Source organism: Chitinophagales bacterium, assembly GCA_019638515.1.
In the GTDB taxonomy this organism is placed as follows: Bacteria; Bacteroidota; Bacteroidia; order Chitinophagales; family LD1; genus UBA7692.
On record JAHBTS010000003.1, the window covers coordinates 57672 to 288357 of the forward strand.

Here is a 230686-nt window from a genome sequence, read left to right on the forward strand (position 1 = left end):
TTCTCAGAGGCAATAGAAAGGTCGCACACCACATGCAATACATGGCCGCCACCAATGGCAAAACCGTTTACCATTGCAATAACTGCTTTAGGTATAGAACGTATTTGTTTTTGTAAATCCAACACATTTAGGCGAGGCACTAAATCGGAACCCACATAACCTCCATGACCGCGTACATTTTGGTCGCCACCGCTACAAAAAGCCTTCTCGCCTTCCCCGGTAAACACAATTACTTCAATGCTCATATCATCGCGGCATATATTCATGGCATCTATCATTTCTTTTACGGTAAGTGGCGTAAAAGCATTGTAATAGCGCGGACGATTGATGGTTATTTTAGCAATACCTTCAAAAAACTCAAACTTAATTTCTTGGTATTCCTTAATTACTTTCCAATTGCGGCTCATACATTGTTGTTTTGTTGTTTTAAAAAAGAAAAATACTGCTTGTAAATTGCAGCACTAACTATGTTATTTGTTTTAATTTCCAGAATAGCTGCTTTCTTTTTGGGTTGAAAAAATTCCGGCAGCGTTTCATTCAATTGCTGCTGCGAGTGGCAAATGTAATAGTGTAAACCAAACATTGCAGCCAAATGTTGTGCAGAAAGTTGGTGTTGGGTTTCAAAATAATCTTCGAAATCTTTTACAGAATCGGGTCCTTCTAACAATCTAAAGATATTGCCACCGCCATTATTTATTACAATAATGCGTAACTGCTGCGAAAGGTAATTGTTCCAAAGAGCATTGCTATCGTAGAAAAAACTAACATCGCCCAATATGGCAACGGTTAGTTTCTTAGTTACCACTGCAGCGCCAACTGCCGTACTCAGGCAGCCGTCTATGCCGCTGGTTCCTCTATTGGCATTCACCTTTGTATTGTGCGGCAAATTAAAAAACTGGGCGTAGCGCACCGGAGTAGAATTGCCTAATTGCAAATGAGTGCCGGCAGGCAGGTTTGCAAAAATTGCCTCGTATGCCTTTAAATCGCTAAACTGTGTATTATCTAAAAACTCCTTGGTAAGTAGCATGGTGCGCGAACGCAATCTATCCCACCGTTCTTTAAACACCGCATCGGCCTGAAAAGAATACGGCACCATGTTTAGCAATGTTTCGTAAGAAACATAGAACGATATACTTTTCTCGCCTAAAAAAAACTGATCCCAACTTTCGCAGGGAGGTGAAATATGATAGTGCCTCTGGGGCTTATTTCTTCTCAAAAATTGCTTGAGTTTTTTTGAAAGAATTTGCCTGCCAAGCGTAATTACCAAATCCGGTGCAAAATACTTTTCTTGATCGGGCGCAATTTGAGCCAGCATGCCATCTATGTTCCATACTGCTTTTTGATGTGCAAGAATATTGCTTGCATGTTCAGAAATAAACACCACATTTTGCTGCTTGGTAATATCTTTTAAACGCAGTAATTCCTTGGCTGTGAAATACTCGTAGCCCGAAATTATCATAATGCGTTTAGCCGTATCCCACTCGTACAGAATAGGCTCCTGGGGAGTAGAAAAAAGGCAAAAATCTACCGTTGTCTCCACCTCCTTCAATTCATAATATGGTACTTCTTCTCCGGCTATATCGTATAGCGGCTCCGGAATATGCACATTCCAATGCGAAGGATAGGCAGAATACTTATTTCTATAATCGAAACAAGTATCCATAAAGGCAGATTGCTGCAACAACTCATCTACATCCTTTACCGGCTCGAAATGAAGCGACATTTCGATATAGTTTCTAAAAATTTCGTGTTGAAAAATTGTTTGGTTGTCGCCAATATCAAAATACTCATTGGGTCTATCGGCAGTAATGGCAATAATGGGCAGTACTTGGTAATATGCTTCGCAAATGGCGGGTGCTAAGTTTAGCACAGCCGTTCCCGATGTGCAAATTACAACTACGGGTTTTCGCAGTTGCTGTGCAATTCCCAATGCGAAATACCCGGCAGATCGCTCATCGGCAATGACATATTTTTTAATAGAAGTATAACTATTAAGCGCAATTACAAATGGTGCAGATCGCGAACCCGGACACACTACCACATGCTGCACACCGCGCTTGTATAAATAATCTATAATAAGCTGAACATGGAGGTGTGAGGTCATGCTACTATTGAGATGTAGTAATACAAAATGCTTACTTTCTAGTCTGCTATTTTAAGTAAGCCGAATACATCCAAACCAATTTTTCTTGCTCGCGAATGTAGTCGCTCATCATGGCGTTGGTGCCCTCATCGTTAGCTTCGGCAGAAAGTTCTAGAATTTCGCGCTCCAACTGAAGCAGCAATTCAAAGCCATTTAAGACACTCTTTACTGCCGGCTTACCTTCGGTAACATTAGTAGCTTCTTTAACTTTAGCGTGTTTTAAAAACTCTGAAAAAGAATGATAAGGTGTGTGCCCCAACGTAAGTACACGCTCAGCAATTTCATCAATTTTAAGGAGTGCATCGGTATAGAGTTCTTCAAACTTTAAGTGTAGTTCAAAGAATTTTTCGCCCGTAATATTCCAGTGAAACCCACGTGCGTTTATATAAAACAATTGGTAGTTTGCTAAGAGCAGATTAAGTTTTTCAGCTAATTTCTTTGCTTTATCGGCATCTAAGCCAATTTGATTCTTCTTTCCCATGTTTTAAGAATTTCTTCGTCAATATTAGGCTTATTAAAGAATAAACAAAATACAAGAAGTGTTATTAAAGCAGCCAAATAAAATACCATTTTAGCAGCGTGAAGCAATTAAACATAGCAACGGTAACTATTACCGGAATTTCGGCAGAAGGATTTGGCATTGGCAAATTAGAAAACGGCAAAGTAATATTTGTGCCTTATACCGCTCCTGGCGATACGGTGCGCGCACAAATAACTAAAAGCAAAAAATCGTTTTGCGAAGGTGCTTTGGTAGAAATTATACAGCCGGCAAGCATTCGGCAACAAGCTGAGTGCGGCCATTTTGGGCTGTGTGGCGGTTGTAAACTGCAACATATTCCATATACGGAGCAACTGCGTATAAAAACTCAAACCGTATGCGATGCTTTAGAGCGTATTGGCAAAATCTCTACTGCCGGCATACATCCCATTATAGGTTGCAATAACACTTTCGACTATCGCAATAAATTGGAATTTACATTTACCAATAGAAAGTGGCTTACCAACGATGAAATTGCCAGTGGACAAGAGTTTGAACGCAGGGCTGTTGGCTTTCACGTTCCGGGTAGTTTTTCGGGCGTACTCGATATAAATAACTGTTCGCTCATGGAAGCGAGTAATCCTATTCGCTTAGGCATTAAAGAATTTGCGCTCCGCCACAATTACTCTTTCTTTAACATAAAAGAGAAAACAGGCTTACTGCGCAACTTACTTATACGCAAAACCAATACCGGTGAACTATTGGTGCTCATCAGTTTCTTTGAGAACGATGAAAAAAAAATACAACAGTTGATGCAGTTTACGGAAACTACTTTTCCGCAAATTACTTCGCTGCAATATGTGATAAATCCAAAGGCAAACGATACTATCTATGATTTAGAGCCTGTAGTTGTAAAAGGAAATGCCCACATAATAGAAATGTTGGGTACTTACAAATTTAGAATAGCTCCCAAGTCGTTCTTCCAAACCAATTCTACTCAGGCAAAGAAACTGTACGATGTAACCAAAGAATTTGCAGAACTAGGTGGAGAAGAAAATGTATTTGATTTATACACTGGCGTGGGCAGCATTGCAATTTATGTAAGCGATGCCTGCAAGCAAGTGGTGGGGATAGAACAAATAGATGCTGCCATTGAAGATGCCAAGCAAAATGCCACCATAAACAATGTAAAGAACACGCACTTCTACTGTGGCGATGTACGTCTTTTACTCAACGAAAGTTTATTGCAGCAACATGGCAAACCCGATGTAATTATTACCGATCCACCCAGAGCCGGCATGCACGATGATGTGGTAAAAACATTATTGCAAGCTGCAGTACCTAAATTGGTGTATGTAAGTTGCAATCCCGCCACACAAGCAAGAGACTTACAATTGTTGAGCGAAAAATATACTATCGAAAAAATTCAGCCCGTAGATATGTTTCCGCAAACTATGCACATAGAAAATGTGGCTCAGCTAAAGCTAAAGTAGTGGCTTCTATTAAAAACTATTACGCAACAAACAGCCATTAAAAACGAGCACTATTTTCTTGAAAAAATTTTTCGAACGAAGTAAAAGAAAACTGTTTTAGCAGCGCTTCTACCCTATCTAAATATCCCGAAACATTATAGTATGAAATAAAGCGGTTAAATAACGGTGCTGCAATACGCGGTGTGTGCTTGTAAGTTTCCCATGGATGAAAATAGAAGTTTAGAGTTCGCTTTGTTGCTGTACTCTTTAGCAAGAATTTAAGTATAGGCATAGGCAACAAACGCCCATATACACCGCCTGTGCAGGGCACTTTTATGCCTCCGGCACTATATACCGTAAATGGAATCTCCAATAACTTTGCAGTGGGATTGTGTGTACCAATATTCTCGGCATGTATTCTGTAAATTCCCGTAGGTGCATTGCTTACACCATACATGGTAGTGCGCATAGGAAACACGGAACTATCGTATTCAAAGCCTTCTTCTTCTAATATCGCCAGCATCCATGCCGTGGAGTAATCTAGCGAACAATAGGGCGCTCTAAATCCTTTTACTTGTTTCCCTGTTATGTCTTCTAAGATATGGTTGGTAGCTACAATTTCAGTCTTAAAAGCAGCAGGCGTAAGTTCCCACAATGGCGTATGGCTATATCCGTGCGATGCAATTTCGTGTCCCGCAGCGGCAATTTGCTTAATAAGAGCCGGATGCTCTCTGGCAACGCTTCCCAATACAAAAAATGTTGCTTGCACCTCATTTCTTTCAAATAGATTCAAAATGGCTGCGGTGCTATTTTCTATCTGGCTTATTGGCTTTCCGGCAGGTAGGTGATGCCGTAAGAAAGCACTGGTGTGCCAATCTTCAAGATCAATGGAAAGCAAGTGTTTGCTATGCTTCATAACTCTCCACAAAACTAATGTAATTCCATTGCAAGCTATGTAAAATCAACAACGGCTTCTTAATCTCTATCGTGCAAAAACTTTCCTTGCAAGATATTGCAATAAGTAAACAGCAGGTTATCTATATCTAAATCAAACAACTCTTCGGGGCGCCCAACTTGATGAACAGCATATACATAATCCCCATTTGCCGGAAGCGCCTGTGCCGCGTAAAAGTTATTGCCAATGTATAATGCAGAATCTGCCACCGATGCGTGTTTTTCTTTATAGTATTTGAATAATGAAGCATACTTGCCATTGCTTGTATTTTCAGCAAGTGTTTTTTTGGTTATGAGCGAACGGCTATAACCAAAATATCGCTTAGTGTGTATTACTTGATGTGCAGAATCTTTTAATGAAGCTATATCTACCAATGTTCCAAACGAAGAAACCGCTACAAATGGATCGAATGGATCTACTACATACTCACGCCCTCCAATAGTAATTACAGGAAATATATGCCCTCCTTCTTTTCTTTCTACACGTACCGGAATTTGAAGCAAAGAATCCACCATAATTTTAAACAATGCTGAGCGCTGACCGCAGTAAAGTGCTACCCGATTGCTGTTTGCCAATGCGTATATACTTTTATAGTTAGCTGGTGTAATTGCCAATGAATTTACCCTTTGCACATCTTCGAACTCTGTACTAAGAATATAGCTGCTGCTTGCGTAAATGAAATCTGCAATTACTAATGCCTTTTTATATTGCTTTGCCGCTGAAGACAATACCTGAGTATCTATTCTCTGAAACTTTTTTTCTAGTACATCAACGGCATCTTCATACGCTAAATAAGATGTATTTTCAAAAAGTGTATCTAATGGATTTTTTGCATGAAACTCAGATAACACAAAGCGAAAACCATGCAATGGAATTGGCTGTAGTTGTTCGTTTACACTCAATAATTCCTTTATTTCAGATACATGTATGGAAGTAAGCCTCTTCTCCTTATTACAAGCAGCCAACAGCACTGCCAACAATCCTAATATGTAATATTTCATCTTTTCTACTTAACTGCATGTTTGAACTATTAAATAGTATTCATAGCCACACAAAAACATTGCTAAAATAGTATTCAACTATGTAACTATGTGGTTAAATTTTTTTTGATGTCCCCTATTGGTAAAACAATTTGTTATCGAACCAACAACACACTGCCCTTTCTCTTCTCAGTTTGCCCATCTACAAAAGTGATGGATGTTTCGTAAACATAATTTTCGGAAGGTGAAAGTTCACCATTGAAGTAGCCATCCCACCCTTGGTGGTAGTCGTTGCTTTCAAATACTTTTTCACCCCATCGGTTGAAAATTTTCAGGCTGAATTGCAACACCGAAAGGTCATCTGTGAAAATGCCAAACACATCATTGCTGCCATCACCATTGGGCGAAAACAAATTGGGGATGTAAAGCTGCTTATCCAGCAACACAAAAATACGCACTTCACCTGCGGCAGTGCAGCCGGTGGCATCGGTTACCAACAATTCATAATCGATGTTTTCTATGGTAGATGCAACAGGCGATTCGCAGTTGGCGCAATTCAAATTTTTCGTTGGTGTCCATTCAAAACTGTAGGCACCAACACCGCCAACCACTTTGTTGCGAATCAACACCGCATGCCCCAGGCGCACGGTGGTGTCTTGCAACATGCTGATGATGATTTCATCGGGTTGCAAAATACCGGTGGCATCGGTGGCGGTGCAACCGTTAATATCAGAAACTGTTACCGAATAATTTCCTGCTGCAAGATTGCTGCCGCTACTGCCAAAAACACTTGCGCTGTTCCATTGATAGCTGTTGCCGCCATTGCCTCCGCCCACCGTAGTGTTGAGCGTTCCATCGTTCGATAAATAGCAACTCAAATCGGTGTGGGTGATGCTCACCGTCAAAAGGTTTGGATCGGGCAAATTCAAAGCAAGCGAGTCGCGGCAACCGTTGGCATCAACCACCGTTACCTGATAAAATCCTTGCGGAATGTTTTGTGCGTTTGTGCTGTTCAAGGTGCTATCGAAATTCCATTGATAGTTGTAAGCCGCAACACCACCGCTGGCGCTCACCAAAATAGAGCCGTTGCTTTCGCCAAAGCAGCTCGGTTGAGTGGAATCGGATAATACAATCTGCAACAGCGTAGGCTGAGTGATATTTGCTGTAGCAGTTGCGGTGCAGCCGATATAATCGGTAACGGTAACTGCAATGTTGCCTGCCGGAAGATTTTGCACCACCGAAGTTTGTTGAGGAGGTGTGCTGCTCCAGTTGTAAGTGTAACCCGGAATGCTTCCCTGCGCCACCACTTCTGCGCTGCCTTGCGGATTTTCAAAGCACAACAGATTCACCACATTCTGAATAGTTGCTGTAAGCAATGAAGGCTCTTCAATCAAAACTGTGTCAGACAAAGCGCAGCCATTTGCATCGGTGATACCTGCAATGTAAGTACCCGCAACCACATTAGAAAGCGCAACTGTTTGTTGCGCGGGATTGCTGTTCCAAACAATGGTATATGGTGTTGTGCCGCCCGCAATTTGCAGGGTTGAACTGCCATCGCTTCTACCAAAACAACTCACACTATCGTTTTGAATTTCTGCGCTTGTGAGTAAAGTCGGCTCAGTAATCGTTGCATCAGAAGTGTCGGCACATCCATTTACATCAGTTACGGTTAATGAATAATTATTGGGCGAAAGACTGGTGATGGCACTTGAGTTTGCGCTGTTACTCCATATATAAGTAAATGGCTGTGTACCACTGTTCACATTCGCAGCTATGCTTCCATTATCAAAACCATTACACGAAACATTGGTTGGCGTTAACGCAATTAAAGGTAAAGGATTCACTGTAACTATCATGCTATCCGCAGCCATGCAATTGTTGGCATCGGTAACTGTAACATTAAACTGTGTGGTAACAAGTGGTGATACAATTTGCGATGCACCGGCAAATCCATTACTCCATAAATAACTTCCTCCTCCTATTGCATTTAATTGTACAGACTGATTCAAGCAAATGGCTGTGTCGTTTCCGGCAAAAGGAATTGGCAAAGCAAACACTTCAGTTTGCTGCGTGTCGCTGGCAGAGCAGCCTGCACCATCGGTAAATGCATACACAATTTCATGCACTCCAACACCTGCGCTATTCATGCTGAAATCACCACCCGAAATTCCCGCACCCGAAAACAAACCGCCTGCCGGAGTTCCCTGCAGCGCAACACTTCCTGCATAATTACAATAGCTAGCATTCAAGCCTGTGAACGAAACCACCGGAAGTGCATTCACCTGAACAGTTTGTGTGTCGGCATTGGTGCAATTATTGGCATTGGTGAAAGTGTAGATAATGTTGTGTGAGCCTACACCCGCAACATTCGCTGAAAAATTATTCCCTGCAATTCCTGCGCCTGTAAAAGTTCCGCCAACAGGATTTTCAGTTAAAGCAATTGTTGCAGCATCTACGCAATATGCAGGAGCCAAGCCGCTGAAATTGGTTGGTGTTAGCGGATGAACAATGGTGCTTTCTGTGGTATCCCATGCGCAATTATTGGCATCGGTGAAACTGTAAGCAATGGTGTGATTACCCGCGCCAGCAACTGCCGGAACAAAATCATTTCCTGAAATTCCAGTGCCGCTCAAAGTGCCGCCAACGGGTGTGAGCAACAACGTTTGTGCAGCATAGTTCACGCAATACTCAGGCTGAAGATTGGCTATGGTGAGGAAAGTTCTCGGGTGGATGGTTGCAATTAAAGTATCACTTGTGGTGCAGTTGATGCGGTTGGTGGTGAGCACAAGCGGTTGCTGAATATCAGCAGTCGTAAAATTATTTGCGCTGAAAGTAGTGAAGCCCGAAGCTGCATCTGCAACACCTATTGCAGGATTCCATGAATACTGATGGCCCGCTACATCTACCACACCAATTGGTATTACGCCACCTGAACAAAATGCGCTGTCATTCCCGGCATTGAGGTAAGAAATGTTATTAGTGAAAATTTCTGCTGCACTGCAAACACAAGGATTGGCGTTGGTTTCAATCAAGGCAATTAGGTTGCAACCATTGCCTGCATTCACATTAAATGAGGTATTGAAGTTGTATGCAGCAGCCGAGGTAATTTCATCTAAAACAGTATCGGTGTGCAGTAACACATCTGCTCCCGAAAACACATTGTTGCCATCGGCATCGCGATAGTATTTCACCACCAAACCTTTTCCTTGCGTAATGGTTTCTCCAAAGTTGTAAAGACTGCCGTTCACTTCCAATCGCTCGGCATTGCTTCCCGCAGTATAAGCCACAGCATTCAACGTAGTGAATTCCAAACTCGCTTTGTACACATAAATTGGAAGCGTGGTGTCGCCAGTTCTCACCTTGATGCCGCAGCTTTGACTATTTTGAATGCACAGTAAATTTTTAGCACTCACAGTAAAAGCATCAATGGTTTCTATACCGCAAACCAAGCTATCTGCCACCACATCAAACTGCACCGAAAATTTAATACTGTCACCGGCAACAATTCCATCAGGCAGTTGCCAGGCAATGTGCTGTAGATTATTCAACACATATTGACTGAACGAAGCCACAGGCGGAGTGTTGTGAATGCCAGAAAAACTTCCGCTTACATAAGTGGCATAGCGAGGCAACACAACCACTACCGAATCTAAATTTGTGGTAGCAAGCGGCCCGTTGTTTTTAACCGTTACGGTAATGGGTGTTGAACTTACGCATGGCGAAATATAGGTGCTGTTCAAATGCACTTCTGCATCATAAGGCTTATCGGCACCAGTTACAGCTAATTGCGATGAAAGCGAAATTTCCTGCCCGGTGTAAAGCCCACATGCGCTTCTGCCATTAAAATTAAAACCTATCAAACTTCCCGAAGTGTAGTCGCAATCAGTGCGTACGCTAAAGCGCACTTTCACATTGTTTAAAGTGGTTTGCAAAATGCCTTTCAAACCATCGGTTCCAAGGGTTGCACTGATGGCTGATAAATCCCACTCATAAGAAGTTCCTGAAATGAAAGTGGGGTTTGGGATGCTGATATATGGTGCACCCGGAGGATAACTCAACTGCGAACTTCCCGGAGTGATGATGACTCCCGGTGGAAGAATTACGCGCAACTTTAAATCGTAAGCAGTGCCCAATTGAATATTTACACCTTCTACAATATAGGTAGCTGTGTCGCACAAATCCACCGTGCCTGAAGGGCTGGTGATGTTAGCAATGAGGGTAGGAATTTGTGGCGAAAGCGTTAGCCTGATGCGGTCAGTATTGCATGGATAGTTGGCAAGGTCTGTTGGATAATTGCCGCAATTCCAACCTGCATGAACAATCACCGAATCGGGCGCGCAGGAAGTGTAGCTTGCGGTGATGCGCAAGTTTCGAATGCCGCTTCCTACCACTTGACCCAACTGATAAATTCCGCCCGCAGTTGGGTTCACCACGGTATTGTTTGTTACATCAAAAACCTCCACCACTACAACACCCGAAATTTGCGGAGCAGCCACAAAAACATTTTCGGCAGCAAAAGCTGTAGTGTTGGAAATAGAAACTTCCCAACTTGCTGTGGCATCCTGCGCCAGTACCGATGGTAGTTGCGATTGCAAAAACAAATCGGGACCCTGATAGGTGATGAAATCCAAATCGCCACGCGAACTCACATTGGCAGTGTTGGTGCCTATCAAGTTTGCACTCTCGCCAAAAAACCAGTCATACACTACGTTTGATGCCACATTCTGCACCACCCTGCAAGTGGGTTGCAGCGTTACTTCCAGCGTTCCGTAAAAACCATCATCGCTTTCCTGAAAAGCTCCACCAAAGCGCGAAAAATATTGCTCCACCGCAAACTCTAAAGTGTCGGGAGAATTATTGGAAGGTGTTAAAGGTTGCCATGCAGAAGTGTTGGTTACTTGTGAACCCGCGGTGCGGACGTGATTAAACCTTGCCGAAACAAAAGTGTAGCCGGTTGGTGGAACTACGCGCAACATTTGCGGATGTGCCCAATAGCGATATTCAAAAGGAAACATATTGCCCCCAGCATATTGCTGACAGCAAGGACCCACACTGAGGTAATAGTTGTTGGTGAGCGTAACGGTGTTGCAGGTGTTCACCACAAAACTGTTGGGTCCCCAGTTGGTGTAGTAGTAACCCACAATCGAAAACGCTCCATCATAATTATTACAGAAAAATTTGTTGGCAGGCAGTGTTGGGTTGGCAATGTCGCTGGCAAAAAATTCATTGGTAACCCTGCATAAAAGAACAGCACCGCCTGTATTTTGTGTTACTCTATAACGCGGACGAAAATCCACCACATCGCTTGTTTGAAAAGTAAAGCCCGCAGGCACGCAACCCGAAGCAATCAAACCTGCTGCGCTTAGGTTGTAACGGAAAGTTCGGGTGTTTCCTGCATTGGTAACAGTGGGTGTTGGTGATGCGCAGGTGTAGGTTATTCCCCCACGGGTGATGATGAGTTCACCATCTATAAAGGTGAGGTAATTGTTGCCATTGGTGATTGCCGATTGTGCAAAAAGATATTGATAACTGCCATTCACCGTTCCGCTGAAATGTGCAGACACGGTATCGCCAAACATTGCCCTGTCTGTGCGAATCAAATTCAAACTCACCACTCCCGCTTCAGGCACACCATCGTTGTTATCATCGCGCAATCCATAGTTCGTTCTTCCAATATTAAAACCCGAAACATTCATGCCCGCGCAGGTGGTAGGGCACACCACTGTTATTGGATGATTGATACAAGCAACCCTATGGTTACATGCGCAATTCGGGTCGCTGATGAAAAAACTTTCCACGCGAATGGTTCCCACACCACCGGTGTTTCCGCAGCTTGCGCAGTTGGCAGTTAAATCAAATCGCAAATCGCCATTGGTGCGGTTGAAAGGCGGATTGCCATTAAAGGTAATGGTGATGGTGTTGCCCGCTGTAGTAACACTTGCAGGGTTCCACACATCTACTCCATTGGCATGAACAATGCGCGCATTGCCCGCATAGCTCAAACAGTTGGGTAATGTTACCACATAGCGCCATTGGCGGCTTGACAGATTCACATAACCATTATTATCATTTACAAAAGCAAAACTAAAGGTGCGGGTTTGCCCGTTGGCGATAGTTGCCGGAGAATTATTATCTGTAAAGTCGGAATAGAGTTGATCATAAGAGCGCGCATAAGTACGCGGTATGATGTAGTTGTTTTGACAAATGTTGCTGTAGCTTCCTTGATAACTCCATCCTGCACTTGTTCCGGCACCAACTCCCGTGCCTGCGCAATCATCCTGACAGCACGAAAATGAATTCCACAATACAATGATTGAATCACCCGCATTGATGGGTGGTAAGCTGATGGTAACATTCCCCGTGCGCATTCCGGCAAGGCAGGCATAATTTCCACTTAAGCCATTTACTGTTGGCGTGAATGCTTGCGGTGCGCCATTGTTGATGCGATAGGTGAAACTGCTGATGTCCATTGCAGTTTGCATACCTGCCGCAAATGTTGTTCCGGTGGAATTAAACACATTGATAGAAACATTGGTTGCCTGCCCAAGCCCTGTGTTGCGGATGGCAAGTTTTTGCAGGTTGGCAGTGCCCATGCCATAACACGCACTTTGCGATGGGGTGTGGGCTACAACAAGATTGGGTGTAAGGTTTGGAAACACCACATTGGCACTTGAATTAGAGGATTGACAAACCTGATTATTGCACCCCCAGCCCGCTGTGAATGCAGATGAAACTGCCACGCAATTAGTTACGGTTACATTCTCACAAATCACTATGTTTTCGCCCGATTCAAACAAAGCATTTCCATTGCCAATGGTAGTAAAATCTGCAGTACCCAATGTTACAATCTCGGTGTTGCCCTGTGTAACTCTTGTACCGCGATTGATGCTATTGATTTGAATACCGTTATCATGTTGGTCGGTAAAAACAAACTGCGAAAGTGCGCCAAGTCCGCCATTGGTGATGGTGATGCAGCGCGTATAAGTATCACCCACATTACCCGAGTAAGATTGATTGGTAACAGTGGTGATAGAAACATTCGGTTGCTTGATAAGATAGGTAAATGAAGTGTCGCTATCAAAAGTATTAAAACCATTAGCAGTGTAATTTACCCTTGCAATGTTTCGCGCGGGCAGGCCTGCTGCCATATAAGCCATCACATCGCAGCCGGCACCTGCCGAAAAAGTAATGGTGCGATTGGTGAGTGTGGCAATATCGGTGATGGCAAAAACCGGATTGCTTAAATCTGAAATATTTTGCTCGGTGGCACCGGTTATTGTTCCCGCAACATAAATTAAACCGCTGGGCATATTTACTGCCACCGAAACATTGGTAAGTAAATTGGGCGAAGGGTTGTAAAGTTGAAGTGTAAAGGTTTGCTGCTCTCCGCACACCGTCATTTCTGTTGGCACACTTGAGGTTATTACAAGCCTATTGCCTTGGGCAAACACCTGACCACACATTAGCATCCAAAAAAATATCAGAGAATAAAACTGTTGCATCCTTATCTGCTTATTAACTGCCGAATGTAAGCTATTGGCGGCAGCATAGAAAAGACCGCCTGAAACTAATTAGAGATGCCTCTCATTTAGTTTGCAACCAAAGAGCAGTGTGTTCCCAAATTCTACAAGCACATAAGCAAAGAAGGCATTGAGTTGATGCTTAAAGAAAATATTCGGGTGAATGATGAAGACGAATCCAAAAAAGAGGGCACTACCGACACAGCACATCAAAAACAAAACTCCGTAAAGACTCCAACAGGCGAAAACCCAAAATCAGCCATCTTAAACAAGACCATCGATTATCCCGAAACTACTACAGAGGCATCTTTGAAGACAATATCAACGTAATACTTGCAGCAGCCACCATAAACTTCAAACAAATAATGAACAAATGGAAGAAAATTCAACCGCTTCAAAAGCAATAGAACTGCTGGAGATAAGCTATATCTAAATCCTTTTTATCTGGGCGATACGAAAGTGCTAAGCTATAACCAAACCGCCTATTGGCAATAGGCATTGGCTGTGCCCTATAAAAATTGGGCAGTCTCATTTTACTCAATGCCACTGTGCCATAAGCCGCACGAAAAGTATCGGCAATTTGCTGCGTATAGCTAACTACATTTTCTATTCGAGCAAGGCCATCTTGCTGCATTAAAAGCGGTATGGATATTAACTCTCTGGAATTTCCAAAAACATGTTTCGATCTAAAAATACGCACTGCACTCTTGCTATTACAACATGCTTCATAATTCAACAATAAATCGTTTAGGCTATCGGCAACCACAAATGGATCGTAAGGATCTATCAAATACCACTCGCCATCAATAGCGGTTAATGGAAACGTATGCACTCCGGGTTTACTCACCATTTGCGTATGTAATTTCAACCAATGCCGTACACAGTCTGCATAAAATTGTGCCCTGCCTTCACAATACACAGCTTTATGGTTGTAAACTCCCAAATTATAGCGCTCTTCTATTGAAAGTTTATTCCAATTTGCATCGCTCAACGAATCGTTGTTGATGCCTAAACTATCGCCCAAAAAACGATAACTAAATGCGGCATATACAAAATCTGCCACCAATAATGCTTTGCTATATTGCTTTGAAGTTTCAGGAATTGGAAACAAATCTACTTGTGCAAAATGCTGTTGAATAAGGTTCTCCGCTTCCGAAAAACTATATGGCAAATTACGAAACAAAGTATCGGGCATAATAGTTGGAATAGGGAATGTAGTAAACACAGTTGTATCTGATGCCCGATGTGCAGGCTGCAATAATGTATGCAAATGCATCATAGAAAGAGAAGTATGGCTATGCGTTTTATCGCGATAGCAGCCAACTGCAATAAGCATAACAACAATAACCGCAAGAGGAGAAAAGCACTTCATTATGTATTATCTTTTTGCAGCCAATAATTGCCAATTGCCAAGGCATCTAATCCGGTAGAAAGGAAAGTTTTTACGGCCTGCTCTGGTGTACACACAATAGGTTCTTCCTTATCATTAAAAGAAGTATTGAGAAGTGCAGGAATACCTGTTTGCTTTTCAAACTCACTGATTAAGCGATGGTATAAATAGTTGGCTTCGGGAGTTACCAATTGAGGCCTAGTGGTTCCATCTGTATGTATGGCTTCGGGAATAAGTTGTTGCGCTTCGGCTGTGGTAGAAAACGCAATGGTCATAAAAGGAGCATGTTGCGCATGTATGAGTAAGCGGTCTTTAGCATCGCACAAAATAGAAGCAGCAAAGGGTCGCCATGCCTCTCGATTCTTTACCTGTAAATTTACTTTATTGCTCATACCTTCTATTGCCGGATGAGCCAAAATAGAACGGTTTCCCAATGCACGTGCACCTGCTTCCATTGCACCTTGAAACCAGCCAATTATTCTGCCTTGTGCCAATGCACTTGCCGCAGTTTTTTCAATGCAAGGCTCTAAGCTAAATGGCATGGTGGTTTGTCGCAATGCTTGTTCAATTTCTTTATCGGAAAAAGAGGGGCCGTAATATGCATGCTGCATGCTTAAACGGTGATTAATACCCATAGCCTTTGCATGCAGCATTGCTGCACCTAGTGCAGTGCCATCATCGCTAGAAACCGGAGGCACAAAAACATTTTTAACTGCCGGGTGTGCAGCTAATATGCCATTCATTTTACAGTTAAGTGCCACTCCGCCTGCCAAGCATATATTTCCATTAAAATTGGGCAGTTTAGTTACTCTTTTAAGCAATCCTAGCATTGCCGATTCTATTAAACTTTGGGCTGCATAGGCTACATTATAGTGATATGGCAACAGTGCCGAATTAGCTGCTCGCGCTTTACCCAACAAAGCCTCTAATTTAGTGCTATAAACACTTCCTGTGGTATGTTTTCCCGCAAAGCTAAAGCGTGGATTATAGCTATATGCACCATCTGTATCTATAGAAAGCATTTGCTGTAACTTAAACATGGTATCGGCATCGTATTTACCATAGGCAGCAAGTGCCATTGTTTTGCCTTCATGGCTATTGGGTGTAAAGCCAAGCCATTCAGTAATACTTTGATAAAACCATCCCAGCGAATGTGGAATTTGCATTGTTTCTACTTGTGTAATTTCTTCACCCTGTGCCGAAAAAATTGTAGTACACTTATCTTCTCCGCTGCCATCTACTACAATAATATGTGCCTGCTCCATACCCGAAGCAAAATACGCGCTGGCAGCATGGGCTAAATGATGCCGATAAAAATAAACTGGTGGCACTTTTACATTTGCATCAATAGCTTTACACATCTTACCCAATGCACTTCTTACAGCAGCAGGTCTGTATTTTGCAAGTTGCTCCAATGCATTTTTAAAAGCACCTTTATCGCTGTTGAACGAAGCATATTGCAAAGCAGTTTTAGCCACAAAAAATGGCATATAAAATTGGTAGCGAGGTGCGTACCAACCAAAGGCAATAGCATCTATTTGCTCCAACGAAATTTTTGCTTGCTGCAAACACCATGCTGCTGCCCCAACAGGCATCATTCCAAAACTTTCTTTCTGCCTTGTAAAACGCTCCTCGGCAGCTAAGGCAGTAAGTTTACCTGCCTGCCACAAACATGCTGCGGGGTTAATACCTAAACCATTTATGCCAAGTATATTCATTGCCTATGCAGTGGTAAAAATCTTTTATTTTTTGGCATTCTGTACATCGCACTAATTTATTATTGCACATCTTTAACGCATACAAGTATATTGTGGCTGCATGAACTTTGCCACACAATGATTTCAACCACATAGTACAAAAATGGCTGTTAGTAAATTTACAAAAAACTTAGTGCTTGCAGGAATGGTTACAGCCATTGCATTACTTCTTGCCGAAGTAGGATTACGCATGGCAGGCGCGCGCCCCGGCACTTATATTCTTAGTAAAGATTTTAAAGTGGTGGACTCACCTTTTTTATACAAAAACTACATTACTGACGAAGCCGGAATTTACAAACTTAGCCCTTGGGTAAGCGATACGCTTTGGCATTACTTTATTTCCGAACCAAATACCATAAACACAGCTGAGTTCAACAATACTTTTATAGCACAAGACAAGCTAGACCAATGTATGCAGGATTTTGTTTCTATACAGAATCCTAAATGCTGTCGAAACTTCAGCAGAATCCTACACAACTATCGTACGAATAATACACATACGAGTTTATTAAAAGACACTTTCAATTCAATTAAAAAAAATGGTGCCATCAATACATGGCAACAAGCAATACTTAAATATGTAAACCACCCATTTAATACAGACGGGTTTAGAAGTATAGGATTCAACAACGACTCAACCGATAAGCTAAAAGTGTTGCTCATTGGCGACTCTTATGTATTTGGCTATAGTGCATCACCTTTTCATGCATCATTCTCCGACAACTTACTGGCAAAAGGCTATATGATATATGCAGCAGGAATTCCCGGCACAGATCCTGCCCAGTATGCAGCCATTGCCCAAAAATATATTCCCATTATTAAACCCGACATTGTGGTGATGTGCTTTTATGAAGGGAATGATTACATGCCCTACAATCGCACACCACAACACATGCATCCACATGAATATATGAGCAATGCAGGTTTTTTTATTAGTGCGCCTCACGGAGAATTTATGGATTTTACTACTTGCTACCGTTACTACAAATCTCTGCTAGAAATACCTAATACGCAGCACAATGCTTTTAATTCAATAATGGCAAAAAGCGCTCTAACATCTTTAACTTGGGGTGGTCTTCTTAAAGCAAACTTGGTTAAGCATCCAATAGTAGAAGCATCGAATCAACAACTATTACAAATGCAGCAAAATTACCAACCCGAGTTTACAGCGCGCCACATACATAGTTTCGATACTGCCTGCCGGAAATACAACACACCTGTGCTTTACACCGTTATTGCACAACGCGATGACGTAAACCACACAGGAAGCGAAGATGCCATTCCCGACACTATGCGTGCACAACAAGTATTTGGGAATATTCCATTTCAATACTGCCGCCACACAAAGAGAAAACTACATTACCAAACAATAGATTCTCATTTTAACAACGAAGGGCATCTAGTTTTTACGAATTTCTTAGATACGCTATTGAAACCTTTTGCATTGCAAAAAATTAAGCAATAAAACATGTTGGATACTATGAAATTTCTTGAAAAAAATACGGAATGCAATAGCAACATACAGTAAAAAAAATTTCTTTTACCCATTGTGAAACTAAACACACTTCTGCCAATAAACTATATCCAAAAGCATCGACTGCTTTTTTTAGTCCTTTCAATATTACTGGTTGGGCGCTTGGCAATAAGCGGAGAAGGCTACTTAGAAGATAGCGATGAAGTAGATTACTACTGTGCCGAAAATGCATTCGATGCACTTATAGATTTCCGCTTTGCCGATTTCAGCAACCATTTAGCACTTACAGAAGGCAAGCCTACAGAAACATTTTTAAAAGTGATGCAAGTACCCTTCCACAGAGCGTTTGCTTTTATCATCAATGAACCACGCCACAGCCCTGCAGCACTTTGGATACTGGGCTTGGTAAATATTACCGTATCGCTATGCCTGCTATTCGCTTTCTATGTATTGCTCAGGCAAGTTCAAATAGCATATATACCATCGGTTGTCGGAACACTTTGGCTGGGTGTATTTATCAACTTCAACCTATACACCCGGCACTTGCTTTCTTATGACTTAGGGCTACTCTTCTTCGTAACTGCACTTTTGTGCTTGCTTTATACAAACGCCAACGAAATAAAAAGAATCCAACTTGCCGGATTGCTTACAGCGCTTGGCATTACTACTTATCACGGCTATTTTATGATGGGATTTATTATAGGAATATGGCTGCTGTTTGGCAATAACTTTAAAAGAATTTCAGTTACTCAGCGCATCAAACATTTTACCATTGGCTTTCTGCCACTACTTATTTTGTACGAAATAATTTTTTATCCGGGTGGGCATTCTTTCATTGGCGAAAACTTAAAGATAAGCGAAACCATCAATCAAGGTTCTCACCAAGAAGGTTTCCTTTTTGCTTGGCTCTACCTCACCAAAATTGAAGGTATTGCCGGTATTGCATGTCTTGCATTGTTTGCACTAGCAGCAATCTATTCTTTCACACGAAAGCCATCTTCTCCAGTATCCATTTTAATTATATCCGGCTTGGTGGCTTATCTTATTTATGCTACGGCAGTGTATTACTTCCACATACTGGTATTTTATGGAAGAATATGGCACATGTATTATCCTTTTATGGTAATGGGAGCAGTGTTTATACTCAGTAAATTTAAATGGATTGAAAGCCGATGGACAGCCGCATTTTTACTATGTATTTTGTGTTTTCAATATGGAATAAATATACAGAGCTTAAACAGCATAACATATCCGCGCAAAGTGCTGGATAAGTTTGGCGTACTATTACCCGATGGTTCGGTTGCAGAGAAGCACTACAAATACACCATGCGGAGTGTTGAAAGGTATGTTTCAAACGAATACTTCAGAAAGTATGCCGCAAAGCCACTTGAAAACAACAACTACATTTTTACAAACACCTGTTTCTTTAGCCACTTCCCCGACTTTTTCTTAACCACCTATGAGCCATTAAATGTGCCTGGAAGAAAGGTATACAGCAAACTTCATTTTATGAGTTATCCTGCTTATACTTTTGAGTACTGCTCTACTTATGGACGCTCTTTCTTTGAAAATAAAAAAATTCATATTGAAGTAATTGACCCAAATGAATAAGCAACATCTTACTTGGTGGGGAAATATATCGTTGGGCATTTCGGCAGTTATTGGATTAGTATGCCTGCTAACTGCTATTATGTATAGCGTACCTAATGCCGAAGATTTTGCCCTTAGTAATGCACCGCGTTTTCAAGGAAGGATAACTTCAATTGTAAACATCTTATGCTTTTTTGATTCGCGTTACACAGCAAATATGTTGCACGCTTTCAACCCTTTAGCTTTAGGCTCTTATCAGCACTTCTTTATTATTCCGCTCATCTGCTTTCTATTGTTGCTACTTGCGGTACGGTTTTTTCTTGGAAGCATACTTGTTTCAAAAAAACTATGGCTGCTTTCATTGTTGCTTACATGCAGCTATATGGCTTTGGTGCCCAGTTTACCTTTTGCACTCTTTTACATGAGCAGCACTTTTACCTATACCTATCCTTGTATTTTTTGGCTGCTGTGGGTTGGTACACTATTGCGCTACCACCAATGGAAAACTCCACTTACTACATTCTTCGGCTTAACTTTCCTAATCCTATCGTTTGGCAGTAGCGAATTGTTTATTCCCATAAATGGAATAACACTATTGGCGGCATTGCTGCTGTGCTTTCCTGCAAATAAAGAACGGCTCGTTGCAGTTCTACCGTATTGCATAATTGGGGTAGCCTGCTTAGCTTTTATATATTTTATGCCTTCCAATAAATTTAGTTCAGAGAAAATACACAGAAGCCTTGCCGAAAGATACGAAGGTTCCAATTTTCTCTTCGTAGGTTTAAAAATGTATAGCAGTGCTTGGATAAGAGGCATCTTCAGCATCTATAATCTTTTGCTCTTTTGCGCACTCACTGTTGTATTTCAATCTGTAAATTTTCGCCCTCAATTACTGCAAAAATGGAGTGCCCAACACCTTGCAGGGTTGGTTGTTTTCGTACAGTTCTTCTCGTTCTTATTTATGTTACCCTACTTGCTTTCAATAGGCTCTTCCAGCGAGTATCCGGTTCGTATTCTCAATATTGTACTTTTCTTTCCTTACATAGCTTTATTTATTCTATTGCCATATTTGTGCAGTAGGTTTGGTTTACCTGTGTTTTTTAACCGATGGCTACTACCTATTACTACTCTTCTATTGCCTTTAAGTGTACTAGCAAGTGCTCCTAATTTTAGATTGATAGTTCAAGAATTGTATTCGGGGAAATTGGCAGAACTATACACCAACCACCAACAATTGTATAGCGATATTGATTCAGTAAAAAAGTGTGGAAAAACTCCGCTTATAGTAGAATTTCCGCAAATGGAAACCCCGCCTGCTTCTATTTGGCTGCATGGCGATTTATTGCCCAATCGGGAAAATGAAGATTGGAATCTTGCCTACGAAATGTATTTTCAAATTGATGAACTACGCCTTCCGGGCGATACTATTTTTAAACCCACCAACACCTGTGAATAGCACTATCTATAAATCGCTTGTTGTTACAGTTTGTTGGGTTGCAATACTTGCAATACTACTTGCAATACTACATCGGCAACCGCAAGCGCATCTTAATAAAACATATTTAAGTTTAAAGCATTCAACAGCTATTACAAAAGATTTCTATACCGAAAAATACCTGCGTGCCGTACAACATGAAATATCTATGGCAACAGACTTGTGCAAGGTATCTAATCGGCAACTACTCACTGAATTTACACAGCTCCGTAACGATAGTCTTTTTCTGTATAGTTTATACTTACCATTCGCAAAAGCGCAGGGCGACCCCATAGTAAAACACCACCCCAAATATGCATTGATGGTTGAGGCTCCGCTAAGCATTACCCCTGCAAAATCGGTCACCTATTTCCTTATAGAAAAAAACAATCGAATGGCTTTTGATAGCATTGCAGGATTGCGCTATTACATTGCTAATTTTGCAAACTAATAAGACATAAACTATGTCTGTTGTGCTTTACCAAGTATGTACTTTATATAAACAAGTTTTCCTTCTTTCAATTGGTTATGAAACTCAGAACCCTTTGTAAAGTTCACACCTTGCTTATTCAGCAGTATATCTTCTAAATACCCCATAACACCCCCGGAAGTAGAACTGCTATCTATAGATTGCAATACTCCGCTTGTAATATCTTCTTTATGTAAAATAGCTAAACTCGCTCTCTCCATCTCAGTTTCTACTTTTGCAACCGCTTCTACTCGAAAAACATCTGCATAATGCAGTCTTCCATTAGAAGTAAGGGCATTACTCACATTGGTAAAAAACTTAGATTCCTCCGGAAAATGCTGCGAGGCTTCTACGCTAAACACAAAATCAAATTTTACATCCCCAATTACCGATGGAAAATTTTCAGATGTGGCTCTAAAAAACTCAATATTATCTTTCTTAAACTTTGAATTACTATAAGCAACCGAGAGTGCCAATTTATCTACACCATAAACCACTTTCCCGGGTAAATACTTAGCTGCCAGATTAGTTCCTCCGCCCAGTCCTGAGCCAACTTCCAATACATGATTGATGGAATCTCTTGCACCTTCGAATACTTTTAAATAAAGAGAGCTTTGTCTATGAAGTTTATCTGCCTCACTTGTTTCTTTTACTGTACTCTCTAAAGCACCCACAAATCCTAGATTCATGAAATCTAATTGCTCCTTATTTATCCATGCTTTAATTACAAGCAAGTGATACCATAGATATATAAAGTAGTTACCCCTAGAAGTTAAAACTCTTTGCGCCATATATTTTTATTTACAGAAAATAGATTGTACTATTTGCAACAAATAAAGGGAATAATGAACAAGATTCAACTAAATCGTTACAATTCAGAACAGCTATCCACCACTTCTATATTTACATCGCCATCCATAACATCTCCATTTATCACCGTTATTGAAGACTTTTTATCGCACGAAGAAATATGCAGTATATTAAAAACATATACGGATATTAAGGAAGAAACATTTCCGCTCCCTAACCAACAAGGAAGAGTGTATCCTTTGAGTATCTATGCGTATCAATATAGATTTCATAATAATAACGATGTTGCCTTAGAGCGGTCTTTTTTTTACTCCTCTGCGCAGTTCAATACTAATTTTGCAAGCAAATTCAATATTGACATTTATGCCAAACTAAAAGCAGTTTTGAATGCTATAACCAACTGCCCCGAATATGAATATGTACCACACTACACTCATGGTGGTGAGTTCCCTTTCTGCACCATACGCGAACTTTTTCCAGGTACAGGTGAAATGACAGTACATTGTGAAAAAGCACTATTCTCCTTTGCCAATACTTTCTACAACAACATCACTCCAACAATGGATATAGATTACCAATGGAGTTTTTTTGTTGTATTAGAAGCTCCGGAGAGTGGAGGAGCTTTAACCGTGTTTGATTTCGACAACAATGAAGTGGTACAAAAAATAGATGACGAAAAATTTCTAATGCGAGATGGCAGTATATTTACCATTGATCCCCATAGCGAAAGAGCTGTACAAGTTATGCCTAAAAAAGGTAGTCTTGTTATCTTTAACGGAGGTAACTACTGGCACAGGATTGAACGCATAGCGGGCAATAATAGCAGGATTACTTTAGGCGGATTTGTTTGCCACGACAACAATTCCAACAAAGGATATATCTGGTCCTAGATTTTAATTTAAAATGAGTAACACCAAACATACCGCCTTAGACACTTTGATATATACCGCTCTTGGTGTTGTACTTTTTGGGGGGTACTTCTTATTCTTTGCAGGTAGCTGGTTTTCGTATCCTATTGATGAAGATATGTGGCTTTCTGCCTCGGCAAGAGATATTGGGTTTGCTCCAACACTCCTAAATCTTTTTTCCATCTACGATGGGCGTTATTCCACCAATATTCTCCATGTTTTAAATCCACTTACTTTTAACTGGATTCAAGGCTATAGCATGATGTCTTCTTTGATTATCTTACTGCTGGTTCATTCTTTTTATACCTTACTTACTTCATTCTTTACTTACCGTAAAAAGTATCACGCACTATTGCTGAGTTTAGGAACTATTTTTATCTTCTTCACCTTAGTTCCTGTTTTAAACAATAATTTATACTGGGTTGGAAGTGCTTATGTTTACTTGTTTCCACTCATTTTTTACTTCTACTGGCTTGGGCAAATAGTTGCAATGCTGCAATGCTCAACCGCTCCTTCCAATCTTAAATACATCGTAGCAACTATTACCTTAGTTATTGCTATTGGCTTTAATGAAACCTTTCTAGCGCTGTACGCCATTTCGTTGTCATCGCTTTTTATCTATTCCTCCATATACCGAAAAGAAACTACAACTTGGATTTTGCCACACATCTTAACCGGGCTAGTAGGTATTGTATTTTTTGTTACAGCTCCGGGTGCACAAATGCGAGTAGAACAGAATACAACTCCACTCACATGGCATTTGTTACTCCAAATTGGCAAGCATTTTTTATATGTACTACAGGTTGCCGTTGCTTCGCCACAGGTAATTATATCTATAGCAATTATGGCTGCATTGCATAAGAAATGGAGCATTCGTACTAAAGTTGCATTCACACTTAAACACAAAGTTGTCATTGCACTTTTTTCTCTCCTTTCGGTATTAGGTATGATTGCTGTTTACAACTATGCCAAGAATATTATTGGAGACTTCCCTATACGTATTTTTGGCCCTTTGATTGGGCTGGTGTTTGCAATGTGTGTATTGCTTTTTGTTTCACAATTTTACGCACTCTTTAACCATAAGTATTACATGCTTTTTACCAGCATAGTATTGCTAGTAGCGCTTTCACAAAACAAAAATCTACAATTGTTTTCTAAAGATTTTTTAAGTGGTGATATGCAGCGTTTCAAAACCTTTATGATGCAACGCACTGCCGTGTTAGAAGAAGCCTCTAGGAACCAAACTGAAGCAGTAAAACTACCGCACTTAGAAAGTTATCCTAACTCCATTTATTACTATCCCGACCCCGAAACCCAACAAAACAATTCTGTATGGAATAGATACTACGAAAGCTATTTTCATGTTGGGCTTATTACCACTTATGCAGACACTTCTAACCGCATGCTCCTAAATAAATATTGCGATGATTAAGTATTGTTTACTTGTGGCTGTATCAACATTGATGTTTACGGTATGGTATTTTTCCTATAAAACACACCACATACTTTTTCCGTTGATTGCTCTATCAAAACAAGAGAATACAAGTAGCCATTTCAGTGAACGGGCTAAAGAAGATTTAAAAAGCGCCTTTCACTGTTTAAGTAATGAGTTAAAGGTGAATTTCTCTAATTCTGAACAATTTGAACACAGCAATTTTGATTGCTTGGCAGAATTCTTTTTTAAAACACTTGGCAAGCTTCAAATTTACCATCAACAAAGTGTTCAAGTAGGTAATAAAATGCAAGTAAAACTCTTAATTATGCATCCTAAGCCCCAAGTGATGATAATTGAATATGAAATGAACAACCAAGGTTTAATGATTACTCAAATTACTAATACTTGTGCATTGTTTAATGCAATAATCCCAAATTCAAAAAACACTAGTAATAATTAATAGCTATGAAAGATATAGTTGTAAATTCCGAAACAAAAGCGCAACTCGAAAATGATGGTTTTGCAGTTGTTCCATTCTTAAACAGTGAGGAACTAAGTGCATTACAACATTTTTATTCGGAAGTGCAAGCATCTAATTTTATTGAGTTCTTCAACTCTATGCACATGACTACTTTTTCTGCCAATGAAGAACGTAAGTTTTACATTAAAGGCGTATTAGAAAAGTTGCTAAGCGAGCCTACAAAGCGCACTTTTAAGAATTGTAGAATGCTCAACAATATTTTCATAATTAAGCAAGCTAATTCCGGTGGTTATTTCAATATGCACAGCGATTGGAGTGTAGTGGATGAATCCCAATTTGCATCATATAATGTATGGATTCCGCTTCAAGATACGCAGCTCGAAAATGGAACACTATGGGTAATAAAAGGAAGCCATAAACTAAACATGCCACACAGAGGAGGCGGCAAGCTTTTACACATGTTTAACTATTCATATAACGATGTAAAAGATAAGGCTACAATTATACCTCTAAAAGCCGGAGAAGCCGTACTCTTTAACCTTAAAACTATCCACGGCTCTTTTCCAAACTCTACCAACCAAAACAGATGTATTTCAAGTTTTACGGTAATACCAACCGAAGCTCCATTGCAAATAAGTTTTCAAGAGAATGAATCTTCTCCACTACTACTTATTGAACCTCAAGATGATTTTATGTACCGATACTCCAACATACTAACTCAATCTAACCAACAACCGCCTAATGGGAGATTAATAGCATCGCTTCCCAACTTTACCGTTGCACTACCTTCACTAAATGATATTTTAAGTATCTGAATATACCATGGCAATACAAATACAAATGCCGGCAGGCAATACAATTTTACAGGATAGTACTTTGCAACATCAGTTGTCGAATGATGGCTTTACAAAACTGCCAACTATACCCGCATATATTCTAAACGAGCTGAAACTATTGTATCAAAAATACCATCCATCAGTACCTACCGGACCAATACCGGGATTTTATGTAAGTGTGCACTCGCCTGATTTAGCATATAAACTTGCCATTCAGCAAGGTATAAAAGATATACTTACAGAATATTTACAGCAGGTTCTTATCAATTACCAATGTTTTATCAGTGCTTTTCAAGTAAAAGATGCCAAACATGTTAGCGCACTAGGTATTCATCAAGATTGGAATGCCGTAGATGAAAATAAATTTGCATCGTATGGAATCTGGATTCCATTAGTGGATGTTGGCCCTACCAATGGTGCCATCTATTTTTTAAAGGGATCGCACCGTATTAGGCCAACCTATAGGCATATGAATTTACCTTCCATTTACTCCGAAGTAACGGAACATATCAATGCACTGTTACAACCTGTATTTGCAAAAGAAGGAGAACCACTCATGTTTAATCAATCTATCTTACACTATAGCCCTAATAATCTTAGTGGCGAAATACGACCTACTGCTTTATGTACAATTACTAATAAAGAAGCTGTACCCACTATCTATTTTCCAAATAGTTCCAACCCCAGATACCTGACCGTTTACGAGGTTCAACCCGATTATCTCCAATATTACAACTCCTTTTTTGAAGACGCTAAGAAACTTCCCGCTTCTGCCAAGCCAAGTACTACTGAATCTTTTGAATACGATTTTACACCTCTAACTACCAATCAATTTATTAAACTTGTCAATAGTCTTTAATCTACAATGCAATTACCTGAAGTAAGCATCCATTGTGAACAACTCTGCAAAAAATACCCGCTGCAATCGCAAAAAAGTAACGAGGATAAACGCATGGCGCTTAACAATATTTCATTCACCTTACATGAAGGAGAAGTATTGGGGATTATTGGAGCTAATGGCTCAGGAAAAACAACCTTATTGAAGATTCTGAGTGGCATCATAAAGCCAACAGCAGGAAAAGTTTCTATTAGAGGCAATGTACTTTCAATTATAGATATTGGATCTGAATTTAATCCAGATTTAAGTGGAGAAGAAAACATCCGCATTAGTGCTGCACTTTTATTAGGCGCAAGTAAGTCTCAAATTGATACACTCATAAAAGATATTGTAGTATTCTCTGAATTAGAAGACTACATAAATGAGCCACTCAAAAACTATTCCATGGGAATGTATTTGCGATTGGCCATGTCTATAATACTTTTCTTTAGACCCGATGTGCTTATTATAGATGAAGTGCTATCAGTTGGCGATGCATATTTTATGGCTAAGAGCTTCCCTAAATTAAATGAAATTGTAGAGCGCGGCACAACCGTAGTATTTGCATCGCACAATCTAAAAGATATACTCTCTTTTACCCGAAAATGTATGTGGCTAGATGCTGGGCAAATACGCCTAACTGGAGCAACCCAAGAAATAGTTCCCCAATACTTATTACACAATGAAAAACTAGTGTTTAAGCCTGATGCAAACACAGAAGTAATACCATATATTGCCCAATACAACGCAACTTCAAAATCTGATGAACATTACATTCTCCAATGTGCCATATTTAATCAGAGTAATAATACAATAGCAAACAAAACTATTGATTATGAAGATGGATTAAGCATCCAATTCTACCTTTTAAACAAACCCTCAAAAGTAGGGGCCACAATTTATATTACAGACACGCAAAATCAAACAATTATCACCACATCACCCTATTTAACAAACGAACAAGAATATGTTACATTCAATAGCGAAACTATAGCCTTCACCTGCTTTATTCCCCCACGTTATTTAAACATTGGCAGGTACTTTGTAAACATTATTGTTTTTGACTCTAATAATGAAATTGTGGAACAGCGTGTTCGAGTACTATCATTTGGAATAGATTGCCAAAACGAAAGGCTTAGATTTATTCTTGAGAAAATACCCGTAAAGACAATTCCCGATTTTACTTGGCATATTGAACCCATATCGTCATAATGCCATATACTCTTTGTAAAATCTATTAGCCAAATCTGTACCAAATTTCTCTGACCCTCTAGTATTGAAATGTACTGCATCATAAAAATATTGAAACCCGGTATCAAAGTTGCGCATATCTATTACTTGTATATTTTGCTCATGGCAAAGACGTACTATTAAATTATTATACTGTGTTATTAGTACTAAAAATTGCTGATATTCTTCATCGGTGGGTTGGAATACTGGCATGTTTCGAGAATACCAACTTTTACTAAGCATTTTCATTACATTAACCTCTGTTACAAAAACAGGTTGTATTTGCCGTGCCTTACAAATAGCTATAATTTGTATTAATGCTTGCTCAACTTGAGAAAGTACAATAGTGCTATCTGTAATAAGTTGGTTTCCTCTTACGTCCTTAAATTCATCGTAAGCAGTCTTTCCGGTTATGGCTTCAAAATAATTCTTCACTCCTCCCAAAAATCCTTCACTTGATTTTCCTTTCAATGCTGCATAAGCTTCTACATTAAAAAAAATACCCTTTTCCGGATTCATATTGTTGTACTTTCCATAATGAGCAAGCACACCAATATCATTTAAGTTAGCATAGAAAAAAGCATAATCAAGCCTTTTATCAAATAGATTATTCACCAACACATTTATAGTATGCTGCGAATGAGAGCCACCTGCCGCTGCATTAAACACATTTATCTTTTTTCCTGTAAGTGCTTCTAAATGTCGCGTAAACACTTCCGGCATCCGTTTCCCCTCATCTACAAACAAACACTGTACCGTGCTGCCTCCAAAGAATGCAATCTGCAAATCGGGATGTTGGTGATTGGCATCCGTAACTATACAGCCATTAGAATCTACTTTGTAGTAATACTTCTTTTTTTCTAAATGAAAACTATCTAAACCTAATACACTTGCATCCGGTATAAAATAAGTAGTACCACTGGGTTTAAGCAAGCGCATACGCACTAAGAATCGTGAATTCAACTCAGATAATAGTTGGCTTTCACCTTCCAACACTCCAATATAATTAACTACTAATAATGCTAAAACAAGTACAACCAACCCAAGCAATACCTTTACCAACCTAATATGAAGAATCATAAAACTTAATAATCAAAAGTACGTTATGTTTGTGAAATGAGGCTACAGAATTATTGGAAAAAATTTCTTGCCACCTTTCGTTCCGAAAAGAAGAATGAGATTGCCCTACCGCAATTTAAACCAGTTGCCGTACATAGTTTTATTACCCAGTCTTCATTAGCTTATCAAATTTATACCGATGGCTATGCCCTCATAGATTTACCATCACAGTTTTCATTAAAAGAAATATCGGAGCTTTTTGCTCATACCCATTCTTTTTCAGCAGAAACAAGTGGTGTATTCTTTGGCGTGTTTTCTAATAATGTAAAATACAAAAAGTATGTTCACGAAACGCTATGCAATATAGCTTACAAGGCATTTGACAACTTGTTTCAAAACTACCAGATTCAAATAGCCAATTTTGCAGTTAAAACCTCAGGGCACAATACCTTTGTTCCTTTCCACCAAGACAACGCTTCTGTAGATGAAGATTTATACTCATCAATAAATGTATGGATTCCATTGCAGGATGTAAACACTCGAAATGGAGCGGTATGGCTGGTGCCTAAATCGCATCATTTATATTATGGGCATAGATGCACATCTATACCATCCTTGCTAGAAAACATTTCAGACAACTTGTTTCCATTTGCTTTACCGATTCAAGTTAGCAAAGGACAAGCACTCTTATTCGATACTAGAATCTTCCATTTTTCAAACCCTAATTTAAGTTCCGATACGCGAGCAGCAGCCGTGTTTAGAGTTTCCAATAAAGAAGCAAAAGTTAGAGCCTATTACTACGACAATAGTTCCAAAACTCCATCTATTGAAGCATGGAATTGCCCAAGCGATCACCTGCTGATAACACAGGCCTACAATGATAAACACCGCCCAAAACAAGGAGAATTAGAATGGAAAAAAGAACTGCCAATTGAACCTTTGCAACCCGATACATTTTTACAACTTGCCGCTAAACTTAAAATTCCACCAGTAAATAAATGCACCGATGGCAAAGGCAGCACTACTTTTTTAAGCGAGCCCAATGAATAACACCATAAAAATAATTGTATCCGCACTTGCTATTACACTTGTATTTGCAACAGGATACTTTCTTGTTTTTACGCCACTGCCTGCCCACTCCTACACTATAAGCAAAATCAATTTATGTGCCGACACCACCATTCTTTTAACCACCAAGAAAACAACTTCAGATAATTGCGCAATAAGTTTTGTAAACAACTGCAAGCAAGGTAACATAGGCATTTGGATTAAAAATAACCGCTATCCCGATTATAGATTCCAAGATAGCGTATGCGCTTACCTTGCTCAAAAATCGCAAAACGACTCTGCTAAAGCCATACTACTTTGGGATATCATTGCTTCATCGGGCTTTCACTATGCCTATGAATATAATCACCAATTGCCCGACCATTTAGAGCCGCGCTCCTTATATTCCTTTCCTTACTTCTTATGCGGTGAAAAAGCCGGAATATACTATAACCTCGCTACCGAATGTGGTCTAAAAGCAAGAGTAATTCATCTTAAAAACCATATTGCTAACGAAGTATATTTTAATAACAACTGGCACTTTATAGATGCAGACGAAGGTGTACTTTTTAAAACCAATACAGGAAAAATTCTTAGTGCAGCAACACTAAATACAAATAGAAATCTAATAAACAACAACACTGCTGTATTGGCTTCTAAAAGCAATTTCAGTCCCGTATGGAGGTATAAAAACTATTTCAACACCACTATTGCACAAGCCAATAGCCAACAGTTTTCAGCAACCAACAATAAACACATCAGCAACAAAATTGTATTAGAAAAAAACAACCTTCTTACTTTCAACTGGCACAATACCTCTTTATGGAAACAATTCTTAAATGAGCGATACCAATTCGATGGCAGCGGCACGCTGCAGCAATACTTTCGCGATGGTGCACAATTGCACACACACGATTCCATTACTGCAATTACCAACTACAATGCGCCCTTTTTTCCAATCTCCATAACTGTTGCTGCACCCACTGCTGTGCCTGTACTTTTATACATCCAACTTACCGATAGGCAAACGGGAACTACGCAAACTACTTACATAGGAAACTTAAACAACCATCATAAAATTGAATATCATTTTGAAGCTCCGCAAACACCGCAAATACACTATCAATATAAACTAATAGCAAAGAGCAATTCAGCCCAAGCAATACAAAACGTAAAAGCCACACACACCTTTTTATTTAACAGCGAAATTTTAAACTTGCCTGCCGGTGGAGTATTTGAAATTGAAGCAAGTCAAACTTCAATTTAAGCTATACTTACACGCCAAAACTGTGTTCGAGAGAATGTACAAGCATGAAACCTGTATCCTTTTAATAGATCTACCTACCTTTCCTAAAGGTACCATAAGCTTGTCTTTACTTACAGTAGCCTCACACATTAAAGCATTAGGAATAGTTGAAATTTTCGACTTAAATATACAAACAGAGCAAGCTTTACTCCATCAAATACAAGCAAAAAAGTATGCCATTATTGGCATGAAAGTAAGCGCTCAAAACTATTTTATTGCCAAAAACTTAACCCATGCTATAAAGCAACTACCACAAAAATCAAAGATTATTTGGGGAGGCGAGTATCCTACCTTAATGCCCGAAGAATGCTTACAAAATGCAGATACCATTGTTACAGGTTTGTTTCATAGCATTGCACCTCAACTTATAGCCGATTTTAAAAAAGATACTCTGCAACGCAGATACACAGGAAACAATCAAGGTGTTTCAATTGATAACGATGCCATAAATTTTAACCTTTTAGGCAACATCAATCGTTACAACAAATTCATGGGTTTACCATTAGAAACTACGCGCGGCTGCACCGAGGTATGTACCTTTTGCATGGTGCATACTATGCAGGCAAAGCACTACCATACCAAACCAATAGAAAATATACAGGCAGAAGTTAAAGCAATAGGCAACAACTTCATCAATATCATTGATTACAACTTTGGAGTAAACAAATCGCATGTAATTGAAGTATGTAAAATCATTGAAACCTCAAATGCCATAGGATTCATGGCAGAAATGTGTATTGAACTTTTAGACGATGAAGAAATTTTAACTGCACTTGCCGCAGCCAGATGTAAAATGATATACTGCGGATTAGAAACCATAGACGAAACAGCCCTAAAGTCTATTCATAAAATGAATACCAATCACATAGAAAACTACACGCGCATTATTGAAAAAGTACAACGCTACGGAATTCAAATTGCATCGGGTTTCATATTGGGAATGGCAGGAACCACCAATGCCACATTTAAAAAATCGCTCAATTTTTTTGAATACTTAGGAATCATGTATGTAAAACTTACTTTCCTAACCTATAACCCCGGCACTAGGGCACACACCTACTACAAAAAGAAAGGATCCTATATTGCCAAAGAACCCATGCACTACGATGGAAACCATTTAAGCTATTTGCCAGATAGTGTATCTGAAGAAACCATACATGCAGGAACCGATTATTTTGTAGATAAATTTTACTCCCTATCTGGTCTTATTAGAAGAGCCTTCAAAACCAATGGAAACTTCAAAGCAAAAATGGCATTTGTACTTTTCAATTACTGTTATAGTCGCCCCTATAAGCTATGGATAAAACACCAATTGTTTAGCAACGATGAAGCCTTTAAAAAGGCACTAATGCAGCCTTATCAAAAAAGTACTATATTACGCATGGCAGAATCATTGCTGCTCTACATTTGGAAACAAGCCAAGTAATATGAAAAAGATAGTGTACCTACTCTTTACAATAGTTAGCTTAGGAATTTTAGGGTGTGGCTACTTTAGTTCTTCGCCCAAAGACACTCATAAAAGTGCACTACCCAAAGGCTTCGATACATTAAGCCGACAGGCTCAAGTAATGGTATGTGCCTCTTGCCACCAACGTGAATATGAAAACGAAATGCGAGGACCGCATGCAAGATCCCATAAAGGTGTTGAAGAACTCAAAGCCTATGTTAACAACAAACAATACGACTGCGATTTTTACAAAAATCATGTAAATGAAATTAGTGAAACCGCTTGTCTATCCTGCCACAGCACCTCCAATATGTTTGAAACCATGTTTAAAGAAAATGGAAAACCATATACCGGCAAACTGCCTATTGCACGTAAAGACAAAAAGTCTTTCAGTACAGGAGTAGACTGCATGACCTGCCACTACGATGGAAAAAATGTATTAAAAACATCTTCTACATCTGAAAGTACTAAAGGATGTACTCCAAAATTCAATGCAAAGTTGGCAACAAACGATGGCTGTAAACCATGCCACTTCAGCAACTGGGTATCTGATACAAAAACATACTTTGGCAATGTAAGTAATGAAGTAAGTTGCCTCAGTTGCCACCAGCAATACGATAAAAATGGAAAACCAACACATTATATCTACAATAGGTTCAGTTCACCGGACAGCACTTTCGCCAACCTTCTTGCAAAGTTTTTCACACCAAAAGATATTGCTGTTACCCCAGCCGGAGTTAAAGTGATTTGGCAAAACAATGTTATGCCGCATAATATTTCAGAAGGACCTGAAAACATTATTGTCATTAGTGCCTACACCTCCAACAACAAATTGGCAGCTACCGGAAAAATCTACCTTAATAAAAAAGCTGTACATGATGAGGCAATGTTAGGTGTGTTTAATAACCAACGGCTACCTGGTGTAATTGGTTACACTCCTATTTACAATGAAACCACCATTGATACAGTCTTCAAGTTTAAAGAAGGAATGGCGAATCAGAAAAAATACCGTATAGAAATAAAAGGCTTGAACAAAGGTCAGTATTGGTTTAACGACTCTACCGCACATCTTCGATACCAAAATAGCTTTTGGTTGTAGTAAAGTTGCTTTGGCTACACCGGCTCAGAAATGATATTCATTTCGTGCAGCGGCTGCATTAAAACGGGCACATTGGTAGCCTGCACACCATTAGCTGCCGCCATACTCATAAAGTCATATACAGTTACGGCTTCTAGAGGTGTTTCGATGGTTTTAATAAGTTCTCCGCGATAAGGACGCTCTGTGCAATTTTTGTAGAAAGCCGTATTGGTTATTAAAAAATCATCTGTTTGGCTATAAATTTCATACGCACTATTGGCAATGCTTTCATCTTTGTAAACCGACCATATTTCAGCCTCCTGCGGAAAAATACCGCTCATTACAACTATTCTTTCTTGCGTACTTTCGTTGGTGTGCGAATAGTGTACTAGGCGGTTATCAAACATCAATATATCTCCGGCTTTAAGATTTATTGGTTGCAGGTATCGGAAAAGAACCTCTTGGTAAGCAGCAAAAGGTGCAGCAAAAGAAATGCCCCGCAAAAAATGAAACATGCGATGGCTCTTAGGTATTACACATAAAGTACCATTATTCAAATCTGTATCCTGCAAAGGAGTCCAAAGACTCAAAGGCGAATAAACTGTTTCGTCTAAACCTGTAGAATCTTGGTGCAATGTAAAATCGCTTCCCTTACCCTGTTTCTTTACAATAAAAGAATTGATTACAGTCTTGTAATCAACAAGCAAATTGTCGTACACCGGCTTTAATATTTCATATATCTCATTGTGTACTTTCTGGCGGTAAGCTAAATCATCGGAATATAAACTATAAAACATTCCTCCACCTTCATTTCCTCCAAAATTGTGAAGTGCAGCATACAATTCGCGCAAACGCTTTACATTTTCAACACCAATATTGCCACCAATACAATAACCGATTTCTAATAGTGATTGGCGTTGATTTTCACACTTAACTACTTTATGAATAGGTATATTTTTCATTGCTAAAAAGTATGGTTGGATACTGTACAAAGCTAACTTACTGTGCCAAATAAAAAAAGCGGATTGCATGCAACCCGCTTTAAAATATCTTGCTACTGCTTTAATTATTCATCTAAGGTAACTGTAGTACGACTTCCGCCTTGTATCACTTCGGCATCGCTATCGCAAGTACCATCTCCGTAATCTACAAACTTGGTAACAAAATACGGGCTTTCCAGTTTTAAAATACCCTCCACAAAGAAATCGCAATCTGAAAGAATTAGTGGACTGGTAATGGTTTGCGTATAGGAAAAGCCATCATTATCTATTCCTGATCCTGTTCCTGTAACACTAAGCAAGCGGCTTTCATCTGGTGAAATACTTTCGATCAATAAATCGGTAACACCATTCATCTCCACTTTCTGATATTTACTACTAGTTGTTACATTGAAATTAACTACACCATAATGATTCCCACTACCATTCAATCCACTGTATTCCATGCGCATAGTTCCATCCACTATCTTTCCATCTATCGTTACATTATGAAATGTAGCGATAGCATATTCGCCAGCTGTTTTAAAATCATCACCCCAAAAAGTTACATCTATAGTACCGGTATATACCTTGTCGGTAGTGTCTTGGCAAGCAACTGTATTGAGGTTTACTGAGGCTGTACGCGGATACGACACCGTGTCTTTAACTACAACTGCACAATCTGGGAAATCAAATACTTCACTCGATATTCGCAAATTGGCCTTATCTTTAGTTCCCAATAGCGACATTACCAAATTTTGCATCTTCATGCCCAATACAATCCGTTGGTTGTTGCTGGCTGGCAGTGTAGCGCTAAATTGTTTTTCTTTTTCTGCTTTGGGCAGGGTTTCTACTTCCTTTTTGCAGGAGTTCATCATCATGATACCCGATGTAGCTAGGGCAATCACAAATGCGTTTTTAATCATTGTTTTCATAATTGTTTAAGTTTTTTGTGGGTATTACGGCAAATCATTATTTTTTGTTTCAATACAACTCAAAAAAAACATAGCACCAGCCATATATAATGGCTACTATACATTGTAAAAGCAATCTTGTAATACTTCTTATTTGCCCCCTGGCAAAAACTTTTCTTGTAGTAAATAATACCATGCCATACCACCAGCTAAAGCACCCATGCTGTTGGCCATAATATCTAACCAATCGAAATGGCGATCGGCAGTAAATACCTCTTGGCATACTTCTATTGCTATACCAAATAATATACAAGCCAACCATACCAAAGCAATTGGCACCTTCCTAAGCAGCGTTATTTGCAATTGCCTCCGCCAACCGTACATTGTGAATACAAACAACAGTAGGTAAAATATAAAGTGCACTAATTTATCTAAGGCAACAATTTGAACATTAGGCAAATTTCTACCCGGCAAAAACGATAACACCAAAATTAATATTGCCCAAGCCAGCGAAAGAAAATTATACCGAAAAAACATGTTTGTAACGCTTTGTGTCCTCAAAACTCTCAAACATTTTTAGAATACAGAAATATAATTTCACCGCTTATTCTAAACTTAAATACGGCTTTAACTTATTAAAAACACTATCTGAAAACAGCCCTGCCCTTTGTACCTCTTCTAACCTTTCAAAGCCACCGTGTGTAGTTCTATATGCCACAATCACTTGCGCTTGCTTATACGAAACATAAGGATGCCGGGCAAAAGAATCTGCCGGATGTGTATTAACACTTATTTTTCTTACCGAAACTGCTGGCAGCACAGTTATCTTCTCTCTAATTTTTTGAAAGGTAGAATCCGGTAATTTTCTAATTTCTGCTAGTTGCTCTATGGTTACAAAACCACCCAATGCACTTCTATATTTCAATATTTTTTGTGTAAAATATGCTCCAATACCGGGCAACTTATCTATTGCCATACTGTCGGCTGTGTTTATATCGAGCAATGGCACAGGCATAAATTCCCGAGGTGCAGTAGCAGATGCAGAATATGGTGTGGGAGCCTTCTTGTAGTTTGGAATTTCTACAAATGCTTTCAGCCGCTCATATCCATGTTCACCAATCACATGTATGCGTTTCAAATCCTCTGCGCGGTAAAACTTAAAGCCTTTTGCCTTTATTCGTTCAATCACCGCAGCCTGCTTTTCGCTAAATCCCAATTGCAGCCATTCTTCGTAACCAATCTCATTTGGATTAAACATAAAGAGCTGCGGTTCGTTTTTTCCACCCTTCTTTTCAAAATTATCTTCAAACGGAAGCATATTGGCACTCTCGGCAGCCATAAATTGCACAGTATCTGCTCTGAACTTTTCCACAGCAGCAGCCAACGCACCTGTTTCAAACTCAACTGGCCTATACTGTAAATACACTTTTGGAAGTATGAGCACCACTAATATTAGTATGCACAATAATACAACTGCGCGTAGCTGCGCCTTAGTGAAGTAGAAAAAGCCTTTCAGCCATTCCATAGTTGTGGGTTTTTGGTAGCAACTAATGTAAACCAATATTCTCAATGTTTCAAGCTATACCTGAATATATGCCTTATTCTTCCCTTAAAAAAGAACCACTATCTATGCTCTAGCCCTCAATTTTTCACAAAGTTGAATGCTATAAATTTCGAATAGTTGTTAACATGGCTAGTTCCTCCTATCTTAGCGCGCCTTTAAAATTTAAACAAAGGCAATCCGTTTAGAATTCATTATTAGCAAATACAATGGCAAATTTTTTAGAAAAGGTTTTCGGTAAACTTTTTGGCAGCAAAAGTGAGCGCGAATTAAAGCAAATGATGCCGATGGTAAACGCCATCAACACCGAATACGAAAAACTCAAATCGTTGAGCAACGACCAACTTCGCAATAAAACAAACGAGTTTAAAACACGTATTAAAGAGCATCTGCACGAAGTAGATTCCGAAATAGAACAACTCAATAACACAGCCGCAACTTCGGAAAATGCACACGAAAAAGATGCCATCTATAAACAAGTAGATGTGTTGCGCAAGCAACGCGACCAAAAAATTGAAGAAGTTTTACAGGAAATTTTACCCGAAGCATTTGCCGTAGTAAAAGAATCCTCGTTTCGTTTTGCGCATCACGATGTAGTGGATTCAACCGCCACCGAACTCGACCGCGATTTAGCAGCCCATGCTTCTAACATAGAAATTGTAGGCACTACCGTACGCTATAAAACCACCTGGTTAGCTGCTGGAAGCGAAGTAAAATGGAACATGGTACATTACGATGTACAGTTAATTGGCGGTATGGTACTACACGAAGGAAAAATTTCAGAAATGGCAACCGGTGAAGGAAAAACATTGGTAGCCACACTACCCGCTTACCTAAATGCACTACCTGGCGAAGGCGTACACATCGTTACCGTAAACGATTACTTAGCACGAAGAGATAGTGAATGGAATGGACCGCTATTCAATTTCTTAGGACTAAAAGTAGATTGCATAGATAAATACCAACCCCACAGCGAACCCCGCAAAAATGCCTACCGTGCCGATATTATTTATGGTACCAACAACGAATTTGGCTTCGATTACCTCCGCGACAACATGGTGCGCTCACCCGAAGAAATGGTACAGCGCAAACACCACTATGCCATGGTAGATGAGGTAGATTCTGTATTGATTGATGATGCCAGAACACCACTCATTATTTCCGGACAAGTAGATAGCGGAGATGAAAAAGAATTTTACGATTTAAAACCACGCATCAGCCGCCTATTCGAAACTCAACGAAAAGCCATTACTCAATACCTAAGCGATGCCAAACGCCTCATAAAAGATGGCAAAGACAGCTATAAAGAAGGAGAAGGCGGCATGGCGCTCTACCGCGCCTACCGAGGCTTACCCAAAAATTCTGCCCTCATTAAATTTTTGAGCGAAACAGGAATGCAGCAAGTACTCCGCAATGCCGAAAATTACTACCTGCAAGAACAACAAAAACACATGCCCGAAGTAGATAAAGAACTCTACTTCGTTATAGATGAAAAAAACAACTCCGTTGAACTAACAGACAAAGGTATAGAACTCATTACAGGAGCAGGCGAAGACCCCAATTTCTTTATTATTCCCGATGTGGGAGCAGAAATAGCCGAAATAGAAAAGCAACTATTAGGCGTAGAAGAAAAGCTGCAACGCAAAGATAAATTGATGCAAGATTTCGCCATTAAAAGCGAACGCATACACAGTGTAAACCAACTCCTAAAAGCCTACTCGCTTTTTGAACGCGATATAGACTATGTGGTAATGGATGGTAAAGTAAAAATCGTAGATGAAAATACAGGACGTATTTTAGACGGAAGACGCTACTCCGATGGGTTACACCAAGCAATTGAAGCAAAAGAAAACGTAAAAGTAGAAGCTGCATCGCAAACACTTGCTACCATTACCTTACAAAACTATTTCCGCATGTACCACAAACTCGCGGGAATGACAGGTACTGCAGAAACCGAAGCTGGCGAATTTTGGGATATCTACAAACTGGAAGTATCTACCATCCCAACCAATAAACCCATTACCCGCCAAGACAAAGAAGATTTGGTATATAAAACCAAACGCGAAAAATACAATGCCATTATTGACGATATTGTGAAACTCACTGGCGAAGGCCGCCCAATACTTGTTGGTACCACCAACGTAGAAGTAAGTGAATTACTATCGCGTATGCTTACCCTGCGCAAGGTTAAACACAATGTATTAAACGCCAAGCAACACCAGCGCGAAGCCGAAATAGTTGCCGAAGCCGGCAATCCGGGTACAGTTACCATTGCCACCAACATGGCAGGGCGTGGTACCGATATTAAAATTAAAGACATAGTAAAAAATGCCGGAGGGCTTGCCATTATTGGCTCCGAGCGGCACGATTCCCGCAGGGTAGATAGGCAGTTGCGCGGTCGTGCAGGACGCCAAGGCGATCCGGGAAGCTCCCAATTTTACCTTTCCTTAGAAGACGATCTCATGCGCCTCTTTGGCAGCGACCGTATTTCTAAACTTATGGATAGAATGGGCTACAAAGAAGGCGAAGTGCTGCAACACAGCATGATTACAAACAGCATCGAACGCGCCCAGAAAAAAGTAGAAGAAAACAACTTCGGCATACGCAAACGCCTATTGGAATACGATGATGTAATGAACAAGCAACGCGATGTAATTTACACCCGTAGAAGACACGCCTTGTTTGGCGACCGTCTTACATTAGACGTACTCAATAGTTTCGAAGATCTAGCACACGAAATTGTGCAAAGCGCCATCCAATCCAGAAACTTTGAACAATTTAAGTTAGATGTTATCCGCTATTTTTCATTAGACACTTCCATTACCGAACAAGAAGTATTAAAAGGAAATGCAGAAGCACTAACAGAAAAACTGTTTGATGAAATTGTAACCATTTATGATAGAAAAATGGATATGCTTTCGCAAGAAGCATTACCCGTTCTTCAAAATATTCACCGCGAACGTGGCGACCAAATTAAAAATGTAGTTATTCCTTTTTCAGACGGCATTCATGGCATCAATGTATTTGTGGAGCTACAACCTGTAATAGAAACCAATGGAGCAAACTTGCGTGCTGCCTTTGAACGCGCCATTACATTGGTACTTATAGACGATGCTTGGAAACGCCACCTCCGCGCCATGGACGATCTTAAACAAGAGGTTCAAACTGCCGGATACGAGCAAAAAGACCCATTGGTAATCTATAAAATTGAAGCCTTCAAATTATTCCAAAATATGCTCAGCGAGGTAAACAGAGAAATTGCTTCGTTCTTGTTTAAAGGGCAATTGCCACAGCCCGATAGCCGCCAACAAGCACAAGCTACACAGCAAGCACCACAGCAGTTTGCCAAACGCATGAGCGAAAGCAGAGGCGAAATTGAAGATAGCTCCGGAGCCCAACAGCAACACCAAGCACCACAGCAAGCACCACCACGCGAAAAAACAGAACCTGTGCGCGTAGGTCCTAAAGTAGGAAGAAACGACCCTTGCCCTTGCGGTAGTGGTAAAAAATTTAAATCCTGTCACGGAAAAGATTTGGAATAAACAAGCTACGCCTGCTTAAATTCCAATTCAAAAACTGTACCTGCCGGAGTATTGTCTTTAATGGCAATACTTCCGCGAAATACATCTACAAAACGCTTTACAATGTAAAGCCCCAATCCTGTACCCTTAGCTTTGCGGGTTTCTTCATTGCCAATACGGTAAAACTTTTGAAACACCTTTGGCTTTTCTTCCGGTGGAATACCATAGCCATTATCTGCCACCGCCAACTTTACCAAGCCGCCTTGCTGATACAATTGCAAAAAAACAACTGCGTTGCTAGGCGAATATTTAATTGCATTCTCTAAAAGGTTCATCACCACAGAAGTAAAGCCTATTCTATCGGTTTCCAATTGCACATCAGATTCAATAGAGGCTTTCACTACAACACTCTTTTTATTGTTTGAAAAGTGCTTTACCACACCCTCACAAATGGCGCTCACATTAGTTATTTCCTTAGTTAAGCCATGTTCTTCGCGCTCTATCTTGGCGGCAAAAAGAATGTTATCTACCAAATTCTCTAATCGCTCAATATCCAAAAGTGAGTTGTTTATAAGCCTCATGCGCTTTTCTTCTTCCAGCCCCTTTCGCTGGAAAGTTTGCAGCGATGCCTTTATGGCCGCCAAGGGCGATTTTAGCTCATGCGTAATTGAAAGCAAAAAATTTCGCTGCAACGCAGCCAAAGCTATCTCTTTAGAAAACACCCTGCGCACCTGCATCAACCCAATAAAAAGCAGCAACACAAACACGCTGCCCTCTGTAAGTATCATCAACTTTTGGCGTTCATACTTTTCAAAACTGCGGCTATAAATTTCGGTAGATGAAAAATCGGCATCCTTACCGGCAAGCGTATAAAAATGAATTCTATCTAACTCCAGCTTCTCCCTAAAAGCAGCCTCGTTTTTTGCATATAGCAAATACGCCCACCAAACGGCAAATGCAATGGTATAAACAAATACCATGTAAAAAATTGCAAACGGATTAGAAAAAAACTTTTTAACCATCGAATGCGAAACTAATGCTAAAACCTTTGTTTACGAATTGTACTTTTGTGCGTATTTTGTAATTTGCATAATTATGGCGAAGCGTAAACCTAAAAAAGAGAAGAGCATTGAAAAATTGAGTGAAGAAAATGATTTTTTAAAACTCAAGATGATGGCAGAATTTGGAGGCGAATTCATTTCAGACACACCTGTGCCTCCCGAAGTAGAAAATATATTCCTGAAGCAGATACAAAAAATTCAACGGGCACATGCACAAGCAGAAACCATGAGCATACATAAAATGCTTGGCGAACCCGATTTTCCACCCATAAAAGATCTAGGTAAAAAGGACCTAAAAAAACAACTGAAATTACTACTCAGCACACTCAAAAAACACAATATCTCTGTAAACCACTACCCTACCGTAGCACCCGAAGAACTATACCGCTTTATTACCGAAGAACTATTTCCGCGCGAAGTAGAAAAAATGAAGCTAAAAGGCTGGCAACTACAATTTAACTACGAAGATTTTTACCCCAATCACGAAATGGATGTTGCCATTGTGGTAAACGATGCACTCTCGCTGTTAATCGAAAAAGAACCCGTACCAATGGAGTATTTATTTGATGAAGATATTAAAGATCAAAACGGCTTACAATTCGATTTTGAAGATTTTGTATTGCAATTGAAAGACTTTCACGACACTTTCATTAAAGCAAAAATAAAAGATGTACACTCCGAGGAACTTTCTATAACGGAAGAAACAGGAACAGCATACGAACGGCTGGCAGTGCTTACATCCATGCAATTAGAAAAGGGAAAACGCATGGTTACACGCGCCCTCGAAGTTGAATTTTGGTTACAACACAATAAAGAAACAAGGCAGTGGCTTATTAACCGTATCCGTTACGACTTTATGTGGGCATAATTAGCTGCATTTATTTCTTTCAATAAAAAATATCGTGCATTTACAATGAAAAAAATTACCGGAATCTGCCTTACACTCTTACTCACATCGCTCCTATTTTGGGGCGAAAGTTGCAAAAGCGGGAAATTAGATTGCCCCGCTTACAGCGATAATCCTGCACCTTCCGGCATTCCCAAAGGTGGAAAAACAAAATCCAGCGTTATTCCTCCAGATTACAAAAAAAAGCGATGAAAAAGTTATATCCTACCAACCTTTCAGAATCAAAAAAATCGCGCTGGTTTCGCAGAGCTTTCAATATATGGCCTTGCATTTGGAGCACCGGAAGTTCTGTAACTTTCATTGCCGGAAACTGGCAAGAACTACATGTAGAATTATCACTCAACTGGCGCACACGCAACCGAGTTGGAACAGTTTTTGGCGGCAGTATTTATAGCAGCATAGATCCCTACTACATGCTGCTGCTCATGGAAATTTTAGGGAAAAATTTTATTGTGTGGGATAAAGCAGCTTCGGTTAAATTTGTGCGGCCAATTACCCACAAAGCAAAGTGTCGTTTTTTAATACCCGACCACACTATTGATGAAATAAAAAAAATAGTAGCAGAAAAAGGAGAGCACACTTTTGATTTTCCCTTACAGTTTGAAGATGAACAAGAAAACGTTTATGCCGTGTTCACCAAAAGCGTTTATGTGGCTTCAAAAGAGTTTTACAAAGAAAAATTAGCACAGCGCAAGCAATAATTCAAACACCAATAAAAAGTTAAATAGTGAGCAAACACAAAGCCGGATTTGTAAATATTATTGGATTGCCCAATGTGGGTAAAAGTTCGCTCCTAAATGCCATTGTGGGCGAGCGTATGGCAATTATTTCACCCAAAGCACAAACCACACGCCACCGCCTGCTCGGCTTTGTAAATGGCGAAGATTTTCAGATAGTATTTAGCGATACTCCTGGGTTTATTAACGAGCCTGCATACAAGTTGCACGAAAACATGAATGGCTTTGTAAACGAAGCATTAGAAGATGCCGATGTGCTGCTGCTCGTTACCGATAAATTTCAAAAAAACAGCGAGCAGCAAACATTAGTTGAAGCCGCCAAATCATTCAAAAACAAATGTATTCTGGTATTCAACAAAATTGATTTAATGAACGAAACCGAGCTGGTTGCGCATCAAAAAAAGTGGCAGCAGCTTTTACCCGAAGCCAAATTTTTCCCCATCTCCACCGAAAAAAAATTCGGCATAAAAGAATTGCAACAGTGGATAGTTTCAGAGTTAGACGAATCACCTGAATTTTATCCTAAAGACGAATTTACCAATCGTCCCATGCGCTTCTTTGTGGCAGAAATTGTACGCGAAAAAATATTCTTTAATTACGATAAAGAAATTCCTTACAGCACCGAAGTAGTGATAGAAGAATATAAAGAAGAAGAAAAACTAGACCGCATCCGCTGTGCCATTTATGTTGAGCGCGAATCGCAAAAACCAATCATAATTGGCAAAGGTGGCGAAGCACTTACTAAAATTGGCAAAGAAGCCCGCGAGCAAATAGAAAGTTTTATTGGCAAGAAAGTATTCTTGGAATTACGTGTAAAAGTGCGCGATAAGTGGCGCAGCAACGAAAAACTACTCAAGCAGTTCGGTTACTAAACAAAACATAGCCTACAACTCAAAAACACGCACTTCTTTTAAATCACTGCAAGCAGCAGCAAGCGTTGCTATACTTTGCTGCAATACCGGGTGAAGAACAGTTGGCGCAATTTCCAACAAAGGTTGCAATACAAAGTTACGCTCGTGTAAGCGCGGGTGCGGCACCTCCAATGTAGGCAACTTGAACACGCTGTCTTCCATCAGTAAAATATCAATATCTATTTCGCGCTCACCCCACACCTCGCGTTGCTGCCGCCCCGCCATTCCCTCAATAGCCTTCAACTTGGCCAGCAATGTTGCTGGTTCAAAATCTGTTTCAACCGCAATTGCCAAATTCAAAAAATCAGATTGGTTTTCCTTACCCCACGCAGCCGTTTCATATACTTTCGATTGCTGCACTATTGCACCAACCTGCGCCTGAATTAAACCCAATGCACTTCTTAAAAACTCCAAACGCGGCTCTATGTTCGTTCCAAGTAGTAAATAAACCTTCATGCGCTTCAAAAATATTTAATATTGTCATTCGTTTCCTTGCAACTATCCATAATTTATGAAACAGTTCTTAAAATTCACACTTGCCACCATTGTAGGCATTTTCCTATTCACCATTATTTCGGTTTTTGTATTAGCAGGCATTGCAGCAGCAGCCGGAGGAAAAAAACAAATTGAAGTACCCGCCAACTCTGTACTAAAACTCGATTTAAATTACAGCATACCTGAGCAAACTACCGACAATCCTTTTCAAGATATAGACTTTAGCAGCTTTAAACCCAAATCTGCACTCGGCTTATTGGATGTGCTTAAAACCATAGAGCTTGCCAAAAACGATAAAAACATTGCAGGAATATATTTGCCAATGGGCATAAATACCAATGGCTTTGCTACTCTAGAATCTATTAGAAACCAATTGATAGACTTTAAAAAATCGGGCAAATTTGTATATGCCTACGGAGTGGTTACATCACAAAAAAGCTACTACTTGGCAAGTGTTGCCGATAAAGTTTTTTTAGATAAAAACGGCTATTTGGAACTGCGCGGTATGGGTACGCAAATCACTTATTTCAAGAATGCTTTCGATAAAGCCGGCATAGAAGTGCAAGAGTTTCATGTAGGAAGTTTTAAAAGTGCTATAGAGCCATTTATTAGAACAAACATGAGTGAACCTAACCGCGAACAACTCACCATGATTTTAGGCGATTTGCAAAACCATTTTGTAAAAGGAATTACCGAACAACGCAAAATTTCTGCCGAAAATTTTCAAAATATGTTAGATAGTCTAAAAGCCACCAATGCCGAAGAATGTAAAGCTCTAGGCTTAATAGACGAAGCATTGTATTACGACCAATTGCTAAACCATCTAAAAGATAAAACCGGAGTAAAAGCCGCCAAGGACGTAGAACTAGTAGAGTTAAACAAGTATGCAGGCAAATTAGATAAAGAAGATAAAAGCGAATCTGCCAATAAAATTGCAGTAGTAGTGCTCGAAGGAAATATTGTTGATGGCGAAGGACAAGAAGATGAAATTGGAGGCGACCGTGTAGCAAAATTATTGCGTAAACTGCGTGAAGACGAAAAAGTAAAATCTATTGTAATGCGCGTAAATTCTCCCGGAGGCAGTGCCGTTGCCAGCGACCTTATTTGGCGCGAAGTTACATTGGCAAAAGAACATAAACCCGTTGTGGTTTCATTTGGCAATGTTGCAGCATCTGGCGGCTACTATATTTCTTGTGCTGCCGATAGAATTTTTGTACAGCCCAATACCATTACAGGCTCTATTGGTGTATTTGGTTTAATTCCAAACTTTAAAAAATTGATGAACGAAAAAATTGGTGTTACCACCGATGAAGTTGCACTTTCTAAACACGCCAATTTTGGAGGCGGCCTAAAACCTTTAGATGCCTTTGAAAGCACCGTGATACAAAAAGAAGTAGAGCATGTTTACACCACCTTCCGCCAAAGAGTTGCCGATGGTAGAAAAACCGATACCGCTGCCATCGAAAAAATTGCCCAAGGCAGGGTATGGACAGGCACACAAGCTATCGAAAGAAATTTGGCAGACGAAATTGGAAACTTAGATAACGCCATTGCCTTTGCAGCTAAAAAAGCCAGTTTAAAAGACTATAAAGTGAAGGTTTATCCCGAAGAAAAATCGTTTGCCGAAAAAATATCTGAAAGCTTTGGCGAAATGAAGACAAGCTGGGTAAAAGAAGCTTTAGGCGAACAATACGAAATTTTCAATGCCATCAACCGCCTGAAAAAAACCAGCGGTGTGCAATGCAGAATGCCACTCGAAACAGAATCGTTGTAATGAAACTTCACCGCAACCTCGTACATGCTGTTGCACAAGCAATTACACAAATTACAGAAGAAGCAAACCATGCCGAAACAGTAGTAGAAAATTTGCTGGCATCTAACAAAAAATGGGGCGCCCGCGACCGCCATTTTATAGCAGAAAATATATATGAAATTATTCGCCATCAGCTATTACTCCGGCACTGTGCCAATAGCAGCAATCCTTTTCATTTACTGGCTGCACGCTATACACTGCAAGGACTAGAAATACCCGATTGGGCCGAGTTTAAGGATTTTACTTTTAGCCCCCCCGGTGCCGATTTGCCATATAAGATAACCTACTCTATTCCCGATTGGTTAAATGAGTTTGGTATAGACCAATTAGGCGAAAAAAACTGGCAGCAAGAAATGCAAGCCATGCACACAACCGCCAAAACCTGCTTGCGTATAAATACGTTAAAAGCTACCGCAGCCAACGCATCTAAACAGCTCGAAGCAGAAGGAATTGCGTTTACTGCCTCCGATAATTTTTTGATACTCAACGATAAAAGGAATATCCAAAACACCATTGCTTACAAAAGCGGATGGGTAGAAATACAAGACGGCAACTCACAAAAAATTGCACCGCTGCTGCAAGTAAAACCTAAAGAAATTGTAATAGATGCATGTGCAGGAGCAGGTGGAAAAACACTCCAACTGGCTGCCGAAATGAAAAACGAAGGACACATCTTTGCACTTGATGTTTTCGAGAAAAAGCTGCAAGAACTTAACCGAAGGGCACAGCGTGCAGGAGCAAAAAACATCAGTACTTTAGTTGCCAACCAAGCCACCTTAAACCAACTTAAAAATAAAGCCGACAAACTACTGTTAGATGTGCCGTGCAGCGGATCAGGAGTGTTTCGCAGAAAACCCGACAGCAAGTTTAAGCTATCGCCTCAGCGCATGCAGGAATTGCAAAATCTGCAATGGCAAATTCTTTCTACATACCACACCATGCTAAAATCGGGAGGCACCATGCTGTATGCTACTTGCAGTATTTTCCCTAGCGAAAACAACTTTCAAGTCCAACGATTTTTGAACGAATACGGCACACAATTTTGCTTAGAAAAGGAATACTTCCTTTCTCCGGCAGAAACCGGATTAGATGGTTTTTACGCAGCCGTGTTTACCAAAAAATAAACACACATACGGTTTACCACATTGGAAAACTTGCAGGATCGGTTTCGTGCATTATACCATAAATAACCTCAAATACCTCTTCGGCATTTGGCTTACTAAAATAGTCGCCATCGCTGCCATAAGCGGCACGGTGTGCTTTTGCCGTAATAGTGCAAGGATTACTATCTAACCAACGAAAAGCACCCTGCTCTTCCATTACCTGCTGAAACATATATGCTGCCGCTCCTCCCGGAACATCTTCATCTAAAAACACTACTCTGTTTGTTTTTTCAATACTCTTTACAATACTGCCATGTATATCAAACGGTAATAGTGTTTGCACATCTATCAGCTCTACTGAAATTCCTCTCTCTTCCAATTGCTGTATGGCTTCTTGCGCTACACGCACACAACTTCCATACGTAACCAGCGTAATGTCTTCGCCCTCTTGCAATACTTCCGGCACGCCCAACGGCACTGTAAACGAACTTAGATTATCCGGCATTGTTTCTTTCAATCTATAACCATTTAAGCATTCTACCACCAGCGCAGGCTCATCGCTTTGGAGCAAAGTATTATACATTCCCGCAGCCTGCACCATATTGCGCGGCACACACACATACATTCCGCGCAGTGCATTTATTATCATACTCATTGGCGAACCGGTATGCCATATTCCTTCTAAGCGATGCCCGCGGGTGCGAATAATGACGGGTGCTTTTTGAATACCATTGGTGCGGTAGCGCAAACATGCCACATCATCGCTAAGCGGCTCCAAACCATATAGCAAATAATCGAGGTACTGTATTTCTGCTATTGGACGAATGCCACGCATAGAAAGCCCTATGGCTTGACCCATAATTGTAAGTTCTCTAATGCCGGTATCAAAAATTCTATGCTCGCCAAACTGCTGTTGTAAACCCGAAAAACCTTGGTTTACATCGCCAATCTTTCCAACATCTTCGCCAAACGCAACTACATTCTTATAGCGGTTAAACACTCCTTCAAAAAATGTATTGAGTACTTCATAACCATTCAGCACTTTAGATGCAGCCGAAAACTCGGGTTTTACCTCTTTTACTTTTAGTGCATTGTAAGGTGTTTCGCTGTGGTGGTTGCGGCTGTATATTTGTTGGTAGCTATGTTGCAGGTTGTTTGTAAATGCTGCTAAGTTATTATAGGCAAAACCACCTTCGCCCGCAGCGTTCCATAATACTTTTTTGGTAGCTTTCAGTATATCTTTCCTTACCGGATCTACACTTTTTTGCAAGGCTTTAATTACCGATGTTGCAAATTCGGTATTTCCTACTTCTGCACCTGCATTTTCAATAAGTTGTATAGCTTCTTCTATTTCATCTTTTATTGAACTTGTAAAACTATTCCATGCTGCTTTCTGTGCCGCTCTTACTTCTTCTTTTGCTTTCGACTCAATATCCAGCAGCACGTCTTCGGTTGCAATACCATTTGCCAATATCCATGTTTTCATTTGGTAGATGCAATCAAATTCTTTTTCCCACTCCAAACGTTCTTTACTTTTGTAACGCTCGTGCGAGCCTGAAGTAGAATGCCCCTGCGGCTGCGTAACTTCTGTGATGTGAAACAAAGCCGGGCGGTGCGTTTTGCGCATGGTGGCTGTGCCTTGCAAATAGGTTTGTACTAACTTTGGATAATTCCATCCTTCGCACACATATATATCTATACCTTCGCCTTGCTCGTTCGCTGCAAAGCCACTCAGCACTTCCGATATACTCTCTTTAGTAGTTTGATACTTCTTTGAAACTGAAATACCATAGCCATCGTCCCACACATTTATGGCCAAAGGTACTTGCAGCACACCGGCTGCATTTACGGTTTCCCAAAAGTGCCCTTCGCTGGTGCTGGCATCGCCAATAGAAACGAAACTTATCTCGTTTCCTCCTTCAGAAAAGTATTCAAATCCTTGTTGCAATTCCGGATTGTTTCTATACATTTTTGAAGCTAAGGCAATACCCAGCGAGCGCGGCATTTGCCCTGCCGTTGGCGAAGCATCTGCCGAAGTATTGTATTGCGCTGTATGGTTGAGCCACTCGCCCTTTTCATCTACAAATGGTGTTGCAAAATGTGCATTCATTTGCCTGCCTGCACTAAATGGATCGTGTGCAGCATCGGGATGCGCATACAACTGTGCAAAAAACTGCCGAGGCGAAACTATGCCAAGTGCCAGCATCCAAGTTTGGTCGCGGTAATAGCCACTGCGCCAATCCCCCTTTTTAAAACTCTTGGCAAGTGCTATTTGTGCCACTTCTTTTCCATCGCCAAAAATGCCGAACTTAGCTTTTCCCGTAAGCACTTCTTTGCGCCCAAGTAAGCTCATTTCTCTGCTGATGCATGCAATACTGTAATCTTTCAGAACCTCTGTTTTAAAGTCTTCAAAAGAGAGTTTCTCTGCGTCATTTTTCACATTGCTCATGCGGGCGAAGATATACCAAAGCTGTGGTTAGCCAAATGGCGCGCTGCAATAAAAAACAGGTACCGTTTACGGTGCTTGCACCACTTTCTTATTCATTCAAAAAAAATATAGCTTTACTTACTTTCCAAACACACACAAGTATGCTTAAATCTAAACACATACAATCGTACCTTACACATAAACCCAGCGGCAAATTCGATGCTATTGTAATTGGCTCCGGCATGGGTGGCATTGCCACTGCCGCACTCCTAGCAAAAGAAGGCAAGCGTGTATTAGTACTGGAAAAACACTACACACCCGGAGGTTTCACGCATACCTACATGCGCAGAGGCTACGCTTGGGATGTGGGCGTGCATTATGTGGGCGAAATGCAGAACAACAAAAATCTAATGACAAAACTTTTTCACCATCTGAGCAATGGGAAATTGCAATGGGAAGACATGGGTGAAGTATATGACAAAATGATTTTTGGCAAAGAAGTATATGAATTTGTGAAAGGAAAAGAAGCTTTTAAAACCAAGATGAAAAGCTACTTCCCTGCTCCCGAAGATCAACAAGCTATAGACAACTACGTGCAGGCAATTTACGATGCCCAACGTGCTCAAATGAATTATTTTATTGAGAAACTCTTACCCAAATTTCTACAACCTCTATTAAGCAATTGGTTTCGCAAAAAGGCATTAAAGTGGAATCGCACAACCTTAGATGTATTGCAATCTATAACCAACAACCCAAAACTTATTGCAGTACTTACCGGGCAATTTGGCGACTACGGCTTGCCACCGGCTGAAAGCAGTTTTATGATGCACGCAGTTTTAGCCAAACACTACATGCGTGGCGGCAGCTACCCGGTTGGCGGATCCGGAAAAATTTTCGACACCATTGCACCTACTATTTGCGAAACCGATGGGCAAATTTTTGTAAATGCAGGCGTGCAAGAAATTATTATCGAAAACAACAAAGCTATAGGTGTAAGAATGGAAAATGGCAATGAATATTTTGCACCTGCCATTGTAAGCAATGCCGGAATTTACAATACATTCCGCAGTTTACTGCCCAAAGAAATTGCTACCCGCCACGGATTTGAAAAGCAATTAACACAACTAAAACCATCGGTTGGGCATGTGTGTCTTTACATTGGGCTGCGCCATTCCAAAGCATCGTTAAATTTGGGGAAAGCCAACTATTGGATTTTTCCTGATAACTATAATCACGACCAAAATATTAAGAACTACATTGCCAACCCCGATAGCGAAATTCCTGTTGCTTATGTATCTTTTCCATCGGCAAAAGACCCTGCTTGGGAAAACGAATTTCCGGAGCGCTCTACCATAGAAATTATTACGCTTGCACCTTACGAATGGTACGAAGCATGGCGCCACCAACCATGGATGAAACGCGACAACGACTATAAAGAGAAAAAAGAAAAACTAAGCCTGCGCCTTCTCGAAAAACTCTTTGAACAAGAACCGCAACTGCGCGATAAAATTGATTACTACGAACTTTCTACACCGCTGAGCACCGCTCACTTTACCAACTACCAAGCCGGAGAGCTTTATGGAATAGACCATAATGTGCAACGCTTTAACCAAACCTTCTTACGTCCCAAACTACCTGTAAAAAACTTATACCTAACCGGACAAGATATTGTAAGTTGTGGTGTGGGTGGAGCACTTTCGGCAGGCCTGCTTACAGCCTCCGCCATTACCGGAAAAAATTTACTCAAAACATTGTAGCACATACCTCATTTTGCTTTGTATAATAGTATCGGCTAGGCATTCCTTTCTGCTACTAACCTCATACACTACAGTTTTTTTTATGTACGTTTGTTGCACAAGTGCTGTAAAGCAAATTCAAAATACTTTTACTTACCACGTTGAACAATAGCCAACCATAGGTTTGCTTTCTTTTGTTCAACTTACCAATACGGTTGCAGTATATTCTTTGAAGTTGTATTTACGCTTTTAAATTCATTGTTACATCGGCTATGCACACTCATAAAAAAATATGATGTTAAACAAAGGAATACCTATTGCAACTTCCCTGAGTGCCACCTTCAACAACAGCAATTCCACCCAAAAAAAGTACAACAAAAAGAGACTGTTCAAACTCTCTGTCATCGCCATTTTTATTGCCGTGTGCATTAGCTTTATCGCTAAATTTTTAGTGAAGCTGATTGATTTAATTACCAATGTTTCTTTCTATGGAAACATTGCACTAACCGCAGCAAGCCCTGCAAATAATAACTACGGATGGTGGGTAATAATAGTGCCCGCTATTGGTGGCTTACTGGTGGGGCTGATGGCACTGTATGGCTCTAAAGCCATTCGCGGGCACGGTATTCCGGAAGCTATGGAACAAATACTAACCAATGAGAGTAAAATAAAACCCTCCATTACTTTTCTTAAACCACTTTCGTCTGCTATTTCTATAGGCACAGGCGGTCCTTTTGGAGCCGAAGGGCCAATTATTGCCACAGGAGGCGCATTGGGCTCTACCTTTGGGCAGCTATTGCAAATTACACCCAACGAACGGAAAATTCTATTAGCATCGGGAGCTACGGCAGGCATGTCGGCCATTTTTGGGAGCCCTGTTGCCGCCATATTTTTAGCCATAGAATTATTGCTGTTTGAATTTTCGCCCCGCTCATTTATTCCGGTGGCACTGGCATGTATTACCGGAGCTGCCGGCCACCACTTGCTTTTTGAAGAAGGCGTTGTGTTTCCCATACATACTGCTTTACCTGCTGCTTCTAACTACGCACTGTTTTTTTACGGCATCATGGGTATTGCCATAGGCTTATTTTCTATTGCTGCCACCAAGATTGTATATTTCATAGAAGATACCTTTGAAAAGCTCCCCATTCATTGGGCCTGGTGGCCTGCTATGGGAGGAGTTATAGTAGGCATTATCGGTTATTTTGAACCTCGCACTTTGGGTGTGGGCTACAATAATATCACCGATATTCTTTCGGGTTCTTTGCCCATACAAATGGTGCTATCGCTGTGCATTTTAAAATTTGCATCCTGGGCAATTTCGTTGGGCAGCGGCACTTCCGGTGGCACCTTAGCTCCTTTGCTTACCATTGGCGGTGCTATTGGTGCGCTGGTAGGCAATGTAGGAATGCAGTGGTTTCCCGATGCAGGAATTTCCATTTCTTTATCGGCATTGGTAGGCATGTCGGCAATGTTTGCCGGAGCCTCGCGCGCCTTTCTTACTTCCATAGTTTTTGCATTAGAAACTACCGGACAAATAAATGCTTTGCTGCCACTACTTTCCACTTGTACTTCGGCATATTTTGTTTCTTATTTCTTAATGGACAACACTATTATGACCGAAAAAATTGCCCGCAGAGGTGTGGTTACACCTTACTCCTACGAACCCGATATTTTAGAAAAAACCCAAGTAAAACAAATAGAAACAGACAGCGGTTTAATAATTAGCAGCACCATGAAAATTGGCGAAGTGCGCAACTGGTTTGAACAAGAAACTGCATTGCAGTCTAACTACTTTATTATTGCCGATACCGGTGGTGCATACCTGGGTTTGCTAAGTTCTACCTCCTTATTTAGTTGGCACCACCACGCCAACGAAACAGTAGGAGCATTGGTAAAGCGAAAATATTTATGTGTGCATCCCGATGATACTTTAAAAACAGCCGTATCTACTATGGCAAAGGAAAATGTAGATTTATTACCCGTAATTTCGGGTAAAGAAATTACCGGAGTTTTATCGTACCAACACATACTCTCCGTTTACAAAAACGGCATTGATGAAAACGAGAAAAAACAAAAACACATTTCGCTGAGCCGCCAGCGATTGAAGATATTGGTGCAAGGGCAGAAACTGGTATCTCTTATTAAAACAAAGAAAGACGACAGTTAATTTCCTTGGCTTTATTTTGCAGCATCTACAATTAAAAATATACCGAATGGAAAAACGAATAAACCTCTCTAAAGTAGCACCCGAAGCATACACCGCCATGCTTGGATTAGAAAAATACCTTGCCCAAAGCGGCTTAGATCCCATACTTTATGAACTAATAAAAACACGCGCTTCGCAAATAAATGGTTGTGCTTTTTGCATCAATATGCACACGCGCGATGCGCTCAAACACGGAGAAACAGCGCAGCGTTTGTTTTTGCTCGATGCCTGGCGCGAAACCGAACTTTACACACCTAAAGAAAGAGCAGTTTTGGCACTCACAGAAGCAGTTACCTTAATTGCCGGCAACCATATAAGCAACGAAGTGTACAACGAAGCTGCGGCTCATTTAACCGAAAAAGAATTGGCAGCAGTTATTATGGCAATAGTGGCAATAAATGGCTGGAATAGAATTGCCATTACTACCAACTTACCTTTAGACTAACGAGTGTTAGCATCCTGTTTCCCTCCTAAAAAAGTAAAGAAGTTATCTCCTTTTCTATTTTAAGAAAGGATTCTACCTTACTCGTATAAACTCCAAATCATTTAATTTGCACTACAATAAACCTAAAAAAAGCAGCTATGATAATATACTACATAATTGGAATAATAGCCATTATAGTATTAGTTTATGGTTTGCTAAAGCGCAGCAAAACCAATTATAAACAAACAAGTAGAATACAGCATAACTCAAAATCAGAAACTCCGGCAGAGTATCAAAAAGCTATAACCCAAATGGCTACTACGCAGCTTAATAACACTATTGGTTTATCAGAAAAACATGAATTTATACCCATAGAACATATAGCTTTCACCAATTCCGGCTCTCGCCCCACTAACCAAGATGCTTATTTTGCAGATAAAAATCTTTTTATTGTTTGTGATGGTGTTGGAGGCAATGCCTATGGAGAGGTTGCATCTAAAATTGCTTGCACATCATTAGCCCACTATTTTGCAGAAAACCCTACAACCACCTACGATTACCCATACCTGAGCCGAGCATTACACCGCACCGTTCAGCAGTTTAAAGAAACCACAAACAAATACCCCGAAACAAAAGGTATGGCAACTACGGTTGCCTTAATTGTGTTTAACAAGGCAGGTGCAAACATTGCCTGGCTGGGCGACAGCAGAGTATATCACATTCGCCACGGGCAAATTCTTTTTGTAACCGAAGACCACTCCTTAATAAACGAACTCTCCAAAAAAGGAGAGGATACTTCTGCAATTAAGAAAAACTTTATTACTAAATCTCTAAATGCCAAAGCAGATAGTGAATTTTCTATACAAACACTTTTGGAAACCGAAATTCAAAAAGGAGATTATTTTTTCCTTTGCACCGATGGCGTTCTCGAAAATATTACAGAAGAAATTCTATGCAGGGAATTAAGCAGTGAGGACTCGGTTAAAAATAAAGCGCAAAAAATATTCTCTTTATGCGAGGGAAATACATCAGATAATTTTACATTTCAACTCATCGAAGTATAACACATGGAAGTATCTCTACCATCTTTTAGAAAACGTTTCACTTACGACCCGCAAAAAGACCTGCTTGGCAAAGGTGGCTTTGGCGAAGTGTATAAAGCGTATGATAACGAGGACCAGCACTATGTTGCCCTCAAAATATCGCAAGGCACAGCCGATAACAAATACAATCTGATTACTGAAATCAAGCGTTTCAAAAAACTAAACCACCCCAATATTGTAAAACACATAGAGGCGTATGAAGTAAATGCAGGCAGCACCGATATACACGGCAATCCAATTTTATATCATGTTGGCATACTCGAATATGCCGATAGCGGTACGTTTGCCGATTTGCTTAAAAAAGGCACTCCCGATTATCGCGTAATAGAAACCCTCGCTAAAGACATTATTGAGGGGCTTGCCTATTTGCATAAAGAGGGCATAATACACCGCGACCTAAAACCCACCAACATTCTCTTATTTAACGAGGGCGAAAAGCTACGCGCTAAAATTACCGATTTTGGCATTGCAAAAAATACCAATGCCACAACTGCAAGCACCCAACTTGTTGGCACGGTGGAATACATGGCTCCCGAATATTTTACTACAGGTGATATCACTCCCGCCAGCGATGTTTGGAGTTTAGGCGTTATGCTCCTCGAAGCCCTTACCGGCACTCACCCCTTTGGCAAAACCTCACAAGGTTTAAGCAACGAACAAATTATTGCCAATATCCTGAACAAAGACATTAGCACAGCCACTGCAAACCTCACAGAGCCACTCAAAAAAATTGTTACCGATTGCCTAAGGCGCAAAGTTGATTTAAGAGCACAAAGTGCCGAAGTATTTACTACCTCATTTTTAAACCCTACCAATAACCCCTTTGAAGAGCAAACGCAGGTAATTGAAACAAAGAAAAAAGAAGCAAGTAGCCAAAGTAAGAAACCGAAGTCGAAAAGGTTATGGAATGCATTGTTTAACTTCGAATTATCTAATGGAAAATGGAGAAAATTCATCGCTAAAGAGCTAATGGTACTTTTAGCGTCAAGTATAATATCGTTACTTCTTCCTTTTTTATTATCCACAATTCTATACTCAGTTTCTCTTGTTAAAAAAAATAAAATTGAGTCGGAATTAAAAATCATAAATCCTCAGATAGACAGCTTAAAATCTATGATAGATTCCCCGTTCAAATTTTCAGATAGTTACTTTGGCTGGCATCAAAAAGACTCTTCAAGACTATATACTGATTTAGGAGGAGTTTATGATGAACTTTGTTACTGGATAGCCATTGATAAATTGAATTTTGATAGTGAGCTTTCTGACATTAGGCAATATAGAAGTGTTTCTTATTTTTCCTTTGCGCAATACGCTCGTAGTAAACTAAAAAATAATGACCAAATTTGGCTTGTTAAATTGCAAACAGTTTTAAGAGATCACGATGACAATTGGGAAAATTTCAACCTAGTAAGTGCTATAGAATCCGTGAACAATTTATCGCTTGATATGCCTCAAGGAGGTGGCGACAATACTTCGCTCTTCCCAGATTATATATTTGAACCATCTTACTTTATAGAAGAAATTTCAAAGCGTATTAAGATTGAGGGGTGGGTGGATTGGTTCTTCGAATATAGAGTTAATAAAAATCCTTTATTCATAAAATATTTACAGACGAAAGAGGTAAAAAACATATCAGAGTTTGTTTCACTCTTTGAAAAAGTATTTGAATGTAACAGATTGGAGGAGCGGAAAAAGAAATTGCAATATGAACTACAATATAAACTACAATATGAACTACGTAAAACTGAAAATTTTTGGGGCATGAATACCATAGGTGATAATGAAATTGAATTATTTCCTTTCTTATTCTTTTACCCTTTCCGTTTTACCATAGCGATTATTTTGTGGTCTATTAAAACTTTACGAAGCAACTAATACATCTATGCATAAAATTAATGGTATAAAAGGAGTAAACATGTTTTGTCGGGTGATGAAAGACCTCTGCAAGAGAGGAGAATACAATGAGATTAAAAGTTCGTTCATCTCATCACAGCAGATATTCTATAAGACATTTATCTCAAAGGGTAAAACACTCTATCGTTGCAGAATTCACACAGAGACTGATATTGGTAAAAAATTCAAATTGTTTAAAGACGTAGGTTACAATAGAGATTCTTCAAAAGTCAAACTTGGGCGTTGTAATGAAAAAGGTCAAGGAGTATTTTATTGCTCCGAAAATATTTGGGCAGCTTTTCTTGAAACAAAACCGTTATTAAAAAAGCCAGAGCCAATTATTGCAACAATAACAGAGTGGACTGCGGAATCTGATATTGAAATGAGATTTGTAATTCAACCTTTTCCGAGCAAGCGCATACATCCGTATGAAAACGACTTAGGAAAACTGTATGATGCTGAAATGATCGAAGTCGAAAGGGAAGAAAAGATTACTACAGACCTATATTTTGAGTTTATCAATGATTTGATGGGATCAAAAGGTGAAGAACATTATCTCATAACTACTGCTTATGCAAATATTGCTTTTACAAATTCAAACGGTTTAGTTTACAGAAGCGTAGTAGACGTAGATTCATACAATGTAGTTTTTAAGAAAGATGTTGAGGATATGGGGCTTATTAAACTTACTAATGCCAAATGGGTTTCCATCTTACCTCAAAAAGTTGAGTCTCCATTAGAAACCGATTATGATATTGACGAGAAGTATTGTAAAGAAATAAATCAAGAAGAGAAACTGATCGTGTGGTAGTTCCAATTTCCATAAATAAATAAGTTTCATGGCAAATCATAACTCAATTCCCGAACTTCAGTTAGTGGCAATGAAGGAAACTTTGAATGCTGTATATATTCTCTTAGCAGATGAGAATATTTCTGGTTCTCTTTTTATTAGTCACAATAAAATAATCAACAAGTGCCGTTATGGTTATCCGTCAGCAATTCTGTTATTTTCATTTATTGATGCAGTTGACACACTTTACAACAAAGGCAAGTATAAAATCGCATTTAGGATATTAAATGATGAAATATTCGGCTCTCAAAATCTAAAAGAAAAAGCGTGTGACAACCTATACGATAAATATCGCAGTAGTTTATCTCACAATTTGGCTTTGCCTGATAACGCTTTCTTGATTTTTAGTTCTGAAAATCCCAAAGCTTTTATATCAAATGCTAATCCCAACAAAATTGACCAAGTAAACTTGCACGCACTTTTCAAACTATGTGTTTCAGCATTTGAACATTTGAATAGGGAACATCCGCAGGTATTTCACTCCTCTGAACGGATTAAAAATATTATTCAAAAAGGATTAGACTTTACAGGTATTCCAAAGGCATGCGATTCACCATCTGGAGCTACTTATATTTCTCCAATTGATAAAGACATAGTGTAATACATCGTTCTATGATTAACTTCTTCCTAAAAATAGTAAACACTCCTTTCTTGCAATGAAAGGCACCACAGAAAAACAAGGCAAATGCAATTCAAAATCTGGCTGGCCTTACCTTGCTTGCCAATGAGTAATTATGACATTTTGGGAGGGCAACAAAAGAGTAGGTTAAGGGTTATCAATCACTACTTTAAAAACGCAGCAATTCTTTCCTGCAATACCTTCACGCTTTCTGTATCCGCCAAATGTGCCAGCATGGTTTCAGGCGTTAAAAAAGCTAATTGTTGCTGTAAGTATTGTCGCACGTTTTCAGGTGCCTCTTCAATATTATTTTCCCATTGGCTGTTGCCTGCTAATAAATAGATAATGTCTTCCATATCGTGGCTGGTGCGCGGGTCTTTACCTCGGTCGGCAAAGGCGGCAAACTTGGTGGCTAAAAAGTAGGGTAGCGGCAGCAACTGCACCTGTAGGTTGCTGTTTACTTTTTCTTTAAACACAAACGGTAATCCTTCTGCAAACCACACATTGGCAGGCGCCCACCCAATGGCGCGGGTACTCATTACATCAACTACAATATCGCTGTATCTGAATCGGCAAAGCACTAAATCTTCCGGTGTTTGTTTAAAGCCACGGGCAGTAAGCTTTTCGCGCACGGTTTCCAATTCGTGCGCAGTGGTTATTTCCAGAAAAAAATCAACATCCTTGGTTGGGCGGCTGTCTTCGCTCTCCGGGTCGGTGTACAAACCTACTGTAGCTCCGCCCACAAAAACCGCTTCATCGTTCAGGTCGCCAATAGCATGGGCAATCAGCGCAATGGCAGCCAGATTTTCTTCGCGCCCATTCATACATTTAACCGCTTTTTAATTTCTGCAATTGCCATTTGCTGTTCGCGCACTCTGCCCACGCGCAGGGCATCAGTTAGTGCCAATAACTCATATATATCGGGGTCGCGTAAACTGGCATCAATCGCACCCTTGTAAAGCGGTTCAATAGCACGCCCCCGTACCTTGCCTTTGGCATATTTCCACACATACGGCTCGCTGCTACGTATTTCGTTGTTCAAAGGCGGTGCAGCATGTGATGTAGGAATGCCCCTTACCATTTCACCCGGTCGCACCGGAAACACATAGCGAATACCGTATTGTAAAAAATCAATCAGCGCGGGTTTCATAATAATAGCTTTGTCCTCACTAATCAACCCGGCAAACACTGAGCGGCTGATAGAATAACTAAACTCGCCTAAGCTGATTTTCATTTGCTCGGCAATGTCTTTCATTATCCATTCGCGCTCTTTTAAAGAGGCAAGTTTTAGCAAGATAGCTACATCCTGCGGTTTCATTCCGGCATGTTTTCTCATGTTGTAAAGTTACTAATATTTCACAATTCACGAAATGTGAAATTTGAGTGCAAAACCATTGTAAATCAGTTATTTACTTAAACTTGTACTGAAAGTTAAAACAAAGTGTTTCACATTTTGTGAAACTACTTTTTTACCATATTAATTCGCAAATTGCGAATCAGCCGCTGGTTTCTACTTTCAGGAAATTGGAAGCTGAAGAGAACTTTTACTTTAATTTGTGCCAATGAAAACCTACACCATCGGTCGAAATTCCGAAGCCGACATTATACTCACAGCCCACTTTTGCAGCCGCGACCACGCTAAACTTACAATTAGCAACACGGGTAAAATCTTCTTGCAGGATATCAGCAGCAACGGCACAACCATCAACGGTAAAAAAATAACTAACCAAACCAGTGAAGTAAATTATGGAGATGAAATTCTTTTTGCAGGAGTAGAAAAATTAGACTGGAGTAAAATCGAAAAACCTCAACCAAAACATCCAATTCCTGCTCCGCCAATTCCTGCTCCTCCATTTGTAAAACGTTACGCGCTTAAAACAGTTATTGCCCTCTCATCAATCGGCTTGCTTTTATTGCTTTTCCGATTTATTAGCGGTGTTAATACTTCAAAACCGGAAATGCCACTAAGCGCAACTGAAATTTACAACCGTTACAAAAACACAGTTGTGTTGGTTGAAGTAAAATACTATGTGCGCATACACACCAAAGCAACCCAACTTTATTTCGGCTTAAAGCCCAACAAGGAAATTGATTTTAATAAAGATAAAAGTGAGTTACAGCCGCTTTCATCGGAGGGTACTGCTTTTTTTATTGATAGCAACGGAACACTTATTACCAATCACCACGTTATTAAACCCTGGCAATTCGATAGAAACCTGAAAGATTACTTTTTCACTAAAATTAAACCTGCAATTAAAAAAGCACTACGCGAAGGCGGTTGGGGCGAAGACGACCCCAAATTCTATGGTGAATTAGAAGCCATTTACATTTATCCAAATGGCAAAAGGTTCACTCCCGAAAACCGTATTCAATGCACCGAGCTAAAAATTTCTGATGATGAAGACATTGACCTCGCTTCTATTCAAACAATTTCCGGCAGTTTGCCGCAGGGTGTATCAATTATTTCGCGTAAAGAAACAGAACCCGATGAAACTAAAATTCAGGTAGGCTCTCCTGCTTTCGTAATTAGCTTTCCGTATGGTGATGAGTTAGCAACAAACGAAAGCAATGAACTAAATTGCACTTCTACAACAGGCAGTTTCACACAGCCTCCTGCCAAAAAATACATTCAATACTCAGCCCAAGTTGCAAGTGGCAGCAGCGGTTCACCGGTTTTTAATCAGTATGGAAAACTTGTTGCAGTTACTTACCTCGGATCTTCTTCGGGTCAAAGTTTTAATAGAGGAATTTTAATAAAATATCTCTCTATGCTTCAGTAAAACAAACAGCACATTGAGTGTGGCAATCTACTGCATTATGTTTAATCGAGCTACCATGAATTAACTAAAACAGCTTTTTATACACTCCTCCTTACAAAAAAACAGCCCCAATAGTTTACACTACCGAGGCTGAAAAATCAAAACTGCAAATAGCCTTCTACATCTTCTTCACTTTCACAACACGTACTTTCCATACCTCCGGTCCGCTCACTATATATTCCCATTTAAATGGTTCTTTACTCTCTGCCTCCATTTGGTAATATAGTGGTTTGGGGTCGTGATCGTTCGTAAACTCAAATGCTTCGCCCTGCTTAATATCTGCAAATGCTTTGTAAAACATTTCGTGGCGCTCGGTGGGCGGATAAGGGCGAATATCAAACTCATTCACTACCGAAAAACCATCATCTCCCAAGCCCGTTTTGGCATTCTTGGTAATGTGAATTACATATTCATTGAGTGCTTTCTTTTTGTAAATCCATGTGTGTTTACCTTCAAACTTATTTACAAAAACACCATGAATTTCTGTTGGGTCTTCTTTAGCAATAAGTTCCATAGTAGTTCCCGCTTCCATCATTCCATAACGGTGAAATACTACTTGCCGCCAATCTTTCTGCTCAATTTTACGAAGGTCTAAAAGTGTAGAAATATCGGCAAATTCGCGCCCTTGCGAAGCCTCTGTTCGCGTAACTTTTACTTTCCATTCTCTGCCACCTCGGCTCAAATATTCCCAACCAACCACATCGCCATAAATAGATCTAAATTCATAATACAGCGGAATGGGATCATGATCGTTTATAAAAATAAAATGTTCGCCCACCGGCAATTCTTTAAATAGCTGGATAAGCATTTCGTGGCGCTTAATTGGTATATATACGCGCACATCTAATTCTTCGATTACTGCTTCATTATTCATACTTAGAAATATTGTTTGTGTTACAATTCTACAATTTAACGGCATAAAAGTACTTAAATACTTTTATTTTAAAAATCTTTTTACTTTTGATGTGAAAATTTTATCACCAAACCATAGCAATTATGCAAACAGCTAATGAAACCGTTATCAATGTTCAAGAAATAGAACCACGGTTAAGACATCAAACTATATTTCAGGTATTTAATACGCTGCAAGAAGGTGAGAGCCTTATTATCCACAACAACCACGACCCCAAACCCGTGTACTACCAACTAATGGATTTACGCGGAAATATTTTCAGTTGGCAGTACCTACAAGAAGGTCCCGAATGGTGGGATATTCGCGTTACAAGAATTATACCTATAGTACCCACAGAGGATAAAGATTTCATTATCAATATTCCCATTATTGAACCACGCATGAAGCATGCCACTATCTTTCATGTGTACGACAGCTTAAAAGCCGGAGAATCATTTATTATCCACAACAACCACGATCCCAAGCCCGTTTACTACCAGCTTGCAGACCAACATGGCAACACTTTTACTTGGGAATACCTGCAACAAGGACCCGAATGGTGGGATATTCGCGTTACCAAAAAAGAAACTGCGCAGCAAACACCTGCATCAGAAAACAACACCACCGAGAACTTGCAACAAGGAGAAACAGTTTTAGATATTCCATCGCTTGAGCCACGCCTAAAACATCCTACCATTTTTAAAACTTTTGATAGCCTGCAAGCAGGCCAAAGTTTCATTATTCACAACGACCACGATCCTAAACCTGTATATTACCAACTACTAAATGAACGTGGCGATGTATTTACTTGGGAATACTTGCTGCAAGGGCCGCAATGGTGGGATATTCGCGTTACAAGAAAAGGCGAAGAAAGCACCGAAACCATTGGCGAAATAGTAGCCAAAGACATGCGCAAAGCCCAGGTTTTTAAAAAGTATGGCATTGATTTTTGCTGCGGAGGTAAAAAAACGGTGCGCCAAGCGTGTGCTGAAAAAAGAATAGATGCCACACAAGTAGAGCACGAACTCCGTCAACCCGTGCAAGGCATTACTTCCGGCAATATGAATTTCGATGATTGGAGTGTAGATTTTCTTGCCGATTTTATTGTAAACACACACCACCAATACGTACGCAAATACTTACCAGAAATTATGGGCTATGCCGCCAAAGTAGCACAAGTACACGGTACGCACCACCCCGAACTTCTAAAAATTAAAGAACTTTTTACACAAGTAAATCAAGAACTTTCGCAACATCTTATTGATGAAGAAAGCAAACTGTTTCCGGCAATTAAAGAGTTATCTAAAGCCAAAAACTCGCAAATTGCCTACAACAGTACCTCTGGCGAAACCTTCAATGCAATGGTGGCAGCCACCGAGCAAGAGCACGATAATGTAGGGCGCTTACTCGACCAAATACGGAAACTAAGCCACCACTATACCATTCCCGAAGATGCCTGCACCAGCTATAAACTACTCTTTAATATGTTAGAAGAATTTGAGAACGATTTATTTATACACATACATCTCGAAAACAACCTCCTTTTTCCTAAAGCCTTGGATATTGAAAAATCGCTTTCGTAATATACTTCCATTTGCTGCTGTAAATACCTGAATTGCTTTTTATTCGCGTATTTGCGGCAGCTTTTAAAACAGTATAAGTCCATAGCAAATGCTTATAAATGAACGAACCAAAATTGCAGCACTCCTAAAGCATCATCCCGATGCATTGGAAACAATAGTGGCCATAGCACCCGATTTTAAAAAGCTGCGCAATCCTATTCTTCGGGCAATTATGGCGGGAAGAACCAGCATTGCCATGGCATCGAAAGTAGGCAACTGCAAACCCGAAGATTTCTTTAAAGCATTGGCACCATTGGGATTTGAAATAGACAGCCATACCAAAGCAGAAGAAAAACCCATAGAAAAGCAACCGCAGCCGGAATTTTTGGCAACACGCACACCGGAGCAAATTATTCACTTCGATGTACGCGCCATGCTTGCAGAAGGAAACGACCCGCTCAAGCAAATTCAACAAAAAGCAAAAGCGCTCAATGCGAGCGAAACGCTCCTTATTATCAATAATTTTGAACCCGTACCGCTCATAAAATTATTAGAAAAACAAGGCTTTTCAACCTATGTAAACCACATAAATACCGATACCATAGAAACCTATTTTTTCAAAGAAAAAAATACCGAAGCCGATAATAACACAGCCGATGCAATAGAAGAAAACATCGCTACTTCGGGCGATTGGGAGCAGGTGCTTGCACACTTTCAAAACAACTTGGAAGAAATAGACGTGCGCCACCTAGAAATGCCGCTTCCTATGATAACCATTTTAGAAGCATTGGAAACCCTACCAAATGAAAAAGCACTTTATGTACACCATAAAAGAATTCCGGTATTTCTACTTACAGAGCTAAAGGAACGCCACTTTGAATACCGCATAAAAGAAATACAAGATGGTGAAGTTTATTTGCTCATTTTTAAAAATAGATAACCATTTATGTTAGCACCAAGCATTGGTGGCGGACTACAACAAACCACCAATTACAAAGTAGTAGTGCCGTTTTATGTTTATGCTGCCATTTCTTTTTTGGTGGCAACTGTGCTGCTATTGTGCCATACAGATATAGTGGAGTTACACTACTTCCAACCATACACATTGGCCATCACACATATTATGGCGTTGGGTTGGGCTACCATGATTATTTTGGGCGCTTCGCACCAATTACTTCCGGTACTGGTAGAAGGCAAACTCGATAGCAATTTACTGGCTTACCTTACCTTTGCAGCTACTGCAATCGGCATTCCATTTTTGGTAATTGGATTTTATATTTTTCATGTAGGCTGGGTACTGCAAACCGGAGCTGTACTAATAAATATTGGCGTAGTTTTTTACCTCCTCAATGTATTCGAAAGCTCATTTAAAAGCAAGCAACGCAATGTACATACCTGGTATATTCTTACTGCCGCGCTATGGTTGTTTTCAACTACTTTTTTAGGCTTATTATTGGTGTTCAATTTTACGCACCATTTACTTGCAAAAGATTCGTTGGCGTACCTTTCTATTCATGCACACTTAGGCATTGCAGGCTGGTTTCTGCTCTTGGTAATTGGAGTTGGGTCGCGTTTAATTCCCATGTTTTTAATTTCAAAATATAACAACAACCAATTGCTATGGTGGATATACGGTTTGGTGAATATGGGCTTGGTAAGTTTCCTTCTTTTTAAGGTATTAGATTTCCCTGCTGTGTACTTCTATGGCTCTATTGCTATTGCATTTAGCGGCATAGTATTGTTTAGCATACATTGCATAAAAGCGTACCGCGTTAGAATCAGAAAAAATGTAGATGAACAAATGAAAACATCGCTGCTTTCGGTACTGCAAATGCTGCTTCCGTTTGTGGCACTCATTACCACACTTCTTATTTTGCCTGCAGAAAAATATCCACGCATGGCATTGCTTTACGGCTTCTGTATTTTCTTTGGTTGGCTTACTGCCATTATTTTGGGCATGACCTTTAAAACACTTCCATTTATTGTATGGAACAAAGTATATCACAAAAAGGCACATGCCGGTAAAACACCTGCACCCAAAGAGCTTTTTAGCGAAAAAATTTATCGAGCCATGTTACACTGCTACCTTTCCGGCTTTGTATTGTTTGCCTTAGGCATTATTCTTTTCAATACGGTTGTATTAAAGCTAGGAGCCGCTGCATTGGTTGCTGCTGCTGCATTGTATGTATTAAACATTGGAAAAATTATTCTTCACCAACCAAAAAAATTATGAGCGTACACGTAACTACCAACGATACTGCCAGATGCAATTTTGCACTCATAGGACTCTACAATGTATATGATCCAGAAATAGGATTAAACGTGGTGGATTTGGGTTTGATATATGAATTAGACTTTAATGAAGCCGATAAAAAAGTTACCGCCACCATGACACTCACTACTCAATTTTGCCCTATGGGAGATGCCATTACAAGCGATGTTACCGATTCGCTTGCCAATGCTTTTCCCGAATGGAAAATAGATGTAAACTTAACTTTCGATCCGCCTTGGGATCATTCAAAAATTTCTGCAGAAGGAAAAGAATCTTTAGGCCATTAAACTATGCTGAACCATACATGCAAAACTGCTATTAAAGCCGTAATTTACTTAGCAGGAAAAAGTAAAACAGGCGATAAAGCCAGTATTAAAGAAATTGCCGAACACATCAATGCCAGCGAACATACCGTTGGTAAAACTTTGCAAACATTGGTGAAGCAAAAAATCATCAACAGTTTAAAAGGTCCCTCCGGTGGTTTTTACTTAGATGAGAAGCAGCAAAACCTCCCTATTTTTAATATAGTTGAAACTATTGAAGGCAAGGGCGTTTTCAAAGAATGTGGCTTAGGTTTAAGCAAATGTTCTGCCACGCACCCATGCCCTATTCACAACGAATACAAGGTTGCCCGCGAGTTGATTGAAAAAATATTCAGAGAGCGAAAAGTAAAAGACCTCTGTACTCCGGTAAGCAACGGTCTGGCATTTTTAATGGACTAAAAACGCATGAAGCAATACTTCTTTTGCAATACACGCATTGCTTTATCTAATCTTTCCCGAAAAAATTTTAGAAAGCACAGCATCTGCCTCTGCAATACTCTTAACGCCAATGCGTAGATGGCTGCCATTATGCAAGTACAATACAATTCCGGTGGTACAGCCTGTATTAAAGAGCGGGTTACTGCCAAAGCCCATACCCGGCAACAAAAAAGGAAACTTAAAACTAACGGCACTTGCGCTTTTTACTTCGCTCCATGCTATTTGCTGCTGCTTATTAAATGGAGCAGCACTTACGCTTACTCCTTTAGCTGTAATTTCTAACTTGGTTTTAAATAGTAGCAGCATTGCCAACTCTGCCAATAATGCCACCACTACCGCCAATTCCATTACAAAGTACTTTCCATTGCCATCGAAATAGAAAAACAATAACAAAGCAGAAATTGCCACCAGTATTTTAAGGAGCACCCACTTATTTTTGTACTCCAATGTTTCGCTAAATAAAATTGTATTGCCAACTGCACTCATTGCTAATCTCTGTATTGCTCTATTACCTGAAGAATTACAGCATCGTCTTTTAGCTCTTCAAACAATTCAAAAATAATGGTGTGTAAATCGAAGTTAAGCATCAAGGCTTTTTCTAACGAAAGAATGGCTTCGTGTTTAATGCCTGCTTGATAGTAAAATACTGCTTTGATATAGATAATATCTGCCTCGCCTTCAAATTTTATTTCTGCTTCTTTTAGCAATGCAAATGCAGCTTCGTAATCTTCCAACTCATAATAAGCTGCTGCAAGGTTTATCCAATGCCCTTTAAACTTAGAATCGGTTTCTAAAATTTGCTCAAAGAGTGCTACTGCTTTATCAATATCTTCTATTTGCAAACATGCATCGGCCAAACCAAGCAAGTAGTCTATATTTTCTTTGCTCAACTTCACGGCTCTTTCATAAGCCGAAATTGCTTGACTCCAATTTTCTTCTTTCTTATAGGTTTCGCCCAATAAGTAAAAGGCTTCGGCATAATGCGGATCTATGGCAATTGCCTTGCGAATAAAGTTTCGCGCCTTAGGAATATCGTTTACCTTTTCGTAACACTCGCCTGTTTTTAAATAAAGCTCCTTTTGTGGCTTCCCAATTTTTATGGCTTCGTGATAAAAATTAAGTGCTGTGGCATATTCTTCTTTCATGAATAATACATCGGCAATGCAAATGTATCCGGCATCAAATTCTTCTTTGATGGCAACCACGTATTCAAAGGCATCTTGTGCATTATTCCAATCTTGCTTTCCGGCATAGGCATGGCCTAAATTAAACCACGCCAAATGGTTATACGGCATGGTTTCTATCAATGCTTTATGAAAAGCAATGCTATTATCGTAGCGCTCGGTAAGTTCATAAGCAAACCAAAGGCGATTGAGCGCTTCTTCGTTCTCGGGTTCAAAATGCAATGCTTGCTGCAGGCTTTCTATTACTTCGGCATAGCGCTCTTTATCTTCAAACACATCTGCTTTTTCTAAAAAAAGTTCGCAGCGGTCGGCATCGCTTTCTGCCAGATTAAACCCATTTTCTATTTCTGCCAAAGCGGCTTCGTGCTCACCTTTAAACAAAAGGATATCGGCACGAGTAAGCGCAATACGTACATCGCTAGGATCCAGCACTTCGGCATAGCCAATAAATTCCAGTGCATCGTCTAAGCGGTTTTGTTCGGCAAATACTTCGGCTTTTTTCAATAAAAACTCACCGCTAAAAGGAAATTGTTCAATAGCACTGTCAATTACATTCATTGCTTTTTTGAACTCGCGGTTGTCCTGATAATACAAGATTATTTTTTCAAAACTTTCTTCATCAAAATGAGGTGCTGTGTTTGTTTGCATTGCAGCTTCATATTGCTGAATCAATTCAATGATTTCACCAAAATCGGGGCTGTTAAATTCTTCTTCAAACATGTTGTGAAATTAACGTAAATGAAATGAAGGAATCGTTAAAACTCGCTCATCGAATTTAATTTTTTCCGGCTATACAGCGCAGAGGTTTTCCACATCTTAACTATGTGCGGGCAGAATAGAACCTACGCAAGTACCAAAGCCAATGCGAATACCATTTTTCTCTGCAAAAGCGCGTATAGTAATAGTATCGCCATCTTGCAGGTATTTTCTTTCGGTGCCATCGGGCAAGTGCAACGATTTTTTTCCACCTTCGGTAAGTTCCAACAAAGAGCCTAAAGAATCCGAAGTAGGACCGCTAATAGTGCCACTCGCATATACATCGCCCACTTGAATATTACATCCGTTTACAGTGTGGTGTGCCAACTGCTGGCGAATACTCCAATACAAGTATTTGGTGTTGCTGTTTGAAATTACCATAGAAGTTCCCGAAGCTGTGGTAAGCGTTACTTCCAGGTGTATATCGAAATTGGCATTACCGCTTTGCTGTTGCAAATATGGCAACACTTCCGGCTCTTGTACGGGCGATGCCGTACGCACTGCTTGCAAGGCTTCTAACGGCACTAACCACGGAGAAATGGTGGAACCAAAGTTTTTACCAAGGAAAGGACCCAACGGCACATATTCCCATCGCTGAATATCGCGCGCGCTCCAATCGTTGAAGATTACCAAACCAAAAATATAATCTTCTGCCACGGCAGTAGAAACACTTTCGCCCAGCATGGTTTCTTTACCCACTACAAAAGCCATTTCGAGTTCAATATCCAGTGCTTTAGTAGCACCAAAAGAAGGCATTGCAGCATCATCGGCTTTGGTTTGCCCTTTTGGCCTGCGAATTGGCGTGCCACTTACCACAATTGAAGAGGCTCTGCCATGATAACCAACCGGAAGATGCTTCCAATTAGGCATTAACGGATTATCGGGACGAAACAATTTGCCCACATTGGTTGCATGCTCTATGCTCGAATAAAAATCTGTATAGTTGGGAATATGAATAGGCAGCAGCATTTGAGCATCGCTTTGGTTTACAAATGCTTGCTCGCGCAGTGCAATATCGTTTTTAAGCTCAGTATTTTCTTCGTGCAGTAATTCTTGAATACGCTGCCTTACTTTATTGGTAGTTGGCTTCCCTAATGCTATAAATTCATTCAAAGTAGTTTTAGAAAATACCTGAACGTCTTTTACAATACCACTGAATTTACCTGCAGCACTTAATACGGCCAAGTCTAAAATAAAACTACCAATGGCAACTCCGGCACGTGGTGTGTGTGTTGCTGTTTTAAAAATTCCGTAGGGAAGGTTGTGCCAAGTAAAATCTGAGTTTTCTGAAACCTCCACCCAGCTTACATTTTTAAATGCTGTCATGCTTACAATTATTTGTTTTAGTAAAAGTATAGTTGCTGCGGTGCAAATATGTTGTTTAATAAGAATTGGCTGCAATTAGATGCATACAATGCAATTGAGCAAATTTTACTTCGCTTATACATCAAAACTCCAATCTTCACCCTCGTTAGAAAACTGCTTTCTGGTGGCAGCTTTCTGAATTTCGCGCTCAATAATTGCATCTGCCATTACTGCTGCAAAGCCATCTTGCGGATGCTTTAGCAGTTCCTCTTTCAATTTTTTTTCGTTCACATCTACCCGATAAAGCAACCACATTAAATGCTCCATGTTGCGCGAAGCAAGCTCTTCTATTCTGGCAATGAGCAGCGCTCTAAACTGCTGCCATTGCTCACTTTCGCTCAGTGTTGCTGCAGGCAGCAGTTGTGGGTTTATCTCAAAATTTTCTGCCAATTGAGTTTGAATATCTGTTTGCATGAGTTGTGTTTATTTCAAGAATTTTCGGGTATTTATTTTCTCACTCACACCCATTCCAAAGAGTGCAAAATCGTACTTTACAGGATCGTTTGGATCAAACATTTTCAACACTTCCGTTAACTCTAAAACAGTTTGCCAATCGCGCTGCGAGCGTTGAATTAGTCCTAATTTTCTAGAAACATTTTCTACATGTACGTCTAAAGGGCAAAGTAAATCGCATGGTTTAATATTGTGCCATAATCCAAAATCTACTTTATGCTTATCGCTTCTAACCATCCAACGCAGAAACATATTCAGGCGCTTGCAGGTACTCTTTCTTTCGGGTGTTGCAATATGCTTTCGGGTACGCAAAGGAGCTTCTTCCAACGAAAAAAAATAATGGTGAAAATTTTCCAGCCGCCACTCTGTTAAATGGCGCGACACTTTATCTTTTACATTTTTTGTGTGCCACAAAAAAGCATCTTCTAATGAATGATGTGCCGTGTAATGCTGCTTGAAAAATTCAATAAAATAAAGTGCATCGGTTGCATTGAAAGTTCTGTGTTTAAACTGCAAAAACGGTTTCAGGTCTTTTTGAGTATGATGCAATACAAAATCGTGTGGTGCATTATCCATCCACGCCATTAGTTTCTGAGCAGCATTTATGATAGATTTTCTATTGCCCCATGCCAACATAGCTGTCCAAAACGCTGCAATTTCAATATCTTGCAGTTTAGTGAATTGATGCGGAATTTGAATAGGGTCGTCTTCTATAAACGTGAGCGTATTAAACTGGTGGTATTTTTCTTCCAACAATTCATGTAACCGTTTGTTGTTCGCTAAACTTTTTGGGTGTTTAGTCATCGCACATTTTATGTGTAGATAATGACACAAATAAATGGTTTTCTTTTCTGTGTTTTGAAGCTATATAGTTATGCATAAAAATATATTGGTTCGTATTGGGTTTGGGATGGCATTCTTTTTGTGCCTTATTCCAAATTTATTGCCCGCACAAGAAGACTACTTTAGCCATTGGAATACCAACAAGGCCTGCAAGCATTGGGTAGATTCTGTTTACGAGCAGCTTACGCTAGATGAGCGCATAGCACAATGCTTTATGCTGCCAGCTTACACAGCCGGAAAAGATTACAATATGGATACCGTTTTGCGCCTTATTAGCGAAGGCAAAGCCGGTGGTGTAATATTCTTTAAAGGCAACCCAACGGCTCAAGTAAACTGGACCAATAAAATACAGGAAGCAGCCAAAGTAAAAGTAATGGTTGCCATTGATGGCGAGTGGGGACTTTCTATGCGCATAGACAGCACCATTGTATATCCAAAACAAATGGCATTGGGCGCTTTGGCTCACAACGAACTAATTTTTGAAATGGGTAAACAAATTGGCAAGCAATGCAAACGCATGGGTATTCATGTAAATTTTGCACCCAGCGTAGATGTAAACAACAACCCCAAAAATCCGGTAATAAACGATAGAAGTTTCGGAGAGAATAAATATAAAGTTACAGACAAAGCCATCCAATACATGCGCGGTATGCAAAGCCAAGGAATATTGGCTTGTGCCAAGCATTTTCCGGGTCATGGCGACACAGAAACCGACTCGCATTACGACCTTCCGGTTATCAATAAATCGCTACAACAATTAGAAGAAACAGAACTGTTTCCATTCCGAAAAATATTTAAAGAACATGTTGGCAGTGTAATGGTAGCACATTTGTATTTGCCACAATTAGACACTTCGAGCAGAATAGCCGGAACACTTTCGCCCAAAATAACCACAGAGCTTTTACGCAATCAAATGGGTTATGAAGGACTGGTATTTTCCGATGCGCTAAACATGAAAGGTGTAAGTAAATACTTTCAACCTGGCGTGGTAGATTCTTTAGCTTTTATTGCGGGAAACGATGTATTGGTATTTTCCGAAAACTGCGTACAAGGTATTTCAAAAATTCGTGCAGCTATAGATAGCGGCTTTGTAAAAGAGCAAGAACTAGAAAATAGAGTAAAGCGGATTCTATCGTATAAATATTTACTTGGCTTACACACATTCACGCCAATCAACAGCGAAGGTTTGGCAAATGATTTAAACGATTTCAACTATGCAAACACACAAGAAAAATTGTTTGAACAAGCTGTAACCATTGCTGCCAACTCCGATTCTTTAATTCCATTAAACACCAAAGAGCACTTAAAAAGAATAGCCACTGTGGGCATAAAAACCACTAAGCCAAGCACCTTTCAAAACATACTCAGGCAATGGTTAGAAGTAGATGAATTTACAGTAGAAAACGATACCCACACCAATCGATACCAAACACTCTTTGATACCCTTGCGCCATACGATGCGGTAGTAATTAGCCTGCATGGTCTAGGCAGACTGCCTTCCAAAAATTACAATGTATCGCAACAAACCGTGGCGTTTGTAAACAAATTGGCTGCCACTACCAAAGTAATTTTGATAATTCCGGGCAATGCATACCTGCTTGGCAGTTTCCCCAATATTAGAACTGCAATTGTAGCATACGATGAAAACGATGCTGCACAGCGCGCTGCTGCCAATGCTTTAATGGGAGCTATTCCGGTAAGCGGCACACTACCCGTTACCGTAGGAAACTTTACTGCAGGAACCGGATTTAAAATTGAAAAACCCGTGCGCTTACAGTTCTCTGTGCCTGCCGCTGCAGGTATAGACCCACTCGATTTACAACCTATTGGCGATGAAATTTTAGATGCACTTATTGCACATGCAATGCCAGGTTGCCAATTGGTAGTTACGCACGAAAACAAGGTTATTCTTAACCGCGCTTACGGCAACCCCACTTATGAATCTTCGCAAAAAGTTAGTACCACAGATTTGTTTGATGTGGCTTCGCTCACAAAAATTCTCTCTACCACGCTTGCTATAATGAAACTATACGATGAAGGAAAAATTGACCTCACCAAATCGGTAAACGAGTACCTCGACTTGCCTGCCGATGCTACCATAAAAAATATTATGATTCGCAACTTGCTGCTGCACCAAAGCGGTTTGAAACCTTTCATAAAATTTCATGACGCATTTAAAGATGCATACGATTTCCATTTAGTTTTTAAAGAAGTAAAAGACAGTATATTTTCTATTCCCGTAGCCGAAAACCTATTTATGCGTGCCGACTATAAAGACTCCATGTGGCACCAAATTATACACGCTCCGGTAAGCACCAAACCCAGCTATGTGTATAGCGATTTAAATTTCTACATTCTTCAAAAATTGGTAGAAAAAATTTCGGGTATGCCGCTACAGGATTATGTGCAAAAAACTTTCTACGAACCAATGGCATTGAGCAGAATCGGATACCTGCCCTTAAACCGCTTTGATATATTGCGCCTCATTCCTACCGAAATTGACACCTCCTTCCGCAAGCAAGTAATTCACGGCTTTGTGCACGACCCTGGTGCTGCCATGATGGGCGGTGTAGCCGGGCACGCAGGAGTTTTTTCTAACGCTATGGATGTAGCAGCCGTAATGCAGATGCTAATCAATAAAGGCAGCTATAACAATGTACACTTTTTAAAGCCTTCTACCGTAGCACTCTTCACCAAAAAATTAGGAACCAACTCGCGCAGAGCATTGGGCTTCGATAAACCTGAAGGCGATGAAAACAAACCAAGCCCTTGCTCCGAAAATACTCCGCTTAGTGCTTTTGGGCATTCGGGTTTTACCGGCACTTGCACTTGGGCAGACCCCGATACCAAAACTGTGTTTGTGTTTTTGAGCAATAGAGTTTACCCTGCTGCTTCAAACAATAAATTAGTAAAAATGAACTTGCGAACCAAGTTGCAACATATTGTTTACAAGGCTATTCGCAATCACGAAATACGATAATTCCTACTTTTTTATATAGCCGTTTTTGCCCAGTTGGTAAACGAGCCATCGCTGCATTTTGCACGCACCCAAAAATAACTTACGCTAGACGAACCGTTTGAAATAGCAACAGTTCCACTGGTTTGTGTACCCGATAAAATATTGCCTCTACTGGTTGATGAAGATGAAAATGAATACTCAAACAAAACACCTCCATTAGCATTAAAGCTATAGTTAATCTCCATGCTGTTTACTTTGTATGCATATAAATTTGAAGGCATTAAACACAACCCTGCACCTTGATTGTAGTTCTGGGGACAATGAAAACTCTTAGGGCCTGCCCACTTGCTATATTTACTTCCACCACAGTTTCCTCTTACATAAAAATCGTAAGTAGTGTTAGCATTCAAAACTGCTTGTGTAGTATATTTGTTATTGGTTCTTATTAGCTCACCTTCGCCAATTTTAAAACCGGTAGGGCCGTATTGAACATCAAAATAATCATTAGAAGCATACCAACTAAGCTCTGCCACACTGCTGGTAAATTCTGCTTCTAAGATACTCGGATTAGCACAAGTACTGGTAGAGCCATCAATTACAAACACTTGTGCATTAGACCATGCACCTTTTTCATTGCCGCAAACGGCTCTAAGGTAAACATCGTAAGTGCCATAATCTAAATTTTCAATTACCGGACGTGTGGCAGAAATGGTTTTTACAGTTCCATTACCCTTAATAAAGCCCGATATACCGTACTCAACTTCATACGTAGTATAAGCCGTTTGGTATATATTCAAATTAGCTTGTGTATTTTCTACAGCAACACTAAAATCAACTTGCGGGCAAGAATCTTCACCCCCTTCTTTCTTTGTACAAGCTGCCATACTGAATAGTAAAAGTATAGGCAATAAAAATTTTTTCATGTATGATGGTTTAGGCAAATATACAACTTCTCTGCTTACTTAAAGCTTTGTAACAAGATAAACTAAACTCCTATTATTATTGCTCCAAACATAAACACATGATACTTTGCGCAGATAGCGGATCTACTAAAACTCAATGGCTTACCCAAACCAAACAACTTATTGAAACCATAGGTTTTAATCCGCAGTTTCATACCACAGAAAGCATACATACAGCATTGCAAGAAAGCAATGACTTACTGCAAATTTGCGCACAAGTAACAAAAGTATTTTTCTATGGTGCCGGATGCAGCAGCCAAAGCAGAAATGCCATTGTAGCCAATGCGCTTCGCACTTTTTTTCCTTCGGCCGAAATTGTGATAGATCACGATTTAAAAGCAGCTGCTTATGCCACATTTAGCAACGAACCTTGTATTAGTTGTATTATTGGCACAGGCTCCAACTCTTGCTATTTCGATGGAAAAACAATTACTGAAAATGTACCTGCTCTTGGCTATGTATTAGGCGATGAAGGCAGCGGTAGTTGGTTTGGAAAAGAACTGCTGAAACAATATCTATACCATTTACTGCCTCCCAAAACCACCCGTCTGCTTCAAGAAAAATATGGCGTAGAAAAAGAAACCGTTTTCCAAAGAGTATATCGCGAACCGCATGCCAATGTTTACTTGGCATCGTTTGCAAAAGCACTATCGGAATCGGAAGATGAAGCATACATAAGCGAATTAGTAAAACAAGGATTTTCGCAGTTTTTTAAATATCACGTAGCCTGCTATCCTAACTACCAACAAGTGCCTATTCACTTTGTTGGCTCATTAGCTTTTCATTTTAAAAATGAACTGCAGGAGGTAGCCAATACCTTCAATGCACAATTAGGAACGGTAGATAAAGCACCTGTTTACCAACTCTTACATTACCATTTAAAAAATGGGTGAAAAACCTTAGCGAACTAAGGTTACAGTACCCTTGCGCAATGTTTCTTTTCCATCTAGATACACCACTTGCAACACATAGGTGTAAGTATCAGGATTTTGCATTACGCCCTTGTAAGAACCATCCCAAGATTCGTATTGGTTGGTAGATTCAAAAACTTTTTCGCCCCAGCGGTTAAAAATTTTAAGCCTAAAATCTCCTATGCCAAAGCCAAAAATTTCAAACTTATCGTTGGCACCATCGCCATTGGGCGAAAATAAGTTCGGCACAAAAAGTTCAAGGTTATTATCAATTTGTATCCGCACCGATGAAGAAGCAAAACAGCCTTTATTGTAATAAATAGTTAGCCGATACTCATTATCTCTATATGGCTGCGCAACCGGATTGTAGCAATCTATACAACTCAATCCCGTAGAAGGCGACCACATATAGGCAGTAATGGCATTTTCGGGATATGGCTTTAAGTATCCTGCCAACTGTATGGTATTACCCAGCAAAATAGTGGTGTCATCGGGTACAATATCCACACTGGCAGGCAGTGGTTCCGGCACTTCAATCATAAAAGTAGTATCGCAACCAAAATTATTTACGGCATAAATTTTATGCATGCCTGCATTTAAATTTTCAAATACTCCAGTGCTAGAAAAAGTGGCACCATCATCTAACTTAAACTGGTATGGCGCATTAAAAGCCGTTAGCCCCATCACCCGAATTCTTCCATCTTTATATTCGCTACCATAGCAAGAAGTAGAATCGGCATAGGCAGCATACACATCTACTTCGGGTGCCCCCACATTTACCAAAGTACTTGCAGTACAGTTATTGGCATCGGTAACAATTACAGAATACGAAGCAGGAATTAAATTGAACGCAGAATCGCCATTTACAGGAATTACAGAAGAACCATTGGTATATGCAAAAGAATATGGTGTAGTACCACCAATTGCCGACATGGCAATTTTGCCATCGCCCGTGCCCACACACGATTCCGGAATACCAACTGCCGATGCTTGCAACAAACCGGGTTGGCTTACCACATTGCTAAACGTGGTAGAGCATCCGTTTGCATCGGTAACGGTACACGCATAGGCATTTGCAATAAGGTTGGTGATTACCTGCGTTGCTGCGCCATTATCCCAGCTAAAGGTGTATGGAGGTGTTCCTCCCGATGGATTAGCATCAATACTTCCATCGCTTCCCAAAAAGCAACGTACATTGGTAACAAATGGATTGGTAACTACCGGCACAGGCTCTGTTACCGTGGCAGTTGCTGTTTGTGTACATTGGTTGCCATCGGTAACGGTTACTGTATAAACTGTATTGGCAGAAAGATTAGAAGCGGTATCTGTAGCGCTTCCATTGCTCCACATATACGTGTAATTACCCACACCGCCAACTGCCGTAACATATACTTTTCCATCGCTGCCACCACCGCAAGTAACATTATTTGCCACCTGCGTTTGTAATTGAATGGCAGTTGGTTCAGTAAGAACGAAATTATCGCTTATGGTACACCCTTTACCATCTGTTACTACCACAGAATAATTCCCTGCCGGAATATTGCTCTGCGAAGATTGGTTAGGTAAAGTACCACCCCAATTATAGCTATAACTGGGAGTTCCACCACTTACGCTTACGGCAATAGAGCCCGTGGCAGCACCATGGCAAAGGATATTTACTACAGTAGCAGGTTGTGTAAATACCAACTGCGTTGGTTCCGCTACCGTGTAGCTGCCGGTTACGGTACAGTTCTTAGAATCGGTGGCAGTTACCTGATAAGTTCCTGCTGTTAGGTTTCCGTTTAGTGCGTTCGTATTAGAAGCATTATTGCTCCATGTAAAACTATAGGTAGGCGTTCCTCCATTTGGGTTAGCCGTAATACTTCCATTGTTTCCTCCAAAACAACTTACATCTACAATGGTTGGTTGGTTTAAAACCAATTGGGCAGGCTCAACGATATTAAAGGTTGCTGTTCCCGTACAACCACTTTGGTTGGTAGCAGTAACCGTATAAGCCCCTATTGGTAAACCCGTAATAGTGGCACCACTACCGCCATTACTCCATGCATAAGTATATGGCACAGCAGCTGGTGTGGCATTAGCCGTAATTTGGCCATCGCTGCCGCCAAAGCAACTTACATCGGTTACTACACCTGTAACTGTTACTTGCTGCGGCTGTGTTACCACTGCCGAATCTATGGCTGTGCAAAGACTATCGTCCGTTACAGTAACGCGATATGTTCCTGCAGCTACACCCGAAATTTGATTGGTGCTGCCGGCAACGCTCCATTGGTAAGAATATGGCGGCAAACCTCCGGTAGGGTTAGCAGTAACGCTGCCATCGGTTCCACCAAAGCACGTTACATTAGTTATGGTAAAAGCATTAAAAGACATACCATTGGCTGGCTGGGTAAGTGTGTTGGTTTGCGTTGCAGTACAGCCATTTTGGTCGGTTACAGTGGTAGTATATGTACCTGCCGGAATATTATTGGCAGTAGTGCTGTTTAATCCTGCATTATGACTCCAACCATAAGTATAAGTACCCGTGCCGCCACTTACCGAAATAGTTACAAAACCATCGCTTCCGTTTCGGCAACGAATATTTTTAGTAGCTGCTGTTCCAAATGTAAGTGCAGTTGGCTCTGTAATAGAATAGCTTCCGGTAGCAGTACAATTATTGGCATCGGTAACTGTAAGTTGGTATGTACCTACCGTTAAATTTTGAATAGTATCGTTATTGGCATTAGCCGGATTCCATGTAAAACTATAGTTGGCAGTACCGCCATTTACAGCTACAGAAACCCAACCCGAATTACCGCCATTACATAATACATTACCGAGTGCTTGCTGAGCAACCGTAAGCTGAGTAGGCTGCGTTATAGTATAACTTCCCACTGCGGTACAACCTTTTGCATCGCTTACAGTAACAGTATAAGTACCTGCTGCCAAACCATTTTGCGAAGCTACATTGCCTGCACTATTACTCCATGTGTATGAATAAGTACCACTGCCTCCTGTGGCATTGGCTGCAACAGTACCATTTGCACCACCAAAACATGAAACATTAGTTCCCGATACTGCAACCGAAGGTGGATTGATAGTTACATTCACGGTATCTCTTGCTTGGCAACCGCTGCTGGTGGCAACTACAATATAAGGTGTGGTGCTTACCGGAGTGGCCAGTGGATTTGCAATGGCAGCATTATTTAATGTTCCTGCTGGCGACCAACTATAAGTAACAGGGCCTAAATTTCCGGTAACAGTTGTATTCAATTGTGCAGTTCCTCCCGGGCATATTATAGTATCGTTTCCTGCTTTTATTTTTAATGAAGTATCTACGGTAACTGTTACTACATCGGAACCTACACAACCTTTATTATACACGTTTATAGTATAAGATTGTGTGTAAACAGGGTTTGCAGTTGGGCTAAGTGCCGTTCTGTTAGATACCGCATTGATGCCCGTATTAGGCACCCACGAAAGCGAATCGTAACCTTGTGTGCCTTTAATAAAGTGTGTATTCGGACGCTGGGTGGAAGCTGTACCTCCGGTTATACCGCACTGCGATGTATTTGCCCCTGAATACACCACACTATTGTAGGCAGTGGGTGTTACGCGAGCCTTATTATTAGCATTTCCATTGGTGGTATTTGCCCAACATACATCTACAATAATATTGCTTTGCCCATCCCAATCAAAAAAGTTAGCGAGGTTATGCAGGTTTAATCCTGTTACTGGTGTATTTAGTGGCACATAACTTACAGGACCATAAACGGTTTGTAAACCAACATTAGAAAACTGATTCAAAACAGTATCGTTGGTACATGCCATCTTAATAGTAAATTGCTCCAACGATGCATTGCTATTAAACTGACCTATAAAAAAACCAACAGCCGTAATCCGCCCTCCGGTTCCCAATGCCGCTGCCAGCTCGTTTGCTCTATATAAATACTGGTTGCGTGTACTTTGAATAAAATTCCCATAAACCGTAGGTCCGGTCGTAGGATTACCACCTTGTAAACCGGTTGCAGTTCCAACATCTCCAATAACAGTGGTAGAGCCTGTTCCCAGTAAACTATTATTTACCCCACAGTTTTTAGGCTCAAGAATAAAACTCAAAACAGATTGCTCTCCCGGGCAAATTAAAGCCGGAGTAGCAATTGCCTTTACCGAAGGTCCTTGCCCAACCACACCAATCAATACAGTATCGGTGGCTGCACAACCTTGGCTGCTGCGTACTGTTACAGTATATCTAGTTGTAATATTGGGTGATGCAATTGGATTGGCAATAGTAGTATCATTTAAGGCTATTGGTGGCGACCAACGGTAAGTATAAGTTCCCGGCACAGAAGGCACTGCCGTAAGTCTGGTACTTTGGCTTCCACAAATAACGGTATCGCGCTGTGCATCTACAGTAAAATTAGCCGTAGCAACTGTAACACGACCTGTAGCTGTAGCACTGCACCCATTCAAATTATAGGTAACAGTGTAAGTGGTTGAAATAGCAGGCTGCACTGAAATACTTGCCGAAGATTGCCCGCCCGGAGTCCACGCATAAGTTCCTCCTGTTGCCGAAGGTGTGGCAGTAAGTGTGGCTTGTAATCCGCTTCCTGTACAAATAGTATCGTTGTTTACTGTTACGGTAGGCAATTCTTTTACCACTACTGTTTTGGTGGCTACGCTCACACATCCCGAAACGGAGGTTGCTGTTAACGAAACCAAGTAAGTTCCCGGAGTTGAATATGTTTTGGCAGGTGGTGTGGTAGCGGTAGAGCTGGTACCATCTCCAAAATTCCACACATAGGTAGAACCCTGAACACTGTTGTTTGTAAATGTAGTGGTTACACTATTGCAACCAACGGTATCTGAAAGTGCAAATCGTGCCAAAGGTGCCATTTCAAAAGTACTTCCGGTAAAATCGAAAGCAATGGTACAATTACTGTTGTTGGTATATTGATCAATATAAATTACATACGTATTACCTGCCGTAACCATAGAGCCACTACATATCTCTCCGGCTACAGTTCCCGGTGGAGAGGTGGTACATCCTGTATTATTGGCACCCACACCACCCTGCATACCTTGAGGCGAAGTAATAGATGGCGTAAAAAAAGTTCCGGTATAGTTGTAATTACACTTTACCAAAGTTCCCGGACATCCGTTGGTAATATCATATACAGACCAGTCGAATTCTGTTGTGTTTGGATTGGTAGTGCAAGTAGGTGTTATTCTCCAATTTAATAATCCGGAAACACCAACCGTAAACTTGTAAATAATTGGCCGTTGCAGTGGTTGGGCAAAGCATGGAGGCTGGAACCCATTGGAACCCGCACCAATAGCAGATGTAAAACTGTTTTTATTACAGAGCAACTCTGCAGTAGTGCAATCTTTTCCACCCACCGGAGGCTGCTGAATGGAATTTACACACACTTCAAAACCACCACCGCTATTTGAATTAGAAGAAACCGAAATATACACCGTTTTTCCGGGAGTAAATACCCAACTCAGCGATACACTTCCATTGGCAGTAAGTGATGAATCGCAAGTACTTATGGCACCTTCGCAAGAATCGGATCGCAACACCAATGCTAACCTTTGTGCTGCCGGTGTGCCTGTTGGGCTTACTGTAATTGTATTGTTTGAACCGGTTGCCACAAATGCAAACCAAACTTCGCTTGCACCTGAGCGTTCACAATTTACGGCATACACACCATCATCGGTGGCACCCGTTAGAGTACCATTCACACAAATACTTCCTCCCGAGGGAATTACTATGGGCGTTGCATTCACGCAATCATCGTTTGCGGGAGTTTGCGCACTTACAACGCTTACCAAGAACATTAACAATACACCAATTAGTAGTCTCATTTCACTATTTTCCTTTTTGCTCTTTTAATGTAAGTTGGGTAGCCGGATATATCACCAAACTAACTCCCTGAGATAACTCAACAATATTCTGTTTATCTGCCAATCGGTTCTTTTCAATAATCTCAGAAAGATTAGAAGGCACCTCGTATGCACGATGGTAGGTAACGATAGTAAAAGTACCTTTCAACTTTTCCAACTTGGCAGCCTCACTCAAAGATGCATTTTGCTCTTGTGCCACCAAATAGGTTGCACATAAAAACAACATCATTGCAAGTAGATTTCTTTTCATGTTTTTTCAATGCTTAAAGCGGGGCGTAATATCGGATAGATGAACGGTTTATACAAATGGTGGGTAAGCCACAGCCAATAATTTTCTGCACACTACCATTTTCTGCCGATTTTACGGGTCTTTTTTGAAAGAATTTAGAATAAAAACTATACTAAATTCTACATTTGCCTACAAATTTCAGCGCTTGCAGGTTTTGTATGAACACAGAGCCTATAAGCGCCTTTTGCGTTTTTAGCCATGAACAACATCCAGCATATTACAACCGCTTACCAGCAACACCCCACCATACAAAAAATTGCACAAGCACTCCAAACTTCCCAACCTTCCGATTTATTCTTAAAAGGACTGGTAGGCTCTATGGATGCTTTTGTTGCAGCAGGTATTTTCCATCACTCAAATGCAAACCATCTTTTTATTTTAAGTGAGAAAGAAGAAGCAGCCTACTTTCAAAATAACTTACAGACTCTTTTAGAAAAGAAAGATATTTTCTTCTTCCCCGATTCGTTTAAACGCCCCCAGCAATTAGATGAACTAAACAACAACAACGTATTGCTGCGCACCGAAACCATCAACCGAATTACCAACCCCAATAGCCGTGCAGAATTAATAGTAAGCTACCCCGAAGCTCTTTTCGAAAAAGTAGTAAAAGCCGAAGAACTTACCAAGCAAACACTCCACCTCAAAACAGGTGAAAAATTCGATGTGGACTTTGCCATAGACCTATTGGTAGAGTTTGAATTTGAAAGAGTTGATTTTGTATATGAACCGGGGCAATTTAGCATTAGAGGCGGCATTGTAGATATCTATTCTTTTGGAAACGAATTTCCTTACAGAATAGAACTGTTTGGAAACGATATAGAAAGCATTCGCACTTTCGACCCCATATCGCAACTATCGCAGAAAAAAATAGAAAGAGTAAGTATTGTTCCCAACATACAAACCCATTTTACCAACGAAAAGAAAACAGCCGTTTTCGAAGCACTTCCACCCAACACTATTGTTTGGATAAAAGATGTACAATCTGTTCTAAACATACTAAACACCCTCATGAATAAAGCAGAAACGCTGTTTCAAAAAGGTGTTTCGCAACTGCACGAAAAACATCCGCTGCGCGAAGGAAGCCCCGCAAAAGTATTCCTTTCCGAGGCCGATTTTCTCAACAACATCCGCCAATTTCACCTTATAGAATTTGGTCGAAATTCCTTCTTTAATGCCAAAGAAAAATTCGAGTTTCATGCTAAGCCACAACCCTCCTTCAACAAAAATTTCAACCTACTCATTAGCGATTTAAAAGCCAATGCCGAAGCGCCAATCACCAACTTTATTTTTGCAGAAAACCCCAAACAAATTGAGCGCTTCTATGCTATTTTTGACGACCTTAAAGCCAACGTTCCATTTACACCCATTTACAGCGGCATACACAGTGGGTTTATAGACGATGACCTAAAAATTGCTTGCTACACCGATCACCAAATCTTTAACCGATACCACAAATACAATCTGCGCCAAGGCTTTTCCGGAGACAAGGCCATGCTCATGAAAACCATTCGAGAGTTAAAACCGGGCGATTTTGTAACACATATAGACCACGGTGTGGGCGTATATTCCGGGCTTGAAAAGATTGAAATAAACGGGCAAGCACAAGAAACCGTTCGGCTTATTTATGCCGGAAACGATATTCTGTATGTGGGCATTCAATCACTTCACAAAATTTCTAAGTATATAGGCAAAGATGGCGACCCACCACGCGTAAACAAACTCGGCACCGATACCTGGGCAAACCTTAAGAAAAAAACAAAAAAGAAAATTAAAGAAATTGCCTTCGATCTCATTCAACTGTATGCCCGAAGAAAATCGGCAAAGGGCTTTCAATTTTCGCCCGATGGTTATTTACAAAACGAACTCGAAGCAAGCTTTATTTATGAGGATACTCCCGACCAAGCCAAAGCTACCGAAGATGTAAAACGCGATATGCAGGCACTTCACCCAATGGACAGATTGGTGTGTGGCGATGTGGGTTTCGGCAAAACAGAAGTGGCCATACGCGCAGCATTTAAAGCCGCCTGCGATGGAAAACAAGTTGCCGTACTCGTGCCCACCACCATTCTTGCATTGCAGCACTATAAAAACTTTAAAGAACGCTTAAGCGAATTTCCTATTGAAGTAGATTACCTCAACCGCTTTAAAACCGCAAAGGAAAAAACCGATACGCTAAAGCGGCTAGAAGAAGGCAAAACCAACATTATTATTGGCACACACGCACTGGTGGGCAAGCGCGTAAAATTCAAAGATTTAGGATTACTGGTAATTGACGAAGAGCAAAAATTTGGAGTAGGTGTAAAAGAAACGCTCAAAGAATTAAAATCAAACATAGACTCGCTTACCCTCACCGCCACGCCCATTCCGCGCACACTACAATTTAGCATGATGGGCGCACGCGACCTTAGCATCATAAACACACCACCTCCCAACAGGCAAGGCGTAGTTACCGAAGTGCATCCGCTCGACCCCGATATTATTCGCGAAGCTATGGAGCGCGAAATTTACCGTGGCGGACAAGTATTCTTTGTTCACAATAAGGTAAAAGACATTGCCGAAGTAAAACTGATGCTGCAAAAAATTGTACCCAATGTAGATATTGGCGTAGCACACGGGCAAATGGAAGGTGAGCAATTAGAAGAAGTAATTATGCGCTTCATAAACCGCGAGTTCGATGTATTGCTCAGCACCAATATTATTGAAAGCGGTATTGATATTCCCAATGCCAATACTATTATCATAAACAATGCCCACCAGTTTGGCTTGAGCGATTTGCACCAACTGCGTGGCAGGGTAGGCAGAAGCAATAAACAAGCATTTTGTTACCTGTTTTCGCCACCGCTCAGCACCCTTTCAAACGAATCTAAACAACGCCTAAAAACTATCGAAGAATTTAGTGAACTGGGTAGCGGCTTTAATATAGCCATGCGCGATTTAGATATACGAGGAGCAGGAAATTTATTGGGAGGTGAACAAAGTGGCTTTATTGCCGAAATTGGCATGGAAGTATATCAGAAAATACTAGACGAAGCTGTTCGTGAACTCAAAGAATCTGACTTTAAAGAGCTATACCAAGAAGAACTGGCACACTCCCGCGAATACACCCGCGACTGTGCCATAGAAACAGATTTAGAAATGCTTATTCCCGATAATTATGTAAAAAGTAATACCGAAAGAATGCTCCTATATCGCGAGCTAAACGAAGTAAAAGATGAATCGGGTTTAGAAAAATTTCGCGCGCAACTAAACGATCGTTTTGGAAAAGTACCACACCAAGTTTTAGAATTATTCAATGCCGTTAGAGTAAAATGGTTGGCAACACAATTAGGTATGGAGCGCATTATTCTAAAAAACAAACAACTTAAATGCTACTTTATAGAAAACCAAACAGCTGTATTCTACTCCTCAGATACCTTCTCTAAAATACTCACGTACGTGCAGCAGTTTAAAGGTGGCATGTACTTGCGCGAAACCGAAAAACACCTGGTGCTCACCGTAGAAAATATAGCTTCCATAAAGGTAGCCATGGAAAAGCTAACACACATACACCGATTTATTAGCGAAAAAGCGATAGAAACAGAAGATGTAAAATAGCAAAAAAGCGAGGCGGCTCCGGTACGGAGCCGCCTCGCTTTCATCGTTTTAATACTCTCTTTTTTTAATGCAACCCTTGTTCGCTCAACCAGCGCTCTGCTTCTAAAGCCGCCATACATCCGCTACCCGCAGCAGTTACTGCCTGCCTATATACTTTATCTTGAACATCGCCACATGCATATACTCCGGCTATTTTAGTTCTAGGAGTACCGCTCTGCGTAACAATATAACCTTGGTCATCGGTTTCAAGAAAATTGCTAAACACATCTGAGTTTGGTTTATGCCCAATGGCTACAAAAAATCCTTTAATTGGAATTTCAGTTGTTTCACCCGTTTTACTATTGCGAATACGCACGGCTTCTACTGCGCTTTCGCCAAGTATTTCATCGGTTTCGCTATTCCAATATACTTTAATATTGGGTGTTGCCAATACGCGATCTTGCATAATTTTAGAAGCGCGCATTTCATCTCTCCTTACAATCATGTGCACGGTAGTGCAAAGCTTAGAAAGGTATATTGCTTCTTCGCAAGCAGTATCGCCTGCTCCTACAATTGCCACTTCGGTATTTTTATAGAAAAATCCATCGCAAACGGCACAAGCACTTACTCCGCTGCCATTTAATCGCTGTTCGCTCGGTAAGCCAAGCCACTTTGCTTCAGCTCCGGTAGCAATAATTACACTGTGAGCTTCTATCAACTTTTCTCCATCTATCCATACTTTTTTGGGAGAAGTAGAAAAGTCCACCTTCGTAGCCATCCCAAAATTTATTTCAGTACCAAAGCGCTCTGCCTGCTGCTTAAAATCCTCCATCATTTCGGGACCTAAAATTCCTTTAGGATAACCCGGATAATTCTCTACATCAGTAGTATTCATCAATTGCCCACCTTGTTGCAAACCTGTGTACATTACGGGTCTTAAGTTAGCTCGAGCTGCATAGATAGCAGCAGTATAGCCTGCCGGCCCGGAGCCAATAATTAAACAGTTGATGGTGTTAGTTTCGTTGCTCATATTCTATGGTATTTAATAGCTGTGTTTATTTTTTCATTCTTCTATATCCGCTAAATAGCGCTCCAATAAAAGTAATAATACTGCCTAACCACACTAAGTTTATATAAGGGAATATTATTGCTTTTAGAATAACAAAATCGAGCGGCTTTTCTTTTTCGCGTACCGAAACTGAGAACTTTTTCGATTCCGGATTTATCTTCAGTACGTTAAAAGTTAATCCCGCTTCTTCTACCGAAGACGGAATGGTAGTTACCGTATTGCCATTTTTAGTATCTATAACAAATACCGGTTCTGAATGAAAAGCTGCCCCTTCTAAAGTTTTGGTAACCAGCACCGGAGCCACAACAATTTTACCTGTCTGTTCCATACCATCGGGTAGTTTTGGCTCTGTGTTTACACTTTCAAAAACAGTATAAGAACTAAGATTAAAGAAAGTATCGCCTATGGCAATTTCGTAAGTGCGGGTAGTATCGCGCAGGGTTTCATTATTAGGCACGCTCGAAACATGGGTAAATACATCTTTCGTAAGGTAGTGCTTGGTATCTGGGTTGGCAAGCAATCCCATTTTAGGGTTAATTTGTGCATTAGGCAAGAGTTGAAAATCTTCAACAATGTTTCCTTTATCGTCTTTGCGCTTATAGTCCACTATATAGTAATTATTAGGGCCTTCGGTTTTCATTCCTTTATAGCTTACCATGTAGCCTCCCATGCGCGAAACGCTGTCTTTCAGCAATAAAATATTTTCAACTTTTTCGTTGTCCTTAAAGTTTGAACCAAAATCTACCCCACTGCTATTCACCGAAATTACACTCTTCTTTCCCTGCGAAATCAATGCTCCCACCAAAAATAATCCGAAGCCAAAATGCGTGATAGAAGCTCCGCTTACTTTCCAATTACGCTTCAATACAAAAATAATATACAACAAGTTACCCACCGCAGCATATACCGAAGCAAAGAGCATTAAAAAGAACCTGCTTACAAAAGGAAACTTCACAAAAAACCAAGAAGCAGTTTTACTGCCGTCAATTAAATACTGCTCCGTGAAACTTATTTTTAATCCCCACGCAATACCCAACGATAGCACCAGCGAAATACCCAACGAAATATACATCCACTTAATGGTAGAAGGCAAGCGCTTACTTTTGTATGCCAAGTATTGAATAGAAGCCGTAAGTAATGCTGCAATAATTCCGATCCATATTTGAATGCTGTTGTAATGTTCAATTACATTTTCCGGTGGAGCCAACTCTAAACCAAACAGTTTGTTCCAAACCGGAATAGATGTAGAGAAAGTCATTTGTACCGCACTCAACAGCATTACCAAAGCACCAATAAACATCCAAAACTCGCGCGATAGCCATTCTTCTTCTTTTTCAACCTTAGGCATGGCAGGATAGCGAATGGCCAACAATAAAAACGATGGAATAGCAAAAGCCGCCATGTACACCACCAACTGCCCTGTCATTCCCAAATCGGTAAATGCGTGTACAGAAGTATCGCCCAAAATACCACTGCGCGTTAAAAACGTAGAATACAAAACCGTTACAAACCCTAGAATATAAAATACAAAAGTGGAAACAAGCGAATGGCCCGTATGCTTAAAAATGAGGTGTGTATGCAAGCCTGCAACCACCAAAAGCCAAGGCACAAAACTCATATTTTCAACCGGATCCCATGCCCAAAAACCACCAAAACTAAGGCTCTCGTAAGCCCATGCCCCACCCATTAAAATACCGGCACCCAGCAGCGCTACCGAAAACAAAGTCCACGGCAAAGCCGGCTTTACCCAGCCGGAAAAATCTTTGCGTAATAAAGCGCCAATTGCAAATGCAAACGGCACACTTACCGAAGCAAAACCTAAAAACAATATTGGCGGGTGAATGGTCATCCAATAATTTTGTAATAGAGGATTCAAGCCATTTCCATCGGCAATAAAATTTAAATAATCCGGCTTTTGAAAAATAGGAGCTTGCGCCATTTCATCGCGTAAAAGCACAAAAGGATTACTTCCAATTTTATGCCCAAACACATACACCCCCAACACCATACTGCCCAAAAAAAACTGTGTAAGACTCAACGTACCCATTACCGGATACTCCCACTCTTTTAGTGTTTTTATACCCACAAAACCAAGCACCACAATCCAAAATTGCCATAGCAAAAAACTACCTTCCTGCCCTTCCCAAAAACTACTGATAATATATTTCATGGGTAATTCGGTAGAAGAATGCCTCCAAGCATAATGATACTCAAACCAATGGTTTAAAATCATTACAAAAAGCAACACAAAAACTCCGAATACAGAAAAACCATGTGCCACAAACGAAGACCGCGAAATTACTTTCCACGAAAGTTCATCTTTTCGGCAACAGGCATACTCTGCAGAAAAATATGCAATGGTTGAAACCAACGAAGCAAAAAAACTAAGCAGCAAAAAGAAGAAACCAAGATGCCCGAGCCATAAGTGCTCTCCAATAAAACCGCCTGAACCAAATCGTTGTGTAAAAAACTCTAACATATCAAGTTGCTATTTCAACCACAAAGTGCAATGATAGTAAGTTAAGATTTTTAAAACTGTGTTTTGTAGATAATTGGCAATTCAATTTACTACACACTATCCAACCCTACGCCCGCGCCAACGGTAGCGTCCGCTTAAACTCAGCAAGCCAACTACCACAATATAAAAGATGTGTAGAATCTCTAAAAACGGAAGCAGCAACAGCAACCACAACTTTTTAAAGAAACTAAAAATCGGTACACAAAAAAGAAAATCGCTAAAGAGCTTAGTACCCAGCGCTATTGCTCCCGGCAGCAAAGGTGTAAGCTGCCTTGTTTGCACAAATCCATATATTGAAAAAGCTACAGCACCTACCACCAGTAAATTAAACATATACGCAAAAAACAATTGCAACTTCACCCACCAGCCGGCATAGCCCGCACTCTTACTCACCCACCGTATCCGCTGGCCAAAGAAATTAAATAATCCTTTTTCGGGTTGGGTAAACACTACTGCATCAAAATGCTTTACAAACCCAATTCCATTGCTATACTTCTCATACACCTTCTGCATTAAAAAAATATCATCGCCCGATGGCACATCATTGTTTCCTTTAAAGCCTTCCAATTCCCGAAAAGTTTCTTTGGCATACATTAAGTTGGCACCACTGCACATAGTAGGTTTGCCTGCTGCAATGGTAGCTCCGGTAATACCCATCAATGTCATTACATCAGCCTGCTGTAGCAATTGCAGTGGAGTATATGCGGGCTTCACCAAAATCGGTGCCGTAACTAGCTTGTAACTGTTTTCAACAAAAAAAGAAACCATAGTTGGCAACCAATTTTCGCCCCTAATACAATCGCCATCGGTAGTAATAATTATATCGCCCTGCGCATTTTTTATCCCAATAGAAATAGCCTCTTTTTTATTGGGTTTCTTTTCGCCTCGGTCGCTTAAATACTGTTGCAAATCAAACAATCGCAATGCAGGAAAATTAAGTTCGCGCACAATTTTCCGTGTATCGTCAATGCTATAATCATCCACCACAATTACCTCGTATAAATGCTTGGGATAATTTTGATTAAACAAATGCTCTATGCAAGCGTGGATGTTCTTTTCTTCGTTGCGAACCGGCACCACTATTGTAACCGTTACTTCCTTACTTTTTGCAGAAGGTACAAAGTACGGCTGCTTTAACCAATACACAAAAAAATAAAGCACCATGAGCAAATACATTGCTGCCACTGCCGACACAACTACGAGTATCAATAAATCACTTTCCATACAAATAAACCGCGAATATGGAGCGCAAAAACATTATTCTTCAGAAATACAATCCACATAGCGGGATAACAATTCTCTAAAAAAAATAGGCGTATCCTCTTATCTTCGCACGATTTTTGAAGTCGCTCGTTCTTCAAAACATCACTATTTCTAATCTTCAAATTGAATAGATGCCACGCGACAATTCCATTAAGCACATTTTAATTATTGGTTCAGGACCTATTATTATCGGGCAAGCCTGCGAATTCGATTACTCCGGCTCACAAGCAGCACGCAGTTTGCGCGAAGAAGGTATTCAAATTACGCTTCTCAACAGCAATCCCGCTACTATTATGACCGACCCTTTAGTGGCAGACAACGTATATCTGGAACCAATTTCGGTAGATAGTATTGTAAAAATTTTAGAAGAGCAAAAAGCTCGAAACAATACCATAGATGCCATATTGCCAACCATGGGCGGCCAAACTGCTTTAAACCTTTACATGGAAGCCGATGAGTTGAAAATTTGGGAAAAATATGGAGTGAAAGTACTTGGTGCCGATGCCAAAGCCATACAAAAAACCGAAGACCGAGAAGAATATCGCAAATGGATGCTAGAACTCGGCATTGGCGTTGCTCCAGGCATTACTTGCAACTCCTTTTTAGAAGGAAAAGAAGCTGCACAAAAAACCGGATTCCCATTGGTAATTCGCCCATCCTTTACATTAGGCGGCACTGGAGGATCTTTTGTGCATACCAAAGAAGAATTCGATGAAAAACTAAAACGCGGATTAGAAGCTTCGCCCGTACACGAAGTATTGGTAGAAAAAGCCGTACTCGGTTGGAAAGAATTTGAGTTGGAAGTAATGAAAGACATTGCGGGCAATTTTGTGGTAATCTGCACCGTAGAAAATTTCGACCCAATGGGCATACACACAGGCGACTCCATAACCGTAGCGCCTGCCATGACTTTAAGCGATACCGTATATCAAAAAATGCGGAACTACGCTAAAACCATGATATGCGACCTGCCCGGCTTTGCAGGCGGTTGCAATATTCAATTCTCGGTAGATCCGGCAACAGAAGATATTATTTCTATAGAAATGAACCCGCGCGTATCGCGCTCCTCCGCACTGGCATCTAAAGCCACCGGATACCCTATTGCAAAAATTGCTGCCAAACTCGCAATAGGCTATACGCTCGATGAACTTAAAAACCAAATCACCAAAACAACCTCAGCATTTTTTGAACCCGCTTTAGACTATGTAATCGTAAAAATTCCACGCTGGAACTTCGATAAGTTTCAAGGCTGCGATGACACACTCGGTTTACAAATGAAAGCCGTAGGCGAAGTAATGGGTATAGGCAGAAGTTTCCAAGAAGCCTTGCAGAAAGCCTGCCAAAGTTTAGAAAACAACCGTATTGGCTTAGGCTGCGATGGCAAACAATGGGTTAGCCCCGATGACATGCTCAAAGGAATTACCCACGCTTCGTGGGATAGAATTTTCCGCATTTACGATGCGCTTAAACTTGGTGTACCTACCAAAACAATTCACGATGCTACCAAAATAGATCCTTGGTTTTTAAGCCAAATTATGGAACTGGTAGAAATTGAACGCAACTACCGCAAGCGAGAACTCACTTCTATTAACGCCAGCGAAATGCAAGCGCTAAAAGAAAAAGGCTACAGCGATTTGCAATTGGCATACCTCACCAAAACTACCGAAGATGAAGTGTATAACTACCGCACCAAACAACTCGGCATCCGCAGAGTGTATAAATTGGTAGATACCTGCGCAGCTGAGTTCGAGGCGCTTACTCCATATTATTATTCTTCGTTTGAAAAAGCATCTACCAACCCCAACATTCAAAGCAACGAAAGCACTCTTTCTTCTAAAAAGAAAATTATTGTGCTCGGCTCCGGGCCAAACAGGATTGGGCAGGGAATTGAATTCGATTATTGCTGCGTACATGGCGTGCTTGCCATTAAAGAAGCCGGCTACGAAGCTATTATGATGAACTGCAATCCCGAAACAGTTTCTACCGACCCCGATATTGCCGATAAACTATATTTTGAACCCGTGTTTTGGGAACACCTGCGCGAACTAATTGAACACGAAAAACCCGAAGGAGTAATCGTGCAACTTGGTGGACAAACAGCACTAAAACTTTCAAAAAATTTATACGAAAACGGTATTAAAATTATAGGTTCCAGCTACGAAGCCATGGACATTGCTGAAGATCGCGAGCGCTTTAGCAACCTGCTGAAAGAATTAGATATTCCATATCCAAATTATGGCGCAGCTAAAAACGCAGAAGAGGCATTAGAAGTAGCTCACCTCGTAGGCTACCCAGTGTTGGTGCGCCCGAGTTATGTACTGGGCGGGCAGCGCATGCGAATTGTAATTAACGATGAGGAACTTACAAAAAGCGTAGTAAGCATTTTAAAGTTCTTCCCTGATAACAATATTCTTATTGACCACTTTCTCGACCGTGCCGAAGAGGCTGAAATTGATGCCATTTACGATGGCGAACAAGTAGAAATAATGGGTGTGATGGAACACGTAGAGCCTGCCGGAATACACAGTGGCGACAGCAATGCCATGCTGCCTCCATACAACCTAAGCGAAAAAGTACAACACGATATGCGCGACTACACCCGCAAAATTGCCAAAGCATTAGATATTCGCGGGCTAATCAATATCCAGTTTGCCATAAAAAACGAGCAGGTGTATGTAATTGAAGCTAATCCTAGAGCCAGCCGCACCACACCTTTTATATGCAAAGCATACGGAGTTCCATACCTAAACTACGCTACCAAAGTAATGTTGGGAACCAATAAAATTAAAGACTTCACTTACTTTAAGCGCCTTATTGGCTATGCAGTAAAGGAACCGGTATTCAGCTTCGATAAATTTCCGGGTGTAAGCCGCGAATTAGGCCCCGAAATGAAATCTACCGGAGAAGCTATCCGCTTTATTAAAGATTTATACGACCCTTGGTTCAGAAACCTGTATAAGAAGAAAAGTATGATGCTGAGTAAATAATCAGCATCGTTTTACGCTTGGGCAAGTAGCCTTACTGCCCAAGCGTAAATCTTAATGTAACACCGCCCCGCGTATTGGTAGTTGGGAATCCGGTTGAAATTTTAGGTATAGTTTTATTGTAATCTACAAAGATTCTAATGTTGAGCCTTTGGCTGATAACGTAATCTATAGAAGGCTGTATAGAATATGTGGTGCTACCATTGGTAATTTGCGGTAAATCGCCATCTATGCGGTGGTTCACCGTAATATTGTCGCGGTAGCTGAAATCGAACCTAAAATTCAAATCGTTATCTAAGCGAATACGTTTACCGCGGAACTTTATAGGCAGTTTTAAACCACGAATTTTGTAACCAGCGCCAAATGTAAACTGTTCATTGTTTTGCTCTACTAACTGATAGTCGTAAAAATTCATGGTTATGGTTCTCGATTTCTTGTAATCGAAACGCGCCTGCACATTGTTTTTAAATGTCATATCAATACCAATTAAAGGCGAAAAAGATTCATTCATTACAATGTTTGGAATGGCATACAATGGATAAAAATTGCCGTTAAGTGTATCTATCCTGTTGCCGCCATCTAAAGCGCCCGATCCGCGATAATCTAAATTGGTTTGGAAACTGCTTACCGTGAGTGTGCTGCTATAACCATGGGTAATACTTATATTTTGCACTACTTTTTGTATCCACTTAAATTTATTCAAACCGCTGTAACTAATGTTCCAATTAGGCAATGGGAATGTTTTAAATGAATTCAAATTTACTTTATTGGCATCCTTTCCAAAATAAGCAGCCAAGAATGCAGGAATAAGCACCTCTTGCGATTTTGGTCCGTAGCCATACGCATAATTAGGGTTTTCCTTCACAGCTCCGCTTGTATCGCGCACAGAAAAATTGCCTTGCGAATTTTCGTTCTGTGCCTGCAACCTGCGCGATATAATGGAACGGTTGGCTTCGAAGGTTCTATACACATCGCTCAAACCCTTGGCATCAATTTTTTGGAACATGGTTTTTACCGGCAAATACGAAATAGTATAGCTTCCAATATCTATTGGATTTAAGTGCTGAATTTCGCCCGTAACATTGTCTATGGCTTTAAAGTATTGCGAATGTGCAATGCTCTTTTCTCTAAACATTTTTACTTCTATTCTTAAATCCGGTGCAGGCTCTAATGAGGCCGTAAAATCTATTCTTTCGCTACGTGTTTGCGTAAATTTCTGATTGAGCAATGTATCGCGCGTAACCCACCCTTTAGATGCTGCTCGGTTTAGCCATTGGTCGCGCGCATTGGCATCGTATTGGTCTATTCCTGTAAACAAATTAAAGCCGGGTTGGTTACCAAAAACAAAGTCAAATCCCGGTGCCATCATTTTATGGTCGTTTCCTAAAAGGCGGCTATATCCTTGGAAGCCCGGCAATGTGGTGGCGGCATTTTGTTTTATTTCTAAACTTACTCGCTTAATCATCAATAGCGGACGCAGTGCCAATGAAATAAATGGATCTGATGGCAATTGCTTGTTTCTGTAATCGTGCTTTTTCTGCTTAATTGCTCCTTTGTTTGCCTTTAATTCCGTAGTAAGTCGCTTAATTTCACGAGCCTTTCTGGCTGTATCCATTTGCATATCTGCTTTCAAGATTTTGAAATCTGCTTTCAGTTTCTTTCTGCGTTCTTTCAACTTAGCAATTTCATCTTTTAGCTTCTGCCGAGCTTTAATGGCGGCTTCTTTTTTGGTTTTAATGGCTTTGGCATCGCCCAAATTCGGATTAGGTGTGTTGTACACTTTTAAGAATGGCGATTTGTTGTAGAGTTTTCTGAAATCTAAATCTACCTTTCCTCTATTGCTTTGCGAATTATTGATGGTATTACCCATTGGGTTTATCACCCATTTTCCTTCATCGTTTTTAACTTGCGGCAATGCCATCCAATTGTAGGTAGAGGCATAGCTCATATTGGCATTGATAAAATCGAATGCTGGAATTTTGTTTATCGGCAAATTATAGCTGGCAGAAAGGCTTTGGGTAAAGTTTGTGTTCCGTCCGCCTTTCCAAAAATTATCCCACATAGTATCGCGCTTGGCCTTGGTATCCAACGGACCATCCGGCTCATCAACCCTTGAATTATTGGTGGCGCTGTATTGTATGCTAAGCGATTTGAATGGATTGTAGTTTAATGTATAACTTCTATTCCACTTAAAGAATTTAAAGTATGTGGAAGGAATGGCATAATCTGCTTCGCCTAGCGGCCGCAGTTTTATTTCGCCAAACTCGCGATTCCAATCGTTGGTAACACCCAATGCCGAAGGAATAAAGTTGAAGTTTATATCGCGGAAAATATCTAGCCACTTCGATTTCGATTTAATAAGCTTCCTGAATGGATACAACTCTTTAGATTGCGGAGCAAAGTTCCATGCAATTTGCCCTATGTAATTCTTCTTTGAATTTTTTTCTATGAATGGATCGCTACTTACTTGTTCGGTATAGGCATAAGTAAAATTCCAGTTACCGGGGTCGTAAATACGCGGTTTCTTTTGCTTGGTTTGCGGCACTATTCGCACATTGCTAAAGTTCCATCCTTTACGAGTGGTAATGGTTTGTATTTGCGATTTATACCTGCGGGCAGAATCGGAACCATAGGCTTCTTTAATGGCTTTTATATAATCGTTGGTTGGAATATCTAATTGGTAAGGGTCAAACTCCGGTGTGCTGAAAGTTTGTGCTATACCTCCGTAAAATGGCAACTGGAAACCAGCTTTTGTGGGTAAAAACCTACCTAACTGCAAAGTGGCATTTACATCGTATTGCCAGAAATTATCTTTATAGCGTTGGTCTATTTTTTGTTCAATTTGCCCGAAGCCTCTTGTGTGCATAGCTGCACTTACATTCACAATACCTAAATCTGCGAGTTTTATTTGTACGTTGCCAATAGCTGCTGCACCGCCAAACTCATCAAAATCAGAAGCCCGCATTTCATTAAACCACACTTCTATTGATTTTGCCAAGCCATCGTCTTTATCTTTCAATGGATTGTTTTTATCGGTTTGTGCCGGATTTTTCAAGCCCAGCATCACCGTTTTAATAGCACCAATATCAGGATTTCCAATAATAGAAATTTGATGCCCTTGACTATTGACAACTGTATAAGGAATATCGCGCGGGTAGCCTGCGGTAAGGTTTCTGGTTTGTTTAAGTTGCACAAACTCCTTTAAGTTCAATACCATTTGGTTAGAATCCGGCCATACCAATTTGCGGTCGTTATCGCTATCGGGATTGTATTTACTGTTGTTGGGAGTAATTTTTAATGGTATTTCGTATTGGTAGTAGTTGTCTTTAAAATCGGAACCCATACGAATAAAAGCCACCACTTCATTATCGCGCACCGGTCCTGTTTCGGAATCGAGTACCTCGTTAGCATGAATAGCCATGCGCAACTTTTTATACCTGCGCAAATCTATACTCATGTTCTTGAATACTGCACGCAAATCGCCATCTTTTAAGTTGCGCACTGTGGTAGATAATGCCGATTCGTTTAGCTGAATGTATTGATTGGTTTGCGCACCAATACCTTGCTCGCGTTGTAAGTTTGGCGGCATTACGTAGTTTACAGGTTCTTTACCACTATTTTCTTCTACACCCACCGAAGAAACCAAGAATTTGGTATTAGAGCCATTATCTGAAGGAATTTGATCGGTAGGGTCGTTGAGCGGCTTATTGTATGTTCTCCATTGGTTGCGTACCAACTCCAATGTACCAAAACGCATGGTTACGCTATCTTGGAAATCGGCAGCTACCATACGCACAAACTGAATACTTTTAAAATCGGGGATATTGCCCACACGAGTTTTATAGTTGTTTATCGGTATCCTAAATTGGTACCAAGTCCATTCCGGTTCAGGCACACCGTTAAAGGATTTGGCAGGATAGCGCAAGCGCGAAATAACATAGGGGTTTTGCTCATCTTCCAAAGCCTGTGGCGACATGTCTATTTCATACTGGAAATACTCTTCGTTTTCATTCAAAGAAAAATCTTTGTTTAAATCTTCATTATCGGGTAAGTTGGTTCCTGCATTGGTTTGCCCGGAGTTGCCGCTTTGCACGGGAGAGTTTCCTTGCGGGCTGTTGTAATCTTTATAGCGCGGAATAATATTTCGCTCATTTTCAAAAGTACCATCTAAAAAGAATCGGAAGTTGTCGCTGGCAGGGTCGTTTTGCAAAGCTGCCAATGCATCGGGATTTAAAAATGCACCTACTTTATTTAAGAAATCTGCGTGGTGCTCTTTCTCTACATCATCTGGCAATCCATCTAAACCCACATCTTGGCAAGGGCGCGTATTGGGATCGTTATCAAAGGCATTTACCAACGGTGGCAATTTAGGCACCCGCGACCATGCTGTGCGATCTAAGATATTAGAATCGCAGGCCAGTCCGTTTTCAAACTGCATACGCGAATCGCGTAATATATCTTCAGAGATATTGCCGAGATGGAAATATAATTTTCCTCCTGTGCTCGATTTGTTATATACAAATGGGTCGAGCATCCAAAATTCAATAAATTCAACGTTGTTGGCTTCCAAATCATTATTGTCTATGGCGCGCATTAAACCTGCCCAGCGGGTTTGCGGCTCTTTCAACGAACCATCATTGTTTACACCATAAGAAATTACTTTTCCGTTGCGAACAGTTGGGCTGGGGCTGGCTTCAAAATTGTAAGGACCACGCTGGCGGGGGTAATACGAAATATCGAAAGTGTAAAGGTTTTGGTCTATGGTTTGCCCCGGGCGGTTAGGAAACACTTCTTGTTGAGGAATTAAACGCACCAAGTGATTAGAAATACATTCTTTACAACCATGTACGGCTTTAGTTTGTGTGTTTGAAGTATTGAAGAAGGAATTATCTATTCTATACCATGCAATTTTGGCGCGGTTGAAACCATACGTAGAATCACTTACAAAATGTGATTCGGGGAATTTTTCTAAGCCTTGTGCATTAGGCATATTGCGCGGAGTAGAGGCTATTTTCCACGATGAGGCCGGAGTTGTAAGCGGATAGCTGATGGTGGTACCTTCAAAATCATCTACATACACTTGAGCTTGCCCATCGGAATTCTGAATAGCCTTCTGATGTCCTGGTTTTAGATATGCCACCTCGCCATAAGCATTGAGCGTACTCATTTCTTTGGTAGAATAAATAGGCAATTTATCTAGTGCTTTTGTGAGCCATGGCAAATTGGTTTGGTAGCTTAAATCTAAGCCCATAATGGTGTTGGCAATTGGGTCATCTCCCAAATTAACTTTAAATGAAAACGGGCGTTCGCGCAAATGCATTACAGTACCTCCAATATTGAATTTTGGATTCACTCTAAAATCTAAGCGTGTGCCAAACATGCTGCGCTGCTGGATACCGAACTGGTTATTATTTTCAAAATCAATTTGTACTTTTTGCCCTGAGTTTAGTACGCTTTGGTTGGTAATGCGCACTATACCGGAAGTATATTCTACGGTATAATCTTGATCTTCTACCAATCGCTGCCCTCCAACACTTACCACCACAGAGCCGCGCGGTACATTGCCAAATCCTATTCTTATTTCGCTGCTGTTTACACCTTTATATTGCCCGCGAACTACAAAGCGGTTAAATTCCGGAAACTGCTGTGCTCTAAACTTTGTGGAGTCGTATAATTGCTGGTAGGTATATTGGTCGGCAATAGAAGCATCGCCTGCTTCAATAAACTTACTTTTAAGGTTAGAGCCAAAAGGTTCTTTTACCGGAAAAATAAGCCTGCCGTTTTGGGTTAAAATGGTTATGCCCGGCAAAAAGTCAAATAGTCCATCGGCCTGTGGGTCGCCATTCATATTTACGTTATCGAGGTTAAGCAATTTAATAAGTTGCTTGCCTTTTATGTTTCCTTTGGGCATATAGCGTTTTTCGCCACCGCCCGGATCGTTGTAGTAAATATCCAGTCTAAAATCTTCGTTACTCAACTGGTATGCTCCAAGTGAGTAAATATTTTTCATCATTAAATCCCAAATTGGTAGTGTGGGGCGAGCAGAGGTGCTTTTTAGCATCTTCAAGAACAGCACTTTGCTGGTGGTGCTGCTATCTGGCGGCACTTGGTTGGCAAATTCGCCCACTTGGAAAACCTGTCCGTTAAATTCATATTGAAAGGCTACGGCCAACACTTCATTGGGCTGGATTAGAGTGTTCATGGAAATGTAACCCAACTGCGGATTAAAATTATAGTCTTTGGGATCGAGCTTACGGGCGTATGTTTTTTCAAAGTCTTGTACTTGTACTAAGTTAAAATTAGGGCCGGTAAGTTCTGTAACTATTTTATCTACAAAGCGGATATTGGGATTTGCCAGCAAGCGCGGATATAGATTGTTTATTTCGTTTCGTGCTCTGCCATCGCCTCCTCCGGTAGATTGAATGTGTGGTGAATACGGATTTATTTCTCCCAAATCTTGGAATGCCACTACATCGCGTACACCTTGCGTTTGCCCTGTGCGGTTGGTTACCCACACTTCTAAACGTGTAATATTTATATTAGAACGAATTACCGGTAGGGTTGAAAGGGCATAATCGTATTGGTCGCGAAAATATTGGCTTAGGAAGAAGTGTCGGTTATCTTCGTATTGGTCGGCTTTTACTTCAAAATTTTGGCGTTGTGCGCCACTTTCTATCACTACAGATTCGCGTTTGGAACGCTGTTGCGAAATTAAGCTGGTCCAAGTAAGTCTTCCAAACTGCAATTGTGTTTTAAATCCAAAAAGCGATTGGCTTCCTTGAATTAAGCGCGTTGGCAAACTCATGCTTACGTTTCCGGCTTCAATCTTTTTTATGATGTCGTCTTCATCTCCGGCATATTCCAACTTCAATTGATTTTCGAAATCGAAACCACTTTGTGTATTATACTTTACACCCAATTGTAGCTTATCGCCAATTTTACCAACCACGTTTACGTTGATATTCATATCGAAATCGAAACCACCTGTTTTCCTATTTCGGATTGGAATATTGGGATTGGCAACTGTTTGGTAATTGGCTCCGAGTGTAAGTTCTAAATTTCCCTGTGGGCGAATTTCAATTTTGCTTCCGCCAAATAATTTATCGAAAAATTTCTTTTTTACCTGAATTGGAGGAAGCAGTCCTTTATCTTCTACTAAACCCAATGCATTGCTGCGGCTTTTCCAATAGGCATCGCGTTCTTGCTTTTCGGTAAATTTTAAATACTCATCGTATGTAAGGTATGTGGGCGGGCGGTAATTTTGGTCTCCTATTTTTTCGGTAAGGATATATTGCCCGGTTTGTGGATCGTACTCTACCGATTTCACAACATTCTTAGGGTCTTGCAGGTAAAAAGGGTCTTTAGGTTGGGTTGTAACAAAATCGCCTTGGCGGTCTTTCATCGGGTAGCGATTCTTTACCTGCTTAGAAGAGTCGGCAGCGGCTCGCTTCATCAATGCCGGCAAGGTGGCGCGGTATCGGTAGCCCGATTTATTGGCATAACTGCTCACCATTGTTGCTATTGCAACCGATGAAAAAGCAATGGTTAGTAATTTATATTTTATGTCTTTAAACAATGCCTATTCTAAATTTTGTTTTTCCAACCAATACTTGGCGTGCCATTATTGAGTTGTTTTAATTCTTGTTTTACTTGGATTTATTCTACTTATCTCACAAATTTCTTAATGCTTCTTTTATTAAATTCTCCACCGTTGCTCCCGAATTGGCAGCAGCTATTTTCATCAATACTTTTTCTGCTTGTGCTTTTTGATAGCCCAGCGCAATGAGGGCATATAACGCTTCTTCGCGGGCGCTATTGTGCGAAGCAATTGTTAAAGTAGAACCGGCAGTACTGCCCGTTTTGGCTACTTTATCTTTCAATTCTAAAATAATGCGCTTGGCGGTTTTGGGACCAATGCCTTTAATGCTTTGAATCAACGCCTCGTTTTCGGTAAGAATGGCATGCTTAATATCATCGGGTTTGTGCCCTGAAAGCATTACGCGCGCAGTAGAAGCGCCTACTCCACTTACTGAAATCAACAATTCAAATAAATCTTTTTCGCTCTCTTCTGCAAACCCAAACAACTCATAACCACTTAAACTCTGCCCTTCGTTTTTTACTATAAGCGAGGTATAAAGCTGCACAGCCTCCACCTGTTGAATTGCCGAAAATGTATGCAGACTGATGTTTACTTTAAACCCAATACCGCCATTTTCCACAATTACATAGGTAGGAGATTTGAACGTAAGTTTGCCGCTCAGATAAGCTATCATATTTGTTTCAAAATTTGTGAAAATACAAGCATTTACCATTGGCTGGGCTTGCTAATCCACAGGATAATTTAATAAGTTCTATTTAGTGTATAATTGCTTCGATAGCTCAATTTTGAGGCGCAATGATAATAAATTAGTGTTAAAATTTTAACAGTGATAAAGAATAGACTGTAAGCGCTGCCTAATCGTTGTTTTTCTGCTTGAATTGTAGTGCTTCTTTGTACTTCAACCATGTTTCTATACTCATGAAAAGGGCAAACTGCAAGCCTTGCTTTCCTTCTAAAAATCCAAGTTTTAAAAAATAAGAAGTAATAAATTTTGAAACAGGGCTAAAAAGCATCTTAAACAGTAATCCCGAAGTAGATTTTGCAGCAAGTTGAAGTCCGTTTAATACAGCATAGCGCTGCAACTTTTGCCAATGTTCGCTCTGACTTTCGTAAGCAATATGCAGAATGCTTCCTTCTAAATGTTGAATATTGGCAGCAGGCTTCATTTCAATTTTTTCATGCACATCGGCTGCATTCCAATTGCCACATTGCTTATTGAATATCCGTAAGCGTTTGGTAGAATTTATGCCTCCAAAGCGCATCCATCTACCGCAGTAAAAATTCTTGATATTCAAAGTATATGCATCGGCAATTTGTGCAGTTTTAAGTTGTGCTATCTCTTGTTGCAAAACACTGTCTATAGCTTCATCGGCATCAATACTTAGCACTAAGTTGTGCGAAGTTTGGGCGGTAGCAAACTGCTTCTGCTTTCCATAATTTTCAAACTGATGCTTAAACATTTTTACACCTAGCGAGCGGCAAATTTCTTCGGTTTTATCGGTTGAATTATCGTTGATAACCACCACAATTTCATCCACCGTGTTTTGCAGCGATGCAATGGTACGCGCAATGTGTTTTTCTTCGTTAAAAGCAATAATGGCTGCCGAAACTTTATGCATTTTCTTTTCCTGAAACGTGGTGAATTAACAATACCAACCAAACTACGCAAAGACCTGTTCCCATTTGCTCTTCGAGTGTTGGCTCCCATAAAAATGAAGTAAACAACACCATGTAAAATACTTTAAACAGCCAGTTGCTCTTACTCCAAAATTTAAACAAAGGAAACAGCAATGCTCCTACCGACAGTACAGCACCCAACCAACCTAAAGTTACCCACCACCACAATATTTGGTTGTGTGGAAGTTTCTGCTGTGTTTGCTGTAAATCGGGAAAATGCTGTATGTACCAAGCTTGCATGGCATCGTACACATCTCCATAACCAACGCCAAAAAACGACTGCTCTTGCGCCACGCTAACCGCAGCTTTCCACGAACGAATGCGCATACCATCTGAAGCATCTAAGTGCTGTGCCTCGGTATATTTCATTATATCGTACCGCATATATTTTACTTTATTCTCCAAACTCGGAATAGAAGTAAACAAGATAACTACAACAACTATTAACCCCAAAAACAGCATCCCTGTTCGCCTGTAACCCCACTGCTTTGCATACGCACACAAAAAAACAAGCAAACCTGCATACAACGAAAATATAGCACTACGCACACTTAAAACATGTACCATAACCAACAAAAACAATGCTATTGAAAAAGCAATTTTATGCTCAACTCCCCTGCTGCTTGCAGCCAGCCACAATGCTGCAAAAAATGCCATTACCACTAGCAGCGCATATCTAATGTGGCTAAATGGCATGGGAATGGTGCCACCAATAATAATTTGATGATTCACTTCGTGAAAATGCAGCAGGTAATTACCCAAAACAAATACTACGCTTACAGTAAAAACTGCTACATACAACCACATTATACTTCTAAACTGTACTGCCTGTAAAGGCTTAAACATTGCAAAACCCAGTGGCAACAATAAAAATGGCAGATGAATGCGCACAAAATTAAGCCACACTGCGGTATTGGAACTCCAGCACCCCGAAAATACCACACCCCAAAAAAGCACTGTAATACTCCACCATTCTCCTCTAAGAAAAGTATCCCTACCAACTTCTTTATAGTTAAGAATGCCCGCCAGCAATACGCCCGCCATGCCAATACTCAACAATGCCCGCGAAGCGGTAAAGCCAATAAAGATACATAGCAACGAAAGCAATAGCACTCTTTCCGATATATTTCTAAAATTTTTCAAAGTAGTAAGAATGTACACGTTTACTTCAACTTAATTTTTGTTCCTGTTTTCGCATAGGCTTTTAATTTAGCAGCCTAGCAATTTACAAAAGTGCATTTTTCTTCTATTACCAACTTTGCAACGCTTGCCAAAGCCATTACTCAGGTAGAAAATTCCTTAGCCGGATTTGAAGAAACCTTAATGGCGCTACAACCTCAATCTATTCCCGTAATTGGCTTTACAGGGCCTCCCGGAGCCGGTAAAAGCACCCTCTTAAACGCAACCGTAACGCAATTATTGAGTGAAGAAAAAAAAGTGGGACTCTTGCTTATTGACCCTTCATCGCCCTTTAATCTCGGTGCCATACTTGGCGACAGATTGCGCTTGAGTGCTCACTTTAACCACCCCAATTTATTTATACGATCCATTGCCACGCGTGGCTTGCTGGGTGGGCTAAGCCACACTATTGTAGAAGTATTGGAAGTAATGAAAAGCTATACTTTCGACTATATTTTTATTGAAACTGTTGGCGTAGGACAAAGTGAAGTTGAAATTGCCGGACTTGCGGATAAAACAATAGTAATACTGGTTCCCGAAGCTGGCGATAGCGTGCAAACCATGAAAGCCGGCATTATGGAAATTGCCGATGTTTTTGTGGTGAACAAAGCCGATAGAGCCGATGCCGAAAGCATGGTGCAAGCCTTACAAACTCAATTGCACCTTGCCGATAAAGATTACATTCCGGTAATAAAAACTATAGCTGTAGAAAATAGTGGCATTACAGAACTCATTTCAACTTTCAGCGAAAAAACGAGTGTAAACGAAAACCGAAAAACACAACTCCTACTTTCAAAAGCACTCACAATTATTCAACGCGAAAAGATGAAACACTTTGATGTATCTGCATTTTCAAGAGATTTAAAAGAGGCGGTTACTATGGAAAATTTTAGCCTCTACCGCTTTGTGAAAAAGTATTTCTAATCTATTTACGAAGCATAGCGTTTTCTGCGCCAGTAGGTAAATACCAATCCTGCCAATGCCGTAATTAACATAGGCAACACCACATTTAGCAATTGCAGTTTTGTTTTATACTCGTTCACCTTAGTTGAATCCAGCAAACGCAACTTCACTTCCTTATTGCGGGTTTCCAATAAACCTGCATTATCGGCAAGGTATTCAATACTGTTTAGCATAAAGTCTTTATTGGCTAAAGTCTGGCGCGTAAAAGGCTGGTATCCCAAAGGATATGCGCTGTTATCGTTGCGCTTTTCGTTGCGAATAATATCGCCATCGGCAATTACTATTTGCTTTGCCTGTTTTCCTTCGGCCAAGAATTTTAAATCTTCGAGCGAATCGTTTACCGCTAAAAATTCCGGTGCCAAACGGTTCTTAAATACCGATTGGAAGTTTCCTTCCAACAATACTGCCACCGGCAAATTTTTCTGGTTGAAATATCGAGGATCGGGGCGATCGGCAACTATACCAAAATTAACGCGAGCCGGAGTACGCACTGCCTTAGAGTTATCGGTTGTATTGAGCAGTATTGTTTTCCTTATACCTATATTTTTAATAGTATCTATAGTACTTGCAAACTGTGCTGCCACCGGATCTAAATTTCTATTGATGGCATGGTTGTTATTACTAATTAAATATGGCGCATAAAACCATGGAAACAACTGTGTTTGCGGGCTATTGCCCAAATTGCCAATTACCAAAGGAATAGCTCCGCAAAGATTAATATCCTGCACCAAATCGCCATTGATGCGCACACCGTATTTAAATAGTTGGTCTTCTAAATTCAAATCTCTATCTACCACAAACTGCCCGGTAAGGTTTTCTTTTAGCGAATCCATATCTGCCGTGGTAGCGTCTAACAACCAAAGCACATTGCCGCCACGCATAATATATTGGTCTATTTTATACTTCTGCTTTTCATCGAATGCTACTCTTGGCTTGGCAATAACCAATGCATCAAAACGGGAAGGAATGGCAAAAGTACTGTCTAAATTTAGTTCTTGAACCTGATAGCGCTGTGCAATAAGTGTATTTAAAATATCGGCTAGATCTAACCTGTTCAACTCTCCATTTCCTTGTAAAAATGCTACTCTAGGTTGCCTGTATTGCGATATTTTTTTTATGGCATTGGTGAACTTATATTCTAATTGAATAACCGAATTGTTTAAAATTTCTTCGGGCGAAAAGCCTGCTTGGTTTTCCAGCAATTGTACCGGAAAAGATTGCCCTGCATACGTAACAATTGCACCCGGCACAATTATCCGCTGCGTGTTGGCATCTTTCCCTTGTGTGGTTAAATTGGTTGCCGTTAAACCTTGCTTGCGCAGCTCATCAATTACATCTTTTTTTTCCGCCTCCGTTTTCCCTTCGAGCGGATCGTAAAATTCAAAATGAATAGCACTGCGGTTTACGGCTCGCATTTCGTTCAAAATATCTTTGGCAGATTCCTTAAGGCGCACAAAGCCGGCAGGCAAATCGCCTGCCAAATAAACTTTCACCACTACTTCATCTTTCAATCCCTTTACAAGTGCTTTAGTGGAAGTAGAAAGCGAATATCTTTTCTCTGAAGTAAGGTCGAAGCGCAGATAAAAAAAGGATGCCACCACATTCAGCAACACTAAAGCCGCCAGAGAAAGCACCAGCGAAGTAATTACTTCCTGCTTTGTATATTTCTTAGCATTCACCGTTTCTGTATTATTCTTCTTTCCTACCATTTTCTTGCGCTCAACGCTGTTTTTGTGAACAAAAGAAATGCAGCAATTAAACTGAAAAAGTACACCAAATCGCGCGTATCCAACACGCCTTTACTCATGCTGATATAATGTGCATCTATACCTAACTGCTCCACAATAAAATCACTTTTACCAAAAAATACACCCAACTTGGCAAGGTATGTAAATGCTTGATACAGTAAGAAACAAAGCAACACGCCAAATAAAAATGCAACTATTTGATTGGGCGTAACCGAAGATGCAAAAATGCCGATTGCAGCAAACACACACCCCAATAAAAATAAGCCAATGTAAGAGCCTGCAATGCCTCCTGTATCTACATTTCCAACCGGTAATGCAGTTTGGTATATTGTAATAAAATAAATAAATGTGGGAAGCAGTGCCATTGCCAACAAAGTAATGGCAGCCAAATATTTCCCGGCCACAATTTGAAATTCTGAAACAGGGCGCGTAACCAGCAATTCAAAAGTACCGACACTTATTTCTTCAGAAAAGCTACGCATAGTAATAGCAGGAATAAGCAACATGAAAATATAGGGCGACAGCGCAAAAAGCCCATCAATATTGGCATACCCAAAATCTAAAATGCTGGTATCGGGAAAAATCCAAAGAAACAATCCCAATACCAATAAAAACACCAATAGAGCCAAAAAGCCTACCAGCGAACTAAAAAACTGCTGAACTTCTTTAACGTAAATTGCCCACATAAAAAGCAAAAATAGTTTTGTTTATCTTTTCGTTTTCAAATAAATTTAAAGTAGCTGTTTTATGTTTGCAGCATCATGGTATCAAAAAAAGTTATAGGCATTACCGATTGCGGTAAATTTCAAAACTACTTCGATTGGATTGCAACTTACTCCAGCGAATTAGAAATAGTAAAACTAAGCTATCGCCTCAATAATCTTAGCGATATTGAAAAGTGTACACACATAGTGCTTACCGGAGGCGAAGATGTGCACCCACGCTTCTACAACCAACCGGAGATGCTGCAATACTGCTCCGCAACCGATATGGATGAAGCACGCGATGAATTTGAATGGAAAGTGCTGGAGTATTCACAAAAAAATAATTTACCGCTTTTGGGTATTTGCCGCGGACTGCAAATTGCCAATGTATTTTTTGGTGGCACACTCATTCCCGACTTGCCTTCGTTTGGAAAATACAACCACTCAAAATTTGCAGAAGGGAAAGACCGCTATCACGAAGTAAGCGTTGATGCCAATTCGCTCTTACACAAAATTACACAAAGCGATAAAGGCATTATTAACAGCGCACACCACCAAAGTGCCGGAAAAATTGGCACTAACTTAGTGGTAAATAGCTTTTCGCCCGATGGTGTAGTAGAAGGAATAGAAAGAAGAAGTTCTGGCAACCAAGCTTGGCTTTTGTTGGTGCAATGGCATCCGGAACGTATGCGCGACAGAAACTACAATCCATTCTCCATCAATATCCGCAAAGCATTTTTAGAGGCATGAGCAAACTACAGGCGTGGCTGCACGCATCTCGCTTACGCACTTTGCCACTGGCCTTTTCATCAATTATTACAGGTAGTGCCATTGCCTATAAACATGCCCCACAGCATTTCAACTATACCGTTTTAATACTGTGCTTTATTACTACTCTATTGCTTCAAATACTTTCGAACCTTGCCAACGATTATGGCGACAGCCAAAAAGGAACCGATAACAGCGAGCGCATTGGCCCCACACGCGCTATACAATCGGGCGCTTTAAGTTTTAATGAAATGAAACAGGGCATAATTGTTTGTACCTCGCTTGCATTGCTCAGCGGCATTTGGCTAATTATTGAAGCCACCAAAGGAATGCATTTTGGCGTGGGGTTCGCCTTCCTTTTATTGGGATTATCTTCTATTGCCGCAGCCATAAAATATACCGTTGGAAAAAATGCCTACGGTTACTTGGGCTTGGGCGATGTATTTGTTATTTTCTTCTTTGGCTGGGTTGGTGTAGCAGGAAGCTACTATTTGCAAGCAAAATACTTTTCGGCCATAGTATTGCTGCCTGCTACCACTATTGGCTTTTTGGCTGCTACCGTTCTGCATCTCAACAACATGCGCGACAGAGAAAACGACCAAAACTCCAATAAAATTACACTTGCCGTGCGCCTTGGCTTTGACAATGCAAAACCCTACTTCTATTGGCTAAATATAATTGCCTTATTTTCGTTGGGGCTTTTCTTTTTATGGTCTAAACTATACTGGTGGCAATTTGCTATTGCAGTATTGCCATTTGCAATTTTGGGAACTACTTGCTTTAAAGTTCATCAAATTAAACAAGCGCAAGATTTCGACCCGCTGCTTAAAGTAAATGCACTCAGTACTTTTTTACTTTCGCTACTTTTTGCGTTGGCACTTATACTTTAAACTAAATAGCAAACGGACTTATGCAAACAGCGCCTTCAATTCTTTAGCATCGGCAGGTTTCATTCTTCCGGCCAATACCAATCTTAACTCCCTCCTGCGAAGCGCACTTTCAAATTGCTTTTGCTCTTCTTCGCTTTCCGGCAATATGGCATTTACTTTTTTGGGTCTTCCATTACTATCTAATGCCACAAAAGTATAGTAAGCCTCGTTGCAGCGATAGCGTGTTTGCGATGGCAAATTTTCTGCCCATACTTCAATATGTGTTTCGAGCGAAGTATTAAAAACGCGTGTAACTTTAGCAGTTATAGTTACCACATCGCCCAATTTAATTGGGTTCTCAAAACTCACATTATCTACCGAAGCTGTTACCACTACTGCATTTGCATGCTTTCCGGCAGCAATGGCAGAGGCAATATCCATCCAGTGAAGAATTTTTCCACCGCGCAGATTGTGTAGTGCATTGGTATCGTTTGGCAAAACGATTTCGGTCATAATTATCTTAGACTCCGAAGGTGTTTTTGAATTCATATTTTTTATTTTCCAAATAATCGAATATCGCGAATAGGTAAGCGATTTTTTAAACGAGTGAGTGTAATAGTTGCCGAACGGTTATCGGCTTCTTCTTCCTTAGTTTTTGAACCTAGCGTTATAGCCGTTCCTTTCAATCTTTCAAGTGCAATACCGCCTTCCGAAAGTGCTCTCAGTATTTTGAGTGAGCGCAACAGCTCGGGGCGCATAATGCCTGTTTTCAACAAATCCGGCTTGTATTTTCTAAAAGTTTCTATGGTATCTATAAAAGCCCATACCGCTTCATCTTTAAATTTATCGAACTCGCCCCTATCTGCCTTTCCATTGATTTGGCATTGCATATCGGGGTTTACTTTTAACCATTGCAATAGGCGATTTAGCAACTGTGTATTGGCATCGCCTTCCACCTCGCAAATATTTTTACGGTATGTAAATTTTTCATCGCCAATGCTTTCATCTATGGTGGCAAACCAACTATTATATTGTTCGTTGGAATAGTGCGTGCTGTCTATTTCTGCAATGGCTGCAAAATTTGCATTGCAAAAATCGGTGTACACATTGCGCAGAAACTGTGCAGTTTTTATGGATTGCACACTGTCGTTAAGTGTTTCGAAGTACTCGGTAGAGTTAGAAAAAAAGTGCCTTACGCTTTCATTAAAATAGGGTGAAGTGCCTTTAAAATCTGCATATTCTTTGGCAAATTTTTTCTTGGCTGCTGCTACTGAATTTTCATCTATGTAGCGATGAATTTCTGTAATGCTTTTCCGCAACAAATCATATACTTCTTGGTGCCTTCCCTCTGGAGGATATACGGTTATACTAAAAATTCCATAGTAGTTATCTACTTCATAACTTGCCTGAATTTTCCTTACACCTGTTTCCTCTTTCAGTTCTTTAAAAATCGGCTGTGTAGTATCGTTCAGCAGGGCATTCAGCAAGAAGGAGTAATAGCTTCCATGCGTGTAGTTTCTACCTCCAAAAGATAATGTAGATAGTGTAATTTTAGGTTCACTCGGGCTGGTAAAAAGCGGATGCTGCGTACTATAGATAAGCGGTTTTACACTTCTAATTTTTGTAAACTCATCGGGATTGAATTCTACTTTTAGCCATGAGTTGAAACTGCGCTCTAACATGGTAAGCAATGAATAGGGTTGATAATTCGACTGAATTAAAATGGTGGATGCCACCGGAGAATAATACAGTCTGTAAAATGAATCTACATCTATCACCGTATAATTGGCAGTAGTGGCAGAATCGCCCCATACATTCACCTTGTCTAAATCGAATTTAAAGAGTTGCTGCTGCATTGTTCGCTTCACAATGTGCTGCTCTCCTGTGTTAAACTCAATACGCTTAGTGTTGGTAGCATCTATGGCTGCTCTTACTTCTTCATCCACAAACTTTTGCTTTACCACATGCTGGGCAATAAAATCGAGTAAGCGCTGCAACTCCGAGTGAATAGTTTTAAACCTGAAAGTAGTTACTTCTACACCTGCTTCGGAACTAAAGCGGATATTTGGATACTTACCCGATTGTAAACTGGTATTTATTTTACCTGCAATTACTTCGTGCAGCAAGTTTGCCAATCCTCGCTGCTCCTGCCGTTCATAAATAGAACCCGATCTAATGGTTAATGAAACCTCTGCAACAGGCAATTGCGGTGCATACACACATACAGAGTTTAAGCCGTTTTGCGATAGCGATATATTGTAGTTTGTTGCAGCAACCATACTTTGAGCCGAAAGTTGAAAGCCTGCAATTACTAAAGTCCACCAAACAAGGATTTGCTTCATGCCTCGCAAACCTACACTAAAATAATTTGCCTTAAAATTTCCCTCCTACATTCAATAAAAAATTGCGCTATAAAAAGTACAACCTGCCATACCCTACATACTTCGGTTTCCACAAAACTGAATACACATCTACCTTTTCGATAATAAAACTATATTCGGTGTAGTATAAACCGAAAAAAGACAAATGGAACACAGCTTATCATCCAGCGAAATTCTTACACTTTACAAAAAGGGAAAATCCTTTCAGCAGATTCTTCAACAATTGGTAGAATCCGGCATAGACGAGCAATTGGCAAAAAGCACAGTGGAGCAAGTGCGTAATGGCTATTACGAGCGCCAACGTAAAATTGGACTTCCTCTTTTATTGATTGGCGGCATATTATGCATGGCCGGTCTTGCCTGCAATTTTTTCTTTAGTTCCCACGAAACCGCCTTTTATGTAAGCCTTTATGGGTTGGCAGGTTGCGGATCGCTCATTGGTTTTGCCGGCTTAGTTTATTTATTGGGCTAGCCAAAGTGCTTCACAAAAAGAATTAACACCCGCACCATTTATCGGCAATTTATGACTGCATGTTTTACATTCACGCTCACAACCAACTCCGGTACATGATTGTTTTAAAGGCAGAAAATTTAGTAAAGGCATATAAAGGAAGGCGTGTAGTAAACGAAGTTTGCTTTGAGGTAAAACAGGGCGAAATTGTGGGTTTACTTGGCCCAAACGGAGCCGGAAAAACCACTTCGTTTTATATGACCGTTGGCTTAATAAAACCCGATAGCGGCAAAATATTTTTAAGCGAACAAAACATTATCGAAATGCCCATGTACAAAAGAGCCAAAAATGGCGTGGGCTATTTGCCGCAAGAGGCAAGTGTATTTAGAAATTTAAGTGTAGAAGACAATATAGCTGCTGTATTGGAAATGACCGAACTTTCTAAATCGCAACAAAAAGAAAAACTAGAAAGTTTACTAGCCGAATTTGGATTAAACCGTGTGCGCAAAAGTATGGGCAATGTACTAAGCGGAGGCGAAAGAAGAAGAACAGAAATAGCCCGTGCACTTGCCACTGCGCCCAAGTTTATTTTGCTCGATGAACCATTTGCCGGTATAGATCCCATTGCCGTAGAAGATATTCAACGCATTGTAGCAAAACTTAAAGAAAAAAACATCGGCATACTTATTACCGACCACAACGTACAAGAAACGCTCTCTATTACCGATCGCGCCTATCTTTTGTTTGAAGGCAAAATACTAAAACAAGGCAGTGCCGAAGATTTAGCTTCAGACGAAATGGTACGCAGAGTATATTTAGGCCAAAACTTTGAACTAAAACGCAAAGTAATTCTGTAAAAAATGCGGCTGTCATTCATTTTGCATCAACTGCTTGCCAAGCAAACACTTAGCGCGTATATAGCGCTACTATTGCTATTTCCAGCTTGTAAAGTAAAAAAAACAGCCACCGAAACTCCATACCCAAGCACTACAGAAAATGTAGTTTCGCATGCCGTATTCGATACGCTCTTACAGAAAATAAATGATGGTCAAATAGATTACACCCTACTCTCGCTGCGTTGCAAAACTGTGTATGACGATGGCAGTAACCGCCAACAGTTCAACACCAACATTCGCATAAAAAAAGACAGTATGGTTTGGGTATCGCTCACCGGAGCTATGGGTATAGAAGGTGCTCGCCTTGCCATAACCCGCGATTCCTTTTTTTTACTCAATAAACTTAGCAAAGAATACACCGCACGCCCCATTTCTTTTCTAAACGAAGTAGTTCCGCTCAACACCAACCTGCAAATGCTGCAAAGTCTTTTACTCGCTTCGCCAGTACCCTTACAGCAAGCTACCGAGCGCATATTCCACACCGATTCTTTTGCCATACTACAGTTGCAAAATGCAGCACTGCGCCAAACCATAACCGTGCTTCAACAAAACTATACAACACGCGAAATTATGTTGGCAGACCAACGAGTAAAGCAGGATTTACGCCTTACATTTGGCAACTACAGAAACATTGGCGAAAAACTCTTTCCTTTCGAAAGAAATATAAAGGTGAACCGCGGCCCCCAGCAAATGAATATAGAAATGGAGGTACAGCGATACACCATAAACGAACCGCTAACGTTTCCTTTTGAAGTAAATGAAAGCTACAAGAAAAATTAGTACTCTACTTGCCCAACTACAACATGTAGCACACCTTGCATTATTACTTCTCATCCTTGCCCCCACACCTACTTTTGCACAAAACAGCAGCAGCCAAAAACGCAAAGAAGAAATGCAGCAGCAAATGAAAAGGCTGCAACAAGAAATAAAAGAAATTGAAGCCATTATTGAATCTACCTCCCAAAAGAAAAAAAGAAGTATAGGTGAACTCGAATCGCTCTTGGCAAAAATAAAATCGCGCGAAAAACTCATAAACAACCTACGTTCACAACTCTCCGAAATTAACGGCAACATTAAATCTACGCAACGCGATATTACCCAACAAAACCAGCGTGTTGCCGAAATGAAAAGGCAGTATGCCGATATGCTCCGCAAAGCATACAAAAACCTTACCGTACAAAGCGAACTACTTTTTATAGTTTCTTCTTCTTCTTTTCACGATGCAGTGCAGCGCTATAAAATTCTAAAAAGAGTAGCAGATTTTAGGCGCATACAAGCCAAACAATTGCAAACAGAAATTGACAACCTAGAAGTAAAAAAGAAAATTTTGGAAAGCGAAAAAAATGAGCAATTACAAGTCTTTTCCGAAGAAAACAAACAACAACAAGAGCTTATGCGCGAAAAGCGCGACCAAAGCAATATGGTTGCCAAACTAAGCGACCAAGAAAAAACCCTGCGTAAACAGTTTCAACAAAAACAACAAGCCGTACGCAACCTCAACAAACGTATCGAAGCCATTATTGCCGAAGAAATACGCTTGGCTCGAATAAAAGCTAATGAAAAAAGACCACCTTCAACTACCACTACTACCGATAAAAAAGACTACGACCCCATTCCACTCACTCCCGAAGAGCAAGCACTCAGCAACGATTTTTCCAGCAATAGAGGCAAACTGCCTTGGCCTGTTTCGCGCGGGCATATCATTTCTGGATTCGGCAAGCGCGAACACCCAACACTTAAAGGTGTATTTATAGAAAACAACGGAGTAGATATAAAAACAATTGAAGGCAGCGAAGCCAGGGCAATGTTCAACGGCACTGTAGTAAGCGTATTTTCATTACCTACTACCAACACTTGCATTATTGTAAAACATGGTGAGTATTTTACCGTATACTCCAACATTGAAAATGCCAGTGTAAAAACCGGACAAAAAATTAGCACCAAACAATCGCTCGGAAAATTAGTAAGCGACTCCGATGATAACCTTACAAAAGTGCATGTAGAAATTTGGCGCGGCAAAGAAAAAATAGATCCGGAGATGTGGCTGGCAACTAAATAGAGAACAAAAACAGTTTATATGAACTGGAAAATAAAGCTCGTTTTACTCTTTGCCCAATTGCGAAAACCACTGCAAGGTAAAGACCCCAAAAACATTATTGCCATACGCAAAAAAGCCGAGCGTGCCGCTCACCTTGGCACACTATTTTTCGATAAGAAAATTACCATTACGCAGGTAGAAAACACCCTTGCCAACCAAGTACCCGTTCGGATTTACAAACACGCTTCGCATAACCGCCAGCGCGTAATAGTATTTTACCACGGAGGCGGCTTTGCTCTCTACGGATTAAATTCCCACGATAATGTTTGCCGAAGGTTGTGCTTAAACACCAATGCCATAGTAGTATCCGTAGATTATCGCTTAGCCCCCGAATACGTATTTCCCTCCGCACACCAAGATGCTTTTGAAGCATTGCAATGGGTAATAAACAACATACAGCAATATGGAGGAAACCCAAAAGATATAGTAGTTGCAGGCGACAGTGCCGGAGGCAACTTAGCCGCATGTATGGCACACCGATGCTTAAAAGATAACATACCAATTAAAGCCCAAATTCTTATTTATCCTTGGATAGATGGCAAGCTCCACAACCCTTCTATTAACCGAAATGGAGAAGGCTACATGCTTGAAAAAGAAACCATGCATTGGTTTCAACAACTGTATGTACCTAAAGAAGAAGAACGCTGCCTCCCCGAAATTTCGCCCTGCTATGAAAAAAATTTTGAAGGGCTGCCCCCTGCCTTTATTATTACCGCACAATACGACCCTTTACTAGACGATGGCTTCAACTACTACAAACAATTATCTGAAGCTAAGGTGCGTACCAAATACAAAGAATATCAAGAACTCTTTCATGGCTTCTTTAACCTGCCATGTATGCACCCAAATGCCATGCAATGCTATAATGACATAACACTGTTTTTAGCCGAAATAAAATAGTGAAACAAGAAAGTGTACTACAGGCAATTACACTACATATCATCTTCCATCAATGCCCACAACTTGTCTTTAAGTTTTTCAATACCCAAGCCTGTTGCTGCTGAGAAGAAAACAAATTCTGTACTGTCCTTTTTTCCTAACTGCTGCTTAATATCTGCCTCTACCAATTGTAGCAACTCGGCATCGGCCAAATCGCATTTTGATATACCCAACAAGCGCTTTTTTGTAAGTAATTCGGGATTGTATTCTTTTAACTCGTTTAATAGAATTTTGTATTGGGCAACTATATTTTGCGAATCGAAAGGAACTAAAAACAACAAACATGCATTGCGCTCTATATGCCTTAAAAAGCGAATACCCAAGCCCTTCCCGGCAGAAGCCCCTTCTATAATTCCCGGAATATCTGCCATTACAAAACTGTACTTTCCACGATAGCTCACCATCCCTAAATTAGGTGCTAACGTAGTAAACGGGTAATCTGCAATTTCGGGTTTGGCGGCACTCACCACCGAAAGCAATGTAGATTTTCCGGCATTAGGAAAACCCACCAAGCCCACATCTGCCAATAACTTTAGTTCCAAAATTTTCCATTCCTCCTTTCCGGGTTCGCCCGGTTGGGCATGTGTGGGAGCTTGGTTGGTTGCCGACTTAAAAAAGTTATTGCCCTTGCCGCCTCTGCCGCCACTTACCAAAATAAATTCCTGCCCATCTTCAGTTATTTCCACAGCCACCTCACCAGTTTCGGCATCCTTGGCAACCGTACCGAGCGGCACTTCCAAAATTTCATCTCCACCATTTTTACCGGTGCAAAGCTGTTTTGCGCCATTGGTTCCATCCTCGGCAATTATATGCTTTCTGTATTTTAAATGGAGTAGTGTCCAAAGCTGTTTATTGCCACGCAAGATAATATGCCCGCCTCTGCCGCCATCGCCCCCATCGGGACCACCGCGTGCCACAAATTTTTCTCTTCTAAAATGAGAACTTCCTGCACCGCCCTTTCCGCTGCGGCAACAAATTTTTACATAATCAATAAAGTTCTCCATTGGGAATATTTCAACAGCTTATATACTAAGCGTGCTTGTTTATTTCAGTTTGCAACAAAGCAAAAATTTCATCTATAGAGCCTTCGCCCGCAATGTTCACCAACTTGCTTTGTGCGGCATAAAAAGTTGCCAAAGGTTCTGTTTTGGTTCTATACTCTACCACACGGTTGCGCACTATCGATTCATTTTGATCGTCTGCTCTGCCGCTGGTTTTACCGCGCTCTAAAATTCTGCGCGTAAGCTCTTCTTCGCTTACCACCAAAGAAAGTACCACTTTTATTGGAGCCTTGTATTTTTCTAGCAAATCGTCTAAAGCCGAAGCCTGCGCTACCGTGCGCGGGAAGCCATCAAATACAAAACCTTTTGCACCAGTGTTGGCTGCCAATTTAGCTTCTATCATACCAATTACCACACTATCCGGCACCAACTCTCCTTTATCCATAAGCATTTTGGCTTCTAATCCCAAAGTTGTTTGTGCAGCAATTTCTGCACGCAACATATCTCCGGTAGAGAGGTGTACTAAATTATATTGCTGAATAATGTTTTGAGCTTGTGTGCCCTTGCCACTTCCCGGAGGGCCAAAAAGAACTATGTTAAGCATATTTATTTAAAAATGAATGGCAAATATAATCGAATAAATGCAAACTATTTAAGCTGCTGATTATCACAATTTTAAATACATCAAAATTTAAAAATGTAAAATCTACACTCAAAAAGAAAAAACCAAATATACATATCTAATCTATAGCTATTGTAAATAGTTTGTAAGTATCACCTGCTTAATAATGGTGATAAGAAATTTGTGTAGGTTTGTTGCAAGAATTGCCCCAGCGGAGTGTAAACCAAAAATACTGCAATGAAAATTTTACAACTATTTGAAAAAGCATGGATTACAGCCTTTATAGCGGCTTTTATAGTTACCATATACAACTTTATCACCTTACAAACTTTCGACCACAGGGTTTATTTTCCTTTCTTTTGCGGCTTATTCTGCATTCTTATTTGGATGAATATTCGCGGGCAACGGAAATTTTACGATAAAATGCACAATGAGAAAAATCAGACTTCCTAACCTGAACTGTTTTGCATATTCGCACCGCTAACCATGTCGCTTTCATTAGAAGAAATAAAGAAACCAATTACCGCAGAGCTTAACTTATTCGAAGAAAAGTTTCGCGATGCCATGCGCTCCAACACTCCGCTGCTCGACCGCATTATGCACTATATCGTAAGCCGCAAAGGCAAGCAAATGCGCCCCATGTTTGTATTCTTATCGGCAAAGCTGCATGGCACTACTACCGACTCTACTTATGTTGCAGCATCGTTGGTAGAAATCTTACACACAGCAACTTTAGTACACGATGATGTGGTGGACGATAGTTACCAACGCAGAGGCTTTTTCTCTATAAATGCTTTATGGAAAAATAAAATTGCCGTACTCGTAGGCGATTATTTATTGGCAAAAGGTTTGCTGCTAAGTATAGACAATAAACAGTTTAGAATACTCCAAATTTTAAGTAACACCATTCGCGAAATGAGCGAAGGCGAATTACTACAATTAGAGAAGGCAAGAAAATTAGATATTCAAGAAGCTATTTATTTTGAAATTATTCAAAAGAAAACGGCATCGCTTATTGCATCGGCCTGCGCTTGCGGTGCTGCAACCGTAACACAAGACGAAAGCCATATTGAAAACGCACGCTTGCTGGGCGAAAAAATCGGTATTGCATTTCAAATTAAAGACGACCTCTTTGATTACGAAGAGGCCGAAATTGGCAAGCCGCGCGGCATTGATATTAAAGAGAGAAAAATGACTTTGCCGCTCATTTACACACTCAACAAAACCGATACTAAAACCCGCAAAGCCATTATTGGAATTGTAAAAAATGAAAACACCAATCCCAAAAAAGTACGCTGGGTAATTGAGCAAGTGCAGCAAGCTGGCGGCATGGAGTATGCCAAGCAAAAAATGCTGCAATACCGCAACGAAGCATTAGCTATTCTGCAACCATATCCCGATAGTGAAATTAAAAAAGCTATTACCAATTTAATTCACTTTACAATCGAAAGAAAAGTGTAAGGTTTTTGGAAAATAAAAAGTCCCGTATCGGTTAGAAACGGGACTTACTTCAAAAAGCCAAAAGCAAACAAAAATTTATTCCTTACTAGGATATATAGCTATAGGATGCTTGTTTTTATTTATGAGTTGCAAGCGCTGATGAATTAACACCTGCTTTTGATTTAAGGTTTCATCTACCTCCACATTTTTAGGCTCACCTGAAATAATCGTAATTCTTTCATTCAGCGAAGGCGATAACTTTTTTGCATTCAACTTTAAGGAATACACAGGAATTTGAAATTCTTCATCTGTATGTTTGGCATCGCTGCTTTCTGCAAGCAATGGTTCACTTTCTATTTTTGTTTCAACCTTTACCGGAGTTCTTTTTACTGTTTTTGCTGCCGACTGTGTGGCTGGAGCAATGGCTGCAACTGTTACCACTTCTACAGTTGGTTTCATTTCTTCACCAATAACAATGTTGGCCTTTTGTGCAGGCAATTTAGCTTGTGGAATACCGTGAGTGGCAGTGCCATTATTCCAAAATAAAAACGATAACACCGCAGCCACCGAAGTAACCGCAGCAGCTATACCATAATTCCAAAACAGTTTATTGGAAGAAGCAGGCACTTCAATCGGTTTTTCGAAGGCGTCTAACTTGCCTTCCAATTTAGCCCAAAGATCCTTGGATGGAGCCGCCTCGGCTCGTTCCAATTGCTCTTTTATGTGTTTGTCAAAATTATTTTCCATAGTACTCTTCAGTTTATCTTCACTACAATTAGACGTATTGGTAATAATAAAGTTGCATTACTTAGCCACGCTTAACAGGCTTTTAGATGTTTCGGCAATTTTTTGTTGCAATAAATAACGTGCCCGTGCCAACTGCGATTTCGATGTACCTTCCGAGATATTCAGCATTTCACCAATTTCTTTATGCGAATATCCTTCGATAGCATATAGGTTAAATACCGTTCTATACCCGGTAGAAAGTTCACTCACCATGCGCATTAAATCTTCTACTTTCAGTTTTTCCAATGCACTGGTATCGTTGTATTCCATACTCTTAACATTGGTTTCCTGAATGGCGTATAAAGTGGTATTTCTGCGAAAACTTTCAATACAAGAGTTTACAAATATTCTGCGAATCCAGCCTTCAAACGAGCCTTCTCTGCGAAATTTTTCGATGTTGCGAAAAACTTTAATAAAGCCATCTTGCATTAAATCTTCGGCTTTGCTCACATCTGCTGCATAGCGCAAACAAACTGCAAACATTTTGCCCGAAAACTTATCGTATAGTGCTTTTTGAAACTTGCGGTCGCCACGAAGGCAGCCATCAATAATTTCATTATCAGAAAGAAAATCGGCCGTTTTCATCTTCAAACAGTTTATTGGTTCTAAAAATAAAGATGTTTATTCTTAAACGCAAGTTGCATCTAAAAATTATTCGATAGGTTCGCGCTGAAAGTAAATTGAAAAATGTCGGTAATAGTTAAAGATTTAACCAAAATTTATGGCGAACAAAAAGCCGTAGATACTATATCGTTTGAAGTAAAAAAGGGCGAAATACTTGGATTTTTAGGCCCAAACGGTGCAGGCAAAAGCACCACCATGAAAATAATTACCGGCTTTTTGCCTCAAACATCGGGCACAGTATCTGTAAACGGCATCAACGTTTCTAACGACAATCCCGAACTTAAAAAACATATTGGCTACCTGCCCGAAAGCAATCCGCTCTATACCGAAATGTATGTAAAAGAGTATTTAGAGTTTTGTGCCGCACTCTACCACCTTGCTCAACCCAAAAAACGTATTGCAGAAATGATTGGCATTACAGGCTTATCGCAAGAACAAAAGAAAAAAATAGGGCAACTCTCTAAAGGTTACAAACAGCGGGTAGGGCTGGCACAAGCCATGCTGCACAATCCCGAAGTGCTTATTTTAGATGAACCAACCAGCGGTTTAGACCCCAACCAGCTAATCGAAATCCGCGCACTTATTAAGCAATTGGGTGAAGACAAAACCGTAATCTTTTCTTCGCATATTATGCAGGAGGTGCAGGCCGTTGCCGACCGTGTAGTAATTATCAACCGAGGCAAAATTGTAGCAGATGATACGGCTTCGGAACTCCAGTCTAAACTCAATAATGAAATGGTGGTTACTGCCGAGTTTAAGCAAACCGTGCATCGCGAAACACTCTTAAAAATAAAAGGTGTAAAGCAAGCCCAACAAGAAGGGAAAATATGGCAACTCACCGCCACAGGCAACGAAGATATTCGCGAAGCGGTATTTGAATTTGCCAAATCGAACCAACTTACCTTATTGGGCTTACAACGCGAGAAGTACTCTCTCGAAGAAGTATTTAAACAACTAACAGGCAAGTAATTTGAAAACAATAGTAATTGCTGGCGGTGGTGCGGCAGGCTTTTTTGCAGCCATCAACATTGCCGAAAAAACCCCGGGCAGCCGCGTTATTATTCTTGAAAAATCGAGTAAACTATTAGAAAAAGTACGCATAAGCGGTGGTGGGCGCTGCAATACCACACATGCCTGTTTCGACCCCAAAATACTCACAAAATTTTATCCCCGTGGCGAACGGGAGCTGCTAAGCCCTTTCATGCGTTTTAACCCATCCAACACCATTCAATGGTTCGAAAAAAGAGGCGTACATTTAAAAAAAGAAAGTGATGGCAGAATGTTTCCTTCCACCAATAATTCCGAAACCATTATTAACTGCTTTATGCAAGCAGCACTTAAAAACGGTATCGAAATTTGTACCAACGAAGGATTAGATGCACTCCGGTTTTCTGCATCCCAAAATCTTTGGCACATACAAACCGGAAAAGGAAGAAACATACAAGCCCAAGCCGTTGTAATTTGCTCCGGCAGCACACCCCGCACCTGGCAACTTCTATCTGCATTGGGACACACAATAACACCATCTGTACCATCGCTTTTTACCTTCAATATTAAAGATGAACGGCTCAAAAACCTTGCCGGCATTTCGTTGCAAAACGCTACCATAGCTATAAAAAGTTTAAAACTGCAAGAAACAGGAGCTCTGCTAATTACCCATTGGGGACTTAGCGGCCCTGCCATATTGCGTCTTTCGGCATGGGGCGCCAGGAGCTTGCATCAAGCAACCTACAAATTCGATTTATCGGTTGATTTTACTGGCATGGGAGTACCTGCTATACTACCTTTAATTGAAGCATATAAATCGAACAACCCCAAAAAAACAATAGGAAACAGCCATTTGTTTAACATCCCCGAAAGGCTCTGGAAGCAAATAATTTCAAAAGAAACCCAAGAGAAAAAATGGGCTGATGCTAGCAAGAAGCAATTGCTCCAAATTGTAGAGGATATTGCCAATGCTACTTTTCAGGTAAGTGGAAAAAGTACCTTTAAAGATGAATTTGTAACTGCAGGTGGCGTACACCTAAAAGAAGTAGATTTTAAAACCATGCAATCCAAGTTACTTCCACACCTTTACTTTGCCGGAGAAGTATTGGATATTGATGCTATAACAGGTGGTTTTAATTTCCAAGCGGCATGGACAACCGCTTGGATAGTATCGGAAAGCATTGCTGCACACAACACTTAGTTGTTTCAAAAAAAATTATTCTAAATCTACGTATTTAGCAGTAATAGTTTGCTTTTGGAAGTAAGTTTTAGCTCCCGAAATTACAGTAGTATCCAACACGGTAGTGTATGGAGAAATTTGTATTAAACCAAGCGATCTGCCGGTACCCAATGTTTGCATTTCTTCTTTGGTAAATGTACAACTCTTTGCATTAGGTCCTTTTACTTTGCGTAAAGTAGCATTAGGCCCCGATACTACAAACACAGTAGAATCTGCAATAATGGTATCCTTTGCAGTTAATAAAAAGCTCTCCTGCGTGTTTATCTTTTTATCTTGAATTACTGGCTTAGCAGGGAAAGCCGTAGTATCGTTTATGCTCAATGGCGCTACTCCTGTAGCGGTATCTCCGGTGGCAGTCCAAGCGGCAAGATTGCTTAAGTATGTAATACCTTCAGGAATATTACCTAATTTCTTGTAGATGTAGTTTCCACTTTCTTCCTTAGTCATTGGCAGTCCGTTGATAGTTACATCACCTGCATTCACTTTATTGTTTTTAAAGAATGCTAAAGCATCGCCAACTTTATACTCGCTAGATTGCCCATACACGCTGGTGGTGGACACATAAAATACAGATGCTTTAAAAAAGAAATCTGCATCGCCCGGCACAAAAGAGGAAGGAGCCTCATTTTTAGGAGTTGGCGGATTATTTTCAGTTTCTTTTTTACATGAAGAAAAGCCCAGTACAAACGCTGCGGCAACTGTTGAAGCAAGAAGAATTTTTTTCATTTTTTATTTACTGAATGGTGAAAATAAAAATTCATGGAAAAACAAAAAGTAAGTTGCAACAATTGTATATTATTGAAACATGGGTGAAGTAGCAACACTTTTAGCATTGGCAATTGCTCCGGCATTATATCTTGCCATTATTATCTATGGGCACGATAAATATGATCCCGAACCCAAACGAATTTTACTGGTAGCTTTTCTTTGGGGTTGCTTTAGTGTAATACCCGCATTGGCATTAGAAACATGGGGCGCTCATTTAGGGCATGGCATTTCACAAAACTTTTTCCGCACCGCATTTTATGCTTTTGTGGTAGTGGCATTAAGCGAAGAACTAAGCAAATTTGTAATGCTTCGTTTACACGCGTACCGCCAACCGGAATTTAATGAGCCTTTCGATGGAATTGTGTATGCAGTCTTTGTGGCATTGGGTTTTGCCACGGTTGAAAACATTGCGTATGTATTTATGCATGGCTTTGGCACAGGTATAATTAGAATGTTTACCGCAGTTCCGGCACACTATTCTTTTGGAGTAATTATGGGCTACTATGCCGGCAAGGCCAAGTTTAATCCGCGCCACCGCTTTTCGTTAATGAGCCAAGGCGTGCTGTATGCCACACTTATACACGGTGCATACGATTTCTTTATTATGCAGCAAAATATTCCTGCACTTGGAATTTTCACCTTTGGTATTCTTGTTATGAGCTGGCGGATAAGTAAAAATGCTATTAACGAATTAAAGGCAGATAGCAAGTTTCGCTTCCATCAAAGGAGTTTGTTTTTATAGGCGAGGATTTACATCCCAAAAAAGTGTAATACCCAAAAAGTAACGGCCCCCATTAGTGCCGAGGCCGGAATAGTAACAATCCAAGCAAACACTATATTTCCTGCCACACCCCAACGAACCGCACTAAGGCGTTTTGTCATCCCTGTTCCCATAATAGATCCAGTAATGGTATGGGTGGTACTTACGGGAATTTTCATTCCTGTAACGGCAAACAGTGTAAGCGCTCCCGCTGTTTCAGCACAAAAGCCTTCAAACGGCTTTAGCTTGGCAAGTTTCTGTCCCATTGTTTTTACAATACGCCAACCACCAAACAGTGTTCCCATACCCATAGCCGTATAGCAAGCTAAAGCTACCCACGATGGCAGCGTATCGCCCGGATGCACATACCCATGAAAAGCCAAGGCAGCCCAAATAATACCCATTGTTTTTTGAGCATCGTTTCCTCCGTGCCCTAAAGAGAATAGTGCGCTCGATACCAACTGCAATCGCCTGAAATACTTATCTACTTTAGATGCAGGAAGTTTTTTTGTTAAGTTCAATACCAAAAGTGCTATTGCATACGATGATACCATTCCAATAATAGGAGCCAATGGAATAAATAATAATGTGGTAGAAAGCTTATCCATATTTATGGCTCCGATTCCGGCCTTTGCAAAAGCAGCTCCGGTAAATCCACCTAAAAGCGCGTGAGAAGACGAAGAAGGAATACCCCACCACCAAGTGAGTAAATTCCAAATAATAGCTCCTACCAAACCTCCAAACAAAACAGTTTCGGTAACAGCATCTTCATGCACCATTTTCTTAATAGTATCTGCTACTCCATGATCAACAAAGAAAAAGAACGCAAGAAAGTTGAAAAAAGCTGCCCACGCTACTGCCTGAAAAGGAGTAAGCACCCGAGTAGAAACAATAGTGGCAATTGAATTTGCCGAATCGTGAAAACCGTTGATAAAATCAAACAGTATGGCAACAACAATAATGATGATTAAAAAAGTCATCTAATCGGCTTAAGAATTCTTCACTAAAATAGTTTCAATAACATTGGCAACATCTTCGCACTTATCTGTAGCAGTTTCAAGCATGTTTAAAATATCTTGATACATAATTAAGCGCTTAGCATCGTTTTCCTTTTGAAATAAATCGGCAATAGCTGTATGAAAAATATCATCGGCATGGTTCTCTAAACTATTGATACGCACACATGCTTCTTTAATACGCACTATATTATCCATACTGCGCAAATCAAAAACTGCCTTATTTATTTCTGCAGCACTCTTTTCCACTATTTCTGCCAACTTTCTGAACGATTCCGGATTATCTTCCATACGGTAAAGTTCCATACGCTTAGCTGCACCATAAATAAAGTCGGCAATATCATCTAAAGATGTTGCTAAATAATGAATATCTTCTCTATCGAAAGGGGTAATAAAATTGGTGCTTAGTTCGGTTAAAATCTCATGCGTGATATTATCACCCACATGTTCCAGTTCATGAATTTTACGCATCATATCCTGCCGTTTATCTGCCGAGCGGGCATTGATATACTCCGTTAATGCTTTAGATATTTCAACCACATTGGCAGAAGCTTTAGCAAAAAGGGCAAAAAAAGTTTTGTCTTTAGGAACTAAGAAGGTTAGTATTTTATCTATCCACATACAACTTTGTATTTACTTTGGAATACTTTTGAAGCGGCAATAGTAAGCGCCCAATGTAAACAAATTGTTAAGACACGTTACAACAATTCCACAACTTTTACACCATTGCTCATGCCCCAGAAAATTAGGAAACCCCACTCTTAAAAAGTGTAAGCAACGTTATACACATATCATTCATCTTATTCTATGTTAATAATAGGAAATTTCTATTTTTCGCCTTTCAAATTGTATGATGAAAAACTTTTTTACACTTTCTTCTTTCTTATTAGCCTACAACATATTATGCTCACAAGACGTTACTGTACCAGGCTCAGGTTCTTGCAATGGTGGAGCTGTTAATGGTACATGGACTGTCCCTTGCACCGTTACATCAGTTACCATAGAAGTATATGGTGGTGGTGGTGGTGGTGGTGGTAGTTCCGATGGTTCAAACGGAGGTGTTTTCTGCAAAGAAAACAAAGGCGGTGGCGGTGGCGGTGGCGGTGGCTATAGCACCATCACCATCAATGTAACTCCAGGTTCTGCTTTTACCTATAGCGTAGGCTCAGGAGGATGTGGCGGTGGCGGTGCTGGTGAATGCAGCAATGGCGATAATGGAAATGATGGAAACAGAACCACTTTTTCCGGTACAGACGCAAACGGAACAGCCATTAGCTTAATTGCCAATGGCGGACAAGGAGGAAGAAGAGGCAATAGCGGCAGTGGTGGCGCCTCTGGCGGCCCCTCTGCAGGAGGAACAGCATCAGGTGGCTCCACCAACCAAACAGGAACAGGTGGTGCGGCCGCACAACCTAAAGGTTCATATGTAGGTGGTGCAGGTGGTGCGGCTGCAGGCCCCAATGGTGGTGTAGGCGGTACAGCAGGAGCCAGTGCCAATGGAGGCCCCGGTGGGCAATATGGCGGTGGCGCAGGCGGTGGCGCAGGAAGCAACGACCAAGGTGGTGGTGCAGGTGGCAGGGGCGGTCTTTTAATTACATACGGAAACACAATACCTCCGGCAACAGCACCAACTATTTCTTCTACCCCTCCTACTTGCCTAAACCCAGGTAGCAGCACCATCAGCAACTATGCCAGTGGCATCACTTATGTATTTACCCCTACCGGACCTACTGTTGGAGCAGGGGGGGCTATTACAGGTATGGTAACAGGAACAAGCTACACCGTAGTTGCCGGCACCGGTGCGTGTGCTTCTCCTCCTAGTGCTTCTTTTAGCAATGCCCCGGCCTCTGCCCCTCCGGCAGTGCCAACTACAACATCAATACCACCCTCTTGTGGTGCGGATGGCAGCACTACCATTAGCAACTACAATGCCTCATACACTTATACCTTTACACCTGCAGGTCCATCTGTAGGTGCAGGCGGTGCTATTACAGGTATGACTGTTGGCACAAGCTATACTGTAACTGCAAGCGATGGCAGTTGCAACTCTACAGCCAGCACCTCTTTCAGCAATGCAGCACAATTAGCTGCTCCTGCAACACCTACTATTACAGCTACTCCTCCTACATGTGCTGTACCGGGCAGCAGTGCCATTGGTAACTATGTAGCAACCAATACTTATACTTTCACTCCGGCAGGACCTACTGTGGGTGCAGGTGGTGCTATTACAGGCATGACAATCGGTACTTCTTATACTGTAGTAACAAACGATGGCACTTGTAATTCCTTGGCAAGCGTATCTTTTAGCAATGCAGCAACAACACCTCCTCCCGTGGCTCCAACTATTACTACTACTCCGCCTACCTGCTCAGCAGATGGCAGCAGTACTGTTAGCAATTACGTAGCTACCTATACCTATACTTTTACACCAACAGGGCCTACCGTAGGTGCAGGTGGTGCTATTACAGGTATGACGGCAGGAACTAGCTATACCGTATCTGCAAGCGATGGCACTTGCAACTCCTCTGCTAGCACCGCTTTCAGCAATGCTGCACAATTAGCCGCCCCGGCCACACCTACTATTACCGCTACTCCTCCTACTTGTATGGCAGATGGCAGCAGCACTATTAGTAATTATGTTGCTACAAACACCTATACATTCACTCCTGTAGGTCCTACCGTGGGTGCAGGCGGAGCCATCACCGGAATGACGGTGGGCACAAGCTATACTGTAGAAACAAATGATGGCACTTGCCCTTCGCAGCCAAGTACTGCTTTTAGCAACACGGCTGCAACCACACCTCCGGTTGCCCCAACCATTACTACCACACCTTCTACTTGCGCAGCTGACGGCAGCAGCACTATAGACAATTACAATGCTGCTTATACCTATACCTTTACACCCGTGGGACCTTCAGTAGGCGCAGCCGGTGTAGTAACTGGCGCAACAGCCGGAACCAGCTATACAGTAATAGCGAATGACGGCAGTTGCAATTCGCAACCAAGTGCGTCTTTTAGTAATAGTGCACAATTACCTGCTCCTATAGTAAGCGTAAGCGGAGCATTAAGCTACTGCATTGGTGCCAATACTACCTTAACTGCCAATGGTGGTGCGGGATATGTTTGGAACGATGCCGGCAATAGCACCACTGCTAGTATTACTGTAACGCAAGGTTCTTATACTGTAACCGCTTCTGACGCTAATGGATGCACTGCTACTGCTACTGCTACCGTAACAGAATCTACACCTCCAACTATTACTTTTAGCGGAGCATTAAGCTACTGTAGCGGCAACAACACTACCGTAACAGCCAATGGCGGCACCGGATACACTTGGAGCAACGGGGCCACTACAGCAGCCAATACTGTTACACAAGGCACTTACACCGTAACAGTAAGTAATGCCGCAGGTTGTACTAATGTAGATAACGTAACTATAACTGAAGATCCAACGCCCGTTGCAGCATTTACCTACCAAGCTACCTGTGCAGGCGAAGAAGTATTGTTTACCAACCAATCTACCGGAGCCAGCACTTATGCATGGAGTTTTGGCAACAATGCTTCATCAACAGATTTGAATCCATCTACTACCTATACCACCGGAGGCACTTATAGCGTAACACTTGTTGCTACCGAACAGAACTGTAGCAATACCGTTACACAATCTGTAACAGTTTCAAACAAACCTGTAGCCGATTTTTCTGCAGAAAAACTAAGACTTCTGCAGCTTGAAGAACCTTTGATACTACATAACAACAGTACCGGAGCAACCAATTGGCTTTGGACTTTTGGCGACAGCACCACTTCAGGTGAATTTGAACCCACACATATTTACCAAAGCAAAGGTGTGTATAGCGTAACTCTTGTGGCATTTAATGTTGGTGGCTGTGCCGATACACTTACTAAAACAGCATGGGTAACTGTAACTGAAAGACCTGCTTTGTATGTTCCTAACTTGTTTTCACCAAACGATGATGGCTCTAACGACATCTTTAAAATTGAAGGTGGCGGCTTTAAAAAATTGGAATTGAAAATATTCAACCGCTGGGGCGAAAAAATATTTGAAACCGAAAATGCTGCTTTCGGTTGGGATGGCTATGTTGGCGGAGAGAAAGCAGAGCCGGGCATTTATGTTTACCACCTGAGTGTAACCTACGAAACATTGAATACCCAAAAAATTTCGGGAACAATTATACTCATGCGCTAAGCCTCACTACGGCAAAGCAAAACAATATAGAAAGTAAACAGCATGCTCTCTTATAGAGTTGCAGCGTACTTACGGTATTTTGTAATTGAAAATCGTGTAGGTTTGCGTTCGCAAATCCTATTTTACATCATCGATTTTCTAAAAACAGTAAATGAAGATAACGTTAGCGCAACTTAATTTTCATGTTGGAAACTTTGAATCCAATACTGCAAAAATTATAGCCGCATCTAAACAGGCAGTTGCTGCCGGAGCCGACTTAATTGTATTCAGCGAATTGAGCATTTGCGGCTATCCGGCACGTGATTTTTTAAACTATCCGCACTTTATTGCTCAATGCCAGCAAGCATTACAGCAGATTGCCAATGCCAACATCAATATTGGCATTTTAGTTGGTGCACCCGTGCCCAATACGGTTCCTCAAGGAAAGGATTTATACAATGCTGCAGTATTTATTCACGAAGGAGTAATTAAACAAGTGTTTCATAAAACACTATTGCCTACTTACGATGTATTTGATGAATACAGGTACTTTGAGCCAAACCGAAACTTTGAATTACTTCACTTTAAAGGCAAAAAAATTGCAGTTACCATTTGTGAAGATATTTGGAATGTAGGCAATGAAAATCCTCTTTACACCATTGCTCCTTTAGATGAATTGGCATCTTTGCAACCCGATTTTATAGTAAACCTTTCTGCATCACCCTTTTCTTATTTGCAACACGAAGAGCGGCTAAAAGTGGTGCAAGCAAACGTACAGCGTTATGGCATTCCAATGGTGTATGTAAACCAAATTGGAGCACAAACCGAATTGATTTTTGATGGTGGCAGTATGGTAATGCAAACCAATGGGAATATTGGCACACAGCTTCCGTTTTTTAAAGAAGCTATTCAAACTATAACACTTACCGAAAACGGCAGCCATTTCTCCGAACTGTTGGATAACAGCCATTCAACTATTGAACGCATATACAATGCATTGGTACTTGGTATCCGTGATTACTTTACCAAACTTGGTTTCAACAAAGCAATTTTAGGGCTAAGTGGAGGCATAGACTCAGCAGTGGTGCTCTGTTTAGCAGTAGAGGCGCTAGGAAAAGAAAACGTAATGAATCTTCTCCTGCCTTCACAATTTTCTTCGCAACATTCTATTGACGATGCACTTCAACTATGTTCTAATTTAGGTGTGGCTCATGAAACTATTTCAATTCAACCTGTATTTGATACCCTTAGGCAGCAGACACTGCCTTTCTTCCAAAACCTACCTTTTAATATTGCCGAAGAAAATATGCAAGCTCGCTCCAGAGGTATTTTACTCATGGCTTTCAGCAATAAACTAGGCTATATTTTGCTCAACACTACCAATAAGAGTGAAGCTGCCGTTGGCTACGGAACGCTGTATGGCGATATGTGTGGAGGGCTAAGCGTGCTGGGCGATGTATATAAAACCCAAGTGTATGCATTGGCGCATTATATCAATCGTTCAAAGGAAATTATTCCACAAAATATTATTCAGAAAGCACCTTCGGCCGAGTTACGCCCTAACCAAAAAGATGCTGATTCTTTGCCCGATTACAGCCTACTCGATAAGGTTTTAACTGCTTATATTGAAGATTGTAAAGGCATAGATCAAATATTGAAAGATGGATTTGATGAAACTGTGGTAAAACGTATTTTACGCATGGTAAACATGAATGAATGGAAGCGATTTCAAGCGCCTCCGGTACTGCGTGTATCACCAAAAGCATTCGGCATTGGCAGAAGAATGCCTATTGAAGGAAAGTATCTTTCCTAAGCTGATTGCTACTTGCATTATACGCTTATTTCTTCACCATTTTTAGAGCCTCTGCATACTTTTTCTTTACACCATTATCTTCTTCTTGCTCACACAGTTCTTCAATTTTAGGCAATAGCTTTGGGTTTATCGTTGTTTTCAATTTTAGAATTTCTGCCAATGCGTATGCCGTAGCCCAGCGAACTACTGTACCTGTATGTGTGGCATTAAGCAATAAATTTGGCACACACGCCTCTAACTTTGCCGGAAAGCTTTTGGCTATATTGCCTATTACCTTTGCACTCTCCCATTTTACGCGGGGTTCGCTATCTTTTAATGCTTTGGTTACATACAGCAGCAAGGCTTCGCTGGCAATAGCCAAATCCTTTTTGGTGGCATATTCTATTGCCTCAATGCATGTGGCTTTATTGGTTGCTTTCTGCTTTTCGGCATAAGCCAACAACTCTTCTACCAATAATTCTTTACTAAGGAGCCATTCGCCAAGTGTAGCAACTTTTGCCTTGGCCTTTAGCGCTTTGTCTTCAAATACTTGTTCAATTGTCATGCTAATTATTTTTTCCAGCGTTTAAGTTTAGGAACTCTTTTGGTAAAAGCTAACTCCTAAGGCTGCCTCTTTTCCTTTTAACTGTTTTGATTGCAAGATGGGTAAAGGCTATCTCATTTGCAATTCTTAGTACTACACAAACACCAATTGAGCATCGGTTAATTCAAACTGCTCGTTTCTAAAACGCAGCAATAGCCTGGCAACTGTTACCACATCGCGCTGGCAATATGCTGCAATTCGATTCAAGTTACTTTCTACCCAATAAACCCGCGCCACATCTTTACCTTCAATATCTTCTTTTGGTGAAGGTATTTGCAATACTGCCGCCAACAATTTAAGTGAAGTATAGTTCTTGTAATCGCCAAAACGCCATAAGTGGAGGGTATCTATACTCGATACTTCCCACGGTTTTCTTCCCGAAAAATCTAGTACCGGAGGCAGTTTCATTTTATGTATAAGCATACGCCTGCACAAATACGGAATATCAAACTCCTTAATGTTGTGCCCGCTAAAAACAATAGCCTTCTTTTTACTCAGCAATGCTGAAAAATCGTGCAAAATAGCGGCTTCATCATCGCCAAAAAACGATTTCACCCTAAACTGAAACTCGCTTCCCTGCTTATGAAAATAACCAACCGAAATACAAATTATTTTCCCGAACTCAGCATAAATTCCGGCACGTTTTTCAAAACTTTCTGCGGATGTTTCATGCTCTATTTTCAGCATTTGGTGCTTGTGCTCCCAAAGTTGCTGCAAGGTTTCGCTCAACAATTCAAATGTTTTGGTTTGAGGTACCGTTTCAATATCTATTACCAAAAATTGCTCGAGTGGGATAGGTTGCATACAAATAAGTTTTTTTCACATGGCTTAGTGGATAGCTTTGGCAATAAATATACAAAAGCTTGCGTTACCTTTGCTTAAAATACAATTCAAATGGAAAACCAGAAAAGTAACAAAGGCATTTACATTGCAGCTATTGTGGTGTTGTTGCTCCTCAACGGTGTGTTGGGTTATTTGCTTTATGTAAATAACAGCGAGAAAAAAGATTTAGAAGTAGCCAAGCAAGAACTCGACAACCAATACCAAGGTGTACTTACTGAACTCGAAGCCCGCAAAGCCGAGCTAGAGCAATACAAAGGCAAAAATGCTGAATTAGACAGCATTATTACTGCTCGCCAAAACGAAATAGAAAACTACAAAGGCGAAATAGAATCCTTACTTAAAAAAGGAAAAATTACTTCGGCAGAACTTGCCAAAGCCCGCCAACTTATAGACAAACTAAAAGCTGAAAACAAAGAGTTGCAAGGCAAAGTAGAAGAGCTTACAAAAGCCAACGAAATGCTTACTCAAGAAAATCAGCAATTGGGTAAAAGTTTAGAAGACGAAAAGAAAAACACCGAATCCCTTACACAAGAAAAAGAGAATCTGTCTAAGAAAGTTGCTCTTGGCGCATTGCTTAAATTAAACAACCTGAAAGTAATTGGCGTACACATTAAAAACAGCGGCAAAGAAGAAGAAACCTCTAAACTGAAGAGAGTAAGCAAACTAAAAATTTCGTTTGAAACAGGCGAAAACAAAGTTGCAGAAAAAGGAAACATGAAACTTTACCTGCGCGTTATTAACCCTAAAGGCGAAACTATTGCCGTGCGCGACCAAGGTTCCGGTACATTTAAACTTGCCGATAGTGGCGATGATGTTCAATACAGTCGCGTTGCCGATGTAGATTACCAACAAAGCAATAAAAAAATAAGCATTGATTGGAGCAGCAATATAAATATGGAAGGAACCTATAAAGTAGAAGTTTACCAAAGCGGCTACCTGGTTGGCAAAGGAGAAGTAAAACTGAAATAAACAACCTTAATGCTTTTTAAAAAACTTCCGAAGTGCAATAAAAAAAACCTTCGGAAGTTTTTTTATTTAGTACCTTGTAAAACTCACACTTTGTGAAACAAAAATTGCTTTTACTGCACGGAGCATTGGGTTCTGCCGAGCAACTTTTTCCACTGCGCGATATACTAGAACCTCACTTTGATATTATGGTTTACACCTTTAACCATCACGGAAAAAAGGCTGTACACCAACAAGCCTTTACCATAGAAACTTTAGCCCGCGAACTCTCTGATTTTTTACGCGAACAAATTACAGAACCTATACCCGTTTTTGGTTACAGCATGGGCGGCTACGTGGCTCTTTGGATTGCTGCAAAAGAACCCGAACTATTTTCTAAAGTAATTACACTCGGCACAAAAGTAAATTGGAATCCCGCTACTGCCGAGCACGAAACCAAATTTTTGCAACCTCAAAAGATAGAAGAAAAAGTTCCGTCCTTTGCTGCTTACTTATTGCAACTGCATGGCAGCAACTGGAAACAGTTGGTTAAAAGTACCGCAACCATGATGCACACCTTAGCCCAGCAGCACCTTACGCACAACGATTTAAAACAAATTTCCCAACCTGTTTTAATGTGCTTAGGCGATGGCGACAATATGGTTACCAAAGAAGAAACACAAAACGCCACTCTCTCACTACCCAATGGAAAATTCCACTTGCTTGAAAATACCGTACATCCCATAGAAAAAGTAAACCATCACTTAATTTCACAAACAATAAATGCTTTCTTAAATTAGAGCAACAACCGCGCACCCTTCCTTATCTTAAACCCATCTCCATGAAAGCAACCCTACACCGCTACTTTCAAGATTTGCTGCAAATCGTATATCCCAATGTGTGCTTATCATGCGGCAATCAACTTTCATTTCAACAAGACTTTATTTGCACCACTTGCTTACACACACTACCGTTTACCAACTACTGGGAGCAAACAGCAAACCCAATGGAACAGCACCTCTGGGGACGATTTGCCTTTGAACGAGCCACTGCACTTTTCTACTTTGAAAAACTAAGTGGTGTACAAAGTTTGCTGCACGAACTAAAGTATCGCCACCAAAAAGAACTGGGTATTTTCTTAGGCACACTATTGGGTGAAAAAATGAAAGCAGCCATGCACTGCCAATTTGATTACATAATCCCTGTACCACTTCATAAACAGAAAGAAAAACAACGAGGCTACAACCAAGCCATGCTATTTGCCCAAGGTTTAGCAACTGCTTTAAAATGCCAAGCCAATGCACACTTTATTGTAAGAAAACAAGCAACCGAAACCCAAACGCACAAAAACTTATTTCAACGGTTAGATAATGTGGCAACCGTATTTGAACTAAACAACGCCACTCAACTCGAAAATAAACATGTGCTGCTCGTAGATGATGTACTTACCACCGGAGCCACCATAGAAGCCTGCGCACTACAATTAAACCAAGTGAAAAACCTAAGGCTCAGCATTGCCACCATTGCAGTAGCTTAATATTTTAAAGCGAATTTAATTTGCTGGGAACCAACACCCGCAAGCACTGCGGCTCCACTTCCATTACTAAATCATCGTGCAAAATAAAATGATCGCCATCGAATTGATATACTCTTTTGGGATCGCCTTTTATTTCAATTTGTTTAGCTCTAAAAGTCTCTGCCTCCTTAATTAAATCTGCACGTTTAAATGCAAGGCAGAAAAAGATATACAACAGTTTATAGAGCGGAAATTGATTGACAACAATTACATCCAATACACCATCTTTTAAGCTGGTAAATGGAAATGGACCAAAATTGTAACCATACTGGTTGGCATTGAAAACAGTAAACAGGTAAAAATCACGCTCAATTTCTACGTCATCAATTTTTACTTTACCGGGAAATGGCTTGAAATAAAAAAACAACTCGGTAATTACAGCCCACGCATACGAAAGAAAACCACGGATAGAATGGTGCTTAAAGCGCCTTGCCACCGAAGAGTCTAAACCAAAACCCGCACAACTGAAAAAATAACCCCTGTTGGTTTTTACTGCATCGAGCAATACCTCCTTGGAATTATTTAAAACATCTATAGCACCGTATGTATCGCGTGCAGGAATAGAAAGGTGCGAAGCCAATCCATTACCCGAACCAAATGGAATAATACCCAATGCCACATTGGTATTTACTAAACTTTGCGCCACTTCGTTAATAGAACCATCGCCACCTACTGCACATACTACATGGTAGCCCTCCTCTACTGCCTCTTTAGCTATTGCCGTTGCATGCCCTGCATACTGCGTATAGCGAATAGTAAAATCGTATTGCACATAATCTAAGTAGCGCGCAATTTTTTCGGGAATACCTTCTTTGCGTGCCACTCCCGAAATGGGATTCACCACAAACAATATTTTCTTTTTGGAGCTTTTTTCCATTCCTAATTGTGCAATAAGTATATACCGAGCATAATGCTTAAAAAGCCTTTAAACTCAAGTCTAACGCTACACTGGAGTGTGTGAGCGCTCCTACCGAAATAAAATCCACACCGGTTTCTGCATAAGGTCTAATTGTTTCTAAAGTAACGCCTCCACTAATTTCGGTCTCGTACTTCCCTGCCACAATCTTTACTGCTTCGGCAGCTTCGTCCGGCAAAAAATTATCGAACATAATTCGGTGAATATTTCCTTTTGCCACAATGGCTTTAATATCATCTAAAGTTCTGGCTTCTACTTCTACTTTCAAATTCAACCCATTTTCTCTCTGGTAATTTGAAACAGCGTCAATTGCTTTATCTATTCCTCCACAAAAATCAATATGGTTGTCTTTCAACATAATCATATCGTATAAACCAAAGCGGTGATTATAGCCGCCACCAATACGTACCGCCCATTTTTCGAAATAGCGGAGCACAGGGGTTGTTTTGCGCGTGTCTAAAATCTTGCAGTTGGTATGGCTTACGGCATCCACAAATTTTTTGGTATGGGTTGCTATGCCGCTCATGCGCTGCATGTAATTCAACAATACTCTTTCGGCTCTTAAAATAGATTTTACTTCCCCATATACTCTAAATGCCACACTGCCTTTTTTTAGAATGGCTCCATCTTCAAGTATATTTTCAAACAATAAATTTTCATCTACCAAACGGCAAACTTCTTTTGCCACTTCTACTCCGGCTAATACACCATCTGCTTTCACCAAAAGTTGTGCTCTGCCTTCTTTTGCCATTGGAATGGCTGCCAACGAAGAATGGTCGCCCGGGGGAATAATGCCGTGAGGGTCAATAATATCTTCATCTAATGCCTGCTGAATAAGCCGACTATACATTTCAATCATGCAAATTGGAGTTTATTCTTCTATTCTTAATTCTCGTACGGTAAGCACTCCGTTTACTACTTTTCCATAAATGTAAGTGCTGTAATTGCCTGCTGCGGTTTGCAGTGTTCCCACAAAGTATTTTGAACCTTCGGGTGAAGTGCCCTGGTGCTTTAACTCAAATCCCTTTATATCTTTTTTGCTGAAAAACTCACGCAATACAACCTCTGCCTGTGCTTTGCTGTATGCCGAAGATTTGCTGGGCAAAGTAAATTCTATGCTAGATTCAAAATGCTTGGCTACTGCCGATGCATTTCCGGCTTTTAATCCGGCCAATAAGGCTTCGGAATTTTGTGCATGAGCCGCAAATAAAAACAGCATTGCTGCTGCCATAAATATGGTCTTCATAATAAGCGTTGAAGATAAATACGTTTTCATTGAAATGAAAAGTTTATTGTGAACATTGATGTGTGCAGCTACTCGAAGTTTAATTGGCAATATAGCACATGTTATCCGCGCGGGTGGGCTTGCTTGTGAACTTTCTTAAGTTTTTCGATGGTATTGTGGGTGTACACCTGCGTGGCTGCAAGGTTAGCATGACCCAGCATTTCCTTAACGGCATTTATTTCTGCACCTTCATTTAGCAAATGGGTGGCAAAGGAATGGCGCAAAATATGTGGGCTTTTCTTCTCCAAAGTAGTAACGGCTGCAAGATGCTGCTTCACCAATGCGTATATTTCATAATCCTTAATGGGTTTATTTTTTTTGCCGGGAAACACAAATGCGGCATCATACTCAGGTAGCTCGGCATTTCGCTTTGCAATAAACTGTTTCAACTTTTCAAGCATGGCAGGATGGAGCGGAATCAATCTTTCTTTATTGCCTTTTCCCAATACTTTCAATTGACTGTTCCACGAATCTATATCTGCATCCTTCAGGCTGCGCAATTCGCTGCGCCTCATGCCGGTGGCATAGAGTAATTCTATAACCAGTTTATCTCTTTCGCCAAATATATCTGCTGCAAAAGTAACTTGGGTAAGTAGCTTTTTCATGCCAGCTTCTTCCACAAATACGGGTAACTTTTTCCCCACCTTGGGGCTTACCACTTTTGCCATTGGATTGGTTTGTATTACACCTTCGCGCAATAAAAATTTGTACAGCGATTTTAGTGTAGATATTTTTCTATTCACGCTGCGTGCTGTATTGCCATCTTTCATCAACTCCACCATCCAATTACGGATATGAAAGTGCGAGGCCTGCGCTACCGATACTTTATATGGCTGCAAAAACACCGCAAATTGCTCCATATCGTTTTTGTAAGCCAATAGTGTGTGTGGCGAATAGCGCTTTTCAAATTCTATAAAAGCAAGAAACGACTGCACGAAATTCACGAACTAAAGTTAACAGTAAATTGGCAATTGCAGTGGTGTTGTAAACTGCACTCCATTTAAATGGATAGTTTTACAAACATCTTTTTAGCGGTGAATTACCAAATAATTCTTATACCGCTTTTCTAACTTTGATAATTCCAACACATAGTAATAAGTGCCATCGGGGAGCGGTTGATTATTTACTTGGTTGGTGCCGCTCCAATTATTGCGATAATCTTCGTTTTCATAAACCGGAAATCCATTTCTATTAAAAACTACCAAATATGCAGGGGCAAACTGGTCTAATTCCTTAAAAAATAATTGGTCGTTTATACCATCGCCATTGGGCGAAAATCCTTCTACCTGTTCAATTTCATTTATACAATTTGCTCCTTTTATCCAAACGGTTGCAGGCGTGCAAAGTTCATAATCGCAGGCTTCTATCGTAAAAGAATCGGTGCCGCAAAAGCCTCTGCCAACAGTAACCTGCAACAAACCTGAAACAGAATCTATAGTGGCAGTAAGCAATTTACTATTGGGTTTAGATACTATATGATAACGTAGCGTGTCGTGTTCTACATCGCTGGTTCCAACAGCTACATCTGCATTGTATTCGCCACCACTGCTTTCAACATTTATGGTTACATTATCTATTTCCGGAGCATCATTTACAGGCAATATATTGATGAGCACTCTTGCCTGCGAGCAATTAAAGAAACGGGCAGTATCGCATGCGCGATATTTAAACTCATCTCTTCCATAATAATTGGTGGTGGGTTGATATACAAACTTCCCGGTAGAGTCCATTTGCACGGTGCCGTTGAACGGATTTTGAGTAACTCTTGTCTTTAATTTATCGCCATCGGCATCGTAGTCGTTGAGTAACACATTGCCTACTAAAGTTTGATCTTCTAAGATGGTAAAGGTATCGTTGTAAGCAACGGGCTGGTCGTTCATGGGGGCAATAATAATTGTAACTACAGACATGGCACATTTGTTACTTGTATCGCAAACTCGATACAAAAAGAAATCAAAGCCATTGTAATTAGGATTGCCTTTGTAAGAGTAGTTGTTTACAGATTTAGTAAGTGTACCATTCAGCGGCTGTGTAATTGGCTCCCACGTAAGCGGATCGCCATCCGGATCGCGATCGTTATCTGCCGCTTTCACTACAATGGCAACATCTTCCAATGCAAAAACAATATCTGGGCTTGCAATGGGTGCTCTATTTTGCTTTATGCCATTGCAAACCGCATCGAGCACCAATGTATAAGTACTAAAAGTGCATTGCCCATTGCTGTTGCAAACTCTATAAGCTCCGGTTACACTACTCGAAAAATTTTGTACAGCAACAAAAATTACCGAATCGCCTCTGCGCGTATAGCTGCCACTTGCCGGATTTATTACAGGTAATGGCTCCACAAAGTTGCTTAAGAAAATACTATCGCCATTGGGATCGTTATCGTTTGCCAGCGGGTAGAGTACATGTGTATCGCCCGGGCACACATAAAATGTATCGGCTCTGGCAATAGGAGCGTTCTGTGCGTTTACCATTTTAGTTGCTGCCAATAGCAGCAATGCAATCACAAATCTCAGGCTTCTACTTCTTGTTGAATAAATTGCAAGCATTGTGCTACTGTTTTTTCTGACCCAATAAATATGGCTGTTCTTTCATGAATTTCTTCCGGCTGAATTTCTAAAATAGGCATATTCCCATTAGAAGCTATTCCTCCCGCTTGTGTTACCAAAAAACTCATGGGAATACATTCGTACAGTAAACGCAGCTTACCTTTGCTTTCGCCCTTGTTGGCAGGGTAAAAAAAGATGCCACCCTTTAAAATAGTTCTATGCAAATCGCCTACCATAGACCCAATATAGCGCAATCCAAAAGGGCGTACAGTGGCTTTATCGCTTTCGCCACACCAAGCCACAAATGCTTTTAAGCCATCTGTAAACTTGTGAATATTGCCTTGGTTTACAGAATAGATGGCGCCTTCTTTTTTTATAGAAAGCTCCGGGTGCGACATTACATACGCACCATCGGCAGCAAGCGTAAATCCATGCGTACCTTTTCCAACGCTTAACATTAAGATGGTGGAACTTCCAAACAACATGTATCCCGCAGCGGCAAGCTGCTTGCCCGGCTGTAAGAAATCGGCATCGGTTGCCACTCCTTCAGACTGCTTTTGCCATATAGCAAAAATAGTACCTATGGGAGCTGCAATATCTATATTGGAAGAGCCATCTAACGGATCTACCGCTACCACATATTTTCCTGCTGCATGAATTGGCAAAACAGCATCGGTTTCTTCGCTTACCAAGGCAGCACAAGCTGTACCTTTTTGTAAGAATTCAATTATTAAATCGTTGGCTAATAAATCTAATTTTTGAACTGTTTCTCCCTGTACATTGGTAGTGCCTGCTACGCCAACAATATCGCTCAACCCTGCTACGCGCACCTTTTCGTTAATAAGTACAGTAGCATCTGCAATGGCAGTTATCACCTCGGATAATTCTGTGTTGGTATTGCTTTTAAGATATTGCGACAGCAAAGTTCCTTTTTCCATAGCTGGCGAATGTAATGAAAGCATTCATAATTTATGCAGCAGAAAAAGCTGCAGCATAAGCTTTCATTCTTTGAATCATGGAAGCTAATCCATTGGAGCGCTGCGAAGAAAGATGACTATGCAGTTGAATAGCTTCTATAAAGCCCAATTCGGCATTGGCAATTTGCTTGGCAGGCTGCCCCGAAAGCACATCTATTAACAGTGCTATTATGCCTTTAGTGATGGCAGTATTGGAGTCTGCTTCGAAGAAGATATTGCCATTGCTTTCGTATGCGCGCAACCATACTTTGCTCTGGCATCCCTTCACTAAAAAATCGTCTAATTTATATTGCGATGCGAGTGGCGGCAACTTCTTCCCTATTTCAATAATATACTCATACCGTTCCATTGTGTCTTCAAAAAGATCAAAAGACTCAATAATATCGGCTTCTTTCTCGGCAATTGTTTTCATAAGGCTAAGTAATAAATATGTTGCCTTTTGCGAGGCAATAGGCATGTAATTAGTCTCTATTTACTCGCTTCATTTTTACGGTGGCAATAGACGTATGCAAAATCAACTCATCTAACTTTCCATTGCGATAGATGTATTCGTTTTCATTGCCTTCTTTGGTTTTAAACACGTAGTGACTTGGCGCTTTTTTTTCTATTGGTGTGGCAAACAATTGTGCTTCAAAATAGATTTTTGGCGTATGTAAAGGCTCTGTAAAATAAAGCGATAAAAGCGATGGATAGTTATCGGGCACAATATTTCGCGTACCGTTTTTGGTTGTTACGGTGTATTGATTTCCATCGTAGCTTAAGTCGGTTAAGTATTTCAGCTTTTGGTTCATATCTTCTTTGTAATAGGCGCTGTGCAATTTTGCCTTTACATACTTTACTTTCATGTACGTAACATCTTCGTAGTTCATCCAAAGTACTTTTGCTTTAGAATAGCTTTCTAAAAAATAGTGAACCGTATCGCCACTTACATGTTTGCTTACGGTCATGGTTCCTATTTTATTTCCAAACAAAAACAAATCGAAATGAACCTGTTCTCTGCCGAAAACAGTTACCGAAAATAAAAAAGCTACAAGCGCACACCAAAACTTCATGGTGAGCAAAAGAATGAAACTTTTCATTTGAAGGTATTTAATTGTTGTAAAAAAAATGCGTTACCCACTGACAATAAAGACTGAACACTATCGTGGAAAAAAACTCTTTGTAAAAACGCACATTAGAAATAACATTGCAAAAAATTTGAAACCATGGCAATTAAGCTCGCAGTATTCGATATAGCAGGAACCACCGTAGAAGATAAAGATTTTGTGGCAGATGCTTTAGTAAAGGCTTTTGAAAAACAAGAGTTATTCATCTCTCCTAAACATGCCAATACTAAAATGGGGCTACCAAAATCGCTAGTTATACGCGAACTTATAGACGAGATTTTTGAAGAGGCTCCTGAAAACGTAGAGGAGTTGGCTAATACTATACTTGCCGATTTCAACCAAAATATGCTAGAGTTTTACAAAAACCATCCTGCAGTAAAAGGCAAAACAAATGCTGTTCGCACTATGCTTGCATTAAAAAATGCAGGTGTAAAAGTTGCATTAGACACAAGCTTTTCGCGCGATATTGCCAATACGCTTATAGATCGCTTAGGCTGGGATGTGCAACAGGTAGTAGACTTTTGGGTTACAAACGATGAAGTAGCAAACGGAAGACCCCATCCCGATTTAATTTTAAAAGCAATGGAAATTGCAGGCGTTGCCGATGCTTCGGAAGTAGCTAAAATTGGCGATACAGAAAGCGATTTAAATGAAGGCACCGCTGCCGGATGCAAATATGTAATTGGTGTTACATCCGGAGTGCAACCGCGCAGCATACTAGAAAAAACCAAACACACACATTTGGTAAACGACCTCTACGAAGTAGTTGATATTGTGCTGAACTAAAGCATAAAGCAATATTGCTTTACACGGCACTTGCAAAGAGAAATTGCCTAAACAGCAACATCTGCTTTCTTAAAAACTCAAAACTTGTTTTCATTTATTGCACAAGCATTATATCCTTGCTAAAACAATGAAATACATCTTTGTACTTTTTTGGTGTGGATTGATGCAGTTTTCGTTTTCGCAAGAAACCGAAACTACAGATATTACTCAAGTAGCTGCATACTTTTCAAAACACGGCATTGCATTAGAGCAAGTTCAAAATATATCGCTGTACGAAGAGGCTTTTAAATGGTTAGATACCAAATATAAGTTTGGTGCCAAATCTGAAAATGCTACCGATTGCAGCGGCTTTGCAGGCATGCTATACGAAAAGGTTTTTGGAAAAGATTTAGCCCGCTCTTCGCGCAGTATTTTTCCCCAATGTGAACCGCTTACTTCTAAAAGCGAATTACAAGAAGGAGATTTACTTTTCTTTAAGATATGGAAAGGAGTAATATCGCATGTTGCCATTTACCTTCAAAACGGTAAATTTATTCATGCTGCCGTGCATGGCGGTGTGCGTATAGATAGCCTCGACCAACCTTACTATAAGAAATATTTCTACAAAGCCGGCAGACTTAAAGAATAAACAGTCTGTTTGAAGCAAATTGTATAAAACTTGTTTACAACTATTGCGATGCATCAGTAGTTGGTGAAATATAATTTTACATACATTTATTTCACCGAAATCGTATTTCGGCTTTTTTTCATACCGTTTAATTTCTACTGATTATGAACAAACATTTATGCGCAATTCTCAGCTTGCTTTTAGGATTAAGTACCGTTTTTAGCCAATCGCTTACAGAAGTTTCCTTGCCTCAATATATGCAAGGAACAAACGGCACTAACAACAATAGACTAACCTATATCTGCAGACTCACTTTAGATGGATTAACCGCAAATGCAACATACAGGTACTACACAAGTGCCGTAATAGCATCAGACAATGCTACCAGTAATGGAGCCGGAACACCCATATTTTTACCTACTTCAGGAAATTTTTATTCCGGTTCTTCAAATTTATCTACTTCCGGACAGTATGGCGAATTTACCACCAACTCTAGTGGATCGTTTACCGGATGGTTTGGATTGCAACCAACCGGAAACTCTCGCTTTACCTCCGGCAACACCGTGAACATAAGAATTATGCTAAATAATGGTGCAGGAGGCACCTCTGTTGCCACCAGACTCACCACTACCAGCGGAGTTACTGTATTAAACTTGGGAACAACAACTGCCTTAGCTACCGGCATTAACAGTGTTTCTTGCGGAGATGCCAAAAACTTAGTACTACTTTGGGATAATACAACTGCATCCGGTCGCCCCATTTCCGGTGCCGCTATTGAAGACGATGGATTTACCGTGCCCACTTCTTATGCCACATTCTACAGAAACGATGTAGATGGAACTTCTAAAGCATGGGGAACACTTATTCCAAACACCTTAGCCAATGGCATTAGAAGGATAGAACAATTTTCGCTAAGCACAGGTAGTGCCATTGGCACTGCAGCAACAGATGCCGATGGCTTGTGGCCTACCAACGCTGTAAACACAGTAAACCCGAGCAGCGGAACCACAGCGCTTGTAATAGACAATGCAGATGCACCGCTGGCAACATGTTCATCGTCTCCGGAATTAACCATAGTACCTACCACAAGTCCACTGAGCGGCTTTTGCGCCATTAGTCCGCAACATGGCGAAATGGGCTCTATACAAATAAGTGGTGCTTATTTAACCGGAGCAAGTGTAACTTTAAATGCAAGTACTGATTTTGAGCTCTCTTTAGACGGCATAACCTTCGGCACATCGGTAAATCCAACATATACTGCGCCAACACTTGCTGCTACCAATGTGTATGTAAGGTTAAAAGCAGGGCTTAGTGTAGGAGCAAAATCTGAAGTACTAACACTTAGCGGAGGCGGAGCTACCTCCACCACGCTTACTGTGGAAGGTACCGTAGGTGCAGCAGCCACTTTGGGTGTTGGCGATATTATGTTTACTGGATTTAAAACCACCACTCCGGGAACCGATCAAATTTCGTTTTTTGCTACAGTAGATATTCCTGCAGGAACCGATATCTTATTTACCGATAAAGCATGGGACAAAACACTATACGCTCCCAATTTTAATACCTCTGAACAAACCCTTACTTGGAACAGCGGTGCTTCGCTCATTACCAAAGGTACGGTGGTAAAAGGCTCTTTTTCGAGCGGTACTTCTACTTGGAATATTGGGTCTTCTACCGGCAACGCATTAGATGGACTTTCTAGCGGAGGCGATAATGTTTTTGCATATCAGTTATCTTCCGGTTGCCCGGCATTTTTACATGGAGTTAGCAGTATAGCTTGGCTTAGTTCGGGAGCAGTAAGTACCAACAACAGTTATTTGCCTGAGGTATTAAATACGGCTAATGGCAATATTCTTTCCGGAGGTATGGGCAACCAAGAATACACCGGCACCCGCTCTTGCAACACCATAGCTAACTACAAAACTTTCGTAAGTAACAATGCTAACTGGGGAGCAGTTGGCGGATCAGATGTAGATGCCACTGCCTTTGTAGAAGGATTAAGTATTTCGCTGGCAACTTCACACACCAGCAAAATGGAAAACGATAATTCGCCCGTTACCATTACTGCTACGGCATGTACTGCTGTGCCTGCAACTGTAACCGTAACCCTATCGTACAGCGGCTCGGCAACTGCGGGAACAGACTTTACTGTATTGCCCGCCACCATTACTATTCCAAGTGGCAGCACCACAGGCAGCACCACACTCACCAATATAAACGATGTGGTTTATGAGGGCAACGATACCGCCATTATTTCTATTGCATCTGTAAGTGGAGGCGGTGCTATTATCGGCTCTCCGGCTTCTGTAACTTATATTATTGTGGATGATGATGATGCGGTATATTACTCATGCGCCAGTGGTTCATCTAATGCCGCAATTTGGTCTCCTTCGCCCGCTTGCCCTACATCCGGCACAGCCGTATTTTCTTCCAGCAATAGGTTTGTAATTCAATCGGGGCATACTATTGAATTGGCAAGTTCGCCCGTAACACTTAAATCGCTCGAAATCCAAAGTGGAGGAAAACTATGGCGAAACAGTTCGGTGGTATCGAACACACGCTACCTGAGCGTGTTTGATTATATTGACAACCAAGGCACTTTGGGCAACAGCACACCTTCTTTTGATGCTATTGGAATAAACATCGAAGGAACGAATGTTACGCTTTCTGGTGGTGGCGATTGGAATATAGGTAGGCTTAGAAAAACCGATAACACCAATACAGTTTCTAACCTAACTATTGCTGATGCCACTATTCGATTGTACTATCCGGGTACTGCCTTTTACAACAATCAAAATTCCACTACTCTTAATGTGCATATTGTGGCAGGTGCCACGCTATACGTTTCGGATACTATTACCATAGACGGACCAAACGGTTTAAGCACCGGAGATAGAGGCGGTACTATTACAGTAGATGGCAACTTAATAGTTGATGAATCTTTCTTGGCGCGTTCTTTAAACCCAAGCGGCTATGCCACCGGATTAACCATAAATGCAGGTGGAAAGGCTACCGTAAAACGGTTCCGTTTCAACAATAATGTTGCAGGAGGTGTTAATCAGTTTCAAGTTACCGTAAATGGCATATTAGAAATAAAGGAATCTTTAGATTTAGAGGATGGAACGTTTAATGGAAATGATCATGTGGTTTTCCTTTCGCCATCGGCAAGCCAAGCGGCTATTATAGATAATTTTTCAACAGGATATTATGGAACTTATAGCGGCACAGGTACTTTCCAACGCGGGTTCAGCGCTTCTTCAATTTTCAACCAATTGTATTTTAGTGCCCCTATAAACAATGCCGCCATTACAAGTTTTGCACCTGCCAAAGGAGCAGATGGCGTTGCCGTAACTCCTAAAAACGATTGCGATGAAACCCAACTCGCTACTTCGAGCAACTACGGCAATGTATTTGAATACAACGAAAACTTAGTAAACAATTGCTATTTGGAAGCATGGGTAGTGCGCTCTGCAGGCAATGCCCAAAATGGTAAAGGATACTCTGTTGTAAAAAGTGGAAGCGGGAAACTAGAACTAAGCGGTACGCCTAATATGAACGCATCTTATACCATTAATAATTTGGGAAATAAAGGATGGGCATTACCTACCAAACAAAACCTTGCTCCCAATGCAACTATTGCAGGCTGGCACTTGCTGGGCAATCCGTTTCCGGCAAACTTAAATCCTGTAAATCCTAACGCAAGCGAGTTTGGAAATATCTTTAAAGTATTAGACGCAGCCAACGGGCAATATGTAGATTTTAGCTTTTCCGGTGCCGATTTATTGGCTCCTTTTCAAGGCTTTTTTGTTTACAAAGCTAACAATGGTGGCACAGCAAATTTTGATATTCATGGCGGCAGCAACCGCACTCGCAGTGCTATTCAATTCTATAAAAACAATGATCCGCTTAAGCAATTAAAAATAAAAGTATCGGGCAATGGCAATACCGATGAATGCTATTTGAATATTATTCCTGGTGCCACTGCCGAATTCGATTTAGAATACGATGGCTACAAATGGTTTTCTGATGCTTCTCTTCCAGCTTTATTCACTTCAAACAACAGCGATTTCTTTAGCACCAACACTATTGGAAGTATTGACGAAAATCCAATTGTGCCGTTACATTTTAAAGTTCCTGCTACCGAAACATATCAATTAGAAATTTCGGGTATCGAGAATTTGAATGGCGTTTCTAAAGTAATTGTTGAAGACCAAATGCAACATCGCTCTTATGAGTTTACACAAAATGGCGATTTCTTGTTTAATGCTATTAAAGGAGATGCCGCCAATCGCTTTCAAATCCGTTTCGAAGCTGTGGTTTCCGGTTTACAAACTCCCGAACAACAGCTAAAACTATTTGTAAACAGCAAAGTATTGCATGTAGATTTAGGTGCAAACAATACCAATAGCACCATAGACATATTCAATACTTTAGGCGCAAAAGTAGCACAGTTCGGCACTACGGCATCTTACTCAAAATTTGATATAAGCAATCTTGGAATAGGAACCTTTATAGCAAAAGTGAAAAGCGGAAATACTGCCGCAACTAAAAAATTTACCATAGCAGAATAGCCACCTGCATCGGTCTATTTATTTAGAAACATTCACTTTCAATCTTCGCGAAAGCGTTTACCTTCGGTATTAAACTCAACCCATGCCAAAAAAGGTTTTTAGGTTAGATGATGATGACGAAGATGAAATACCCAAACCGGTTTTGCTCATTGGCATTGCCGGAACAATAAAGTATTACAAGCTTTGCCACTACCTAAACAAAACTTGGGAATTGGATTTTGAAATGCAGGAATCCATTAAACTCAGGTTGCCCCGCAAGCAAAATACTTTTGAATTCATACATTTAAAAGCGGTTAAAAATCCGGGTGAAATAAGCTACGAAGTGCTTACGAACAAAGACAAAAACGAGTCGCTCATTCCCGAAGCAAGCGATTACGATTTACTGCTAAAAATAGATGCCAACCTGCCTCCCCAAGAAGTAAAAAAAATATGCAGCCAACTAAAGCAAATGCCCGAAGTAATGATTGCTGTGCCCATAGAAACCAATTCAATTAAAACCCTCGAACGAATTTTTACAAAAGAATAAGCGGATATGAAAATCAATATCAACAAAACAAAAATTATCGCCACTTACGGTCCATCCTGTGCCGATAAAAATATAATGCTCGAAATGGTAAAGGCCGGAGTAGATGTATTCCGTTTTAATTTTTCGCACGGTAGCTACGAGCAGCATCTCGAAGGCTTTAAACGCGTAAAACAATTAGCCACCGAGCTTGATTTAAACATTGGCATACTTGCCGATTTACAAGGTCCCAAAATACGCTTAGGAAAAGTACGCGACAACCACGAAGTACTCGAAACAGGGCAAACCGTAGAAATTACCAACAAAGAATGTGTAAGCACCTTTAAACGGCTTTATGTAAGCTACGAACCACTACCACAAGAAGCCACACCCGGAGAGGTTATTTTAATAGACGATGGTAAAATTGAACTAAAAGTAATTGAAACCAATAAAGTAGATACCGTAATTGCCCAAGTAATTACAGGAGGAAAAATAAGCAGCAACAAAGGTGTAAACCTCCCCGATACCAAAACCACCGTACCCGCACTTACCGAAAAAGACAAACGCGATCTCGACTTTGCATTGGCAAACGGAGCCAACTGGATTGCACTTTCCTTTGTGCGCTCCCCGCGCGATATCCACCAACTTAAAGAAATAGTTGGCGATAAAAACAGCTATTTAAAAGTAATGGCAAAAATTGAAAAACCCGAGGCTCTAACCGAAATTGATGAAATTATTAAAACAGCCGATGGCATTATGATTGCCCGTGGCGACCTTGCCGTAGAAGTACCGCAAGAGCGTATGCCGCTTATTCAAAAAGACATTGTAAAGCGCTGCCTTAAATTTGCTAAACCCGTTGTGGTAGCAACGCAAATGATGGAAAGCATGATAGAAAACCCCAACCCAACGCGCGCAGAAATTACCGATGTGGCTAATGCCGTAATTGATGGTGCCGATGCCGTAATGCTCAGCGGAGAAACCAGTACCGGAAAGCACCCCATAAAAGTAATTCAGGTAATGGAAAAAATTTTGCGCAATATAGAAAACAGCTCCATTATTTACGACAAAGAACTAAAGGCCAACCAAAGTTCGCCCACCTTTATCAGCGATGCAATTTGCTACAATGCTGCGCGCATGAGTGGAGAGTTGGGCGCAAAAGCAATTATAGGCATGACTTTTAGCGGCTACACAGGTTTTATGCTCAGCAGTTACCGCCCAAAAGCACTCATCTTTATTTTTACAGAAAACAGAGATTTGCTAAACGCACTAAGCCTGTGCTGGGGAGTACGCGCCTTTTACTATAAAAGTTTTGTAGGAACCGATACTACCATCCGCGATGTAATTCGCATACTCAAAGAAAAAAATCTCGTAGCCCCAAACGATATTATTATCAATACAGGCAGTATGCCACTGGCATCTAAAGGCAGAGCCAATATGGTAAAAGTAACAGTGGTTGAATAACCTCAAAAAAAAATGCAACGCACCATAAATGGCACGCTGCATAACACACCAATTTTTAAAACTTAATTCCACCCACCGCCAAGCGCCTTGTAAATATTTATTTCAGCATTCAGCTGTTTCTTTTTTATCTCTATCAACTCCATTTTAGATTCCAAAGCTTCGCGCTGTGTTAAGAGTACTTCTACATAATCGGCACGAGCAGATTTAAACAAGTTCTCTGAGATAGAAACCGAATGTGTAAGTATTTCTACCTGGTTAGATTTGGTTTCAAAACTATTTGAATACTTCTCTATTCCCGATAATTGATTGAGCACCTCGGTGTAAGCATTCAATATGCTTTGTTCGTATTTGTAAACTGCTTGAACCTGCTTGGCTCGCGCAGTTTTATACGCGGCCACCAAGGCATTTCTATTTATGAGCGGTGCAAAAATATCGCCCAAAACACCATACAGCAACGATTCCGGACGAAACCACACTGCCGGATTAAATGCCTGAAAACCTGTAGAAGCCGAAATACGAATAGATGGAAAGAAACTTGCCTTAGCAACCTTAATATCTAATTTGGCAGCCGCAAGTTCCTGCTCTGCTTGGCGAATATCGGGTCTGTTTTCTAGCAACTGGCTTGGTATTCCTGCCGAAATAGAATCAAATACCGTATTGTAAAATGCAGCGCTATTGCGCACTATCGGTTGTGGGAATCTTCCTGTAAGGAAATTGATTCTATTCTCGGTTTCTACAATCTGCTGCTGAATGGCATACTGCATATTTTTAGTATTGAGCAACTGTGCTTCGAAACGGTTTACAGCCAACTGCGTAACCTTTGCAGCATCTTTTTGTTGCTTTACAATGTGCAGCGCATCTTCTTGAATATCAATATTCCTTTGTATAATTTCCAATTGATTATCGAGCGACATCAATTCGTAGTACGAATTTGCTATCTCTGAAATTAAATTGGTAACCATAAAATTTTTCCCTTCTACACTCGCCAAATAGCGCGAAACGGCTGCATTCTTGGCATTCCTCAATTTCTTCCAAATATCTAACTCCCACGAAAAAGCAGCACCAAGCATTATATCGCCCAAAGGCTCCGGAAATTTTTTTCCGGGTTTTACTTCCAAATTTTTCTCTACTGCTCCGTTGCGTGTGTACTCTCCTACTTTTTCTACGCCACCACCGGCAGTTATATTTACAAATGGTAAGTATTCTCCTTTTCGTGCTCTAATTTCATTACGCGCCACTTGTATTTCTTGCATAGTAATGTTAAGCTCTTGGTTATTCCTAAGAGCAGTATCAATCAGCATCACCAAATTGGAATCTGTAAAATAATTACGCCACTTAATTTTAGCGGTATTAAAGGTGTCTGAAGATGTATTGAAACTCTTGGGAACCGCTTTGTTTTCAACCTTAAGCGGCTCTTTAAACAACTTACATCCACCTGCCGACACTAGTATAACAGTTACAGCAATAAGCTGAATTATTTTCTTATTCATTATTGGTTTTTATTTCTCTTCAAAAAGTTACTTACTATTTTTCTTACGCGTTTGGTAAGAGCCAACTCTTCTTGGTCTTCAACAAAGTTTTCGCTGAGTGGCGCTATATCTTGGTCTCTTATTAGCTGTTTACCTTCAGATAGTTTGGCAAAAACATAGTACAAACCGGGTACTACCAACACACCAAAAATAGTTCCAAACAACATGCCACCAAGAGCCGAAGAGCCGATGGTTCTATTACCTACAGCGCCCGGTCCTGTTGCAATTGCAAGTGGAATTAAGCCGGCAATAAATGCAAAAGAAGTCATCAATATTGGGCGAAAACGCACCTTGGAGCCTTCAATAGCTGCATCTAAAATAGAAGCACCTTGCTGCTGTTTTTGCACGGCAAATTCCACAATTAAAATGGCGTTCTTACCCAATAACCCAATGAGCATAATTAAGCCCATTTGCGCATAAATATCGTTGGCAAGCCCCATCGCTTTTAATAGTAAAAACGAACCAAAAATTCCAGGAGGAAGCGATAGCAATACCGCAAGCGGAATCAAGAAACTTTCGTACTGTGCCGCCAACACGAGGTAAACGAAAATAAGTACCACCACAAAAATTACGAGTGCTTCGTTACCTCTTCTTGCTTCATCGTACGAAAGTCCTTCCCAAGCAATATCGTAGCCGCGGGGCAAGGTTTCTTTCGCCACTTCTTGAATGGCCTTAATGGCATCGCCACTGGTGTAGCCCTTAGCCGGAACGCCCTTTATGGAAGATGACATATAGAGATTGAAGCGCGTAATTTCGTTTGGCCCCATTGTTTTGCGCATACTCATAAACGATGAATAAGGCACCATTTCATCCTTATTGTTTTTAATGAAAAGGTTTAGAATATCGCTGGGCATTCTGCGATATTCGGGCGCACTTTGGGTGTACACTTTAAAGAAGTTATTAAAGCGCACAAAACCTTGCTCATAAGTACTACCAATAAGAATGTTTAAATTCTCCATGGCATCGCCAATAGAAACTCCTTTTTGCATGGCGCGTTCATTATCAATTATGAGTTCGTATTGCGGATAGTTTGCAGCAAAAAATGTAAACAAGCCTGTAAGTTCTTTGCGCTTGTGCAATGCTTCCATAAACTCTTTATTTACCTTATCGAATTCTTGGTAATCTATGGTTGGATGCTTATCTATCATACGCAGCGAAAAACCATCAGACGAGCCATAGCCGGGCACTGCGGGCGGCTCAAAGTATTCAATTACCGCACCCATATCTTTGGTTTTTTCTTCCAACTCTTCAATTATTTCTTTTACAGAGTGCTTGCGTTGCGACCAATCTTTTAAGTTAATAATACAAGTACCTGCGTTGGAACCGCGCCCTTCGGTAAGCACTTCATAACCGGCCAAAGAAGCCACCGATTGCACACCTTCTACATGCTCTGCTATTTTTTGCAGCGTACGCGAAACATCATTCGTTCTTTCTAGAGTAGAACCCGGAGGAGTTTGAATGATGGCATATATCATTCCTTGATCTTCGTTAGGAATAAAGCCTGCGGGTAATTTTTCATTTACACCCACAATGCAAAAAGCAAAAACAATCAATATGCCAAAAGTTACTACCCTGCGGTTTACAATTAATTTAAGCAAGGCGGTGTACTTGCCTGTTGCCTTATCGAAGTTTTTATTGAACCAGTTAAGGAATAAATTTACAGGCGAATTGCTTTTGTGCGCACCGTGGTTGTTTTTCAGAATCATGGCACACAATACCGGAGCAAGCGTTAGCGCTACCACACCCGAAAGCACAATGGCACTTGCCATGGTGAGCGAAAACTGTCGGTAAAAAACGCCCACAGGACCTGTCATAAACGAAACGGGCACAAACACTGAGGTCATTACCAATGTAATGGCAATAATGGCTCCGCTTATTTCGCCCAAAACTTCTTTTACGGCATGGTAAGGCGAAAGATGCTTTTCTTCCATCTTGGCATGTACTGCTTCTACCACCACAATAGAGTCGTCTACCACAATACCTATTGCCAATACCAATGCAAAGAGTGTAACAAGGTTAATGGTTAAACCAAAAAATTGCATGGCAATAAAGGCTCCAATAAGCGAAACAGGAACAGCCAATGTGGGTATAAGCGTGGAGCGCAAATCGCCTAAGAACAGAAACACCACCAATGCCACCAGTAAGAATGCTTCAAACAAAGTGTGCAATACTTTTTCTATGGAGGCATCTACAAACTTCGATACATCGTAATTGATTTCGTACTTCATTCCCGGAGGAAAATCCTTCTTCAGTTCTTCCAACTTTTCTTTTACGCCTTCGATAACTTTGCTGGCATTGCTGCCGAAGTTCTGTTTCAACACAATAGAGGCAGAGGGATATGCATCTTTACTAGAATAGATATCGAAAAACTCGCTTCCCAATTCAATGCTGGCAATGTCTTTTAGTTTTAAGCTTTCGCCATTGGGGTTGGCTCTTACAATAATGTTTCCGTACTCTTCGGGTTTATTGTATCGCCCTTTATAGGTAAGCACATACTCCAGCGATTGTGCCGATTTGCCCGAGGCTTGACCTAAACGCCCTGGTCGCCCAATTACGCTTTGCTTGTTGATGGCTTCCATTACTTCTTCGGTAGAAACATTGTAAGCACGCATTCTATCGGGCTTTAGCCATATACGCATGGCAAACTGCCGGCTACCCAAAATTTGCGCTCTTCCCATACCGCTTATCCGTTGCAATTCGGGAAGAATGTGTACGCTGGAATAATTATAGAGGAACTTTTCATCGGCATTTTTGTCGGTACTGTAAAGGTTTACATACATCAACATACTGGGCTGTATTGGCGAAATAATTACCCCTTCGAGTTGTACCAATTGTGGCAGTTTATTGATTACTTGGTCCACCCGTGTTTTTACGTTTACCACCGCAGCATTGGGGTCGGTTCCGGGTTCAAACACAATTTGAATAGTGGCTTCGCCTGCGCTGGTGGCATCGGAAATAATGTATTGCATTCCCTGCACACCGTTTATGGCTCTTTCGAGCGGTGTAAGTGTGGTGCTCACCAATACATCGGCACTTGCACCCGGGTAAGCAATAAATACCATTACACGCGGAGGAGCAATAGATGGAAATTGCGAGATGGGAAGTGTGGTAATAGCCAGCACGCCCATAATGATGATTGCGAGCGATATGGCTATTGCCAATACCGGTCGTTGAATGAATTTGCTAAACATTTGTTTCTTTTTTAGGATGTCAATTACTCTGCGTGTAAGTGGTTTAATTCGTGTACCACATCATCAAACTGCACCAACTTGGTGTGAATCTTTTCGCCATTTTTTACCCTGCGCAAGCCTTCAATCAATATTTGATCGTTGGTATCCAGCCCCTTTGTAACCACATAAATATGGGGCATTTCTTGCCCTACGGTTATTTCTCTGGAACTAATAACACCTTTATCATCTACTACAAACACATATTTTCTATCGAGCAGTTCAAAGGTTGCTTCTTGCGGAATCATGATTGCTTTTTTTATGGGAACTGGCATTAGAATATTTCCGGTTTCGCCATGCCGCAATAGTTTATCGGGGTTGGCAAAAGTGGCGCGAAAGGCAATGTTTCCGGTTTCGTTATTAAAATCTGCTTCTATGGTTTCTACTACGCCATCGTGGTCGAAGTATTCATTATTTGCCATGAGTAATTTTACCTTTTGCTTATCACCATTCTTTGAGCTGGCCACATAATCTAGATATTCTGCTTCGGGCACATTAAAGTACACCCACATTTTACTGTTGTCGGAAAGTGTGGTAAGGAGTTCGCCCTCGTCTATCAAACTACCTAACCTACCGTAAAACCTATCCATAATACCATCGAATGGGGCGCGTATTTGGGTAAAGCTTAAATGTGCTTCTGCCAATGCCAACTCTGCTCTTTCTTTATCTAATCTTGCCTTGGCAAGGGCTAATTCATTTTTTGAAACGATATTGCTATCGGCAAGGCTCTTGGTGTTTTTGTATTCAATTTCGGCAAAACTTACATTGGCTTTTGCCTTTTCCATTTCTGCCTGGTAAATTATGGGCATAATTTGGAACATTAGTTGCCCTTTCTTTACCGGGCGTCCTTCATCTACATAAATATTTTGTAGATATCCTCTTTCTTGCGAGCGCAACTCTATGTGGCTGATTGCTTTTATTTGGCACACATATTCTTTAAGCGTTGAGGTATCTCTTTGCACTGGTTTGGTAACCATGAATGTTGCTTCTTCTTCTTTTTGGTGGTTATTGTGGTTACAACTTGCAGTAAGCAACAAGGTTGCCATGCAGATAAGACCGAAAGTCCCTTTCATTTAAGTTTCAATTGATGATGATTATTTAGAGATATACTTATCCATTCTTTTTAGCCGATAGATGTGTATGAATGCGGCTGTGTGTAGGTGTTGCACCCACAAAACAAAATGGTATTACAGTATAAAACTCTTCCAGGCGTGGTAGAGAATAAACAACGGTATGGCATGTGTGCTGCCGGAAATATCGGGCAGGCCGTTTATTAAATTGATTTGAAGAAAAAGTACAGCACCATAAGCATAATTGCTGAGTATGCCACTTAGCTGTTGTGTTTTGCTTTCTTCATCTGCCTTTATGCCTGTTTCGTCAAATAGTTCAAGAGGAACCGCACTACAAAGCGACTCGGAAATTTTGGGTGCGGCTACAATGGATGTATGGTGATATACTTTATGAACAAAAGCATTTACATTAAAATCCAATGCTGAAAATTCGGTTTTAACTTCGCTCTTCTCTACCGAAAAATACTGGGGTTGCCATTGCAAAAACAGTAAACATATCCATAGCGAACACATTACTGATATTGTCTTTAGCGGATGTAGCGCACCTTTTACCCAAGAAATGGTTTTGTTTTCCATTCGTTTGCAAAATTATAGCCGCTGCTGCATTTTTATAGAAAATAACTTTTTTTGGTTAATTCTATTTTTGTTGTAATAAGTCTTTCACTCAAAATAACACCTCTATTTTTAAAATTAGTTTTAGCAAACTAAAAAGGTAGCTTTACCATATATAAATTTTTGCAAATGGGTTTAATTGTACTATCCATTCCTGCCTTTTTTATACTCATTGGTATTGAATTGCTGGTGAGCAAATTAAAGCATTTGCCATACTACCGTTTTAATGATGCCATTACCAATTTAAGCTGCGGCATTGGTTCGCAAGTTGTGGGCATACTCATAAAGACGCTTACCGTTGGCGGCTATGTTTTTATCTACAATTATTCTCCTTGGAAAGGACTTATACCTACCAATTGGTGGGTGTGGATCTTGCTGTGGCTGGCGGTAGATTTCTTTTACTATTGGTTTCACCGCCTGGCACACGAAGTAAGCATACTGTGGGGCAGCCATGTGGTGCATCACCAAAGCGAGGAATATAACTTAACAGTTGCATTAAGGCAGGCTTGGTTGCAAGGTGCATTTTCTTGGTTTTTTTATCTACCCTTGGCTATCATAGGTTTGGAGCCGCAAATGTTTTTTACCATTGCCGCTATTAATACGCTCTATCAGTTTTGGATTCACACGCGCCTAATCGGGAAGTTGCATCCGGCTTTGGAGTTTGTATTTAATACGCCTTCGCACCATCGTGTTCACCACGGTGTTAATCCAAAGTATATTGATAAAAATCACGGAGGTACTTTTATTATTTACGATAGGCTTTTTGACACTTTTCAGGAAGAAGAAGAAGAGGTGGTGTACGGCATTACCACTCAGGCAAACAGTTGGAATCCTCTTTGGTTGAATTTTGAATATTGGATTCAACTTTTTAAAGAAGTATATAGCCTTCGTTCTCTTTCTAACAAGGTAAAAATGCTATTGCTCAATCCCGGTTGGAAACCTGCCGAACTGGGCGGCACACCTCCGCATAAAGAAGTTTCGCCACACCAATTTCGAAAATACGATACCGTTGTTTCCCCTGCGCTAAGCCATTATGTTTTGATACAGTATGTATTGCTCATTGCCGGAACCTCCTTCTTTCTTTTTTCTGAGGCTAAACCGCCTTTTAGTAAAAACATTGCTATTAAATTGGGTGTAATTGCATACATTATTGTAACCATAGTAAATCTTGGTGGCATGTTCGAAAAGAAAAAATGGGTTACCATATTGGAATATGCTCGCATAGTGCTGCTGCCCTTTTTAGTGTACTGCATACAGCCCAATACCGTTGTTTTTGTTACCACTTTACTCTTATCTATATTGCTTATTGGCTGGTATAAAAAAGGCACGGGATAAATATCCCTTTTTTGAAATATATCCTTACCTTTTTTAAAAAAAATTTTGCAAGTATTAAAAGTAGAACTACTTTCAGCATTCTAAACAACCAAAATAAAGATTATGTCGAGCTATGGAATTGGAGGAAACGAAGTAAAAGGTGATGCATCAGAAGCAATTGCCGATATTCCTCAAAACAAAACATTAGTAATTGAACAACTTACAGCCGATGCGCCAATTAAACCAGGCATTGTAGAAGGATTACAAACCGTAGAAGACGTATTTGCCCACTACAAACCGGAGGTTGAAGTAGAGTTTCAAAAAGAAGATGGCTCCAATGCTAAAGAAGCACTCTCGTTTAAAAATTTAGGCGATTTTGGAGTAAAAGGAATTACCTCCCAAAGTGGCTTTTTAAAAGACCTAAATACACAACGTGAGCAATACGCCAAAATCGGGAAACAATTAAAAACCAACAAACTCCTGCGCAGTACTATTGAAAATGACGACACCAAAGCCGCACTTATTGATGCTTTGCGTGCCCTAATTCAAGAATTAGACGATAACAAATAAATTTTCCTTACATCCAAAAAGAAATACTGTACGTTATGAGTGAACAAGAATTACAACAGCAACAAGCTCAATATAAAGAAGTTGAAAAAATAGCTAATCCGGCTGAGCTTTTAGAAAGCAGCTCAGCCAAACTAGCTAAACTAGGAGGATTCGATTTAATTGAAGTTTCCATTGATGGAACTCAAAACCTAAACCCTACCAGAAAAGCCAGAAAGAAAATTTTCTTAACCGAAGCCTCTAAAAGAGAAGAGCGCGATGAACTAAAACGCACCCTCAAATTGTGGGTAGATTTATTGGCGCAACCGGGTTCCATTTCCGATATGGTAGAAAAAAGCCAACAAAAATCTGAGAATGCCGAGAGCCTATTGAAAGAAAACCAACTCCGTGCCTTAGATGCTACTAAAAATTTAGAGCGCTCTTACCGCAATGTTGCTTTCTTCTTTAAAAATGCCGAAGCAGAAAAAGTAAAAAACGTAAACTTTATGAACGCCACCAACGAGCAATGTCAAGATTTAGACAATACTCGTTTTGTAGATGCAGTTCGCGAAGAATTAGTGCGCTGCTACGATAAACTCGATTTGCGCAACAACTATTCACTTATGGTAGTTCCAGGTTACTTGGGCTCCAATAAAGTGGTTGAAAAATGGTCGAAAATTGCACACGATAATAAAGTGATGATGGTTACCGACTTTATGCACTTAGACGGAGCCGATGATGTAATGGAAATGTTTGAAGATGCCAACCTTACCGGTGGCGATATGTATAAAAGCAATACACTCATGACCTGCAATTGGCTTGTAGGACGCGGCAAAGCAACAGAACTGGGCGAAGACGAAGACTTGTATGTACCACCAAGTGGAGCAATGGCAGGTAAAATATACTCTACGCTTATGTCGCAAGTAGCAGCCGGTAAAAAACACGGCTCCTTAAACGAGGTAGATCAAGTTCGCTTTGAAACCAAAAAAAGTGAAATAGCCAATATGGAAAAATTAGGCTTAGTGCCTATGGTAAACGAATACGGAAAAGTAATGGCATTCTCTGCCAAAACTCTTTTTAATGGCGATAATCTTGGTCTGCAAACCTACTCCGTAGTACGCGTATTCGATTATATCACAAAAGTATTGATGGATTTCTTAAACCGCAGAGCTTTTGAAAACTTCAATGCCAATACGCGCAAAGATTTAATGAGCCAAATCGTAAAATTTTTAGACAGTGTTACCGGTCCCGGAAAACTAATCGAAAAATTCTCTATTAAACGCTTTGAGCAAGACCCAAACCAAAAGGATAAAATATATTTAGACATTCACATGACACCATATTTCCCTGCGAAGAACTTTATGATTAAGATGGATGGCCAAAAAGGCGATGACGGTACCCAATGGAACTCCGATTATGCACAAGAATAAATTTTCATCAACTATTTTTTAAAACAAAAATCCAAATCGTATGTCATTCAAGGCAAAATTTAAAGCAGGTGCGATTGAGGCAAATGTACTCAGCGCAAGTTTTTCATTGCATCAAGATACCGATGCAACCGGTCGTCCATCATCAATTACACGTGGTGGCCTAGTTACCATTACTGTTGAATCTACCGACAAAACAGAGTTATTTGAGTGGATGTGTAACAGTTTTGAGCGCAAAGATGGCTCTGTAACGTACCTTAAACGCGACCAAGACGCCAAATCAAAAGAGTTAAAATTTACCGAAGCTTACATGGTAGATTACTCAGAAGTATTTAGTGCCGGAGGCGGAGATCCTTTTAATATTACATTTACCCTTTCTGCAAAGAAAATAGAAATGGGAAGCGGCTCTCACGAAAACGAGTGGGTATAAACAATCTTTCATTAAAAGACTGTTTCTTTTTCGGAGCCTGCTTTGAATTAGAAACAGTCTTTTTTCATTTTTAAAATAGCAATTATGGCTGTAAGTGCTAAACTTAAAATAGATGACGAAGAGTTCACAGTGCTTCGTTGCGAATATGGGTACCATTACGATTACCATAACGACACGCTGCAACCACGCTCTAATGGTGCCTATTACCCAATTACTGTTCGGGTAGAAACAGGCACATCCCTAACACTCACCCGGTGGGCCATAGATGGCATTCAGAACAATCGCCCGCAACACGCCAAAAACGGCAGGGTAGTTTTTTCGAGAAGAGACCGCGACATAGAATCTACGCTAAAAGGAGTACACTTTAGAAATGCCTTTGTAATAGACTACAAAGAATTTTTCGACTCCTCCGGACTTTCACCCATGTATATGGATTTGGTAATTGTAGCCGAATATATGGCAGTAAGCGACACCGATGAGTCAACACAAATTGCATCGCGCGAATGGACCCGTCCATTTCACCAAAATCAATAAGTTATGTTAGTTAAAGCTGAAGTAAAAATTAGCGGAGGAAAAGAATTTACCACCACTCAATTTCACTCCATAGTTATCCGAAAAAATATTTCGGGAACCAATTACTTTGAAGTACAAATTGATGAAACCCAAATTGAAGGTGATAATGCCTCCATAATGAACGAAGGCGCTAAACTTATTGGCAAAAAGGTAAGCATTAAATTTTCGCCCGAAGACCAATCTCCACAACTTTACTTTAAAGGTATAGTTACAAAAGTAAGTAACCACAATTTGCCCGACCAATGTATTATGGTAATTGCAGGCGAATCTTCGGATATACTTATGCACTATGGCAAAAAGAAAAAAGTGTTCAATAACATGAACATTAAAGACATTGTAAAAAAAATAACAGCTACTTACCCTGCAGATTCGGTGTCTGTAAACGTAAATACAGACCAGCCGCTCGCCAATTTACAATCTACCTTTCTGCAATACGATGAAACAGATTATGAATTTCTGTGCCGGCTTGCCAATACCACCGGATCTTGGTTTTTTAATGACGGTACTCAAAGTTACTTTGGCAAACCTAAAGAAGAAAGAACCATTGAACTCATAAATGGCATTAACCTAAACTACTTTGATATTGACACAAAAGCAGGTGGCATTTCATTGGCTGCACGCTCCTATGTTCCCAGCTCTAATCAAAAACTTTCGGCCAACAAGCAATCTGGCGCACCAAGTGGTGCAGACCAAATTACATCCTCTGTGGTAAGAGAAAGCAGCAATACTTTTTTAAATAAAGAAGAGCTTTTTGCAGACGCATCCCTGCCAAACGCACAAGCTGTAAACGACTTTATACAAACCCAATACAAACAAGCAGTATCTGAGTTGGTTAGCATCTCGGGCAGCAGCAACGATACACTTCTTAAATTAGGCTCCAAGGTTAAAATAAAACGAATAAAACAATCCGAACAAGAAACCGTAGGCGAATACCGAATAGTGTCGCTAACCATAAATATCACTTCCGATTTCCATTACAGCAATAGCTTTACAGCCATTGCTTATGCAGATGCAGCACCGCACAATCCAGCCCTTACCAAAAACAATATACCGCCAACCATGATTGGCATAGTAACAGATGTAAACGACCCCGATAAAGTTGGCAAAGTTAAAGTACGCTTCGATTGGCAAGAAACCAACGAATTTTACGATTGGGTTCAAGTACTTTCCCCCAACTCCGGAAACGATTCCGGTTTGTTTTTCAGACCCGAAACCAACGAAAGAGTTTTGGTAAACATCAATAGTTTTATCGGCTCTTTCGATGCCTTTGTTATTGGTTCCTTTCACCATGGTGAAGCTAAGCCAGACCGTTGGTTTCGCCAACGCGATAACCAAATAAAAGGGCTGCGAACAGTTGAAGGAAACGAAATTCTTTTAGAAGATAAAGGCAACGATGGCAGAGCCATTAGCATACAAACCAAAGATGACGATGGCAATTATGTATGGATAACCGACAACAACGGCTCTACCGAGATTTACCTTCGCTCAAAAGTTATTAAACTTATGGCAGAAAATGATTTAGAAATTTCTGCCGGAGGCAAACTGGTATTGCAAGGAACCGATGTAAAAATTTCTTCCGGCAAAACCTCCGTTAGCAAAGACAGCGCCTCGCAATCTTCCGGCATGGCCACATTAGAACTCAGCAATGCTGGCGATACCAAACTAAATGCAAAAGGTAAAATAGAAATGAGCGCTCTCGATATGAAGTTAAGTTCCAATACCAATGTAAATATTTCTGCCACAGCTAATTTCGATGTTAGCGCCAATGGAAAACTTTCTATTGCCGGAACCTCCTCTTCTTTCCAAGGAAAAGTAGATGTTACCATCCAAGGCGCATTGGTGAGAATAAATTAAACGGTGTACATGAGCCTATCTAAAAACTATAGTTTACCCATTCGTACCGATTTACTTACCAAAGGTAAAGAACATCCTGCCACTTCTTTAAAACAATCATTAGCAGATTTTATACATCTCATTTTAACTACTTCGTTGGGCGAATGCAAATTTCATCCCGAATTGGGCTGCTCGGTATGGGAAAACGATTTTGATATAGTGGTATCTGCCAACCTGCTGAAAGATAAAATGCAAAATGCTATTAGAGACGCTATAGAACAAAACGAAAAACGCCTAACCAATGTGCGTGTAGATATAAAACTTTCGCAAGAAGAAATTGTTAGCGAAGGCAGAGGACTACGCATTAAACGCAAACTAGATATTAAAGCCAATGGCATTGTGGTAAAAACCAACGAACCATTTGAGTACTTTGAAAAAGTATATATCGGTCCAATTTCATACAGCTAAGACCAATGCCAATAGTGCATGAAACTGCATTCAACAAGTTGAACTATTCCATACTTTCGCAAAAATATGACCAGTTTAAACATAGGCAATACCGCTCCCGATTTTGCAGCCCTAAACCAACGTGGCGAAAGCATTTCACTTCGGCAATTTAGAGGCAAAAAAGTAATTCTATATTTCTATCCTAAAGACGATACTCCGGGCTGCACCAAAGAAGCCTGTAGCTTCCGCGATGGATATACTGAACTAAAAAATGCAGGTTATGAAGTGCTTGGCGTAAGTATCGATAGCGTAAAAAAACACCAAAAGTTTGAAGAAAAATACAACCTGCCTTTTATGCTCCTTAGCGATGAAGACAAACAAATTGTAGAGGCATACAACGTTTGGGGCAAGAAAAAATTTATGGGTCGCGAATATATGGGCACACACCGTGTTACCTTTGTAATAAACGAAAAAGGGAAAATAACTCGCATCATAGATAAAGTAGATGTAAGCAATGCCGCCCGGCAAATTTTAAACGAAATACTTTAACATAAGCCAAAACTCTTCCAAACCGATTTTTTCTATATTCGTAAACTTTTAAAAAAAACGATATGCGGTTTGGTTTATTCTTTACAACACTCTTTGCCACTTTATTGCTTCATGCCCAAACTCGTTTTTTAAAACACCATGTAAAATCCGGAGAAACCATCTACACCATTGCTACCAAATATGGTGCCGATGCCAAGTACCTGCTCATGCTAAATAATTTGCCCGATAATGTAAAGCTTGGCAGTGGCGATGTGGTACTTATCCGTGAATTAAAACCGGGTGAAGAACCTGCCACAGAGGTGAAAGAATTTGTAGAAAAATCTACCTACCAACCCACAAAAACTACTGCAGCAACTTCAGAAACTACCACCGGCAATGCCGAAGAAATAAAAACCACTAAGGCTGTGGCAAAGTCCACCACCACTACTGCCACCAAAATAGCAGTTGAAAAAACAACAGCACCAAGTACCATCAATTACAATGGAACCGGATATGAAGTATCTAACAGCGGTGTGCATGTGGTAGAAAAAGGACAAACCTTTTACCGCATTAGTGTTATTTACGGCATTAGTGTAGATAAACTAAAAGAAATGAATGGGCTTAGCAATACCAACATAAGTGTTGGTCAAAAATTAAAAGTGCCAACCCGCTAAACTTGCCAACCTTTATTGAAAATTGTACATCTTGAAATCTTTGTTTTCATCCAAACATTATATTCACAGTATTCAACAAAAAACAATTACAAACAATTTATGAAAGTAAAACTCTACTCAGTTGCAGCAGTTACATTTTTTTTAGCTGCCATGGCAGTAAATACTAAAACCTACACCAATAGCACAGTTCCGCCTCCGGGGCACTCTGGCGACCCTGTAAGCAACCAAACCTGCGCAGCAAACAGCAATTGCCACGGTACTACTACCAACGATGGCACTTCAATAATAACGCTGCAAATTGGAACCAGTGCCGGTTTATTAAGCCCAATGACAACTTCATTTGTGCCAACAGCATCTACCGATTACTATATTGGGTTAAGCATAAACGGTACCGCGCAAAAATACGGCTTCGAGTTAAGCGCACTTAATTCTTCTAATGCACAAGCCGGTACTTTTACAATTACCAATGTAAACGGTACGCAAAAAAATACTCTTAGCAATATTGAATATGTATCGCACAAAAATGCGAACGCCACAAAAAGTTGGTTAGTTAAATGGACTTCGCCTGCCAGCATTAGCGGACCTATTACATTCTACGCAGCCACCAATTTAGCTGATGGAAATGGCAACTCAACCGGAGACAACATCTATAAAAGAGCAGTTTCTATCAACGGAACACCAAGCGCAATTAACGATCTAAAAGAGTTAAGCAGCATTACTGTATATCCAAATCCTGCCAGCGAAAATATTACATTAAGCTACAACCTGCTTAGCAACCAGTATGTTACTGCTCAAATCATGAACAGCGAAGGAAAAACAGTAAGAACACTTGTAAGCGAAAACCAAAATATCGGTGTAATAGAAAACACATACAACATTGCAGATTTAGCAGCCGGAAAGTACTATGTACACATCAATGCAGCCGGAAAATCATCTGTAAAGCCTTTAGTAAAATTCTAAGCACACAAGCAGTTTATTCAAACTAATGAAACAACTTCTTGCTTTCGCTTCGGCATTATGGATAGGTGTAAGTTTTTTGCAGTCGTGTTCTAGAGATAGAACTCCACCACCAAACAAAGTGGCTTGCGACTCATCTAAAACTTACACCTATACTGCCGATGTAAAAGCCATATTCGATAATTCGTGCGCCACAATTGGCTGCCACAATGCTGTGGCACCAGCATCGGGAGTGGTACTAGATAACTATTTGAATGCTAAAGCCTTTACCGAGAATGGCCAGGTTTTATGCGCCATACACTATCAACCCGGCTGTATTTCTATGCCGGCCAGCGGCAAATTGCCCGATTCGCTTATTCAAAAAATAGATTGTTGGGCGCACTCCGGTTTTGCAAATTAAACTTTACGTACAATCGGCATTCAACAAATAAAATTGTACTTATGAAGATACTACTTGGAAGTTTCCTACTACTGTTTTCGAGTGTTTGGGCAACAGCACAAGATAATTTCATTACCCAAACCGGAAAGGTTCACTTTTTTTCTAAAACTCCTTTAGAAGATATTGAAGCTACCACCCAAAAAGCTGTAGCCGTTTTATATACTGCCACCAAAAAAGTACAGGCAAAAATTCCCATTCAAAGTTTTGAGTTTAAGCAAAGACTCATGCAAGAGCACTTTAATGAAAACTACATGGAGAGCGATAAATATCCCTATGGAAGTTTAGATGCAGTTATCTCCGAAGCTCTTGATTTTACTAAAGATGGTGAGTACGATATTACATTAAAGGGCACCCTAGATATACACGGAATAAAAAAGCCGCGCGACATAAAATGCAAACTTACCATAGCCAACGGAGTGCCACAAAAAGCTACTGCCACTTTTGATGTAAAGCTAGTGGAGCATAAAATAAAAATCCCCAAAGCAGTTATTCTTAATATTGCTGAAGTAATAACGGTAGATGTAGATTTCAACTTAGTAAAGTATGAAAAAAAGTAACCGCTACCAGAAACTAAAAAGTGCATGAAACAATTTTTATCCAAAGAATTTACCGCTGTTGTTGCCTGCATTTTATGGCTTGCAATGCCTATGCGAGGGCAAGATTTAATAAATGAATTAGCCAAAGAACAGCAGAAAAAGAGCAAAGAATATGTGTTTGCCACCTTTAAATCTACACGCCTAATTCATGGGCAAACCGTAGAAATGACAAAAAAAAATGCACTCGATTTTCGTATTGCGCATAGGTTTGGAAATATAGCATCTTCGCCCAACGAGCACGTGCATAATATGTTTGGCTTCGACCAAGCTGCCGACATTCTATTTTCTTTAGATTATGGAATTTTAAGCGATTTGAGTGTAGGTGCAGGCAGAGCCAAAGGCAATGGAGCCGTTGGCGAATTATGGTTTGCCAACGTTAAATATCGCGCACTAAAGCAAACAACAGACTTTAGGTATCCGGTAAGCATTTCGTTTCTAGCACAAACAGCCGTAAGCTCACAGCGCAGGCAAGTAAATTCGCCCGAACTAATTGCAAGTTTTCCAAAATGGTATCACCGCTTTAGTTATGTAGTTCAAGCACAAATAGCCATAAAAGCAACCAACTGGCTTAGCCTTCAACTTTCACCAAGTTTTATTTGGCGCAATTTGGTTGCCCACAACGATAAAAACGGAATGTTTGTACTCGGTTTTTTGGCTCGCGCCAAAGTAACCAAGTGGTCTGCCATAGTGTTTGAATACTTTATGCCTATTACGCAAAACGGAGCTACTTTCCGCCAATACTTTCCGATGGTGCGTGGTATTAAAAATGCAGGCTACTACCCAGGCATTCACCTTGGCTATGAAGTAGAAACCGGAGGACACGTATTCCAAATTAACCTTACCAATACAGCAGGATTACTAGAAAACGATTTCTTGGCATATAATCCGCACAACTGGGCACAAGGGCAGTTTAGGCTTGGCTTTACCATTACAAGACCATTCCAGTTTGGTAAAGACATTAACCCATGGACCGGCAGATATACCAAGAAAAAATTATTGCGCGATATGCAGGCGCGTGCTAAAAATTAAACCTTAGCAAAGCTGCTTAACACACTGCTCTAAACTTGTTCTCCAATAAGGAATTTCGTAAGCAAAAGTTTCCTTAAACAGTTTTTTATTCAGCACGCTAAACTTAGGGCGCGCAGCCGGAGTTGGATATTGGTATGTTTCTATCGGAAAAATTGGCGTATGCAATCCTGCAATATCGCGTACTGCAATTGCAAAATCGTACCAACTGCAAACACCTTCGTTGGTAAAATGAAAAACTCCTTGCTGCGCTAAGTGCTTTTCGTTACTCGCAATATGCAAAATGGCTGCCGCCAAATCGCCTGCATAAGTTGGTGTGCCTATTTGATCGTAAATGATATTGAGCTGCGGCTTCTCCTTACAAAGGCGCAGCATTGTTTTCACAAAATTATTGCCAAAGGTAGAATACACCCAAGCCGTACGTAAAATAATAGCGCTCGGCAAGTGCTGTTGTATCTGCTTTTCGCCCTCCAATTTAGTAGAACCATACACACTAAGCGGATTAGTAACATCGGCTTCAACTAAAGGTCTTGCCAAGTTCCCATCAAATACAAAATCGGTTGAAACATGAATAAGTTTTGCACCGTTTACTGCACAAGCCTTAGCCAATATTCCGGCTGCGGCTGCATTTACATTATATGCAGCATCCTTCTCACTTTCAGCTTTATCTACCGCAGTGTATGCAGCGCAATTAACACAAAGCTGAATGTGCTTAGCTGTAAAAAAAGTAGCCACGGCAGCAGCATCTGTAATATCTAAATCGGCAGAAGTGGTAAAGAAAAAATTATGTATGGCAAAACTACTTGCCAGCAATTTTATTTCGCTGCCTAATTGACCATTAGCACCTGTTACCAGAATATTCATTTAATACACAAAATGAGTTACACAATTTGCAAAAGAAGGCAAGTCTTTATCTTTCTCAGAAACAATAGCATCGCCTAATTGAATACCCCAATCAATATTCAATGCAGCATCAAAACCATTGATGCCGCCTTCACTTTCTTTAGAATAAAAATTATCGCACTTGTATTGGAAAATAGTATTGTCTTCTAAAACCGAAAATCCATGTGCAAAACCGCGTGGGATATACAACTGCAATTTATTTTCGGCAGAAAGTTCAATGCTAAAATACTTACCAAAGGTTGGTGAACCTTTGCGAATATCCAATGCAATATCGAGTACCCTCCCGGCAACTACACGCACCAATTTTGCTTGAGCAAATGGCTCGTGCTGATAATGCAAACCGCGCACTACGCCTTTGTTTGAACGCGATTCATTATCTTGTACAAAAGTGGTGGCAATACCAGCTTCTTCGAAAGTTTGTTTATTAAACGACTCAAAAAAATATCCGCGCGAATCTGCAAAAACCCTTGGCTCAAATACTTGGAGATCGCGGATTCCGGTTGCTTTAAAAGGCATGTTTACAATAGTTGTTTATTCTTTAAAAAATCGTATTCAATAATTTTGCGAACGTAAGGCAATTCCAATGCTTTATGAAAAACCGGAATCAACTTCATGTTATGAATATCGGTAGCCACAAAATCAATCATATCAGCATCAATCAGCATTTCGGCAGCTTGCTGTGCACCTCTGCCATACACACCACAAAGCGAACCAAGGTTTACCTGAAAAAACACTCCTAAATCGCGCACTTCTTCAAATGCAGAAATATCCTTTCGATAGTAAAACGGATAGCGCTCCGGATGTGCCAAAATTACATTATAGCCTGCAGTGCGCAAATCGTATATGTATCCGGTTAAACTTAATGGCGGATGCACATAAGAAAGTTCAATAAGTACATAATCTTTAAAAAGCGGCAACAGCGACTTTGCTTTTATTTTAGGCAGTAGTGTTTCATCTACATAATACTCTGCCGAAGCAGAAAACGGAATAGAAATATTCTTCTTCAACAGTGCTTCACGTACCTCATCGCAACCGCGCAAAATAGTATCGTTAGAATTGTTGTAACCATCGGTTACTACATGCGGTGTGGTAATAATTTTCTTAAACCCCAACTGAATGAGTTGCTCAATTACGGCTACTGCTTCATCCGTAGTTTTTACACCATCATCAATTCCGGGAATTAAATGCGAATGCAAATCTACCTCCAGCGCACCTAAATCGTGCAACTTTATTATCTCTTCCTTTTTCCTGAAAAAATTTTGTAGCCAACCCACAAGGCAAATAAAAACTATTCCATTCAAAGAGAGTTCAATTTCAATCTTATTTGCATTGTTTAAACTACAATTACTGTTATGTCAAATAGCTTTCTACAACATTTATGAACTCATAATACATATATTTTTCACACAGTAATCATCTAAACATTCATATCAATACACTTCTACTCCGGCAACATAACTTAAATTCAACAATTTGAAACTGACACACCACTAACTTATTGCATCTTTACATCAACATAAAACACAAATTTCACAAACGAGATAAAAAACAACAGCTGCTTAAAAACACAGTAGCAACAAGCACACACCAATGCACCACACATATAAACAATTATTGCTTTCAGTATTAAAAAACAGTTTAGCTATATGAAGTACCTTCTTATTTGTATTCTTTTCTTGGGCGCAAACGCAACCCATGCACAAATACAGCAAACATTGCTGCTACCTATGAATGAAATAGAGTTTAAGCAGCGCTATAATCAAATGATTTCTATGCCCGGTGGCGATGAAGCCAAACTAAAAACCTTTCGATATTTTATTACCAACCGATCGCTCAGCAGCAAACAAGTAAAACAATTTGCCACCACCATCATAAACGATGCATTCCGCTACGAACTTGCATTGAGTGCTTTTGCTGTTACTACCGATAAAGAAAATTTTTACGAGGTGTACGATGCATTTGCTACCTTCTCAACCGTTTTCCGGTTGCACGATGCCATCCATGCGTTTGCACCAACGCCTTCTCCTGCACATCCTCCTAAACATCCGCAACAACCAAATATCACTTATCCTTCATGCAATAACTATATAGGAAAAAAAGGGTGTGCACAGCCACTTTCTAATGGAGATTTCAACTTTTATGCAGCCACCTATTTTTTAAAAAACAATGATGATGAAAGAATAAACGAAGCGCGAGAACTTGCAAAACGCTACTGTATTTCTATGGAACAGTTTATGCGAATGGCACTCACATTTAACTTAGATAACAACCGCATGGCATTTATGAAAGAAACCTTTCCTCGCATATTCGATTTAGAAAATTACAACTTTGCCACTGCCGTTTTCGATAATGAATTTCAACGCTCCGAATGGATTGGCTTTGCCCGAAACATACTTAAACAATTAACTCCACAACTGCCGCCACCACCTCCTCCGGCTCCGGCTTGCACCGTTTCGCAAAATGAATTAGATGAAGTAAAAACAACCATTGCCAAACAATCCTTAAGCCGCACTATGGTAGCGGTTGGCAAGCAAGCCATAGAAGCAAAAAAGTGCTTTTCATCTAAACAAATCATTCAAATTGTGCGCCTATATTCTTTTGATAAAGATCAACTGGATATGGCAAAATTCGCCTACGACTTTACAACCGATAAAGAAAATTTTTACACGGTTGCCAATGCGCTTTCTTTTACTTCTAGCAAAGAAAATTTAATGCAGTTTATTGATTCAAGGAAGTAAACCTACTTATTCAACTAAAATGCCACTCCCAAACCCATACTTAGCCGCTGATAAAATCTATTAGTGCTATACAGTATGTTTTCGGAGTACTCGTATTTCCACTCACTACTGCTTTTGTGCATTACATATCCTACCGTAAACGAAAGCGAGCCACGGCTGCGCGTGTAAATTCGTGCACCAAGTGCAGCCCCAAAGTATATACCTCCTCTGCTTTTCATGTAACTAATATATGCATCTCGCTTCTCTTGCACTAAGAATGAATAACCGATTTCGGCACTTACTAATGGCGTTATTTTAGTTTTTAAAAATTCACTTTGCAGTTGTGCAAATACGGGCACAAACGTTTGCTTGTGAGCAAAATTTCGTTCCACCGCCACACCTGCTCCTGTAAATAAATAATTGCTAAACCGCCATCCATGAACGGTCTTTAACCCTAATGAAAAAATTCCCTCTCCGGCAGTTTCCACATCGGGGCAGTACGGGCAATAATCCGGCTTGCCGTATGTTTTTTCAAAACCAACCAATGAGCGCAGCTCCACACTTCCCATGTATCCTCTGTGCTTTGCATAAAAAGTTTTTACAGGCTGCGCCATAAGACTGTCGCGGCTTTCAGAGGTTTTAACTAAGAGTGCTAAAATTAAAATCAAAAAATATTTCGGCATACAGGCAACGATAATTACAGCCTAAACGTTTGCAATGCACTAAAAGGTTGTTTCACTCAAAAAAAAAGATTTTATGAATAGAATACTCATGTTGCTAACCGTTTGTGTGATTGCATTTTCTTCTTGCAAAAAAGAATGCACCAAAACTATGACCTATAAAACTTATGAACCCGTTTATCTCTCCTTAGAAGAACTCCGAAAACCCATAAAAGCAGAAACTCCGCAAGCATTAAAAAAGCCCGGAAAAATTTACACCTACGGAAAATATCTTTTTGTAAACGATATAGATAGAGGCATACATGTAATTGACAACAGCAACCCTGCTGCACCTCAAAAAATTTCTTTTATCAATATTCCCGGTAATATAGACTTGGCTGTAAAGGGGAGTAAGCTATATGCCGATAGCTACATAGATTTACTTACAATTGATATTAGCAATCCGGCAGCACCTACTCAAGTAAGCAGAATTGAAAATGCCATACCAGATAGAAATTTAGGAGCAGGCTACTATTACGACCCTGCAAAAGGCGTGGTAAAAGAATGGAAAGAAGTATTGCGCACCGATACTTTTAGCAACGATTGCAATTCTAGTTCATCCGGAGGTTATCCTATTCTGTTTGAAGGCGATCCTGTGGGTGGTGGCGTAATTTCTAATGCCTCAGGAGGTGTAAAAACCAACACTACTGCACCCGGAAAAGGCGGCTCTATGGCTCGCTTTGCAATTGCAGCCAACCGCTTATACGTGGTAGATCAAAGCAGCTTAAAAGTATTTTCTTTAAGCAACGATGCCTTGCCTACACAAACTTCAACCGCTTACATTGGCAGAAGTATTGAAACCATTTTCCCTTACCAAAGCAAGTTGTTTATTGGCAGCATGAGCGGCATGTTTATCTATGGTTTAAACAATGCAGATGCACCCGATTTATTGGGCAGCTACAGCCATGCCACCGCCTGCGATCCGGTAGCCGTAGAAGGAAATTATGCCTTCGTAACTTTGCGCTCCGGCACCATTTGCTCCAATGCTAGTAACCAACTAGATGTAGTAGATATTTCCAATGCCGCAGCACCAACATTAGTAACTTCGTATGCCATGACTAATCCACATGGTGTTGGTATAGAAAACGGAACACTCTTTGTGTGCGATGGCAGCGATGGCCTAAAAGTTTTCGATGCCACCGATGTTACCAAAATTACCGATAACTCATTGGCTCATTTTCAAAATATACAATCGGCAGATGTAATACCTTTCAACAAAAAATTGATTATGACAGGCGAAGAGGGAATATTTCAATACGACTACTCCGATACAAAGCATATATCTTTGCTGAGCGTTATTAGAAGAGACTAATTACTTACCCTCCCGAATGGAAGTAACATACAAACAAACTTTAGAAGCTTTAATAGAAGGATGCCTTCGCCAAGAGCCGTTAGCCCAAAAACGGCTCTACGAAAGGTATTTCGGCAAACTCATGGGAGTGTGTATGCGCTATGCTTCTTGTAAAAGCGAAGCCATGGAAATACTAAACAACGCCTTCCTTAAAATTTTCACTTCCATAGAGCAATACAAAAGGGGAAATGGAAACTTCGAAGGCTGGATGTATCGTATAGTAGTAAACTCAGCTATAGACCACTTGCGAAAAGAAATAAAACACCGCCACACAGACGAAGAAAAAGCCATCTTTATAGAAACCTCCGAAGACATACTTTCAGCATTGCAGGCAGAAGAAATTATTGCCTTGGTAAATAAACTCTCGCCTGCATACCGTGCTGTTTTCAACTTGTATATAGTAGAAGGTTATACCCATCAAGAAATTGCAACACAGTTGAATATTACCGAAGGCACCTCTAAAAGTAATCTCGCAAAAGCCCGTATGAATCTTCAAAAAATGCTTCGCGAAACCATGAAAATTCAAGATACAAAACTATTGGCAAATGGAACCGAATGATAAACTTTTAAAAGAAAAATTAGAAGCATATCAAGCACCATTCGATGCTGCTGCATGGCAAGGTATGGAGCAATTGCTTCAACAAAAAAAGAAACGCAGGTTTTTAGTGTGGTGGTGGTGGCTCGGCACTTCGCTCGCAGCAGCTATTGCCGTTATTTCACTACTGCTACTAACTCCTAAGGAAAACGCCATCGGCAGCAATCCTGCTATTGCAACTGCCAATAGTTACAATCATAAAAATTTCACAGAAAACACTACGCATAACACATACTCAACTACACGCAGCACTGATGCCAAAACACCAGTAACAACAACCCAAGCAGAACAACAGCATTCAACAATTCAGCAAAGCAACACCACAGAAACTATAGCTCCACACTCCCACTTTACTGCATTCAATGGTAAAAAAAATCATACTAAAGCTTTGCGCAAAGCGCTAGCTGCATCGCCTAAAGCCCAGCCACACCAAAGCCAACTGCCCATATATACCACACCTACTACACAAGCACCATACACCACCCTAAATGGCTTAGCAGCCACCGAACTAAGTACGCAAAATACAGCTCTAGAATTACAGCAAAACGAACAAAATGAATCGGTACAACTTCCGGTAAAAAAGAAAAAATATCGGTATGAATTAGGCATCAATTCCGGTAGCTTTGCAGTAGCAACAGGCAATAACTTCCACACAAAACCATCATGGTTTTTAGGTATTCAAGAAGCTTATCGCTTTGGCAAATATTTTGCCTTTACTGATGGCTTTTATTACAGCCGTACATCGCTTCGCCAACAATTTTCGTTGGCAGACTCCGGTATCGGACTAAAGCACTACGAAACAAATTTTCATACCGTTTCGCTTGCATTGGGCGTACAGGTATATCCTATTTCTACCAAGAAAATAGATTGGTATATAGGCGCAGGCATATTCAATAATTTTAAAATAAAAGAAAGAATAGAATACACCATAAATGCACAAAAAGTTACTGAAGACCAACTAACAGGAAACCCGCCAACTGTAGGAACCATGAATGTGGGAAACAAGAGCAATACCGTTGCCGAAACCGAATTGCAAAAAGGATATGGCACAAAAATATACACGCTGAATGTATATACTTCTACCGGCATAGAAACAAGCCTATATAAAGGTTTGCGAATGAACATGGGAATTCAGTATCAATTGGGGGCTTTAAAATCCATAGACAAAATATCGCACCCGCACTTTATTGGTGCCGAACTCGGATTGCGGTATAGATTCTAAACTCACTTTATTAAAAAAGTTAAAACTACGCAGCGGGATAAAAATCGTATTCCTAAAGCCGAAACACTTCTTATTTTCGCGCCTCACAAAACTATCATATATGAAAAAATCATATTTTTCCATTGCACTTTTAGCACTTACACTTACAGCAAGTACTGCATTCTCACAAGCCTTTGAAAAAGGAGGAAAGTATATTAACGTAAACTTGGGCGCAGCTCAAATGTGGCACATAGGTGGCGATCTTAATTACAATAATTACGGCTTTAATGGCTATACACCTATTACCGGACAATTAGGCTTGCAAATGGAATTTGGTGTACACGAATATGTGGGCGTTGGCTTTACCACAGGCTTAGGTTTTGGAGCCGGCTTAGGAGGACACCGCTATTATGGTTATTACGGCTATTACAACTATAATTACTACACTCCCGAAGTAAACATTCCTATTGGCGCATTTGCAAACTTCCACTTCTACCAACTTATTGCCGATAAAACAGGGAAAGATATCCATGCCGACAAATTAGATATTTACGCAGGTTTAAATGTAGGCTCAGGAGCAGCCATTTTACTTCCTAAAAATTCCGACAAGACTTATGTTTCTGCACTTTTCTTCATTGGGCCACACGTGGGCGTTCGCTACTTCTTCAACGAAAAAGTTGGTGTAAATGCAGAATTGGGCTACGGCAAAAGCTTCTTCAACGGAGGCGTAGTTTTCAAACTCTAAACAGCTACATACATGAAAGCAACATACACACCTGCCGACAACAAAAAACGTTGCGGTTGGTGCTTAAAGGATGATTTGTATGTTGCCTATCACGACCATGAGTGGGGCACACCCATACATGACGATAAGTTGCTATTTGAATTTTTGGTACTTGAAAGTTTCCAAGCTGGATTAAGTTGGCATACCGTTTTGAAAAAACGCGAAAATTTTAGAAAAGCATTTGCCGGATTTGATGTAGCCAAAGTTGCAAAATTTAATACTGCCAAAGTAGAAGCACTCATGCAAAACGAAGGCATTATCCGCAACCGCTTAAAAATAGAAGCTGCTATAAACAATGCTGCCTGCTTTATTGCAGTTCAAAAAGAGTTTGGTAGTTTCAACAAATATGTTTGGCAATTTACCGGAGGAAAAACCATTGATAACCATCCCAAAACACTCAGCCAAGTACCGCCAACCTCACCGGAAAGCGATGCCATGAGTAAAGATATGGGAAAACGAGGTTTTAAATTTCGCGGCAGCACTATTTGTTATGCATTCATGCAAGCCGTTGGCATGGTAAACGATCATATAGAAGACTGCTGGCGAAAAACCCAAAAGTAGTTTCCACTGCCACATTGCAACATTTACATGTAAAATTATTGCCCCTAATTATTTTATCCACTTAGGTTCAATTTTACGCACCAAGTATTTCAAGTAAAATAAGAAGTTTGCGTTGCACCCTTCGTGCATATTCTCCATTATTTTCTTACATTTCACATTATGCAGTTCGCTCACTTACATTGCCATACCCAATTTTCGCTGCTCGATGGTGCAGCAAAAATTCCTGCACTCTATAAAAAAGCAGTAGCCGATGGGCAAAAAGCCATTGCCATTACCGATCACGGAAATATGTTTGGCGTATTTGAGTTTGTAGCCGAAGCCACCAAAATAAACAAGAGCGCTGGCTCTACTGTAATAAAACCAATTGTAGGCTGCGAATTTTACGTTGTTCAAGACCGTACAAAAAAAACTTTTACCAAAGAAGATAAAGACATTCGCCACCATCAACTCCTGCTTGCCAAAAACGAAACAGGCTATAAAAACCTTGTAAAACTGTGCTCACTCGGCTTTACCGAAGGCATGTACGGCAAATATCCGCGTATAGATAAAAGCCTTATTGAAAAATACCACGAAGGACTAATTGCCACCACCTGCTGCATTGGAGCAGAAGTGCCACAAACCATACTACGCAAAGGCGAAGCCGCAGGCGAAGCTGCATTTAAATGGTGGCTCGATTTATTTGGCGAAGACTACTATGTAGAACTCCAACGCCACAATCTTTTAGAGCAACACCAAGTAAACGAAGTACTTCTAAAATTTGCTCAAAAGCACCAAGTAGTAGTTATTGCTTCAAACGATTCGCATTATGTAGATAAAGAAGATTACAATGCACACGATATTTTACTCTGTATAAATACCGGTGAAAAAAAAACCACACCTATTCAAAAAGATGTGGTAGATGAAGACGACCTAAAAACCCATGCCAGACGCTTTGGCTTCCCCAACGATGAATTCTATTTTAAAACCACCGCAGAAATGGCCAAGCTTTTCGAAGATATTCCAGAAGCAGTGGACAACACCATGCAAATTGCAGATAAAGTAGAAATACTATCGCTGGAAAAAAGTATTCTACTACCCAATTTCCCCATTCCAAAACAATTTGAAATACACACCACCACACAGTTTATTGATAAAAATGAAATTACACCCGATGTACACAACCAATGGGAGTACCTTAAACACCTCACTTACGAAGGCGCACAAAAACGCTATGGAGAAATTACCTCCGATATTCAAAAACGCTTAGATTTTGAACTCTTCACCATTAAAACAATGGGGTTTGCCGGTTACTTTTTAATAGTGAGCGATTTCATAAAAGCAGGAAGAGATTTAGGCGTACTCATTGGCCCCGGTCGCGGCTCGGCAGCAGGCTCGGCTGTAGCATACTGCATCGGTATCACCAATATAGATCCTATCAAATACGATTTGCTATTTGAACGCTTTCTAAACCCAGACCGCAAAAGTATGCCCGATATAGATACCGATTTTGACGATGAAGGCAGGCAGCGCGTTATTGATTACGTAGTAGATAAATATGGCAAAGCACAAGTAGCACAAATTATTACCTACGGCACCATGGCGGCCAAAAGCAGCATAAAAGACGTAGCACGCGTACTCGATTTGCCATTGGCAGAATCCAATGCACTTGCCAAGTTAGTTCCCGATAAACCGGGCACTTCTCTCGAAAAAATACTTACCACACCTGCCGAAGGTAAAGACGGACTAAAAGAAAAATTGAACTACCAAAGCGATGAAATAGACAACATAAAAAAACTACAAGAGAAGTTCCACAGCCAAACCCCCGAGGGCGAAGTATTGCGCGAAGCCATTAAACTGGAAGGAACCGTACGCAATACCGGAGTACACGCTGCAGGTGTAATTATTGCACCCAAAGACCTACGCGAAATTTTACCCGTTGCCACCGCTAAAGATTCCGACCTGTGGGTTACACAATTCGAAGGAAATATTATTGAAAATGCGGGCGTAATAAAAATGGACTTTTTAGGATTAAAAACCCTTACCATTCTACGCGATGCAGTGCAATTGATAAAGCAGAACCACCAAATAGAAATTGATTTAGATGCCATTCCGCTTACCGATGAAACTACATACCAACTATATCAACGAGGAGAAACCAATGCCACTTTCCAATTCGAAAGTGTAGGAATGCAAAAATACCTCAAAGAATTAAAGCCCGACAAGTTTGGCGACCTCATTGCCATGAACGCCCTCTACCGCCCCGGACCAATAGAATACATTCCCCAATTTATTGCACGTAAACACGGGCGCGAGGTAGTAACCTACGACCTCCCCGAAATGGAAGAAACACTTAAAGATACTTATGGCATTACCGTATATCAAGAGCAAGTAATGCTACTCTCGCAAAAACTTGCAAACTTTACCAAAGGCGATGCCGATGTGCTTCGAAAAGCAATGGGTAAAAAAGACCGTAAAACCCTAGATAAACTAAAACCAATGTTTATTGAAAATGCTTCACAAAAAGGGCACGCCCCCAAAATACTCGAAAAAATATGGAGCGACTGGGAAGCCTTTGCCTCCTATGCCTTCAATAAATCGCACTCCACCTGCTATGCCTTTGTAGCCTTCCAAACAGCATACCTTAAAGCCCACTATCCCGCAGAATATATGGCTGCCGTGCTTTCAAACAACATGGGTAACATCGAAAAAATCACCTTCTTTATGGATGAATGCAAACGCATGGGGCTAAAAGTAAAAGGACCCGATATCAACGAAAGCAGCCTAAAATTTGCGGTAAATAAACAAGGCGAAATCCGCTATGCACTATCTGCCATTAAAGGCGTGGGCGAAGCTGCCGTGCAATCGCTCTTAGAAGAGCGCAATACCAATGGAGCATACACCTCTATTTTCGATCTTACTAAACGCTCTAACCTGCGTTCGGTAAATAAAAAATCGCTAGAAAACTTAGTGCTTGCAGGCGCATTCGATAGCTTTCCAAACATAACCCGCAGCATGTATTTAGAGAAAGACGAAAAAGGAAGTTATGGATTAGAATATGCCATGCAGTACGGCCAAAAAATACAAAACGGAAAAGCCATGCAGCAAAATTCCTTGTTTGGCGGCACTGCCGATGACGATATTGCCGAACCCAACATACCCAAACGCGAAGAGTGGCCACTACTCGAAAAACTAAAAAAAGAAAAAGAAGTTACAGGCATTTACTTGAGCGGTCATCCACTAGATGATTACAAACTCGAAATTCAACATTTTACCAATTGCAAATTATCCGATATTGAAAAAAATAGAGATAAAGACTTGCGAGTGGCGGGCATTGTGGCATCTACCACTACACGCATAGGAAAAAATGGAAATGCTTATGCCATCTTCACTTTAGAAGACTACGATGGTTCATACGAAATAGCCCTTTTTGGCAAAGATTTCTTAGATTTTAAACCATACATTACACAAGAAGGAGCTTTGCTCCACCTGCAAGGTCGCTACCAGCTACGTTTTAGAAACAGTAATAGCTTTGGTTTTGTAATATCGCGAATAGAACTCTTAAGCGAAATACGCCAAAAGCAAACCCAATCGGTAGTTTTTTATATAAACGACCTTGAAATATCTGATTACATTATTGATGAAATAGTAAACATCTGCACAAAACATCCGGGCAGTATTCCCGTAAAATTCTGTATTAAAAACGAAGAAGATAATTTTGAAGTAAAACTGCGCTCCAATGTAAAAATAGACCTCTCTTCTTTCTTCTTGGCAGATCTGAATTTACTCCCTGAATTGCATATTGGATTAAACAATAGCAGGCCTGTAATAGAAATGAAGTCTTTAGCTTTAGATGATGAAGAATCGGAACTGCAAACCACCATTGACACATCAGAAAATGATTAGCATCTATCTTTGCCAATTCTTAAAACTCCAAATTGTGAAGAAAAAGTTAATAATTATACCACAGAATACGTTGTAATTATTACTTTGGTGCGGTAAAATAAATTTCAAAACAAAATTCTGTGCTATGAAAAAAATTCTTCTTGCAATGGCAACCTTTTTTACGGTTGCTGCCAATTCGCAAACCTTAGTTGTGGTGCACAACTCACCAGACCCTACTGCTGCGGTAGTAGATGTTTGGGTTAACGTACCATCTTTGGGTGTAAACCAAAAGGTAATTGCAAATTTTCCATTTAGAAACTACTTTGTTTACTCTGTACCCACACTTCCTCCCAATACAGCTGTAAATGTTCAAGTAAAAGCTGCCAATAGTGCTGCAGCCGACCCTTCTCTGTACACTAAGAGTTTTTCAGGCGGTATTCCTTCAGGCAACTTCGTTTTAGAAGCTACCGGTCTATTGGATCCGTCATTAAAAAATGTAAATGCCAACGACAGTTTCCAAATTGCAGTACACCCTGCTCAACTAACTGCTACAGCCGGGAAGGTAAATATCGCAGTTTACAACGGTTCCCCGGATGCTGCTCCGCTAACTACCCAATCGTTTATTACCACCATTCAATCTACCAAAAGAGATACGCTTAACGACAACTTAGCGTTTGCCGGTTCTTCTAGCTACAATGAGTACTCTGTAGGTTCTAAAAGATTGCACGTGTACCCAACAGGAAGCACTGCTGCAACCCTTATGGCTAATGGCGATACCCTTAAAGCGCTTAACGGATATGCTGCACATATCTTTGCTTCAGGCTTTGTAGATACAGCAGGCACCAATGGTGGATTACCTTTCGGTTTGTTTGCTGTTACTACCAATGCATCAACTAGTTCAAGCACCGGTTCTGGTGAACCAATGATTGCACTTCCAAAAGAAAAAATTGCAGGTGTGGTTCAAGTATATCACAACGCTGCAGACCCAGCCGTAAAATCTGTAGATTTATATGTTGGTGGAATTAAACAAGTATTGGGTCTAAACTTCCGTGCAGGTTTCCAGTCTGCAGGTTTTATCCAAGACTTCGATTATGTAATTGATTTACACCAAAAAGATTCTGCTTCAAGCATATTAAACACCACTTTGCGCTTTGGTACAGACAGTGTAGTAGCAGTAGTTTCCGGAGTATTAGATACCACTAAATTTTCTGCCAACCCCGATGGTGTAAGCAGAAAGTTAAACTTTTTCCTTAACCAACCTGCAAGACTTACCGCACCTGCCGGTAGTGCAAGAGTTACTTTATTCCACGGTGCTACCGATGCAGAAACTATTTCTTTAACTGCTCCGGCTTTGGGCGGTTTGGCAATTGCTACTGCAACAAAATATGGTGAATTTAAACTTGCCGATCCACTTGGAACAGGTGTGGTTTCTACTTCTTTAGGAACTGTAGTAGTAGATGTAAAATTACCGGATAGCTCTGTTTACAAATCGTACTTAGTGCCTCTTACTGTATTCGATGGAAAAGCTGTTACAGTTTGTACTTCAGGTTTTGTAGATTCTGCCAGCAACCAAAATGGTGCTTCATTTAGAGTATTTGCAGGTTTGCCAAGTTCACCATTCCCACAAATTCTTTTCTTGAAAGATACTAGCTTTACTAGCAGTATTACCAATCCTGCCATTGCAGACCTATCTTTCCGCATGTTCCCAAATCCTGCTACTACCGAACTAGTTTTAGGCTTTGATGTAAAAGAAGAAAGCAATGTTTCTATCGAAATTTTAGACCTAAACGGTAAAGTTGTAAAAACAGTATTGAACGATGTATTTACTGCCGGAACTGTTTACCACACCGAAAGTGTGCGTGAACTTTCTAATGGTTTGTATTTTGCACGTGTAAGAAGCGGCAACGCCACTTCTACTTACAAGTTTAATATAGTTCGCTAAAAGCACTAAATAAGACATTGTACAAAAAAAGGGAAGTAAGCAATTGCTTCCCTTTTTGTTTTTTACCCATTATTGCAGCGCGAATGAAAACAGATGCACTCAAAAAATCTTTAGGGCAACATTTTTTACACGATGCCGCCATGCAGCAAAAAATTGCAGATGCAACGGGAGATTTGAGTGGTTTTTCAACCGTAGTAGAAGTAGGCCCCGGCAAAGGCGCACTCACCTTTAAAATGCTCGAAAAACAGCACCCCAACTATTGGTTGGTAGAGTTAGACAACCGCTGGGCTGCCTGGTTAAAAGAAAACACCGGCAACCATTTTCATGGTGGCGAAAAAATATTGAATCAAGATTTTTTGCGTTTAAACTTTGAACCATTTACAGCTCCGGTGCATGTGGTGGGTAACTTTCCATACAATATTTCATCGCAAATAGTTTTTAAAGTACTGGCAGAAAAGGATAAAGCTACTGCACTTACCGGCATGTTTCAAAAAGAAGTGGCAATGCGCATTGCAGCAAAACCGGGCACTAAAGATTATGGTGTATTAAGCATTTTTACACAAGCCTACTTCGATTGCACTTACTTGTTTGATGTACCTCCCGAATGTTTTACTCCACCTCCGAAAGTAATGAGTGGCGTAATAACCATGCACCGCCACTACCGCCCACTACTTTGCAACGAAGCCAACTTTACCAAACTGGTGAAGCAAGCCTTTACCCAGCGCAGAAAAACCTTGCGCAACAGTATTCGGCAATACTTACCCGCAGATTATTCACACATTTCATTCTTAGATAAGCGACCCGAACAATTAAGTGTAGAAGAATTTTCGCAACTAACTAACCAATGCTTCCCAACTTAAAAACGATATGAAAAACATAGCCATTTTTGCTTCCGGTTCAGGCAGCAATGCCCAAAAAATAATAGCGCATTTCAACACCAAAAAAAGTCTGGTAGGGCAAGTAGCACTGGTTGTTTGTAATAAAGAGAATGCAGGTGTATTGCAAATTGCAGCAGCTGCACAAGTACCTTCGGCAGTAATAACCAAAACCCAACTAAACAACGAAGATTACATGCAGGCACTACTGCAAAAACACCATATAGATTTTATTGTTTTAGCCGGATTTTTACTCCTCATTCCCGAGTTTCTAACCCGTTACTTTCATCACAAAATAGTAAACATACACCCTGCCTTATTGCCCAAATACGGAGGCAAAGGCATGTATGGTAAAAATGTGCACCAAGCCGTATGGCAAAACCGTGAAAGCCAAACAGGCATTACCATTCACTTCGCAAACGAACACTACGATGAAGGCAATATTGTTTTCCAAGCAAGCACAGAAATAACTGCTGCCGACACTCCCGAAACCATTGCCCAAAAAGTACAACAATTGGAGCATCAACACTTCCCCGCAGTAATTGAAAAACTTTTAAAAGGTTAATAGTTTTGATGTTAAAAAATACCTGTTTATCTTCACAAAGCATTAAAAAACATGGCTAATAATAAAGATCTTAATCCCGCTTGTACTACTTGCATAGCAAGAGCAAACTCTGTGTTTGGAGTACTAAGCCACGAACAATCGCACGAGTTAACACTACATAAATCGTGTGCTGTGTATAAACGCGGGCAATATATTTTTAATGAAAATGGTTTTCCCCATGCCTTGTATTGCATTAACCAAGGCAAAATAAAATTAAATACTACCGGAATTGACGGCAAAGAACAAATCCTACGATTAGCAAAAACAGGCGATGTAATTGGCTATCGTTCATTGCTTTCTAATGAACGCTACCACTGCTCTGCCGTGGCATTAGAGGATTCTTCGGTTTGTGTTATAGATCGCAATTATTTTTTAGAAGCCGTTGGCAACAATCCAAAACTACTATTTGAAGTAGTACGAAAAATTACCAACGACCTTAAGAAAGCCGAAGAGCATATTGTTTCGCTTTCGCAAAAAAATGTACGCGAGCGCATGGCCGAAGCACTGTTGTTTTTTAAAGCCACTTTTGGTTTTGCTGCCGATGGGCAAACGCTAAACGTTACCTTCTCGCGCGAAGAAATTGCAGATTATGTTGGCACTTCTACCGAAAGCGCCATTAGGCTTCTATCAGAATTTAACCAAGATAAAATTATTGAGTTGGCAGGCAAAAAAATTAAAATCCTAAGCCTTCCCAAACTTATTAAAACCGCCAATATTGACGATTAAAACATGAGTAAAATCATGTTTCTTTTCTCTATCCATCATACTTTTAAAATGTTGGCATAAGCATATTTGCATTGTATAAAGCGATTCCAAATGTGCTTACACGCCCAAACAGCTAATAACTTAATTCAACTCTTAATGAAGGTGGTTTACCCTTCGGTGCAATATCACTTTTTAGTGGCCTCTTGGAAGAATAATACACTGCACAACGATGAAAGCAGTAGTGCTATCGAAGATCTTGTAAGCGACCTAAAAACGGAGTTTAACTCCCTTTTTAGTTACGAAACTAAATTGGTTTTTTCGGCAGTGCTGCGAACTTTTGAAGCAGAAGCAAACGCAACGTATGTTAGTCCCAATATTACTGAGTTAATAGACCTTACACAAAAAAAGGAAAAACGTATCCAACACCTACTGCAAGACCTAAAGGCAACTATTACCATACAAGATAAAAACTACGAGCCATTAAAGCAATTGGTAACTGCATTTGAAATTGAATTTTTTCCGGCAAAAGAAGATTGGAACGATATGATTACCAACCGCCTTGCTACCTGTGCCTGTTTTAAAAAAACTGCCGGAGGCAATACCCAAGCAGAGCAAGGAGGCGTGCTTAACTAAGCACATTCTTGAGTATTTTATGTAAGTTTGGCATATATGAAAAATATACTTTGCCCAATAGATTTTTCGGACTATACCGAAAGTGTTTTAGAACTTGCGGCCTCTTTGGCACAAGAAAAAAATGCCACTATTCATATTGTGTACGTATTGGCAGCTATTAACTATCACGACTTGTTGGTAGCAGACTCTTACCTTGCTTACGGAGCCGAAATAATTGCAGAAGAGCGCAAAGAGTCGCAAGAACGAATGAATAAACTAAAGGCTTCCTTTGAACAAAAATTTCCTGCGCAGCATTTCATCACTTCAATAGTAGAAACAGGAAATACCGAAGATGGCATTTTAGAAACTGCCGAAAAAATAAATGCCGATTGCATTGTTATTGGTTCACACGGCAGAAGAGGTATAAGTCGCTTTATTATTGGCAGTGTTGCCGAAAGCATTCTGCGCGAAGCCAAATGCAATGTAATTGTGTACAAGGTGCAACAATAACAAGCACGCTACTTCAAAAAAGAAACTCCTATTCCAACTTAAAAAACTTGCCTTTGCAACTTGAATCTTGCTAGGTTGTATGACTAATACCGGCTATACATAATATCGGTTTTGCAAAATAGCGGGTTAAGTGCAAAATTCAACAGTTGTGCTTTTTTCTGCAAAAACCATTTTTGCTAACGTCAGTGCAAAGTTGAAAGTGCGGCTCTTCTATTCCAACCGCCACAACCAATGGTAGAATAAGACACACGGCTAAAACGCCTGCAACTCTACTAACTGGCGGTAAATACCGTGGTGTGCCATTAACCCAATATGATTGCCGCGCTCTACTACCTTTCCATCTTTCATTACAATAATTTCATCGGCATATTGAATGGTAGAAAGGCGGTGTGCAATTACAATAGAAGTGCGCCCGCGCATCAATTTGTTTAAGGCCTCCTGCACCAACTTTTCAGAACTAGAATCGAGCGAAGAAGTGGCCTCATCTAAAATCAACACCGGTGGGTTTTTTAGTACCGCACGAGCAATAGTAAGGCGCTGCTTTTCACCACCGCTCAATTTACTGCCTCTATCGCCAATGTTAGTATCGTAACCATGCTCTAACTTTAGAATAAAATCGTGGGCATTTGCAATTTTGGCGGCTTCTATTACGCTTTCTTTGGTTGCACCCTCGTAGCCAAATGCAATATTATTAAACACTGTATCGTTAAACAAAATAGACTCTTGCGATACTATACCAAATAGATTGCGCAACGAATGTAGTGTAAGGTCTTGGCTATTAACGCCATCAATTAGAATTTCGCCCCGCTGTGGATCATAAAACCTCGGAAGCAAATCTACCAGTGTAGATTTTCCTGCTCCACTCTGCCCCACCACAGCTATCATTTTCCCCTTTTCTATACGAAGGTTTACGTGGCTTAATATTTCACTGGTGTCGAAATTATTGTAAGCAAAACTTACATCTTTCAATTCAATAGCCGTATTAAATTCATGAACAGCAACTGCATTTTCTTTCTCTTGAATGCTGTTAGGTGCATCTAAAATTTCGTAGATGCGGTGTGAAGAAGCCAATCCTTTTTGGATATTGTAAAATGCATTTGAAAAGCTTTTTGCAGGAGGAATTAACTGCGAAAAAATAACCATAAAGCCAATAAAAGTTTCTGCGGTAAGCATTCGGCTATCGAGCACCAATCTGCCGCCAAACCAAAGTACTGCACACACCACACAAATAGCCAAAAACTCCGTAAGTGGCGAAGATAGTTCTCTGCGCAAAGTAAGGCGGTGCGCCAACTTATAGTGCGCTTGGTTAATTGCTTTAAACTGAAATGTTTTAAACTTTTCGGCCCCAAAAGCGTGTATAATACGCAAACCGCTAAGCGTTTCATCAATGATGGAAATAAGAAATCCAAGTTTCTCCTGCCCTTCTACCGAAGTGCGTTTAAGTTGCTTTCCAATTCTGCCAATAATTCCTCCGGTAATTAACAGCATCACAAACACAAACACAGTAAGTTGAAAACTCATTACCACCATAGCACCCAAAAACACAATAATGTTTACCGGCTCGCGAAAAAAAATCTCCAACATATTCATAATGCTGGTTTCAATCTCTTTTACATCATCGGTCATGCGGGCAATAAGGTCGCCTTTTTTCTCTTTGCTGTAATAGCCAAGCGGCAGCGATAAAATTTTACTGTACAAATCGTTGCGTATATCGCGCACCACGCCATTGCGCACCGGGCTCATTACATACACCGCCAAAAAGCGAAACAAATTCTTGAGAAAAAAGATAACCGCAGTAGCGATGCAAATAAACAGCAGCCCTTCTGTGGCGCCACTTTCCTTAATAATTGAACTGAGTTTGTACTCAAAGAGATGAATTACAAAATTAGGGCTAAAAGAAAATACAGGCGCTTCGTTTACCGGTGGAATTTTACCAAAAAGCAACTGCAAAAACGGGATAAGCATTACAATACTCACCAACGAAAAAAGCACGCTCAACAAATTGAAAACAATATTGAGCGCTACATTTAAGCGGTATGGCAAGAGGTAGGTAAGTAATCTAAGAAACTGTTTCACACTATAAATACTGCTGCAAGGTTACTATAAAACGCAAACGATTAGAAAGTATTTTAATCAACTATTTTAAACTCTGTTCTGCGGTTAAGGCGATGGCAATCGCAATCGTCTTCGGCACATGCACTTATACGTTCGCAATCCTGCAAAGGCTGCCCCTCGCCATAACCTTTTGCTGTAAGGCGCTCCTCATGTATGCCGTTTTCTATTAAATAACCAACTACCGCTTCTGCCCTCTTTTGCGACAGATACAAATTGTATTCCTCTTCACCGCGCATATCGGTATGCGAAGCAATTTCTACTTTCAGCAATGGGTTTTTGCTTAGTAGTAGTACTATTTCCTGCAATGCTGTTTTAGTTTCCTCATTCAATTCAAAGCTATTGAAATCGAAATAAATATCGGCCATTCTATATGCTTTGTTGCGCAGCATTGCTTGCATCATTGCCGCAACCTGTGCGGTATCATCGCTCGAAAATGCTTGTACATCAAATTGTTTTTCGAGGCTAAAAAAACCATCGCGGGCAAAAGAAACTTTATACGTTCCATTTTGTGGAAGCTGCTGTACCATTGCGCTTCCGCGCATGGTAAACAAAACACTATCAGCAGCATTGCGCACAATCATCAAAGCATTGTCGAGTGTATTTCCGTTTGAATCTACTGCCAATATTTTAAGCCATGGCTTTATCGATTTACTTATTTCAAACTCAAAAATATCATCGCAACAAGTTTCGCCCTTTACCGAAAAAACACCCGGCCTGTTTGATACAAAATAACCTTTTCCTTTTTCAAAATACCTAAAAAAAGATTCGTCATAGCTGGTATTCAACGGGGCTGGAAGCGGCTTAGGCTCTGCAAATTTTCCATTGCTGAAACGAGCATAATATACATCTAAACCACCAAGCGATGGCAAACCCGAAGAGCTAAAAAACAGCGTTCCTGTAAGCTCATCAAAAAATGGCGATACTTCATCGCGCGAAGTATTCACCACTTTGCCTGCGTTTTTTGCAGCACTAAATTTACCATCGGGCAGGCGCTCTGCATACCAAATATCGTATCCGCCATAACCTCCCGGGCGATTGCTTGCAAACCAAAGCATTTCGCGTCCTTCGATGGTTTCGGCTAAAAATGGATGCGTAGAAGCATGTAAGTTGAAGTTTACTTTTTCATTGAGCTCTCGCTCGTTGGTCCATTTTCCCTCTTCTAACTTTGCACTCCACAAGGCGCAGTTTGCTTCTTGCAATTCGCCATAGCACAGCGAAAAATACAACTCCTTGTTTTTAGCATTAAATGAAAGCGATGTAAGGTTATGGCTGCTTAAATTCAGGTCTTCAAACAGCTTTGGAGATTGAAAAGTATCGGCATCTTTTCGGCTCATATAAAACTGCATTACAGGTTGTTTGTATCCTGTATCGGATTTCAAAAAAACCAATGTATCGGAACGAATAGAAGCATAGTATAAGTTTCCTTTCCATACGGTAGGCGAAAAGTCGCTATAGCCGGAGTTTATAGAAAGTGGCAGTTGCTTGATTTTAAAAGTATCGTCTATTGTTTTTCTACTCAAGCAACCGAAAATATCGGCAGCCGTCCATTCTTTCAACAAAGCATCTTTCCCTTTATAGCACGCCACAAAAGCATTGTATTCAGGCACGGCTTGCGTGCACCTGCCTAAGTGTTTTAACGATAGTGCTTTAAAATAAAGTGCTGTAGTGGCGCAAGCAGCATCGGCATTAGCAGCCTTGGTAAACCACCGCAATGCTTCTTTATGGTTGCGAATTTTATGGTTTGCCAACCCCAACTGAAATAACAGCTCCACCTGCGATGAATCGCGCTTTACGGCTTCTGCGTAATAGCTTAAAGCATCGTAGTAATAAGCCTTCTTAAACTCCTTGTTGCCAACCCTTACCAACGATTTGTAACTCATACCAGGCAGCGAATCGGCAGCCGAAGCAAAGAAACTTACACCTATAGCGAAAAGAAGAAAATAGAAGCAACGATACACCACTGCAGTTGATATTAAAGTAAAATAAAAATAGAATTAGCGCTGTAATACAATTAAAATTTCTCCATTAAAAACAAAAATTCACAGTGTGGTTTATTACTGTTTATCCATTCGTTTGTCCAACGCATAGATGCCATTACGTGGTGTTTATAGTTTATTTCTATTGCCTTTATCAACTTGCCGGAAGTATTGATAATGCTTGTCAATTCTGCTTTGGTGGCTCTACCTCCGGAACTATACGACAGCAAGATGTATTTTGCCTGTGTGGCATCTATCAGCTTTTTTATTGCCTGCATGGCTATAAAGTGGCCGCTATCATCTTTTCTAAACTCTTCGAATACCGAAGTTGCCACTTGGTCGCGCGTATCTTCGCGTCTGGCAGCTTTACCAAACACCAAAGGTTTATCGTTCAAAATAATGGTTTTCCAAATATGGTAATACGAGGCATAGCGCACACGACTTGGCGGCATTTTTTCGTTATTGGAGCCATATGGCGGATCTAAATACGCAAAATCGAATACTCTATTCTTTACAGCCTCAAAAACATCGCCACGCAGCACTTCATTTTCGGTTGAATTCAAAAATAAGTGTGGCACTTTGAGCATTAAATTTTTGTGCGAGCGTGGCGACCACTCTGCCAAATATGCAGCATAATGCCCCAAAGTATTATCTACCGAATCGAGCGCCAAAATTAAGCTGGTTAGTGCTACTGCTTTTTCAACCTTGCCCAATTGCATTTTATCTATTTCATCTCTAATGGCATCTAATTTTTGTGTGTTTTTACGTTGAAAAGGTTGCTTGCCGCCATCTGCGGTATTGCCGCCATAATGCTCGGTAAACCAGCCATCGTAGCCTTTTAGTGCATTGAGGTGTGTAATCATTTCTGCGTAATAAGCAGCAGGTTGTTTATTCAATAAAAAACAGGTGGCAAAAGTTTCTGACCATATCGAAATATCGTTGGAAGTAGTATGATAGCCGAGTTGCGCAAATGCCTGGCTTACTCTTGTGGAACCGCTAAAACCATCAAAAACTGTTTTAACCTTAAGACCATTCAACACTTCGACAATGGAAGGCAGTATTTTAAGTTTTGAGCCTGCATACTTAATTCCCTCGGTTGTGGGAATCAATGTTTTATCAATTGCGGCAATATCTGTCATTCTCGTTAGCTGTAACTAAGGTAGTTTTATCTGCTCAAATTTAAACGGCTAATTGTATAAGCATATTAAAACAAGATGTGTACAATGTGCTACCGATAAAAGAAAATGATTCTTTCATTCGTAGAATGATAAGTCCGTGGCTCATACTTAGCTTTGTAGCACTTTACTTTATTGCATTAGTGCTTATCAGCCGAGTTACATCCGTAAAGGCAGGCAATCGCGAATACTTTATTGGCAACCACCAAAGCCCTTGGTATGCTGTTGCATTTGGCATGATTGGAGATTCGCTGAGTGGCGTAACTTATATTTCGGTACCGGGAGCCGTGGGTACAGCCAAATTCAGTTATTTACAATTGGTACTTGGTTATGTGGTGGGCTATTGGATTATTGGCAGTGTGCTGTTGCCTATTTATTACCGCATGAACCTTACGTCTATTTACACTTATCTCGAAACACGCTTTGGCGTGGCAGCACAGCGCACCGGAGCTTTCTTTTTTATAGTGTCGCGATTACTGGGAGCAGCCGGAAGGTTGTGGCTGGCGGTAAGTGTGCTTCAAATTTTTGTATTTGATGCTATGGGCATTCCTTTTGTGCTGAGTGTGGCTGTAATTATTGGCCTAATGCTGCTTTATACTTACCGTGGCGGTATTAAAACATTGGTGTGGACAGATACTTTCCAATCGTCATTTCTGCTGCTGGGGGTAGTGCTTTCTATTGTGGCAATTGCTGCCAATCTTCAACTTTCGTTAAGCGAGCTATGCTCACAAGTTATCCATTCTAGTTACACGCAAGTTTTCTTCTTCGACCCAATGCCTAAATCCTTTTTCCTGAAACAGTTTTTAGCAGGAGTTTTTATTGCCGTTACCATGACCGGCTTAGACCAAAACATGATGCAGAAAAATTTAAGTTGCCGTTCACTGTCCGAAGCACAAAAAAATGTGTATTGGTTTAGTTTGGTAATGCTCTTGGTAAACGTTCTTTTTCTCTGCTTAGGTGCACTGCTTTATATTTTTGTGGAAGCAAAAGGCATTGCACTGCCCACAAAAAGCGATGCACTGTTTCCAACCTTGGCACTCAACCATTTAGGCACTTTTGCCGCTATGGTATTTATTATTGGCTTAACTGCAGCCACTTTCAACAGTGCCGATTCGGTACTAACTACGCTTACCACTTCCTTTTACATAGATTTTCTTTGGTTAGATAAAAGCAGTGCCAGTGAACAAAGTAAAATCACTAAAAGACACATCATTCATATCGGCTTTGCAGTATTACTGCTATTGGTAATTATGGTATTTCAGATACTAAATAACAAAGCGGTAATTGATACCATTTTAATGATTGCAGGTTACACATACGGACCGCTGTTGGGCATGTTTGCATTTGGCATTTTCTCTAAACGCAAAGTTGCCGATGTACTTATTCCAGTGCTGTGCTTGGCTGCGCCCCTGGCAAGTTACCTGCTCAGCTATTGGGTAAACGATTTAAAGCCTGCCTACCTGCATGGCTACCAAATTGGAAACGAACTCTTAATCATAAACGGGCTTATTACCTACTGCGGACTGTGGCTACTATCTAAAAAAGCATAAACACAAAAATTATGGCTAAGCAAACCAAAAAAAATTGGACAGAAATAAAGGCGCAATCCAGTTGGCGCATGTTTAAAATAATGGCAGAATTTGTGGATGGGTTTGAAAAATTAGATGAAACCGGACCTTGTGTTTCAATTTTTGGATCTGCCCGCACCCAGCCCAATAATGCCTATTACCAACATGCCGAAACACTAGCGCAAAAACTGGTAGAAGCAGGCTACGGCATTATTACCGGAGGCGGCCCCGGCATTATGGAAGCCGCCAATAAAGGCGCAAAAGAAAGCGGTGGCGTATCGGTAGGTTTACACATAGAACTCCCGCACGAAGAGGGCTGCAACCAATATGTAGATCCCGATAAAATTATTGCCTTTAAGTATTTCTTTGCTCGAAAAGTAATGTTTATCCGCTATGCGCAAGCAGTGGTGTATATGCCCGGAGGCTTTGGCACCATGGATGAATTATTTGAAGTACTCACCTTAGTGCAAACCAAAAAAATACAGCATATACCAATGATTTTTTTTGGTACCGATTATTGGAAAGGTCTTTTAGAATGGATAGAAAAAACAATGCTGCATACCGCCCATAACATTAGCGAAAAAGACTTGAAGCTCTTTCATATTACCGATGACACTTCGGAAGTAGTGCGCATTATAGAATCGCATTATGCCAATAAAAAACTTACACCCAACTTTTAAGTTGTTGGAATTTTTCGTGCCGTATTTTTACCATCTTTGAGCCATGCAATTCAATTTATTTGGTATAGCTACAGCAAACAAAATAACCATTGAACAAGCGGCTAAAACTGCACAAGTTTCTGTAGCAACCATCCGCAATTGGATAAAAACAGGATACTTAAAACAAGAAGCTAAAGGCTCCGTTACCCAAGCCTCCTTCAACAGTTTTATGCAGCATATTGCAGGTAAAGAAAAACTGCATGCACGCGCCAATAAACTATCAAAAAACTCGCACAACCATACCGAAGCATCAAAGAGTATTGATTACTTAATTGAAAACTTTACTGGTGAAAATATAGGGTTGGCATACGAAAATTCGCTTACCGAAGCATACCGCAATAAAGAAGGAATTTACTACACCCCGCCTGCAATTGTAAGGGATATGCTTAGTAACATAACTATCCACAGCAATGCTACATTCTTAGATCCTTGCTGCGGCTCAGGCAACTTTGTAATTCAAGCCATACAATCGGGCATACCGCCACAAAATGTTTATGGATTTGATATAGACGAAAATGCTGTTGCCATAACTAAAAATCGTATTAAACAAACCTTTGGATTCGATTCACCCAATATAATTGTGGGCGATTTTTTACAAGAAACTACTACGCTTTCTAAAGCACATACAACCTTCGACTATATTTTTACCAACCCTCCTTGGGGCAAAAAGATTGATAAATCAACTAAGGAAAAATTTGCAGAAATATATAAGTGTGGAAATAGTTTAGATACTACTTCGCTTTTTATGGGAGCTAGTTTACATTTATTGAAACCAAATGGCATACTTGGTTTCCTAATCCAAGAAGCCTTTTTCAATATCACCGCTTTTGAGGATATCAGGAAAAAAGTACTGGCAAAAAACGTATTGAAATTTATTGATTATGGGAAAGCTTTTAAAGGTTTAGTAACAAAAGCACAAGCCATTATTCTCGAAAATACACCCGCAACTGCCGAAAACAAGATAACCTGTATTGTAGAAAACAGCACACACTATAGAAGTTTCAATTCTTTCAACGAAAATCCAAAAACCATCTTCAACTTTTCAACCAGCGAAGAAGAATCATTTGTTATTCAAAAGTTATATACAACAGCACACATTACTTTAAAAAACAAAGCCCAATGGGCATTGGGAATAGTAACCGGCAACAATCAAAAGTTTTGCAGCAACACTCCCAAAGAGGGCTACATCCCTATTTACAAAGGTTCCGACATCACAAAAACAGGACTCAAAAAACCGCATATATTTATTGAAAACAACTTTGCCAACTTTCAACAAGTAGCACCTCTAAAAATGTATCTCGCTCAAGAAAAACTTATCTATAAGTTTATTTCTTCAAACCTTTGTTTTTATTGCGACACACAACAACAATACATTCTAAATAGCGCCAATTTGCTCATTCCTACAAACATTGGTATTTCTGGAAAGCAACTTGCCGAACTACTCAACAGCGAAATAATAAACTGGCTCTTCAATAAACTTTTTGCCACGCATAAAGTACTACGCAGCGATTTAGAATTGCTGCCCATCCACACCGGATATTTCGCAGCTTTTCAAGAATTTACGGAACACAACTACCTCAACTATTTACAGATAACAAAATCGAAACATGGAACTTTCAGCGTTAAAAACGTCTGTAACTACTGGCAATAAAAAACACAGCAAGTAATACATTATTGCTTTACAAAGCGCTGTACGGCATTTCCAATCTGCACTATATACACACCTGCCTTCCACTCAGCAACATCTATTTGGCGCGCTTTTGTTTGCAGCATTAGTTTTCCTACGGCATCCCATATTCTTACGGTGTCATCTACCACTTCGCTGGCTGCAACTTGAATATACGAGTGAGCAGGATTAGGAAACACAACTACCTGTTTAGGCATTAGCTCTGCCAACCCGTTTATGCATACAGTATCTAAATTCACAACATCGCTCTGTATATACCGAGGGCGATTATCTGGCTGCAATGCGGTAATACTCACATCGCAAAGCTGTATATTCTTTAGGTGGCGTAAAAAAAGTCCGTAAGCGGGAATGGTATCGCCAAAGATATCGTGCTCGGGTTTGCTGCTTTCATTCTCTGGCACTATCCATCCGGGAAGAGAATCCATGCCACCCGGAATAGTTATGGCAACATTTTCGAGTCGAATATTTTCGATGCTGTGGTTAGGAATTCCTGTAATATGCGAAGTAGTATTTGACTTTGCAGTTGCTGTAATATTTTTCAATACAATATCGCGTGCATATCCCACTCCCGGAACCGGGGCCGATGGCATATACTTTTGTGCCCTGTTTCCCAAACGAATGGCTATGGGCGTTATGGCCTCCAACTGTATGTTCTCTATACGAATATTTTCCATGCCGCCTCCATCTACAATAGCAAGGTTAATACCGCATTTGGCATCTAAGTTGAGCGGTCCGCGCACACTCTTTTTCACCACACAATCGTGTACATAAATATTACTGAAAAAACCTTGTGTTTCGGTACCAATTTTAATGGCGCGAGAGTAGGTAGCAAGCGTACAGTTTCTTACTTCAACATTTTGAGTAAACAGTGGCGCCATTGCTTTCATTACTATTGGATCGTTGTTGCCATCTATATCGCAGTTTTCTACCAGCACGTTGCGGCACATGTCGATATTTACACCATCTTGGTTGCCATAGCAATGGTTGGTGATGGTAATGTTTCTAACCAACATTGTATCTAAATTGCAATTATGCATCATCCAAAATGCAGAATTTTGCAGCGTTAAATCCTCGTATCGCACATTAGAAGAAGTGTAAATTCTAAACCCAAAAACACGATTGCTGCTATTGATAAAAACAGGTGCCAATCCATTTCCATTCACCCTGCCCTTTCCCGTAAAAGCAATATTGCGCACACCCTCTGCATACACCAAACTGCGCTGCACATACTCATCGGCATAAGTGCGTAAAAGTGGTGTAATTATTGGATAGTCATTTAAGTTGGCACTACCTTTCAGCACACCTCCCGAATCTATTTGCAACTCCACATCGCTTTTCATTCGTATAGTGCCGGAAAGAAAAATACCGGAAGGAATAACCACCTTTCCGCCCCCGCTATTGTGGCAACTATCTATAGCAGCCTGTATGGCAACCGTATTTAGCGTAACGCTATCGCCTACTGCACCAAATGCCGTTACACTAAACACTTGTGAGAAACCGGACAATACCGTTGCCAGCAATAAATAAAACAAGAATAGCAGCCTCATATTTTCTTTCCACGAAGTTTAAAAAAAGAGTTCAATTCTGGCTATTAAAATTGTTGCACAGTGAATATTTTTAATTTGTGCCGTTTTCCAATTCTTATTGTATTTAGAATAAATTATACTTGCATAAAACCAACATCATGAGAGCTATACATACAGCACTATTTGCAATACTACTAACTGCGGGCACAGCACTAAACGCACAAACAGTTTCTTATACTTTAGAAGACCCGGAAGTATCTTACAATGCGAGCATACAAACCGTTTCGTTTAAAACACAACTACCCGAAAGCTTGGCAAAAAAGGGCGGTGTTGCAAGTTGCTATGTTTTTACAGATACACTACTTGGGCCAACTGCAAGCGCCAAGCTGTTTTCGTTCTTTCCGGGCTCTACAGCGCAAGAAGTTTGGTACTCCGTTCCCGAAGTGCGCCCGGGTTGCTACTTTACGCGCTATGCCTCCCGCACCAACGATAGCTTACACTATTTCTCTGCAGCAAAAAGATATTGTTTTGATGCACTTAGTGCTATTTCGGCCGCAGCTACCACCGAGCAGCTAACACTTTACCCCAATCCGGCAAACAACTTTATTGAAATAAACACCAACGAAGCCGTTGCAATAAGTATCGTCAATAACTTGGGTGCTACGCAAACCAAACTTCAACTCCAACAAGGAAAAAACACCGTAAACATTTCGGAATGGAATGCAGGCGTGTACTACGTTCTATTGAATAATAAGGTAGTGCAGCGCTTTGTAAAATAACAGCGCCACATATTTCTATTTAAAGCTAAAAGGGCTAAGCATAAATACATTGCTTAGCCTTTTTTTATTCATTCTGTAGATACAAGTGTATTTATTCGTACAAAATTTACTAAAACCAATACTAAAAGCCGTCAAGATTCCATTGCCGGCAACACACCACCACTACACAAAAATTTTGTTGAAGAAAAGGAGCAATAACTTACACAACTAAAAGCTATTTGTCGCTCACCCTGGCTTGCTAAACTACATTAAACCCGTTGCCAAAGAAGGAACTAAGCCCACAGCAACCGCTATTGCTATACTAATAACAATTACCAAAGTATATGTAAGTGGTATAGCAGGCGCAGTAGCTTGCTCCGGTACCTCTTTTAAATACATGGCATACACCACACGCAAATAATAGTAAACACCTACAATTGAGTTTACAATAGCAATCAATACCAACCAAAAGCGCTCATTGCGAATGGCCTCGCTAAAAATATAATACTTACCAAAAAATCCGGCTAAAGGCGGAATACCGGCCAACGATAACATGGCAACAGTAAGTGCCAATGCCAACAATGGACGCTGCTTGGCTAAGCCATTAAATCCATCGTATTTTTCGCTTCCTGTATGGCGGCTTACAATAATTGCCACTGCAAATGCTGCCACAGAAGCCACACCGTAAGCCAAGGCATAAAAGAATACGGCATTATCGGTTTTTCCGTATAATGTAACAATGCCTAACATTAAATATCCTGCATTGCTCACTCCCGAAAAGGCCAACATACGCTTAAATGAATCTTGCTGTAAAGCAGTAAGGTTACCTATGGTAATGGTGAGAGCAACCACAGCGCTCAATACCCAACCAAAAGGCATCATTACCGGAACAAAACATGCAGAGAACAAACGATAAAACGCTGCAAATGCCGCAATTTTAGCTACCGTAGCCATTATTGCCATGTGCAGCATAGGCGCACCCTCATACACATCCGGTGCCCAAAAATGAAAAGGAGCTGCACTTACTTTAAACAGCAATGCCATCATAATCAAAGCTACTCCAACGTATAACATAGACGATGGCTGATGTGTGGCTATATAATCGCGAATATGTACAATATCAAAAGAACCCGTTTCGCCATAAAGCAAGGCAATACCCAATAGCAGCAAGCCCGATGCAAACGAACCCATTAAGAAGTATTTCATTCCCGCCTCGTTGCTGCGCTTATCGCGCTTATTGGCACCAGCCATAATATACAACGATATTGAAAGAACTTCAATTCCTAAGAACAACATGGCGAGGTTTCCAAAACTTACCATTGCCAAACCCCCAGCCAAAATAAAAATGGTAAGCGCAATGTAATCTGAAATTTTGGCGGCTTCATTCTTGTAAAATTCACTGCTTAGCAGCAATAGCAATACCGTTAAGCCAATCAACAACCCAGAGAAAGCCATCGAAAAACCATCGGCTTTCAACATGTTGTACACTGCAGTTTCACGTGCAGTATGGTCGCCATTCCAATCGTTAAAAGTTAAACCTAAAATAACCAACAAGCCTGCAATGGCAATGGGTATCACCATTTTGCGCAGGTTGAATATCTCTGCCAATAAGCAAAAAATACCAAGAGCAGATGTATATATAAGTGCGTTCATTTTTCTTTAGTTACGCTCAATAATGTTATCGCAATGCTGCATTTAAAATTACATTCAATGCAGGTTCTGCCAATTTTAAAATATGATAAGGATAAACACCGCAAGCAAATATTACTGCTGCGATAGGAACAAATACCGCCATTTCGCTCCAGCTTAAATCTGCAAATGCCAATGTTGGTTTTTCTTCACCCAACATAGAGCGCTGATACATTCTAAACATATATGCTGCGCCAAGAATTATAGACAATCCGGCTATGGCAGCCAATACCGTATTATACTCATATACGCTAAACAGCAACATAAATTCACCAATAAAAGCATTGGTGCCCGGCAATGCAATAGATGCCAATACCAAAATCATAAACAAGGTTGCCAACTTAGGTGCCACATTGCGAATGCCTCCCATTTTAGGAATATCGTAAGAACCAATTCTGCGATAAATAACTTCGCCCACAAAAAACAAGCCTACCACATTAAAACCGTGTGCAATCATTTGCACCACGCTGCCTTGCAAACCTGCCTTTGAAAAAGTAAAAATACCCGCAGCAATTAAGCCCACGTGCGCCAACGATGAATAAGCAATTAAACGTTTGATGTTATCTTGGCGAAGCGCAATTACCGAACCATATATTACACCCACAACACACAATACTATTACCACCGGAGTCCATGCGGCAACACCGGCAGGCAATATCGGCAACAACCAGCGCAGCAATGAATACAAACCCATTTTAAGCATAATACCGCTTAAAAGCATAGAGCCTGCGGTAGGCGATTCGGTATAAGTTTCGGGCTGCCAAGTATGAAATGGAAACACCGGAATTTTTACAGCAAAGGCAATAAAGAAAGCCCAAAACAACCAATGCTGCTCCGCGGCAGAAAGTTGCAAAGCATATAAATCTACCAAAGCAAACGAACCTGCCTTTTGGTATAAATAAATAAAGCCCAACAACATGAAAAGTGAACCTGCCAAGGTGTAGATAAAAAATTTCAATACCACTTTACCTCTGTATTCTCTATTGCCATCGCCCCACAGCAATGCAATAAAAAATATAGGCAGCAATGCCAATTCCCAAAAAATATAATACAAAAAGCCGTCTGTAGCTGCAAAAACACCAATAAGTGCAAACTGCATAAATAGAATTAAGGCATAAAAACTGCTCTCGTTAGATAACTTACGCGAAGAAGATGCCAGCACAATTAAAGGAATAAGCGCATTGGTTAAACCAATCATTAAAATACCCAAACCATCTGCCGCTAATGCAAAATCTATTTTAGGACTTGCAATCCACGATGCCGAAAAATGCAAAGAAGTAAACTGACCTAAAGAAGCCATTTTAAGTGCCACTCCGGCAACTACCGCATTGGCAAACGAAAATACCAATGCCGTTTTAGCAGCCAGTTTATCGCCAGATAGTTTTGTAAATAAAGCTCCGGCTAAAGCAATCAACAAGAGTATAATGAGTAACATATTTTATTGTATTACAGGGCTATTTTTAGCTTTAGAAATACACCCAATCTTTTATTATTTACATCTGCCAAACTAAATATCCCAAAATTGCACACACGCCCAACACCATCATAATCATGTAAAAACCAATATTGCCACTCTGCAATATGCGCAACTGTTTTCCCTTCCAAAAAGTAGCTTTGGCTGTTAAGTTTACCACTCCATCTACTACCAGCAAATCAAAAATTTCGTAAGCCAAAGTAGAAATTGCCATCACTGGCTTTACCACCACGGCATTGTATATTTCATCAATATAGTACTTGTGGTAAATTACCTTTGCCACACCTTGTATTTCGCCTTCTTTTGCCGGTAATGTACCGCCCTTTACAAAACGGATATAAGCAAACAATATACTTGCCACAGCTCCAATTACCGCTCCTGCCATCAATGCCAATTCTGTACTGTGTGCCATTGCGTGTGCGCCATGTGCCGAACCGCCAATTACAGGCGAAAGAAAATGCTTTAACCAATGGTTTCCGCCCATAACTTCAGGAATACCCATAGCACCGCCTACCACAGCCAATGCTGCTAAAACCACCAATGGAATTGTAATTAAAGCAGGGCTTTCGTGCAAATGATGTTTTTGCTCTTCAGTGCCTCTAAACTGTGTATTGAAAGTAAGAAACACCAAACGGAACATGTAAAATGCCGTAAGCAATGAAGCAACCGTAGCCGTTATCCATAAAATTTTATTGTGTTCAAATGCCGCAGCAAGAATTTCATCTTTAGAGAAGAAACCACTAAACGGAGGAATACCCGAAATAGCTAACGAAGACAATAAGAATGTGATAAACGTAATAGGCATCCATTTTTTCAAACCGCCCATGTTTCTAATATCCTGCTCGCCATGCAAAGCATGAATTACAGAACCGCTTCCCAAGAATAAACAAGCTTTAAAGAAAGCATGCGTAATTACATGAAAAACAGCCGAAGTATAAGCACCTAAACCCAATGCCATAAACATTAAACCCAACTGCGAAACAGTGGAATATGCCAATACCTTTTTAATATCGTTTTGAAACACACCAATAGTAGCTGCAAACAAAGCGGTAGCCACACCAATGGCTGCAATAAAGTGTAAAGTTTCGGGTGCTAAATCGTACAAAAAGTTGGTGCGCACCACCATATAAATTCCGGCTGTAACCATGGTAGCTGCGTGTATTAGTGCCGAAACGGGAGTTGGCCCCGCCATAGCATCCGGCAACCATGTATATAAAGGTATTTGTGCACTTTTACCCATTGCCCCTATAAAAAGAAACACGGTAGCTGCCAAAGCGATATTGGCGCCAATGCTGCCTCCTTGTGCTAATGCCTTCAACTCGCCAAAGTGCAATGTATTGGTATAAAAAAGTAATACAAACATGCCCAATAAAAACCCAAGGTCGCCCACACGGTTCATTACAAATGCTTTCTTGGCAGCATCGTTGTAAGATTGGTTTTTAAACCAAAACCCTATAAGCAGATAAGAACATAAACCTACTCCTTCCCAACCAATATATGTTACCAATAAACTATTGCCTAATACCAGTAACAGCATGAAAAAGATAAACAGATTAAGGTATGCAAAAAAACGACTGAAATTTTCGTCATCGTGCATATAGCTTATGGAATACACGTGTATTAAAAATCCGATTCCGGTAACTATCATAAGCCACATTACCGAAAGTTGATCTATAAGAATGCCAAACGAAATGCTGATGTTACCAAATGCTATCCACTCAAAAATATTTTTATCAATTGCCGCTGTTGCTGCGCCTGAAAAGAAATCGAGGAAATACTTTAATGCAATTGCAAAAGAACCAAGCACCGCCAACGAACCAAGCCAACCCGAAACGTTTTTAGGTAGCTTTTTTCCAAACAAACCGTTTATTAAAAAACCGATTAGCGGAAGGAGAATTAAAAGGTATATCGCTGTCATTTCTAATTTAAAATTTTCTGATTTTAAGATTCTTGGTTCTTCATCGTTTATTTTAAATACGCTTTAAAAATCAAAAATCTAAAATTTCAATGCTTTCAGTTCATCAATATCTACAGTATGCAAATTGCGGTAAATGGTTACCAAAATTGCCAAACCCACTGCCACTTCGGCTGCAGCTACTGCCATAATAAAAAATACAAATACTTGCCCGCTCGAATCGTTGTGGTAAGTAGAAAACGCCACCAGTAGCAGGTTTACGGCATTAAGCATTAGTTCAATGCTCATAAATATAATAATGGCATTTCTGCGCAGCAGCACCCCAAATACACCAATACAAAAAAGCACCGCACTTAAAAACAAATAATTGTGCAACGGCACTGCATGGAAAATGTTCATCAATACGCTCATTTCAATTCAGGTTTGGGTGAACTATCCTTTTTAGCTATTAAAACAGCACCAATCATGGCTGCCAATAATAAGATACTGGCAAATTCAAATGGTACTAAATATTCGTTTAGCAATACTTGTCCTAATGTTTTCACCAATCCAATTCCGCCATCAATATGTACGGGAGGCACAAAAGGTTCGGTTTTTTTCAATGCAGCAATTAGAACCAATAGCAAAAGACCGGATGAAAATACAGCAGCAATGCGTGCCAATGCGGGTTTGTGAGCCTCAGTTTCTTTGTTTAAATTCATCATCATTAGCGTGAATAAAAACAATACCATAATTGCACCGGCATAAACTATAATATGAACTACCGCCAAGAACTGTGCATTTAACAGAAGATAGTGCCCGGCAATAGCAAAAAAGCAGCCAATTAAATAGAGTACGGAATAAACCGGATTGCGGGAAGTTACGGTCATTAAACCGCAAAAAACCGCTAACGCTGCTAAGAACAAGAATATGTAAAAGGTCATTTCTATATTATGATTTCTTGTTGGTACGTTTTAAATACTGCAATACTGCTGGGTTGCGCTTGGGAAGTATTTAAAATTACATGCCATGTCTTTTATTTTTTAGTATCTGTATTTTCTTCTAATGGCATGAGTAACTTTTCTTTCCCATAAATAAATCCTTCGCGTTGGTAATCTGCCGGAGCCATATCTTGGGTAAGAAAGATGGCTTCTTTGGGGCAGGCTTCTTCGCACAAGCCACAAAAGATGCAACGCAGCAGGTTTATCTCGTAAGTGGAAGCATACTTTTCTTCACGGTATAGTTTTTCTTCGCCCGGTTCACGCTCTGCGGCAATCATGGTAATGGCTTCGGCAGGGCAACTGAGGGCGCACAAACCGCAGGCGGTACAGCGTTCTGCGCCATTTTCATCGCGCATTAAGATGTGCCTCCCGCGAAATACGGGTGAAAACTCGCGTTTTTGCTCCGGATATTGAATGGTTGCTTTCGGGCGAAAAAAGTGCTTGAGTGTAATACCCATTCCTTTAACAATTCCGGGCAAGTAAAGCCTTTCTGTAAAGGTCATTTCTTTGTTGGAAACGTCTTTTTTTCGTCCGCTAAGTGATATTTCTTTTATAGAGGTTGCCATGTTTTTCCTACTAAAAAGCGGTTGCAATATTATCTTTTCTGTGAAATATTCATTATCTTTTTCAAGAATAAAATATCCACTACGCTACCAGCTTCCGATATTTAAATTTCTTTTCTAATGTGTCGCCCAGTCTTTGTTTTTTGTTTTCCTCGTATTCGCTAAAAGTACCTTCAAAATAGTATGCCTGCGCATCGCCTTCAAAAGCAAGAATGTGGGTGCAAACACGGTCTAAGAACCAACGGTCGTGCGAAATAATAACAGCGCATCCGGCAAAGTTCTCAAGGGCCTCTTCCAGTGCTCTAATGGTGTTTACATCTAAATCGTTGGTTGGCTCATCTAAAAGTAGCACGTTGGCTTCTTCGCGTAAAGTTAGCGCCAAATGCAGGCGGTTTCTTTCGCCACCGGAAAGTACCTTCAGCTTCTTTTGCTGGTCGGCTCCGCTAAAATTAAAGCGCGACACGTAGCCGCGGCTATTCATTTTTAGCTTTCCGAGTTCTATCCATTCATCGCTGTTGCTAATGGTTTCCCAAACTGTTTTTTCGGGATCGAGATTGGTATGGGTTTGATCTACGTACGATATTTTTACGGTTTCGCCTATTTCGAAGGTTCCGGAATCGGGTTTTTCTTGCCCCATTATCATGCGGAAAAGTGTGGTTTTCCCGGCTCCGTTGGGTCCAATAATTCCAACTATACCACCTTGTGGTAAGCTAAAGTTCAGGTTCTCGTAAAGGAGTTGGTCTCCAAAGGCTTTGGCTACATTTTTAGCTTCAATTACTTTAGATCCTAAGCGCGGCCCCGGTGGTATGTATATTTCTAACTTTTCTTCTTTTTGCTTTGCATCTTCTTCCAGCATTTTTTCATAGTTGGCTATACGGGCTTTGCTTTTAGCTTGCCGTGCTTTGGGCGATTGGCGCACCCATTCTAACTCGCGCTGCAATGTTTTTTGGCGTTTAGTCTCAGATTTTTCTTCTTGCTCTAGGCGTTTAGCTTTTTGGTCTAACCACGAAGAGTAGTTTCCTTTCCATGGAATGCCTTCGCCACGATCGAGCTCTAATATCCAACCGGCTACGTTGTCTAAGAAATAGCGGTCGTGCGTGATACATATAACAGTTCCTTTGTATTGCTCCAAGTGGTGCTCCAACCACAATATAGATTCGGCATCGAGGTGGTTGGTGGGCTCATCCAACAGCAGCACATCCGGTTCTTGCAAGAGTAGGCGGCACAATGCCACTCTGCGCTTTTCGCCTCCCGAAAGGTTCTTGATGGGAGTATTAGGTTCCGGACACCGCAGCGCATCCATGGCGCGCTCCAGTACACTATCTATCTCCCATGCGTTGGCAGCATCAATTTTATCTTGAAGTGTACCCTGCCTTTCGAGCAGTTTGTTCATTTGGTCATCGTCCATCGGCTCGGCAAATTTTTCGCTGATGTCGTTGAACTCTTGCAGCATATCAAAAATTTCCTTTTTGCCTTCGCGCACTACCTCTACTACTGTTTTGCTATTGTCTAATTGCGGCTCTTGCTCCAAATAACCTACCGAAAAATCTTTATTGCTTTCTATTTTACCATTATAGCTTTGGTCTATTCCGGCAATAATTTTCATTAAGGTAGATTTACCCGAACCGTTGGCACCTATAATACCAATTTTGGCACCGTAAAAGAAAGACAGGTAAATGTCTTTTAAAATTTGGCGACTAGGTGGAATTGTTTTGCTCACACCTGTCATCGAAAAAATTATTCGCTGTGTAGCTTCTGACATACTAAACACATTTAGGCGGGCAAAAGTAACATTACTCACGAAGGTTAAGAGAGTATTTTCGACACGCACGAAAGATGCAACCAAAAAGGCTTTGAGGTATCTTATTCAAAAAAAACAACACACGGAACTAAAAAGCGGTTGGTAAAAAAACCTATGACTAAGAGTTTTGTAAAACAATTATTGGTAGCCTTGGCAGTTTCGATTGCCTATGCGTGGGGTATCAGTTTTACCAATGCAACCTTTCACAACAATGGGTTTTGGATTAACACACCTTATTACGATGGAATAGACAAACATTTTTGCGAAAACACCAACATGTTTGATCCCATAAGGCAACCCGTAAATACATTTACCAATGTAATTTACCTGCTGGTGGGTTTGTATGTGCTGGGCGTTGCTTGGCGCGACTGGCGGCAACAAAAACGCTATAATTTAATTTCGGCCAACCCTTGGTATTCATTTGTATATGGCATTATTCAGGTGTATTTATTTGTTGCCAGCAGCTACTTTCATGCGGGCTTAACCTTATTTGGAAGAGATTTAGATTACTCCGGTGTATTTAGCTTAAGCCTGTACCCGCTTATGTATTTCACCCATCGAATTGTGCTTATGGTGCGTGGCCTACCCAGCAATGGCAAGCATCCTAAAGAAGTTCTCTTTTTAACTATTGGGTTTTCAATCTTGTATGTGTACCTCACTTTCTTTTCGCCTCCGGTAATTGGTAGGTTTATTGTGCTAGGCATGATTGTTACCATGTTTATTTTTGCCATTATTATTGAAAACAAAGACCCCGGCAAAACCAATAAACTTTATATGTGGCTAACGCTGGCATCTATTTCGTTGGCTGTAATGTTTTTTGAATTCGACAACCAAAGAATTTTATGCAGCCCCGATAGTTTTATCCAACCACACGGATTGTGGCATTTACTGGGAGGCGTAGCCGGTTTCTATTTCTACTTTTATATCCGTAGTGAAAAAAACTACACTACTATTTTGGCCGATAAAGACAAAAGCTACCACCAATACGATATATATTAACAAAAAACACCCATAACAATCCTTAAAATAATCTTATTCCAAAACTTGCAGCAGTAGATAAAAACTTTTAAAAAACACTGCAATACCTACTTAATACTCTACTTTCGCCTACTGTTTTTTATTCTTATCATTTTTTAATAACATGAAAAAAATTTACTTGTTTTTATCTACACTTCTTTTGGTTGGAGGTGTATATGCTCAATCGCAAAGAGTAATGCTATTTGAAGAATTTACCGGAGAAGATTGCGGACCTTGCGCTGCTACCAACCCGAGTTTAAATGCATTATTGAAAGACAACGATGGCAGTGTAGTTCCTCTTAAATACCAAAGTATTGTTTCTTCCAGTTCGCGCAATGTGCTATACAGCCAAACTTCGAGCGAATCCAATGCCCGTGGCAATTACTACAGCAACACATCTTTACCCTTTGGAATTTTGGATGGCAATGTAAAGAGTGAGCATGCCGCAGGTTTTTCGCAAACCGATTTCGATAATCGCTTTTCTGTTGCCAGCAGTTTTAACTTATCGGTTTCGCACGATTTTTCCTATGCTGCCGATTCTATTTACATTACTGTAAACATTGAAGCAAGCCAAGCCTTTACGGCACAAAAACCTGCCTCTCTTAAGTTGAGAGTGGCAATGGTTGAAAGAGAAATTATGCTCACTCAACCTGCTTTAAACGGAGAAATTGAATTCTTTGATGTTATGCGCAAAATGTATCCCAATCCTGCAGGCACAACACTTAGCCAAAACTGGACAAATGGGCAAATACAAACTGTAACCTTTGGAGTTAAAATACCGGCCTATATCTTCGATAAAAATCAAATAGCCGTTGTAGCCTTTATACAAGACGACAACAATAAAGTAGTAGAGCAAGCAGCACGCAGCGCCCAAAAGCAAGTGCGCGTAGATGCTAAAATAGCTGACAAGCAAATACCATTTTTAAACTGCAATGCTCCTAATTTTGTGCCCTCTGTAACCATTAAAAACAATGGTAGCGAAACATTAACCAATTTAGATTTAGATGTAAAAATTGATGGCAACTTCTCGTTTACCCAATCGTGGAGCGGCAACTTAGCCAGCGGAGCACAAACCGTAGCCACACTAGATCCAATTGCTAAAATAAGTGGCGCTCATACCATTCAAATTATTGCCAAATCTCCTAATTACGAAGACGATCAAAACGTATTCAACGACACCACCGTAGGCACATTCAGCTTCCCTGATGCCGCAGTTCCATTCCCTATTGCCGAAGATTTTGAAAGTGGCATTCCAACTTCATTCCTTATCGAAAACCCCGACCTTTCACTCACTTGGAAAGATGCTGCGTACAGCGCCAACGGTACCGGAGCAAAATCTGCTTACATTCGCTTCTATGCTATTCCCGATGGTTCAGTAGATTATTTATACCTGCCAACCTTAAATTTAACAGGTGCAGATTTTGCAAAACTCACATTCGATAGAGCACACGTGCGCTACAGTAATAGCTTTGAAGACGGTTGCGATATTGAAGGCTCTAAAGACTGCGGTAATACTTGGGTAAAACTTTGGTCTAAAAAAGGTGCCGATTTAGCAACATCTGCCAATAGCAAAAACGAATTTAAACCTACTGCTTCGCAATGGGCGGCAGATGCTGCCAGCCTAGACTACTTTGCAGGCGAGCCCGAAGTATTTGTACGCTTTAAAGCCATCAGCAATTATGGAAACAACCTTTATATAGACAATCTAAATGTTGAAAGTACTCTTACTACAAACGGTGGCCCGCAAAAGCCAACAGGTATAGCGCCAATTTCGTTTGCAAATAATATCAGCCTTTATCCTAATCCGGCAAAAAATGCATTGAGTGTATCTTTTGGCGAAACTTTATCTACCGCTACTGTAAGAGTATTCGATTTACGCGGTGCAGAAGTATTCAATAACACTATACAAAACAGTTCTGAACTGCATTTAAACACTACTAGTTTTCAATCGGGCCTATACACCATCCAAATAAGCAACGGTGGCATGTCGGCAAAAAAATCATTCATTGTTCAACACTAATCAATTAAGAATATGCGTTTATTATTTCTTGTAACCATTGCAGCTTTTAGTAGCATTGTTATGAATGCTCAACAGTTATTACTTAGCCCTACCGGCAATATGGTTGAGTCTTTAGAAGTTACACCCGGAAGAGATGTAGAATCCATTATTTATCTAAAAAATAACTCCGGCAAAACAGCATTGGTAAAATGGGTTTTTGAGAGCTATAGCGGCAGCGTGGCTGCTTATGAATTTTCTATGTGCGATTTAGAAAATTGCTATGCAGCAAGTTCCATTGTGCGCGAAATTCAGTTAAACAATGGCGACAGCACTTTTATGAAATTCGGAACTTCGGCAAAATGCCAAGCCGGCACATCTACTGCCACCTTGCGTGCATGGATAGATGGCGACAGCGCCAATAGCGTAGTTCCACTTTCGTATAACGTTACCATTACACAAGGCGAAGATTGCTTAGCCTCCATTGAAAACGAACTTACTACCAAAGTAAGCGCCTATCCTATTCCCGTAAATACCGTTTTAAACTTACGTTTTGAAAACGATGCCCAACGCACCGTTGCTATTTTTGATGTAACCGGCAGAATGGTAGCAGAAAAAAGTATTAGCGAAAAGACAACCATTATCAATACAGCTTTCTTAGAAAAAGGAAATTATGTAATGCACATAATGGAAAACAACAAAGTTATAGCTACAAAAAAGTTAGCAAAATAATATACCAATCTTAGTCTGTGAAACCTGTCGGCACAATGCAGGCAGGTTTTTTTAATTTTACAAACAACTATATCTTCCACTATTCGTAACACACTATTATTTCTTACTTTCGGATATAATTAAATGCCTAAACCTCAAAAAAATACAAGCGAGCAACTCTTCGAAAAACCACAGTTAGAATTCGACCAACTGCTGGGGTATAAAGCATTGTTAGAATTCTTTAACGATGGCGTGCTCATAAAAAACACAGAGAATAAAGTAGTATTTGTAAACGAACCATTTTGCACACAATTAGGATACACCGTAGATGAAATTTTTGGCACCTCCGGCTATCAACTATTGGCCAATAAGAAATATGAAAAACTTATTGACGATAAAATGAAACTCCGCAAAAAGGGCGTTACAGATACTTACGATATCCAAGTACGCGCCAAAACAGGAGAACTACTTTGGTGGCGCGTTACAGGTCGCCCATTTTTTGACAAAAACGGTAATTTTGTTGGTAGCATCAGCATATTTTCAGACATTACCAAACAGCGGACAGCAGAAGAAGAACTGCGCAGAACCAACGATGAATTTGAGAGTTTAGTAAACCTACGCACCCGCGAACTTACCACCGCCAACAACAAGCTCCTCAACGAAATTAAAGAGCGCAAAATTGCCCAAATAGTTTCTAAAAATAATGAGCAACAATTCCGCGATATATTCAACAGTTCGCCCGATGCCATTTATGTTGAAGACCTAAACGGCACTATTCTAGATGTAAACAACGAAGCCTGCAATATGCACGGCAAATCGCGCGAAGAACTTATTGGAAAAAATATATTTGATTTAACTCCCGACTCGCAATACGAAGCCGTAAAAACACGCCAACCACTTTTAGCCCAAGGCGAAATGCGCGTTTTTGAATCGCAAGCACTAAACAGCGAAGGAAAAATTATACCCATAGAAGTAAAAGTTTCGCGCTTTACCCATAATGGCAACCCGGCACTCCTACTGCACGTTCGCGATATTTCCGACAGAGTAAAGAGCCAACAACTCATGCACAAAATAAATGTGGAGTTAGAAACCAAAGTGCGCCTGCGAACACACGATTTAGAAACCGCCAACAAAACCCTGCGCATTTCCGAAAACCTCTACAGGCAAATAGCAAGAAACATTCCACGCTCCGCCATTTTTGTATTCGACAACAACCTGCGCTACCTCTTAGCCGAAGGAAACCTCATTGGCTTTATCAGCCTAAACCGCGAACACATAGAAGGCAAAAGTATTTACGACCTTTTTACAGAAGAACAATTAAAAGAAGTAGAGCACATCTACAAATGGACAATTGAAGGCATTTCCGGTTCTTATGAACTAGAACAAAACAACCTCACCTACCAAATAAATTATTTGCCCATAAGAAACGATGATGGCGATATTATTTACGGTATGCTCATGGTAATGGATATTACCGATTTGAAAAAAACACAACAAAAACTCGAAAAACAAACCACCGAACTAAAACGCAGCAACGAAGAGTTGGAGCGCTTTGCCTACATTGCCAGCCACGATTTGCAAGGCCCACTACGCACTATTTCCAGCTATTTGCAACTACTCGAAAGCCGATACAGCAATAGGCTAGAAGGCGATGCCAAAGAATTTATCGAATACTCCGTAGCAGGCGCAAAAAGAATGCAGCGCCTTATACAAGATCTCTTAAACTATTCCAGAATAAACACACGCCCAAAACCATTTGCCGATACCAACCTAAACGATTTAGTAAAAGTGGTTCTTAAAAACTTAGAAACCACCATACAAACCAACCATGCTGAAATAAGAACCGATGAACTACCCATGGTATTTGGCGATAGCAACCAACTCATGCAACTCTTTCAAAACTTAATAGACAACGCCATTAAATTTGTAAAAAACCGCCAACCTATTATAGTTGTAAACGTAGAAAACCACCAAAAAGAATGGCTCTTTGCCATCCGCGATAATGGTATTGGTATAGAACCCGAGTTTAAAGAAAAAATATTCCAAATATTCCAACGCCTACATGCCGAAACCGAGTTTCCCGGTACAGGAATAGGGCTTGCCATTTGCAAAAAAATTGTTCATCTCCACGGTGGCGATATTTGGTTCGAAAGCGAACCCGGACAAGGCACCGCCTTCTTTTTCACCATAAGTAAAAGTTTAAACAATCTTAAAAACTAGTTTTAAGAAATCCCATATGTAATCTTTGTAACAAACCACTTATACCGTTTCCCTATTTTAGCTCAAAATTTACACAATTGAAAAACATAATCTCCTTTGCAGTACTGTTTTTAGTACTCACTGCATGCAACAGTTTAGGGCAAAAAGTAAACAACCTTTCTGCCAACGAATTTGAAAAACAAATAAGCACATCAAAAGTACAACTCATAGATGTACGCACACCCGAAGAGTTTGCAGAACGCCACATTGCAGGCGCAGTAAACATCAATATAAACAGCAATAATTTTGAAGCTGAACTAAAAAAATACAATAAAGACCAACCAATTTATTTTTACTGCCTTAGCGGGGGCAGAAGTGCCAGAGCAGCACAAACTGCCGCAGCTAGTGGATTTAAAACAACCTACAACCTAGAAGGCGGCATACTAAGTTGGGCAAATGCGGGAAAACCCGTAGAAACAACCACTGCCGACAAAAAATCGCAAGGACTTACGCAGCAAGCATACCTTACGCTCATCAATAAAGAAAAAATGGTATTGGTAGATTTTAATGCCGTATGGTGCGGCCCCTGCAAAATCTTGAAACCGCGCGTAAAAAACGTAGTTAAAAAACATGCAGAAAAAGTAGAGTTATTAGATATAGATGTAGATAAAAACGCAGAACTAGCAAACTATATGAACATTAGCGCCATTCCACTTTTAATACTCTACAAACAAGGAAAAGAAGTATGGCGCAAAATGGGCTTGGCAGAAGAAAGCGAAATTGCCGCAGCCATTCAAAATGTAAAGTAAATTGTACCGCACACACATAACTCATTTATGATAAACGTAACTCTATTAAAAAAAACATGCGAAACACCCGGTATTTCCGGATTTGAACAGCAAGTTCGCACATTGGTAACACAAGAAATAGAAGGCTTTACCGACAGCCTTTACACCGATGCAATGGGCAATTTAATTGCACTTAAAAAAGGAAAAAGCAGCGAAAAAAGAACTATGGCTGCGGCTCACATGGACGAAATTGGGTTTATAGTAAGCCATATTGACGATAAAGGCTTTTTACGATTTCACCCGATTGGCGGTTTCGACCCCAAAACACTTACAGCACAACGTGTAATTGTGCATGGAAAAGAAGATGTAATTGGTGTAATGGGCACTAAACCCATTCACCTTATGAGCGCAGAAGAGCGCGGCAAACCCTTGCAACTTAAAGACTATTTTATTGATTTAGGATTACCTAAAGAAGCAATAGAAAAAATTATTGAAGTAGGCAACCCGGTTTCGCGCCAACGCGAACTAATAGAAATGGGCGATTGCGTAAACTGTAAGAGTTTAGACAATCGCGTTTCGGTATTCATTTTAATGGAAGTTTTAAAAGAGTTGAAAGGCATAGAAATTCCTTACGACTTTTATGCCGTGTTTACAGTGCAGGAAGAGGTAGGAATTAGAGGTGCACACGTAGCAGCACATCACATAAACCCCGATTTTAGTTTTGGTTTAGATACCACTATTGCTTTCGATACACCCGATTCCAGACCCGAAGAAACCATTACGCAATTAGGTGCAGGCACTGCCATAAAAATTATGGACTCTTCTACCATTTGCGATTACCGCATGGTACGCTATATGAAAGAAATTGCCTCTTCAAACCAAATAAAATGGCAACCTGAGTTATTGCCCGCAGGCGGCACCGATACTGCCGGAATGCAACGCATGGCAACCAACGGAACCATTGCCGGAGCAGTTTCTATTCCCACAAGGCATATACATTCGGTAATTGAAATGTCGCACAAGGCAGATATCCGCGCATCAATAGATTTATTAAAAGCATGCGTGAGCCAACTGCACACTTCCGACTGGAGTTTTTAATTTGCTAAGCGCGTGTAGCCAATATAGCATTCAGTTTTAGTATGCTGGCTACAGATAGCGCATCTCTAATTTCGCCATTCATTACTTTTTGCACCAATTCGCTAAAGGGAAGTTTTTTTATGTGCAGCACTTCGTCTTCTTCGGGCTGCTCACCCACAAATTTCAACCCACGCGCTACATAGGTGTACGATATTTCATCGCTTACCGAATTAGAAAGTTGCATTTCTAAAATCATTTCGTAGTGCTCGGCAACTAAACCTGTTTCTTCTAACAGCTCACGCTTGGCAGTTTCTAATGGCAGCGTGTTTTCGGGGCATCCACCTTCGGGAATTTCCCATTCGTAACTGTGTAAAGTATATCGGTATTGCCCTACTATCCATGTGTTATTATTATCGTCTAACGGAATAATGGCTACTGCAATATTTTTGAAATGCACCTTACCGTAAATACCCGGATTACCTGCCGGATTAAGCACTTGGTGTTCTTCTACCTTTATCCATTTATTCTCGTACTTTACTTCCTCTGCCAATGTTTTCCAAGGATTTTCGGCTATGTTTCTTTTCATCTTAAAGTGTGCTTTTTATTATTGGCAATATTCTCCGGAGTCCACTCTATTACTTTTTCAAATGGAAATTTGCGCTCCACACAAGGAGCTATGGTGCAACTGCGGCACGATGGTGGTGTGCATGGATCGGGATGAATAAAAATTTCTATTTGCTTTCCATATTGGGCATTCATTAGCTGTGCCAATTCATCCATTTCGCTGTGTACTTTTTCTAAACTTCTATAAAATGGGAATGTAACATGGCAATCTATATGCAGTTTGCTTCCATACTGTATAATGCGCAGGTTGTGTATATCAATCCACTCCGGTTTTCTATTGGAAGAAAGAAATGCAGCAATGTTTTCTACCAACTCCATATCGGCTTCATCCATAATACCTGCCAGCGATTTGCGCATCAATTTATAGCCCACCACAATTATCCAAAGTCCCATTAGGAGCGCCACTACATTATCTATAAACTCCCATCCGGTAAACCATATTAAGCCCAAGCCTGCAATAACGGCAAACGAAGTGTAGGCATCGCTCCGAATGTGTTCGCCATCTGCCACCAATGGCAGCGAATGGTATTTTTTTCCGGTTGAAATTAACCACCATGCAGTGGTAAAGTTTACAATACCTGCTATGGCTGTAAGTGCTAAACCAAACGATAAATCTTTGACTGCGCTTACTTCAAAGAAACCAATAATGGCTTTACCCGCCATAATTAGTCCGGCTAAAGCAATCATTCCACCTTCCATACCCGATACTATGAACTCCACCTTTCCATGTCCGTATGGATGGTCTTTATCTTTAGGTTTTGCAGAAAGCGTTACGGCATACAATGCAAAACTTCCCGCCACTACATTGATAATAGATTCCAGCGCATCGGTGAGTATGGCATTGGAATGCGTAAAGTACCATGCCACAAACTTTACAACCATCAGCAAAATGCCAATGCCCAAAGCTGCACGCTGCACCTTAATTTCAACTCTGGTTGCCATTAGTTTGTAAACTTTAGCTTCAATAATACCCAAAACGCTTTCAAACCGTCTGTCCACTTCATTTTTTTGCCCTCTGCAAAGCTGCGCGGATAATAGTGCATAGGCAATTCATAAATTTTAATTCCTTGCTTAGAAATGCGAGCCGTAACTTCCGGACAAAATTCAAATCTATTGTACTTGAGTTTTACACGTTTAATAACTTCGGTTTTAAAGACTTTGTAACAAGCAGCTTCATCGGTAATTTTTTGATTGTATAGAATCCTTGCCCACCACGAAATAAATCGCCCGCCAATATCGTAAGTCCATATACGCTCTCCTTGTGCCGGCTGCAAATTGCGCGAGCCATATACTACTTCGGCTTTGCCTTCGAGAATGGGCTGTACTAAATGAAGATAATCGTTAGGCTCGGTTTCTAAATCGCCATCTTGTATAATAACTATTGCTCCCGAAACAAACTGCAGTGCCGTTTTTATTGCAGCGGCTTTACCTTGGTTTATGGTGTGATGCAATACTTTTACGTTGGGAGCAACAAATTTTTCGAGTACCATTTGCGTTGCATCGGTAGAGCCATCGTTTACAATTATTACTTCTTTTTCTATTGGCACTGCCAACACTTTTTGCAGCAATGCAGCAATGGTACTGGCTTCGTTGAAAACAGGAATAATAACCGATAGTTTCACTCTTACAAACAAAGGGAAAGGTTGCGACAAATAAAATTTTTGCAACACTTCTTTACAGCTTGCCATTGTACATTCACAAAAAACGAGTGGAGAATAGAGTTTGCCGCACCCTTACACCGCACTACTTTCACCCTAAATTTTTTTTATGAAGAATACCTATTTGATTGCGGTGGCACTCACATTATTACTTTCATCGTGCTTGGTTTCAAAAAAGAAATTTGATGAACAACAAGCCTTGGCAGAAAAGCATTTGGCAGAGCGCAATAGTTGTAAAGAAGATTTAGATAAAGCCAATGCCACCATTGCGGCACTAAGCGATCAAGTAAAAAACTTAGAAGCCGATACCGCAAGATTGAATGCCGAAATCCGTAAACTGGCGCAGCAAAAAAGCAATACAGAAAAAACATACAACGATTTGAAAAAGCGCTACGATGATTTGCTAACCAAAGCTACCGATGAAAAAAGCCGCCTGAGCGAAATACTTAAAGAAAAAGAAAATGAGCTAAATGCCAAAGCGAGAGAATTAGATATTTTATCGAAAGAACTTTCGCAAAAGCAACAGCGTGTGAATGATTTAGAATCGCTCATTGCCAAAAAAGATGAAGCCGTAAATAACTTAAAGAAAAAAATTGCCGATGCACTCACAGGATTTAACAGCGATGAACTAACCGTAACTCAAAAAGACGGAAAAGTTTATGTGAGCATGAGCGATAAATTATTATTTAAAATTGGCAGCTACACCGTAGATATACGAGGCAAACAAGCACTTGCAAAACTTGCAGAAGAGCTGAATAAGAATACAGAAATTGGTATTACCGTAGAAGGGCATACCGATAACAAAGCATACAAAAGCCCCGATGGAAACATAAAAAACAACTGGGATTTAAGTGTAATGCGCGCATCAAGCGTTACCGATATTTTGGTTACAGAAAATAAAATAGATGCCAAGCGCATTACTGCTGCCGGACACGGAGAGTTCTTTCCGGTAGTGAGCAACGATACTCCTGAGGGCAGAAGTAAAAACCGCAGAATAGAAATTGTACTTTCTCCCGATTTGCGCGAAATTTTCAAAATACTCGATGGTGTAAAATAGCACCTCCACTGCAAGCCTGTTTTCTACTCAACATATTCAGAAAATGGGCTTGCAAACTATCGCGGTAAAAAAGTTGAAGATTGGATACAGTTTAACTAAGATGTTTTAAAGAACATTATTGGTTTGCTCTTTAATCTTCTCCAGTTCATCTTTCATATTTACTACAATTTTCTGCATGGCAGCATCATTGGCTTTAGAACCTACGGTGTTTATTTCTCTTCCTACTTCTTGTGCAATAAAATTGAGTTTTCGCCCTTTCATTTCCTCAGAGTTTTCTTCTACCGCATGGCGAAAATGTGCGCAATGCGCCCGCAAGCGGGTAAGTTCTTCGGTAATATCTAATTTCTCTATGTAGTAAATTATTTCCTGCTCAAAGCGGTTAGGGTCTATTTTATCCTTAGGAATAAACAATTCCAAATTGCCACGCAACCTTTGGCGCATTTCTGCTACCCTACGTTTATCTTGCTCCTTTAGGTGCGAAACAAAGTGCTCAATAATTTTTATTCTATCTAGCAAATCTTCTTTAAGTGAGCTGCCCTCCTTTACCCTAAATTCATTTAGCTGCTCAATGGCATTCATGATTGTTTTTTCAATCAAGCCCCATTCTTCGTTATCTACATCGGGCGGATTCTCTTCATACACATCGGGCAAACGCAGAATGGCCGGTAAAATTTGGTTTAAAGGCAAACTTAAATCTTTTGCCACCGATTCTAATTCTGCGTAATGCGCCTTTACTACACCTTTATTTAAACGGAGTACAGCACCTTCTTTTTCGGTAACAACCGACACAAACACATCTACTTTTCCGCGCTGCAAGCGGTTGGTAATTTGCTGGCGTAGCGTATATTCTTGTTCTCTGTAACGCGAAGGCAACTTAGTGCCTAAGTCCATTCCTTTGCTGCTGTTGAGTGAGCGCACTTCTACCGTAACGGTAACATCGTTGGCAGTAGAAATAGCTTTGCCAAAGCCGGTCATTGATTTGAGCATACAGCTAAAATATAGAAAGTTTTGTGTTGTGCTTAATTTTCAATCTCGCAACCTATCCATGCTTTTTATCAGCGCTTCATCTTTTTGGATGGCAAAGTAAGCCAACAGCAAAAACACTAAAGGTGGAATTGCAGCTAAATTCCATGCAGTATATATAATATCTATGGGTGTTTCTTTTGTTTGAAAAACATAATACACATACCCAACTGCCAATAGATGAAACAATATTGCAACCCAGCAAAGCAAGGATTGAATACCTCTCTTACTAAAAAGGAAGATAGCTATAAGTGAAAAACCTGCGGCTATGGCACTCAAAATAGCTGCTACAAATACATAATAGCCACTTACGAAATATGCCACCTCCCAGGTAGGAAGGTTGCGTACATAGTTTACATCCAATGCTTCGTATTGAATTACCGGAGCAAATAAATATGCCACTATGGTTAAAATAGCAAGTACTAAATAAATAGTTTGAATGCGTTGAATCATTGCTTCAATTTTAAGTTTTCAGCTTGTTTTACATTTGAACAAAGCCCATTCGCAACTGCTCAAACTCTTTCTCTAATTTAGAAGAAAACTCGGCATCTTCGTATTGCTTGGCGGTGCGCATCATTTCTTGGAAAATATACAATGGTTCGCGCACATTGCGATTATCTGTAAACGAGCCTTGCTGCAATTGCTGTAGATACTGATTATCGCCACTGTTGCGAGCCTGCTGCAACAAATAGCGGTAAACGCCTTGGTAGTATTTTAAAAACTCACGGCTTTGTGTAAGCAATTCTTCCATTACTTTCTTCCCTTTATCCTTTGCTCCGGCTTTGTAATAAATTTCGGGATACTGGTAGGCAAATACGTTCAACGGTACGCGCTCGGTAGGCATCATTTTTAATGAATAATCTAACGCTTGTATTGCTTTTTCGTTTTCACCTTTTGCAATAAGCGCTTCTGCCAATCGGCCAAAGTTGCCACGCACATTTACCGTCATGCGCATAATGTTTTCATCTAAGTAAATATTCGGATTGCTCTCTATACCTCCAAACTTAAATTTCTTCATCATGTTATCGAACATGGCATCGGTGCGCACGGGTGCGTTGTAAGCACTTCCGGTGGCGTTTAAGCGCGGTACTATACGGTAGGTTAAACCTTCTAACTGAAAGTATTTTTCTAATCCCAAATATGCTTCGGGAGCCACACTTACTGCAAAATAAATAGGGCGCTCCAAAATATTATTGGCTACAATATCTAAAGTAAGCAAGTCGTTTTTAAGCAAGTTGCCATTGGTAATGCTCCATTCCATGCGCGGAGCAATTGGCTCATCGGCAGACACCATGTTAAATTCGCGAGCCTTGTTGGTGTCTATTTCTAAGTAGAAATTTTTGGTTGGAAAATATGGTTCTAACTCGCCCCTGCCTGTAGATACTTTATTGCGGGCATCATCGCTGGCAATAAACTGCATTACGCGTTTTAAATCTAGCGATGCATTTGCCGGAATTTGCGGATTGGCCGCATAGCGAATAATATCGCGGTTGCTGGCGGCTACTTGCTCGCTGCTGAATGTCATTTTAATGGGTGCAGCATTGTTGGTTTTATAGCGCAATTGGTCTATATACCAATCTACACCCAGCAAGCTTAAATTGATTACGCGCACATCGGTACGGATACCTTCTACTTCTTGTGCATACCACAATGGATAAGTATCGTTATCGCCCTGTGTAAAAATAATGGCATTGGGAGCGCAGCTTTCTAAATAGCACACAGCAAAATCGCGTGCAGTGGTTCTGCCACTGCGGTTGTGGTCGTCCCAACCTTGAGTTCCCATAAGCAAAGGTGCGCTGGCACACAATGCAATTGCAATGCCCGATGCAGGCAATTCACCCATTTTTTTCTTAAGTAATTCTATAAGTGCAAACACGCCATAGCCAATCCAAAAGCAAAACGCCACAAAGGACCCTGCTTGTGCATAATCTCTTTCGCGCGGCTCAATTGGCGGTTCGTTTTGGTACACAATTTGGAATAAGCCGCTCACTGCAAAAAGAGCGAGTATTATCCAAAAGGCTTTATCGTCTTTTAAGTAAGTATATACCAAACCTATTATTCCCAAAATAAGCGGAATCATATAAAACTTATTCCGTGCTTTATTTTCAGCCATTATTTTAGGTAAGTTTTCTTGTGGCCATTGTGGCGCGCCCCAAATTTTCAAGTATTTATCTACAAACGGGATACCGCTAATCCAGCCACCATCATCGTTAAACACGGTTCCTTGTGTATCGTTTTGGCGTCCTGCAAAGTTCCACATCAAATAGCGGAAATACATATAACCTACTTGATACTGGAAAAAGAACTTCATGTTGTCGGCAAACGTAATGTGGTCTCTAACTTCGTAATGTCCGTTTCCTTTTTCGTTTAACTGTGCAGCCAACTGCTCGGCTTGCTGCTGTTGATTAGGTGCAAAAGTTCTTACTACACTCACGCCCGAAGCGGTTCTTTCTACCACATCATATTCAGGTTGCAACACTTGGCGGTAAGCGTTCTTCTTGCCTTCTTCTTGCCAAAATCCAAGGCGTGGGAAAGGCATCATTACATCATCGCGGAACTTGTAATCAATTTTATCGCCTACATATTTATAGCTGTGTGTTTTTACATCCTTTTGGAAGCGCTCACCCAGCTTTTGCATATCTACAATATCGTAACTGTTTACATTGTAAGCCGGACCGTACACCAAAGGTCTATCGCCATATTGCTCGCGATCTACATAGCTTTTTAAGCTGAATGGATCTATTGGGCGGTTCATATTTATAGGAGGATTTGCCACACTGCGAATAGGAACCATAGCATAACTCATATAGCCGATATACATAAATGCCAAACTCAATACAGCAATATTTACATCGCGCCAGCCTCTGCGGTGTGTGTACCAAATAGCTCCTGCCAGCAATGCCACCAGCAATACAATAAAGAATGCTTCGCCACTGCTAAACGGCAATCCAAATGAATTCACAAATAACTTATCGAAACCTGCGAGGAAAGCCTGTGTGTACGAAATCACAAACTTCATAGCAACACCAATAAGTACAAAACCTATGGCTCCCGCAGTTACAAAACCTTTTACGCTGGGTTGATACCTTCTATAGTAATACACTAATGCTGCAAACGGAATGGCAAGTAAACTAAGCAAGTGCACACCAATGGAAAGCCCCGTCATGTATGCAATTAAAATAAGCCAATGGTCGGCATAGTTATTACCCTCCAATACTTGTTCATCCCATTTTAAAATTGCCCACACAATAAAACTCCAAAAGAATTGCGAAAGCGCGTACACCTCGCCTTCTACTGCACTAAACCAAAGTGAATCTAAAAAGGTAGCACAACCGGCAGCTATTAAACCACTTCCTACAACCGCTATTATTTTTCCGGTAGTGTATTCTTTGTCTTTAAATGCAATTTTTGAAAGTAGTAAAGTAACCGTCCAATAAGCAAACATAATAGACGCTGCTGTTGCCAATGCACTCATAAAATTAACCCACATGGCCACCTGGCTTACATCGCTGCCTGCAAAGAGTGTAAAAAGCCTGCCTAGCATTAAGAAAAACGGAGCTCCCGGAGGATGCACCACTTGCAACTTAAAGCAACCGCTTACAAACTCTCCGCAATCCCAAAAACTACCGCTTTTTTCTGCTGTAAGTAAATAAACAACCGATGCAAATACCAACACCACCCAACCGGCTATGCTGTTAATTCTTTTGTACTGATTCATGAATGAATTTCTTTTCAGGAAGCGCGAAAGTAATAAAATAAGGAAATGCGTATGTTACACTGTTTTAAACAGCCTATTCCGTGTAGCTCCTAACATTTATTGGCACTCTGCTGCTGCTATATTTGCCATTTCCACTTTTCTGCGCTTATATTTGCTCCGGCTCTTTGAAACAACTTATCCAGAAAGACTGAGGGATTAGGCCCTGCGAAGTCTTGGCAACCGGAATAGCGCTATGCGCTATTTGTTGGTGCTAACTCCTACTCCACCTTTGTGGGGAAAGATAAGTTCAGTACAGTTTTTTGCTTTTGCTGACCTTTACAATATTGCTTTTTGGATACTTTGTTTCATTGCCATTTTAACTTTTTGCAATGAATATAAAAGCACAACTAACTCAACTTGCTTCAGAAAAAATTTTGGTGCTCGATGGCGCAATGGGCACCATGATACAACGCTATAAACTAACCGAGCAAGATTTTAGAGGAAACGATTTTGCAAATCATACCCACGATTTAAAAGGCAATAACGATATACTCAACATTACCCGACCCGATATTGTAGAAGCAATTCACTTAGAATACTTAGAAGCCAATGCCGATATTATTGAAACCAATACTTTTAGCGGCACTTGGGTGGCACAGGCCGATTACAAACTCGAACATGAAGTTTACCGCATTAACTACGAAGGGGCAAAGCTAGCCAAGAATGCTGTTGAAAAATTTGCTGCCCGCACTAATAAAAAGTGCTTTGTTGCCGGAGCTTTTGGGCCAACCAACCGAACCGCCTCTATTTCTCCCGATGTAAACAATCCCGGTTTTAGAGCCATTAGTTTTGATGAACTGGTAAATGCCTACTCCGAGCAAACCCACGGTTTAATAGATGGAGGCGCAGATATTCTTTTGGTAGAAACCATCTTCGACACGCTAAATGCCAAAGCCTGCCTATTTGCCATTCACCAAGTACAAAAAGAAAAAGGAACCGATTTACCCATTATGATTTCCGGTACCATTACCGATGCCAGCGGAAGAACCCTCAGCGGTCAAACTCCCGAAGCATTCGTAATTTCAGTAGCACACACCCAACCTTTTTCAATTGGCTTAAACTGCGCACTCGGAGCAAAAGACATGCGCCCACACATCGAAGCCATTTCAAAAAGTTCTACCTGTTTTGTAAGTGCATATCCAAATGCAGGCCTGCCCAATGCCTTTGGCGGCTACGATGAATCGCCTGAAATGATGGGCGCAGCATTGGAAGACTTCATTAAAAGCGGCTTTGTAAATATTATTGGCGGCTGCTGCGGTACCACACCTGCACACATACGAGTATTTGCCGAAATAGCCCAAAAATATCCGCCCCGCAAGCCACCCAAACCAATTCCATTTATGCGCCTAAGTGGTTTAGAACCTGTAACACTTACACCACAAAGCAATTTTATGAATGTGGGTGAGCGCACCAACGTTACCGGCTCTGCAAAGTTTCTAAAACTCATTAAAGAAGACAAGTACGAAGAAGCACTGTCTGTAGCTTTGGAGCAAGTAAAAGGCGGAGCACAAGTACTCGATGTAAATATGGATGAAGGCATGTTGGATGGCGCACCTGCCATGACCAAGTTCCTGCATCTTATTGCTTCGGAACCCGATATTTCTTGCGTTCCGGTTATGATAGACAGCTCTAAGTTTCACATTATAGAAGCAGGCCTAAAGTGCATACAAGGAAAAGGAATCGTAAACTCTATTTCATTAAAAAATGGTGAAGCAGAATTTATTCGCGAAGCCACTTTGGTAAGGCAATATGGTGCAGCCATTATTGTAATGGCATTCGATGAACAAGGCCAAGCCGATACCTATGAAAGACGTATAGAAATTTGCAACCGCAGCTATAAAATTTTAGTAGAACAAGTAGGCTTTCCACCCGAAGACATCATATTCGACCCCAATATTTTTCCGGTAGCAACAGGTATGGAAGAGCACCGCAACAATGCCGTAGATTTCTTTAATGCTACCAAATGGATAAAACAAAATTTGCCTCATGCACACGTGAGTGGAGGTGTTAGCAACGTATCTTTCTCTTTTCGCGGCAACAACATTGTGCGCGAAGCTATGCATGCAGCCTTTCTATATCATGCCATACAAAACGGCATGGATATGGGTATTGTAAACCCTTCTATGTTAGAAGTGTACGACAATATTCCAAAAGATCTGCTGGAGCATGTAGAAGATGTGCTCCTAAACCGCAGAAGCGATGCCACAGAACGCCTACTTGCCTTTGCAGAAACCGTAAAAAAGAAAGAAAAAACAGAAACCATTAACCACGAATGGCGGCAAGCAAGTGTAGAAGAACGACTTGCGCACGCGCTGGTAAAAGGCATCGTAGAATACATTGATGCAGACACCGAAGAAGCACGCCAAAAGTACGCCAAGCCATTAGATGTAATTGAAGGGCCACTCATGGCAGGTATGAACATTGTGGGCGATTTGTTTGGAGCAGGAAAAATGTTTTTACCGCAAGTAGTAAAAAGTGCCAGAGTAATGAAAAAAGCAGTGGCATACCTGCTTCCGTTTTTAGAAGAAGAAAAAGCAAAATCTGGAATTACTGCAAAAAATAATGGCAAGATTTTGCTCGCCACTGTAAAAGGTGATGTGCACGATATTGGAAAAAATATTGTGGGCGTAGTACTTGCTTGCAACAACTACGAAATTATAGACATGGGCGTAATGGTGCCTGCCGAAAAAATTCTAGAGCGTGCCAAAGCAGAAAATGCCGATATTATTGGTCTTAGTGGCCTAATAACGCCTTCGCTCGATGAAATGGTACACGTAGCCAATGAGATGGAGCGCTTAAACCTACATGTGCCTTTACTTATTGGAGGAGCTACTACTTCAGAAATTCATACTGCGGTGCGCATTGCCCCTGCATATACTGCTCCGGTTGTGTATGTATTAGATGCATCTAAGAGTGTGCCCGTAGTAAGTTCACTGCTTAGCAAAGAGCAAAAAGAATCTTTTGTTGCCACTGTAAACGAGCGCTACGAAACCATGCGCGAAGTGCATAAAAGCCGCAAAAACGAAATTGAACTCATACCGCTAAACGAAGCCAGAAAAAATCGACTGATTGAACAAACAAGCAGCCCCGCACCACAGCTTTTCAACGCGCAATTTATTTCTGACTACTTGCAAACCTACGATGCCAAAAAACACGCAGCCTTTACCGTAGAAGGCAAACCAATTTTGGGCTGGAAAAACTACAACTTACAAGAACTAGTTGATTTTATAGACTGGTCGCCATTCTTTTCTGCATGGGAAATGAGCGGCACTTACCCTCGCATTTTCGAGAGCGAAAAATACGGCAAAGAAGCACAGAAACTATTTGCCGATGCACAGCAACTACTCAAAAAAATAATTGCCGAAAAATGGCTCACCGCAAGTGCCATTATTGGCATTAACCCAACATTGCCATCTACTGCAAGCGAGGAGCCAATTGCTTCTTTTTCGTTTATGCGCCAGCAAACAAAAAAGCAAGGCACGCAACCCAATTTATGCTTGGCAGATTTTGCCTTATCCAACAATGAAAACGAACCGGAAACTGTTTATGTGTATAACACTCCACCAGTGCTGCACGACCATTTAGGAGGCATTGGTTTCTTTGCTGTTACCTGCGGCATTGGCATAGAAAAACACCTAGAGCAATTTAAAAAAGAGCATGACGATTACCACAGCATTATGCTGAAAGTATTGGCAGATAGGCTGGCAGAAGCTTTTGCAGAAAGAATGCACGAGCGTGTACGAAAAGAATTTTGGGGCTATGCACCCAACGAAAATCTCAGCAACAATGAGCTTATTCAAGAGAAGTACCAAGGCATTCGCCCCGCACCGGGCTATGCCGCCTGCCCCGACCACACCTTAAAAAAGCAGCTTTGGAAATTCTTGCAAATTGAAGAACATACCGGAATTCAACTTACTGAAAGTTGCGCCATGTATCCAACAGCATCGGTAAGTGGTTTTTATTTTGCTTCGCCTAATGCAAAGTACTTTGGTGTTGGAAAAATTCAAAAAGACCAAGTAGAAATGCTGGCAAAGGCTAAAGGATATACGGTTGCAGAAATGGAAAAATGGCTTCGTCCTAATTTGGCATATTAGTTTTCTGCCTGCAGAAAATTTTTTCAGTTATTTTTAGCAGCCACTGTATTTAATAAAATCATTCAATGCTATTTAACCGTACTACACTTCTCTATACCATTTTTTACTTTTTTCAATCCTATATTCAAGCCCAATGCTGCTCCAATGGCGTAAACCTTCTAGCCAACTATAATCCCGATTTTTCGGCTCCTTATACAACCACACCTCCTGGTTTTACCAATTCCAATACCTACTCTGTTACATTGGGTCCCGGCTATTACAGCATCATTACCTCAAGAAACTATGGAGCCTGCGCCTCCACACCGGAATTTGATCACACTTCAGGAAATACCTCCGGAAAATTTTTATGGTTCGATACGCCCAATTGGGCAAGCGCAGGCAATCCTGCCATTGCATGGAAACCTTTCAATCCATTGCTGCCTCCGGGTTCGCAAGACTTACTTACCGTAGTACCCAATACTACGTATGTTTTTTCGTGTTGGATTCGCGACTTGGCTCGCAACCCCGATTGTGTAAGCGGAGGTGCGCCAATTATGGGCTTGCGCATAAACGGAACAGATATGGCACAAGTAAACCTTGCCACGCCTGTTCCCGGGCAATGCTGTCCGGAATGGGTTTATATGTGTGCCAGCTGGAACTCAGGAAATAGCACCACCGCTTTAATTCAAATTGAAAGCCGTACCGGAAGCGGCTTTACAGATTTAGGAATAGATGATGTTTACTTTGGAAGTACGGCATTTGGCGCCAATATCAACTTAGGAAACGACACTACAATATGCACCGGGCAATCGCTCACATTACAAGCAAATCTTCCAAACTCAACCAATGTGTGGAGCGATGGAAGCACCGGAAATACACTCACTGTTTCCACCTCCGGTTTATACTGGGTAGAGGTAACACAGAATGGCTGCATAAGCCGCGATTCTATTGTAGTAAACGTAGTCAATTGCAGCAATCCTATTTCGGGTATTATCAATACTTATACGGCCGTAACCGATATTAACCCTTGTACAAATACAATCACCGTGGGAAACCCCTCCGGCTTTAACGCAGGCAGCCGTGTACTAGTTATTCAAATGAAAGGAGCCGCCATAGATACGTCTAACACAACTTCTTTCGGAAATATTATTAACTACAATAATGCCGGCAACTATGAGTTTGGATATATCCAATCTATAAATGGAAACCAAATTACATTGCAAAATATGCTGCAACGAAACTATTCGGTTTCGGGCATAGTGCAGTTAGTGCATGTGCCTCAATACTCGGGCAATGTTTTTGTGGCAAACAATGCCATTACATGCCAACCGTGGAACGGCACTACTGGGGGAATAATTGCACTGGAGGCTTCCGGTTTAGTAGTTTTACAAGCCGATATTGATGCTTCCAACAAAGGCTTTCGAGCAGGTGTAGCCAACGATAATTCGCCTTATATATGTGGCCAGCAAGATTATTTTTATCCAAGCAATTCTTCTTTCGGAGGAAGAAAAGGAGAAGGCATTTTTGAATTACCCAACACTATAATTAACGGACGCGGCAAAAACACCAATGGTGGTGGTGGCGGAAACGATACCAATAGCGGTGGTGCTGGTGGTGGAAATTTTGGCACTGGCGGCAGAGGCGGCAACCAATGGACTGGTTGCGCAAACCTTCCTATTGGTGGCGATGGCGGCACAAATCTTACATATAGTAATACTGCCAACAAAATTTTTCTTGGGGGCGGAGCAGGCGGTGGACATCAAAATGATGCTACTGCAACTCCGGGTACAAATGGCGGTGGCATAATCATTATTCAATGCAATGGCATTGCGGCTAATGGTGGAGGCATAAAATCTTTTGCCAACAATGCTGTTCAGGCTTCTACCGATGGCTCAGGAGGTGCAGGAGCAGGCGGCACTGTGCTACTTCAAACCAATAACATTACAGGCAATTTAACTATTGATGTGCATGGCGGAAGAGGCGGAGACAATACTTCGCATGGCACCGGTGGTGGTGGTGGTGGTGGTATAGTGTGGAGCACAACAACCTTACCCGGAAATGTAGTTTTAAATCTTGCGGGTGGGCAACCGGGATTTCACTCAGGCACTAATGGCAATCATGGCGCAACTGCAGGTAATAACGGAGGCGCTATTTCCGGATTAACTTTTATAGAAAGCACTATACCTTTTACACCCTTAGTAAAACCCGTTGCAACCGCTACTTCTAATGTTTGTGTGGGCGATAGCATTTTACTTTCGGTAGATACTGTTCCAAATGTTGTTTACAGTTGGGTTGGCACCAATAACTTTAGTGCTTCACAGCAACACTCCAATGTTCCTAATGCTACTAATGCTGCAACGGGTATTTACATTGCCACTATTACCGATACACTCGGCTGCGTGCAACACGATACCGTAACAGTAACAGTGCTCAATAGTTCAACTTCAACTATCAATGCCAGCATTTGCAGCAAAGACCAATACACAAGACCTAATGGAGTTTCTACCAATATTCCGGGAACTTACACCGATACACTTACAGCTGCCAATGGATGCGATAGCATTATCACTACTAACTTATCGTTTCTACCAAATGCTTTTGCTACGGTTGATACAGCCATTTGCCCTAATGCTAATTTCACCAGGCCTACGGGATTGGTGGTAAACACTCCGGGAACTTATACCGATACGCTTACAGCTACCAATGGATGCGATAGCATTATCACTACTAATTTATCGTTTCTACCAAATGCTTTTGCTACGGTTGATACAGCCATTTGCACTAATGCCAATTTCACCAGGCCTACGGGATTGGTGGTAAACACTCCGGGAACTTATACCGATACGCTTACAGCTGCCAATGGATGCGATAGCATTATCACTACTAACTTATCGTTTCACCCTACTTATACGCAAATAATCAACGATACCATTTGCAGCGGGGGCACGTATATACTTCCCGATGGAAATAATGTTTCGCAAGGTGGCAGTTATCCGATCACCTTAACTTCCACAAACGGTTGCGACAGCTTGATTACAATCAATTTAACTGCAGTAGCCCTCACAGCAACTACTACAACACAAGCGGCAAACTGCTTTGGCGAAAGCAGCGGCAGCATTACCATTGCAGCCAACAATGGCACAGCTCCATACACTTATGTATTGGATAGTACTGCTTCCCAAACCGCAGCTACGGCAAGCGTTTTCAACCACCTTCCGGCAGGCAACTATTTCCTTGAAATTACAGATTCAAACAACTGTACCGCTACCACCTTTGCTACCATTAGCGAGCCTTCTCCCATTATAGTAAACTATACCGCAACCGATGTTTCCTGTTTCGGCAATAGCGATGGAAGCGTGCAAATTACGGCATCGGGAGGCACACCTGGTTATCGTTTCTTACTAAACGGAATTACCAATACCGGTGGTTACTTTTCAAATCTCAGTTCAGGAAATTTTAATGCCACTGTTACCGATACCAATCAATGCGCTGCCATGCTGCCTCTCAGTATTAGCGAGCCTTCAGATATACTTATTACTGCCACTCCCAATCCGTTGGTATTAAAGCAAGGAGGCAAAGACAGTATTCATCTTTCTTCAAACTATGGTAACAATATTACTTACCAATGGAATAGCGCTTCGGGCATAAGTTGCAGCAATTGCAGCAGCGTGCTGGTGAGTGCTTTCAATTCTACCACATACCATGTTGCAGCACAAGTAATAATAAATGGCAATACCTGCACCGCACAAATACCCGTAGAAGTAATTGTGGAGCCGGATTACAGCATTTATATACCCAATTTATTTTCACCCAACAGCGATGGTGTAAACGACCATTTTGAATGGTTTGGAAACAAGCAGGCGGTAAAAATTTTTGAAATCCAGATTTTTAACCGCTGGGGCGAGAAAATTTTTGAGAGCAACAACAAAAATTTCGTGTGGGATGGTTACTACAATGGCAAAGAAGCGGCTGCCGGCACCTATGTTTATTTATTAAAAATAACCTGGATAGACGGAGTGCGGAGCAACCGCTACAAAGGAAGTTTTACACTCGTAAAATAGTTTTGATTGCATACTCGTTCATTTAAAAAAAGAAACAATGCTTACTACTAAATCTTATGCTGCTCAAAATGCAACATCTCCTTTAGCACCCTATCAATTTGAAAGAAGAACTCCCGGCTTACACGATGTACAAATAGAAATTTTATACTGCGGAGTTTGCCACAGCGATATACACCAAGTTCGAAACGAGTGGGGTGGAGCAAAATACCCAATGGTTCCGGGGCACGAAATTGTGGGTCGCGTAACGGCAGTTGGCGCACAGGTAACTAAGTTTAAAGTAGGCGATACAGCCGGAGTAGGTTGTTTGGTAGATGCTTGCAGAACTTGCAATAGCTGCTCCGAAGGCAACGAGCAATACTGCGAAAATGGCTCGGTAGGTACGTACAACAGCTATGAAAAAAACAGTAAAACTCTTACTCAAGGTGGCTATTCCGATAAGATAGTTGTAGATGAAAATTTTGTGCTTAAAGTTTCCAATAACTTACCGCTCGAAAAAGTAGCACCAC

At 40.5% G+C, this 230686-nt stretch carries 180 protein-coding genes, 3 pseudogenes and 1 riboswitch (2 of these 184 only partly in view); of the genes and pseudogenes, 102 read left to right on the forward strand and 81 right to left on the reverse strand.

The features are described 5' to 3' along the window. The 3 genes in view from menB to KF872_06925 are tightly spaced (at most 46 nt apart) and all read right to left on the reverse strand, a layout consistent with a single transcriptional unit that may run on beyond the window. Positions 1-407 carry the 5' portion of a 1,4-dihydroxy-2-naphthoyl-CoA synthase gene (menB, locus tag KF872_06915; GenBank protein ID MBX2903272.1) on the reverse strand. The gene continues 412 nt to the left of window position 1, outside the view, so the window shows 407 of its 819 coding nt (coding positions 1-407); it begins with the start codon at positions 405-407; the stop codon falls past the left edge of the window. Next, positions 404-2104, reverse strand: coding sequence for a 2-succinyl-5-enolpyruvyl-6-hydroxy-3-cyclohexene-1-carboxylic-acid synthase (gene menD, locus KF872_06920; GenBank protein ID MBX2903273.1), 1701 nt, complete (start codon positions 2102-2104; stop codon positions 404-406). The genes menB and menD overlap by 4 nt, the downstream gene beginning before the upstream one ends. Positions 2105-2150: 46 nt before the next feature. Beyond that, a complete protein-coding gene (locus KF872_06925) occupies positions 2151-2624 on the reverse strand; it encodes a DNA starvation/stationary phase protection protein (GenBank protein MBX2903274.1) in 474 nt (157 codons plus the stop codon). A gap of 98 nt (positions 2625-2722) precedes the next feature. Here KF872_06925 and rlmD point away from each other — a divergent pair, with 98 nt between their 5' ends. Beyond that, positions 2723-4114, forward strand: coding sequence for a 23S rRNA (uracil(1939)-C(5))-methyltransferase RlmD (gene rlmD / locus KF872_06930; GenBank protein MBX2903275.1), 1392 nt, complete (start codon positions 2723-2725; stop codon positions 4112-4114). Positions 4115-4151: 37 nt separating this feature from the next. Here the strand turns inward: rlmD and KF872_06935 are convergent, their stop codons facing one another. The 5 genes from KF872_06935 to KF872_06955 form a co-directional block, all read right to left on the reverse strand. Beyond that, positions 4152-5009: a polysaccharide deacetylase family protein gene (locus KF872_06935; protein ID MBX2903276.1), complete on the reverse strand. Its 858-nt coding sequence runs from the start codon at positions 5007-5009 to the stop codon at positions 4152-4154. Between the two features lie 59 nt (positions 5010-5068). After that, positions 5069-6049, reverse strand: a complete 981-nt coding sequence (locus KF872_06940; protein ID MBX2903277.1) for a hypothetical protein — start codon at positions 6047-6049, stop codon at positions 5069-5071. A 134-nt stretch (positions 6050-6183) separates the two neighbouring features. After that, complete coding sequence (locus tag KF872_06945) at positions 6184-13530, reverse strand: gliding motility-associated C-terminal domain-containing protein (GenBank protein ID MBX2903278.1); 7347 nt, start codon at positions 13528-13530, stop codon at positions 6184-6186. A 412-nt stretch (positions 13531-13942) separates the two neighbouring features. Then, the gene (locus KF872_06950) at positions 13943-14884 is read right to left on the reverse strand and encodes a hypothetical protein (GenBank protein MBX2903279.1); all 942 of its coding nucleotides are present in this window, start codon (positions 14882-14884) and stop codon (positions 13943-13945) included. Positions 14885-14919: 35 nt separating this feature from the next. After that, positions 14920-16656 carry a hypothetical protein gene (locus tag KF872_06955; GenBank protein ID MBX2903280.1) on the reverse strand — a complete coding sequence of 579 codons (1737 nt, stop codon included), beginning with the start codon at positions 16654-16656 and terminating at the stop codon, positions 14920-14922. A gap of 142 nt (positions 16657-16798) precedes the next feature. Between KF872_06955 and KF872_06960 the strand changes: the two genes are divergently transcribed. The 4 genes from KF872_06960 to KF872_06975 all read left to right on the forward strand — a co-directional run bounded on the left by KF872_06960 (position 16799) and on the right by KF872_06975 (position 21684). After that, the gene (locus KF872_06960; GenBank protein ID MBX2903281.1) at positions 16799-18160 is read left to right on the forward strand and encodes a hypothetical protein; all 1362 of its coding nucleotides are present in this window, start codon (positions 16799-16801) and stop codon (positions 18158-18160) included. Between the two features lie 84 nt (positions 18161-18244). Then, entirely contained in the window at positions 18245-19780 is a 1536-nt protein-coding gene (locus tag KF872_06965; protein MBX2903282.1) for a hypothetical protein, read from the forward strand. Further along, positions 19773-21215, forward strand: a complete 1443-nt coding sequence (locus KF872_06970) for a hypothetical protein (protein MBX2903283.1) — start codon at positions 19773-19775, stop codon at positions 21213-21215. Before KF872_06965 ends, KF872_06970 begins: the two co-directional genes overlap by 8 nt. Continuing rightward, on the forward strand, positions 21208-21684 hold the full coding sequence (locus KF872_06975) for a hypothetical protein (protein MBX2903284.1): 477 nt from the start codon (positions 21208-21210) through the stop codon (positions 21682-21684). Before KF872_06970 ends, KF872_06975 begins: the two co-directional genes overlap by 8 nt. A gap of 11 nt (positions 21685-21695) precedes the next feature. On the opposite strand, the gene KF872_06980 is transcribed toward KF872_06975, so the two are convergent. Beyond that, positions 21696-22391 carry a class I SAM-dependent methyltransferase gene (locus KF872_06980; protein ID MBX2903285.1) on the reverse strand — a complete coding sequence of 232 codons (696 nt, stop codon included), beginning with the start codon at positions 22389-22391 and terminating at the stop codon, positions 21696-21698. Positions 22392-22547: 156 nt separating this feature from the next. Here KF872_06980 and KF872_06985 point away from each other — a divergent pair, with 156 nt between their 5' ends. The 6 genes from KF872_06985 to KF872_07010 are packed head-to-tail and all read left to right on the forward strand — an operon-like array spanning position 22548 to position 28261. Next, complete coding sequence (locus tag KF872_06985; protein MBX2903286.1) at positions 22548-23402, forward strand: 2OG-Fe(II) oxygenase; 855 nt, start codon at positions 22548-22550, stop codon at positions 23400-23402. 13 nt (positions 23403-23415) lie between these two features. Beyond that, positions 23416-24852 carry a hypothetical protein gene (locus KF872_06990; protein MBX2903287.1) on the forward strand — a complete coding sequence of 479 codons (1437 nt, stop codon included), beginning with the start codon at positions 23416-23418 and terminating at the stop codon, positions 24850-24852. Positions 24853-24865: 13 nt separating this feature from the next. Next, positions 24866-25315: a hypothetical protein gene (locus KF872_06995; GenBank protein MBX2903288.1), complete on the forward strand. Its 450-nt coding sequence runs from the start codon at positions 24866-24868 to the stop codon at positions 25313-25315. Between the two features lie 5 nt (positions 25316-25320). Continuing rightward, positions 25321-26151 (forward strand): phytanoyl-CoA dioxygenase family protein, encoded by an 831-nt coding sequence (locus KF872_07000; protein MBX2903289.1) that lies wholly within the window; start codon positions 25321-25323, stop codon positions 26149-26151. A gap of 7 nt (positions 26152-26158) precedes the next feature. Further along, positions 26159-27031 (forward strand): phytanoyl-CoA dioxygenase family protein, encoded by an 873-nt coding sequence (locus KF872_07005; GenBank protein MBX2903290.1) that lies wholly within the window; start codon positions 26159-26161, stop codon positions 27029-27031. 6 nt (positions 27032-27037) lie between these two features. Next, complete coding sequence (locus KF872_07010) at positions 27038-28261, forward strand: ATP-binding cassette domain-containing protein (protein MBX2903291.1); 1224 nt, start codon at positions 27038-27040, stop codon at positions 28259-28261. On the opposite strand, the gene KF872_07015 is transcribed toward KF872_07010, so the two are convergent. Next, positions 28256-29359, reverse strand: a complete 1104-nt coding sequence (locus KF872_07015; GenBank protein MBX2903292.1) for an SGNH/GDSL hydrolase family protein — start codon at positions 29357-29359, stop codon at positions 28256-28258. The genes KF872_07010 and KF872_07015 overlap by 6 nt on opposite strands. Positions 29360-29395: 36 nt before the next feature. Between KF872_07015 and KF872_07020 the strand changes: the two genes are divergently transcribed. The 4 genes from KF872_07020 to KF872_07035 are packed head-to-tail and all read left to right on the forward strand — an operon-like array spanning position 29396 to position 34237. Beyond that, positions 29396-30388 (forward strand): phytanoyl-CoA dioxygenase family protein, encoded by a 993-nt coding sequence (locus tag KF872_07020; GenBank protein MBX2903293.1) that lies wholly within the window; start codon positions 29396-29398, stop codon positions 30386-30388. Continuing rightward, complete coding sequence (locus tag KF872_07025) at positions 30381-31652, forward strand: hypothetical protein (GenBank protein ID MBX2903294.1); 1272 nt, start codon at positions 30381-30383, stop codon at positions 31650-31652. Before KF872_07020 ends, KF872_07025 begins: the two co-directional genes overlap by 8 nt. 34 nt (positions 31653-31686) lie before the next feature. Then, entirely contained in the window at positions 31687-33117 is a 1431-nt protein-coding gene (locus KF872_07030; protein ID MBX2903295.1) for a radical SAM protein, read from the forward strand. A 1-nt stretch (position 33118) separates the two neighbouring features. Continuing rightward, positions 33119-34237 (forward strand): hypothetical protein, encoded by a 1119-nt coding sequence (locus KF872_07035; protein MBX2903296.1) that lies wholly within the window; start codon positions 33119-33121, stop codon positions 34235-34237. Between the two features lie 14 nt (positions 34238-34251). Here the strand turns inward: KF872_07035 and KF872_07040 are convergent, their stop codons facing one another. The 4 genes from KF872_07040 to KF872_07055 all read right to left on the reverse strand — a co-directional run bounded on the left by KF872_07040 (position 34252) and on the right by KF872_07055 (position 37632). Beyond that, positions 34252-35178, reverse strand: a complete 927-nt coding sequence (locus KF872_07040) for a phytanoyl-CoA dioxygenase family protein (GenBank protein MBX2903297.1) — start codon at positions 35176-35178, stop codon at positions 34252-34254. A 104-nt stretch (positions 35179-35282) separates the two neighbouring features. Next, complete coding sequence (locus tag KF872_07045) at positions 35283-36128, reverse strand: hypothetical protein (GenBank protein MBX2903298.1); 846 nt, start codon at positions 36126-36128, stop codon at positions 35283-35285. A gap of 129 nt (positions 36129-36257) precedes the next feature. Continuing rightward, the gene (locus KF872_07050) at positions 36258-36644 is read right to left on the reverse strand and encodes a VanZ family protein (GenBank protein ID MBX2903299.1); all 387 of its coding nucleotides are present in this window, start codon (positions 36642-36644) and stop codon (positions 36258-36260) included. 67 nt (positions 36645-36711) lie between these two features. Further along, positions 36712-37632 (reverse strand): helix-hairpin-helix domain-containing protein, encoded by a 921-nt coding sequence (locus tag KF872_07055; GenBank protein ID MBX2903300.1) that lies wholly within the window; start codon positions 37630-37632, stop codon positions 36712-36714. A 245-nt stretch (positions 37633-37877) separates the two neighbouring features. On the opposite strand from KF872_07055, the gene secA reads away from it, so the two are divergent. Beyond that, on the forward strand, positions 37878-41210 hold the full coding sequence (secA, locus tag KF872_07060; protein MBX2903301.1) for a preprotein translocase subunit SecA: 3333 nt from the start codon (positions 37878-37880) through the stop codon (positions 41208-41210). A gap of 5 nt (positions 41211-41215) precedes the next feature. Here the strand turns inward: secA and KF872_07065 are convergent, their stop codons facing one another. After that, positions 41216-42169 (reverse strand): HAMP domain-containing histidine kinase, encoded by a 954-nt coding sequence (locus tag KF872_07065; protein ID MBX2903302.1) that lies wholly within the window; start codon positions 42167-42169, stop codon positions 41216-41218. Positions 42170-42284: 115 nt separating this feature from the next. Here KF872_07065 and KF872_07070 point away from each other — a divergent pair, with 115 nt between their 5' ends. Genes KF872_07070 through era form a run of 4 tightly spaced genes read left to right on the forward strand, consistent with a single transcriptional unit; the run spans position 42285 to position 44766 of the window. Further along, entirely contained in the window at positions 42285-43118 is an 834-nt protein-coding gene (locus KF872_07070) for a hypothetical protein (protein ID MBX2903303.1), read from the forward strand. Positions 43119-43163: 45 nt separating this feature from the next. Then, a complete protein-coding gene (locus KF872_07075; protein MBX2903304.1) occupies positions 43164-43349 on the forward strand; it encodes a hypothetical protein in 186 nt (61 codons plus the stop codon). Beyond that, entirely contained in the window at positions 43346-43858 is a 513-nt protein-coding gene (locus KF872_07080; protein MBX2903305.1) for a DUF4442 domain-containing protein, read from the forward strand. The genes KF872_07075 and KF872_07080 overlap by 4 nt, the downstream gene beginning before the upstream one ends. 26 nt (positions 43859-43884) lie before the next feature. Further along, positions 43885-44766, forward strand: coding sequence for a GTPase Era (gene era, locus KF872_07085; GenBank protein ID MBX2903306.1), 882 nt, complete (start codon positions 43885-43887; stop codon positions 44764-44766). Positions 44767-44778: 12 nt separating this feature from the next. Here era and folK read toward each other — a convergent pair whose 3' ends face one another. Continuing rightward, complete coding sequence (gene folK / locus KF872_07090) at positions 44779-45261, reverse strand: 2-amino-4-hydroxy-6-hydroxymethyldihydropteridine diphosphokinase (GenBank protein MBX2903307.1); 483 nt, start codon at positions 45259-45261, stop codon at positions 44779-44781. Between the two features lie 55 nt (positions 45262-45316). Between folK and sppA the strand changes: the two genes are divergently transcribed. Next, on the forward strand, positions 45317-47074 hold the full coding sequence (gene sppA / locus KF872_07095; GenBank protein MBX2903308.1) for a signal peptide peptidase SppA: 1758 nt from the start codon (positions 45317-45319) through the stop codon (positions 47072-47074). Then, positions 47074-48237 carry an RsmB/NOP family class I SAM-dependent RNA methyltransferase gene (locus KF872_07100; GenBank protein MBX2903309.1) on the forward strand — a complete coding sequence of 388 codons (1164 nt, stop codon included), beginning with the start codon at positions 47074-47076 and terminating at the stop codon, positions 48235-48237. The genes sppA and KF872_07100 overlap by 1 nt, the downstream gene beginning before the upstream one ends. 13 nt (positions 48238-48250) lie before the next feature. Here the strand turns inward: KF872_07100 and KF872_07105 are convergent, their stop codons facing one another. Further along, a complete protein-coding gene (locus tag KF872_07105; GenBank protein MBX2903310.1) occupies positions 48251-50665 on the reverse strand; it encodes a transketolase in 2415 nt (804 codons plus the stop codon). 140 nt (positions 50666-50805) lie between these two features. Here KF872_07105 and KF872_07110 point away from each other — a divergent pair, with 140 nt between their 5' ends. The 7 genes from KF872_07110 to KF872_07140 all read left to right on the forward strand — a co-directional run bounded on the left by KF872_07110 (position 50806) and on the right by KF872_07140 (position 59460). Then, positions 50806-52401 carry an NAD(P)/FAD-dependent oxidoreductase gene (locus tag KF872_07110; GenBank protein MBX2903311.1) on the forward strand — a complete coding sequence of 532 codons (1596 nt, stop codon included), beginning with the start codon at positions 50806-50808 and terminating at the stop codon, positions 52399-52401. Positions 52402-52672: 271 nt separating this feature from the next. Next, the gene (locus tag KF872_07115; GenBank protein ID MBX2903312.1) at positions 52673-54550 is read left to right on the forward strand and encodes a chloride channel protein; all 1878 of its coding nucleotides are present in this window, start codon (positions 52673-52675) and stop codon (positions 54548-54550) included. A 46-nt stretch (positions 54551-54596) separates the two neighbouring features. Continuing rightward, entirely contained in the window at positions 54597-55034 is a 438-nt protein-coding gene (locus KF872_07120; protein MBX2903313.1) for a carboxymuconolactone decarboxylase family protein, read from the forward strand. A gap of 137 nt (positions 55035-55171) precedes the next feature. Continuing rightward, a complete protein-coding gene (locus KF872_07125; GenBank protein MBX2903314.1) occupies positions 55172-56077 on the forward strand; it encodes a serine/threonine-protein phosphatase in 906 nt (301 codons plus the stop codon). 3 nt (positions 56078-56080) lie between these two features. Continuing rightward, positions 56081-57991, forward strand: a complete 1911-nt coding sequence (locus KF872_07130) for a serine/threonine protein kinase (protein ID MBX2903315.1) — start codon at positions 56081-56083, stop codon at positions 57989-57991. 7 nt (positions 57992-57998) lie between these two features. Next, on the forward strand, positions 57999-58820 hold the full coding sequence (locus KF872_07135; GenBank protein ID MBX2903316.1) for an RES domain-containing protein: 822 nt from the start codon (positions 57999-58001) through the stop codon (positions 58818-58820). A gap of 28 nt (positions 58821-58848) precedes the next feature. Then, positions 58849-59460: a hypothetical protein gene (locus KF872_07140; protein ID MBX2903317.1), complete on the forward strand. Its 612-nt coding sequence runs from the start codon at positions 58849-58851 to the stop codon at positions 59458-59460. Between the two features lie 182 nt (positions 59461-59642). On the opposite strand, the gene KF872_07145 is transcribed toward KF872_07140, so the two are convergent. Beyond that, positions 59643-60302, reverse strand: coding sequence for a nucleotidyl transferase AbiEii/AbiGii toxin family protein (locus KF872_07145; GenBank protein MBX2903318.1), 660 nt, complete (start codon positions 60300-60302; stop codon positions 59643-59645). Further along, the gene (locus KF872_07150; GenBank protein MBX2903319.1) at positions 60299-60814 is read right to left on the reverse strand and encodes a hypothetical protein; all 516 of its coding nucleotides are present in this window, start codon (positions 60812-60814) and stop codon (positions 60299-60301) included. Before KF872_07150 ends, KF872_07145 begins: the two co-directional genes overlap by 4 nt. A 226-nt stretch (positions 60815-61040) precedes the next feature. Here KF872_07150 and KF872_07155 point away from each other — a divergent pair, with 226 nt between their 5' ends. Further along, complete coding sequence (locus KF872_07155) at positions 61041-62258, forward strand: trypsin-like peptidase domain-containing protein (protein ID MBX2903320.1); 1218 nt, start codon at positions 61041-61043, stop codon at positions 62256-62258. Between the two features lie 157 nt (positions 62259-62415). Here the strand turns inward: KF872_07155 and KF872_07160 are convergent, their stop codons facing one another. Further along, entirely contained in the window at positions 62416-63171 is a 756-nt protein-coding gene (locus tag KF872_07160; GenBank protein MBX2903321.1) for a DUF2249 domain-containing protein, read from the reverse strand. Positions 63172-63446: 275 nt separating this feature from the next. Between KF872_07160 and KF872_07165 the strand changes: the two are divergent. From KF872_07165 to KF872_07190, 6 genes and pseudogenes are all read left to right on the forward strand, one after another. Then, a pseudogene (locus tag KF872_07165) lies at positions 63447-63743 on the forward strand (DUF2249 domain-containing protein). A 78-nt stretch (positions 63744-63821) separates the two neighbouring features. Beyond that, positions 63822-64772: an iron-sulfur cluster repair di-iron protein gene (ric, locus tag KF872_07170; GenBank protein ID MBX2903322.1), complete on the forward strand. Its 951-nt coding sequence runs from the start codon at positions 63822-63824 to the stop codon at positions 64770-64772. 88 nt (positions 64773-64860) lie between these two features. Next, entirely contained in the window at positions 64861-65691 is an 831-nt protein-coding gene (locus KF872_07175; GenBank protein ID MBX2903323.1) for a DUF2249 domain-containing protein, read from the forward strand. 6 nt (positions 65692-65697) lie between these two features. Further along, a complete protein-coding gene (locus KF872_07180) occupies positions 65698-66984 on the forward strand; it encodes a cytochrome C oxidase subunit I (GenBank protein MBX2903324.1) in 1287 nt (428 codons plus the stop codon). Beyond that, positions 66981-67310: a metal-sulfur cluster assembly factor gene (locus KF872_07185; protein MBX2903325.1), complete on the forward strand. Its 330-nt coding sequence runs from the start codon at positions 66981-66983 to the stop codon at positions 67308-67310. Before KF872_07180 ends, KF872_07185 begins: the two co-directional genes overlap by 4 nt. Before the next feature lie 3 nt (positions 67311-67313). After that, complete coding sequence (locus KF872_07190; protein MBX2903326.1) at positions 67314-67745, forward strand: Rrf2 family transcriptional regulator; 432 nt, start codon at positions 67314-67316, stop codon at positions 67743-67745. A gap of 42 nt (positions 67746-67787) precedes the next feature. On the opposite strand, the gene KF872_07195 is transcribed toward KF872_07190, so the two are convergent. The 5 genes from KF872_07195 to KF872_07215 all read right to left on the reverse strand — a co-directional run bounded on the left by KF872_07195 (position 67788) and on the right by KF872_07215 (position 72346). Then, on the reverse strand, positions 67788-68270 hold the full coding sequence (locus tag KF872_07195; protein MBX2903327.1) for a hypothetical protein: 483 nt from the start codon (positions 68268-68270) through the stop codon (positions 67788-67790). A gap of 2 nt (positions 68271-68272) precedes the next feature. Continuing rightward, positions 68273-69688: a tetratricopeptide repeat protein gene (locus KF872_07200; protein MBX2903328.1), complete on the reverse strand. Its 1416-nt coding sequence runs from the start codon at positions 69686-69688 to the stop codon at positions 68273-68275. A gap of 96 nt (positions 69689-69784) precedes the next feature. After that, positions 69785-71050 (reverse strand): fumarylacetoacetase, encoded by a 1266-nt coding sequence (fahA, locus tag KF872_07205; GenBank protein ID MBX2903329.1) that lies wholly within the window; start codon positions 71048-71050, stop codon positions 69785-69787. A gap of 114 nt (positions 71051-71164) precedes the next feature. Continuing rightward, positions 71165-71503: a hypothetical protein gene (locus KF872_07210; protein MBX2903330.1), complete on the reverse strand. Its 339-nt coding sequence runs from the start codon at positions 71501-71503 to the stop codon at positions 71165-71167. Positions 71504-71512: 9 nt separating this feature from the next. After that, entirely contained in the window at positions 71513-72346 is an 834-nt protein-coding gene (locus tag KF872_07215) for a TIGR02757 family protein (GenBank protein ID MBX2903331.1), read from the reverse strand. Positions 72347-72416: 70 nt separating this feature from the next. Here KF872_07215 and KF872_07220 point away from each other — a divergent pair, with 70 nt between their 5' ends. After that, positions 72417-75365, forward strand: coding sequence for a serine hydrolase (locus tag KF872_07220; protein ID MBX2903332.1), 2949 nt, complete (start codon positions 72417-72419; stop codon positions 75363-75365). Positions 75366-75376: 11 nt separating this feature from the next. Here KF872_07220 and KF872_07225 read toward each other — a convergent pair whose 3' ends face one another. Beyond that, a complete protein-coding gene (locus KF872_07225) occupies positions 75377-76267 on the reverse strand; it encodes a hypothetical protein (GenBank protein ID MBX2903333.1) in 891 nt (296 codons plus the stop codon). 98 nt (positions 76268-76365) lie between these two features. Between KF872_07225 and KF872_07230 the strand changes: the two genes are divergently transcribed. Beyond that, entirely contained in the window at positions 76366-77199 is an 834-nt protein-coding gene (locus KF872_07230) for an N-acetylglucosamine kinase (protein ID MBX2903334.1), read from the forward strand. Positions 77200-77205: 6 nt separating this feature from the next. On the opposite strand, the gene KF872_07235 is transcribed toward KF872_07230, so the two are convergent. Then, positions 77206-83064, reverse strand: coding sequence for a gliding motility-associated C-terminal domain-containing protein (locus tag KF872_07235; protein MBX2903335.1), 5859 nt, complete (start codon positions 83062-83064; stop codon positions 77206-77208). A 4-nt stretch (positions 83065-83068) separates the two neighbouring features. Beyond that, a complete protein-coding gene (locus tag KF872_07240) occupies positions 83069-83353 on the reverse strand; it encodes a hypothetical protein (protein ID MBX2903336.1) in 285 nt (94 codons plus the stop codon). A gap of 237 nt (positions 83354-83590) precedes the next feature. On the opposite strand from KF872_07240, the gene mfd reads away from it, so the two are divergent. After that, positions 83591-86986: a transcription-repair coupling factor gene (gene mfd / locus KF872_07245; protein ID MBX2903337.1), complete on the forward strand. Its 3396-nt coding sequence runs from the start codon at positions 83591-83593 to the stop codon at positions 86984-86986. A 64-nt stretch (positions 86987-87050) separates the two neighbouring features. Here the strand turns inward: mfd and trxB are convergent, their stop codons facing one another. The 3 genes from trxB to KF872_07260 all read right to left on the reverse strand — a co-directional run bounded on the left by trxB (position 87051) and on the right by KF872_07260 (position 91776). Then, complete coding sequence (gene trxB, locus KF872_07250; protein ID MBX2903338.1) at positions 87051-87995, reverse strand: thioredoxin-disulfide reductase; 945 nt, start codon at positions 87993-87995, stop codon at positions 87051-87053. Between the two features lie 25 nt (positions 87996-88020). Further along, complete coding sequence (gene ccsA / locus KF872_07255; protein ID MBX2903339.1) at positions 88021-90513, reverse strand: cytochrome c biogenesis protein CcsA; 2493 nt, start codon at positions 90511-90513, stop codon at positions 88021-88023. A gap of 96 nt (positions 90514-90609) precedes the next feature. Continuing rightward, positions 90610-91776, reverse strand: a complete 1167-nt coding sequence (locus KF872_07260; protein MBX2903340.1) for a glycosyltransferase — start codon at positions 91774-91776, stop codon at positions 90610-90612. A gap of 170 nt (positions 91777-91946) precedes the next feature. Here KF872_07260 and carB point away from each other — a divergent pair, with 170 nt between their 5' ends. Then, positions 91947-94802: a carbamoyl-phosphate synthase large subunit gene (gene carB, locus KF872_07265; GenBank protein MBX2903341.1), complete on the forward strand. Its 2856-nt coding sequence runs from the start codon at positions 91947-91949 to the stop codon at positions 94800-94802. A 31-nt stretch (positions 94803-94833) separates the two neighbouring features. Here the strand turns inward: carB and sprA are convergent, their stop codons facing one another. The 4 genes from sprA to KF872_07285 all read right to left on the reverse strand — a co-directional run bounded on the left by sprA (position 94834) and on the right by KF872_07285 (position 105219). Beyond that, entirely contained in the window at positions 94834-102375 is a 7542-nt protein-coding gene (sprA, locus tag KF872_07270; GenBank protein MBX2903342.1) for a cell surface protein SprA, read from the reverse strand. 94 nt (positions 102376-102469) lie between these two features. Then, positions 102470-103072, reverse strand: coding sequence for a Holliday junction branch migration protein RuvA (ruvA, locus tag KF872_07275; GenBank protein MBX2903343.1), 603 nt, complete (start codon positions 103070-103072; stop codon positions 102470-102472). Positions 103073-103253: 181 nt separating this feature from the next. Continuing rightward, positions 103254-104018, reverse strand: a complete 765-nt coding sequence (locus tag KF872_07280; protein MBX2903344.1) for a glycosyltransferase family 2 protein — start codon at positions 104016-104018, stop codon at positions 103254-103256. Next, positions 104011-105219, reverse strand: coding sequence for an O-antigen ligase family protein (locus tag KF872_07285; protein ID MBX2903345.1), 1209 nt, complete (start codon positions 105217-105219; stop codon positions 104011-104013). The genes KF872_07280 and KF872_07285 overlap by 8 nt, the downstream gene beginning before the upstream one ends. 90 nt (positions 105220-105309) lie before the next feature. Here KF872_07285 and meaB point away from each other — a divergent pair, with 90 nt between their 5' ends. Further along, positions 105310-106179, forward strand: a complete 870-nt coding sequence (gene meaB, locus KF872_07290) for a methylmalonyl Co-A mutase-associated GTPase MeaB (protein MBX2903346.1) — start codon at positions 105310-105312, stop codon at positions 106177-106179. 5 nt (positions 106180-106184) lie between these two features. Here the strand turns inward: meaB and gldG are convergent, their stop codons facing one another. Further along, the gene (gldG, locus tag KF872_07295; GenBank protein MBX2903347.1) at positions 106185-107927 is read right to left on the reverse strand and encodes a gliding motility-associated ABC transporter substrate-binding protein GldG; all 1743 of its coding nucleotides are present in this window, start codon (positions 107925-107927) and stop codon (positions 106185-106187) included. Further along, the gene (gene gldF / locus KF872_07300; GenBank protein ID MBX2903348.1) at positions 107921-108652 is read right to left on the reverse strand and encodes a gliding motility-associated ABC transporter permease subunit GldF; all 732 of its coding nucleotides are present in this window, start codon (positions 108650-108652) and stop codon (positions 107921-107923) included. Before gldF ends, gldG begins: the two co-directional genes overlap by 7 nt. Before the next feature lie 75 nt (positions 108653-108727). On the opposite strand from gldF, the gene KF872_07305 reads away from it, so the two are divergent. Together KF872_07305 and menA are read left to right on the forward strand one after the other, a co-directional pair. After that, a complete protein-coding gene (locus tag KF872_07305; GenBank protein MBX2903349.1) occupies positions 108728-109420 on the forward strand; it encodes a gamma-glutamyl-gamma-aminobutyrate hydrolase family protein in 693 nt (230 codons plus the stop codon). After that, on the forward strand, positions 109417-110328 hold the full coding sequence (menA, locus tag KF872_07310; GenBank protein ID MBX2903350.1) for a 1,4-dihydroxy-2-naphthoate octaprenyltransferase: 912 nt from the start codon (positions 109417-109419) through the stop codon (positions 110326-110328). The genes KF872_07305 and menA overlap by 4 nt, the downstream gene beginning before the upstream one ends. Positions 110329-110346: 18 nt before the next feature. Here the strand turns inward: menA and KF872_07315 are convergent, their stop codons facing one another. Continuing rightward, complete coding sequence (locus KF872_07315) at positions 110347-110856, reverse strand: acyl-CoA thioesterase (GenBank protein ID MBX2903351.1); 510 nt, start codon at positions 110854-110856, stop codon at positions 110347-110349. A 5-nt stretch (positions 110857-110861) separates the two neighbouring features. Then, a complete protein-coding gene (locus tag KF872_07320; protein ID MBX2903352.1) occupies positions 110862-112649 on the reverse strand; it encodes an insulinase family protein in 1788 nt (595 codons plus the stop codon). Between the two features lie 184 nt (positions 112650-112833). Here KF872_07320 and KF872_07325 point away from each other — a divergent pair, with 184 nt between their 5' ends. The 5 genes from KF872_07325 to KF872_07345 all read left to right on the forward strand — a co-directional run bounded on the left by KF872_07325 (position 112834) and on the right by KF872_07345 (position 117033). Then, positions 112834-113160 carry a hypothetical protein gene (locus tag KF872_07325; protein ID MBX2903353.1) on the forward strand — a complete coding sequence of 109 codons (327 nt, stop codon included), beginning with the start codon at positions 112834-112836 and terminating at the stop codon, positions 113158-113160. A 95-nt stretch (positions 113161-113255) separates the two neighbouring features. Further along, positions 113256-113996 carry an LPS export ABC transporter ATP-binding protein gene (gene lptB, locus KF872_07330; protein MBX2903354.1) on the forward strand — a complete coding sequence of 247 codons (741 nt, stop codon included), beginning with the start codon at positions 113256-113258 and terminating at the stop codon, positions 113994-113996. 3 nt (positions 113997-113999) lie between these two features. Beyond that, positions 114000-114815 carry a DUF4292 domain-containing protein gene (locus KF872_07335; GenBank protein ID MBX2903355.1) on the forward strand — a complete coding sequence of 272 codons (816 nt, stop codon included), beginning with the start codon at positions 114000-114002 and terminating at the stop codon, positions 114813-114815. After that, positions 114793-116094 (forward strand): peptidoglycan DD-metalloendopeptidase family protein, encoded by a 1302-nt coding sequence (locus KF872_07340; protein ID MBX2903356.1) that lies wholly within the window; start codon positions 114793-114795, stop codon positions 116092-116094. The genes KF872_07335 and KF872_07340 overlap by 23 nt, the downstream gene beginning before the upstream one ends. Before the next feature lie 18 nt (positions 116095-116112). Then, positions 116113-117033 carry an alpha/beta hydrolase gene (locus KF872_07345; GenBank protein ID MBX2903357.1) on the forward strand — a complete coding sequence of 307 codons (921 nt, stop codon included), beginning with the start codon at positions 116113-116115 and terminating at the stop codon, positions 117031-117033. A 32-nt stretch (positions 117034-117065) separates the two neighbouring features. Here KF872_07345 and obgE read toward each other — a convergent pair whose 3' ends face one another. Beyond that, the gene (gene obgE, locus KF872_07350) at positions 117066-118076 is read right to left on the reverse strand and encodes a GTPase ObgE (GenBank protein MBX2903358.1); all 1011 of its coding nucleotides are present in this window, start codon (positions 118074-118076) and stop codon (positions 117066-117068) included. 25 nt (positions 118077-118101) lie between these two features. Next, complete coding sequence (locus tag KF872_07355) at positions 118102-118677, reverse strand: adenylate kinase (protein ID MBX2903359.1); 576 nt, start codon at positions 118675-118677, stop codon at positions 118102-118104. Between the two features lie 255 nt (positions 118678-118932). Here KF872_07355 and KF872_07360 point away from each other — a divergent pair, with 255 nt between their 5' ends. Then, a complete protein-coding gene (locus KF872_07360) occupies positions 118933-119148 on the forward strand; it encodes a hypothetical protein (protein ID MBX2903360.1) in 216 nt (71 codons plus the stop codon). Between the two features lie 33 nt (positions 119149-119181). Beyond that, positions 119182-120156: a polyprenyl synthetase family protein gene (locus KF872_07365; protein MBX2903361.1), complete on the forward strand. Its 975-nt coding sequence runs from the start codon at positions 119182-119184 to the stop codon at positions 120154-120156. Between the two features lie 75 nt (positions 120157-120231). Here KF872_07365 and KF872_07370 read toward each other — a convergent pair whose 3' ends face one another. Both KF872_07370 and KF872_07375 read right to left on the reverse strand, forming a co-directional pair. Beyond that, complete coding sequence (locus KF872_07370; GenBank protein ID MBX2903362.1) at positions 120232-120882, reverse strand: hypothetical protein; 651 nt, start codon at positions 120880-120882, stop codon at positions 120232-120234. 57 nt (positions 120883-120939) lie between these two features. Further along, positions 120940-121506 (reverse strand): RNA polymerase sigma factor, encoded by a 567-nt coding sequence (locus KF872_07375; GenBank protein MBX2903363.1) that lies wholly within the window; start codon positions 121504-121506, stop codon positions 120940-120942. A gap of 102 nt (positions 121507-121608) precedes the next feature. On the opposite strand from KF872_07375, the gene gldA reads away from it, so the two are divergent. Both gldA and KF872_07385 read left to right on the forward strand, forming a co-directional pair. Then, the gene (gene gldA / locus KF872_07380; protein MBX2903364.1) at positions 121609-122514 is read left to right on the forward strand and encodes a gliding motility-associated ABC transporter ATP-binding subunit GldA; all 906 of its coding nucleotides are present in this window, start codon (positions 121609-121611) and stop codon (positions 122512-122514) included. A 1-nt stretch (position 122515) separates the two neighbouring features. Continuing rightward, a complete protein-coding gene (locus tag KF872_07385) occupies positions 122516-123733 on the forward strand; it encodes an NAD(P)/FAD-dependent oxidoreductase (protein ID MBX2903365.1) in 1218 nt (405 codons plus the stop codon). A gap of 15 nt (positions 123734-123748) precedes the next feature. Here the strand turns inward: KF872_07385 and KF872_07390 are convergent, their stop codons facing one another. After that, positions 123749-124498: a hypothetical protein gene (locus KF872_07390; protein MBX2903366.1), complete on the reverse strand. Its 750-nt coding sequence runs from the start codon at positions 124496-124498 to the stop codon at positions 123749-123751. A 79-nt stretch (positions 124499-124577) separates the two neighbouring features. On the opposite strand from KF872_07390, the gene KF872_07395 reads away from it, so the two are divergent. Next, positions 124578-125282: a PrsW family intramembrane metalloprotease gene (locus tag KF872_07395; GenBank protein ID MBX2903367.1), complete on the forward strand. Its 705-nt coding sequence runs from the start codon at positions 124578-124580 to the stop codon at positions 125280-125282. Between the two features lie 8 nt (positions 125283-125290). Here KF872_07395 and KF872_07400 read toward each other — a convergent pair whose 3' ends face one another. Both KF872_07400 and KF872_07405 read right to left on the reverse strand, forming a co-directional pair. Continuing rightward, on the reverse strand, positions 125291-126280 hold the full coding sequence (locus KF872_07400) for an inorganic phosphate transporter (protein MBX2903368.1): 990 nt from the start codon (positions 126278-126280) through the stop codon (positions 125291-125293). A gap of 9 nt (positions 126281-126289) precedes the next feature. Beyond that, positions 126290-126937 (reverse strand): DUF47 domain-containing protein, encoded by a 648-nt coding sequence (locus KF872_07405; GenBank protein ID MBX2903369.1) that lies wholly within the window; start codon positions 126935-126937, stop codon positions 126290-126292. A 229-nt stretch (positions 126938-127166) separates the two neighbouring features. Between KF872_07405 and KF872_07410 the strand changes: the two genes are divergently transcribed. Further along, positions 127167-130523 (forward strand): gliding motility-associated C-terminal domain-containing protein, encoded by a 3357-nt coding sequence (locus KF872_07410; protein MBX2903370.1) that lies wholly within the window; start codon positions 127167-127169, stop codon positions 130521-130523. A gap of 151 nt (positions 130524-130674) precedes the next feature. Continuing rightward, the gene (locus tag KF872_07415; GenBank protein MBX2903371.1) at positions 130675-132315 is read left to right on the forward strand and encodes an NAD+ synthase; all 1641 of its coding nucleotides are present in this window, start codon (positions 130675-130677) and stop codon (positions 132313-132315) included. A gap of 25 nt (positions 132316-132340) precedes the next feature. Here the strand turns inward: KF872_07415 and KF872_07420 are convergent, their stop codons facing one another. Beyond that, a complete protein-coding gene (locus KF872_07420) occupies positions 132341-132859 on the reverse strand; it encodes a HEAT repeat domain-containing protein (GenBank protein ID MBX2903372.1) in 519 nt (172 codons plus the stop codon). 132 nt (positions 132860-132991) lie between these two features. Further along, the gene (locus tag KF872_07425) at positions 132992-133702 is read right to left on the reverse strand and encodes a 3'-5' exonuclease (GenBank protein MBX2903373.1); all 711 of its coding nucleotides are present in this window, start codon (positions 133700-133702) and stop codon (positions 132992-132994) included. A 90-nt stretch (positions 133703-133792) separates the two neighbouring features. Here KF872_07425 and KF872_07430 point away from each other — a divergent pair, with 90 nt between their 5' ends. From KF872_07430 to KF872_07440, 3 genes are all read left to right on the forward strand, one after another. Beyond that, positions 133793-134710, forward strand: coding sequence for a hypothetical protein (locus KF872_07430; protein ID MBX2903374.1), 918 nt, complete (start codon positions 133793-133795; stop codon positions 134708-134710). Positions 134711-134802: 92 nt separating this feature from the next. Next, a complete protein-coding gene (locus KF872_07435) occupies positions 134803-135486 on the forward strand; it encodes an alpha/beta hydrolase (GenBank protein MBX2903375.1) in 684 nt (227 codons plus the stop codon). A 41-nt stretch (positions 135487-135527) separates the two neighbouring features. Continuing rightward, positions 135528-136223 (forward strand): ComF family protein, encoded by a 696-nt coding sequence (locus KF872_07440; protein MBX2903376.1) that lies wholly within the window; start codon positions 135528-135530, stop codon positions 136221-136223. Positions 136224-136227: 4 nt separating this feature from the next. Here the strand turns inward: KF872_07440 and KF872_07445 are convergent, their stop codons facing one another. The 8 genes and pseudogenes from KF872_07445 to KF872_07480 form a co-directional block, all read right to left on the reverse strand. Beyond that, the gene (locus KF872_07445) at positions 136228-137139 is read right to left on the reverse strand and encodes a diacylglycerol kinase family lipid kinase (protein MBX2903377.1); all 912 of its coding nucleotides are present in this window, start codon (positions 137137-137139) and stop codon (positions 136228-136230) included. Between the two features lie 37 nt (positions 137140-137176). Further along, positions 137177-138037 carry a carboxylating nicotinate-nucleotide diphosphorylase gene (gene nadC, locus KF872_07450; protein MBX2903378.1) on the reverse strand — a complete coding sequence of 287 codons (861 nt, stop codon included), beginning with the start codon at positions 138035-138037 and terminating at the stop codon, positions 137177-137179. A gap of 12 nt (positions 138038-138049) precedes the next feature. Further along, a complete protein-coding gene (locus tag KF872_07455; protein ID MBX2903379.1) occupies positions 138050-138454 on the reverse strand; it encodes a DUF4783 domain-containing protein in 405 nt (134 codons plus the stop codon). Positions 138455-138525: 71 nt separating this feature from the next. Next, positions 138526-139389: pseudogene (locus KF872_07460) on the reverse strand (tyrosine-type recombinase/integrase). 102 nt (positions 139390-139491) lie between these two features. After that, positions 139492-140973 (reverse strand): tandem-95 repeat protein, encoded by a 1482-nt coding sequence (locus tag KF872_07465; protein MBX2903380.1) that lies wholly within the window; start codon positions 140971-140973, stop codon positions 139492-139494. 5 nt (positions 140974-140978) lie between these two features. Then, positions 140979-141953, reverse strand: a complete 975-nt coding sequence (fbp, locus tag KF872_07470; protein ID MBX2903381.1) for a class 1 fructose-bisphosphatase — start codon at positions 141951-141953, stop codon at positions 140979-140981. A gap of 31 nt (positions 141954-141984) precedes the next feature. Further along, positions 141985-142404, reverse strand: a complete 420-nt coding sequence (locus KF872_07475) for a SufE family protein (GenBank protein MBX2903382.1) — start codon at positions 142402-142404, stop codon at positions 141985-141987. Positions 142405-142453: 49 nt separating this feature from the next. Next, entirely contained in the window at positions 142454-143071 is a 618-nt protein-coding gene (locus KF872_07480) for a hypothetical protein (GenBank protein MBX2903383.1), read from the reverse strand. Positions 143072-143197: 126 nt separating this feature from the next. On the opposite strand from KF872_07480, the gene KF872_07485 reads away from it, so the two are divergent. The 4 genes and pseudogenes from KF872_07485 (at position 143198) to pyk (ending at position 151025) form a co-directional block, all read left to right on the forward strand. Next, positions 143198-143884, forward strand: coding sequence for an HAD hydrolase-like protein (locus tag KF872_07485; GenBank protein ID MBX2903384.1), 687 nt, complete (start codon positions 143198-143200; stop codon positions 143882-143884). Between the two features lie 127 nt (positions 143885-144011). Continuing rightward, entirely contained in the window at positions 144012-144512 is a 501-nt protein-coding gene (locus KF872_07490; protein ID MBX2903385.1) for a C40 family peptidase, read from the forward strand. Positions 144513-144655: 143 nt separating this feature from the next. Beyond that, positions 144656-149062: a T9SS type A sorting domain-containing protein gene (locus KF872_07495; protein MBX2903386.1), complete on the forward strand. Its 4407-nt coding sequence runs from the start codon at positions 144656-144658 to the stop codon at positions 149060-149062. A gap of 460 nt (positions 149063-149522) precedes the next feature. After that, positions 149523-151025, forward strand: a pseudogene (gene pyk / locus KF872_07500) (pyruvate kinase). Between the two features lie 62 nt (positions 151026-151087). Here the strand turns inward: pyk and KF872_07505 are convergent. The 4 genes from KF872_07505 to KF872_07520 all read right to left on the reverse strand — a co-directional run bounded on the left by KF872_07505 (position 151088) and on the right by KF872_07520 (position 157427). After that, a complete protein-coding gene (locus KF872_07505; GenBank protein ID MBX2903387.1) occupies positions 151088-152515 on the reverse strand; it encodes an efflux transporter outer membrane subunit in 1428 nt (475 codons plus the stop codon). Then, a complete protein-coding gene (locus tag KF872_07510; protein MBX2903388.1) occupies positions 152515-155745 on the reverse strand; it encodes an efflux RND transporter permease subunit in 3231 nt (1076 codons plus the stop codon). Before KF872_07510 ends, KF872_07505 begins: the two co-directional genes overlap by 1 nt. A 23-nt stretch (positions 155746-155768) precedes the next feature. After that, the gene (locus tag KF872_07515; GenBank protein MBX2903389.1) at positions 155769-156854 is read right to left on the reverse strand and encodes an efflux RND transporter periplasmic adaptor subunit; all 1086 of its coding nucleotides are present in this window, start codon (positions 156852-156854) and stop codon (positions 155769-155771) included. 114 nt (positions 156855-156968) lie between these two features. After that, positions 156969-157427 (reverse strand): hypothetical protein, encoded by a 459-nt coding sequence (locus KF872_07520; GenBank protein MBX2903390.1) that lies wholly within the window; start codon positions 157425-157427, stop codon positions 156969-156971. Between the two features lie 165 nt (positions 157428-157592). Here KF872_07520 and KF872_07525 point away from each other — a divergent pair, with 165 nt between their 5' ends. The 13 genes from KF872_07525 (at position 157593) to KF872_07585 (ending at position 168256) form a co-directional block, all read left to right on the forward strand. Beyond that, entirely contained in the window at positions 157593-158798 is a 1206-nt protein-coding gene (locus KF872_07525; protein ID MBX2903391.1) for a sterol desaturase family protein, read from the forward strand. Positions 158799-158900: 102 nt separating this feature from the next. Continuing rightward, the gene (locus KF872_07530; protein MBX2903392.1) at positions 158901-159347 is read left to right on the forward strand and encodes a type VI secretion system contractile sheath small subunit; all 447 of its coding nucleotides are present in this window, start codon (positions 158901-158903) and stop codon (positions 159345-159347) included. Positions 159348-159382: 35 nt separating this feature from the next. Then, positions 159383-160753: a DUF5458 family protein gene (locus tag KF872_07535; protein MBX2903393.1), complete on the forward strand. Its 1371-nt coding sequence runs from the start codon at positions 159383-159385 to the stop codon at positions 160751-160753. A 40-nt stretch (positions 160754-160793) separates the two neighbouring features. Next, entirely contained in the window at positions 160794-161180 is a 387-nt protein-coding gene (locus tag KF872_07540) for a phage tail protein (GenBank protein MBX2903394.1), read from the forward strand. 84 nt (positions 161181-161264) lie between these two features. Continuing rightward, on the forward strand, positions 161265-161714 hold the full coding sequence (locus tag KF872_07545) for a hypothetical protein (protein MBX2903395.1): 450 nt from the start codon (positions 161265-161267) through the stop codon (positions 161712-161714). Positions 161715-161717: 3 nt separating this feature from the next. After that, positions 161718-163607, forward strand: coding sequence for a hypothetical protein (locus KF872_07550; GenBank protein ID MBX2903396.1), 1890 nt, complete (start codon positions 161718-161720; stop codon positions 163605-163607). A 9-nt stretch (positions 163608-163616) separates the two neighbouring features. After that, positions 163617-164054, forward strand: a complete 438-nt coding sequence (locus KF872_07555) for a GPW/gp25 family protein (GenBank protein MBX2903397.1) — start codon at positions 163617-163619, stop codon at positions 164052-164054. Between the two features lie 66 nt (positions 164055-164120). After that, complete coding sequence (bcp, locus tag KF872_07560; GenBank protein ID MBX2903398.1) at positions 164121-164582, forward strand: thioredoxin-dependent thiol peroxidase; 462 nt, start codon at positions 164121-164123, stop codon at positions 164580-164582. A gap of 62 nt (positions 164583-164644) precedes the next feature. Continuing rightward, positions 164645-165235 carry a LysM peptidoglycan-binding domain-containing protein gene (locus KF872_07565; GenBank protein MBX2903399.1) on the forward strand — a complete coding sequence of 197 codons (591 nt, stop codon included), beginning with the start codon at positions 164645-164647 and terminating at the stop codon, positions 165233-165235. A gap of 99 nt (positions 165236-165334) precedes the next feature. Further along, positions 165335-166195: a T9SS type A sorting domain-containing protein gene (locus KF872_07570; protein MBX2903400.1), complete on the forward strand. Its 861-nt coding sequence runs from the start codon at positions 165335-165337 to the stop codon at positions 166193-166195. Between the two features lie 25 nt (positions 166196-166220). Next, complete coding sequence (locus tag KF872_07575) at positions 166221-166592, forward strand: hypothetical protein (protein MBX2903401.1); 372 nt, start codon at positions 166221-166223, stop codon at positions 166590-166592. Between the two features lie 41 nt (positions 166593-166633). Beyond that, complete coding sequence (locus KF872_07580) at positions 166634-167188, forward strand: YceI family protein (protein ID MBX2903402.1); 555 nt, start codon at positions 166634-166636, stop codon at positions 167186-167188. A gap of 24 nt (positions 167189-167212) precedes the next feature. Beyond that, positions 167213-168256 carry a hypothetical protein gene (locus tag KF872_07585; GenBank protein ID MBX2903403.1) on the forward strand — a complete coding sequence of 348 codons (1044 nt, stop codon included), beginning with the start codon at positions 167213-167215 and terminating at the stop codon, positions 168254-168256. Between the two features lie 3 nt (positions 168257-168259). On the opposite strand, the gene rfbD is transcribed toward KF872_07585, so the two are convergent. From rfbD to KF872_07600, 3 genes are read right to left on the reverse strand one after another with little or no spacing between them, the layout of a single operon-like run. Further along, on the reverse strand, positions 168260-169117 hold the full coding sequence (rfbD, locus tag KF872_07590) for a dTDP-4-dehydrorhamnose reductase (GenBank protein MBX2903404.1): 858 nt from the start codon (positions 169115-169117) through the stop codon (positions 168260-168262). Further along, the gene (gene rfbC / locus KF872_07595) at positions 169118-169672 is read right to left on the reverse strand and encodes a dTDP-4-dehydrorhamnose 3,5-epimerase (GenBank protein ID MBX2903405.1); all 555 of its coding nucleotides are present in this window, start codon (positions 169670-169672) and stop codon (positions 169118-169120) included. Between the two features lie 2 nt (positions 169673-169674). Then, positions 169675-170430 carry a histidinol phosphatase gene (locus tag KF872_07600; protein MBX2903406.1) on the reverse strand — a complete coding sequence of 252 codons (756 nt, stop codon included), beginning with the start codon at positions 170428-170430 and terminating at the stop codon, positions 169675-169677. 372 nt (positions 170431-170802) lie between these two features. On the opposite strand from KF872_07600, the gene KF872_07605 reads away from it, so the two are divergent. Beyond that, on the forward strand, positions 170803-171894 hold the full coding sequence (locus KF872_07605) for a DUF4476 domain-containing protein (protein ID MBX2903407.1): 1092 nt from the start codon (positions 170803-170805) through the stop codon (positions 171892-171894). A 14-nt stretch (positions 171895-171908) separates the two neighbouring features. Here the strand turns inward: KF872_07605 and KF872_07610 are convergent, their stop codons facing one another. Then, positions 171909-172541: a hypothetical protein gene (locus KF872_07610; GenBank protein MBX2903408.1), complete on the reverse strand. Its 633-nt coding sequence runs from the start codon at positions 172539-172541 to the stop codon at positions 171909-171911. Positions 172542-172629: 88 nt separating this feature from the next. Between KF872_07610 and KF872_07615 the strand changes: the two genes are divergently transcribed. The 12 genes from KF872_07615 (at position 172630) to KF872_07670 (ending at position 186193) form a co-directional block, all read left to right on the forward strand. Further along, entirely contained in the window at positions 172630-173904 is a 1275-nt protein-coding gene (locus KF872_07615) for a hypothetical protein (GenBank protein MBX2903409.1), read from the forward strand. Between the two features lie 16 nt (positions 173905-173920). Continuing rightward, complete coding sequence (locus KF872_07620; GenBank protein ID MBX2903410.1) at positions 173921-174502, forward strand: RNA polymerase sigma factor; 582 nt, start codon at positions 173921-173923, stop codon at positions 174500-174502. Next, a complete protein-coding gene (locus KF872_07625; GenBank protein MBX2903411.1) occupies positions 174489-175760 on the forward strand; it encodes a hypothetical protein in 1272 nt (423 codons plus the stop codon). Before KF872_07620 ends, KF872_07625 begins: the two co-directional genes overlap by 14 nt. A 100-nt stretch (positions 175761-175860) precedes the next feature. After that, entirely contained in the window at positions 175861-176484 is a 624-nt protein-coding gene (locus KF872_07630; GenBank protein MBX2903412.1) for a hypothetical protein, read from the forward strand. Positions 176485-176496: 12 nt separating this feature from the next. After that, the gene (locus tag KF872_07635) at positions 176497-177084 is read left to right on the forward strand and encodes a DNA-3-methyladenine glycosylase I (GenBank protein ID MBX2903413.1); all 588 of its coding nucleotides are present in this window, start codon (positions 176497-176499) and stop codon (positions 177082-177084) included. A 159-nt stretch (positions 177085-177243) separates the two neighbouring features. Beyond that, complete coding sequence (gene dnaE, locus KF872_07640) at positions 177244-180966, forward strand: DNA polymerase III subunit alpha (GenBank protein MBX2903414.1); 3723 nt, start codon at positions 177244-177246, stop codon at positions 180964-180966. A gap of 124 nt (positions 180967-181090) precedes the next feature. After that, positions 181091-182887 (forward strand): T9SS type A sorting domain-containing protein, encoded by a 1797-nt coding sequence (locus tag KF872_07645; GenBank protein MBX2903415.1) that lies wholly within the window; start codon positions 181091-181093, stop codon positions 182885-182887. Between the two features lie 83 nt (positions 182888-182970). Then, the gene (rsmA, locus tag KF872_07650) at positions 182971-183747 is read left to right on the forward strand and encodes a ribosomal RNA small subunit methyltransferase A (protein ID MBX2903416.1); all 777 of its coding nucleotides are present in this window, start codon (positions 182971-182973) and stop codon (positions 183745-183747) included. A 7-nt stretch (positions 183748-183754) separates the two neighbouring features. Next, complete coding sequence (purN, locus tag KF872_07655; protein ID MBX2903417.1) at positions 183755-184327, forward strand: phosphoribosylglycinamide formyltransferase; 573 nt, start codon at positions 183755-183757, stop codon at positions 184325-184327. Between the two features lie 51 nt (positions 184328-184378). Continuing rightward, positions 184379-185092: a Crp/Fnr family transcriptional regulator gene (locus KF872_07660; GenBank protein MBX2903418.1), complete on the forward strand. Its 714-nt coding sequence runs from the start codon at positions 184379-184381 to the stop codon at positions 185090-185092. Between the two features lie 90 nt (positions 185093-185182). Then, positions 185183-185704 carry a hypothetical protein gene (locus KF872_07665; GenBank protein ID MBX2903419.1) on the forward strand — a complete coding sequence of 174 codons (522 nt, stop codon included), beginning with the start codon at positions 185183-185185 and terminating at the stop codon, positions 185702-185704. A 36-nt stretch (positions 185705-185740) separates the two neighbouring features. After that, entirely contained in the window at positions 185741-186193 is a 453-nt protein-coding gene (locus tag KF872_07670; GenBank protein MBX2903420.1) for a universal stress protein, read from the forward strand. A gap of 252 nt (positions 186194-186445) precedes the next feature. Here the strand turns inward: KF872_07670 and KF872_07675 are convergent, their stop codons facing one another. The 3 genes from KF872_07675 to KF872_07685 all read right to left on the reverse strand — a co-directional run bounded on the left by KF872_07675 (position 186446) and on the right by KF872_07685 (position 191423). Beyond that, positions 186446-188269 (reverse strand): ABC transporter ATP-binding protein, encoded by a 1824-nt coding sequence (locus KF872_07675; GenBank protein MBX2903421.1) that lies wholly within the window; start codon positions 188267-188269, stop codon positions 186446-186448. Between the two features lie 53 nt (positions 188270-188322). After that, entirely contained in the window at positions 188323-190188 is a 1866-nt protein-coding gene (locus KF872_07680; protein ID MBX2903422.1) for an OmpA family protein, read from the reverse strand. Between the two features lie 131 nt (positions 190189-190319). Continuing rightward, complete coding sequence (locus KF872_07685) at positions 190320-191423, reverse strand: DNA adenine methylase (protein MBX2903423.1); 1104 nt, start codon at positions 191421-191423, stop codon at positions 190320-190322. Between the two features lie 125 nt (positions 191424-191548). On the opposite strand from KF872_07685, the gene KF872_07690 reads away from it, so the two are divergent. Genes KF872_07690 through KF872_07700 form a run of 3 tightly spaced genes read left to right on the forward strand, consistent with a single transcriptional unit; the run spans position 191549 to position 195397 of the window. Then, positions 191549-193009 carry a sodium:solute symporter gene (locus KF872_07690; protein ID MBX2903424.1) on the forward strand — a complete coding sequence of 487 codons (1461 nt, stop codon included), beginning with the start codon at positions 191549-191551 and terminating at the stop codon, positions 193007-193009. A gap of 11 nt (positions 193010-193020) precedes the next feature. Then, positions 193021-193707: a TIGR00730 family Rossman fold protein gene (locus KF872_07695; GenBank protein MBX2903425.1), complete on the forward strand. Its 687-nt coding sequence runs from the start codon at positions 193021-193023 to the stop codon at positions 193705-193707. A gap of 43 nt (positions 193708-193750) precedes the next feature. Continuing rightward, positions 193751-195397 (forward strand): N-6 DNA methylase, encoded by a 1647-nt coding sequence (locus KF872_07700; GenBank protein MBX2903426.1) that lies wholly within the window; start codon positions 193751-193753, stop codon positions 195395-195397. Positions 195398-195417: 20 nt separating this feature from the next. Here KF872_07700 and KF872_07705 read toward each other — a convergent pair whose 3' ends face one another. Then, positions 195418-196980, reverse strand: coding sequence for a T9SS type A sorting domain-containing protein (locus KF872_07705; GenBank protein MBX2903427.1), 1563 nt, complete (start codon positions 196978-196980; stop codon positions 195418-195420). Positions 196981-197117: 137 nt separating this feature from the next. On the opposite strand from KF872_07705, the gene KF872_07710 reads away from it, so the two are divergent. Then, positions 197118-197738: a T9SS type A sorting domain-containing protein gene (locus tag KF872_07710; GenBank protein ID MBX2903428.1), complete on the forward strand. Its 621-nt coding sequence runs from the start codon at positions 197118-197120 to the stop codon at positions 197736-197738. A 243-nt stretch (positions 197739-197981) separates the two neighbouring features. On the opposite strand, the gene KF872_07715 is transcribed toward KF872_07710, so the two are convergent. The 7 genes from KF872_07715 to ettA all read right to left on the reverse strand — a co-directional run bounded on the left by KF872_07715 (position 197982) and on the right by ettA (position 206100). Continuing rightward, entirely contained in the window at positions 197982-199370 is a 1389-nt protein-coding gene (locus KF872_07715) for an NADH-quinone oxidoreductase subunit N (GenBank protein MBX2903429.1), read from the reverse strand. A gap of 25 nt (positions 199371-199395) precedes the next feature. Beyond that, positions 199396-200841 carry an NADH-quinone oxidoreductase subunit M gene (locus KF872_07720; protein ID MBX2903430.1) on the reverse strand — a complete coding sequence of 482 codons (1446 nt, stop codon included), beginning with the start codon at positions 200839-200841 and terminating at the stop codon, positions 199396-199398. A 58-nt stretch (positions 200842-200899) separates the two neighbouring features. Continuing rightward, entirely contained in the window at positions 200900-202798 is a 1899-nt protein-coding gene (nuoL, locus tag KF872_07725; protein MBX2903431.1) for an NADH-quinone oxidoreductase subunit L, read from the reverse strand. 78 nt (positions 202799-202876) lie between these two features. Then, the gene (gene nuoK, locus KF872_07730) at positions 202877-203194 is read right to left on the reverse strand and encodes an NADH-quinone oxidoreductase subunit NuoK (protein MBX2903432.1); all 318 of its coding nucleotides are present in this window, start codon (positions 203192-203194) and stop codon (positions 202877-202879) included. Between the two features lie 8 nt (positions 203195-203202). Next, positions 203203-203718 (reverse strand): NADH-quinone oxidoreductase subunit J, encoded by a 516-nt coding sequence (locus KF872_07735; protein ID MBX2903433.1) that lies wholly within the window; start codon positions 203716-203718, stop codon positions 203203-203205. Positions 203719-203810: 92 nt separating this feature from the next. Further along, the gene (gene nuoI, locus KF872_07740; protein ID MBX2903434.1) at positions 203811-204278 is read right to left on the reverse strand and encodes an NADH-quinone oxidoreductase subunit NuoI; all 468 of its coding nucleotides are present in this window, start codon (positions 204276-204278) and stop codon (positions 203811-203813) included. Between the two features lie 142 nt (positions 204279-204420). Further along, entirely contained in the window at positions 204421-206100 is a 1680-nt protein-coding gene (ettA, locus tag KF872_07745) for an energy-dependent translational throttle protein EttA (protein ID MBX2903435.1), read from the reverse strand. Positions 206101-206253: 153 nt separating this feature from the next. On the opposite strand from ettA, the gene KF872_07750 reads away from it, so the two are divergent. The 6 genes from KF872_07750 to KF872_07775 all read left to right on the forward strand — a co-directional run bounded on the left by KF872_07750 (position 206254) and on the right by KF872_07775 (position 213948). Further along, complete coding sequence (locus KF872_07750) at positions 206254-207138, forward strand: ceramidase domain-containing protein (GenBank protein ID MBX2903436.1); 885 nt, start codon at positions 206254-206256, stop codon at positions 207136-207138. Positions 207139-207280: 142 nt separating this feature from the next. Then, positions 207281-209176, forward strand: a complete 1896-nt coding sequence (locus KF872_07755) for an Omp28-related outer membrane protein (protein MBX2903437.1) — start codon at positions 207281-207283, stop codon at positions 209174-209176. A 12-nt stretch (positions 209177-209188) separates the two neighbouring features. Continuing rightward, the gene (locus KF872_07760) at positions 209189-209884 is read left to right on the forward strand and encodes a T9SS type A sorting domain-containing protein (GenBank protein ID MBX2903438.1); all 696 of its coding nucleotides are present in this window, start codon (positions 209189-209191) and stop codon (positions 209882-209884) included. 123 nt (positions 209885-210007) lie between these two features. Beyond that, positions 210008-212083, forward strand: coding sequence for a PAS domain S-box protein (locus tag KF872_07765; protein MBX2903439.1), 2076 nt, complete (start codon positions 210008-210010; stop codon positions 212081-212083). 77 nt (positions 212084-212160) lie between these two features. Next, positions 212161-212871: a hypothetical protein gene (locus KF872_07770; GenBank protein MBX2903440.1), complete on the forward strand. Its 711-nt coding sequence runs from the start codon at positions 212161-212163 to the stop codon at positions 212869-212871. A gap of 27 nt (positions 212872-212898) precedes the next feature. After that, positions 212899-213948 (forward strand): M42 family metallopeptidase, encoded by a 1050-nt coding sequence (locus KF872_07775; protein MBX2903441.1) that lies wholly within the window; start codon positions 212899-212901, stop codon positions 213946-213948. 4 nt (positions 213949-213952) lie between these two features. On the opposite strand, the gene KF872_07780 is transcribed toward KF872_07775, so the two are convergent. The 3 genes from KF872_07780 to KF872_07790 are packed head-to-tail and all read right to left on the reverse strand — an operon-like array spanning position 213953 to position 216203. Continuing rightward, positions 213953-214513, reverse strand: a complete 561-nt coding sequence (locus KF872_07780; protein MBX2903442.1) for an NUDIX hydrolase — start codon at positions 214511-214513, stop codon at positions 213953-213955. Beyond that, positions 214510-215493: a cation transporter gene (locus KF872_07785; GenBank protein ID MBX2903443.1), complete on the reverse strand. Its 984-nt coding sequence runs from the start codon at positions 215491-215493 to the stop codon at positions 214510-214512. The genes KF872_07780 and KF872_07785 overlap by 4 nt, the downstream gene beginning before the upstream one ends. Next, a complete protein-coding gene (locus KF872_07790; protein ID MBX2903444.1) occupies positions 215493-216203 on the reverse strand; it encodes a glycosyltransferase family 2 protein in 711 nt (236 codons plus the stop codon). The genes KF872_07785 and KF872_07790 overlap by 1 nt, the downstream gene beginning before the upstream one ends. Positions 216204-216318: 115 nt before the next feature. On the opposite strand from KF872_07790, the gene KF872_07795 reads away from it, so the two are divergent. After that, a complete protein-coding gene (locus tag KF872_07795; GenBank protein ID MBX2903445.1) occupies positions 216319-217266 on the forward strand; it encodes an OmpA family protein in 948 nt (315 codons plus the stop codon). Positions 217267-217371: 105 nt separating this feature from the next. Here the strand turns inward: KF872_07795 and KF872_07800 are convergent, their stop codons facing one another. Genes KF872_07800 through KF872_07810 form a run of 3 tightly spaced genes read right to left on the reverse strand, consistent with a single transcriptional unit; the run spans position 217372 to position 222007 of the window. After that, positions 217372-218253: a YicC family protein gene (locus tag KF872_07800; GenBank protein ID MBX2903446.1), complete on the reverse strand. Its 882-nt coding sequence runs from the start codon at positions 218251-218253 to the stop codon at positions 217372-217374. Positions 218254-218292: 39 nt separating this feature from the next. Further along, a complete protein-coding gene (locus tag KF872_07805) occupies positions 218293-218742 on the reverse strand; it encodes a DUF4293 domain-containing protein (GenBank protein MBX2903447.1) in 450 nt (149 codons plus the stop codon). 28 nt (positions 218743-218770) lie between these two features. Continuing rightward, the gene (locus tag KF872_07810; protein ID MBX2903448.1) at positions 218771-222007 is read right to left on the reverse strand and encodes a DUF2723 domain-containing protein; all 3237 of its coding nucleotides are present in this window, start codon (positions 222005-222007) and stop codon (positions 218771-218773) included. Positions 222008-222178: 171 nt separating this feature from the next. Beyond that, a riboswitch (SAM riboswitch) is annotated at positions 222179-222294 on the forward strand. Between the two features lie 81 nt (positions 222295-222375). Between KF872_07810 and metH the strand changes: the two genes are divergently transcribed. From metH to KF872_07825, 3 genes are all read left to right on the forward strand, one after another. Further along, entirely contained in the window at positions 222376-226140 is a 3765-nt protein-coding gene (metH, locus tag KF872_07815) for a methionine synthase (GenBank protein ID MBX2903449.1), read from the forward strand. Between the two features lie 65 nt (positions 226141-226205). Further along, positions 226206-230180, forward strand: a complete 3975-nt coding sequence (locus KF872_07820; GenBank protein MBX2903450.1) for a gliding motility-associated C-terminal domain-containing protein — start codon at positions 226206-226208, stop codon at positions 230178-230180. 37 nt (positions 230181-230217) lie between these two features. Continuing rightward, on the forward strand, positions 230218-230686 hold the beginning of the coding sequence (locus KF872_07825; protein MBX2903451.1) for an NAD(P)-dependent alcohol dehydrogenase. Its footprint extends 575 nt past the window's final position; the window shows 469 of its 1044 coding nt (coding positions 1-469); its start codon is at positions 230218-230220; its stop codon lies beyond the right edge, outside the window.

What these genes read in the sequence shown, in the direction of transcription:
- KF872_06970 (MBX2903283.1), top strand. Translation starts at nt 19,773, where the DNA reads ATGAATAAGCAACATCTTACTTGGTGGGGAAATATATCGTTGGGCATT.
- KF872_07415 (MBX2903371.1), top strand. Translation starts at nt 130,675, where the DNA reads ATGAAGATAACGTTAGCGCAACTTAATTTTCATGTTGGAAACTTTGAA.
- KF872_07390 (MBX2903366.1), bottom strand. Translation starts at nt 124,498, where the DNA reads ATGAAAAAAATTCTTCTTGCTTCAACAGTTGCCGCAGCGTTTGTACTG.
- KF872_07360 (MBX2903360.1), top strand. Translation starts at nt 118,933, where the DNA reads ATGAAAATTTTACAACTATTTGAAAAAGCATGGATTACAGCCTTTATA.
- rfbD (MBX2903404.1), bottom strand. Translation starts at nt 169,117, where the DNA reads ATGAATATTCTGGTAACAGGTGCTAATGGTCAATTAGGCAGCGAAATA.
- KF872_07440 (MBX2903376.1), top strand. Translation starts at nt 135,528, where the DNA reads ATGAAAGCAACCCTACACCGCTACTTTCAAGATTTGCTGCAAATCGTA.
- KF872_07425 (MBX2903373.1), bottom strand. Translation starts at nt 133,702, where the DNA reads ATGCAACCTATCCCACTCGAGCAATTTTTGGTAATAGATATTGAAACG.
- KF872_07710 (MBX2903428.1), top strand. Translation starts at nt 197,118, where the DNA reads ATGAGAGCTATACATACAGCACTATTTGCAATACTACTAACTGCGGGC.
- KF872_07335 (MBX2903355.1), top strand. Translation starts at nt 114,000, where the DNA reads ATGCGGCTGTCATTCATTTTGCATCAACTGCTTGCCAAGCAAACACTT.
- KF872_07365 (MBX2903361.1), top strand. Translation starts at nt 119,182, where the DNA reads ATGTCGCTTTCATTAGAAGAAATAAAGAAACCAATTACCGCAGAGCTT.
- KF872_06980 (MBX2903285.1), bottom strand. Translation starts at nt 22,391, where the DNA reads ATGAATCTAGGATTTGTGGGTGCTTTAGAGAGTACAGTAAAAGAAACA.
- KF872_06935 (MBX2903276.1), bottom strand. Translation starts at nt 5,009, where the DNA reads ATGAAGCATAGCAAACACTTGCTTTCCATTGATCTTGAAGATTGGCAC.
- KF872_07455 (MBX2903379.1), bottom strand. Translation starts at nt 138,454, where the DNA reads ATGAAAACGTATTTATCTTCAACGCTTATTATGAAGACCATATTTATG.
- KF872_06990 (MBX2903287.1), top strand. Translation starts at nt 23,416, where the DNA reads ATGAGTAACACCAAACATACCGCCTTAGACACTTTGATATATACCGCT.
- KF872_07235 (MBX2903335.1), bottom strand. Translation starts at nt 83,064, where the DNA reads ATGAGACTACTAATTGGTGTATTGTTAATGTTCTTGGTAAGCGTTGTA.
- KF872_07220 (MBX2903332.1), top strand. Translation starts at nt 72,417, where the DNA reads ATGCATAAAAATATATTGGTTCGTATTGGGTTTGGGATGGCATTCTTT.
- KF872_07145 (MBX2903318.1), bottom strand. Translation starts at nt 60,302, where the DNA reads ATGAATGGGCGCGAAGAAAATCTGGCTGCCATTGCGCTGATTGCCCAT.
- KF872_07515 (MBX2903389.1), bottom strand. Translation starts at nt 156,854, where the DNA reads ATGAAAGGGACTTTCGGTCTTATCTGCATGGCAACCTTGTTGCTTACT.
- KF872_07705 (MBX2903427.1), bottom strand. Translation starts at nt 196,980, where the DNA reads ATGAGGCTGCTATTCTTGTTTTATTTATTGCTGGCAACGGTATTGTCC.
- KF872_07305 (MBX2903349.1), top strand. Translation starts at nt 108,728, where the DNA reads ATGGTATCAAAAAAAGTTATAGGCATTACCGATTGCGGTAAATTTCAA.
- KF872_07420 (MBX2903372.1), bottom strand. Translation starts at nt 132,859, where the DNA reads ATGACAATTGAACAAGTATTTGAAGACAAAGCGCTAAAGGCCAAGGCA.
- KF872_07670 (MBX2903420.1), top strand. Translation starts at nt 185,741, where the DNA reads ATGAAAAATATACTTTGCCCAATAGATTTTTCGGACTATACCGAAAGT.
- KF872_07175 (MBX2903323.1), top strand. Translation starts at nt 64,861, where the DNA reads ATGCTTATAAATGAACGAACCAAAATTGCAGCACTCCTAAAGCATCAT.
- KF872_07680 (MBX2903422.1), bottom strand. Translation starts at nt 190,188, where the DNA reads ATGAGTTACAAATCGTTGGTAAGGGTTGGCAACAAGGAGTTTAAGAAG.
- KF872_07780 (MBX2903442.1), bottom strand. Translation starts at nt 214,513, where the DNA reads ATGAAAAGAAACATAGCCGAAAATCCTTGGAAAACATTGGCAGAGGAA.
- KF872_07490 (MBX2903385.1), top strand. Translation starts at nt 144,012, where the DNA reads ATGAAATACATCTTTGTACTTTTTTGGTGTGGATTGATGCAGTTTTCG.
- KF872_07155 (MBX2903320.1), top strand. Translation starts at nt 61,041, where the DNA reads ATGAAAACCTACACCATCGGTCGAAATTCCGAAGCCGACATTATACTC.
- secA (MBX2903301.1), top strand. Translation starts at nt 37,878, where the DNA reads ATGGCAAATTTTTTAGAAAAGGTTTTCGGTAAACTTTTTGGCAGCAAA.
- menD (MBX2903273.1), bottom strand. Translation starts at nt 2,104, where the DNA reads ATGACCTCACACCTCCATGTTCAGCTTATTATAGATTATTTATACAAG.
- KF872_07795 (MBX2903445.1), top strand. Translation starts at nt 216,319, where the DNA reads ATGAAGAATACCTATTTGATTGCGGTGGCACTCACATTATTACTTTCA.
- KF872_07810 (MBX2903448.1), bottom strand. Translation starts at nt 222,007, where the DNA reads ATGAATCAGTACAAAAGAATTAACAGCATAGCCGGTTGGGTGGTGTTG.
- KF872_07160 (MBX2903321.1), bottom strand. Translation starts at nt 63,171, where the DNA reads ATGAATAATGAAGCAGTAATCGAAGAATTAGATGTGCGCGTATATATA.
- KF872_07410 (MBX2903370.1), top strand. Translation starts at nt 127,167, where the DNA reads ATGATGAAAAACTTTTTTACACTTTCTTCTTTCTTATTAGCCTACAAC.
- trxB (MBX2903338.1), bottom strand. Translation starts at nt 87,995, where the DNA reads ATGAGCAACGAAACTAACACCATCAACTGTTTAATTATTGGCTCCGGG.
- KF872_06950 (MBX2903279.1), bottom strand. Translation starts at nt 14,884, where the DNA reads ATGCTTATTGCAGTTGGCTGCTATCGCGATAAAACGCATAGCCATACT.
- KF872_07230 (MBX2903334.1), top strand. Translation starts at nt 76,366, where the DNA reads ATGATACTTTGCGCAGATAGCGGATCTACTAAAACTCAATGGCTTACC.
- gldA (MBX2903364.1), top strand. Translation starts at nt 121,609, where the DNA reads ATGTCGGTAATAGTTAAAGATTTAACCAAAATTTATGGCGAACAAAAA.
- KF872_07800 (MBX2903446.1), bottom strand. Translation starts at nt 218,253, where the DNA reads ATGCTCAAATCAATGACCGGCTTTGGCAAAGCTATTTCTACTGCCAAC.
- KF872_07040 (MBX2903297.1), bottom strand. Translation starts at nt 35,178, where the DNA reads ATGAAAAATATACCTATTCATAAAGTAGTTAAGTGTGAAAATCAACGC.
- KF872_07135 (MBX2903316.1), top strand. Translation starts at nt 57,999, where the DNA reads ATGCATAAAATTAATGGTATAAAAGGAGTAAACATGTTTTGTCGGGTG.
- KF872_07700 (MBX2903426.1), top strand. Translation starts at nt 193,751, where the DNA reads ATGCAATTCAATTTATTTGGTATAGCTACAGCAAACAAAATAACCATT.
- KF872_07805 (MBX2903447.1), bottom strand. Translation starts at nt 218,742, where the DNA reads ATGATTCAACGCATTCAAACTATTTATTTAGTACTTGCTATTTTAACC.
- lptB (MBX2903354.1), top strand. Translation starts at nt 113,256, where the DNA reads ATGATTGTTTTAAAGGCAGAAAATTTAGTAAAGGCATATAAAGGAAGG.
- KF872_07510 (MBX2903388.1), bottom strand. Translation starts at nt 155,745, where the DNA reads ATGTTTAGCAAATTCATTCAACGACCGGTATTGGCAATAGCCATATCG.
- KF872_07820 (MBX2903450.1), top strand. Translation starts at nt 226,206, where the DNA reads ATGCTATTTAACCGTACTACACTTCTCTATACCATTTTTTACTTTTTT.
- KF872_07505 (MBX2903387.1), bottom strand. Translation starts at nt 152,515, where the DNA reads ATGAATAAGAAAATAATTCAGCTTATTGCTGTAACTGTTATACTAGTG.
- KF872_07765 (MBX2903439.1), top strand. Translation starts at nt 210,008, where the DNA reads ATGCCTAAACCTCAAAAAAATACAAGCGAGCAACTCTTCGAAAAACCA.
- KF872_07260 (MBX2903340.1), bottom strand. Translation starts at nt 91,776, where the DNA reads ATGGAAAGTGATTTATTGATACTCGTAGTTGTGTCGGCAGTGGCAGCA.
- KF872_07030 (MBX2903295.1), top strand. Translation starts at nt 31,687, where the DNA reads ATGTACAAGCATGAAACCTGTATCCTTTTAATAGATCTACCTACCTTT.
- KF872_06940 (MBX2903277.1), bottom strand. Translation starts at nt 6,049, where the DNA reads ATGAAATATTACATATTAGGATTGTTGGCAGTGCTGTTGGCTGCTTGT.
- KF872_07535 (MBX2903393.1), top strand. Translation starts at nt 159,383, where the DNA reads ATGAGTGAACAAGAATTACAACAGCAACAAGCTCAATATAAAGAAGTT.
- KF872_07010 (MBX2903291.1), top strand. Translation starts at nt 27,038, where the DNA reads ATGCAATTACCTGAAGTAAGCATCCATTGTGAACAACTCTGCAAAAAA.
- KF872_07320 (MBX2903352.1), bottom strand. Translation starts at nt 112,649, where the DNA reads ATGAAGCAAATCCTTGTTTGGTGGACTTTAGTAATTGCAGGCTTTCAA.
- KF872_07200 (MBX2903328.1), bottom strand. Translation starts at nt 69,688, where the DNA reads ATGTTTGAAGAAGAATTTAACAGCCCCGATTTTGGTGAAATCATTGAA.
- KF872_07125 (MBX2903314.1), top strand. Translation starts at nt 55,172, where the DNA reads ATGATAATATACTACATAATTGGAATAATAGCCATTATAGTATTAGTT.
- KF872_07240 (MBX2903336.1), bottom strand. Translation starts at nt 83,353, where the DNA reads ATGAAAAGAAATCTACTTGCAATGATGTTGTTTTTATGTGCAACCTAT.
- KF872_07755 (MBX2903437.1), top strand. Translation starts at nt 207,281, where the DNA reads ATGAAAAAAATTTACTTGTTTTTATCTACACTTCTTTTGGTTGGAGGT.
- ruvA (MBX2903343.1), bottom strand. Translation starts at nt 103,072, where the DNA reads ATGATAGCTTATCTGAGCGGCAAACTTACGTTCAAATCTCCTACCTAT.
- KF872_07565 (MBX2903399.1), top strand. Translation starts at nt 164,645, where the DNA reads ATGCGGTTTGGTTTATTCTTTACAACACTCTTTGCCACTTTATTGCTT.
- ccsA (MBX2903339.1), bottom strand. Translation starts at nt 90,513, where the DNA reads ATGTTAGAGTTTTTTACACAACGATTTGGTTCAGGCGGTTTTATTGGA.
- KF872_06985 (MBX2903286.1), top strand. Translation starts at nt 22,548, where the DNA reads ATGAACAAGATTCAACTAAATCGTTACAATTCAGAACAGCTATCCACC.
- KF872_07130 (MBX2903315.1), top strand. Translation starts at nt 56,081, where the DNA reads ATGGAAGTATCTCTACCATCTTTTAGAAAACGTTTCACTTACGACCCG.
- KF872_07280 (MBX2903344.1), bottom strand. Translation starts at nt 104,018, where the DNA reads ATGCATAAAGTTTCGGCAGCCATTATTGCTTTTAACGAAGAAAAACAC.
- KF872_07225 (MBX2903333.1), bottom strand. Translation starts at nt 76,267, where the DNA reads ATGAAAAAATTTTTATTGCCTATACTTTTACTATTCAGTATGGCAGCT.
- KF872_07750 (MBX2903436.1), top strand. Translation starts at nt 206,254, where the DNA reads ATGACTAAGAGTTTTGTAAAACAATTATTGGTAGCCTTGGCAGTTTCG.
- KF872_07720 (MBX2903430.1), bottom strand. Translation starts at nt 200,841, where the DNA reads ATGTTACTCATTATACTCTTGTTGATTGCTTTAGCCGGAGCTTTATTT.
- KF872_07395 (MBX2903367.1), top strand. Translation starts at nt 124,578, where the DNA reads ATGGGTGAAGTAGCAACACTTTTAGCATTGGCAATTGCTCCGGCATTA.
- KF872_07735 (MBX2903433.1), bottom strand. Translation starts at nt 203,718, where the DNA reads ATGACCTTTTACATATTCTTGTTCTTAGCAGCGTTAGCGGTTTTTTGC.
- KF872_07660 (MBX2903418.1), top strand. Translation starts at nt 184,379, where the DNA reads ATGGCTAATAATAAAGATCTTAATCCCGCTTGTACTACTTGCATAGCA.
- KF872_07370 (MBX2903362.1), bottom strand. Translation starts at nt 120,882, where the DNA reads ATGGAAAATAATTTTGACAAACACATAAAAGAGCAATTGGAACGAGCC.
- obgE (MBX2903358.1), bottom strand. Translation starts at nt 118,076, where the DNA reads ATGGAGAACTTTATTGATTATGTAAAAATTTGTTGCCGCAGCGGAAAG.
- KF872_07185 (MBX2903325.1), top strand. Translation starts at nt 66,981, where the DNA reads ATGAGCGTACACGTAACTACCAACGATACTGCCAGATGCAATTTTGCA.
- KF872_07580 (MBX2903402.1), top strand. Translation starts at nt 166,634, where the DNA reads ATGAAGATACTACTTGGAAGTTTCCTACTACTGTTTTCGAGTGTTTGG.
- KF872_07445 (MBX2903377.1), bottom strand. Translation starts at nt 137,139, where the DNA reads ATGGAAAAAAGCTCCAAAAAGAAAATATTGTTTGTGGTGAATCCCATT.
- folK (MBX2903307.1), bottom strand. Translation starts at nt 45,261, where the DNA reads ATGAAGGTTTATTTACTACTTGGAACGAACATAGAGCCGCGTTTGGAG.
- KF872_07340 (MBX2903356.1), top strand. Translation starts at nt 114,793, where the DNA reads ATGAAAGCTACAAGAAAAATTAGTACTCTACTTGCCCAACTACAACAT.
- KF872_07050 (MBX2903299.1), bottom strand. Translation starts at nt 36,644, where the DNA reads ATGTTTTTTCGGTATAATTTTCTTTCGCTGGCTTGGGCAATATTAATT.
- nuoI (MBX2903434.1), bottom strand. Translation starts at nt 204,278, where the DNA reads ATGACCTTTACAGAAAGGCTTTACTTGCCCGGAATTGTTAAAGGAATG.
- KF872_07615 (MBX2903409.1), top strand. Translation starts at nt 172,630, where the DNA reads ATGAATAGAATACTCATGTTGCTAACCGTTTGTGTGATTGCATTTTCT.
- KF872_07620 (MBX2903410.1), top strand. Translation starts at nt 173,921, where the DNA reads ATGGAAGTAACATACAAACAAACTTTAGAAGCTTTAATAGAAGGATGC.
- carB (MBX2903341.1), top strand. Translation starts at nt 91,947, where the DNA reads ATGCCACGCGACAATTCCATTAAGCACATTTTAATTATTGGTTCAGGA.
- KF872_07760 (MBX2903438.1), top strand. Translation starts at nt 209,189, where the DNA reads ATGCGTTTATTATTTCTTGTAACCATTGCAGCTTTTAGTAGCATTGTT.
- KF872_07065 (MBX2903302.1), bottom strand. Translation starts at nt 42,169, where the DNA reads ATGGTATTTGTTTATACCATTGCATTTGCCGTTTGGTGGGCGTATTTG.
- KF872_07375 (MBX2903363.1), bottom strand. Translation starts at nt 121,506, where the DNA reads ATGAAAACGGCCGATTTTCTTTCTGATAATGAAATTATTGATGGCTGC.
- KF872_07345 (MBX2903357.1), top strand. Translation starts at nt 116,113, where the DNA reads ATGAACTGGAAAATAAAGCTCGTTTTACTCTTTGCCCAATTGCGAAAA.
- KF872_07315 (MBX2903351.1), bottom strand. Translation starts at nt 110,856, where the DNA reads ATGAATTCAAAAACACCTTCGGAGTCTAAGATAATTATGACCGAAATC.
- KF872_07480 (MBX2903383.1), bottom strand. Translation starts at nt 143,071, where the DNA reads ATGAAAAGTTTCATTCTTTTGCTCACCATGAAGTTTTGGTGTGCGCTT.
- KF872_07045 (MBX2903298.1), bottom strand. Translation starts at nt 36,128, where the DNA reads ATGAAAACAATGATTAAAAACGCATTTGTGATTGCCCTAGCTACATCG.
- KF872_07485 (MBX2903384.1), top strand. Translation starts at nt 143,198, where the DNA reads ATGGCAATTAAGCTCGCAGTATTCGATATAGCAGGAACCACCGTAGAA.
- KF872_07210 (MBX2903330.1), bottom strand. Translation starts at nt 71,503, where the DNA reads ATGCAAACAGATATTCAAACTCAATTGGCAGAAAATTTTGAGATAAAC.
- sppA (MBX2903308.1), top strand. Translation starts at nt 45,317, where the DNA reads ATGAAACAGTTCTTAAAATTCACACTTGCCACCATTGTAGGCATTTTC.
- rsmA (MBX2903416.1), top strand. Translation starts at nt 182,971, where the DNA reads ATGAAAACAGATGCACTCAAAAAATCTTTAGGGCAACATTTTTTACAC.
- menA (MBX2903350.1), top strand. Translation starts at nt 109,417, where the DNA reads ATGAGCAAACTACAGGCGTGGCTGCACGCATCTCGCTTACGCACTTTG.
- KF872_07075 (MBX2903304.1), top strand. Translation starts at nt 43,164, where the DNA reads ATGAAAAAAATTACCGGAATCTGCCTTACACTCTTACTCACATCGCTC.
- KF872_07685 (MBX2903423.1), bottom strand. Translation starts at nt 191,423, where the DNA reads ATGACAGATATTGCCGCAATTGATAAAACATTGATTCCCACAACCGAG.
- KF872_07035 (MBX2903296.1), top strand. Translation starts at nt 33,119, where the DNA reads ATGAAAAAGATAGTGTACCTACTCTTTACAATAGTTAGCTTAGGAATT.
- KF872_07520 (MBX2903390.1), bottom strand. Translation starts at nt 157,427, where the DNA reads ATGGAAAACAAAACCATTTCTTGGGTAAAAGGTGCGCTACATCCGCTA.
- KF872_07000 (MBX2903289.1), top strand. Translation starts at nt 25,321, where the DNA reads ATGAAAGATATAGTTGTAAATTCCGAAACAAAAGCGCAACTCGAAAAT.
- KF872_07400 (MBX2903368.1), bottom strand. Translation starts at nt 126,280, where the DNA reads ATGACTTTTTTAATCATCATTATTGTTGTTGCCATACTGTTTGATTTT.
- KF872_07215 (MBX2903331.1), bottom strand. Translation starts at nt 72,346, where the DNA reads ATGACTAAACACCCAAAAAGTTTAGCGAACAACAAACGGTTACATGAA.
- KF872_06955 (MBX2903280.1), bottom strand. Translation starts at nt 16,656, where the DNA reads ATGAATATACTTGGCATAAATGGTTTAGGTATTAACCCCGCAGCATGT.
- KF872_07690 (MBX2903424.1), top strand. Translation starts at nt 191,549, where the DNA reads ATGATAAGTCCGTGGCTCATACTTAGCTTTGTAGCACTTTACTTTATT.
- KF872_07105 (MBX2903310.1), bottom strand. Translation starts at nt 50,665, where the DNA reads ATGAGCAATGTGAAAAATGACGCAGAGAAACTCTCTTTTGAAGACTTT.
- nuoK (MBX2903432.1), bottom strand. Translation starts at nt 203,194, where the DNA reads ATGAACATTTTCCATGCAGTGCCGTTGCACAATTATTTGTTTTTAAGT.
- ettA (MBX2903435.1), bottom strand. Translation starts at nt 206,100, where the DNA reads ATGTCAGAAGCTACACAGCGAATAATTTTTTCGATGACAGGTGTGAGC.
- fbp (MBX2903381.1), bottom strand. Translation starts at nt 141,953, where the DNA reads ATGGAAAAAGGAACTTTGCTGTCGCAATATCTTAAAAGCAATACCAAC.
- KF872_07405 (MBX2903369.1), bottom strand. Translation starts at nt 126,937, where the DNA reads ATGTGGATAGATAAAATACTAACCTTCTTAGTTCCTAAAGACAAAACT.
- KF872_07570 (MBX2903400.1), top strand. Translation starts at nt 165,335, where the DNA reads ATGAAAGTAAAACTCTACTCAGTTGCAGCAGTTACATTTTTTTTAGCT.
- KF872_07665 (MBX2903419.1), top strand. Translation starts at nt 185,183, where the DNA reads ATGTGCTTACACGCCCAAACAGCTAATAACTTAATTCAACTCTTAATG.
- KF872_07540 (MBX2903394.1), top strand. Translation starts at nt 160,794, where the DNA reads ATGTCATTCAAGGCAAAATTTAAAGCAGGTGCGATTGAGGCAAATGTA.
- dnaE (MBX2903414.1), top strand. Translation starts at nt 177,244, where the DNA reads ATGCAGTTCGCTCACTTACATTGCCATACCCAATTTTCGCTGCTCGAT.
- KF872_06925 (MBX2903274.1), bottom strand. Translation starts at nt 2,624, where the DNA reads ATGGGAAAGAAGAATCAAATTGGCTTAGATGCCGATAAAGCAAAGAAA.
- KF872_07715 (MBX2903429.1), bottom strand. Translation starts at nt 199,370, where the DNA reads ATGAACGCACTTATATATACATCTGCTCTTGGTATTTTTTGCTTATTG.
- KF872_07775 (MBX2903441.1), top strand. Translation starts at nt 212,899, where the DNA reads ATGATAAACGTAACTCTATTAAAAAAAACATGCGAAACACCCGGTATT.
- mfd (MBX2903337.1), top strand. Translation starts at nt 83,591, where the DNA reads ATGAACAACATCCAGCATATTACAACCGCTTACCAGCAACACCCCACC.
- KF872_07625 (MBX2903411.1), top strand. Translation starts at nt 174,489, where the DNA reads ATGGAACCGAATGATAAACTTTTAAAAGAAAAATTAGAAGCATATCAA.
- purN (MBX2903417.1), top strand. Translation starts at nt 183,755, where the DNA reads ATGAAAAACATAGCCATTTTTGCTTCCGGTTCAGGCAGCAATGCCCAA.
- KF872_07355 (MBX2903359.1), bottom strand. Translation starts at nt 118,677, where the DNA reads ATGCTTAACATAGTTCTTTTTGGCCCTCCGGGAAGTGGCAAGGGCACA.
- nuoL (MBX2903431.1), bottom strand. Translation starts at nt 202,798, where the DNA reads ATGACAGCGATATACCTTTTAATTCTCCTTCCGCTAATCGGTTTTTTA.
- KF872_07530 (MBX2903392.1), top strand. Translation starts at nt 158,901, where the DNA reads ATGTCGAGCTATGGAATTGGAGGAAACGAAGTAAAAGGTGATGCATCA.
- KF872_06945 (MBX2903278.1), bottom strand. Translation starts at nt 13,530, where the DNA reads ATGCAACAGTTTTATTCTCTGATATTTTTTTGGATGCTAATGTGTGGT.
- fahA (MBX2903329.1), bottom strand. Translation starts at nt 71,050, where the DNA reads ATGACAGCATTTAAAAATGTAAGCTGGGTGGAGGTTTCAGAAAACTCA.
- KF872_07150 (MBX2903319.1), bottom strand. Translation starts at nt 60,814, where the DNA reads ATGAGAAAACATGCCGGAATGAAACCGCAGGATGTAGCTATCTTGCTA.
- KF872_07635 (MBX2903413.1), top strand. Translation starts at nt 176,497, where the DNA reads ATGAAAGCAACATACACACCTGCCGACAACAAAAAACGTTGCGGTTGG.
- nadC (MBX2903378.1), bottom strand. Translation starts at nt 138,037, where the DNA reads ATGATTGAAATGTATAGTCGGCTTATTCAGCAGGCATTAGATGAAGAT.
- KF872_07120 (MBX2903313.1), top strand. Translation starts at nt 54,597, where the DNA reads ATGGAAAAACGAATAAACCTCTCTAAAGTAGCACCCGAAGCATACACC.
- KF872_07100 (MBX2903309.1), top strand. Translation starts at nt 47,074, where the DNA reads ATGAAACTTCACCGCAACCTCGTACATGCTGTTGCACAAGCAATTACA.
- KF872_07195 (MBX2903327.1), bottom strand. Translation starts at nt 68,270, where the DNA reads ATGAGTGCAGTTGGCAATACAATTTTATTTAGCGAAACATTGGAGTAC.
- KF872_07110 (MBX2903311.1), top strand. Translation starts at nt 50,806, where the DNA reads ATGCTTAAATCTAAACACATACAATCGTACCTTACACATAAACCCAGC.
- KF872_07475 (MBX2903382.1), bottom strand. Translation starts at nt 142,404, where the DNA reads ATGAAAACAATTGCCGAGAAAGAAGCCGATATTATTGAGTCTTTTGAT.
- KF872_07080 (MBX2903305.1), top strand. Translation starts at nt 43,346, where the DNA reads ATGAAAAAGTTATATCCTACCAACCTTTCAGAATCAAAAAAATCGCGC.
- gldG (MBX2903347.1), bottom strand. Translation starts at nt 107,927, where the DNA reads ATGGTAGGAAAGAAGAATAATACAGAAACGGTGAATGCTAAGAAATAT.
- KF872_07630 (MBX2903412.1), top strand. Translation starts at nt 175,861, where the DNA reads ATGAAAAAATCATATTTTTCCATTGCACTTTTAGCACTTACACTTACA.
- KF872_07020 (MBX2903293.1), top strand. Translation starts at nt 29,396, where the DNA reads ATGAGGCTACAGAATTATTGGAAAAAATTTCTTGCCACCTTTCGTTCC.
- KF872_07180 (MBX2903324.1), top strand. Translation starts at nt 65,698, where the DNA reads ATGTTAGCACCAAGCATTGGTGGCGGACTACAACAAACCACCAATTAC.
- KF872_07555 (MBX2903397.1), top strand. Translation starts at nt 163,617, where the DNA reads ATGAGCCTATCTAAAAACTATAGTTTACCCATTCGTACCGATTTACTT.
- KF872_07785 (MBX2903443.1), bottom strand. Translation starts at nt 215,493, where the DNA reads ATGGCAACCAGAGTTGAAATTAAGGTGCAGCGTGCAGCTTTGGGCATT.
- gldF (MBX2903348.1), bottom strand. Translation starts at nt 108,652, where the DNA reads ATGTGGGCAATTTACGTTAAAGAAGTTCAGCAGTTTTTTAGTTCGCTG.
- KF872_07545 (MBX2903395.1), top strand. Translation starts at nt 161,265, where the DNA reads ATGGCTGTAAGTGCTAAACTTAAAATAGATGACGAAGAGTTCACAGTG.
- KF872_07605 (MBX2903407.1), top strand. Translation starts at nt 170,803, where the DNA reads ATGAAGTACCTTCTTATTTGTATTCTTTTCTTGGGCGCAAACGCAACC.
- KF872_07495 (MBX2903386.1), top strand. Translation starts at nt 144,656, where the DNA reads ATGAACAAACATTTATGCGCAATTCTCAGCTTGCTTTTAGGATTAAGT.
- KF872_07430 (MBX2903374.1), top strand. Translation starts at nt 133,793, where the DNA reads ATGGAAAACCAGAAAAGTAACAAAGGCATTTACATTGCAGCTATTGTG.
- metH (MBX2903449.1), top strand. Translation starts at nt 222,376, where the DNA reads ATGAATATAAAAGCACAACTAACTCAACTTGCTTCAGAAAAAATTTTG.
- KF872_07025 (MBX2903294.1), top strand. Translation starts at nt 30,381, where the DNA reads ATGAATAACACCATAAAAATAATTGTATCCGCACTTGCTATTACACTT.
- rfbC (MBX2903405.1), bottom strand. Translation starts at nt 169,672, where the DNA reads ATGCCTTTTAAAGCAACCGGAATCCGCGATCTCCAAGTATTTGAGCCA.
- KF872_07005 (MBX2903290.1), top strand. Translation starts at nt 26,159, where the DNA reads ATGGCAATACAAATACAAATGCCGGCAGGCAATACAATTTTACAGGAT.
- bcp (MBX2903398.1), top strand. Translation starts at nt 164,121, where the DNA reads ATGACCAGTTTAAACATAGGCAATACCGCTCCCGATTTTGCAGCCCTA.
- KF872_07585 (MBX2903403.1), top strand. Translation starts at nt 167,213, where the DNA reads ATGAAACAATTTTTATCCAAAGAATTTACCGCTGTTGTTGCCTGCATT.
- KF872_07695 (MBX2903425.1), top strand. Translation starts at nt 193,021, where the DNA reads ATGGCTAAGCAAACCAAAAAAAATTGGACAGAAATAAAGGCGCAATCC.
- KF872_07645 (MBX2903415.1), top strand. Translation starts at nt 181,091, where the DNA reads ATGAAAAAAATTCTTCTTGCAATGGCAACCTTTTTTACGGTTGCTGCC.
- KF872_07115 (MBX2903312.1), top strand. Translation starts at nt 52,673, where the DNA reads ATGATGTTAAACAAAGGAATACCTATTGCAACTTCCCTGAGTGCCACC.
- KF872_07140 (MBX2903317.1), top strand. Translation starts at nt 58,849, where the DNA reads ATGGCAAATCATAACTCAATTCCCGAACTTCAGTTAGTGGCAATGAAG.
- KF872_07190 (MBX2903326.1), top strand. Translation starts at nt 67,314, where the DNA reads ATGCTGAACCATACATGCAAAACTGCTATTAAAGCCGTAATTTACTTA.
- KF872_07015 (MBX2903292.1), bottom strand. Translation starts at nt 29,359, where the DNA reads ATGATTCTTCATATTAGGTTGGTAAAGGTATTGCTTGGGTTGGTTGTA.
- KF872_07550 (MBX2903396.1), top strand. Translation starts at nt 161,718, where the DNA reads ATGTTAGTTAAAGCTGAAGTAAAAATTAGCGGAGGAAAAGAATTTACC.
- KF872_07070 (MBX2903303.1), top strand. Translation starts at nt 42,285, where the DNA reads ATGGCGAAGCGTAAACCTAAAAAAGAGAAGAGCATTGAAAAATTGAGT.
- KF872_07325 (MBX2903353.1), top strand. Translation starts at nt 112,834, where the DNA reads ATGGAACACAGCTTATCATCCAGCGAAATTCTTACACTTTACAAAAAG.
- KF872_07575 (MBX2903401.1), top strand. Translation starts at nt 166,221, where the DNA reads ATGAAACAACTTCTTGCTTTCGCTTCGGCATTATGGATAGGTGTAAGT.
- KF872_07055 (MBX2903300.1), bottom strand. Translation starts at nt 37,632, where the DNA reads ATGGAATGGCTGAAAGGCTTTTTCTACTTCACTAAGGCGCAGCTACGC.
- KF872_07525 (MBX2903391.1), top strand. Translation starts at nt 157,593, where the DNA reads ATGGGTTTAATTGTACTATCCATTCCTGCCTTTTTTATACTCATTGGT.
- KF872_06960 (MBX2903281.1), top strand. Translation starts at nt 16,799, where the DNA reads ATGGCTGTTAGTAAATTTACAAAAAACTTAGTGCTTGCAGGAATGGTT.